Origin of the sequence: Nocardiopsis synnemataformans (assembly GCF_965343085.1) — a bacterium.
In the GTDB taxonomy this organism is placed as follows: domain Bacteria; phylum Actinomycetota; class Actinomycetes; order Streptosporangiales; family Streptosporangiaceae; genus Nocardiopsis; species Nocardiopsis alborubida.
In genome coordinates, this window is sequence record NZ_CBDRFA010000005.1 from 1 (window position 1) to 181,435 (window position 181,435).

Below are 181,435 nucleotides of genomic sequence, written 5' to 3' on the forward strand. Positions count from 1 at the left end.
CCCCCCCCCCCCCCCCCCCCCCCCCCCCCCCTGGCCCGCTGTTCTCCTGGCGCGTGGTGGGTTCTGCGTTCTCCGGAGTCGGATTCCTCAGTTCCGGGACCACGTGACCTCAAGGAGGCAAGGCGGGATGAACCGCCCTTCCGGTCGTGTCCCGACGGCGGCCTCCTGACCGCACCGCTTCCGCCAGCGGCGTCACCCGGAACCGGCGGCGTCGGCGCCGAACACCAGCCCCTTGGTCTGCTGGAACTCCTCCAGCCCGTAGCGTCCGTACTCGCGGCCGATCCCCGACCGCTTGTAGCCGCCGAACGGGACGGCGGGGTCGAACCCGGCGCCGTTGACGAAGACCTGACCGGCCTGGAGCCGCCCCGCCACCTCGACGGCCTCGGCGCGGTCGGCGCGGTCGGCGCGGTCGGCGCCCCACACTCCGGCGCACAGACCGTAGGGTGTGCGGTTGGCCAGGTCGACGGCCTCGTGGACCGAGTCGTAGACCTGGATCACCAGCACGGGACCGAAGATCTCGTCGGTCACCAGGGCCGAGGCGGGCGGGACGTCGGAGAAGACCGTCAGCGGCAGGTAGTAGCCGCGGCCCAGCGCGGCCGGGCGGTCGGGGCCACCAGTGATCAGGCGCAGGCCCTCCCGCTGTCCCCGGCGGACGTAGTCGCGCACGCGGTCCCGCTGCGCCTTCGAGACGAGCGGACCGTACTCGGTGTCCGGATCGGTCGGGTCGCCCACGACGTAGCCGGCGACCGTGTCGCGGACGATCTCCTCGGTCTCGGCCAGGCGTGTCCGGTCGACGAGGATCCGGGTCAGGGCCATGCACGTCTGGCCGGAGTTCAGGAAGCCCGAGCGCAGTGCCCGCCGCACGGCCGGTCGCAGCGGCGCGCCCGGCAGGATGACGGCGGGGCTCTTGCCGCCCAGTTCCAGGGACACCTTCTTGACGATGGCCGCCGCCGCGGTCGCGACCTGGACACCGGCCCGGGTGGAACCGGCGAACGACACGAGGTCGATGTCCGGGTGACCGGCGACGCGCGCTCCGACGGTCGTCCCGTCACCCATGACCATGTTGAACACACCGGGCGGCAGGCCCACCGAATCGATCGCCTCGGCCAGGGCGTAGGCACCCAGAGGGGTGACCTCGCTGGGCTTGTACACGACGGTGTTCCCGGCCGCCAGTGCCGGGGCTGTCTTGGCCGCGCTCTGGTGCAGCGGGTAGTTCCACGGGGTGATCGCGCCGACCACCCCGTACGGTTCGCGCAGCACCGTCGCGCCGGGGATCGTCCCGTCCGGCTCGGCCTGCTCGATCAGGTCGGCGGCCGAGGCGAAGAGGTGGACCGGGCTCTGCGCGTGCGCTCGGCGGGACAGGGTGATCGGGGAACCGACCTCCGCCGTCTCCAGCTGCGCGATCTCCTCATGGCGCAGGGTCAGTTCGGTCGCGATGGCGCGCAGCAGCGCCGCACGCTCGGACACGGGCGTCCGGGCCCAGTCAGGCGCGGCCCTGCGGGCGGCGTCGACCACCGCCTCGACGTCGGTGACGTCCCCCAGCGTCACCTGACCCAGGCTCTCCTCGGTGGCCGGGTTGGTGACCACGACCTGCCGCGTACTGTGCGAGCGGATCCAGCGCCCGTTCACGTAGAACATGTTCGTGTAGCCGTCGGTCTGCATCGGGTTCCTTCTGCTGCTTGGCTGCTCTGATGGGTCGGCTGCTCGGCAGGACCCGCGTTCCGGTTCCGGCAGGGCCAGCGTTCCGGTTCCGACCGTGCCGTTGTGCGGCCCCGACCCCTCAGTCCTCGGATCCGGTGGCACCGCGCTGGTAGGCGGTCGGCTGGCCGGGCCGGGCCACCAGATCGCGGGCGGCCGCCAGGTTCTGGTCGATCGCGGCCTGCCATCGCTTCGGGTCCTGGCGGCGGCGTTCGCGCGCCAGCGCGAGCCCGGACAGCACCGGGCCCAGCCACGCGTCGGCGACGGGGGCCGGGGGGATCCGCAGGTCCTGGCACATGCCGTCCCCGTGGATCCGGCGGGCGATCGCGTTCAGCGCCGATCGGGCCAGTCCGGGCGGGACCTTGAGCAGCCCGTGCAGCGCGGAGGTCGCCGACGCCAGCGTCGCGTCCGCCAGCACGGCGGAGTCCTCCGTGACCGGTCCGGTCACGGTCTGGAACACGGCGTCCAGGCGTGCGGCGGCCTCGTTGCCCGTGATCCCCTCGACCAGGCGCGCGTCGATCCCCAGCAGGTGGGCGACGTACCCCCAGTAACGGTACAGCTCGGCCAGCTCGCGGCTGCTCAGTCCGAACCCGAGGAGCCCTTCGGCGGTGTAGGCGGTCAGGGTGAAGTCCATCCAGGTCCGCCCCAGGTCGACCTGGTTGATCGGACAGCCGTCCGCCGAGCTGTCGTAGCCGCGGTCCAGCGCGAGCCTGCGCATGTGCGCGTGCAGCATCCGCACCTCCAGGGTCGCCACGTAGCCCGGCTGCCCGACGCGGAGGCACCCGGGCAGCATGACCCGGGTGAGCCACGCCCCGGTCTCCTGGATGCGCCGCTGCGCGGATTCGACCAGCCGACCCGTCGTCGTCAGCACCTTGGAGATCGACGGCGACTCGTAGACCCGGATCAGGGAGCCCGCGTTGAGCGCGATGATGTGCACCGGCGGTGGCGAGGTGTAGAACGGCATGGGGCCCCGGTCGAGCAGGGAGTCGTCCACGTAGTCGGGCACGCTCTCGGTCTGCCGCAGCAGCGCCTCCAGCGCCGGAGGCGGATCGGTGAGGGAGGCCAGACCCTCCCGGATGCCCTTGTTCACCACGGGCCTGGCCTGCCCCATCCCGATCTGGTGCATCTCGGCGACGACCGCGTCGGCGAGCACGTCGCCGGTGGTCAGCGCCCACTGCATCAGGTCGGCTCGGGTGTGGCCGAACTGGGCCAGGACGGTCGACCGCCCCGCCCGCTGCGTCGGCCACGGGCTCTGCTCGGTCATGATCTCTCCTTGGAGGTCTGGTGGTGGCCGTCCGCCCGGGTCAGGGGTGTGCCCACGGGTTCTGACCCGGGCGGACGGGCGGACAGGGTGGGACCGCGGCCCCTGGGCCTGTGGCGGCCCGATGGTGTACCGGACCGGGCCGGTCAACCGTGGGCCTCGGCCCGCGGCCTGCCCGGGGAGCCGTGGGCGTCTCCGCTCTCGGCGATGTCGCTCAGCACCTCGGAGGCGGCGAGCTCGTCGCGCGCGGCGAGGCGGTCGAAGCCGTTGACGGCCGGGTAGACGTAGCGGCCCAGGGTCGCGATGAGGACCGCGCCGACGACGAGGACGCCCATCAGGACGGGGATGACGGGGTCGTAGGAGCCCAGCAGGTCGTACCCCAGCCCGAGGAGCAGCGGCCCCAGCGCGCTGCCCAGGAGGAACGCGGCCTGGACCAGGCCCAGAATCCGGCCGAAGTAGCGCGTGCCCAGGTAGCGGGTGATGAGCAGGGCGAGCAGGTCGCCCTCGATGCCGAAGGCGACGCCGATGAAGGCGACCGCGACGGCGGCACCGCCGAACGGCGGCTCCAGGAAGAACATGCCCACGATGGGGGCGATCATCACGATCGGGCCGATGACGCACGCGTGCACGCGGTCGAGGATGAGGCCGCCGGTCACCCGGCCCACGAGCGAGGCGAGGCCGAAGACGACCAGCAGGGTGGCGGCCTGGTCGCTGGTCAGCCCGCGGTCGGTCATCATCGGCACGAGGTGGACCTGGAGGCCGTAGACGACGACCCCGACCAGGCCCAGCCCGAGCGCGATGCCCCAGAACTGCCGGGTGCGGACCGCCTCGCCGACCGTCAGGCCGGGGAGTTCGAGGCTGACGTCACGGCCCTCCACCCGGGTCTCCTGGACGAGTCGTCCGCGGACGTGCCGTTCGGCGCGGGCGCGCACGAACAGGGTGACCATCGTGACCGACACCAGAACCGAGATCAGCGCCATGAGGCCGTAGGACAGCCGCCATCCGACGCTTTCGATGAGCGCTCCGGCCATCAGCGGGGCCAGGGCCGTGCCCAGTCCGATGATGCCCGTCACCACTCCGACGGCGAGGGCGCGGTTGTTGTCGAACCAGCTCACCACCGCCCTGGTGGCGGGCACGGCCGTCCCGGCCCCGAAGAAGCCCACGAAGAAGCACGGGACGAGGTAGACCCACTCGATCGGCGGCACCAGCCCGATCAGCGCCATCGAGGCCGCGAACAGCACGAACCCCGGCACGAGGATGTAACGCGCGGCGAAGCGGTCCACGAGCTGCGCGACGACGACCAGGCCGATCGCCATACCGACCGCCGCGACCGAGAACGCCCCGGTGACGGTCGTGCGGCTGAAGCCGGTGTCCTCGACGATCGGCAGCACGAACAGACCGATGGTGGCCAGGTACATCTGGGGGCCGACGGCGTTGGCGGTGCCGCTGCCGACGAGCACCCACCAGGGGCTCCTGGGTCTCGGCGTGCGGGGGGCGGCGGTACTCATGCGGTCTCCGTAGGTTGTGGGGTGGTCGTGCGGACGGCGGTGGTCAGACGGCGGCGGGGAAGGAGACCCTGGTCAGTTCCTCGGAGACCTGCCAGACGCGCGCGGCCTCCCGCGCGCTGCGCAGCGGCGGGTACAGCCGCTGCTCGGACGGCGGGCCGCCCAGCCTCCCGAGGCCGCTGGGGCTGTAGAGCGCGCCCGGCTTGGCGGCCGGATCGGTCGCGGCCATGAGCGCGGGCAGCTTCGACGTCTCAAGGGTGCCCAGCAGGATCCCGCGGGCCGACAGGGCCCGGATCCGGCGGATGTGGGGGGTGTCCTCGCCGCGGCCGATCTCGGGGCGGGCGGCCAGGAGGCTGGTCGGGGCCACCCCGGGGTGGGACAGGTTGCTGGTGATGCCCCACCCGTGGGCCGTGCTGCGGCGGTCCAGTTCGAGGCCGAACAGCCCCAACGCGATCTTGGACTGGCTGTAGGCGCGCATCTCGTTGTAGGAGCGCTCCCAGTTCAGGTCCTCCCAGTTGATGGAGCCGCGGCGCGCGGAGACGCTGATCTGCGAGGTCACCCGTGCCCGGCCGGCGCGCAGCAGCGGGAGGATGTGGCCCACCAGGGCGAAGTGGCCGAGGTGGTTGGTGCCGAACTGGAGCTCGTGACCGTCGGTGGTGGTCTGCTGGTTCGGGGGTCTCATCACGCCCGCGTTGTTGATGAGGATGTGGATCGGCAGGCCCTCCCCGCGCAGGGTGTCGCCGAGGGCGGCGACCGAGGCGAGGGAGGACAGGTCGAGGCCGCGCAGCGAGACGTTCGCGCGGGGCACCGTCTGCCGGATCCTGGCGATCGCGTCCTCGCCCTTGCGCGGGTTGCGGACGGGCATGATCACCTCGGCGCCCGCGGCGGCCAGCCGCCTGGCCATCGCCAGGCCCATCCCGTCGCTGGCGCCGGTGACGACGGCGCGCTTCCCGGTCAGGTCGGGCACGGTGATGTCGATGGTTCGACGTGGCATGGTCGTTCTCCCTCATGTCGTGGTTGGGGGTTCGCCACCGGGTCCCCGTCGCCGGGCTGGGACGGCATCCCCGGTCCGCGCGGGTGGTCCCGGCGCGGATGGCCGCGCCACCGGCGAAGGCGCCGGTCGCGTTCGCCCGCGACCGCTCCGAAGCGTTGGGCGAGGGCACGTCGGGACGGTGGACGAGCACACGTCCGCTCGCCTTCCCGGGTCCCGCTCGGGCCCTGGTACCGATCCTGGGTGGACGGCGCGGACCTATCCAGGACCTGCCGATCACAGGCTCACCGGGCCGCCTCTGCGCCGCGCATGAGGGGATCGGCGGGTCGTGGCTGCCGCCGTCCGGGGGCGGTAGACAGGCCCTACCGACCAGGCAGCACCCGAGGAGAGGGATGTCGTGACAGATCGCACCGGGCTGGCGGAGTTCCTGCGCAACCGGCGTCAGGCCCTGCAACCGGAGGACGTCGGCCTGCCGCGCGGGCAGCGCCGCAGGACCAGCGGGCTACGGCGCGAGGAGGTCGCGTCGCTGTGCCACATGTCGACCGACTACTACTCCCGTCTGGAGCGGGGACGCGGCCCCCAGCCGTCGCACCGGATGCTCGCCTCGATCGCCCAGGGGCTGCACCTGTCACTCGACGAGCGCGACCACCTGTTCCGGCTGGCCGGACACAACCCGCCTCCCAGGGGCACGTCCAACGATCACGTCAGCCCCGGACTCCTGCGTGTGCTCGACCGCCTGGACGACACACCCGCCGAGATCGTCACCGAGCTCGGCGAGACCCTGCGGCAGTCCCCGATGGGCGCCGCGCTGACCGGGGACACGACGCGGTACACGGGGCCCGCCCGTAGCGCGGGGTACCGGTGGTTCGCCGACCCCGACTCCCGGCGGATCTACGCGCCGGAGGAGCACCCGTTCCTGACCCGGATGTACGCCGCGGGGCTGCGTGAGCTCGTCACCCTCCGCGGCCCGGAGTCCCCCGCCGCCCACCTGGCCGAGCTGCTGCTGGCCCGCAGCGAGGAGTTCCGGCGGGTGTGGAGCGACCACGAGATCGGGGTACGTCCCCACGAGGTCAAGCACTTCGTCCACCCCGAGGTCGGCGCGCTGGAGCTGACCTGCCAGCGGCTGGTCGACCCGGGGCAGGCGCACTCGCTGATGGTCTACACCGCCGTCCCCGGTACAGAGAGCTACGAGAAGCTCCAGGTGCTGTCGGTCATCGGAACCCAGACGCTCAGCTAACGCCGTGCGCGGTGCCTGGTCTGGGACCATCCCCGCGTGCGCGGGGAGCACCCGGCGACCTGGAGGTCGCGCTCCTTCTCGACGGGACCATCCCCGCGTGCGCGGGGAGCACTTCGGCCCCGGCAACGCCCTCACGCTCACCGTGGGACCATCCCCGCGTGCGCGGGGAGCACTCCAAACGGGACAGGATCACGTCCAGGCGGCCGGGACCATCCCCGCGTGCGCGGGGAGCACGTATGGGTCGACGTCCTCCCCGACCTGAAAAGGGGACCATCCCCGCGTGCGCGGGGAGCACGGCTCAGGGAACCCCTCCATGCGGTGGTGGTCGGGACCATCCCCGCGTGCGCGGGGAGCACACTCGGCACACGTCCGGCGGGTCCGGGTCATCGGGACCATCCCCGCGTGCGCGGGGAGCACAAGACGGAACATTCGAACAGCCCCCCGGGGCGAGGACCATCCCCGCGTGCGCGGGGAGCACGAGCAGGCAGGAAGAGGCCAGGATGATGGTCGGGACCATCCCCGCGTGCGCGGGGAGCACTTAATGATCTTCGTCCAGGCCCACGAGATCGCGGGACCATCCCCGCGTGCGCGGGGAGCACGAGGTCACCCTCCCCGACACGCTCCCGATCGGGGGACCATCCCCGCGTGCGCGGGGAGCACGGCGGGCGCTGCAAGCCCGCGTTTGGGCGCAAGGGACCATCCCCGCGTGCGCGGGGAGCACCGGCACCTGGACGTCCGGCGGGGGCGGGGCCGGGGACCATCCCCGCGTGCGCGGGGAGCACAGGCCGCCCCGTGTGGTTCCGCGTAGATGATGGGGGACCATCCCCGCGTGCGCGGGGAGCACAGTCAACGACCTGCGAACTTACCAGTGGCAAGCAGCCGTTTTTCCAACTTCTTGAGAAACAGACAAAACGGACTACACGCTCAGCCTCAGGAAGACCATGGCCGCAGAATACCGGTAGGAGCGCATCACTCCCCTGCCGGTAATCCATCACCGAACTTTAGTTTGTGGGATTACGTTCCAGGGACAGGCCGGTCCCAGCCAGAAATCCCTCGAACAGCTCAGGGCGGTACCGCATGGGTTCGGGACGGGTGTGATCAGGAGCCGTCGTTCTTCCCGTTCTCGGAATCAGCCTCCGGATCGGGAAGGGAAAGAGGGCCGATGTGGCGGTCCACGGTGTCGAAGTAGACACGATCGGCGCGTTCCTGAGCCCGTTCCTGCGCATCCAGACGCAACTGGAGCCGTTTGGTCTCCTCCCGGTCGCGGGTGAGGGCGCGCTCATGGGCGTTCTGGAATCCCTGTCCGATACCCCAGACGATCCATCCGCCGAAGACCAGAAGAAACATGAACAGCACACCGAGTGCCATTTCCACCGCGCCACCTCACTTCTCTGCGCCGCAGAATCCACCTTACGACGAGCGCCAGCAGCACACCCTTGGCTGCCAGTGTCAGTACGCCCACGCCTCTCCCCCACAACTCGGCGGGTGTCAGATACCAGGTGGTGAGGATGCCCTCGATCGCGGGCAGCGGAGTGTCCCTGTCCAGGCGCGAGAGCAGGAACGCCTCGCATTCGCCCACACGCAGGAACACTCCGGCGTCGTACAGCGCGGGGCGCCTGCTCAGGAAGTCCTCCAGAGCTCGCCGCACGTGCTCGGCCACCTCCGCGTGCGCGGGGCTCGAAGTGGCCGAACACGTGCAGGCATGGAACACGAGCAGCACGGCGGCCTGGCCCTCCGCTCCCGAAAGACCGGAGCGGAGGCGCACCCGGCCGCAGTCGCCGGGCGCGCCCCCGTCCGGATGTACTCCACGGGCGCTCCACCACGCCCGGGGGTCAGCAGCTCAGGTTCGACCCGGTGGTGGTGCCGAGGATCTGGGTGAACTGCGTGAACTTGTTGATGCGGCTCTGGACCTGCGCCGGGTTGCCCCCGTTGCACTCGATCGCACCGTTGATCGCACGGATCGTCTCACCGAAACCGTGGCCGTTGACGATGGCGTTGTGAGGCGTGATCGTGCCGGGTCCGGTCTGGGTGTTCCAGTACCAGAGGCCGGTCCGCCAGGCGACCGAGGCGTTCTGCTCGACCAGGTAGGGGTTGTTCAGCAGGTCGATGCCGAGGGCGTCACCAGCGGCCTTGTAGTTGTAGTTCCAGCTGAGCTGGATCGGGCCGCGTCCGTAGTAGGCGGCCTGACCGGCCGGGCAGCCGAAGGGCTGGTTCCAGTCGCAGTAGTGCGGGTAGTTGGCCTCGTTGATCTCCTTGATGTACACCAGTCCGCCGGTCTCGTGGCTGACGTTGGCGAGGAAGGCGGCCGCCTCGCGCTTCCTCACCTCGGTGCTGCCGCTGTTGGCGAAGGCCGGGTAGGAGCTGAGGGCTGCGGTGAGGCCGCTGTAAGTGTAGAAGGGGTTCCGGTTCGGGAACATCTGGTTGAACTGGGCCTCGGTGACGACGAACCCGCTGGGGTTGGGTTCCTCACCGCCTCCGTCGTTGCCACAGGCGCCCTGATCGGCCCAGACGTCCGAGGTGCCGGGACGCTCGTTCTGCGTCCACCACTTGGCGGTGTAGTTGCGGCCGTTGTAGGAGACCTGCCCGCCACCGGTGTAGACAGCGGAGGAACTCCAGGCCGCCGCGCAGGTGGCAGCCTGCGCGGCGGTCACGGGGAGAACGATGAGCACAGCCGCGAGCGCGCCGAGCGCGGCCAGCTGACTCAGGAGACGTCGGATCACGTGATCACACTCCTAGGGTGCGGCGCGACGTCCGACCGCGCGCCGCCGGGGGTGCCGTCACCTAAACAAGGGTGGTCTAGACCTGTCAAGACCAGTACGACGGATCGTGAGCACAAGGTGACAGAAAGGCCCGGAACGGCGGACCGGCATCGGGCTTCGGCTCCGGGCCGCCGAAAGTCCGTCCCCACACAACGAACGCACGGCAAGCGCCTTGGACACCCCACATCTCACAAGCTTCGAAGAGCGCTGCCGGAAGCGCTGGCAGCAGCACCCGCCGCCACTGTCAGCACCCCGCATGCCCGGCCAGGCCCGGTCGCCCTCGGCCCTGGCCTGACGCCCACCGCACACCTGGGCTCAGGCGCAGCGCTCCATGATCTGGAGGACTTCAGCCCCTCGTCTACCGCTGACACGGCGATAACTCAGAGGGCTCCATTCACCTGTGGAAAGGCTCGCGAACTTCCGGGTCAAATCCGTGAAGCGACAACTTCCGGGGAGTCCAACGCCACGGGCTGCTCTCCTTCTCCACTACCGATTCCGCGGATCCTGTGGACAGCCCTTCGGGCACGAAGAACGGCCCTGGCATACACCAGGGCCGCTCCGTCGAAACAGCTCACGCCCTCCGCCCGGACCCGCCCAACGGGACCACCGCGGTCAGTTCGCCCTTCCTCGCGCGCTCGGGGATGGACACCACCCGGTATCCGGCCTGCCCGAACCACTTCCCGCACGAGAAGTGCTCCCCCTCCCACCGCGGCCGCGTCCCGAGCACCTCGGCCAGACGCACGACCTGCTCCTGCTGGTGGCCGTCGCACCCCTCGGGGAAGTAGGTGATCTCCACCCGGGTCATCTCCCCCACCGGCAGATGCGGGTGGGCTTCCAGGTAGGCCACCAGCGCCCGAAGATCAGCCAGCAGCATCTGACGTTCCCGCTGGCTCGCCACCGGCACCACGGGTTCCTTCACCCGACGACACCGGCCCTGGCCCTGACCCACCTTCGTTGAGCACCAGCGCTCCCCGCTCCGGCACCAGCCGTTGTCCTCGTCCCACGTCCACATGGGTACGCCCCTTCCTCGGATGAAGTCCCCTTCACCCTCCAAAGAAGCCACCCGCACCCACCGGATTGGACACCCCAGCGGCGAGAACCTCTCACCCCCAGCCCTCCCCCACCCCAGTGAGTGAGCAGCAGGACGCTGTAAGTCGGGGCGTCCGAACGAACACCCTGGATCCGCTCTGACCTGCCCTGTCAGCGCCATCCACCCTGTACGCACGCTTAGCCGAACACCCTGACGAACAGGCTCGGCCAAGAAAACAGGCGAGCTGTTAGGGCCTGTATTGAGTCGTGATCATTGACTGGTTCGGATGAGGTCCTTGATCCAGATCATGGAGGCGCGCAGATGGAGGCCAGCGAGGTAGCTCTCGGGGGTCTTGTCGTAGCGGGTGGCGATGCCGCGCCACGCCTTGAGCTTGTTGATCAGGCGCTCGACGGTGTTGCGCTCCTTGTACAGGTCGGCGTCGTGGGTGAGGGGGCGGCCGCCCCGTCGGCCCTTCTTCTTCCGGTTGGCGGCCTGGTCCCTCTTCTCCGCAATGACCGCCTTGATGTTGCGTCTGCGCAGGTAGGCGCGGTTCTTGCGGGAGGAGTACGCCTTGTCCCCGGCGACCGCGTCCGGCCGGGTGCGGGGACGGCCGACCGGTCCGCGCATCCGCACCTTGTCGAGCACGGGGATGAACTGCGGGCTGTCGGCCGCCTGGCCCGCGCTCAGTGTGAGCACGAGTGGGCGGGTACCGGCGATGTATCGAGGCCACGGCGCGATGCCTCTGTCCCGCGGAAGGCCGCGCGGCACGCTCCCGAACGTTCCACGCCGTCCTCCGCGTGGCGGCAGCGGCGCGTGGCGCACGTGCCAGGAGGCCCTGACGATGACCGCGGACCTTGTGGAGGCCATCGACACCGGACCAGGACGTCGAGAACCCACATGAGATGAGCTCAAGGACACGAAAAGCCCTGCCTTCGGTCTTCCCGCGTGCGGGCTTCGCCGTCGGGTACCGCCCCTGATCGGACGAGGTCACCCGCCTTCGGGTTCGCGCTGGGGGCGCAAACGCCGCGACCGTCGCAACGGTCGGACAGCGTTGTCGTGGTCGGACCCCGTAGGGTTGCTCCGTATGACCGAGATCGAGATCACCGTGGGTCTCATCCGCGACCTGCTGCGGGACCAGCACCCGGACCTGGCCGAGCTGCCCCTGCACGAGGTGGACGGCGGCTGGGGCAACCAGATGTGGCGCCTCGGGGACGAGCTGGCCGTGCGGATCCAGCGCATGGACACCGACCCCGATCCCCAGCTCAAGGAGCGCCGATGGCTGCCGCTGCTCGCTCCACGCCTGCCGCTGCCCGTCCCCGTCCCGGTACGCGGTGGTGCCCCCTCCGAGCGATTCCCCAAGATGTGGACGGTCATGACGTGGGTGCCGGGCCTGCCGCTGGACCGCGGGGCGATCACCCGCGGCGAGCACGCGACCCACACCCTGGCGGCGTTCCTCCGGGCGCTGCACGTGCCAGCGCCCACCGACGCACCGGTCGACACGGGCCGCGGCGCGCTGCCCCCCAAGGACTGCACGGAAGGCTTCGACCACTTCCTCGACTCCCTCGACGCTGACGCGATCGGCGCCGACGCCGCCGAGGTCCGGGCTGTGTGGGACGACGCCGTCGCGGCCCCCGCGTGGGAGGGCCCGCCGGTGTGGGTGCACGGCGACCTGCATCCCGCGAACGTCGTCGTCGCGGATGGGACGCTGGCGGGCGTCGTCGACTTCGGCGACCTGTTCGTCGGCGACCCGGCCTCGGACCTGGCGGCCGCCTGGGTGCTGCTGCCGACGGGCGCGGCCGCACGCTTCTTCGCCGCCTACGCGGAGGCTGATGAGGCCACGGTCCGACGCGCCCGCGGGCTGGCCGCGCTGAAGAGCCTCTTCCTGATGCTGATGGGCCAGAACGGGGACCGCGGCCTGCCCGGCGGCAAACCGACGTGGGGCCCGGCGGGACGGGCGGCGCTCGACCGGGTCCTGAGCGAGCCTCTGACCCGAGTCCACGAGTAGACCGGCGCGTACTTCGACGGCCCTGGCCGTGGCCGGGCTGTCCACCCACGCCGTCGAGGGCGGGCTCGCCGTCGCCCCGGCCGTGCGGTTCGGTCTTCTCCCTGAGTTCAGTCTTCTCTCTGAGTGTTGACGAGCACGAACATGGGTTCTGACACTGATCTTGTGGCGCGGTAACAGTCAGTCACTCACGTGGGCCATGGGGTCACTTCTCCCAGACCGGTTCAGGCGGCAGACCGCGCTCCCTCCGCGCGTGATCGGTCGCTTCTTGGATGAACGTGGTCTTCGCTTTGGTGTACTCGCCCGGAGTAACGGTGGTGGCCGCGAGCTTGCGCTTCAGTTCCGCATAGCGTGCCGCTTCCTCCGGGTGGGAGCGCAGGTAGTCGCGAAGGATCCTTTGATTGCGGGTGGGCCAACTCGCCTGGGTGACGATGTGCAGGATGTGCGTGCGCACCCCGCCTGGGGCGCGCACGTAGAGCAGCCGATCGTTCATTCCGTTCTCGTGCGGGGTGAAGCCGAGACGGGCCAGAGCAGGCTCATGGTCGCGAACCTCCCGCAGGGACGCAGTGGCCGCCATCAGGTCGATGACGGGTTTGGCCGCCAGCCCCGGGACGGATGTGGACCCGATGTGCTCGATCTCCGTGAACAGTCCAGGGCTCGCCTCCTGGAGTTCCGCGATGGCAGCAGAAGCCATATCGGGCCAGCGCGGGTCGTAGTCGGCGATCGCTATCGCGGCGGGTCTCATGAAGAACAGGCTGCCAGTGGCACTGTCTCTCGTACGGGGCACCAGCCTCTTGTCGCTCGACAACTCAGAGCGGGTGAAGGACCCGGGTGCGCAGCAGGTCGAAGTTCGCTCGGACGAACATCTGCCTCTTGAGCATCCTGATCTTGTTCACGGTGCCCTCCACTGCTCCGGAGCTGTGAGGCAGGCTCAGGCCGGCGCGGACCGCCGCGTGGTCATGGTTGAGGCTGCGGGCGAAGGAACACAACGCAGGAAAGGGCTCGGTGGACGCAGCAGCGATCCATTCGTCCAGTCGGTGCCCTTCGCGGTGGACCATCATCTGCGCGAAGCCGCGGACGTGTGTCCCGTACCGGTTTTATTGGAGGCGTTGGCATGCACCGGGCCTTATGGAGCTGTGTTTCTGGAGCCTCAGGCCACGGCCCATCCCCACGTGCGCGGGGCTCACCGCGATGATGGTGGACGTGAGCACGAGGATTGCGGTCCATCCCCACGTGCGTGGGGCTCACCCCTTTCAGTGGCTCTGCTGATCGCGAAGATTGCGGTCCATCCCCACGTGCGTGGGGCTCACCACTTAATGACCTGCGCCAACGCGGGGCGTTATCTCCGCGAGACCTACTAGCCAGTCAAGAAATAGCCGACCTCGACCATCCCCCAAAACCCCGCGGAAAGCCCCGCCCCAACGCTAACTTCACCTCACACCATGCTCTCATGACCGCTGGAACACACCAGGATGACCACCGATCCCCCGGTCTCCCCGATCCCACCGAGGACCCAACCCACATCGACCTCTGCCTCTGCCTCTGCCTCTGCCTCTGAGAACTCGTATCGCAGTGACTTCAGGTGCCTCCAACAGATGAGCGCGCAGCCCAGTCGGAGCAGAGCCATGTGAATGTCAGCACAAACCTTCTACCCAGGGCTGTTTCGTTCTCGGTGTGTAGTGACGTTCGTGCTGGTCATGGCAGCCCGATCACATCCAGAGGACGGCTGAACGCCTCATACGACACCCACCGGATCTCGTCGGGCACCGCGCCCTGAACCAACCGGCCCGAGAACACCAAGGCGAGAGCGCGCAACGCGGCCAGGTTGTCGGGTGCCTTGTGCCGGGAATGATGGAAAAGTTCATCCCTGCTCTGTGTTACCCCACCAAGAAGCCCGCCCAAGGCGATCTAACCGATGAGCAGAAGGCCCACAACCAGTTCCCCCACAGTGTGCACTGTATTGCTGGGCACGCCAATTCCCTGCTCAGGGCCACCCCCCAGAGCGCTACACCGGGCGAGCTTGCCCCCTTGGCACATTGATGCTGCCACCCGGACTGCCCTACCACTGCTCCAACTCGAACAGGACCGCACCGCTTGACCAGAGCGCACCCAAGGGCACCAATCGTTATCCAGAAGAGGCTCAAGACCTCGCTGGAATGGTTGACGCAGGGATACGACCAGCGCTACGTGAGAAGAAAAGCCTCAGCGAGAGCACAGGACCCCATCAAGGAGTTTAGGAACCTATGGTAATCTTCATTTTATGCCCACTCCGTCTCTCAAGACGTTGATGTTCTCGGGCCACGGCTCGGGAGATACCTGCCCCCTATCCCTGAGTGTTCTGTTCTGGACGTCCATTCTCATCGCACTGGCGTCGCGCTCTGTTTCCGCGTACACCCAGGGCCACTTCGTTCCAGATCAGTGGATACATGACAACTGGCTATTCTTTTCCTTTCTTGCTTTCTATGTCCCCACCATCACACTCTGGCCTTTCCTTCCCTGGAAACCAGAGGAGTCGTTGGTGCGCAGGACCCTCTCCTGCGCCTTCCTGGGGTCCACCGTTCTCCTCTTGCCGGTGCTCGATTTTGGTCACTACTTTATTATTGTCGTTTCTGTCGCACACGCCCTGTACGCGCACAACCTGCTGACCGCGCTCGCCGTCTGCCTCGCGTTCGGTTTGGCGAACTTCGCCACGGGCGCGCTCCACCCGCTGATGCCGACCTCCTTGGCAGCAACGAACGGTGCCCTGCTCCTGGGGTACTGCCTCGGTGTGCTCATCGTCGTCGCATCCTTGCTGTCCGCCGGCCGCAGGGCACGGCAGACCCGTGAGCTACTCGGGGAGCTCACCGAGGCCCACCGCAAACTGCGGCATTACTCCTCGAGGGTTCGTGAGCTTGCGGTTGAGGAGGAGCGCGGGCGCATGGCCAGAGAAATGCATGACAGCACCGGTCATTACCTGACCGCCATCAAACTCTGCCTGTCCAGTGCACGACGCTCGGCGGACGGGGTCCCAGAGGTGGTCCGTGAGGAAATCGATGACGCGTATCGGCTGGCCGGGGAGGCGTTGGTCGAGACCCGCCGCTGGGTTCGCGCTCTGAAGCCCCTCGACCTGGAGCAGCTCAACGGGCCTGAGGCTCTACAGGGGCTCACCACAGCGTTCAAGGACACGGGCGTGCATACCGAGTTCCGTCTCGTCGGTACGTGGCCGGACGACATGGACGGCGAAGTCGAACTCGCGTTGTACCGCACCGTACAGGAGGGACTGACCAATGCGCTGCGGTACTCCCAGGCAGACAGGATCACCGTGGATGTCAGGATCGAGGAAGGCACTGCGGAGGTCGATGTCATCGATGACGGAATAGGAGTCGCCGAAGGTTACGGGGCTTCGGGCTTCGGCTTGTCCTCGCTGGAGGAACGCCTCACCTCCTTGGGCGGAAACCTCCACACGGGTAACCGCCCCGAAGGGGGATTCCGCCTCTCTGCCTGTGTCCCCTGCCAGCCCGCCTACGTCATGGAGGAGACGCAGTGAAGCATGAGGAACCGGTGCGGGTCCTGATCGTGGACGACCAAGCCCTGATGCGCCGTGGCCTCGCCCGCCTTCTGACCCCAGAAGAAGGTATCGAGGTTGTAGGGGTGTCCGAACACGGCCAAGCCGCGCTGGACCTCCTCGCCTCGTGTGATGAGGAGCGCCTGCCGCACGCCGCGCTCGTCGACATCCACATGCCGGTCATGGACGGCATCACCCTGTTGAAACGGCTCCAGGAGTCGTACCCCTCGATCAGGCCCGTGGTCCTCACGGCGTTCGAGGAGGACGAGTACCTGTTCGAGGGGCTGCGGTCCGGGGCCAAGGGCTACCTGCTCAAGGATGCTGAGCCTGAGGAGGTAGCCGACGTACTACGTCGAGTCGCGCGTGGAGAGAGTGTCCTCACCGGTGCGGTCGCAGACCGTCTCATCAAGGAGGTGAGTTCGCCGCGCACACCAACCGCACCACTGGCGACACCCGACCCGAGCCCGTTGTCCGCACGCGAATTCGAGGTGGTCGGGCTGATCAGCGAGGGCGAGGCCAACCAGGGCATCGCGCGGCGTCTGTTCATCACCGAGGGCACCGTCCGCAATCATGTGACGAACGCCCTTCGCAAGCTGGGCCTGCGTGACCGCACGCAGCTCGCCCTCTGGTACGGCCGTCACCGTACATGACGGGGAGGCGGGGTTCCGTGCCCAGCCACTGCACGGCCCGGGGCGGGTACCGAGGTGGCCGTGTCGTCCTGCGCGCCACGGCTACCAGACCGTCAGTGTTCCCCAGAGCGCCCCGGCCAGCACCACTGAGGACAGCATGACCGACAGTGTGAACACGGGGACGTGCAGCCAACGCCACTTCCCCGCCTCGGTCGGGGCCGCGCGCCAGTGCCAGACGCCCAGTACGGCACCCGCGGCGGCGATGCCCGCGCCCAGCGCCCAGACCACTTCTGGCGTGTCCACCCATCCGCCCAGTCTCAGCGCGACAGCGACCCAGGCGAACGCGCCGAGGGTCAGTGAGACGATCCGCAACCGGTCGAGGGGACGCTGGGTGAGGAGTGTGCGCCTCCGGAGCATCAGGCCGCAGAGCAAGGTCGGAGGCAGGAGCGCGATGAGGAGGCTCTGCGCCAGGACCACCAGGGATGAGGACACTGTGGGGATCGGCTGCGGGGCGTCCCTCAAGAGTGTGAGGGCCAGGGCGGGCGCCTCCACTCCGAAGGAGTTGGCCATGACGACGACAGAACGGCTCCCGTCCGTAGCGATCATCGTGCGGGAGCCCAACGTGCCGCCGCTGTGCCATGTCACTTCGCCGACGTCGGGAACATCGGTCAGGTGCCAGCCCAGCCCCATGCCGAGCGGGGTGCTCCCGTTCCCCGCTGCGGGGACCACGGGGTCGACCTCCTCGTGCACGGTCTCCAGGGCACCCATGCCGGGGGCGTCCCCCCTCGCGATCGCGGCCATGAGGGAGACCAGGTCCTCTGGAGTGCTCCAGGTGGTGATCCCCGCGGCCGCGTAGTCGGAGTTGTGCCAGTCCTGAACCCGGGCGCCCGCCTCGATGTGCGGCCCGGCACCGCCCTCGGGCGTGCCCTCCGGAAGGATCGCTGTCCCGCCCAACCCCAGAGGTGAGAAGAGCCGCTCACGGACCAGCTCGGGAAAGGTGCTTCCGACCTCCTTCGCGAGGGCATCGCCGAGGAGAGCGTATCCGGCGTTGCTGTACTGGTAGCGCCCCCGGTTCCACGAGACGGTGGTGGCCGCGAACTCCAGCGGCGCGGTGGCGTCCCCGTACTTGTCACCGCGCACCAGTGAACTGAGGGCCCCGAGCACCCCCACTTCGGCCTCTGTCGGTATCCCAGAGTGGTGTGTGGCCAGCTCTTGAAGGGTGACAGTGGCGATTTCGGGATCTGCGAAGGCCGTGTCGGGAAAAACCTCGCCCAAGGTCCGGTCCAAAGAGGTCTCACCGCGTTCCACCATGTCGGCCAGCAGCATCGCCGTGAAGACCTTGAAGACGGAGGCCGTTTCGAAGGGTGTGTCCGTGCTGACGGGTACGGTGCCGTCAGCGGTACCGGCCGTCACCCACTCGACCTCGTCCGGGGCATGGTTGTCGAAGCGGGCGACCGCCAGGCCTTGGACCTGGACTGGGCCGAGCGCGGTCTCGACGTCGGCGACCAGTCCGGAGGCTCCGACGAACTCCCCGCCCGTCTCAGAACGGTGGGGCGCGTACGGAAGGAGCAGATGACAGGCCAGGGTCACCGCCATACCAACGGCCAGTGCGATGAGCAGCATCCGGCGGGGAACGGCCGGAGCCAGTGAGCGCCGAGGTGATACGTGAGGTTCGGAGGCTGCCTGTGGCTGTTTCGGGGCTGGCATGCTCCGATGCTCCTCGACGGTACGGATCGCGCGACAGTCACGGCCGTCACGTCCTGGTCATCCTCGCCCGGGTGACAGCCGTCATGTCCGTCTGTGCGGGTGGGGCCGGTCGCCGTCTTCGTGGTGACACACGTCCGGCGGCATCCTGGAGAAAGGCGGGCTGCGCCCCACCCACGGCTGGAAGCCGCACGGGTGGGGCGGGGATCAGGCGCCAGGGCGGGGAAGCGCACAGGAGGAGGTGCCTCCCGGCAACCGGTGGCGGTGGGACGCGACCAAGCGGTAGATGGCTCGGTTCAGCCTCCGAACCCCAGGCAGCCGCATGAGGGAGCCCAGGCAGCGAGCCCAGCGACGCCCACGACGGAGCACCTCGGTGATCGCGTCACCGCCCGCACGGGCCGGACCGTCGGGCAGGAGCAGCCATGCCTGGGCGTTGGCCTCGGCAGGGGTGAGTCCGGCGCTGGCCAGATCGAAGTCCTGCCACGGAGTGAAGGTCACCTCACTGCGCACGCGGTATCTGGCGAAATCCACTGAGCGCTGGCAGAAACCGCAGTCCCGGTCGTACAGGAACAGGCCCGCTGCGGGGGCACGGCTCACGTCCTGGAATTCGTTCACCGCGGCCGTCCGCCTGTTCCGGTGAGATCCGGAGAGAGTTTCGCTGACACGGGCGCAGCCAGCCGGGGAAATCGATCCGCTCCGGTCGGCATCACTCTCCTTCCTCTTCGGAGGAGTTCTCGCCTGAGGCGCGATCTCGCCGGGCCATGCGGTCGCGCACGGCCCAGGAGCTCGTGAGCGCACCCGCGACGACCGTTGTCAGGCACACGGCGGTGGCCACGAGCAACGCTCCCACCTGCAACTCCCCGTCCTCGATCAGGAAGAGAGCTACCCCACCGACGGCCATGGCGATTCCAGAGGCCGCCAACCAGGGAGCGGATCTGCGGTGGACCTCGTACCAGGCCTCGTCGCTGCCCGCGGTGAGGGCGGTCCGGATACCGAGATAGGGATTGGGCCGCAACTTGCCCTTGGCGCCGGCGTAGGCTGCGGCGAGGAGCAGGGCCGCAGTAGCGAGGACCACGATGGAGGTCCACACCAGCGCACCCCCCTCCATCCGCTCGACAGCGACCGGAACGAGTTCTCCGGGCGTCCCGGGAAGGTTCCTGAGATTCACGTGTTGACTTTCCCTTCTGAAGTGACCGTGTACTCGCGGTTCTCCGCCTCTGAGGAGGTTTCCCCTTTCTCCGGACCCCGCGTCCTGGAGATCCGGTCGGATACCCAGCGGGGCAACGTATCGCCGGGGCGCACCGTGTAGAGGACCAGCGCTCCGAACATGATGAGGGAGAAGCCCGGAAGCCCGACAGCCAAGGCGATCAGTCCGTGCAGGGTGACACCCGCCCCCAGAGCCACGTAACGCAGCCTGTGACCAGCGAACAGACAGCAGGCGATCAGGAACTCGACCAGCAGAGTTCCCCAAGTCACTGCCACGAGCACCGGGCCGATGGCCAGTAACGGTTCCAACAACCACTTCAGGTGGTCCGGAACTCCGAAGGGCGAGTACAGCGCCCAGTACCAGAATGATGTGCCGTCCCTCCAGGCAGGGACCACCAGTTTCCCGATACTGGCGTGGAAGTAGATGAAACACACCTGGATCCAGACGAGGGCCAGGGTCAGCGCGTTGAGGACGCGAACGCCCGTTGACGTACCAGACGGCTCCGGTGCCTGCTGCCAGTGCCAACGCCTGGGGTCGGTCAGGCAGACAGGCAGCAGGAGAAGGGTGAGTACCGCGGCGACCTGGTCCCCGCCCTCCATCACGTTGCTGGACGAGTAGAAGGAGAAGGAGATCCACCAGTGGGGGACCGCGGTCAGACGTGGTGCGAGGCCGATGACGACCAGGGCGAGCACCAGGGCCGCGCCCCAGCGGACGAGGTCCAGGTACTCGTAGGGAACGACGCAGAAGGCTCCGATGGTGTCCGCGGCCCCCGCACAGACCCGTCCCTCGGGCCTGGCTTCACTCGCATAGAACAGGTGTTCCACAGGTGTGGCGACCAGAGAACACAGGGTCCCCAGCGCGATAAGGCTCCTGGCCAGTCCGACGTACGGATTATGAGCGGAGAAGCGCAGGGCGTTTTCCACCCGGCGGTCCAGCCAAGCCGCGATCGGACTCGACCGCTCACTGACTGACATCACAGGGACTGGCCTCTCTCAAAATCGCGACACTCCACGTCCACGACCGCGTAGTCACCCGGCATCTGCTCCACCAGATCGGCCCAGGCCCACGGCACCGGTTCCTGTCTGGTGACGGCAAGGACACCGCAGAACCTGAGGTCCTCGCCATAGGAATCAACCGATACGCCCGATTCCGGGGACTCCGGCAGACAACGGGCGATCAGTTCCTCATCACACGCCGTCCACTCCTCCTCAGCGATCGCACCGGTGATGACGCCAATCTCGTAGCTCTCCGTACGAGCGCTCCGGTCGAGCCCGAAAAGATGCTCACCCCCCGCCACGGTGGTGGAGTTAGTCTGCTCCCACCCTTGTCCGTGTCGTTGGTAAAGCGAGACGTACGGCTCACGCGGATCCTTCGTGAAGAACGCCCATCCCTGTGGCGCGAACTCGCCCAGCACATCCAGACCCTGGCTCTGACTTCTGTTCAACAGCGCTTGGGAGGGGGCGAAGACGAGGAAGACGGTGAGAACGACGAACCCCGTCACGACGATGCCCAGCAGGTACTGGCGGCGCGCTCTGTCCATGGCGCCCGTCCGGGCGGCGGAATCGCCGCCCGGACGGGACCGTCCTACCAGGTGGGGACTCACGCCGCGAGCTGCCTCGTGAGTTCGGCGATCGCCTGCTCGTGCTCAAGCGGCACGGAGGTCCCCGCGCCGATGTGCAGCCAGATGGCCTGGCTCACCGCGGCGGCGGTGGTGGCGACAGCACTGTTCTGTGCCACGACGACGGACAGAGCCACGGCGGCCGCGACCGCGACGCAGACCGCAGCGAAACCACAGGGGGAGTCCGGAGTAACCTGACCGTCGTCCCCAGCGATCTCCACCATGAGGTCGGTGCCGTCCTCCAGGGCCTGCTCGACCTTGAGAGGGGAACCACTCGTCAGGCCTTCGGTGATGTCCTCGACCGCTTCGGGGTCGGTCTCAGTCATCAGGTCCACGGCCTCCTCGACCATGGTGTCGTACTCCTCCTGGCTGACCTCCTCCGGAAGCACAACACGCAGAACGCCTTCGGCAAGCGGTCCGGTGCCGAAGAACGCCGCGCTGATGACCGCCTCGGGAGAACTCGCCGACTCCGACGGAACCACCGTTTCCTGGGCGCTTGACACGCCCGGAGTGGACAAGGTGACCGCAGCGGCCGTCAGAGCTGCGATGAATCTCTTCTTCACTGTTTGCCTTTCAGGGGAAAATGGGGGAAGGCCCTCAATAATCAAGCCGAAGAAGGGGGCGAAACAAATATAGGTACCGAGTACCGATCGGACAATATGAAAATAGTTGAATCGTGCACGACTGAATACAGGGGGCATGACAAATGTCATGCCCCCTGTGCTTTGGATCTTTTCCCGTTAACGGTTGACAACCCTGAGTAAGGACTGGGCATGCGGTAAGGCCGCGTCAGGACCGGAACAGGGCCAGGACAGCCGAGGCGATAACCCCCGATGTGTCGGAGGCAGATTCACCAGGCGCAGCGCCTTGAAGGCGGCCTTGAACAAGGAGTTGGTCCGTCCAGCGCTACCGTGCACGCCACCGACAAGCTGGTTGCAGGCCTTCTTCTCCCGTCAGTTCGCCTTGGGTGAGTTTCTTGACGGGGTGGCGCGTAGCGGGGTTGAGGTTCTCATAACCCAAGGAGGTGGAGGAGTTCGACCGGTGGGTGACGGCGAACTCCCGCGACCACGAGAGGGCATAGAAGCTGCGCGAGGACATCTCCTCAGCCGAGTCCGCGGTCGACACGGCATAGGCCCATCCCCACGTGCGTGGGGCTCACGCCCCGATGACCGTCGCTGAGGCCGAGGCGCACGGTCCATCCCCACGTGCGTGGGGCTCACTTGGGGTTGTCCTGGCGGGGGGCGGTGTGGACCGGTCCATCCCCACGTGCGTGGGGCTCACCCGCGCCGGTCGCGCCTCCGCGGTATCCGCGGCGGTCCATCCCCACGTGCGTGGGGCTCACTTGATCGGGTCCCGGCCGGTGGTGCGGGCGTACGGTCCATCCCCACGTGCGTGGGGCTCACCAGCGCATCATGTCGCTGGCGAAGGGCGCGCGCGGTCCATCCCCACGTGCGTGGGGCTCACAAGGGCACCACCACGGCGCGCGGCCTGGGCTGCGGTCCATCCCCACGTGCGTGGGGCTCACCGGCGGTCGCGGTCGGCCTCCACGCGGGCGGCGGTCCATCCCCACGTGCGTGGGGCTCACTCCGGGAGTGACCGGCTGGTGGTCCTGGAGGACGGTCCATCCCCACGTGCGTGGGGCTCACTGCCACCCGCCGAGCCCGGCGTCGTCATGGCGCGGTCCATCCCCACGTGCGTGGGGCTCACAGCGACATCACGGCGTATCCGCTGGCCGCGGGCGGTCCATCCCCACGTGCCTGGGGCTCACGCTCACGCGATCGACCCCCGGAAAGTCAGGCACGGTCCATCCCCACGTGCGTGGGGCTCACCGGTCCAACATCTCCGCTAGATCCTCCAACGGCGGTCCATCCCCACGTGCGTGGGGATCACCCGACGACAAGCTGTCCGCGTACCTGGCCGAGCGGTCCATCCCCACGTGCGTGGGGCTCACGTGGGCTTGCTGGTGGGCTTGGTGCGGGCGGCCGGTCCATCCCCACGTGCGTGGGGCTCACGACGAGTACGAAAAGGAGTACATTTGTCTGACCGGTCCATCCCCACGTGCGTGGGGCTCACGCTACGGAAAACAAGAGGGGCCGGTGTCCCAACGGTCCATCCCCACGTGCGTGGGGCTCACAAGGTCCGGAAGCGGTTCATCCGACCGATCTTCGGTCCATCCCCACGTGCGTGGGGCTCACATTCACGGAGGCCGAACCTAAGAAGGCCCCGGCGGTCCATCCCCACGTGCGTGGGGCTCACTTTGGCAGCGCATCCCGGCAGCAGGCCGAGGCCGGTCCATCCCCACGTGCGTGGGGCTCACGCTTAACGACCTGCGGAAATACAAGCCGTTATCTCCTCGCAATCTATGCGAGGAGCGTGCTCAACGCCCTTCCGACGCCCGTCCCGCGTCCATACTCACACAGTCGGCTCCCAGTTCGGCCAGCGCCTCAACTAACGAGACCTCAGTGGCTGAGTAGCTCATGGAAGAGCTTGCTCGTGGTGACACTGGGACGAGCACGCATGGCCTTGAGCCGCTCGCTGAGCTCCTGGTGGACACGCTCGACCGCGTCCAACCGCCCCAAAGCCGCCTGGGTCCGCATGATCTCCTGGTAGACGGCCTCGTTCAGGTCATCGGACTCCCTCGCCCGCTCCAACCAGACCAGCCCCTGCTCGGGCTCCTCAGTGGCCTTGGCGAGGCTGACGAAGCAGTCGGCAGCAGCCCGACGGTAGGCCTGGCGCTTCTCCTCGATCCACGGAAGCTCCACTTCGGACAGCAGCTCGTGCGTGTACTCCGCAGCCGCGATCCGGAGGTGAGTCAGACGTTGACCAGTGTCCCGGGTCGCACTCGCGGCCTTGAGCGCAGCGTCGAAGCACCACACGTCCACGTCAACGGCTTCGCGACGGATCCGATACCTGCCCGAGGTAACCTCCAGGATCTCGGCCTCACCATCCCCCAACGCCTCGCGGACCATGCGGCGCGCGTCGCTGGACGCGGTGTTGCGTAGAGCCCGGGCCTTGCTCTCGATCGAGTCAGGGAACAACGCGTCGGTGAGCGCCTCAGTGCCCATCCCATCCGGATAGAGGGCAAGGAGGGCGAGCATACGACGCGTGGAACCACGCATGCGCGCCCCGATGTCAGCGTCACTCAGCACGATCCTGGGTTGAGGTCCGAACAGGCACAGCCGCAGCCGCGGCTTCACCAACTCCTCCCCCTCCTCGAACAGCTCAGGTCCCTCCACGGCCGGGGAACAGGAAGCGTCCTCCTCTTCCTCCTCCTCAGCTGCCGACAGCTCCTCGACGTCAGTGTCGAGACACGCCGAAAAAGCAGGAGCGTCCATATGGAACAGACGAAGACCGTCGTACACGGTGGTCACGGCCCCGTCCGCGTCGGTGACCTCCACCGTGTCGAAGGCGTCGCAGCGGACCGTGGGCGAGGACCATCCTTCCCCCAGAACCAGGACAACGGTGCCGTTGTCGGTCGATCCCCTGGTCACCATGTCCAGCCGGTCACCGACCAGCCCCTCCTCAGGGGACTCCACCACGAGCAGCGTCCACGAGGGAGAGCCAGCGGCTTCCTCCTCGTCCTCCAGGCGCACGGCGCTGATGTAGGCCAGCTCGGTCTCGGTGATCGCTGACGCGGTGTCGGGGCACACCACCAAGCCGGGAACGTCCGCTCCTTCCGGCGCTCCCGCCCTCGCCAAGACGCCCTGGGTGGTGATGACCGTGGTGTACTCGTCCGCCAGGGCGCGGCCGATGACAGAGGCGCACACTCCCACCCCATGGATTCCGGTCACGCTGAGCCCGTCACGTGCACTGACAACCAGAGTGTCAGCGACCCTCAGATATCCCCCTGCCGAAACCAGTTCCGTACCGGCGCTCCGAAGTACCTCGACGCCGGAGACCTCCTCGGGCTCGGGTGCGGCTGGCTCCCCACCCACCAGCGGACCAACCGCGCCCCGACGGACCTCACGGCGTCGAGGTGCGGTGAGCCGTCCGCCGACCGCTCCGGCGACCGCACCCGCAGCGGCTCCGACGAGCATGCTCGTACCGGAGAACCCTTCGTCCTCTCCTCCACCGGACGTGGGGGCGCTGTCAGCCAGGTCGTTCACCGCTTCGTTCTCGCGATCCCTGCTCTCGCGGTTCCTCTCCTGCTCTCGCCCCGGGGGCGGGCTCGGCTCCGGTTCGCTCTGCTCCGCCAAGCTGTCAGCAGCCGTACGAGGCTGGGTGGTCAGCGTGTACGCGATCTCCGCGCGCCGGTCAGCGGCCTGACCCAGGTCCGGATGGTTGCGCGGCTGCTCGGAACCCGCGCCCTCGGTCGTGATGGTCCACCCCTCCCCCAGCTGTTCGGTCAGGAAGGCGGCGACGGACTCGGCCCGGCGTTCGGACAGAGCCCGGTTGTACTCGTCGGGACCGTTCGTGTCGGTGTGCCCGGTGACGGTGACCGCCTCCCCCGGGTCTCCGAAGAGCTGGAGGAGTTCGACGGTGGGCAGCAGTTCCTCCGTCATGGTGGGCGTGAGCTCGGCGGAGTCGGTCCCGAAGCCCGCCAGCATCCGGGTGCGCTCCAGCACGTGTGCCGGTTCCTCGCCGCGTGCGTCCTGTACGCCCGTTGTCAGCGCACTGTCAGCCGGGGCCACCGAGGCGACGGCGGGTGCGGACACGGCCACGGAGGTTCCCGCGACCCCGGTCACCGCCAGGCGCAGCAGTCCGATCCTCGGCATCTGCCCGCCCAGGAGCGCCACCGCGTCCAGAACCACCAGCCCGGCAAAGGTGCCCCACAACGCCCAGAGCAGCACGAGTGTCAGTGCCTGGAGGACCACGGTCGGCGGCGTCGCGCTGACCAGCGTCAGCCACAGGTGGTCCCAGGACATCCCGTCCAGCTCCGCGGGCCACTGCCAGCGCTGGAGCAGAACGGGCGGTGCGACCAGCAGGATGAGTGTGGCCGCGCAGGCCAGAACCTTGCGAACCGAGTGGTGCATGTCGTCCCCTCTTCCAGTGTTGTCCCTCGGCGTCTCACGGGGGCGGGGTGTGCGCGGTCGCGGTGGCACGGGAGGCGATCTCGACCTCTCCGAGCACCACGAGCACGGTCGGGCGGTAGGTGGTCGTGACGGTGACCGTGACCTCGTCAGCGCTGACAACCACGTCCACGTCCGCGGCCGTGTTCGTGCCTGCCTGCGCGTTCGCACCCGCACCCGCGAGCCGGGCGTGGTCCCTGGCCGCTCTGCGCGCCTCGTTCTGGTCAAGGGCGAGGGTGCCCGTGCGCAGCAGGTCCGCGTCCAGGTGCTGGACTCCAGCCCGAGCCGCCTCGTGGGCGAGGGTCGTGGTCTGGGTCTTGACGCGCAGCATCTGGGCGCCGTCGTGGACCAGGCCGAGGCAGGCCAGGAGGGTCGCGGCGATGGCGACGACGAACGCGCTCGGGCTGCCTCCGCCCATCAGGGCTCCTGCTCTCGGTGGACGTCCAGGACGGAGACGGCCGACCCGGTGACGGTGCGCCGCTCGCTGACCTCCAGCACTCGCAGGTCGTCGCGGTGCACGGTGCAGACGACCTCGGCCCGCATCGCGCGCAGGTTTCCTTCCGTGCTCGGACGCAACCGCACTGCGGGTTCCTGGCAGGCGCGTCCCCAGTCGCCCACGCTCTCGGTGACGGCCTGCTCAGCGGCGTTTCGGGCCTCGTTTCGGTCGGTGTGCAGGGAGGCGGAGCGCGCGGCGGCGTGGGCGAGGGCATCGGCTGCCAGCGCCGCAGTGTAGTTGCGGCCGGTCAGGGCGAGCAGCAGGAGAAAGACCAGCACGACGGGGACGATGAGGACCAGTTCGACCGACGCACTCCCCCGGTCCCGGTCCTGCTCCCGCCTCGGGTTCCGGTCCCGAACCCGCTCACGAGGCGCTGTCACCGGGACGCTCCGTCGACGTGCTCCGTGGGCCCGGACAGGGTCGTGCTGACGGACGGGTTCCATCCGGGGACCAGGCTGATCGCGGTGCCGTCGACCCTGGTGCGGGTGGTGGCATCACCCCGCTCCACCCGGACGCGGACGTCCCGCAGGATGGTGCCGCCCAGGTCCTGGGCCAAGGCGTGTCCCCGCGTTCGTCCCTCTCCGGCGTTGCTGCCGAAGGCCCTCGCTGCCGCGAGCGCCTCGGTGGCCACGGCCTGGGCCCGGTGGTGGGCGTGTGCCCAAAGCCCGTACTGCAGGATGCCCAGCAGCATCACGAACATCAGCGGGATGACGAACAGGGTGTCCGCACCGCCTCTGTCGTCCCGGCCGCCCCAAGCGCCTCTGCGCTCCCGGAGATCCCGGTCTTCCCGACCGTCCCTGCTGTCCTTGCTGTCCCGCTTCGGCCCCCACCTCACGGTGTGACGCCCAGGTCGACGGACTGGGCGCTCTCGATGATCCTCGGGGTGAGGATGCCGCCGACCGCCGTGGCGATACCGATGGCGACGACGAGCATGAGCACGTACTCGGTGGTGGTCGATCCCCGATCCGCGGCGGTGCCGGAACGGCGCCTGCCGAGGACGAGCGCGGTGAGGGCGCGGCGCAGGGCCTGGCGCATGTGGTTGCCCCTTTTCTCGGTGGCCGGTGCCTGTGAGCCGGTGGTGGCCGGTGGTGAGTGGCTGACGGTCGGTGGCTGGTGACGGGTGCCCGCTGACAGCGGACAGCTGGCGGATCTCGGGTCAGAACCCGCTGGTCACGTGCGTGACGGCGGGGTAGCCCATGAGCAGCAGAAAGCCGAGCACCAGCAGCATGACCGGCAGGGTCATCCGCTCGGTGGCCTCGTGTGCCTGCGCTTCCAGTGCTGCGAGGCGGTGGGTGCGCAGGGCGGCGGCCTTGGCGCGAACCGAGGCGCGTACCCGGGCGCCGTCGGTTCCGGCGATGCGGATGGAGGAGGCGAGTTCGTCCAGTTCGCGCACGCCGGTCCGCTCGGCGAGGTCGGACAGGGCGTCCCAGGGCGGGCGGGTGCGCAGGTTCGCCTCGTGCAGGCAGCGCCGGATCAGGTCGAAGGCCGGTCCGCTCCCGCGCCGGGTGGCGGCGGTGAGCGCTCCGGTGACCCCCGATCCTCCAGCCAGGGCGACTCCGACCAGATCGGCGATGACCGAGGTGACCGCGCCCAGCCTGGCTCGGCTCTGGGCCGCCCTGCGGCGGAGCACGAGTGCGGGTGCGACCAGGCACAACCCCAAGAAGGACGTGCCGAGCCCCAGCGCGGCGGGAAGCGGCACCGGCGATGCGGGCGGCGCGGCGGTGGCCAGCAGGGACAGGAACAGGGTGGCTCCGGCGAACGCGGACACGGTCATCTCGGCGCGGTGGCGGTCGGTGTCGATTCCGCACACGGCCAGGTCGCGCCTGGTTCGGGGCCCGGGCCAGCCGAACCGGGCCAGCACTCCCCCTCCGGCCCGCGCCATGTTCGCGGCGGCGCCCACGACCCCGGCTCCCCCTGCCCTCTTTCTCTCCCCCACCCGCCCCCATGCGCGTTCCCCCTCCCGCCCCTGAATCCCGTCCTGTTCCAGGTCCGGCGGCGGCAGGAGGTCGGCCAGGCCGGGGCGGCTCAGCACCCGCGCCGTCCACCACAGTCCGGCTCCCACCGCGGCCCCGCCCAGGGCCGCCGCGAACACGCTCATATGCGCTCCTCCTGCTCGTGGGCCGACAGCACGCGTTCGGTGCGCGGCGGGTCGGACAGGCGCGTCAGCCACCACAGAGCCCCCGCCCACACGGTTCCGACCAGGGCGAGCACGAGTTGGCCGGTGGTCGAGCCGAGCGGGGCGAAGTAGGGGCCGTTGAGGGCGGCCATGCCGACCACCATGGCCAGGGAGGCTGCGGTGATGATGCGGACCGAGGTACGGGTGCGCGCCCGGGAGGTGGAGGTGCGCACGAGCATGGACGCGCGGTCGCGCGCTGCCTCGGCCAGGCTTCCCAGGAGGGTGCCCAGGTCGGCGGCGTGCCGGTGGGCTGCCATGGACAGCGCGGCGGCCACCAGGTCGGCGGTCTCGTTGTCGACGCGGTGGGCGAAGGCGCTGAGCGCGTCCTCCAGGTCGTTGCCCGCGGTCAGGTCCGCGGCCAGGCCCTGCACGTCGCCGCGGATGGCCTCGGGTGCGATGGCGTAGGAGGTCCAGACGGCCTGTCGGAGCCCGGAGGAGGCGGTGATGAGGTCGCGCAGCTGTTCGGTCCAGCCCGCGACGGCCTCGATGCGGGCGATCTCTGCGGCGGTGGCCCGGTCGGGTCCCAGAACGGTGGGCAGCCACCAGGCGGCAGCGGCGGCCAGGGCGGCGGCGACGGGCCAGCCGGTGATGCCCCAGGCGAGCGTGCCCGCGCCGGCAGCGGCGGCCGCCCTGAACACGGTGTCGCAGCGCACGCTGACCCGCGAGCGCAGGATTGCGGGGGCTGCACTGAGCGCGGGCCAGAGCAGCACCAGGCCCAGGCCGACCGCGGCGCCGCCCAGACTGGCGGCCAGGACCGTGGTCACCGCGCGTCCTCGAACAGGCTGGCCGGGTCCAAGCCGACGCGGACGAGCTTGCGGGTGTACTGCGGGCTCGGCGGGGTGGTGAACCCGCCGTGTTCGCGGGCGTAGACCTCGTTGGTGACCACCCGGGGCCCGTCGACGCCGACGACCTCGCGAATGCTGTTGACACGTCCGCCGCCGTGCTCGTCGGTGTCGATGTGCACGGCCAGGTGGACGGCGGAGGAGATGAGGACGCCGCTCTCCTCCAGGGTCAGGCGTTCGCTGGCCTGGTTGGCGTAGGTGGCGAGCTTGGTGAGGATCTGCGCCGAGGAGGAGGCGTGCACGGTGGCCATGGAGCCGTCGGTGCCCATGGTCATGGCGTGCAGGAGCGCGACGGTCTCCTGCCCGCGGGTCTCGCCGACGATGACCCGGTCCGGCGACATGCGCAGCGCGTGGCGGACCAGGTCGGCCAGGGTGATCTCCCCTGCGCCCTCGGTGTTGGGCGGCCTGCCCTGGAGGGCGAGGCAGTTGAGGTCCTCGTCGGCGTCCAGCCTGAGCTCGAAGGCGTCCTCGACGGTGATGACGCGTTCGGCGGGCGGGATGTGGCGGGCCAAGGCGCGCAGCAGTGTGGTCTTGCCCGAGCCGGTGGCGCCGCCGATGACGAGGTTGAGCCGGGCGCGCACGGCCGCGGTGAGCAGGTCGCGCACGGAGCGGGTGAGCATGCCCGAGGCGGTGAGATCGGCCAGGGTGAGTTCGCGTTCGGGGTGGCGGCGGATGGTGACGGCCGGGCGCCGGGAGACGCCCATGACGGCGGAGAGGCGGGCGCCGCCGGTCAGCTCCATGCTCAGCAGGGGCGCGGAGGCGTCGAAGCGCCGCTCTCCGCCGGGGGCCTGCCCCGCCAGGCGCCGGACCAGGGCGACGAGTTCCTCGTCGGTGGAGGTGACGGGCGCGCGTTCCTCGCGGCGGCCGTCGCCGAGATCGACCCAGACCCGGGTGCCGTTGATGTGGATGTCGCGCACGCCGGGTTCGGCGAGCAGGAGTTCGAGGGGGCCGAGTCCGCAGACCTGGGCCAGGGTGCGGGCGCGGACCCATTCCTCCTCGGGTCCGGTCAGGGCGCGGGCGGATCCGGTGAGGGCGCGGCAGGCGTACTCCTCCAGCAGGGCCGCGAGCATCGCGTCCGCGCGCTCACGCTGGGTCCGGTGGCCGTCCCGTACCGGGGCGTCGGCTTCCTGACGGACCAGGGTGTCGGTGACGCGGTCGGCCAGCCGGTCGGCGATCTCGGCCAGGTGCGGTGCGACGCGGTGGCTGCTCGGGGCAGCCGCACGGGAGGTGTCGGAGGTGCTCACGCGGCGAACGCCTCCTCGAAGCGGCGCAGGGTCGCGGCGGCGTCCACCACGTCGTCGACCCGTTCGGCCAGGCCGCGGGCGGCGGCCAGCAGCGGCATCCACTCGACGCCGTCGGGGTTGTGGCGGGTGTGCGACCAGGCGGCCACGCGCTCGCGCAGTCCCCGCGGGCGGGAGTCCTCTCCGCGCAGGAACGCCGCGCCGGTCGGGTCGTGCGGCAGCTGGGCCCACACCCGGCAGCCGGTCTGGGCGGTGATCTCGCCGCTGGAGAAACGGGAGCCGTGCACCGCCAGACCGACCGCGGCGCCCTTGCCCGCCAAGGATTCCAGGACGTCGCGGCAGCGCGAGACGCGGTGGATCTGCGCTGCGTCGTCGCCCGCGACGGTCAGCACCACGGCGTCGGACAGGGTGAGCAGGTGCGCACCCGCGCTCCCCGGGGCCACCCGGCCCAGGTCCAGGACGGTCAGCCCGCCCCGCAGGATTCGGGCCCGGTGCGCGAGCGCGGTCACCACGGCGGAGGCCTCGTGCGCCGTGGTCGGCGCGGCCAGGGCCCGCAGCCCTCCGGGGAGTTCGGCGGCGTGCGCCAGCAGGGCGCGCCGCGTCCCCTGCTCCCCGTCCGGGTTCGGGTCGGGCGCGGACCGGACCGACGCCGCGAGCGATACCAGCCCCGGGCGGCCGGCGAGCTGGTGCCACACGGCCAGGTCGCCGCCGCTGGCGTCGGCCTCCACCAGTACCGGAACGGTGAGCGGGCCCGTGGGCCACACCGCCGCCAGGGCGGTCGCCAGGGTGGTGACCCCCGGAGCTCCCGAGAACGAACACACCGCGATGATCATGCTCTCCCCCTTTCGTCCTTGCTCTGTCGTCCTACGGCTCGGCCATGAGCACCAGGCGCGTGCCCGGCTCATTCACGGTGCGGGCCACCCCGGCCACGTCGTCGTCCACCACCAACAGCTCCACGACCCGCGCGTCCGCCGAGGCCTCCTCGTCCCCCAGCGAGTGCAGGCGTGCGGGGAAGGGATCGCCCTCCTCGGCGACCACCAGCAGCAGCGCGCCCTTGCCCGCGGAATCCGGGAGCATCCCCGGAGTGGTCTCCACCGCGACCACCGCCTGTCCCGGCGCGGGCCAGGAGGAGGTGTCGGCGATCATCGGGCCGGTGAGCACGGTTCCGGCCGAGATCGGTGCCGCCGCCCGGCCGCGCAGTGCCTCGGGAACCGTGACCAGGTCCAACTCCTCCACCCCGAGCGCGGGCACGACCCGCAGGTCGGCGATGTCGAGGTCGTCACCGGCCTCCACGTCGTTGACGGCGACCAGGACCGTCGCGGGCTCCTCCTCGTGGGTGGCGGCCCAGGCGGCGACGATGCCGCCCAGAAGCATGGCGGCGACCCCGGCGAAGGGCCGCTTCCAGCCGCGGCGGCGGACGGCGGACAGCCGGGGTTTCCCGGTCTTCCGGTCGCCTGAGTGGGGTTTGGTCAGCGTTTTCACGCCCTGTGCTCCCGTCCCTGTGCGTTGAAGGTCCCTGGTGTGTTCAGCCGTCGGTGACCAGCGCGTGGACCTCGCGCACGCGGACGTTGTCGGAAGCGCTGGTCGTCAACGGGTCGAGGGTGCCTCCGTCGCCCGCGCTGGTGGTCCACTCCACCGTCCAGGACACCGTGGCGGTGACCGGGAAGCGGTTGTCGGGCTGGTTGCGGGACGTGCGGGTGTAGACGTGGCCGCAGTCGGGCGAGGGCGTCTCGGCGTCGTGGTGCGCGGAGTCGAACGCGGTCCCGGGTCCGTCGCAGTAGAGCACCGTTCCGTCTCCCATGTCCCAGCGGAGCTGCTGCGGTACGGCGGTCACGGTGACCGAGCCCGCGGAGACGGAAGCGGTCGCGCTGACCGGTTCCCAGTCGGCGCCGTCCACCCACAGCCATACTGGGAAGTGCACGACTGAATCCTCGGTGGGCGAGGAGGCCAGGGTGGGCGAGGGCAGGCTCATGGAGGCCCGTGCCTGTTCGGCGGCCTCGCGCGGGCTGACGGTTCCCCCGCCGCCGCCTGGGCCGGATCTGGTCGAGGCGACGCAGGTCCAGCCCGGCTCTGCCTGGTCCATCTCCACGCACGGGTCCTCGGCGGAGAGCACGACCGTTCCGCCGCCGTCGGGTCGGGGCACTCCGCCCGACGATCCGCCACCGTGCTGTTCGGATTCGGCGAAGGCGGAGCAACTGCTTCCATGGCAGGCGACGTCGCCCTCGAAGTCCGGCCCCTTCGGGAGGGGTTCGGTCGGCGCCATGCCCACGGACAGGGGCACCAGAGCGCTGAGAACGAGAGCGTTGGCCGAGGTCAGCATGTCTCGGCCTCCCAGATCTGCATCTCGACGACCCACCAGTCGAAGACGTCGCGGTTCACACGGGCGTCCACCCGCACGTTGTCCGTCCTGGGCTCGGCCTCCCCCACGACCTTCCAGTCCCCGGCGCCCTTGCAGTCCCTCAGGACGATGCTGGTCGGTTCTCCCTCGGGTTCGGCGGAAACCACCTCAGGGGAGAGGACCGGTTCGCCTTCCATGCCGTAACCGGCTTCGGCCACTCCCCGGACGCCCCGCTGCGCCAGTTCGAGCGCCTGGTCGACGGCGTACTTCTCCAGGTCCGGGTGGTTCGGGTCCTTTTCAGCGGAAGCGAGAACGATCGCGTCCCAGAACCGCAGATAGGTGTCGACGGCCTCTTCTTCCGGAGACTTCGCCGGAGCTTCCGTTTCCGCCGGAATGGTTGAGGATTGAACGACTGGTTCGACTGCCTCGTCCGCTTTGGCTGTACACCCGGTGAGAAGCATCGCGCTCGACAGGAACAGCAGCAATCCACGCACCACAGAGGACTCCCTGGAGTGATTTTTCTGTCACTCTCCGTGACAGACATGAAGGTAGCCGTTCGTCTGGCCTGCGCACAAGTGGTTTCGGACGACCCGTCGGAGAAAAACTGTCGGTAAGCTCACGCCTCTTCGATGTCCAACTCACCTACCTGCGGAAATACTCTTCAAGCGGCCAGCACCACCAGCAAAACGTCTTCCAGACATGACGGTGGGCGGCGCCTGTGACAGGCGCCGCCCACAGCGATCCAGGATCAGAGCCGGGTCAACTGTTCATGACGAACCCCGGAAGCCCGGAGGGACGTTCGTTGAGTAGCACCGGGAAGGTCGCCCAGACCCCGAGGCTCAGGCGAGTGCTGCCAGGGCCCACCGAGTAGTGGCCCCATGCCTGGGCGAGGGAGTCGACGAGCATCAGGCCGCGCTGCCCCTCGGCCAACGACCACTCGTCGTCCGACCGGTCGTCCGGGATACGGGGAAGGCCGGTGCCGCCTCCTTCATCCACCACGGCCAGCCACAGCGTTCGCTCGTCCAGGAGTGCGAGGGCCCGCAGGAACTCCTGGCCCTCGGGGGCGTACTTGACGGCGTTGGCGGCCAGCTCGGCCGCGCACAGCAGCACGGTGTCTGTCAGGTCGGAATCGAATCCTGCCAGGTCGGTGCGCAGGTCGGCGCGTACCTGGCGGGCTTGTGCCAGGTCCGATGGATAGGCGCGGTGTTCCCACCAGGTCGCAGCTCGCCGGGGAGGAGACAGGACCGGGTCCGGAGCCGGGACAGGAGTGAGCGTCGTTGTCATCGTGCTCACCCGACCCTGTCGAGGTAGACGCGGATGACAGCGGCCAGGTCCGCGAAGTCACCGGTCTGTTCCTGGATGGGCTCGGCCAGCAGGTCACCGACCGGGATTCGCGGGAACGGCGGCATGTAGGGGCGAACCAGCGTGCCCGCGTCTGAATCGAGCGAGGGGGCAGTCTCGTTTCCGAGTCGGGGGCGGGGTGTCGGTGTGTGGCGGTCGCTCCGCCCATGTGAGAAGGCCTGAGCCGTACTCGTTCGCCACACCTGGTCACTACGGAAGTCCGGCGGCTCATGGACGGGGTCTCGCTTGGCGGGTAGGGACGGCAGTTCCCGACTGCGAGGTGGCGGCGTGAGCGCAGCACGTCGCTGCCGAGGATGTTCGGGCATGAACACGTAGGCCAGGGCGATGGCCAGCACGGCGGCGGTCAGCGCCCACACACGTCCGGCCAGAGTCTGACGGGGCCTACGGTGTCGCCCGGTAGGGTGTTCCACGGTCTTCCTCCTGGTTGGCTCAGGTGGTTGATCGCGCCCCGGTCCGGTGGGTCTAAGCACCGGTCGGGGCACTGCTGTTTTCGGTTGATGTGGGTGAGCGGGTGTCATTGGCCCCGGTAGGGCTGCGCTTCCCGCTCACGGTCGAAGGGCTCGAAGTTCGCGCTCGGTGGCGCGGATGGCCGCGTCCAGCAGTTGCGGCGTGGCCGCTCTCAGCGGCGGAACACGGTGCGGGCCGAGGTGGAAGGCGAAGAAGCGGCGCGATCCCGGCCCCCACAGCACCCACCACCGGCCGTGTAGCTGTTCCAGGAGACGGGCGGCCTCGTACTGGGCGGCGTCCTGACTGCGATCCCACCCCACTCGACGACCCTCAGGCCCCGACGGTGTCGGGAACGGGTGCGTAGGGGTCGATGTGCGCCCACACGGTCAGGGCTGTGCCGGGCTCACCATTCCAGCCCCACTTCACGGACAGCCGGTCCACCAGGCGCAGCCCTCGTCCGCACGCCGCCAGAGCATCGACCTCAGGTGACAGGTGCGGGAGACAAGCAGGCTGGCCCGGCTGCGGGCCGTCGTCAGTGACCGCGATACGTACGAGTTGCCCGGTCAGCGGCTCCATCTCCACCCGGACGCGTCCACCCATCCGACCCGAGGCTGAGTGAGCCAGCGCATTGGTCACCAGCTCGCTGGCCACCACTTCCACGCGCAGGGCCCGCAGCGGGTCCACGGACACCCCGTTGCGGCACCACGCGCGCATCTGTCGGACCTGCGAGGGCAGCGACCCGAAGATCGCTGTCCGCACCCCCCGCCTTCCGTTGGATACCCGTCGGGGCAGGTCCTTTGCACGGGCTGCCGATCCGTCGTCATCCCACGGCGTCCGTTGCCGCGGTACATCAAAGCTGCTCATCGTGACCTTCCGAGAGAAGGGATGGACTGGCGACGGGCACGGTGGGCGCTGACTCAGCAGGACCGTGCCGGCGCGAACCCCCAGTTCGAGTGACGTCTCACTCACCCGGACTCTCCAGGCGACGCCCCTCACCGGCGGAGAGTGTTCAGCCCGACATCCGTCACGGAAGGCGACGACCTGAACGCTCACCGCTCTCATAATGCATTCCCGGAACTTTCCTGGCAAGTGCTAGGAAGAATCTTGGCATGTCCAGGAAGCCCTAAGACTTAGGGTGAGTGGGCGTGCCCACCGGTCATCGGAGCCGCGAGGACGGAAGAGGGGAACGACGTGGAAGCTCAGCGCAGCCCGGCTGCAGCGCGCCGAAAACTCGGTGCCCACCTGCGCAAACTGCGTTCAGACGGGAAGCTCACCGGCGCTCGGGTCGCCTCGAACATCGGATGCGCGCCTTCTACGATCAGCAAGTTCGAGGGCGGCAGCCTCGTCCCTGACGCCGAGCAGCTCAACAAGCTCCTGGACCTGTTCCACGTGGAGGAGAACAGCGAGAGGGAGTCACTGCACCGGCTCCTGGACGACGCTTCCGAAGCCGGTTGGTGGGAGGCCTACGACGAGGTCCTACCTCCCCGATTCGACACCTATATCGGTCTTGAGCTCGATGCTGTGTCCGTGCACGCCTACGAGACCACTCTCGTCCATGGTCTGTTGGAGACACGGGCGTATGCCAGCGCGGTCCTTCATGGAGCCACCTTCGGCAAGCCTCCGGAGGACATAGACCTCCTGGTCGACGTCCGGATGCGTCGTAAGGAGCTCTTCGACCGCGAACCACCTCTGCGCCTGTCGGTGGTGATGGAGGAAGCGGCCCTCATGAGGCCGATCGGTGGCACCGAGGTGATGCGGGAGCAGATCCAGCACCTGATCGAGGAACAGGCAAAGCCCCACATCAGCATCCAGGTGCTCCCCTTCTCCCTGGGGGCACACGTCGGCCTGAACGGGAACGTCGCCCTCTTGGAGTTCCAGGACCAGCCCCCGGTCGCCCACGCGGAGGGCAGCACGGGCAACAGCTTCCTGCTCAAACCACGCGAAGTACGCCGCTGTAAGCTCCTGCTGAAGCGGTTGGAAGAGATCGCGCTGAGTCCCGAGGACACCACGGACTACCTCGCCAAAACCCTCAAGGAGCTGAAGTGAGTCGACCCTCCCAGGAAAACCGGGTTCTGCCTACGGCATGGGTGAAGTCGAGTCTCAGCACCAACCCTCAAGGGTGTGTCCAGGTCCGGGTCCCGTACGCGGGCGTGATCGAGATCGGTGACACCAAGAACCCCGCCGGGCCCACGCTCACCGTTCCCCACGCCGACTGGGAGTACTTCCTCGACCAGGTCGTGAGCGGCAGAACCGTCTTCAGACGCCTGCACGCCACCTTCCTCCACGACGGCGGCTTCACCCTCACCGACACCGCCATCCCCAACGCCCCCACCCTGACCTACACCAAGGCCGAATGGGACGCCTTCCATGCGGGCGCCCTGGCCGGTGAGCTAAGGGGCGACCAGCCGCGCGGCGTCCTCGTCTCCGCGTAGACAGCACCAGTCTCTTCGCAGCCAAGGCAACCCCAGGCTCACCTCCGCGTGCGCAGAGCTTGGATGACCGGTGGGCAAACCCACTCACCATAAGTCCCTTCACCTCCGCGTGCGCGGAGCCCGAGACGCGGGGCCGACCAGCGGACGAGAGATGTGCATCCACGGAACCGGGTCATGCCGACGAACGGGACCCAGGTCGCAGAAACCTTCCCACCTGTCAGCCAGCAGGCGCACCTGCGTCGACTTGCCGCTGTTGTCCGGTCCGTTGAGGCTGACGAAGCCGGTCACGGAACCTACTCGTCTCCCTCACGGGTCTCGTCGATCTGGCTCAGCAGGGCCAGAAGGCCATGGACGTTCGCTTGGGCGAACTCGGCGAGCCGGGATGGCAGGAGACGGACCTCCGAGAGGGCGGCGCGTGTGGCAGGAACCCTGACCACCTCGTAGGTCCCGCGTCCGGGCTCGGTGAACTCAGCCCCGGTACGGCGGGTCAGGTTCATGGAGACCAACCGGGCAACAAAGACGTGCTGGAGGCCCACGCCTCCGGGAAGGTCGTCGGTGATGAGAAGGACCTGGCGGACCTGGTCGATCTTTCCACCGAGTTCCTCGAGGACCTCCCGATGCAGCGCTGCCTCGGCATCAGCGTCTTCCGGCTCCAGCCGACCTCCCACAGAGGTCCAGTAAGGCTCCTGTTCCGGTTTGGTGCGTTTGAAGAGCACCAGTCGCCCCTCGCTGTCGAGCAGGAGGGCACGGGCGCTCTGTTTGACGATCTCGTTCATGTCCCCTCATTCCTTAATCGTGTGTTCGCGGTGGAAGGCAGGTTCAGTAGGGTTGCCCCCTCCTGAAGCCAAGCCTCACAGGATGCTCCACTGCGTCTCTGCTTCCTCACGGAACCCGGTGATCCGTCGGCGCACCTCGGCAAGACTGCCCGGCGTATGGTGGGCCTTGCGGGCGTTCGTGGCGACCATCCGCAGCTCTCGTAGATCACGCAGCACTGGGTAACCTGACCAGCTGGTCACGCCGAACCCGTAGGCGTCGGCGAACGCCCGATAGTGGGTCGCGCCGTGCCCGAACCGCTGCCAGCTTCCGCGGCCCATCCCCACGTGCGTGGGGCTCACCCACGGCGGAGCCGGAGGAGGAGGACGCCCGCGGTCCATCCCCACATGCGTGGGGCTCACCCCCCGACGTCAAGGTCACCATCGACCACGTCCGGTCCATCCCCACGTGCGTGGGGCTCACGCGGCCTTGCCCTCCGGGGAGAGCTCGCGGCCCGGTCCATCCCCACGTGCGTGGGGCTCACGTTCCCCGAAAGCCGCTCACGTGCGGCTACTGCGGTCCATCCCCACGTGCGTGGGGCTCACCAGGGGCTCCAGCAGAAGAGTTTCGTAGGCCTGCGGTCCATCCCCACGTGCGTGGGGCTCACCCCGACAGGGTTCGCGAAGAAGGGAAAGAAGTCGGCAGGGGTGCAACGGCAGTACTCCGGCACCCTGGGCAGGATCGACAACTGTCAGATCGGTACCTTCCTCGCCTATGCCAACAGCACCGGCGACCGAGTCCTGATCGACCGGGAACTCTATATGCCCGCCGCTTCCTGGTGCGAGAACCCCCAGCGCCGGGCCGAGGCGCGCGTGCCCCAGGACCTGACCTTCGCGACCCGCCCGCAGCAGGTCCAAGCCATGATCGGCCGGGCCATGGCGGCCGCTGTGCCGTTCGCGTGGTTCGCCGCTGACGAGGAGTTCGGCCAGAGCCCAGGCCTGCGCGCCTTCCTGGAAGAAGAGGACACCGCCTATTGCATGGCGGTGCCCAAGAACACCGACCGTGCCTCGTTCTGCACGAGCAGGTATTCCAAGGACACCGTCGAACTCCTCGCCCGCGATCTGGCGCCCAGCGCCTGGCACAGGCGCTCGTGTGGAATCGGCGCGAAGGGTTTTCGTGTCTATGACTGGGCGCTGGTCGAGTCCGGCGCCACGGGCCACCAGTACGTGTTCCGCCGCAACACCGGTGATGGGGAGGTGGCGTATTTCCACTGCTACAACCCGCGTGGCCACGACGTGTGTGAACTGGTCCGTGTCATCGGCTCCAGGTGGCCGATCGAGGAGTGCTTCGAGGCCGCCAAACAAGAAGCCGGACTCGACCAGTACCAGTTCAGGCTCTATCCCGCCTGGTATCGGCATGTCACCCTGGCGATGCTCGCCCTGGCTTTCCTCGCCGTTTTGCGGCACGAGTCCAAAAAGGGGGGCCGCGCACCTGTGCAGGAGCGGTCACATGTCCCGCATCAGGGCACGAACCATCCCAGAGCGGCGGAGGCCGACCCCGGCGGTCGCATCACCGGCTGATCAGGCTGGCCCTGGGCGAGATCCGCCGCTTGTTCAACTTGATCGGCAAGGATGATCAGGCTGTTGAGCTGGGGCTTTACTGGTCGGCCCACCGGCGTGCCCATCAGGCCGCAGCGCGCAGGCACCACTTCAAGCGGCGCCTGCGCCTGCAAGTCATGCAGATCTAGCTATGTAGTACTAGGCGGCTCCGGTCCATCCCAAACTGACAGAGAGGGCCGCGTGCGCGGGGCTCACGGGCATGTGCTGGCAGAGGCCGGATGGCGTGTCGGTCCATCCCCGCGTGCGCGGGGCTCACTCCGGCCGCGGCGCCTCCGGTGCCGGTCCGGCCGGTCCATCCCCGCGTGCGCGGGGCTCACTCCGGCCGCGGCGCCTCCGGTGCCGGTCCGGCCGGTCCATCCCCGCGTGCGCGGGGCTCACCTTAACGACCTGCGACAACGTGGGGCGTTATCTCCGCGAGACCTACTGGCCAGTTAAGAAATGGCCGACCTCAGCCATCTCCTCAAAAACCCCGCGAAAAGTCCCGCCCCGGCGCTAACTTCGCCTCACACCATGCTCTCATGACCGCTGGAGCACACCAGGATGGCCGCCGATCCCCCGATCTCCCCAATTCCGCTGATGACCCGGCCTACATCGACCTCGACCTCTGGGCCAAAGAACGCCATCTCCACGGCCACCGGTACCCCTACGCCCTCGACGCCACCGCGTTGCCAAGGTCCTCGACTGGCGCGGATGAGGCCCGGCACTCCCACCACACGGCAGGGCGGATGCGGTGACCGCATCCGCCCTGTCCGCGCTACAGCCGCTGGGGCGCCTCGATACCGAGGAGGTCCAGGCCCCGCTCCAGCACGGCCGCGGTGTGCGCGGCCAACGCGAGCCGAGAATCACGGACCTGTCCCTCGGACTTGAGCACTGGGCAGTTCTCGTAGAACGAGCTGAACTGCGTGGCCAGCTCGAACAGGTACGTGGCCAACCGGTGCGGCTGGAGGTGGTCCAAGGCGGTCTGCACCGCGCCGGGGAAGCGCGACAGCGCCAACACCAGGTCGCGCTCGGCCTGCTCGGTCAGGACCACCGCAGCACCCAGCGCGGGTGCCTGCTCGGCACGGCGCATGATGGAGCGGATGCGTGCGAGCGCGTACTGGAGGTAGACGGCGGTGTTACCGTCCATGGCCAGCATCCGGTCCCAGTTGAACTGGTAGTCCTTGACCCGGTCAGTGGACAGGTCGGCGTACTTGATGGCGCCGATGCCGACCGCGCGGGCGATCTCGGCACGCTCCGCCTCGGTCAGGTCGGTGCGGTCGGCGACGATCGCGGCGGCCCGTTCCACGCCCTCGTTCAGCAGGTCGGTGAGCTTGAGGGAGGCTCCGGCGCGGGTGCGCAGGATCCGGCCGTCCTCACCCAGGACGCTGCCGAACCCGACGTGGGTGGTGGCGGTCTCCGCACTGATCCACTCGGCCTTGCGTGCGGCGGTGAAGATCAGCGCGAAGTGCTGGGCCTGCGGGGAGCCGACCACGTAGATGAGGTGGTCGCCCTTGAGGTCCTGGGCGCGGTAGCGGATGGTGGCCAGGTCGGTGGCGTCGTAGCCGAACCCGCCGTCGCGTTTGCGCACGATCAGCGGCAGCGGGTTGCCCTCGCGGCCGGTGAAGCCGTCGAGGAACACGCACAGGGCGCCTTCGCTGACCTGGGCCAGGCCCCGGCGGGTGAGTTCGTCGGCGACGTCGTTGAGCCAGGGCTGGTAGGAGCTCTCGCCCTTGTAGTCCTCAGGGGTGAGCTTGACGCCGAGCAGGTCGTAGACGGCTTCGATGTGGTGCTTGGACTCGGTGAGCAGCCGCTCCCACAGGGTCAGGGTGTCGGCGTCTCCGGCCTGGAGGGCGACCACGCGGGCGCGGGCCCGGTCGGCGAACCCCTCGACGTTGTCGAACTTCTCCCGCGCCTGCTGGTAGAAGACGTTGAGGTCGCTGATGCTGAAGTGCTGCTCGTCAAGGCCCTCGTCGACCAGGTGCTCCACGAGCATGCCGAACGGCGTTCCCCAGTCCCCGAGGTGGTTCTGGCGGATCACCTCGTGTCCGGCGAACTCCAGGAAGCGGACCAGCGCGTCACCGATGATGGTGGAGCGCAGGTGGCCGACGTGCATCTCCTTGGCCATATTCGGCGAGGAGTAGTCGATGATGACGCGTCGCGGGGCTCCGGGCTGATAGCCGAGCCGGGGGTCGGCGGCCAGGGCCTCGGCGCGCTCTTGCAGCCAGGTGTCGGAGAGGGTGATGTTGATGAACCCGGGTCCGGCGACCTCAACGCTCTGGGCCATGTCACCGAGGTCGAGGTGGGCGACGATCTCGTCGGCGACCTCGCGGGAACGTCGTCGCAGGGTCTTGGCCAGCGCCATCGCGGCGTTGACCTGGTAGTCCACGCCCTCGCGCTGGGAGGGTCGGACCACCGCCTGCTCGACCGTGCAGGCCACGTCGAACGCGGCGCTGACGGCAGCAACGACACGCTGCCCGAGATCGTCTCCGATGTCCCCTGTCACAACATTCCTTACCTTTTGTCGGTAGTCATCCCTGGTCTGAGTTCCGGGGATGTGTCAAGTCTGCCACGGTGACCGGCCCGTTCAGCCGAGGTGTTCGCCGGAGTCGACGTGGATGATCTGTCCGGTGACCGAGACCGCTTTCTCCAGGAAGAGCAGTGCGGCGACGACGTCGGCGGGCCGTGCGGGGCGTCCCAACGGGCTGCGTTGGCGGGCCAGTTCGCGCAGGTGGGTTTCGTCGCGGCCGGGCGGAGGCAGCAGCAGGCCGGGGGCGATGGCGTTGACGCGCACGTGCGGGGCCAGGCGCCGGGCGGCCAGGAGGGTGTGGGCGGCCAGGGCGTACTTGGACACCTCGTATCCGGGTCTGGTGCCGTCCAGTAGGGCGAGGCGGGCGTCGAGCATGTTCACCACGTGCCCGTCCTCATCGGGCAGAGCTGCTCGTAGGACGGCCGGGGCGAACAGGTGGACCCGTAGCCCTTCCTCCAGAAGGCCGAGGTCATCGATTCCGTGCGGAGGCGGAAACGGGGAGGCGTTGTTGACCACCAGGTGCGGAGGGCACGGTCCCGTACGCAGACGGTGCGCCCAGGAGCGCACCGCTTCGGTGTCGGCCAGGTCCACGCGGTGGGTGCGCACAGGAACCCCGGTTTCCGCTTGCAGGACCCTGGCCAGCGGCGCGGGGTCGCTGGTGTGGGCGTGCAGGTGCAGCCCGTACCCGTGGGCGGCCAACCCACGGGCCAGGTGCGCGCCCGTGCGCTGCGCCGCCCCGGTGACGAGGGCCCACCGTCGCTCACCCGACACCGGCGCCCTCGTTCGTGTGCTGGGCGCGGGCGCGCCGTTGACGCCGGTGGGCGTGGACGAAGTCTGTGTACACCGCAGGTGATCCGCCGACGTGACGCATCGGGGCGACGAGCCGGGAGAGCTTGCCGTACTCGGTGTGGGTCAGCGTGTGGAGCCGGTAGGCGACGAATAGGCCTTGGGCTGGGTCGTGGGTGAGACCGGCCAGGCCTTGTTTGGCTCCCTCGTTCAGGTACAGCCACGGCGGTCGGGGGGTGGCCGCGTAGGCGGCGCGTACCGCCGTCAGCAGGCCCGCGGAGGGCGGTGTGGAGAACAGCGGCATGACGTCGATGTCACTGAGGAACGGGTGCCAAACACCCTCGGGTGCCAGAGGCAGGGAGCCGGTCAGCGCCAATGCCACACGTTCCCGCGCGCCCGCAGGAAGCCGTTGGCCCAAGTCGTGGACGATGCCCATGTGCCGGGCGTATTCGGCGTCGGCCTCGGCGTCGGTATACCGGGAGGCCAGCTGGCAGAACAGTTTCTTGACTGTCTGCTCCGTCTCCCAGCCTGGCCGGAGGGGAACACGCAGTGCCTCCTCCAACAGCTCCTCCGCCCGGGCCCGGTTGAGCTGTCCACCGGACAGGACACGGTTGAACGCCCGGATCTGACGTGCGGCCGAGCCCTGGGAGCCTCGGACCAGGAGCTGGGCTACGGCAACCAGGAGAGCGCTGGCCAATTCAGGACGTACCGCGCCCGGGGTGCGGCGCAGGTCGTCGGCGTAGAGCCGCAATTCCTCCCTGAGTTCGCTGAAGTCCGGCGGGAAGGCGTCCCATGGTTCCTGCCCCTCCGGCCGGGCCGCACCGTAGGTGTCCTTCGAAACCAGGGTGATGAAACCGGGATCAGCCGCGCTCATGAGGGCAATCTCCTCGGCGGTCCAGGCCAGGTAGGCGCCCAGGCCCCACTCGCACAGGAGCTTGCCCTGGGCTGCGTAGTTGGCGACCTGGTCGGCTGCACGCCGACGCATCGCCTCCTCGCCGTCTCCCCGGCCCGTCGTTCGCTCGAACCGGCGCCGTTTGGCGATCTCGCCTCCGAAGGCGCGGCGGAGCGCGCTGTCCATGGGACCGGCACTGACACGGCACCGGTGAGCAAGGGGCGCCACCTCGCTCTCGTAGTCGCAACCCTCCCCCGCCGTCAGCCGCGACCACAGCGCGACCCGACAGGAGATCGGACCTCCGTCCAGGACCGCAGTGAGCGAGGAACGCAGCTCTGGCCACAGATCGGCGACCGCCGTCGCACCAGGGGGCAGCATCCAGCTACGGGACACCGCCAGGTCATCGACCACGACGAGAATCTCCTCGACCCCGCGTCGACGCAGCTCGCGGACCGTACGAGGTGAACGCGTCAGCTCGGCCAACTGGAACACCGGATGACGCTGCTCGGTACCGTCCAGGGAGGCCAGCACCAACTCGGAGGTCGGTACGAAGTGGCCTCCCCGACGCCGACAGGGCACGCACACGATCGCCATCGCTCGCGTCCCCCAGGCCATCACGTCATCACCCCGTCCGCGAGCGAGTCGACCCGCTCCAGGTGAGATGCGTCCAGGCGCGCGGCCAGGTCGGCATAGGACACCTCCAGGCGCGGGTGAATGTGCTCACCCGTCAGTTCGGCCAGCGGTACCGCGGCGTGCGCGAACCGTTCGATGTCGGGATGCGGCACGGTGAAGGAACCGACCCGTCCGTGGAGATGACCGGCGGTCAGGATGTCCAGGTCCAGGGTGCGCGAGGCCCACGGTCCTGCTTCCCGCTGGCGCCCCTGTTCGGCCTCGGTCTCCTCCAACAGCGCCTTGAGTTCGAACAGTGTCCCCTCCCACCGCAGGCGGACGGCGAGGTTGAGAAAGTCCGGAGCTCCCAGTGGGAGGCCGATCGCCGGGGAGCGGTAGACGGCGGAGGTGTCCACCACCAGCGCGCGCTGGTGCAGGGTGTCCAGGGCCGCGGCGACGTGGCGGGCGGGGTCGAGGTTGGAGCCCACCCCGACCACGAGCGGATCCAGGGCAGCGGTCACCGCGCGGCACCTCCCAGCGCGAAGAACTCGGCCCGGGTGCGCTCGTCGTTCAGGATCTCGCCGCGCAGGGACGAGGTGACGGTCGTGGTCCCCGGGACCTGGACTCCGCGCAGCGTCATGCAGGTGTGCTCGGCGCGCAGCACCACACCTACCCCCTTGGGGGAGAGGTGCTCGTCCAACCACACGGCGATCTGCTTGGTCAGACGCTCCTGCACCTGGGGGCGGCGCGAGAACAACTCCACCACCCGGGCGAGCTTCGACAACCCAACGATCCTGTCCCCCGGCAGATAGCCGACCGTGGCCGTACCGGTGAAGGGCAGGGCGTGGTGCTCGCACAGGCTCACGAAAGAGATGTCGCGCTGAAGGAGCAGCTCGTCGTAGTCCTCGTCGTTGGGGAACGTGGTCAGGTCGAACTCGCGGGGGGTGAGCAGTTCGCGGTAGGCGTTGACCATCCGCTCCGGAGTGCGTTTGGTCGACTCGGCGGACACGTCCAGCCCAAACGCGGTAAGCAACGCGGCTGCGGCACTGGTCGCTCGCGTCACGTCAACGGCGGATCCGCCTCCTTCACCGCACGATGGTCCGCCGCTCCTGACGGTTTCGGCGCTCATACGGTCACCGCCTCGGGCCGCGAGGCCTGCCCGGTGAACGGGGAGTGGAAATCCTGCGGGGCTCGCTCGATCACCACACCCACACTGTCGGCGAACCGCAGGGCACCGGGTTTGTGGACGCGCACCCTCACGTGGGGTGCGCCGTGGTCGATGACGACGATGCGGGCGATCTCGGTGGCCAGCGCTTCGACGGTGTTCCAGGCGTGTTCGGCCTGTACCGCACGGATGATCGCCTTGGTGGGGGTGCGGTAGTTCCACGCGTCCTCCAGGCGATCACTGCGCGCGGCCTGGCGCGTGTTCGTCCGGATGCGCAGATCGATCACCACGTCGCTGCGGTCACGGCGTTCCTCGTCGCTACAGCCGATGACACAGCGCAGTCGCAGACCGTCAATTTCGATCTCGTCCATGGCTCTCCGTCAAGTTTCTGGGGGTTGGCAGAGCGGGACCCGACACCCGGTGCGTAGAAAGGACATCCGGTGTAGGGGACGAGCAACATTACGGAGATTCCGTTGTGTTCCTTCCAGCCACCAGCAGGGCCTAGCGCAGAGCTAGGAAACCGAGCAACCAGGCAAAACAAAGGCTGCTTGTGTGAAATCCTTAGCGGTGTAATGATGTTCGGTCTGCTTGGCTTCAGAGGGCGCCGAAGGAAGATGACGCTGCTTCACGAGAACCAAAGAAACGCAGAGAGGATGTCGAATATGTCTGTTTCATCCAGGGATTCGATCGTGTAGTCGGCTCCCGCGCTCTGAAGTTCCTGAACAGGACTCGCCCCCGAGGCAACCCCGATGACACGCACACCTGCGAGGTGTCCGGCCTCAACGTCCCGAGGAGTGTCCCCGATGAGAATGATGTCGGAAGCCGGAAAGGCCTCTCCGAGCTTGGCCTCGGACCGCTGGCGTGCGAAACCGACAAGAGCGGACCGGTTCACGTCGTCGTCTCCGTAAGCACCGATGTCGAGGTCGAGCCAACGGTCGAGCCCGAACACGGCAAGCTTGACCTCGGCCGCACCTCTGGTGTTCCCCGTGAGCACACTCTGGATGATGTTCGGCTGATGACCCAGCGCTTCCAGTGTTCGTTCCACCCCGGGCAGAATGCGTCCCCGCATCCGCAGCTCCTCCGCGTGCTGGCGGTAGGCAGCGACCTGCGCCCGCGCGAAGCGCTCGAAGAGGCCTTCGTCCGGGCACCGTATGCCGTTGAGGTGGAGGGTCTCCTCCAGGAGGACTGGTTCGGTATGGCCCAAGGCTGTGGCCATACCAGCGGACATGGGCTGACCGGTTGCGATTTCGAACGCTTCGGCGAAAACCTTGCTGCCGACACCCCTCGTTTCGAGCAAGGTGTGGTCGACGTCCCAGAGTACGAACAGGTGATTGGACATCATGTCTCCGAATGGGGAAGAAGGGGTCGACAGCCGGGGAGGCCGTTCTACTATGGGCTCCTCATCCACGCTCCACCGTGAAGGGCTTACCGATGTCTCTGGGGAAGACGTTCGCACGGCGGTTGCGATGGCACCGTTCGCGCCAGGGCAAGTCCCAAGCGGTCATAGCGGGGCTTGCTGGGCTAAACCCCGAATACGTCGGCCAGATAGAACGTGGGAACCGTACTCCGTCACTCGACACGGTCGAAGCCCTGGCCACAGCTCTTTCGGTCCCGGTGGCGCAGCTCCTCACCGGAACCGAGGAACCCACTGACGTGCCGGCAGAGGACCAACTCGCTTCGGACCTGCATCATGCCCTCCACGCGAGTTCCACAGATAGGGGTCAACAGGGGCTTCGGCTTTCTGATCTGCGTGAACGTGTCGATCACGCATGGAATGTATGGCAGGGGGCACCGGATCGCTACAGTCGCATCTTTCCTCTCATCGCGCCTTTGATCAGGGAAGTTACCCAGTATTGCTCTCAATCCACAGATTCGGACGACCAGCGTCTGGCCGCTGATGCCTACGGGCTCCTGCGGACCGTGGCACGCAGGACCAACCGTAAGGAGCTCGCACTCCTGGCAGCTGACCGGGGAATCCGCGCGGCCGAGCGATCGTGCGATCCCGTTCGGCTGGCGACAGCTCGCTGGAACAGCAGTCACGCCCTCCTCGCCCTTGGAGAGCACGGCGCCGCGCAGGAGGTCGCGCTCGACGCCATTTCCCAGGTGTCCTCGACCCAGAACCGTGGTGCCGGAGCGATCAGAGGTGCCTTGTGGCTGACAGCAGCGGTAGCCCAGGCCCGCTCAGGGGACAAGTTCACGGCGTTGGAATGGATCAACGACCAGGCGGCGCCCCTGGCCGAGAAGACCGGTGAGACCAACGTGGGGAGGACCTGTTTCGGTCCCTCCAACGTGGCCCTGCACGCGGTCAGTATCGAACTGGAGGACGGTCAGGCCGCGTCGGCTCTGACCCTGGCGGACCGGATCGACACCTCTCCCCTCGCCTCCCGTGAACGCCACACCACGTGGTCCCTGGACCTGGCGCGTGGCCACATCCTCCGCTTCGACCCCGGGGCGGCGATGCTGTACCTGTTGCAGGCGGAGACGACCGGCGCGGAGGACCTGCGTTACAACAGCGACGCGCACGACACGCTACGGCGAGTTCTACGCCAGGCCCGGCCTTCCATCCGTACCCAAGCTGTCGGGTTGACCAGGCGCCTGGGTATCGAGGAAGTCATCCTCGCTGGTTGAGGGCCTTCCTAACTCCTGGTTTGTCCTCGCCGTGAGCACGCCGAGTCTCAGGCGGCCCGGTACGAAACATCCTCCTGCCATGGCCCATCTCCACGTGTGTGGAGCTCACCTGGTGACGCCTGGGCCAAGCTCGGTTCCCTGCGCCCACCCGTGACCCCACCCACCGGGCCCGCGCTTAAGGAGGCGGTCTCGGCCCTGCGTCGTCTGATGAACGCCGACGCCGCTGCGCGGCCCAACGCCGAACCCGGCTGGGCCGAACGCGTGGACGCCTTCATCGACGCCGGACACCAGCTCAGGGGCTTGGCCGACCGCGGGCAGCTCACACGCGGTCTGCGCGGGGTCCTGGCCCACCACATGGTCTTCGCCTTCAACCGCGCCGGGGTTCCCGCCGACGAGCAGGCCGCGACCGCCTGGCTGGGTCATCACATCGCCTTCGCCGACCTACAGGAGGCCGACGTGTCCACCCGAACATCGGCCTCACCGAGCTCTACCTTGAACCGAATGGAGAACACCCTGACTTCCGCGACTTCCGCCACCGACCCCGCCGAGCTGCGCCGAGCACTCGTGACCCGCCTGGCCGACACCGGCCGCCTACGCTCCCCGGAGGTCATCGCCGCCTTCCAGGCCACCGAACGCCACCGGTTCCTGCCCGGCGTCGACCCTGAAACCGCCTACGTCGAGGACGCCGTGCCCATCAAGCACGACGAGACGGACACGATGATCTCCTGCATCTCCGCGCCCTCGATCGTGGCCACCCAGCTGGAGCAACTGGGCGCCGAACCCGGCCACAGGGTCTTGGAAGCCGGAGCAGCCACCGGCTACAACGCGGCGCTCTTGGGCCGTCTGGTGGGCCCCCAGGGTCACGTGTGGACCATGGACATCGACCAAGACCTCGTCGACAACGCCCATGCGAACCTCGCCGCTGCCGGAGCTTCGAACGTGAGCGTGGTGCTGGCCGACGGCGCGGCTGGGCTGCCCGAGCACGCACCCTTCGACCGCATCCAGTTCACCGTCGGCGCCGGTGACGTCCCGGTGAAGCTCCTGGAACAGCTCGCTCCCGACGGACGCCTGGTCCTGCCGATGCGGATCCGCGGCAGCATCTCCCGCAGCTTCGCCTTCGAACGCGACGGCGACACCTGGAAGACCACCTCGTGCGAGATGGCCACGTTCGTGCCCCTGCGCAAGGGCGTGTGTGACGACATCTACACCCGCGTGACCATGACCGGTGAAGGAAACGTGCACCTGGAGACCTTCAGCGAGCAGGACGTGGACCACGAGGCGCTGCGCACCGTGCTGGACCAGGAGCAGACCAAGGTCTACACCGGAGTGAAACTGCGCGGGGATGGAAACTGGGAGTGGCTGTACCTGTACCTGGCCTGCGTGCTGCCCAACGGGCTGTCCCGCATGCCCGGCTCCCGTCCCGGCTTCGCCCCGCACTTCGGCTGGGGCGCGATGGCAGCCCTGGACGGTGGCAGCCTGGCCTACTTCACCATCCGCGAAGGCGAGGACGACCAGGGCCGGTTCTGGGAGATCGGCGTCATCGGCCATGGTCCGTGCGCCGCCGAACTCACCGAGCAGGTCGTCACCGAGGTCGGTGCCTGGGACTCCGGTTGGGGCAACAGCGCGCCCGCCCCCACCTTCCGCATGGCAGTCGGTGCGGCCCGCACCAAATTGATGGCTACCGACCCGCGGCTGGTCATCGACAAGCCCCACAGCCGCCTGGTCATCGACTGGCCGCGCCGGAGCTAGGACGATGATCCCCTGATCGCCAGTCGTATCCCGCTGGTGCGCCGCCCCAAAGCCCCTGCGCTACCACTGAACGAGCGCATCAACCACCTCACAGGGCTGGCCGTCGAGCCCGCTGGCGCGAGCCACCACGACCTGGTGACCCGCGCCAGCGGGGTCCTCAACTACGCCGCCCTGGTCGCCTCCGACCTTGGAATGCCCGGCCTGGCCGCGGACCTGTGCTGGAGACAGCACCACGTCTTCGCCGGCGCCGAGTACCTCACTGGCGACACCGCCGTCATGGCGCTCATGCCCCTGGTCAACATCTCCCAGTTGCTCACGCGAAGGCGCCTACGACGTACTCCACAGGCTCTACCGGGCCGCCCGACAACGCGGCACAGCCCATATCCGCGGACATGCCGTCGTCTGAGGCACCCGTCCTCTCGCGCAGGCGGCGCTATCTAAGCCGTGGAACCACTCTTCATCGGCCCGACCCAGGTGGACACCCTGGTGGAAAGTCGATCTGCCAGAGCCAAGGGCTCTTGTGTGCACCTCGGGGTTTCAGCAGTCGAACCGGACAGCAGGGCGGGACTGGCGGAGGGCGGACTGGGTCCACTGCACCAGCACCGCACAGGTCTGGATAAGTTCGGCGCGCAACTCCTCATCGGTGGCGGCGGCACGGGCCTCACACAGCTCCTCATAAGCCAGGTCCCACCAGGTCAGATCGGCCCCGGCCTGGTCAACCCGGGCCTTGGCCCGTGTGGCTTGGGCGCTGTGCTCTAGCCCGGCCCCCGCGGGCAGGTTCTGGATGCCGTACAGGCTCTGTTGGCGTCGCCGTTCCTGGGCGATCTCCTCAAGGAGACGGTCCAGGGATCCGGATGCCCCGGCATCGCCCAACACCGCCTCTTGTGCTGCGGACTGCTGCCGGGTGGGGAAAGGTGGGGGTCTGGTGGTGGGAGAAGGGCTCGCCGAGCAGGAAGTGGGCGATGACCTGGGCGCAGTAGCCGACCGTGTCCCGAGGGAGCTGGTGGGCGGGGAACCAGGCGAGTTCGGCGTGCTTGTGGGGTTCGCGGTTGGCGACGGCGCCGTCCCAGCTTCTGCACACGAAGAAGAAGTGCACCCAGCCGTCGTCCTCGTGACTGTGGAGCACGTGCGCGAACTCCAGGTCCGCGGGGCAGATCCGAACGCCGAGCTCCTCCTCGCACTCACGCACCGCCGCGGTGACGACGTCCTCCCCCGCCTCGACCTTCCCAGCCACGCTGGCGTGCCACATCCCCGGGGCGTAGACGTTGCCGGAGGAGCGGCGCACCATCAGCACCTTGCCACCTTCGAGGAGAAGCACGTGCGCGCTCAACGACGGCGTGGTCGGACCGCCATGGTTCTCGAACGTTTGTTTGATTATGGGCCAATCCTGTCGCGGCCGTGGCAGCGCCGGGTTCGGGACCATCCCCGCGTGCGCGGGGCTCACACCACCCGGTAAGGCTTGTGGTTCATGAGGTCCGGTCCATCCCCGCGTGCGCGGGGCTCACCGACGGCGGCCCCGCCGGGGACGTCACCGCGGAGGTCCATCCCCACGTGCGTGGGACTCACGGGTCCGGGCCGCTACGACGGCCCCCGGCTCACGGCCCATCCCCACGTGCGTGGGGCTCACACACCCATCACCGCTGAGCAGTCACTGTTCACCGGTCCATCCCCACGTGCGTGGGGCTCACCAACCATAGGGGGCCGCGCAGGAGCCGGACCTCGGTCCATCCCCACGTGCGTGGGGCTCACAAGTACTGGGCGCGCCTGCTGCCCCCGGTCGGCGGTCCATCCCCGCGTGCGCGGGGCTCACTCGTAGTTGGGCTGGGAGAGCACGCGCCCGGCCGGTCCATCCCCGCGTGCGCGGGGCTCACCCGGTCGGCTCTGGGTGCTCGACGGTGGCGACCGGTCCATCCCCGCGTGCGCGGGGCTCACCGTCGATGAGTCGACGCAGGATGTGCGAGTCCCGGTCCATCCCCGCGTGCGCGGGGCTCACTCGTGACCCCGGCGCCGTTCCATCTCGCGGAGCGGTCCATCCCCGCGTGCGCGGGGCTCACGCGACCGCCTCACGGGCCTCGGCGAGGATGTCCGGTCCATCCCCGCGTGCGCGGGGCTCACCGGCCGGATGCGCAGGCCCCTAGGTGGGAGAGCGGTCCATCCCCGCGTGCGCGGGGCTCACCCGCGGCCGTGCTCGGCGTCTGCGGCACAGGCCGGTCCATCCCCGCGTGCGCGGGGCTCACTGGCGGCGCTGGAAACGCGGATGGAAGAGGGCGGTCCATCCCCGCGTGCGCGGGGCTCACAAGTCCGAAATGGCTACGCTGTTCCTGAAGCACGGTCCATCCCCGCGTGCGCGGGGCTCACATCGCGTGGCCGGTCACGGTCGATGCCGGAATCGGTCCATCCCCGCGTGCGCGGGGCTCACGCTTAACGACCTGCGACAACGCGGGGCGTTATCTCCACGAGACCTACTAGCCAGACCAGAAATGACCAACCTCGACCATCCCGCGAAAAACCCCGCCCCAACGCTAACTTCACCTCACACCATTGGCCGAGCAGGTCCTGCCCAGCGGTCAGGCGCACCGGCACCCGCTCCCCCGGTTCGAACCGCCGCAGCACAGCGCTGCTGTCACAGCAGGCGGGACGACAGGGGCAACCGGAGGAGGGCAACCGGAAACGGTGTAGCCCCTGCTGCGCCCCCGGAGAGCGCACCTGCCGCGACTACGGGAATACGTTCACCCGTCTCAAACGCAGTCGCCCGCCGGTCCTGTGCCCGCAATGCCGAGGGTGAGGGCCCGGTAATCGCTTCAGATCCAGATGACGGACTGTTCCGCTGGATGAGATGAGCAAGAAAAGGGATAGCTGACAGGCTTTCCCTCTTCTCGTGCCCCTCGAGCTTCGACGTCCTTCGGAACCCTTCCCCGTTTTCATGGCCCCCGACCTGCGGCGCTACACCACCTCTGCACGCAACCACCCCTCCGAGCTCTTCAAGGCACGTGCCGTGCATCACATTAGTCCTACGAAAGGCTTCTAACTGCAACAACGCCTTGCACACAAACCAGGCTTTCGGGCCCCGCGTACCGACTCCTGTACACGCCCACCGCCAGTTCCGCTCACTCCTGATCAGAACCAGGTCCGACGGGTATACGTGTCAGCTTGAGCCACGCGCCCACCCGGTCACGCACGTCGGTGTCCTCCACCGTCACGGTCCTGCTCCCGTCGGGCTTGATGGCACGACCCTCCGCCCGCACCCGCACTCCGCCGCCTTTGGGCAGGAACGGGTTGAGGAAGGCGAAGGAGAACAGCCGGACCTCCTCCCCTTCGCCTCCGACGAACCGCAGCCACAGCGGCGAGGCCCGGCGTGCGTGTTCCCCGTCCTGGAAGACGTTCACGACGGCGTCGCTCTGGTAGTTCACCGGCAGCCCGAGCGCTCCCAGAGGGAAGCGTGTGTCCCGGCCATGGACGACCGTGTGGTGTTCGGGGGTCTTGATCTTCGGCTCGTAGTTCTTCTTGGTGTGCGGGTGGTCCCTGCTGGCGCGGAACCGCCGGTACAGCTCACCGCTCTCAGTCGCCACCTCCTGCCACGTGTCACCGTGCGGCCCGCCCAGGACCGCGGTGGTGTTGTCCTGTCCCAGCGCCGGGTAGACGGGCGCCCGGCCATGGGCGTCATCCGCTGGGACAGGCATGACCTTCCACAGCAGGTCGGCACATTCCCTGATCGGTCCGGTCAGGGGCAGGTGGTCCAACTCCTGGTAGTGGGCCAGCCGAGGGGTGTTGGGGCTGTGCTCTCGCCACGGGCCGGGCAGATCGTCGCCGTCCTCGTGGGTGAGCCGGACGCCGCCGAAACCCTTGCGGGTGCGCGCACCGAACCCCCCATAGGTGCAGGCCAGCCACAGGGAGGCCAGGAACAGCGCATCCACTTCCTCGTTCCCGCTGAAGCCGATCCGCAGGACGAAGGAGTGGCCCGGCCGTGTGTAAGGGCGGGTGAGCAGCACCCTCTTGGTCGAGCTGTCGTACCGGGTGAGTCCCTGCCCGAGTAGGTAGCCCACCCACTTGCCGTGGTCGCCGCTGATGAGCGTGCTAGGCCCGGGTTTGACCAGCATGTTCCCGGTGGGCTGCCCGGACAGGCGTATCCGCACCGGGCTGGCCCGGCGGGTGCTGCCGAACACCGCCTGCTCGGCCCGGGCCAGTGCCGTGACGTCGTTGCCCGCGCGGGTGGCGGCCAGGGCCCGGAACCAGTGGTGCATCGTGCCGCGTAGGGAGGAGGCGTGCAGCCCGGTTGTGGGGTCGTCACCGTTGAACAGCGGCGTAGTCACCATCAGGCGGAAGGTCGTCCATGCCACGGGGTTCCTACCTTTCGTTGCGCCAGCGCCGGTGGGCCAGGGGCGCGGTGATGGGTTGGTCGTCCCACAGGATCTGGGAGAAGACCCCTGCCGCCAGGCACCAGGCGGTGGCGGCCACCAGAATCGCCAGGGGGTCGGGTGCTGACGGATCCTGTTCGGTCCCGTCCGTCTGGGTGCCCGTGGGCTGCTCAGCAGCGGCGACTGGTTCTTCGCTGGCGGAGGCGTCCGGGCCGTACCAGACAGCGGTGAGCTTGCCGCCTTCTTCGGAGAAGACCGGTGCGATGACGGCCATGCCCAGCAGAGCCACCAGGAAGGCATGCGCCAGGCCGGTGAAAGTCACCGAGGCGGCGCGGCCGAGCACGCGCCTCGCGTCCTTCCAACGCTCAGTCTTCCCGGCCTGGGACTGTCCGGAGTTGTGGTTGCGCGCCTCCACGAGCAGGTAGCCGAAGGACGCCCCCACCAGCAACAGGGACAGACCGAGGAGCTGCCCGCCGACGGAAACCGACGTCCACCAGTCCGGGTGCAGCGCCACGAGCACGATCAGGCCCACCGCCGCCGCGGCAGGCAGGCGCAGCATGAGCGGCATGGCCCAGAACCGGCCGTAGGTTACGGTGCCCGCACCGACGAGTAGGTAGAAGAAGGCCGCTGCCACCAGCGCGGGCAGAAACCCCAACCCGTCCACTGTCAGCGCTACCACCGCCAACACGACTGCCACCAAGGCGGCCAGCCCGGTGAGGCCGAACAGCACCAGCGGGCCGCAGGCCGGGGTCCGCCGCTTCCAGCCCGTGACCGCGGCCCAGGCGTGTCCGGCGGCGAACCGGGGCAGGAGGTGCTGTTCCACCACCTCCTCCAGCACGGCCCGATCCGCCGGGGGCACGCTCCGTGGTCCGGTTGGCGCCTCGGCCAGCTCCGCCAGTACCAGCGGCTCACCGGAGAAGGAGGACTCGAACGCCAACAGGCGGAGTTCGTCCTCGAGCATGGACGGGGAGGCCTGGTCGAGCAGGGGAACCGACTGGTACTGGTTGAGCTGGACGCGCCAGGACTCCCGGGCTTCCCTGGCCCCGCGCACCAGTTCCGCCCAGGTCCCATGACCGAACACGTGCGCCAGTTCGCCCTCGTGGGGGTCCTCCCACACCGGACTGTCGCGCTGCCGGAAGGGTTCGGACAGGGCCAGAAAGCGGGTGCGGGCGGCGAGTGGCAGCAGATGCCGATGTCCGCGCGCCCGGGGCGCGTCCGAGCTGACGTACTCCCACAGGAGGTCGGAGCACACCGCGAACACCTGCCAGTAGCGTGCGCTGTCCTCTTCGCTTCCGCGCCCGCCCAGCACCGACGGGAGCAGATCGAGCAGGCCGTACGGGCGGTACAGCAGCGCCCGCACAGCGGTGGCGCTGCGGTCCAGGTACTCCAGGGCCTCCCGCCGGGTCGGTACCGGATCCCGTTGCTGCAGTTGGTCGTCGGCAACCCTGGCCAGGAATCCCCTCAGCTCCGCCGCGCGCCAGACCTGCCTGTCGTTGACGGGGCCGACCGCGTCGCGACCGGTGTCGGCAAGCTCCCCTACGCCCCCGATGAGCCGTTTCCTGAGTGCCGGGGCCAGCCCTCCCGGAACATCGTGTTCCTTCTGCCCCGCTGTCATGTCTCGGTCTTCGGGGGGAGGAGTTCGCGCAGCGCGTGGCCGAACGGGGTGAGCTTCAGGGTTCGGCCGTCCTCATCAGCCTCGTAGGCGAAGCCCAGCAGTGTGGCCATGCCAGCCGGTTTGGGCGGCAGGGTGCCGTCCTTCGTCGCCCCGGCGATTTCCTCGCGCAGCAGTCGCAGCGAGAAGGAGCGCAGAGGCAGTTCGACGGAGAGCAGGTCGCGGCTGAGCTCGTGCAGGGCGAAGGCTCGAACCCTGCTCTTGCCGCGCAGGCTCCGCAGCGCCTCGCCCAGACTCAGCAGGAAGGGCAGGGCTGCTTTAAACCCGCCGGACAGGTGGAAGAAGGCCGTGTCCCCGGCCTCCTCCAGTATCCGGTCCACGCCGCGGCCGAGCGCGCCCAGGCCGCGCATGGCCTCGACGAACCCCGCGGAGTCGCCCGCGTCGAGACCGGGCAGGCGCGCGATGACGACCTTGCCGCGTTCCTCATGCACTCGCTCACTGGGCTCGGCCAGGTAACGCACCCGGCCCAGGTCTCCCCCGGTCAGGACCACGGCGTTGAACAGGGCGGCACGCAGTCCCTTGGCGGTGTCGCTGCTGATGAGCACGGCGGTGTCGTGGTCCGGCAGTTCGAGGCTGTTGGTGTGGGGGTTCCTGGCGGCCAGGGTGCTCAGCTCGGCGCTGGCCCGGGCGGGCCACATGCGAGGGTCGACGCGTTCGAGCAGGTCCTCCAGGTTCTTGCGGTCCTGTCCGGAGTCGGGGGTGGTGACCGCGAAGAGCCAGGCCGAGGCCCGTCTGGCGTCCTCCGCGCGGTCGCCCGTCTCCCGGTCGGTGTCGTGGAACTCTTTCTCGGCGGCGGCGACGCGGGAGCTCAGCCCGCTGTCCTCGATGGTTTTGCGCAGCTCCGTCTTCGTGACCTGGAGGTTGTCGAACAGGCTCACGCCGACGGTGATCAGGTGTACGGTCACCGGGTCTCCTCTTCGATGACCTCGCAGGTGAAGTAGCCGTGGCTGGTGCTAGTGCGGCCTCCGCCGCCAACCTCGTCCCCGGCTCTGCTCAACCAGTCGGCGACGGTACGCAGGTCGTCGGGGTCCTCGCCCACCAGGTCCACGTGTAGCTCTCCGCTGATCGACAGGAAGGGCACCGGTACCGGGCTGTGGTGCTCGGTGGGCGGACGCGGCCCGTTCTTGGTCTGCGCTCCGTTGCGTCCGGTCTGCTCGTCCGTCCCGGCCCGGCCCTCCTCGCCGTCCCCGCCGTGCTCGCCACTCGGGAAGGTGTCGGTGTAGTAGGGCTGCTGGTGCGGGGTGACGGTGTCGCTGTGCACGCTCACCCCGCGCTTGCCGGGCAGGGCGTCCAGGAAGACCACGCTCCCGCGCCCCTGCGGCGGGCTCGTGGCCGGGGAGCTTCCTGGGCGGGGGTCGCCCAGGACGCGGCGGACCTGTTCCTGGCCGGCCTCCGCCAGGCGTGCACCCGCCGCGGCCAGGCCTTTGAGGGTGGATGCGGGGATCACCGGCCACCCGTAGGTGCCGTGCAGGGCCAGACCGCTGTCCAGGACCCCGTACTGCAATCCCAGGCCGGTGACCAGCCGCCACTCAGTGGCCAGGCGCAGTCGCAGTGTGCGGGCGCGGGGTCGTCCGGTACCACCTGAAGCGGCCGGGGTACCGGTCGCGCGCGGTGCGGTCAGCCGCTCCAGGAGTGCCCGCCGGCGCTCCAGCACGGCCTCCAGGTAGGGGTTGCGCTGCTGTCCGGCGTCGGACTCGGTGGCCCAGGTGTGCAGCGGGGTGTGCGGCTGCCAGCCCTCCAGTCTGCCCTGGTCCTGGGTCTCCTTCTCCTCCCGCATCTTCTCGAAGGCCAGTCGGCGCAGGACGACGAGGGCATTGGCGTGCGGCTCCACGTTGTGCCGCCCGAACTTGAGCGTGGTGTGCCCGGGCGCGGGTCCCCTGGTGCTCTTGGCGGCGTCGCGGTCGCCCTTCTTGGGGTGGGGTTTCTGGTGGACCCAGATCCGGGCCCCCAGAGGGCCGTGGGCCGCGCCCCGGGTAGTGTCCCCGGGGACGGGCGGGGGGTTCTCAGGCCTCCTGCCGCTCTTCCTGTTCGCGGGCATCGTCCTCACCCGCCTTCGGTGCCTCGTAGTAGGCGTCGGCCAGACGGCTCAGCCACACGGCCAAGGCGTCGACCTCGGCGGACACGCGGGCGTACCGGCGGGTGTCGGCCTCGCTCAGCGCGCGCATGAACTCCCGCTGGTCGATGTCGGGGGCCAGGTCGCCCAGGAGCTTGCGCTCGGCCACGTGTTCGGCGATCTTGGCCGCCAGGCGGTGGTAGGCGTAGCCGAGGCTGTCCTTGGGGTCGTTCTTGCTCTTGGAGAGAATGAACGCGTAGGTGGCGGCCAGCCCGCCGCCGCGCAGCCGTGAGGACAGCTGTCGCATGCGTGTGCGCAGTTCCCGGCTGACCTGCTCCGGGAGGATGTCGTGGGCGACCCTGGCCAGGCGCTGGTCGACCCTGGTGGCCTCACGCATCGGGTGCCTCCACAAGCCGGGTCCACACCAGTCCCTTGCCGAGAGACTCGTCCCCACCGATCTGGAAGACGGCGCCATGCAGCAGCTCCCTGAGCCGTTCCCGATGCCGGGCGTGGTCGCCGCGGTTCCCACGCAGCGCCAGGGCCGACACCAGCAGGGTCTCCGCTGGCAGGTACTCGCTGGTGAACGGGCCGTGTTTGACGGTCTTGGTCGCGGAGTCGAGCTGAATGCGCACCGAGTGCTCGGTGCACTCGCGGACCAGCTGTGACATCACGTCCGCACCCACCACCAGCAGGTCGTCGTGGAACTTGGCGGCCGGGACCGACATGTGCGGCTCATCGCCGATCCCCTCCTGGGCGATCAGCTCCGCCCAGGCCGCCACCGGGTTGGCCTCGCCCTTTTTGGGGTGGTCCACCTTGACCAGGCAGGGGCCGAGCACTTGGCCCTGGTCGTGCCACTCGGCGGTGGCACACGCGCCTTCGGTCTCCCTGACCTTGGGGACGGCGGGCAGATCGCGTCCGGTGCGCGCGTAGGTGTGCTTGCGGGCCAGCCGGTTCAGGGCCAGCGGAGAGGTGGCCCAGGCGAAGGTGCTGTGCAGGGTAGGCACCGGCAGGGCCAGGAGCTGAGCGTCTCCCACCGACAGCAGGCCAGCGGTGGTGTTCACCCCGGGATCACCCCCTCCCCCGGCCATCTTGCCGAACACCTCGTCCAGGAGGGCTCCCTCCTTGCCGGTGTCCCCCCAGCCCGTGTCCCGGGCGAACTGCCGCAGGGCGCCCTTGAGGCTCTGGCCCCACACCACCGGGTAACCGGTGGCGGCCTCCCGTTGGATGGGCAGGTCCACCGACCCTTCGGCTTCGGAGCCCCCGGCGTGCAGCGGGGACTCCACGTACAGATAGAGCAGGTAGTTCTTCAAGACCACACTCCGGTCAGAACGACACCGAACCCGGCCGTGTCCATCCGCTCGCGGGCGGCCGGTCCCAGAGCCCTGCGGTGGGACCGCTTCGCCCAGAACGCGGCGTCGTCGGGGTTGGCGAATTGCAGGTAGTAGACCGAACCCGGGGGGACCGCCCACATGAGCGTCCGAGTTCGGAGGAAACGCTGGTGATCCTGGACCGGGGACGCGGTGGCCACGGGCAGGGGCTCGCCCACGCACGCCGCGACCAGTTCGGCGCTCGGGGGCAGCGGCGGCAGCCATCCCCGCTCCCACACGGCGGGGGTGGCCACGTACACCAGTACCTTGCCGTCGGGGAATGCCTCGGGGGCCTCGGGCCAGTCCAGCCCCCGGACGGGGGCCACGTCCGCCAGGCGGCTGAGTCCTCCGAAGCGAACCGGACCCGCGGGGGTTTCCACCGCTCGGCGCTGCTTCGGGGTGGGGGTCACCTCAGCGCAGAACGCCCAGTCCTCGGCCAGACGCAGGTGGGTGCTGGTGTACAGCAGCCCCGTGCGGGCCGTGCGGGTGTCCGGATCCAGGCCCAGGCCCACCCGGGTCTCCGGGGAGAGTGGGTCGTCGGGCTGTTCCAGATCGCTGAGGGACAGCAGATCTTCTTCGTCCTCCAGTTCACCGTGCAGGTAGGAGCGCAGGACATGGCCGGGCACCAGTCCGGTGAGCGGTTCGGTGTCCCCGGCCCCCTCCGGAACCGACAGCGGGCGTAGCCCTTCGACCCCGTGCTGCCGGGCGAGGGCCGCCAGGTCACTGGAGACACCGGTGTCAGCCCCGAGCACACCGAGCCGCCACACGTCCTCGCGTCCGCTCTCGCGCACAAGGTCCAGGGGAACCGGCAGATGGGGCGTCCACCGCCCGTCCACCCGCTGCGCCAGGACGGGTCCGCGCACGCTCTCGGGCTCCCCGCCCAGCGCGGGGACCAGTGCCCCGGCCACGGTGGAGGGCCAGGGCCGCACGGTGTGCGCCACGCCCCCCGCCCCGGCGTCGAAGGAACGGCCGTCGCGCACCTGCACGGTGTCCCGGGGGATCAGGGCCAGCCACCTCCTGTGTGCTTCGTGGGTCACGGCGCCTCCTGACGCAGGAACAGGGCGACCCGTACGGCGTTCTCGTCCACCAGGCGTCCGGGAGGAGCCATCTGCTCCAACGCCCCGGCGGCCTCGTCGGCGAACTCCGACCTCAGCTCGTCCTCCTCCTTCGCTCCCAGCGGCCGTTCCCCCGCAGGAGTGCGCACGTGCGTGTGCCGGAAGACCAGGCGCCGCAGTTCCTTACGCGCCGCGTCCAGGGGCAGGACGTGCCGGAACAGTTCGCTCTCCCGTGTGTCCCCGCCGTCCAGGTGCACCCGCTCGGCCCTCAGGTCGTCCAGCAGCCCCGGGGTCAGCCGGACACGTGCCTGCGGCCCTTCAGAAGTGAACACTTTCAGTGCCGCCACAGGGTCGGTGCCACCGGCCCAGTCCAGAACACACTCGGCGTGCGCACCGCTGTTGCGCACCATCCCCACGCCCAGGGCGTGCTTGTCCGGGCGCTGCTTGGCCGCCTCCAACAGTTCATGGGAGCGGTTCAGGGCCCGGCGCAGCGAGGAGCCGTGGTGGAAGAACAGCAGTCCGGTGCTAGCGGTGGGCAGCTGCGAAGGAACCGTGTCGTGGCACACCCGGGCCGCCTCCAGTGCGTAGGCGGCCGGGACCAGCGCCAGCAGGTCGTCGCCGCCCGCGTACACCACCGTTCCGCCCACGCGTCCCAGTGCGGCGCGCTGGTCCCGCGCCACGTCCGACAGCAGCCCTGAGATGCGCTGGTGCTCCTCCTCGGACACCTCCAGGCGGGAAGCCCCGGTGTGCGGCCGACCGGACAGGAACCGGCCCATGGAGTCCAGATCCTGCACCAGCACCGCCAGGTGTGGCGAGGGCGGATCCACACCGTGTCCGCCCATCGCCTCGGTCAGGGCGCGGGCGGCCTCCCACCCGTCGCGCACGGTCTGGATGAACTCCGGGTCGGCCGCGTCTCGGGAGAACTCCCGGGCCAACGCTTCAACGTGCCAGGAGCCAGGGAACACCCACCGGGACCCCTTGGCGCGCAACCACTCGGCGTGTTCATCGCCGGGTACTTCCTCCAGCCAATCAAGGGGCTGTTCTCGCACCGGGTCCTTCCCCAGCGCGAGGGCGCACAGGCGCAGGTACTGGACCAACTCGGGGACGGCCGGGTCATCCCGCCACAACCGCAGCGCCGCGTTCCGGTAGGGGGAGGATGCGATGGCGTTGGTGGAGGCGAACCCCGAGGCCCGGCCGGTCTTGGTCTTGTGCCACAGGCGTTTGACCCAGTTCGGCTGGGCCAGGAGTTCCTTCCCCTGGTGTTCCGGGGCGGAGGCAGGGGCCTCGGACGAGCGCCAGCGCGGGGACAGCGAGCACAGCTCGCGCAACTCGTCCCAGGGCTGGGAGAAGTCCCGCACGTTCTTGCGCTCGGCCAGCGAGCGCTGGGCCAGAGACCAGGCATGGGCGTAGGGTCCGGCTTCGGCGGGCACGCTCACCCACTGCACCACCGGCCATCCCGGGATCAGGTTCTGAGATACACCGAACACCTCTTTCACCCAGTCCTCCCAGGTGTCGGCCAGGTGCGCTTCGGTGACGGCCGCCGCCTGTGCCCCCTTCCCCTCAGGCAGCAGGGCCACGACCCGGTTGGGCATCCCGTCGTCAGCGCCACGTGTGCCCTCCCTCGTGGGGGCGGGAAAGACGATCCGCGCCCCAGGCACCAAGGACAGGTGGCGAACCGCCTCAGCGGCCAGGTGGGCAACAATCTCGCTGGCCGAGCGCAGGTCGGCGGTGGTGCGGGACTCGGTGATGAAGCGCTGCACGCCGGACAGGGCGAGGACGACCAGGTCGCGCGGTTCGGATTCGCTCATACATTTTCGTTCTGTGAGGGGTGGCGGGCCTGTTCGGTGGGCGTGGTGCTGATGGGGCCCGTGGGTTTCTCTCGGACAGCGTCCCGATTGCACTCTGGCCCTGGACGAGCGGGCTGCTCGTGTAGGTGCACGCGGACGTGCCCGAGACCGTGGGTGGTCTGCGCGCCCACCCCGGCGAAAGCCGCGAAGGACCACAGGGCGACGAGGGCGCGTTGGGCCGCGAGTGAGGCTCGTGTGGGCAGGCCGAAGACCGCGCTGCCGACGAACCCGGTGCGCTGGTGGCGGCCGTCGCCCACCGGTTGGGGCGGATGTCGTGGCGGGCCAGGTGCGCTGCTTGAAGGACCTCGGTGACCGCGTCGGCTGGGAACGGTTGAGGGCTGAAAGCGGCCCATCGTCGGGCGAGCCCGGCGAAGAGGAGTTCAGGGTCCAGGAGCGGGAGTTGACGTCCGGCCCGGTTGACGTAGGCGGGGCTGGTGAACTCCACGGTCGTCTTGTGGGCGGGCGGGGTGGCAGCCAGGCGGATGTAGGGCTGGGCCCGACATCCGGTGAGGGTGAGGCAGACGGTGTGCTCTCCCAGGCGTACCGGAGCGGTCAGGCGGACGGCCAGGTCGGGCTCTGTGGGTTCGTCCAGCCAGCTCAGCAGGAACGCTCCTCGTCGAGGGCGGCGGTGAAGGGCTTGGCCTGAGCGGCGTGATCGCTGGCAGGGATCTCCAGCAGATAGCAGGCCAGAGCGTGCAGATGGGAGGAGGAAACCATGGAAGGTGGTGGGGGCATAGGGGGTGAGTGTCCACTGGGTGGGCACACAGTCTCCTCAAGGGCACTCTCGTAAGGCGAATGGAAAGCAGGAGTCCGGGTGTCGGATGCGGGGAGGCCGTCGCTGGGTGGAGCCACGGTAGCAACGCCAAGCCCGGTCTGGCAGGGGAAAGCGGGATGTGGCCGTTTCCGGCTCAGGGCTGGCGGCGGGGATGCTGGTGGGTCAAGATGAACAGGGGTGTGGCCCTGCTCGCAGCTGAAGGTACGCCTTTGCACACCGAAGCCGGTACGTACCAGAGTCTTCGATAAAACCGGTACGAAACATTCCCCTGCCACGGTCCATCCCCACGTGCGCGGGACTCACCTGTCGGACAGGCCCGACTCCTGCGCGATCTCCGGTCCATCCCCACGTGCGTGGGACTCACCACCGCCCCGGTGCGCACAACTCGGGACACCCGCGGTCCATCCCCACGTGCGTGGGACTCACTCCGAGCGGACCGCTTCGTATTCCTCGTTTTTCGGTCCATCCCCACGTGCGTGGGACTCACCTCGTTGCGGATGGTCTCGCTCACGGTGGTGCCGGTCCATCCCCACGTGCGTGGGACTCACCGCGGAGGCGATCGCCGCCGAGGCCAACGAATCGGTCCATCCCCACGTGCGTGGGACTCACGGGGAACCTGTCGTGACCGTCACCGTGTCCGACGGTCCATCCCCACGTGCGTGGGACTCACCCCTGCTTCGGCGGACGGCCCGCGGGGGACTTCGGTCCATCCCCACGTGCGTGGGACTCACTTGCTGGAGCCGGGGAGGGCGAAAGGAATGTACGGTCCATCCCCACGTGCGTGGGACTCACAACAGGAGGTCCCTCTCCGGAGGGGCCTCCTGCGGTCCATCCCCACGTGCGTGGGACTCACTAACGCGCAGACGCCCGCACGTGGTCGAACAGCGGTCCATCCCCACGTGCGTGGGACTCACGTCTTCCGCCGCCTCCCCGACATGTTCGAGTTCGGTCCATCCCCACGTGCGTGGGACTCACGAAAATGAGGTTCCGGATGAGGAATCCGACCCGGTCCATCCCCACGTGCGTGGGACTCACCCGGGACGAGATCGGCGCCACGGGCTGGACGCCGGTCCATCCCCACGTGCGTGGGACTCACGGCCGCCCCGGGTTCTCCTCCGACGAACCTCCCGGTCCATCCCCACGTGCGTGGGACTCACCGCCGCGCGAAGACCCCGCACCGCGAGCGCGCCGGTCCATCCCCACGTGCGTGGGACTCACGGCCCGCTCCGGCCTCAGTCAACACGATTGGACGGTCCATCCCCACGTGCGTGGGACTCACCCGGCGGTAATGCCGCTAAGGTCATTGAGCTGCGGTCCATCCCCACGTGCGTGGGACTCACAGCGACATCACGGCGTATCCGCTGGCAGTCGGCGGTCCATCCCCACGTGCGTGGGACTCACTCCTCTACGGCCTTGTCAGACATGCCGGAGAGCGGTCCATCCCCACGTGCGTGGGACTCACCTCTGCTGGTAGCCGCTGGCCTCAGCGGTGATCGGTCCATCCCCACGTGCGTGGGACTCACCGACCGGTTGGGGTAAGACCACTACAGGTCTGCGGTCCATCCCCACGTGCGTGGGACTCACGTCCACGAACGTCTCGGTGGACACGCGCCAGGCGGTCCATCCCCACGTGCGTGGGACTCACTCGCTGCGGCGGGGGAGCGGGGCGGGTGTGGCCGGTCCATCCCCACGTGCGTGGGACTCACATCTGTTCCGAGATAGCCCGGTACTGTTCCCCCGGTCCATCCCCACGTGCGTGGGACTCACCGCTTAACGACCTGCGACAACGCGGGGCGTTATCTCCGCGAGACCTACTGACCAGTTCAGAAATGGCCGACCCCGGCCATCCCTCCCGAAAACCCCGCGAAAAGTCCTGCCCCGGCGCTAACTTCGCCTCACACCATGCTCTCATGACCGCTGGAGCACACCAGGATGACCGCCGATCCCCCTGTTCCCCCCGATCCCGCCGAGGATCCGACCCACATCGACCTCTGCCTCTGGGCCAAAGAACGCCACCTCCGCGGCCACCGGTACCCCTATGTCCTCCACGCCCTCGACGCCACCGCCGCCGCCCTCGTCCTGTGGGACGTCGTGCTCTCCAGCGGGCTGAAGCGCCGGATCACCGCGGGCCTGGGCACGGACGAACACCACGCCCGCGCACTGGTCGCGTTCTGGGCCGGCTGCCACGACATCGGCAAGCTCGTCCGTGAGTTCCAGGAACAGGTCCCTTTCGACCTGTCGGCCTACCCCGATGACCCGCATCCCGGGGACAAAGTCGGCCACTCCTTCGTCACCCATCAGTGGCTCGTCACCGCGCTCGGCTCTCTCGGCTACGACGACGAGGACGGGTACACCGCGCACCTGGTCGCTCAACTCCTCGGAGGTCACCACGGGGTCTACCCGGAGCTCCTCGACGAGTACACGACACCGCGATTCCAGGACGGCCCCTGGCAGGAACAGCGCGAACGTTCGACCCGGCTCGTCCATGAGGCGGCTGGCTCCCCGGAGCCGCCCGCCCGGTTCGAGGCCGCGGTCGCCCACCTGGTCTGCGGACTGGTCATCCTCGCCGACTGGCTGGTCAGTCAGGAGCACTTCCTGCTTAACCAGCTCAGGACTCCTCCTGCCGACGGTGGCCGCACGGCCCTCCTGGCGCACTTCCAGGCCTCGGCTCCCAGGATCATCGCCCTAGTGCAGGAAGCCGGACTGCGCCGCCTCATCACCGCCCCCGCCTCGTTCACCGAGTCCTTCCCCGGGTTCACACCCAACGGCCTCCAGGACTCGCTCGCCCGCCACCTCCCCGACCTGTGCGCGGAGGGCGGCCTGGTCCTGGTCACCGCGCCCCCGGGCGAGGGCAAGACCGAGGCCGCCCTGCACGCCGCGGACCTCCTGGGCAACGCCACCGGCCACGACGGACGTTTCCTCGCCCTGCCGACCATGGCCACGGCGGACCAGATGTACGGCCGGTTGAAGAAGTACGCGCAGCACCGTTCCGAGGTCGGGTCCCCCCTGACCCTGCTCCACTCCATGGCCTGGCTGAACCCGGAGTACGCACCCACGGACCGGGACCTGGCCCGCAGCGACGACCTCGCCCCCACAAGCTGGCTCATGAAGGCCAAACGAGGCCTGCTCGCGTCCTGGTCGACCGGCACCATCGACCAGGCCCTCATGGCCGTCCTGCCCTCCCGGCACAACGCCGTGCGCATGTTCGGCTTGGCCGGAAAAGTCGTGATCGTGGACGAGGTACACGCGGTCGACCCGTACATGCAGATCCTCCTGGAGCGCCTCCTGCACTGGCTCGGCGCCTACCGTGTCCCGGTCGTGCTGTTGTCCGCGACCCTGCACCACTCGGTGGCGAACTCGCTCGTGAAGGCCTACGTCACCGGCTCCAAGGGCAAGGTGAAGCGGTCCGCGCCGCCGTTCGTGGAGAAGATCAACTACCCCTGCTGGCTCCACGTTCACCCCGGCAGCGGCGAGGTCACCGCCAACCCCGAACCGTTCGGCACCACGAAGCGGGACCCGCTGAAGGTCGACCTGGTCCCCATACCCCTCAAGGACAAGCGCCCCGACCGGGAACAGGCCCTGCGCGACCTGTTGTCACCCCTGGTCTCCGAAAGCGGGTGCGCCGCCGTCATCTGCACCACCGTCGCCGAGGCCCAGCAGACCCGGAACCTGCTGGCCTCGTGGTTCGCCACTCTGGAGGACCCTCCGGAACTGTTCCTGCTGCACGCGCGCTTCCCCCAGGACCAGAGGACCCGCATCACCGCGGAACTCACCCGGAGGCTGGGCAAGGAGGGCGCCAGAAACGGCGACCGCCCCACGCGGGCCGTCATCGTGGCCACCCAGGTGATCGAACAGTCCCTGGACCTCGACCTGGACCTGCTCGTCACCGACCTGGCCCCCGTCGGCCTGCTGCTGCAACGCGCGGGCCGCTGCTGGCGGCACGAGCACTTGGGAGTCGTCACACGCCCCGCCTGGGCGACGGAGCCGCGGATGGCGGTGCTCGTCCCGCAGGAGGAACAGAGCAGGGGGCACGTGCCCCGTTCCTGGCAGTACGTCTACACCCCCTCCCTGCTGATGCGCACCCACACGCTGCTGGCCCGCAGGGCCGGTGCGCACGTGAGGATCCCGGAGGACATCCAGGCACTGGTGGACGACCTCTACGACGACCCGACCCTCATCGAGGACGTCACCGCGGACATCAAGCGCATGGGTGAGGAGTTGGCCCTGCGCACCCACGGGCGCAACGCGGTCATCCCCACCAGCCGGGAGGTCTACGGGGACCTGTCCCCGCTCACCAAGGCCGACTTCGAGATCGGCGAGCACTTCCTGGCCACGCGTTTCGGTGCGGACTCGGTGCGGGTCCTGTGCTGCTACCGCGACGTGCACGGTGACCTGTGGTTGGACGAGGCCCTGAGCCGACGCCTGCCCGCCGCCGACTCCGAGGGCCGGATGTCCGGGGAGGACCTGCGCGTGGTCATCTCCCGCACCATCCCCCTGCGGGCCGACCGGAACACGCGGCCGCCCCTGGCGGAGGCCAACCGGGTTCCGAAGGAGTGGGAGAAGAACTTCCACCTGCACGACCTGGTGCTCCTGGTCCATCCGGTCGGCGACGGCACGACCGGCGAGGCCGTCCTCGGTGACAGGCGCCTGTACCTCCACCCCGACAACGGTCTCGAAGAATGCACCTGATCCCCATCCGACCCCGGACTCCCCCATCCGACCGACCCTCCACGGAGCGACGGTGACCCCTTCCTCGTACGACCTGGCCGAACGGCCCTGGCTGCCGGTGCGCGCGGCCGACGGCACACCCGCTCCCGCGGTCGGGCTCAGCGAACTGCTGTGCCGCGCACACGAGTTCTCCGACATCGAACTGCCGATCCCTCCGGCCTCCGCCCAGTTGTGGCGGGTGCTGACCCTGCTGGCCGCCCGCGTCACCGGTCTGGACTTCACCGCCGAGGCTGGCGACTGGTACCGGGCGCGCCTCAAGGTCCTGGACGCGGGGGCGTTCGACCGCAACCGGGTGGAGGCCTACTTCGCCTCCCTTCCGGGCCGCTTCGACCTGTTCCACCCCGAGCGCCCCTGGTCGCAGGATCCACGCCTGCGCGAACAGTGCGCCAAGACCTCCGGGGTCAACAAACTCGCCTGGGGCCGCACCGCCGGGCAGAACCAGGTGTGGTTGGGCGGCCACCACCACGACCTGGCCCCGGTGCCCCTGCCCCCTGACGAGGCCGCCTGGCACCTGCTCGCCACCCTCGGCTACGGCCCCTCCGGGCGCTGCACCTCGCGCACGGTCGACGGCCGCTCCGAGGCCAACAGCACCGCGGGCCCCCTGCGTGGGACGGTGTCCTTCCACCCGTTGGGGCGGACTCTGTTCGAGAGCCTGGTCCTCAACATCCCCTTCGACGGCGACAGCGACGACGAGCCCGGCGACGTCGAACCCGCGCCCTGGGAGAGGGAGGCCCTGCCCGATCCGCTGGGAGCACCGCAGGAGTCCACCGGTCTGGCCGGAACCCTGCTGAACCAGGCCTCACACGCGGTCCTGCTGGTCCCCGACCCGGGGGGCGACAAGGTCGTCGACGCCTACGTCACCTGGGCACGGCGGGACCGGCCGGTTCCCCCCACCGATCCCTACCTCATCTACCTGACGAGCAAGGAGGGCCGCCGGTACGCCCGCCCCGCCGACGCCACGCGCGCGGTCTGGCGCGACCTGGACTCGCTGCTGTCGGAGGACTCCCAGGACCGGTTCCGTCCCGCACTGCTCGGTCACCTCACCAGCGCCACCCATCTCCCCGATGGGCTGCGACGGGCACTGCGACTGCGCGCCTTCGGCTTCGACCAGGACGGCCAGACCCGCGACCGCCAGTGGTTCACCGCGAACACCCCGGCGGTCCTGCGCTGGCTGGAGGACTCTGACGACCCCTCCGAGGAGGCCGTCGCGGCACGCACCCGGATCCGGCTCGCCCGCCGTTCGGCTGAGTCCCTGGGGCTACGCCTCAAGAACGCCCTGACCGACGCCTGGAAGGAGGGCAACAGCCCCTCGGGCGGTTCCGGGCGCACCGACACCGGGACCGGTCCCTGGCTGCGGCGCGGCCTGTCCCGGTACTGGTCCGAGGCCGAGGCGGAGTTCTGGAGGATCGCTATGGACACCGAGGCCAAAGGCCCCGGCATCGCCTTCTCCCGCCTGGCCCTGGCCGCCTATGACGAGGTGACCGGTCCCTACTGTTCCCGCCCCCGCGTCGCCGCCGTGGTGGAACGGCATCGACGACAGCTGTTCCTGCGGCGGCCCACCCGCCACACCGACCAAGGAGAGACGACATGAGCAAGGCGAAGGAGGTCCTCTACGCCGCCGACCGGATGGCGGAGAACCTCGAAGACCGGGTGCGCGACGAGCCCGCCGTGCGGGCCGTCCTGCGGCGGGCGAGCGGCAAACGGGTCGAGGACCCGGCGGTCCTGCCGGTCCACGGGTTCGTCGCGCGCTACCTGGACCGGCTGCTCACCTCCATCGAGTCCGACGACAAAGCCCGATGGTGGTTCCCGGAGAGGGACGTGGAGCGCGCCTTCTACGGAGTGGCCGCGATGATCGCCGCCCAGCCCCGCCAGGCCCGCGACCGGGCCGACGCGGAGGACGACGAGAGCTCTCCCGAGCAGGCTCCACAGGACGCCTCCCCAGCCGACCGGGGGACTCCCAGTGAGGAGGGCGCAAAGCAACGGGTCGCCGATCCGCTGAGGAGGCACGCCAACCTCGGCACCGCCCTCGGCGGGGCCGTCACCAAGAACCGGCTCAACGCGGACACCACCGAGGCGCGCCTGCACCTGCTGTGCCGCCAGTCCGCCGACGGGGTGCACGCGCAGCTCCCCCGCCTGATCCTGTACGCCCGCGGCGAGAACGTCCGCATCGACTGGGGGCGCCTGACCCTGGACCTGTCCCGCTGGGGAGCCGACCGCGACTCCGTGGCCAAGGAGTGGATGCAGGGCTACCACCGCACCATCGAGACCGAGAGGGCCAGGCGCGAAGAAGCCCGGGCCCAGCACACCAGCACCGACGACTCCGAGGACCACGCAGCATGAGCACCCCCACGTTCCTGGACGTCCACGTCCTGCACACCCTCCCCTACTCCAACGTCAACCGTGACGACCTGGGCTCTCCCAAGACCGTCGTCTACGGCGGCACCGAGCGCACCCGCGTCTCCAGCCAGAGCTGGAAGCGCACCGTGCGCCACCAGGTCGAGGAGCGTCTGGGCGACCCGGCGGTACGCACGCGGCGCATCGTCGGGGAGATCGCCGGGCGCCTCACCGCCCTGGGCTGGGATCCGTCCCTGGCCGAGCAGGGCGGCCGCCAGATCGTTCTGTCCGCGGCCAAGGGCGGGATCAAGCTGGAGAAGGAGAAGGAGGGAGAGTCACAGGCGACCTCCGTGCTCTTCTACCTTCCCGTCTCCGCCGTCGACGCCCTGGCCGCTATCGCCCACGAGCACCGCGAGGCGGTGGCCAAGGAGTCCGCCAAGAAGACCCCCAAGGGGATCCTCCCCGCCGACGACATCGTGGCGGTCCTGCGCTCGCGCAACGCCACCGTCAACCTGTTCGGACGAATGCTCGCCGAACTGCCCTCCACCGAGGTGGACGGAGCCGTGCAGTTCGCGCACGCCTTCACCACCCACGGCACCAGCGTGGAGGTGGACTTCTTCACCGCGGTCGACGACGTCCCCAAGGAGAACGACCGCGGCAGCGGCCACATGAACGTCGGCCAGTTCAGCACCGGCACGTTCTACCGCTACGCCAACATCGACCTGGCCGGGCTGCTGCGCAACCTGGACGGGGACACCGCGGCCGCCCGCGAGCTGGTGTCGGAGTTCCTGCGCGCGTTCCTGGGCACCGTCCCCTCGGGCAAGCAGAACGCGACCGCGGCGATGACCCTGCCCGACCTGGCCCACGTGGTGGTGCGGTCGGACCGGCCGATGTCGTACGCGCCCGCCTTCGAGGCTGCGGTACGCGGCACGGAGGGGTTCGCCCCCGCCTCGGTGTCCCGGCTCAGCGACTACGCCGGGAAGCTCGGTCAGCTCTGGTGGCCCGACACCGTCGTGTCCTCCGTCCACGCCGGGATCGACGACAAACCGGTCGAGCACCTCGGTGAGCGTCTGACGGGCTACCCGAAGCTGGTCGAGACCGCCGTGGCCGCCGCCTACCCCGGGGCCGGGTCGTGAGCGGTCTGCTGCTGCGCCTGGCCGGACCGATGCAGAGCTGGGGGGAGCACAGCGCGTTCGGGGAACGCGACACCCTGGCCTTCCCCAGCCGGTCCGGCCTGGTGGGCATGTTCGCCGCCGCCCAGGGCGTGGGTCGGGACGAGGCCCTGGAACGCTACGACGAGCTGAGGCTGCTCGTGCGCATCGACGCGCACGGCGTCCGCATGACCGACTTCCACACGGTCGGCGGCGGCCTGCCCCGCGAGCGGACGGTGCCCACCGCCGAGGGCAAGCGGCGCCCTGAGGGCGCCACCACCATCGTCACCCGGCGGGCCTACCTGGCCGACGCGGTGTTCACCGTGGCCGTCACCGGCCCCGGGACCGAGGACATCGGACGCTCCCTGCTGTCCCCCCACTGGCAGACCTACCTGGGGCGGCGCTCGTTCGTCCCCGATCCCCTGCTGGTGCTGCGGGTCCAGGCCCCCGACCCCGAGCACGAGCTGCGCACCGCGGTGCCGCTGCCACGCCGCCGTGTCCCGGAAGGGCAGGAGACCGTGGAGGTCGAGCTGGTCTCCGAGCAGGTCCCGTCCGGTGACACCACCTCCGACGGCAGGACCGTCCTCAACGACGTCCCCCGCTCCTTCGTCTCGGCCCACCGCCGGTACACGAGCCGGGAGGTCCGGGTGGAGAGGACCGCGCTGTCCGCGAAGCTGGTCTCGGACAGCATCTGGAAGTACCAGGAACGCCTGTTGGCCTACGTCAAGGAGCACCGTTGACCTGGCTCACGAAGATCACCCCCGACCTGTCCTCGCGTCAGGCCCGCGCCGCCTTCGCCAACGCCGGGGAAGTGCACCGGCTGCTCATCGGCCTGGTCTCGCCTCACCTGGGTGAGGGGCGCATGCCCTCACCCCGCCAGCACACCGGCCTGCTCTTTCGGGTGGACGAGGGCCGCACCGGACCGGTCCTGCTCGTCCAGAGCCACGACCGGCTCGACCTGGCCCAGCTCGCTGGCGGAATCGGCGAGGCCGCCGAGCGCGATCTGGCGCCCTTCCTCGACGGGCTGGAAAAGGGGAAGGAGGTGCGCTACCGCCTGGCGGCCACCCCGAGCAAGAGGCTCGGCAAGTCGGAGAAGAACGCCGAGCGCCTCGGCGACCGCGCACGCCCGGGGGTGAACGCCTACACGCGGCCGCTGTACGGCGCCGACGCCGAACAGTGGTGGCGCGACCGCGCCGAGCGTCACGGACTGGAGCTGCACGAGGTGCTGAGCACCGGCCTGGGTCCGGCCCTGGACCCAGGCAGGAGCGGCAAACGCAGGGTGCGCCTGCACATGACCCGGTTCGACGGCCACGCGGTGGTCAACGACCCGGAGGCGGTACGCAAGGCCGTGGTCGAGGGCGTGGGCCGGGGCAAGTCGTTCGGCTGCGGCATGCTCAGCCTCGCCTCGGCGGAGTGGTGAGGCCGGTGACAGAGATGAACGGGTCCCAGGCGCGCAAGGCGCTGGCCCGACCAACCCTGGCGATGCTGCCGAAGGTGTCGGACAACCTGTCGTTCCTGTACGCGGACATCTGCCGGATCGTGCAGACCGACACCGGGGTGTGCGCCGAGGTCGCCGCCGGAGCGGGCACCGTGCACCGGGTACAGATCCCGACGGCCTCCCTGGCCTGCCTGCTGCTCGGTCCGGGCACCTCCATCACCTCGCCCGCGCTGGCGACGTTCATGCGGCACGGGACGACGGTGGTCTGCTGCGGGTCGGGCGGCATCCTGCACTACGGAAGCCTGGTACCCGAGAGCCGCACCACCGCGTGGCTGGACCGGCAGGTGCGGGCTTACGCCGACGACACGGCGCGGTTGGCCGTGGCACGGCGCATGTACGCGATGCGGTTCGGGGAGGAGGTGGAGGAGGGCATCGGAATCGAGCGTCTGCGAGCCCTGGAGGGGCAGCGCATGAAAGCGCTGTACCGGAGTCTGGCGACCAAGCACCGGGTGAAGCCGTTCAAGCGCAACTACGACCCGGCCGACTGGGACGGGCAGAACCCGGTGAACAAGGCCCTGTCAGCGGGGAACGCGGCCCTGTACGGGGTGGTGCACTCGGTCATCGCCCACCTGGGCTGCTCCCCCGCCCTGGGCTTCGTGCACGCCGAGAAGCAGCAGTCGTTCGTCTACGACATCGCCGACCTCTACAAAGCGCGGACCACGATCCCGCTGGCGTTCTCCCTGCACGCGGCCGAGAATCCCGAAGGGCGGGCCCGGACGCTGTTGCGGACCGAGCTACAGCTCTACAGGATGATCCCGCGTATGGTGCGGGACATCCAGGCCCTGCTCGACCCGGACATCGAGGACGAGAACGAAGACGAGAGCCCGGAGGCGACGCCGCTGCGGTGGCGGGTGGTCGACCTGTGGGACCCCACCGCCGGCGCGGTCTCGGGCGGAGTCAACTACGCCGTGGAGGGGCGCTGATGGGGTCGATGGTGGTGATCGCCACGACCGCGGTCCCGGACCGGGTGCGCGGTGCCCTGTCCCGGTGGATGACCGAACCTGACGCGGGTCTGTACGTCGGCACGATGAACGCTCGGGTGCGCCAGGAGCTGTGGTCCGCCGTGAGCGCATCGGTGGGAGACGGCGCCGCGGTGTGCCTGCACACCGCCGACAACGAGCAGGGCTACGTCGTGCTCACGGCGGGCGAGCGGCGACGGCAGGTGCTGGACTTCGACGGCCTCCAGCTGATCCGGCTGACGGCGCAGGTCGATGAGGAGGAGGACCCGGGGTGGCTGCCTGAAGCTCCGGAGCGCCAGGCCGGGGACGGGACGCCCGAACCGGAGGAGGATCCCTTCCAGGGATTGTGAAGGAGACGGTCCCGCCCGGCGGGCGGGGCCGTCTGCGTCTGCCCGGAGTGCCGGTCGGCGACGACACCTGGAATCGAAACACTGATCATGTCTGGGTGAAGGCCCTCCACGACACGTGCTAGCTCGGGACCGCCTACTACGGGATCCCACTCACGGCCTCTTACCAGCGCGCGGCGCCGCGCGCTCGAGGCGCAGGCGCTACTGGTGGAAATGCTCCCGCGCCCAGTGCGCACGGGCAGGCTCTCGCCCAAGGCCGTGACCACTGATTCTGTCACCGGTAAGAGCTGAGGGGCTATGGCGGAGCCGCAGCACCCACTGCTAGAACGTAGGGCGCCGCTCGGTGTCTCCGGCGGCGTCCTTATGTCTTCCTCGCCCTTGGGCAGCCAGTGGTGTCACCTAGCCAGTATGACCAGTTCGGCCAGTGCCGTGGTGATGACGGCGGCGAGGGTGAGGGTGGCGACGGCGGTGGCGGCGGCGCGGACGATAGCCCTGGGGTAGCTGGCGCCGTCGCGACGGGCCAGGTAGGCGGCGCCCGCCCCGACCAGCACGGCCACGATCGTGACCAGGGCACAGGTCAAGATCAGCAGCATGATCCGCTCAGACATGGTGTTCTCCTCCGTCTGCGACGTGGTGTCGATGGAGTCGAATCTGACCAAATGCGTGTCTGTTATGGCCTCTCCAAGCCAGAATGAGACATCGACAGAGAGTTGCGCGGACGAGGAGATGGCGTGGACCCTACAGACGGCTCAAGCGACCTTGCCGGGGAGGCAGCGCTGGCCAAGCTACGCCAACGCATCCGAACCGCCTTCCACCAAAAGAACTGGAACCAGCAAATGCTGGCCGATAGGGCCAAGCTGAGCCGCGCCGTAGTGAACCCGGTGATCAGCAACACCAACAGCGCGACAGTTCCCTCCGAACGGACGGTGACGCACCTGGCCAACGCGCTCAGCCTGGATGCCGGTCCGCTGCTGGAACTACGGGCGACGGCCGTCGGCCCCGCGACCCCACCCTCGTCTGGTCTGGGAAAACTAATCAGTGAGTGGGATCCACACGACCTGGAAGTCCACCCCGCCATCGCCCATCCGGGCCGGCCCGCCGCGGCCGTAAGCGTCCCCCAGCGCGCCTCGACGAGGATGCCGGGGTATGTGCGCCGCAGCCACGACGACGCACTGAGCCAGGCCGTGCAGGCAGCCGTGGGTGGATCCAGTCAGATGGTGGTCTTGGTGGGTTCCTCCTCCACCGGCAAGACCCGCGCCTGCTGGGAAGCAGTCCAACCTTTGGCCGGTCAAGGGTGGCGGCTGTGGCATCCCTTCAACCCCACACGCGCCGAAGCAGCTCTGGACGATCTGGAGCGCGTGGCTCCGCGCACAGTGGTGTGGCTCAACGAGATCCAGCACTACCTCAACACCAGTAGCGGGGTTGGCGAGCGTGTCGCGGCGGCCCTGCACACCCTGCTCACCGCCCCCGACCGTAGTCCGATCCTAATCCTGGGCACCCTGTGGGAAAAGTACGCCAACGCCTACACAACCCTTCCGTAACCAGGGAGGGAAGACGCGCACTCCCAAGCGCGGGCCTTGCTGGAGGGCCGCCTAGTCCCTGTGCCCTTGGACTTCACCACCAACCAGCTCATCGAAGCCCGGAAATTGGCTCAGGCGGGCGACGACCAACTCGTCCACGCTCTGGAGCACGTCCGTAACGGCCGCCTAGCCCAGACGTTGGCCGGGGTACCCGAACTCATGCGCCGCTACCAGACCGCTTCCCCAGGCGCCCGAGCGCTCCTGCACGCAGCTGTGGACGCCCGCCGCCTCGGCGTAGGCCTACACCTGCCCCTGAAATTCCTGGAACAGGCGGGCGAAGGCTACCTCACCGACGACGAACTCGACGCTTTGGACGACCGCTGGGTGGAGCGAGGGCTGGCAGAGACGGGAGAACCAGTGCACGGCGGGAGGGCCCCGCTGCGCCGGGTGCGGATACGACGTCGCAGGCCCGATCAAAACGCTTCGGATACGCAAGGGCCCTTCTACCGACTGGAGGACTACCTCGAACAGCACGGCGCCCACAAGCGAAAAATGGTCTGCCCTCCGCTGTCGTTCTGGGAAGCCGGACACGAACATCTGACCGACCCCGGTGACCTGATGCGTCTCAGCGCGGCGGCCAGGAACCGTCATCATCTCTACTGGGCTGACCAGTTCAGGAGCAAAGCCGCCGACGCCGGAAATACCGATGCCCTGTGAACCCTCACACTCATGCGAGAGAAGGCCGGGGACCAGTAAGAAGCCGAAACAGCTAGCCCACCAAGCCGCCGACGCCGACCACACCCACGCTCTGCGGACCCTCGCACGCACGCGGAAGGAGGCCGGGGGTGAAGCGCTGTGGCCGTATGGTCTGGATCCTGATGGGACACCCTCACAACCATGGTGAGCTGCACCGGGTGTCCTCTCTGCCTCTACAGCCAGATCGACTGGTCAGTCGTCGCGCGCACGGGTCACGACGGTGTGCACCCAGGCCCCCAGGATCGCAGAGGTGGGGACGGCGACCAGTACCGCCCAGGCCAGACGCGCCGATCGGCGGTGCTCGCACACGATCGCGGATTGCGTCAGATCGTACGTGTCACCGGTTTGGTCGTCGTGAAGGTCCAGGTAGTCGGGATTGCTGTCAGCGAAGTCGATGTACTCCCTGGCGGGGGCTTGGCCGATCACGGGGGCACACACGGTCTCTCCGCGGCCACTGGTCTGTCCGTACGGTGGAACGAACACCAGGGCCACCAGCACGCAGCATCCGAGCACCGTGGCGATCTTCATCCACGCCCGCATCACAACCTCCACCGGTATGGGCCGACCGCCCCACCCTAGAGACCGTTCTCAGAAGGCATGTCACGGGGATGTTCACATCACGCGAGTGGAGGATGCCTTACGCGCCGACCGTGGGCCTGTCCCGGCAGTGGGTGGTCACGAGTCACGGCGTTAACGGAGCTCTTCAGGGTGGACTACCGTCGCCGCCGCTCGTATGCGGTGATCTGGCGCTTCTTCTGGGCCTCGTTGATGAACGTAGGAAGGGTGCCGTGCACGGGGCTGCCCCCTACGTAGCGCTGGGGGGTGCCGACCTTGGTGGCGCTGCACCAGATCCTGGTCTGACCACCAGGCACGAAAGCCCGGCACCGATCCGGCCACCGTGCGAACCGCGACTCTGACCGAGCGAGAGAAGTGAACCGCCTCGCGCGTCCAATCCATCCCCACGTGCGTGGGGCTCACCAATGGCTTGCCAGATAGCTAACAGCCACGCCGGTCCATCCCCGCGTGCGCGGGGCTCACAAGATTACATCGTCGTACTCATTCGTGTGGTGCGGTCCATCCCCGCGTGCGCGGGGCTCACCTGCTCATCCTCGTCCTGGTGCTCAACGTCATCGGTCCATCCCCGCGTGCGCGGGGCTCACAGCATGCCGCCCAAGAAGCCCGCGTAGACCTGCGGTCCATCCCCGCGTGCGCGGGGCTCACGTCCCGGTCACCGCGGAGTAGACCGGGGACAGCGGTCCATCCCCGCGTGCGCGGGGCTCACGCCCTCATCGACTACACCGTCGCCGTTCGCGACGGTCCATCCCCGCGTGCGCGGGGCTCACACGGCGGCGGTGAAGTAGGCGTCCCCGCCGCGCGGTCCATCCCCGCGTGCGCGGGGCTCACACGGACTTGAGCTTGTCCGTGTGGGTGTGCCGCGGTCCATCCCCGCGTGCGCGGGGCTCACGGACGCCGCCGCGCCGACGTGGACGCGCCCCTCGGTCCATCCCCGCGTGCGCGGGGCTCACCGCGGTCGCGTCAGGGGTAGGCATGAGCGCTCCGGTCCATCCCCGCGTGCGCGGGGCTCACCGGCCCTCGTCATGTCCAGAGCCCTACACGACCGGTCCATCCCCGCGTGCGCGGGGCTCACTGGCCCACGGTCGGCTGGAACATGTCCGCGAGCGGTCCATCCCCGCGTGCGCGGGGCTCACATGTCTGGCGGGTGGTCCCTCAGTGGACCAACCGGTCCATCCCCGCGTGCGCGGGGCTCACGTCAAGCTTGTACTTGACCGCCATAGGGGGTCCGGTCCATCCCCGCGTGCGCGGGGCTCACCGCCTGGTCGTGCTGGAGGACTACGCGCCCGGCGGTCCATCCCCGCGTGCGCGGGGCTCACGGGATCTCACCCCGCAGGGACAGCAGCCACGGCGGTCCATCCCCGCGTGCGCGGGGCTCACCGGTCCCCCTCCTGGGGGCCGGGCACCTCATCCGGTCCATCCCCGCGTGCGCGGGGCTCACGCGTCCTCCTCGTGCTCGGAGAAGGAGATGTACGGTCCATCCCCGCGTGCGCGGGGCTCACGTCCTACCGCGCACACGGCAAATCTAGTAACGCGGTCCATCCCCGCGTGCGCGGGGCTCACTCCCGCTCCTCCTCGGCCTGCTGCTCGGCCGCGGTCCATCCCCGCGTGCGCGGGGCTCACTCAGCTTTGACGCGAGCCGCGTCGCGGGCGACCGGTCCATCCCCGCGTGCGCGGGGCTCACGCTTAACGACCTGGGAAGACGCGGGCCGTTATCTCCCCGCAATCTAATCTGAGACACGCCAGCCGCCCTTGTAGCCCGTATGCGTCCATCCTCACACAACAGGAGCCAAGGATCCGCTCCAGCGTCCGATCAAGCTCCTCAGCCGGGGCGAACGGCGGACATGAAGCGCGCGGAGTAGTACGGCCCGTCGACGGGCTCCACGCGGATGGTCGTACCCGTACGCGGAGCGTTGACCATCTGGCCGTCACCGATGTACATCGTCACGTGCGAGGGGGCGGGCCCGCTTCCGGTGTCGTAGAAGAGCAGGTCCCCCGGAACGAGGGCGTCGGGCGATACTCGGATCCCCGTGTTCACCTGGTCGGTGGTCACCCGCGGGATCGACACCCCCGCAGCTCTCCAGGCCATCATGGTCAGCCCCGAGCAGTCGAAGCCGTCGGGCCCCACACCGCCCCACACATACGGCTTGCTGACCTGCCCGAGCGCCCACTCCGCGGCCGCCCTCCCCCGCTCGCTCCCCTCCCCCGGGACCGTGTGCCCGTCGGCAGAGGCGGCGGCTGCCGCGGCGATCTCCTCGTACTCGGCGATGTGCCCCAGAACTCTCTCCACGTAGTCGTCCCAGGCGTTGTAGCGAAACAGCGCCGCGCGGAGCTGCTCCGGGTCGGTGAAGTCGACCGTGTCCTCGGCGTGGCTGGTGCACAGCTCCACGGCGGTGGCCAGGGCGGCGTCGTAGACGTTGTGCGGATCCGCCCGCCCGTCGTCGTTGCCGTCGACGCCGAACTCTGCCCACCAGGCGGGCATGAGCTGGGTGACGCCGACGGCCGCGTCGAACTCGGTGTCGCCGTCCCAGCGGCCGTCGTCGGTGTCGGGGTGCGGGGTCCAGTTGTTGCCCGCCCCGGTTCCGTCCAGGCGGGGGCCGATGACGGGCGGTTCGGTGTCACCGTTCTCGGCGATGTCGTGCCCCGCAGCGTGGTGGGACTCCTCGTGGCCGCTCCCCGCGAGGATCGGCCAGCTCATGCCCGTGCAGCCCGCGTGTAGGTGGGCGAGGCGCTCGGCGGCCCTGCGGTAGGCGTCCAGGAGGACGGCGGAGACCCCCGGCACCCGGAGCGCCCGGGAGTTGGCCTCGCGCTCGCGTTCCTCTCCTCCGATGGCCACGGCCCCGATCAGGGGCACCAGCAGGAGCAGGCCGACGGCCGCTCCAAGGGCCGCTTTGAGCATCACGCCACCGCCACCGGCTCAGGCGGGTTCAGCGAGTGCGACGAGCGGGCGGACCGCGCAGGTCGCATCGCCCGCTCGGCGCCAGACGGGACGGGTGGGGCCGAAACGGTTGAGCTGCTCCAGGGTGGTGACGTGGACCGGCACTTCCTCCCCGCCCGCGCCGAGGACGCGGCACAGCGAGGTGAGGCGCCTGGACGAGGCTGCGACGAACAGGACCGGGGAGCACAGGCCGGTCTCCTCGGCCAGGTCGCGGTAGCGGCTCACCTTCGCCGCGACGCGGAGAAGCGGCTCGCTGCCGGTGTCGTACTCCACGAAGGCGTCCAGGGTGGTTCCGCCCTGGCGCCAGCGCAGGTAGCCGTCGGGACGCACGTGGTGTCCCCAGGTCTCGCGGCACCGAGCCTCGGACCACCAGCGCTGGAGGGTCGCCCCCTGGGTGAGGCGCGCGCTGGCCGCGAAGCACACGTAGGTCTGCGCCAGGCCCGTCACGTGGCCGAGTTGCCGGGAAAGCATGAGGTTGCGGTGGGTCTCGGGCCGGTAGCCGATGTCGTCCACGGTGGTGTTCCAGCGGTCGGCGAGTACGTAGGCCCCCTCCCTGCCGAGGGTCCAGTGGTAGGGGACCCGGGCGTGCGTGTGGGGCGGCAGGAAGCGGTCGGTGAACCCGTCCGCGGCCAGCTTGAGCAGGCGGCGCTGCACGGCGCGGGCGCTGGCGCCGCAGAAGAACAGCGCGCCGACGTGCGGGGTGGTCAGGACGCGGTGGGTGTGCAGGGCCTGGAGGATGTGGACGTCGCGGTCGGTCAGGTCGGTGGTGCCCATCAGCGTGTTTCCCCTCGCTGTCGCGGATCGGTTCCCTGGGTGCGGTTCGGAGTCGGGCTGAAGCGGCGGGCGGCCCGGCGGACCTGGCGGGCGCGGCCCCGGACCGGGTCGGGCAGCGCCAGCGTGCGCATGGTGGCGGCGGGTAGCTCGGCGGCGCCGTGGAGGGTGCGCACCGCGGCCTGGTAGGGGCCCAGGTGGGACAGGTCGTAGGCGTTCAGGTGCGGGAGCGTGTGGCGTTCGAGCTTGGCGGCGTCGTCCGGGGCGGCGTTGAAGAACACCTTCGTGCGGCAGTTCGCCGCCACGGCGGCGCGGGTCGGGGCGGGCAGCTGGCCCAGTTCCTGGTGGGCGAGGACCAGCCCGGCGCGGTAGCCGCGGGCCTCGGCGAGCATGTCGGCCAGCGATCCCGGCAGGCGCAGGAAGTTCGCGGCCTCGTCCAGGTAGACGGTGGTGTCCGGGCGTCTGCGCTCGGGGACGTCGGTGCGGGCGGTGATGGCGTTCCAGGCGGCGGCCAGGGCGATGGTGCCGACGAGGGAGGCGGTGTCCTCCCCCAGGCGGCCCTTGGGCAGGCGCATGAGGACCAGGCCGCCGTGGTCGAGCAGGGCGGGCAGGTGGAGGGTGGAGGCGCCCGAGGCCAGGACGGCGGCGGCCCAGGGACGCAGCAGGATCGTGCGCAGCTTGTTCAGGACCGGGTCGGTGGCGGCGGCGCGCATCTGCGGGCTCTGGCGTTCGTACCAGCGCCAGAAGTCGCCGAGCGCTCCCGCGGCCCTGGCGGAGAGCAGCAGCCGGGCGCGCCAGGGGTCGTCGCCCAGCAGGCGCGGGATGTGTCCGAGGGTCAGGCCGGGGTCCTGGGCGCGGGCGAGGGTGAGCGTGCTGGCGCGCAGGATGTCCTCGGTGCGCGGGCCCCAGGAGTCGGCGTAGACCCGGTGGAAGATGCCGGTGACGGTGTCGGCGGCGTGCTCGGGGGTGCCGAGCTGGAGGATGTTGAGCCGGGGCGGCGGTGCGGGGTCGGCCGGGTCGAACACGACTGTCCGCCCGATCGCGCGTTTGGGCAGGCGGTCCAGGACGTCCAGGACCAGGTCGCCGCGCGGTTCGATGACCAGGGCGCTGCGTCCGGCCTCGGCGTCCTGGCAGATCATGCGGGCGAGCAGGGTGGACTTTCCCGATCCGGTCTTGCCCATGACGTGGGTGTGCTGGCGGGCCTCCTCGATCCCGTAGGCGACGGGTCGGCGCGCTCCGGCGTCGGTCTCGCCCAGAACGCGGACGCGGCCCGCGCGGGGCAGGTCGGGGCTGGGCGCGACGCGGCGGGCGCTGGCGCGGGTGAGGCCGGGGACGGCGGCGTCGGTGGGCAGGTGGGCGATCGCGGCGAGTTCGTCGGTGGTGAGCAGGTAGCCGCGGGCGAGGTGGCGGCGGCCCGTCCACAGGCCGGGGAAGGGCATCCACCGGCGGCTGAGCGCGTTGAGCCCGGAGGTGTAGGCGGCCAGGGTGGCGGCGATGCCGCGCGTGCGGACGCGCAGACGTCCGCGGGCCTGCTCTCCGGCGTGCTCGGTGGTGGCCAGGCAGCTGATCTGGCAGGTCAGGCGGGGCGCGGCGGACTTGTTGAGGATGGCGCGGACGTCGTCGGTGACACCCGGGTAGGCGGGTGTGCGCACGGTCGCCCCGGACAGGGGCGAGGTGTGCAAGCCGCGCAGGCGGGCGGCGGCGGAGCGGGCGCGTGCGGCCCTGGTCGCGGTGGCGGGGCGGGCGCACACGCGCAGGACCGCGTGCTGCCCGGGTGCGAGATCGGCGAGTTCGCCGAAGAGGCCGCGCAACGGGTCGTCGGCGAACTTGGCGCGCAGCGGGTAGTGGTCGCCGCGCGCCATGGTGATCCAGTGGCCGAAGGCGTGTTCGCCGCGCGGGACGGAGGCGGTGGCGGGTCTGAGGCTGGTGGTGGCGCCGGGCCAGGCGGCGGCCACGGCCCGCTCCAGCGCGCGGGCGTTGACGGTGCCCGGCATCCAGAGCTGGATGCGCACCCCCGCCGCGGAGGCGATGTACTCCCAGGCCAGGTGCGGCGGCAGGAGCCGGTGGGTCCAGCGCGGGCGCAGCAGGCCCAGGGCGTGGGCCCAGAACGCGCGGGCGTGGTCGACGGTGGCCTCGGGCGGCGCGTGGACCTCCAGGACCTTCGCGCCGCGCGACAGGTAGGCGGTGCGAACCAGGCGCCAGGCCAGCACCCAGGCCGTCCACGCGCACAGGGCGGGCACGGCCACCGCTGCCGCAGCGGCCAGGAACGCGAGGTCGACGGTGATCATCCGCGGCCCTCCTTCTCCATGCGGGCGAGTTCGGCGGGGTCGGTGGTGATCAGCCGGTGTTCCTCGGGTGAGGCCAGGGCGCGGAACACCGCCCGGTGGTGTCCGGAGGTGAGCAGCGCGCTGCCGCGTTCGGCGGTGGCGACGATCTGCCGTTCGCCGTGGGAGAGGTGGAAGGACTCGCACACGGCGTCGAGGTTCTGCGGGGCCTGGCGGAGCAGGATCTGGGTGGCGGCGTTGGCGGCCACCGCGCGTCCGAGGTCGGTGGCGAGCAGGTCGGCCACGTCCTGGGTGACGAGGGTGAGCCCGGCCCAGTGGCGGCGGGCGTTCTTGGCGAGGTTGAACAGGTACCTGGCGCCGACGGGGTCACGCAACAGCGACCAGCCCTCGTCGATGGTGATCAGCCGCGGTCGGCGGTGGGCGCTGTCGCGGACCTGGGACCACAGGGCGTCCAGGACCAGCAGGAGCCCGATGGTGCGCAGTTCGTCGGGCAGGTGGCGCAGCGAGACCACCGTGAGGTGGCCGGTGAGCGCGGCGGTGCTGGGGCCGTCGAACAGTCCCCGGTGGGAGCCGTCGGTGAAGGGCGCCAGCTTGTCGGCCAGCAGGTGTGCGGGCCGGGCGTGGTCGGCCCCGTCTCCGGTGCCGTTGTCGGTGCCGCGCAGGACGGCGACGAGGTCGGCCAGGATCGGCGGCGTGCGGTTCCAGGTGGCGGGGTCGCGTGTGATGCCGCATTCGGCGTAGGCGGCCAGCACCGCCCGGTCCAGGGCGGCGCTCTCGGCGGCGTCCAGGGCTCCGACCATGACCGAGACCAGGGTGTGCAGGAACAGGACCCTGGTGGTGAATGCCTCCTCCTCGGTCCCGGCCAGGTCGAAGGGGTTGAGGCGCCCGTCCGGCCGCCCCAGCCGCACGCGTCGGCCGCCCACCGCGTCGGCCATCGCCGCGTACTCGTCGGTGGGGTCGATGACGCTGGCGCGGACCCCCGCGTACAGGGCGCGCAGGAGTTCGAGCTTGGCGAGGTAGGACTTGCCGCTGCCGCTACGGGCCAGGATGACCGCGTTGCCGTTGTCCAGGTCGCCGTTGAACCGGTCCCAGGCGACCAGCCCGCCGGAGTGGACGTTCTCCCCGTAGACGACCGCGGTCTCCCCCAGCTCGGCGGCCAGGTCGGGTGAGGAGAGCGGCATGAGCGCGGCGACCGCGTCGGTGTCCATGGTCCGCGCCGCGCCCACCGGGTCGGTGCCCAGCGGCAGGGTGGCGATCCACCCGGCCAGGGGCCGGTAGGTGGCCGGGGCCAGGTCGACCAGGATCGAACCGGCCAGCGCGGACAGACGGCCCACCTCGGCGTCCAGCTCCTCCGGGGTGGCGGCGTGCACCGTCAGGTACACGGCGAGCCGGAACAGCCGCGCCTCCCCGCCCGCCACGCGTTCGGCCAGCAGGGCGGCGTCCTGCGCCGCGGCCGCGCGCTGGGGATCCTCCAGCCCGCCCCGGGTGGCGTCGGTCCGCCAGGCCGACTCCAGACGGGCTCGGCGTCGGCGCAACCGGTGCGCGGCCACCTGCCCGGGGACCGGAACGACGTGGACGGCGATGTCGACGTGTCCGGGGTAGGTGAGCAGCGGGTCGGCCCACCCGGCGTGGACGTCGTGCGGGTAGCCGGTGACGATCATGGTCTGGGCCAGGCGCCCGTCCAGGTCCAGGTGGCGCGGGTACAGGCGGACGGCGGGTCCGCCCGGGGGCCGTCGGACGCGTGCGGTCATCTCTCCTCCTGCGTGGTGGTCAGCGGCCGGGTTCCCGAGCCCGGGTTGAGGGAGGAGCGCAGCACGCGCTCGGCGGCGGGGCCCTCGCACAGGCGGGCGCGCACGCCGAGGGCGGCGAGCTGGGACACGGCGTCCTCCGCCCGCCACAGCAGCGCCTCCCCCACCTCGCGGACGGGGCCCTCAGCGGTCAGAACCAGCAGCACCTGGTGGTGGACGAGCTGGTGGCGGCGCTGGAGGTCGTCGAGGAAGGCCCCGTGCGCCAGGGCCGCGCGCCTGAGCCTGGGATGCGGGAGCGTTCGGGCCCGGTCGCGCGTCCCGCGTATGTGCGCGTCCAGGTCCGTCCGGCGGCGCTGGACGACGAACTGGGCGGGCTCGGTCAGGGAGTCCAGGAAGGCGGCGAAGCTGGCCAGGATCTGGTCCTGCTCCTGTCCGGAGGCCAGGTGGAAGGGCACGGTGGAGCAGGTCAGGACCACCGCGCACCGCTGCCCAAGGTCGACGGTGCCCTCACCGCCAACGGCCGAGACCGGAAGGTTCAGCGGCGCCAGGCGCGGTCCGCGAGCTGCTCGGGGTGCCCACCGGGGCAGGCGGACCCGCGGCGTCGCGGGCGCGCGGTGCTTGGCGTGCAGCAGCCAGAGCAAGGACAGCGCGGCGAGTCGGTCCAGGCCGATCCCGTCGCGTCGGCCGAGCGCGAGCACCCAGGACAGGGCGAGCACCAACGCGCTGACACCGACCGAGGCCCACAGCGGCAGGAAGCCCGCCAACGGTGAGAACAGCGCCCAGGTGGTGAGCGCGGCGGGGGTGAGCAGGAGCAGTTGGCGTGCGGTGAGGTTCCACAGGACGGGTTCGGGCCGGTCGATGTCGGCCGGGATGCGGGCGTGCCAGACGGAGTCCTCGTGGTCCACGGTCGGTTTCCCCTCTGTTGTGGTGATCAGGTGCGCCACGGGTTCCAGCGCCATCGCCAGCGCGGCCTGTTGCGGTGGGCTCCGGCTCCGCGGCTGCGCAGCGGCCAGCGCTTGGATGCGGGGCGTCCGCGCTCGTGCGGAACGCTGTCTCCCCGGTGCGGTGTCGGACGCGGGTGGTGGCGCGGCGCGGCTCCGTGCGGCCCACTCCGTGGCGGGGTGTGGCCCACGGGACGGGTGTGGTCGGTCCACGGCGGGTTCGTCCCGGGAGCGGGTGCGGGTTTCCGGTGCGGGTGGGGCTGTGGGTTCGGGCCGCGCGAACCGGTCCGTGGCGGCGTGCGGTTCTGCGGCTGGGTCTGGTCGGTCCACTCGGTCCACGGAGTCTTCGCCCCCGCTCGCGGTGCTGGCCTTCCGTCCGGGCGGTGGCCCGGCGGTCGCGTCCCCGAGGTGCGGGGCCCGTGCCCTGTAAGCGGTGTGCGTCCCGGACCGCTCTGCTCCCCTGGGCCCGAAGGCGCGGACAGCGGGGCCACGGAGCCGTGTCGGGTAGGCGGCATCGAGGTGTTCGGGGTCCCGAACCTCCAGGTCCGCACGCGGCGCGGCATCGCGGCGGGCTGGTGGACGGCCCTGGTCTGGCGGACGGTCCTGGCGTTGTTGACCGTCTGGAGCAGCGAACCCAGACGCCCCCGCGCCGCCCCGGTGGCCGCCGTGCCCGCGGCCGCGGTACCACCGGTCGCGACCGCCGCGGTGGTGAGCGCGGCCGCCCAGGTCAGGGACTTGGCCACGGACACCACCGGCGACCTGCCCCGCTGCCCCGACAGCACGGCCCGATAGGTCCAGAACGGGATGCGGATCTGGACGTAGACCAGGACCAGAAGCAGGAACAGGTCGAAGAGGTTCGCGTCCCCGCTCAGGATCTGCGCGGCCCCGAACAGCACCTGGGTGTCCCCCTCGAAGAACACCCGCATCAGCGCGACGAAGGCCAGTGCCTGGGCGATCGGGATCACGCACACGGCCGTCATCGCCCGCCACCACAGTTCGGCGATCCGGTTGGTCTGCGGCAGCGCGTGAAACATCAGCATCAACGGCGCGCCCACCGTCAGCAGGATCACGATGACGATCCGAACGATCTCGACGAGGGACCACACCACCAGCAGCACCACGAGCACCAGCAGAAGCAGCACGACGAACGCCGTCGCCTCCAGCAGGAAAGGCCCCACCCTCTCCGACAGGGCCCGCGCCGCCCTCTCCGCACTGACCCCGTCGGCCGCGAACGCCCAGGCGAGCTCCGACGACCAGTCCGACATCAGCCGCACCACGACCAGTGACAGGTTCGAGGCGACGAACCCCACCACCAGGCGGGGCAGGACCTCCCGCGCCCCGTACTGGGCCTGGAGGCTGTGGTGGGCCATGATGACCAGCCCCGCAGCCAAGATCAGCAGCGCGTAGGCCGTGTTGACCGCCGCTGACACGCCCTCCCACACACCGGTCACCCCGGGCGTGGGTTCAGGGGTGTGGAACGCCTTGGCCGCCATCCACCCGAAGAGCGGGTTGACCACGTCCGAGACCAGGCCGTGGAACCACGAGGTGATGTGGCAGGAGACCTCCAGGACCCCGCAGTCGAAGACCTCGGCGGGGTCCTGCTCGCCCTCCTCCGGTTCGGCCGGGGGCATCAGATGCCCTGCTCGTACTTCACGACGTAGTCCAGGGCCAGCAGCAGCACCTCGCCCACCAGGGCGACGAGGTAGCCGATGCAGGCTCCGTAGATGCCGCGCTTGGCCTTGTCGATCTCCCCGGGCTCGCCGCCCGCCACCATCCAGCGCACCCCGGAGACCGCGATGAAGAGCGTGGCCAGGGAGACGGCGAGCAGCTGCACCAGCCGGGTGATCCTCCTGACCACCTCCACCGCGTGCACCGCGTACAGGTAGGGGTCCTCGCCCTGGGCGGCGTGCAGCCCGGGGAGAACCAGTTCCGTCGGCGAGGCGGACAGCAGGAGCGGTCCCGCCCCGGCCAGCACACACCACGACATGCTCATCCCGCACCTTCCGAGACCGCTCCCCCGCGGCGCGTGCGCGGGGGAGGAAACGAGCGAATGGGACGCGTGGCGGCCCGCCCGTGACGTGGGCGGAGCCGCCGCAACACCCAGACCACGAACCGGGCCACGAGTCAGGCCACGAGCAGCAGATCCGCCCGGTCGGCGAGCTGGCGGGTGCGGATCGCCTCGGCCAGGCGCTCCTCGGCGCGGGATCGGCGCTTGGCCAGGCGCCAGTACGGCACACCCCGCTCCCGGGCGATCGTCGCTAGGGAGACGCCCTCCAGGCGGGTGCGGCCGATGATCTCGGCTTCGTCCGGGGTGATCACGTCGTGGCGGGCGGCCTGGCAGAGGACCATGTCCGGCGTTCCGGTCGGGACGATGGCGGTGACGGGCGGTTCGGCCATGAGGAGCGGCTGGCGCAGCGCCGCGGTCCGGGCCCGCATCCCCGCCCGCTGGGCGCGGCAGCGCAGCGCCCAGTGCAGACGGTGCCAGGCGGTGTCGGCCTCGTGCACGGCGTGGACGAAGCCCGCGAGGAGCTCTTCCTCCACCTCCTCGACGGTGCGGGGGTCCAGGCCCTGGCACAGGCGGCGGGCGCAGGTACGCAGCGCGGGCATGGCGAAACCGATCGCGGCGACCATCCACTCCTTCCGGTTCTGGGCACGGACGACCAGGGTCCGCCAGATGTCGTCACGCGAACGGCGGTCGGTGGTGCGGTCCAGGAGCGCGGCGCGCAGCTCGACCAGAGTGGTGGGAGGGGTGTCGGTGGCGGGAACGAGCTGCGCCGCGAGGTCGCCGACCTCCAGGTTGAGGAGCTGGAATTCCCTCTCGGCACGGTTGAGCGGTTCGGTCGTCATGGGTCTGTTCCCTTCGCGGGCCGTGTCGGTGATGACGCGGTCCACGAAAGGGAGCCGGGCTGACGGAGGGCGTGCGGAGGACCCACGGTCGGCGAGCAGAACGCGGGCGGGGTGCTGGCAGGGAGCTGACACGAGGCGTTCGGGTGCGGGGGCGGGGCGGGCGGGCCCTTCTCGGCGGCTGTCCGCTGACAGCACCGGCAACAGGCTCTGGCCAGGGATGACAGCGCTGGTAGGAGTGCTGACAGCGGGGACAGCAGGCCTTGTCAGCACCCACCTTGTCGAACCATGACCGAATTTCTGAGGGCGGCGCATGGGCGATGCGCTGACAAGGGCACCTCGTTCTCACCCTGGCTGGCGCCGCGTAGCCAGATGGCCGTTCTCGAAACAATGCACCTCCGCGTGCGCGGGGCTCACACCACCGGAAACCTCGGAGGGCGCCATGGGTTCGGTCCATCCCCGCGTGCGCGGGGCTCACGGATGAGCGCTTCGGAGACCGTCTCTGCCTGCGGTCCATCCCCGCGTGCGCGGGGCTCACGCCCCGGACGCGGACGTGCAGCTCTCGCGCTCCGGTCCATCCCCGCGTGCGCGGGGCTCACCACCTGCGCGACCCCGACACCGCCGCCCGCGCCGGTCCATCCCCGCGTGCGCGGGGCTCACGTCCGCGTTCGAGGGTCTGCTATTGGCGGTCGCGGTCCATCCCCGCGTGCGCGGGGCTCACCAGACGGAGCCATGCGAACACGGGCCCACCCCCGGTCCATCCCCGCGTGCGCGGGGCTCACCTCGTTCAGGGTCATCCCGGCGGACCAGGGGCCGGTCCATCCCCGCGTGCGCGGGGCTCACGACCGGATCGCCGGGTGGCTGGTGGACAACGACGGTCCATCCCCGCGTGCGCGGGGCTCACTCCCCCATGTGACTCACGACACAAGATCGAGACGGTCCATCCCCGCGTGCGCGGGGCTCACGGCCTGGGTGGCCATGATCAGGCAGATGCCGACCGGTCCATCCCCGCGTGCGCGGGGCTCACAGTGAGGGGGAGGAGGAGGCCGACCTCACGGACGGTCCATCCCCGCGTGCGCGGGGCTCACCCCGCCACCGAACTTGCCGCCCTGCTCGACACCGGTCCATCCCCGCGTGCGCGGGGCTCACCCAGCGGACGATGAGGAGCCCGCACCCGAACGCGGTCCATCCCCGCGTGCGCGGGGCTCACTAGGTGTGATCTCGGTCCGAATCCACGCGCACCGGTCCATCCCCGCGTGCGCGGGGCTCACTTATAGACGACGTTTCGGCGCTCGTCGTTTCCGGTCCATCCCCGCGTGCGCGGGGCTCACCGAGACTCCCGGAGCTTGCGCGCGGCGACCCCCGGTCCATCCCCGCGTGCGCGGGGCTCACGCTTAACGACCTGCGAAAACGCAGCCCGTTATCTCGCCGCAATCTACGTTGAAGGCGCGCCGACCACTCGGCTCCTGCTCAGTCCAAGTCCATCCTCACACAACGAACACACGGGATCCGCACTGACATCTCACTCCTCAAGAGCTCCAAAGAGCGCTGCCGGAAGCGCTGACAGCAGCACCAGCCATCACTGTCAGCACCCCCACGCCCGACCTCAGGCGCAGCGCTCCATGACCTGGTCGTAATGCCGCTGCCCGTGCGAAGCCGCACTAACCAGGACCGCAGGTGCACCCGACCCACGAGCTCCCCGTCGCGCACGGGCTCAAAGCGCAACATGTCAGCGCTCTTGTCAGCGTCGGCGTCGAAGCGGATGTCGATGTCAGTGGGCTGACCGCCAGTCAGCGGGTGCTCGGCGGCGAACCAGCGCACGGCATCGGCGTACATCGTGACGGTGTCGTCGCTCCTTTCTTTGGGGCGCAGGTGGAGCACGAGGGAGTCGACGTGGGTCCTCAGGGGGCCCGCGGCCAGGTTGCGCGGGCCTCGGCGGATGCGTCCGGTAGCCATAGGCGATACCTCGTCAAGCTCTCCAGCCGCGTGCGGCTGTCCGTGTTTCACGAGTTCACCCAGGTCAGACCATGTGAGAGCCAGCGAGGGGACTTGAGCCCCTCATCTACCACTGACAAGGCGACAACCCGCTGAGGTTTAATCACTGGGTTCGTGGTCGGATTCTGGTGTGGGCCAGGAACGCCTCCACCAACCCGGAACCCGCCTGAACGTCCCAGCGCTGGAGCTGGAATCCTGTCACCGGCAGCTACGTACGACTGACAAAATGTCAGCCATGCCACTTCCCTCTCCCCCGCCACACGAGCCCGCCCGGAACGATCCCTCCGCACAGGCGAACCAGGCTCCTCAGCCCGTCCCCGGCGCCCCGTATCCGTACCCCCAGACCCCCGACACGCAGGCCCCCGTGTACCCCCAGGACCCGTACCCGCAAGCTCCGTATCCTCAGGCCCAGTTCCAGTACCCGCAGGTCCCGCCCCCGCCCGTGCCCGCCATCGACGGGAAGGAACTGCGTCCCCGCGCACGCTGGTACTGGATCGGCGGGCTCACCATCCCGATTGGCGCGCTGGCCTCCTTCCTCGTCTTCCTCGGTCTTCTCCTCTCCGCGACCGCGGAGCCCGAGTTCATCGCCGAGTTCGAGGGCGGTAGCAGCGCCACCTTCCAGGTCGAGGAGGGGCAGGAGGGCCACTGGGGGCTGTACGTCGAGGGCGACGCCAACCGTTTCGCCTGCGAACTCGACACACCCGCGGGGCCCGGATCCGGGAACGACAACCTGGACACGGCGCCGCACTCCTACAGCGGCACGGCCTACGACAGCTGGCGGCTCACCGCCGAGCTGTCCACACCCGAACCCGGTGAGTACGTCCTTCGCTGCGACGACATCCACTCGGGCACCTACGGGATCGGCACGCTCGAACAGACCGCGTCCTCCGAGGCCAAGCTCGTTACCGGTGTCCTGATCCTGGTCGTCCTCGGCCCGTTGAGCTTCATCGCCGGAGTGGTCGTCCTCATCGTCACCGGGGTCCGGCGCGCCTCACACCGCACCCGGCTGGTCCGGGAGCGGATGCAGACCTTCGGCGCGCCGCAGCCCGCCAGCCCCGGCCCGCAGCCGGGTCCGATCCCTTAACCCGGGACTCAGCCCGAACGGCCGCCGCACGGGACCATCCCCGCGTGCGCGGGGAGCACCCGCACCGAGAACGCCGCGCCCCGGCGCACCGCCACCGGTGAGACGAACGCGAACGTGACCGAGATGGCGCCCATCCGGCCCAAGCGCGCCCGCATCCTTCCCGAGTCGTGACCGCACCGGACTTCCCGCCCTGCACCCGCTGCGGGCGCGTCCTGCGCTGGAGCCCCGTGACCTGGCCCGAGGGGCCGATCTGCGTGACCTGCCGAACCTGGGCCCTGGAGACCTACGGCACCTGCGCCTGCTGTAGGACTGAACGAATGGTCTCCGGCATCACAGCCGATGGCGAAGGGCGGCTCTGCACCGACTCCGCAGGCATCCCGGGCTGCTACATCTGCGGGCAAGAGGGCTGGATCCAACGCAAGGGCACCTGCTCGCGATGTGTGCTGACCGAACGGCTCGACGACCTCCTCGACGACGGCACCGGGACCACTCGGCCCGACCTGGCGCTCCTCTATGACGGGCTGCGCCAGGCCGAACGCCCCCGCACCCTGTTCACCTGGACAGGCAGGGAACACGTTCAGCGGCTTCTACGCCTGCTTGCCCGGGGCGAGGCCCCCCTCACCCATGAGGGGCTGAACCGGCTCTCCCCCCCGCGCTCGGTGGCCTATCTGCGCGACCTGCTCATGCACCACGGCGTCCTGCCCCGCCGCGACCGGCACCTGGTCTTCTTCGAGCTCTGGCTGGAGCAGTGGCTCGCCGCCATCAACGACCAGGCACCGGGAGCTGTTGGAGCGCTTCGCCTCCTGGGGCATCCTGCGCTCCCTCAGGACCGCCGCCAACCGCACAGGAGTGAGCGCCAGCCGGGACCGCAACGCCCGGCGCATGCTCCCGCAAGGCCAAGGAGTTCCTGGACCGGATCGATGAGCACGACACCGGCCTCGCCTTCTGCACGCAGGCCCACCTGGACGCCTGGCACGCCGAGGCGTTCCTCGCCCGCCGCCCCGCCCAGAAGTTCCTGAGCTGGGCCATGGCCCCGCACCTGATGCCATGTTTGAAGCTCCCGCACCGCGACACCGCGAACCCGGCACCCATCAGTCAGAACAGGCGCGTGACCCTGCTGCGCCGGGCGGCCGAGGACGAGGATCTGGACCTGCTGGTCCGGGTGGTCGTGGTGCTGGCGCTGCTGTTCGCCCCACCGCTCAGCCGGATTTGCCAGCTGACCCTGGACGACCTGGTCGAGGAGGACGGGCGGCTCAACATCCGGTTCGGCGACCCGCCGACCCCGATCCCCGAACCGTTCGCCGAGCTGTTACGGACCTTCGCCGTCCGACGACCGAACCTGACCACAGCGACCGACTCCGGAGCACGCCGGCTCTTCCCCGGACGCCGAGCAGGACGGCCGATGGACACCAGCACGCTCGCTGGCCGGATGCGCAAGAACGAGCTCCCGACCTTCCGCGGCCGCACCGCCGCCATCCGCCAGTTCGTTCTCCAGGCCCCGTCACCGGTCATCGCTCGGATGCTCGGCTACCACCCCGAACACATCACCGCGCTGGCCACCGAGGCGGGAAGCCCGTGGTCCCACTACGCCCCTGAGGACCACGCAGAGTGACTACATGCGGCGGACAGAGGCGAATACTGACTACTCGATCACCGGCCTCCACCAGAACCGCCCCCCGTCACCACGTCCGGATCCTTGCCAGCGCGGGTACCGCTCGGCGGACTCCTGGCGGGTGGCGGGAGGCGATCCCGACGCACCGGCAGCCCGGTCGAGGGCTTGTCGTACTACGGCAGACATAGTACGTTTGAGACACTAAAGAGCCAAGGATGAACAGGAGCGTTCTCATGATCAGCGCCGACGCCATCCGCGGCTACGTCGACCTCATGGTGCTCTCCCTGCTGCGCCACGGCCCGTCCTACGCCTACAAGCTCGCGCAGCGCATCACCGCGATCAGTGGCGGCGACTACGCCATCAAGCAGACCACCCTCTACTCGGCGGTGAAACGGCTCGAATCCAGCGGCCATGTCAGTTCATCCGCCGACATCGCGCCCTCCGGCAAAGCGCGCACCTACTACCGCATCACAGATATGGGCCTCGCCCACCTCGACGCCAAGATCGAGGAGTGGCACAGCACGAAGTCCGTCGTCGACAGATTCATCGACATAGCCAGCGAAGGAGACGCCCCGTGAACGTCGTCACCTCCTATCTGGACATGATGTTCAGCACCTACCCGCAGACTCCGCGCCTGCTCGAGGCCAAGGCCGAACTGCAAGGCATGATGGAGGACGCCTACACGACCCTCGTCGCCGAGGGCCACACCGAGAACGAGGCGGTCGGGCGCGTCATCCGCGACTTCGGCAGCCTCGAAGAGATCGCGCCGGTCCTCGGTATCACCTCCGACATCGCCCCGGCACCGGCCGCCGCTTCCGCGTCCGCCGCCGCTGACGCCGGAACGGCCCCCGCGCCCCCTCGGTACCCGCCCGTGACCCTCGCGGAAGCCCAGGACTACGCCGACGCGCAGCGCCGTACCCGCTTCCATGCCAGCGCAGCGGTCATGCTCTTCGTACTCTCACCCGCAGCATTGATCGCGTTTCCGGTCGCCGCGGAGTCCGGCGTGCTCGCCCTTGGCAACGCCACCGGGATGTTCATCGGAATCCTGGCGCTGCTCGTGCTGGTCGCTGTCGGGGTGATGCTGCTGGTCACCGCCTCGCGCGAGACGGCACCCCACAGACGCATCACGGAGGACCACTTCTCCGTCAACCCCGAAGTCACCCGCTGGGCCGAGGCGCTGGCCGGACGGAACAACCGCGGGCGCACCCGCGCCCTGCGGGTCGCGATCGCACTCTGGATCCTGGCCCCCCTGCCACTCATCGCCGTCGCGCTCTTCACGGACAGCTCACCCCAGGGCGACGTCTGGACCGTCATCGGTGTCGTGGTCGTACTCGCCATCGTCGCGGCCGGACTCGGGATACTACTGCCCCAGACCTGGGCGCACACCGTCGCCGGGCAACTCACCCGCGGCAGCGGCGGAGAGCGCAGCGTCGTCGGCGTGATCGCGGTGTTCTACTGGCCGTTCCTCGCCGCGATCTACCTCGCCTGGAGCCTCATCGGCAACGCCTGGGACGACTCATGGGTTGTGTGGCCCATCGGGGCGGTGCTCTTCGCCGGGATCGCAGCGGGCAGCCATGCGATCGCGAGCTATCGCAGGGCACGCTGACCCACCCTCTGGCGCACGACCGGCTGTGCGGGGAACGCCTGGACATGCTTCGTCTCCCCGGTCGGCACGGCCGTCGCACAGAGCGGAGTGCTCACCCGAGAACGCGGGGACCACTCACCGGAACACACCGATTCGACGACGACAGGAAGGTCAGCGTAATGGCACAGCCCCTTGAGCGAATCCAGGACGCCTTGAGCGACCGGCAGAGCCCCGCGGAGAGGGACAAGCTCGTGCGACGCCTGCCGCCCGACAGCGGCCTGGACGCGATCGGTGTGCGGATGCCCCAGCAGGAAACGACGGCCCTGCGGTCATGACGGAGGAAGGGCGCGTTTCCTGGCATTGGCGCGGGGCGGTGTGTATGGGGTTGCACCTTCCGTAGCGGCATGTGGTTCGGTGGACCTACGTCCCGATCCCTTGAGGAAAGGTCCCTGCTCGTGTATTCGTCCTTCATGCCACCCCGCCAGGTCAAGATCGGTGACGCGGCGGCCTTCGCCGGCACCACGCCACGGGCGATCCGTCATTACCACGAGATCGGGCTGCTCCCCGAGCCTGAGCGGGGCGGCGATGGCCGTCGCCGCTACGGGTACGAGGACATGATCCGCCTGCTGTGGGTTCTCAGGATGGCCGACGCCGGGATCGCCCTGAACGACATCCGTGACGCCTTCACCACCGGCACGGCTTCCGCCGGCGCCGACAGCGCAGACGGTATCGCGGGCGTCCTGGAGCGGTTGGAGGAAACCCTCGCCGAGCAGGAGACAGAACTGGGGCGGCAACGGACCGCCGTGCAGCGGATGCGCACCGAAGGCAGCCGGATGGGCCTGCTCTCCGACTTCGTCACCGGCCGTCTCAAGAGCCTGCCCGAGGGCTCCCTGCGTCAGGCGGACCTGGACACTCTGCTGGTCACTGAGCGGATCTTCGGCCCGCTCGGCGCGGCCGTCCAGGCCACCCGCTTCATCGCCCTGGCCACGCATCCCACCCTGCGGGAGGACTCCGACCGCCTCGATGGCGCCGAGGAGGCACTCGACGACAGTGTCGCCGTCGATGATCCACGGGTGGCTCACGTGGCCGCCGAACGGCACGCCTTCGAAAACGCCCTGCAGGCCGTCATCGAGGAGTCCGGCCTGGAGAAGGAGGACGAGGCCCTCTTCGACGCCTGGGACATTTTGCACCCCCCTCCCACCGATGACGAGGGCAACTTCATCCCCGGCAGGCGGGAGGCAGGCTCCATGAGCGCGTTCGAAGCCGTCGGCAAGATGCCCTACGACTTCTCCCCGGCCCGCCAACGCTGCATGGAACTGTCCATAGAACTGTCCGTCCAGGACTCACCCGCTACCTGAAACACGGCTTAGAAGCGAACCTAGAGGCCGGGACCATCCCCGCGTGCGCGGGGAGCACGAGGGTGTGGTGGCGGCCACGGTCGAGCCGGAGGGACCATCCCCGCGTGCGCGGGGAGCACGCGAGCGCGTGGCCGGGGAACTCCCCGAACCAGGGACCATCCCCGCGTGCGCGGGGAGCACATCCACAGGCGGTCGTTCGGCACCCCGATCTGGGGACCATCCCCGCGTGCGCGGGGAGCACAAGGTTTGGGTGACGGGCATGGCGGGCGGGGTGGGACCATCCCCGCGTGCGCGGGGAGCACACCGCCGCCCGCGCCGACCTGGACGCGGCCGGGGGACCATCCCCGCGTGCGCGGGGAGCACGGGACCATCTATCGGGTCCTGAGCGCCGAGGCGGGACCATCCCCGCGTGCGCGGGGAGCACACCAACGTGGCCCCGCAGCTGCGCTACGAGGCGGGACCATCCCCGCGTGCGCGGGGAGCACCACCCCCGTGTACCGGTCCGGGTCCAAGGATCTGGACCATCCCCGCGTGCGCGGGGAGCACGCTAATCTGAATCACGGCACTACTTCCTTTCAGGGACCATCCCCGCGTGCGCGGGGAGCACTGTCCGGCGGCGAATTCAAGAAACGCCAAATCGGGACCATCCCCGCGTGCGCGGGGAGCACGGTCAATGACCTGCGAACTTACCAGTGGCAAGCAGTCGTTTTTCCAACTTCTTCAGAGACGGACACGCGCACCACAAATCACCAAAGCGCCGCCTCTTCGACGCCTTGCTCCACCCGCTCTTCGGAGGCCTTCTGTTCTCCTCCACCACCTTCTTGGGGCGGTGCATCAGAGTCAGCCCCTCGTGGTCCACCGGCTCCCAGTGGTGCTCGAAGGTCTGAAAGGTGAACCCCTGCTCGGAGTCATCGCTGTACGCCAGCAACGCCCTCCCGTTCCCCACGTACTCCTTCACCTCCGCCCACAGCGCCTCCCGGATCCGGCGCGACGGGTTGCCGATGAACACCCCCGCAGAGATCTCCATGAGCCACCGGGTCAGGAACCCGCGCAGCCCGGCCGGACAGTTCGTGAGCACGACGACCGTCACCAGACCACCTCGTCGGCATAGCTGTAACCCGACTCCAGCAGCTCACCCCGGTCGCCCACCAGGCCGACCGTGTCCGCCACGTCGTCGCCCGCACCCTCGGCCTCGCTCTGAGCCCCAACCGACCCATCACCGAGCAGCAGCGCCTTGATGTCGCGCACGCACCTCTCCAGCAGCCCCTCCTCGTTGATCCGGTCCCGCAGCAGCCTGCGCGTCACCCCGTCCACGTCCTCGTCCCCCTGCGCCGCCGCGTCGAAGGCCACGGGGATCCCGATCTCCACCTTGTACAGATCGGCCACGTCCATCACGAACCCGCGCTCGTGCCCCGAGTGCACGAACCCCAGCCCCGGACTGCACCCGAGCGCGGCCGTCACCGCGTGCGCGACCCCGTAGAAGCACTGCGCCGCCGCGGTGATCGCCTTGTTCGGCGGGTCCGAGACGTCGTGGTCGCCCGGCACGTACCGCCGCCCGCGCCAGGTGGCACCGGTCCGCGCCGCCTGCTCCCGGTAGCACGCCTTGACCCGGTCGCCCTCCTTGCCCAGCAGCGCCTGACGGCTCAGCGCCTCCACGTCCAGGTCCGGGAAGCGCATCCGGTACATCGCCCGCGCCACGTCGAGCCTGCTCCGCCGGTTCGCCCACGCCGTCGCCTGCGCCTCCACCAACCGGGAGGACCGCGTCAGCGCGCGCCCGGCCGCGTAGTAGCGCACCCCGTGCTCCCCCACCCACACCACTGTCGCCCCGCACTCGCCGAGCAGGCTCATCGCCGAGTGGGTCACGTTCGTCCCCGGCCCCAGCAGCAGCGTGCCGATGGTCGCGGACGGCAGATAGCGCGTCCCGTCCCCGTCCTCGGCGGTGATGGCGTTGGAGTCGCGGTGCACGATGCACCGCTCCAGGTACAGGAACGACAGCCGGTCGCCCACCCTCGTCAGCTCGCGCGGCCCCGAGGTCCTGCGCTTTCCCACGGTCCCCACGGCTCAGCCCACCGGCGCCAGGGTCATCAGCCCGCAGCCGTAGGCCTTGGCCCTGCCCAGTCCGGCGCACAGCGTGCGGCGCAGCGCGTCGGGATCGGTGACCGTCAGCCTGCCGTCGAAGGTCGCGGTGACCACGGGCACCTTCATCCGCTTGCCCCGCCGGTCCGGACGCGGATCCGCCTTGTCGAAGCCGCGCGCGTCGCGGTCGTGCACGACGAGTTCGTGCTCGTCCTGCCCCGGAAGGAGCTGCTGTTCGGCGGGCTTACGAACGACCTCGAAGCCGCACCGCTCCTGGCGCTGGAGCAGCCACCCCGCCTGGTGGCGCGGGGTGACGTGCGCGGTGAGCTTGGTGGGCTCTCCGTCCTTGCGGCGGATGCTGTGCACGGGGTTCGCGGTGAGCCGGAACGCCCACGTCTGTCCGGCCTCCAGCCTCTTCAGGAACCCGGTGTACTCGTGCGTCTGCCACGTGTTCGCGGGATCGGTCGGCCACCCGGCCTGCTCCACCACGTGGGTCAGGTCGGGCCGGTTCGGGCCCACCACGTACAGGAACACCTCGGCTCGGGCGTTGCGGTCCACCCGCCACAGCACCCGGGGGCCGTCCGTATCGCTGGGCAGCAGGTTCGCGTAGGAGCCCATCACGGCCGCGTGCACGGCCTGGGGCGAGGACAGCAGCCTCCTCGCTCCGGGACGGTGGGTGTTGAACCGGAATCGGGTGAGGTACATCAGCTTCCTCCCAGGGCGGCCATGGGGTCGTGGTCGGGGACCGGCTGGCGCCGCGCGAACGGGTTCGGCGCGTCAACCGAGTCGGTGCGCACCGCGCGCAGGGCGTAGCGGCGGTGCACCGGATCGAAGCTCAGCGGCAGGTCGCGCAGCGAGTCCGCCCGGCCGTCCCCGGGCTCCGCGTCCACCAGCGTGGTCAGTGGGATCTGCGCGTCCCGGCGCCTTCCCGTGCGCCGCCAGTACCAGTGGGCCGCTTGCCAGGGCTGGTCACGCAACGCCTCCTCGACGGTGCCCGCCACGGGTTCGCCCAGGTCGACGGGACGCGAGGGCGGGCACGAGCGCCTGCCGAGGTAGGGCAGGTAGACGGGGTTACGAACCGCCCGGTACAGCTCCGCGACCAGGCCCCGCTCCCCCTCCACCGCCGCGACGAACACGGCGTCGGACAGGTAGAAGCGCTCCGACACCGGCATGGACGTGTCCGTGTCCAGGTGTTTGGCGGTCTGGTAGTCGCGCACGCGGATTCCCGGCTGGTCCACCCGCACTCCGAAGCGCAGCGCCGCCAGGTCGGACAGGTCGGCGGTGCGGTCCCGGCCCAGGGCGGCAGCGAGCAGCCCGAGCACGCCGCTCTTGGTGGGGGCGTTCTCCGTGCCCCGGCGGGCGAACCGGGAGGCGGAGCCCCAGGCCTGGAGCGGGCCCGCCAGAACCAGGGGCAGGACGCTCACCGCACTCATGCCCGAGGCGCCTGGCGCTGGGCGACGGCCGCGCCGACCCGCTCGACCAGTTCGGGGAGGGTGACCTCGTCGCCCAGGCCGGAGAGCTTGGCGGTGCGCTCCCCCACCCGCACCACCCAGGTGTCGACGTCGTCGGCCGCCCCGAACGCCCGCTCCACCTGCGGCACGTACTCGGCCAGGCGCGCGCTGGCCTGGGCGACGTGTCCCGCACCCGCCTCCACCGGCTCCTCGAAGGCCCCCACGAAGCTGATCGGGCGCGCGCTGCGCAGCTTGACGACGACCGCGTCGGGCAGGGTGTGGTTGCCGAAGGTGTTGACCTTGCCGGTGGGCATCGACTCCACAAACCCGCGCACGAACGCCTCCACGGCCCGGCGCAACGGTTCGGTGACCGGCTCGTCCTCGCGCAGCCCCTCCCCCAGGTTCTTCCGCAGCAGGTCCACGTCCACGGCGGCGTAGCGGTACAGGGTGGCGGAGTTGAACTCGACGGTGCCGATCATGCCCGCGCCGGTCTCCTCCTCGGGGTTCCGGTCGTCCACGGCCGTGTAGTAGTCGGACTCGTTCTCCACGGCGTGCACGCTGAGGGCGTGCGCGACCTGGGCGGCGGCGTCCACGTTGACGTCGGCGCCGTCGGCGACCATGCGGCCGAACAGGGCGATGTCCACCGAGTGGCGGGTGTCGGCGACCGCCTTGGCCCGGGCCTTGTTGTCCTTGTCCTTGAGGAAGGCCTTGATGTCCTCGCGGCCCTCCACGGCGAGTGCGGCGAGGCCGTCGCGCTGGCGGGCGCTGAGGAACATCAGGTAGGCGGACTCGGGGGCGGGTTCCTGCTCACCCTTCTTCTTGGCGGCGTCGGCCTTGCGCTTGGGCACCTCGATCTTGGAGCCGGTGGCGACCTGGACGGTCTCGGCGGCCAGGGTCAGCGCCTCGGCCTCCTCGATGGAGGAGTCCAGGTCACGGATGCGGGAAGCGACCAGTTCAGCGACGCGTTTGGTGCGGGTGCCCAGTTCCTGGGGGTCGAGCAGAGCGTCGAAGGCCAGGCGGGTGGCGCGCTTCCAGGCCTGGCTGGAGACCCGAGACCGCTTGACCCCGCCGTAGACGGCGGTCTTGGGGGCGCCGGTGTCGTCGCGGTTGAGGTTGCTGGGAGGCACGGTCTGCAACACGTGCACGTCGAGAATGGTGCGGCTCATGGTGTTCCTCGTCTGGTTCGGTGCCCCGTCCATGACAGGCACGGGGACGGGCGGGTCGGGAGGCGGAGAAACTACGGGTGAGAGGTGCTTGGAAGGAGCCTCGACGGCGGCGACGCGGCGGTGCGATGGTGCGCGCGGTCAGTCCTCGGTACCGGTTTCGGTCTGCGAGCCGTCCGAACCGGCGTCGGCGGCGCTGTCCGTCCCACCGGACTCCTGCGGACGGTAGGCCTGGAAGCCGCGCCCCCAGGCCCGGCGCACGCGTTCGGCCCCAGGCCGGGTGCGGGCGTCGTGGAGCTGGTCGGCGAGGAGGCCGTAGTCGAGCGGAACGTCCTCGGCGCGCAGGAGCTGGACGATTCCCCGGAGTCGGTCGAGGCGGGTGGCGTGGTGCACGGCGCTCCCCGCCTGCACGAACCTCCTGCGCAGCGGCTCGTCGATGTCCCCGGAGGGCATGAGTCGGCGGACGGCCCCGCCGAGGTCGCGTCCGCGCCGGTGCATGCCCCTCTCGCGCTTGGACTGCTGGTGCAGGGCGTAGAGGGTCAGCGCCTCGTGCGCGGCGGCCTCGGCGTCCTCGGTGCGGGGGTCTGTGACGGAGAAGCGCTCGTAGAAGCGGTGGTCCAGCGTCAGCCCCACCAGCTCCGGTACGGCCTCGATGGGCTTGCCCGCGCCCCGGCGCAGCTTGGCCAGGGTGGCGACGGCGTCGGGGAGGTCCTTGAGGTAGCCGCCCTGGAGCTGGCGGACACGTTCGTCGACCAGCGCACCGACGTCCTTGAGTTCGGGCACGAACTCGGCGGTGCTCGTGGTGGTCACTGCTCTTCCTCCGTGGAGTGGTCGGTGTTGGTCAGGGGGAGCGCCCTGCGCAGGGCGGAGCGGAAGCGCAGGTCGGCCCTGGAGGCGGTGAGCCAGGCCGAGCCGTTCTTGGTGGCCACGACCCGGCCCGCCCAGGCGGCCTCCCCTGCCGTGTCCATGAGTTCGGCGCCGAGCCGGGACACGTTCCGGTGTGCCGTGAGCTGCCAGGCGCGGTGCTGTTCGGCCGGGTAGAGGGGGTCCTCTGAGGGGCGCAGGTCGCGCAGCCACTTGCGGAAGGGCTCGTCCAGCTCCGCGAACCCGCGGTCGCGGGCGGTGGCCCGGGGGGCCTCGGTCTCCGCACCCGCCGCCTCGGCCAGGGCGGTGGCCAGGTCCCCGAGGACCATGACCGCCTCCTCGGCGTCGTTGACCGCGTCGACCGCGGTCTGGCCGAGGGTGCTGTCCTGCTCGTGCAGCAGGACCACGGGCATGGCGACGGTGTCGTCCACGATCTCGTCGATGACGGACTGCTGGGTGCCGTAGACGGCGCCGACCAGGCGTGCGCGGACGAGGAAGTCCTTGTCCAGGTGCTCCTCCACGGTCAGGCGCGCGATCCAGTCCAGCACCCGGGGGCGCACGATCTTCGCGGCCTCACGGCGCTGTTCGGCGCCCCGGACTCGGCCGGTGACCAGGGCGGCGAGGCCGCGCCAGGCGCTGCGGTCGGGGTCGTGGTCCCGGGGCAGGTAGACCTGCTCCTCACCGAGCTTCCTCTCCTGGGCGGGACTGCGCCGCCAGGCGGTCATGGGCTCCCGGTCGTGCTTGTTGCGCGGGGTGAGCGGGTCACCGTAGGCGAGCAGGACGCCGTGGACCGCTTCACCGTCGTGGTGCAGGCGGACCCGGCGGCTCTGCCAGGTGTAGAGGTCGCGCAGGCCGTGGGGGCGGGTCTGGGCCTCCGCTCCCCCGAGGGCCTCGGCGGTGGCCGGGGCCCGGCGCCAGGCCGGGCGGTCGTCGGGGCGCGAACGCAGGTTGTCGGTGTCACGGGGCAGCAGGTTGAGCAGGAGGGTCGTGCGCAGGTCGTCGCCCTCCACGTGGATCCCGCCGAGGTTCCCGGACCACCCCACCCCCTGCGGGTAGACCTTGCCGCCCTTGACCCGGGGGTCGCCGACCACTCCGGACTTGATCCCGGAGGTGTCGTAGGCGTGGGCGTGCAGGAGCCAGCGGGCGGCCTCGGCGAAGCCCAGGCGTTCGGCCCCGTGCGCGCGCATGGTGAAGAAGCGCGCGTTGTTGGGGACGTCGGCCACGATCGGGTCGAGGGAGGAGTACTCGCCCTTGGCCGTGCGCAGGTCCGCGACCTGGAGGAAGGGGGCGGTCGGGTGCAGCAGGTCGAGGCGGTCGCGGTGTTCGCCGAGGTAGTCGCGGACGCGGTCCGCGGGGAGTTCTCCCCGGCCCTCGTCCCACAGATCCGCCCAGTCCTCAATGTCCTCCGGGCCGTCGATCGCGTCGTGCAGGATCGCCAGGAGCAGCCGCAGGAGGGCGAAGTCCTGGGTGGGCACATCGCCGACCAGACGCCGGATCTGCGCGGCCTGCTCGAAGACCTCGGTGAGGGAGAGCTCGGCCTCCGTCCCGTCGAGCCGCTGGACGGGGACCCAGGGCCGACTGGTCAGGTCGAAGGAGGGCGGGTGCGCCGGTGGGGGCGCGGGTCGCGGTGGGGGTGGCGTTGGCCCGGAGGCGTCAGTCGGCACGGTGGACCTCCAGTCCGTCGGTCGGGGTGTAGTGCAGTCGGAATCCGGCGAGTTCGGCGCGGTCGTCCTCGTCCAGGAAGAGGATGAGCTCCTCGGCGATCCAGTGGGCGTCCTTGGTCTGCCAGGCGAGGACGAGATCGGTTTCGAGTTCGGTGATGGCCCGGTCCAGTTCCTTGGGGAAGGTGAACTGGTAGGGCAGCCGGAGCGCGGAGGCCGCCAGGGCCCGCGCGGAGGCGGGCGGCGGCGCGGTGCCGGTGGGCAGGTCCAGTCCGCCGCGCCCGTCTGCCAGCCAGGGAACGGTGGTCACGGTGCCGTCGGCGGCGCGGCGGGCGACCAGGACCTCCAGGCTGTCGCGGGTATCGCGGACCTGGGCCTTGCCGGCCTGGGTTTCGTCAGCCTCACCGACCCCGGCCTCGACCCAGCCGATGAGCGCGCGGCCGTCCCGGGCGGCCGGTTTGAGCAGGAAGGTCTCGGCCTTCTCGCCCTTGCGCGCCTGTTCGGTCTCGTATGCGGCGAGGGCCTCGGCCATCGCCTCGTGCCAGGTGTCGGGGGCGGGGTCCTGGTCGCCGTAGGCGTCCTGGACGAGAGGGCTGATGTCCTCGGGGAGGCGGACCGTGCGGGCGGCGTCCCCGTCCGCGGCACCGGACTCCAGGCGGGTGCGGAGCACGGCCAGGGAGCGGAGCAGGGGGTACTGCCCGTAGACCGTCCGCGAACCCCGCACGGGTGCGGGCGGCACCTCGTCCCAGTCCACGCCGGTGACCAGGCAGCGGGCCCGGCGCACGCGCTCGGGCCGGTCGGACTGGTCCCGGCCGCGCGGGTGGCGGTGCAGGCGTCCCATGCGCTGGAGCAGGAGGTCGACGGGGGCCAGGTCGGCGACCAGGAGGTCGAAGTCCACGTCCAGGGACTGCTCCACGACCTGGCTGGCGACCACGATGTGGCGGGTGGGGCGCTCTCCGCCGAGTTCGGCGACCTTGGAGGGCGGCCCGTAGTCGGCCACCAGGGCGTCGTCGTTGGCGGCGCGGTCCAGGGCGAGGAAGCGCGAGTGCGTGACGGTGACCGTGTCGGCGCCGAAGCGGGCGCGCAGGTGCGTGGCGGCCTCGTGGACGCGCGCGACGGTGTTGCGCACGACCAGGGCGCAGCCGCCGTCGGCCAGGGCGTGCTCCAGGCGTGCGGCGAGCGCGTCGAGGTCGTCGGACAGGGGTTCCACGACCACGTCGGTGGCACGGCCGGAGGCGGCGGGGGTGTGCAGGCGGGGCGCGGCGCCGGTCTCGGCCGTGGTGATGAGGGGGTAGGCGCGGGCCTTCCCGATCTCCTCGTACCCCTCCCCCGAGGCGCCGGTGTAGGCCTCGGCCAGCTCGCGCCTGCGCCGGGCGGGCAGGGTCGCGGAGAGGACGACGACGGGAACGCTGTACCTGCCCAGCCAGGACAGGGCGCGGTCGAGGTAGGCGTTCATGTAGGTGTCGTAGGCGTGGGCCTCGTCGATGACGACCACCTTGCCCGCCATGGCCAGGTGGCGCAGGGCCAGGTGCTTGCTCTTGAGGCCGGTGAAGAGGAGCTGGTCGACCGTGCCGACGGCGAAGGAGGAGAGCATGCCCTTCTTGCGGCCCCGGAGCCAGCGGTGGGCGGTGAGGGCGGCGGGGGTGCGGGGCGCGCGGCCCGTGCCGGTCCCGCTGTCCCCGGCGTCGCGGTCGGTGTCGTCGGCGAGGCGGTGTCCGCCGCCCATGAGCTGCGTGAACTCCTCGTTCAGGTGTGCCTTGGAGTGGGCGAGGAACACGGAGGCGGCCTCCTCCGGCATTCCGGGGAGGCGGTCGAGCCAGGTGAGGTAGCGCCCGAACATGGCGTTGCTGGTGGCCATGGTGGGGAGGGCGACGAAGCAGCCGCCCGCGCCGGACCGGGCCGCGAAGATCTCGGCCACGGCCAGGGCCGCCTCGGTCTTGCCCTCGCCCATGGGGGCCTCGACGATCATCAGGCCGGGGCCGGACATCCGCCGCGCGGCCTCGACCGCCTGTTCCTGGACGGGGCGGACGGTCGCGCCCTCGGGCAGGGCGAAGCGTTCCGCGAAGAGTTCCGCCGCGGTGCCGCCGGGTTCCTCGGCCTTCCACTGCCGGGGGAGGCCGAGGAGGTGCCAGGCCTCGCGGGTGCGCTCGGGGTCGGTGCTGCGTCCGCCCGCTCCCGGGAAGAGGGGGAACAGTTCCGGGTTGCTGGCGATCCAGTCCGCGACGATGACCAGGGCGGTGAGCAGTACCTGCACGGTCTGCGGGAGCTTGAGGGAGTTCCAGTCGGAGAGGCGTTCGGTCGCTCCGGTGACGCGGGCGGCGGTGTCGAGGAGTTCGGCCTGGACGGAGGCCCAGGCGTGCTCATGGCCGGGGGTGCGGAGGAGCTGGGGGTGCCGGTCGAGCTCGGCGATGGCCGAGTAGCCGGGCGGGACCCCGTGGTGGCCGCCGGCGACGACGGTGAGCTGGTGGGTGTCGCGGGCTTTCCAGCCGTGGTTCGCGACGAGCCAGTCCCGGAGGATGAGCTGTCCGGCGAGGCCGTGTGGGGCGAGTTCGCGGTTGGCCATCTGCTTCTGGAGGGGCATCTCCAGGCCCTCGCGGCGCATGTCGTCCGCGAGGTGTTCGACCTGGCAGGCGAAGGCGGGGGTGGCCTTGCCGATGTCGTGGGTGGCGGCGAGCCAGACGGCGAGGGTGCGGGCGTCGTCCTCGCCCTTGGGGAGTGCGTGGCTGACGTGGTCGCGGATCTGCGCGGGGAGCCACTCGTCCCAGAGCTTGGCGGCGACGGCGGCGCTGTCGGCCATGTGGCGGTAGAGGGGGAGCCAGCCGTCGGAGTCGAAGTCGTGCTTGGCCCACGCGCGGCGGGCGGCCTCGGAGAGGCGGTCCTTCCAGGGCTGAGGGCGCCCTTCGTGCTTCATGGGGCACATTGAACAGGTGTCCGACATGTCTTCGCAGCGAAACAGAGGGATTCGCCCTGTCCTCATCCGGCCAAGGAGGTTTGCCCGTCCGTGTAAACCGAGTGGCATGTGTGCCGGGCGTGTCCCCGTGCGCACGGAGAGCACACCACCACCCTGGACCCCGGCCGCCCACGCTCGGGACCGTCCCCGCGTGCGCGGGGAGCATGCGTCCGCGCCAGGTCATGACCTGACGGCCGGGGGATCATCCCCGCATGCGCGGGGAACGCGTTACAGGTCCCGGTAGATTTCGCGACGGTGAGCCACACTCAGCACGAGTACCACCAACTGACCGTTGTGAATCGTGTACACGATCCGGTAGTCGCCCACCCGGATGCGCCAGGATTCGGTGTCGCCCTTGAGCGGGATGCTTCCGGGTGGGCGTGGGTCCACCGCGAGTTCTCGAACCTTGCGCGCGATCCGAAGTCGGATCGGTTTGTCGAGCTTGCCGAGTTGCTTGAGTGCTGGGTCAGCAAAGGAGACGGTGTAGGGCTCGTTCACCGGCCCAGCTCGTCTTCGGTCAGCCCGATCTGGCGCATCGCCTCGTCGAAGGGCACAACCGTGGACCGGCCCGCCGTGATGTCGGCCAGGCGCTCGGCGGCGATACGGGCGTCACGCTCGTCCAACAGCTCTTCGTAGTGGTCAACCATCTCGGCCGGAACGATCGCAGCGGCCCGCTGGTGAAGGCGCCCACGGGTGACGAAAGTGACCTCGCCGCCGTAGACGGCGCGATTGACGCGCTCGGAGAAGTGATCGCGGGCCTCGGTCACGGACAATTCGTGCGGATGGCTGGTGTCAGTACTCACGTTCTCCATCATGCCCTAAACAGACGCCAACCTGGCGTGGTTGGCGTGGTTCTTCGTCCTCCTCGCAGGACACGATGAAGGTTCGCGCCGCAGGAAACCATCCCGGCGTGCGCGGGGAGCACGACCGGGTATCGGAGATCTTGTCGCACGAGCGGGGACCATCCCCGCGTGCACGGGGAGCACGCCACATAGGCCAGGTGTCCGATCGGGTCGCCGGGACCATCCCCGCGTGCGCGGGGAGCACGGGCGGGACACGTGCACCTGGAACGCGGCCCGGGGACCATCCCCGCGTGCACGGGGAGCACCCCAGAGCGCTCACGGCGGCGTAGGCGTCATCGGACCATCCCCGCGTGCACGGGGAGCACTTTGGGCTGCTGCTGTCTTCTCATCTGCACTCGGGACCATCCCCGCGTGCACGGGGAGCACCCGCCGATGTAGCAGATCCCGATCCCCTGGGTGGGACCATCCCCGCGTGCACGGGGAGCACTCGGAAGGGCGCGACCGCAGTGGGGTGTGGGAGGGACCATCCCCGCGTGCACGGGGAGCACGGGGCAGCCAGCAGTCAACGACCTGCGAACTTACCAGCGGCAAGCGCCCGTTTTTCCAACTTCCCAAGATTCGGACATAGGCCCCAGAAATCCCATAGACCCCTTGGCTTCAAATTTCATCACTGCCCGCCCACCTTGGCGCTCCCAAGAAAGACTTGCCACTCACCGCCAGGGAAGGCAAGAACACCCAACTCACGATGCTTGGTGTCCCGGACCGCTGCCGCACCGTGCAGGTCAGCCACCTCTACACACGCGGCTTCGCTCTGCGAGTAGCTCGACTTGCGGAAAACGACGTCCTCACCGAACGCCGAGTCTTCTGGCTGCATGCTTCTAGTCCTTGTGCTGGCGGTGCCCATGGGCGATCCCCTGGAGCAGTTTGAGGGTTGGTTTTCCGTCGTCCAGAGCGGACGCGCGTAGGCGGTTGAACGTTCCTGCGTAGTGGTCCACGTTCTCCGTGCTGGACATGAACATGTGGGACGAAGGGCCTTGGAGGTAGACCGTCAGCAGTCCATGGTGGTCCACACGCAGGATAGAGAACGAGGCGAGGGTCAAGGCCGCATGGGCTCCGGCGCTGTAGGGCAGCACCTGGAGTGTGACGTTCGGGAGGGCGGCCAATGCGATGAGGTGGTCGAGCTGCTCGGCCATAAGCTCCCCGCTACCGATGCGCTGGTGCAGAGCGGCTTCCGCAACGATTATCCACACCTCGGGAGGGGCGGCCTTCGTCAGTACTTCCTGACGGGTGAGCCGGACCTGAACCTCCCTGTCGAGGTCGCTGTCAGGACGCATGGTCGCCTCGATGACCGCACGAGCGTAGGCCTCCGTCTGCGCCAGACCGGGGATGAGCTGAGACTGGTACATCTCGATCGAGGTCGCCTGAGCTTCGATGTTGGCGTATGACCGATAGCTCCGCTCCAGCTCGTACGGCTGCCAACGGTCCGGTTCACGTGCCTGCTTCCGGAGCGCGAGCAGACGGTCAAGCTCCTCCGGAGCGCCGTACAGGTTGAGCAAGCGCTCGATCGCCGACGGACCGGGAACCGCTCCGCCATCGCCAGGCGTCTCCCACCGCGACAGGCTGCTGGGCGCAGTCCGCATGGCCTTGACCACATCTCCGAACTTGCGTTCTCCTCGAAGCTGCCTCAGCTCCTGTGCCAGTTGCCACTGCGCAAGCGTCGGGTTGTCAGCCATCCCTTGATCATGCCCTTCTTCGCATGAGTGGACAAAATTCGCCACTTTCAAAAGCTACTTGCATTTGCCCGTAGCTCTGACTTTACTGGGAGCGAAGCACCTCACCCTTCAAGGAGGCGTCATGGCTATGAGCCGCCGGACAGACAGCAGGTCGACGAATGCCGAACAGCTTCAAGAACCCGCATCGGCATGGGAGCGGTTCGGGGAGCGGGTCCGGGCTGCCCGGGAACGCCTGGGCCTGTCGGTCGAGGAGCTGGCCCAGGACGCCTTTGTCTCCCCCAGCCGGATCAGCGGCATCGAGTCCGGCACCAGCGAGCCCCAGCGCAACGACGCCCGCCACCTCGACAGCGCGCTGGAAGCGGAAGGCGTGTTGTGGGACGCCTGGGCACAGACGTTCATCACCGCCGGCCTCCGGGCCGATGCCACGGTGGCCGACCTTCTCCCCCAGGCGTTCCAGGTCCGGGCGTACGCGCCCCTCGTCCTGCCCGACGGCTTCCTGACCGAGGACTACGCCCGCGCGCTGAACCGGGCTGAGCGGCCCATGGAAGCTGCCTCCCTCATCAGGGACCGACCCGCGATCTGCAAGGTCTACGGCGCGCCATCCGGACCTCCGTATCACTGCCTGATCGTTGACGAAGGCGCCCTCACCCGACCCGTGGCCCCTCCCAATGTCATGCGCGTCCAGCTGTCCCGCCTGCGCGACCTGGCCAGCAGTGACAGCATCACCGTGCACGTCGTTCCGGAGGGCACCGCACCCCATCCCGGCCTGCGCGGGGCGTTCTGGACGCTGGCTTTCTCCCCGCGCCACTGCCTGGCCTACACCCCTCACCCGCGCGGGCCAGGCCACCTGGTCACTGACGCCACCCACATCAAGGGCTACACCGACCTGTTCGCCACCCTCCAGGGCGTGGCCCTGTCGTCAGCCGAATCCCTGCGGCTGCTGGATCAGGCGGTCGAACGCTTTCCCGAGAAGCTCAGGCGTCGTGCCCTCACAGCGGGCAGCGCGACGGGAGCCAGTGACACCCACGGAACCACCACTGTGGCCAAGGTCTGACCAGAAGCCTCGTCCCCCACGTGTTCCCGGCCGGACACGTTGAAGCCCTGGCAGGCGTTAAAGCGCCTCCAGGGCACGGCCGACACTCGAAAACACACGAAAAGGAGTTACCGGCATGGTCATTGTGCCGCAGGCCTCGCCGATCACCGCCTACCCGGAACGGCGCTGGGAGCCGCGCCTGTACCCCGGAACCCTGTCCACCGCCAGTCGCGTGCGCTCAGACCTGCGCGCCGATCTCATCCGGTTCGCCGCAGCCGATGACGACCTGGTGGAGACGGTGGTGCTGTGCGCCAGCGAGATGTTCGCGAACGCCGTTGATCACTCGCGGTCGGGTGAGGTCGATGGGCGGGTCATCCGTACGCTGGCCGTTCACACGGCGCCGGACGGTGGGGCCGTGCTTCGGCTGTCGGTGATCGACGACGGCGTCAAGGACACCCGCCCCCTCATCCCCCGCCAGCGCACGGCTGAGGAGTGGCAGGAGGCCGAGCGCGGTCGAGGCCTGCTGCTGGTCGAGAACCTGGCGGTGGCCTGGGGTTCTCGTCCCGTACTGGACTTCCCCTTCTGCGCGGGGCTGGGCACGGTGACCTGGGCCGAGTTCACCCTTCCTGATCCGGCGAAGCCGAGGAGCGCCCGGTAGGCCCATCCCCGCGTGCGCGGGGAGCACCGGCTGCCCATAGGGCCCGGTCTACCGGGGTCGGGACCATCCCCGCGTGCGCGGGGAGCACACGCGATGACCTCAGTCGGTGTCGGGGGAACAGGGACCATCCCCGCGTGCGCGGGGAGCACCAACTAACCCACCACCCGATGCCCGCCCCGCGCGGACCATCCCCGCGTGCGCGGGGAGCACATTGGGGGTCACGCCCACTCTGTACCCTCAGGAGGACCATCCCCGCGTGCGCGGGGAGCACCCCGCGTCCTCGCCGTCCACGAAAACGCGGTAGGGACCATCCCCGCGTGCGCGGGGAGCACTCGGCGTCGTCCACGGCCCTGCTCATCGCCGTGGGACCATCCCCGCGTGCGCGGGGAGCACGACCCGGTAAGCGCGAACGCCCCGTCCACCGTGGGACCATCCCCGCGTGCGCGGGGAGCACTTGGTGATGGTGGGCGGCGGGCGGTTGGCCGGGGGACCATCCCCGCGTGCGCGGGGAGCACACGTCCTCGGTGGTGGCGTTGTAGAAGTTCGCGGGACCATCCCCGCGTGCGCGGGGAGCACGTCGTCGGCGAGGAAGGCCCCGAGCTGGCGAGGGGACCATCCCCGCGTGCGCGGGGAGCACTCCCTGGGCAACCTCGCCACGGGCGTCGCCGGGGGACCATCCCCGCGTGCGCGGGGAGCACGACACCACGACCCTTTGCGCAGGTCAAGCAGGGGGACCATCCCCGCGTGCGCGGGGAGCACTACGTCGAGCGGGGCTGGCAGGTGTTCGCGCTGGGACCATCCCCGCGTGCGCGGGGAGCACTCGTGGAAGGTCATGCTGTAGGGCTCGCGGACGGGACCATCCCCGCGTGCGCGGGGAGCACCCCGGATACCGCACCAGCGCGTTCCCCGCGGAGGGACCATCCCCGCGTGCGCGGGGAGCACGCTGCCAGCAGCCGCGCGGAGTTCTCGGAGTAGGGACCATCCCCGCGTGCGCGGGGAGCACTTCTCGGTGGCCAGCAGCGGCAGGGCGCGGATGGGACCATCCCCGCGTGCGCGGGGAGCACGACGGCCGGTCCGTGGTATTCCACCGGACCGCGGGACCATCCCCGCGTGCGCGGGGAGCACCGCGGGCGCGAAGTCGCTGCCGTTGGGGTCGAGGGACCATCCCCGCGTGCGCGGGGAGCACAGTCAACGACCTGCGAACTTACCAGCGGCAAGCAGCCGAATTTCCAACTTCCCGAAAAACAGACATGTGCCACCAAAACCCCATAAGCAACCAAACCCCTCAAGCACCACCAAGCCACACACCCGAGACCGCCTCGCTCCACAGCAACATAACCCGGCTCATAGATTTCGGCACCACCAACCAGAAGAAGGGGATACCGCAGTCCCGAAGCTCCCGCAGACAACAAGACGACAGGCCCCGAAAGCGCCCCGTTAAAGGCGCTCCCGGAGCCGTCGGGCCCCATCAAGATGCCTTGTGTCGATCTCTCTCAGCGTCGACGGCGGGCGAACAGCGTGGAGTCGTGGGCGTCCACAGCGGTTCCGTCACGGGTCAGCTTCCGAGGCCGCTGCTCGACCACGAGGGCCTCGAAGTCGTCCGGCAGACCGGGCAGGAGCTCTTCGGCGAGGAACATGGCCCTGCGCTGCTTCTCGGTCATATGGGCGAACTCCTCGGACGGCGCGTGGCCGACGACGAGAAGGTGCCCGCCGGGCGCGACGGCGTGGGCCAGCAGGCGCGTCACGTCCACCATCCCGCCGTCCGGCGCGTGCAGGTAGTGGCTGGTCACCAGGTCGTACGACCGTCCGTCCGCCGCGATAGTCCGTGCGTCGACCTTCCACCAATCGACCCGGTCGGCGACTCCGGCCTGCTCTGTGCGCTGGGCGGCCCGTGCCAGGCCGTTCGCGGAGAAGTCCGCTCCGGTCACCGTCCACCCCTGTCGGGCCAGCCAGACCACGTCGCCGCCCTCGCCGCAGCCGACGTCGAGCGCGGTACCAGGGGTCAGCCCGGTCGCCGCCGCGACGAGCTGCGGGTTGGGGTTTCCGGTCCAGAACCTCTCCTGACCGGCGTACCTCTCGTCCCAGCCCTCGGGCTCGAACATGGCGGCTGCTTCTTCCTCCGTGAGTTGCGGGCGATGCTCGGTCACGGGGCTCCTTACTGTCCGCGCTCCGGGTCGGATCGCGGGCTCATCGGCATGTCCGGGTTCACGTCTCTTCGGGACGTGGGGCCGTGTCGGTGTCCGCCGAGAACGCGCTCGGCGGCTTTCACCTCCAGCTCGGGGCGAACAGGTGCACGGCACAGGGTCAGCCCCGCGCCCAGACCCGCCGGGCCGTCACCGGTGATCACCACGTCCCAGGGGTGCGTACCGCGATAGTGCACCCACTCCGGGGAGAGCGTCACGAAACTTTGCGGGAACAGCAAAATCCGAATCGTCGAAGGACCGCGGGAAGGTGCCGTGGACCGCGTTCCGGTCGCACGGTCTCTCCGAGCGAGGCGGAACCCGCCGACACACCACACTCCGGACAGCCGCCGGAAAACCCATCGCATTCCAAGCGGTTTCCCCCGTAACGTGCTCCTCGCCGTACCGGACCGATATCCCGGAGGAGGCTGTCACAGCTCTCCCGGGTCCGAGCGGGAAACCCGAACAGCCCGCAGGGTCGGCGACAGGACTTTCGCCGTTCGCAAGCCGAGGGTTCCTCGGGAGCGGCCACGAAAAAGGTACCCGCGGTCGACCAGGAGGAAAGATGGCAGGCGCCCAGGTCCGGGGCACGATCGCCCGTAACCCCGACGACGGGGAGCAGGCGTGACCGCCGATACGAGCCGAGTGCCTCCTCCCGCGACGCTGCCTCCCCCGGCGAAGCGGTGGGTGCTTCCCTCCCTGGTCCGCTACTCCTTCTCCGTGGCACCGGGCACGGCCGCCCTGACCACGGTGCTGGCCGTCCTCGCCGGTGCGGCCCCGGTCGGCATCACCATCGGGATCGGCGGACTGGTGGACGGGCTCACCTCTGCCATCGGCCAGGGGCTGGGCACCCCGGCGGCGCGGGAGTGCTACCGCTGGGTCGCCCTCGTCCTCGTGCTGTTCTTCCTCACCCATATCGCCGAGTCGGCGCGCACGGCTCTGGGCCGGGACCTCGGCCGCCGGGTCACCGGCCGACTGAGTGAGCGCGTGATGACGGCCGCCTCGGAGCCGACGACCATCGGCCACCTGGAGGATCCGGCCTACCTGGACCGGCTCGGGCGGGCGCGGGGCGAGGGGACCATCGACATGCCGCCCGGGGAGGCGGTCTTCGGCTTCTCGACCAAGGCCTCGTTGTGGGTGACCGGTGTCGGCTCCGCGGTTCTGCTCACCCAGGTCACCTGGGGGTTGGGGCTCATCGTCTTCGCCGTCTTCGCCGTGCTCCACTCCCGGCTGGTCCGGAACTACCGGATCGCTGTCATCGAGACCGTGAACCAGACGGAGAAGCTCCGCCGTACGTCCTACCTGCGGGACGTGCCGACCACGCCGGGCGCGGCCCGGGAAGTGCGCCTCTTCGGTCTCACGGCCTTCTTCCGCGACGCCTACCACTCGGAGTGGCGCGTGAACATGACGGAGGTCTGGCGGCGGCGGCGCGAACACCGCGTGTTCGTCGTCGTGATCGTCGTGGTCACCGGCGTCACGGTCGCCTCGGTCCTCTACTACCTGGCGTACCGGGCCGCCACCGGAGGAACGACGGTGGGCGACCTGGCGCTCGGCGGCCTCGCCCTGCGGGCCCTTCTCCAGGTGCTCCGGACGGACGAGGACGACCTGCGCACCAGCTTCGGCTCGAAGGCGGCCGCCGAGGCGTTCGCCTTCCCGGTCGTGGCGGCGCCGGACGGGCCGGACACCACTCCCTGGGCGGCACCGGTCGCGACCGTCTCCTGTGAGGATCTGCGCTTCCGGTACGGCGGCGCCGCGGACGACGTGCTGCGCGGCATCGACCTCGACGTTCCCGCGGGCCAGTCGCTCGCCGTCGTCGGTCTCAACGGGGCCGGCAAGACGACGCTGGCCCGGCTCCTCGCCGGTCTGGACGCTCCGAGCGGGGGGCGCGTACGCGTCGGTGGGACCCCGGTCGAGGACGCCAACCGCCGGAGCTGGCAGCGTCAGGTGGTCGCCGTCTTCCAGGACTTCGGCCGCTACGAGCTGACCGTGCGGGACAACATCGCCTTCGGTTCCCTGGCTCACGCGGACGACGAGGAGGGTCTGCGGGCCGTGGCGCGGCAGGCCGGACTGCTGAAGTTCGTCGAGGGACTTCCGCACGGCTGGAACACGGTGATGTCCAGTGGGTACACGGGCGGGGTCGACGCGTCGGGCGGAGAGTGGCAGCGCATCGCCATCGCCCGGGCGCTGTTCGGCCTGCGGCACGGCGCACGGCTCCTGATCATGGACGAACCGGCCGCGAGCCTCGACGCCCGCGCCGAGGCCCAGCTCTACGACACGTTCCACGAGCTCACCGCAGGGGCCACGACCGTCGCGATCTCCCATCGGTTCGCGACCGTGCGCAAGGCGGAACGGGTGGTCGTACTCGATCAGGGCCGGATCGTCGAGGACGGCACGCACGAGGACCTGATCGGTGCCGGCGGCCGGTACGCCGAGCTGTTCCGCCTACAGGCGAAGCGTTTCGAGGAGGCACCGTCGTGATCAGCGCCCTGCGCTTCGTCCTCACGACCGGATACCGCACCGACCGGTTCCGTTCCCTGATCGTGGTGGCGGTGGCGCTTCTCGAACAGGCCACCGGGATCGGCCTCGCGGTGGCGATCGGACTGTTCAGCGAGGTGGCGAGCGGACGTTCGACCAGCGGCCTGGTGGTACTCGCGCTGTGTGTGGCGGTCTTCGTCATGCTCACCCAGGGCACCTTCATCGCCGGTTACTTCACCCGCCTGCGCCTACAGGAGGAGATCCAGAACGAAGTCGAGCGCCGATTCATCGACGTGGTCGGCACGACGCCGACGTTGGAGGTCCACGAGCGTTCGAGCCGCTCCGACAAGGCGGCGGTGGTCCGCGGTGCGCGGGGCGAGATCGGGCCGGGCTTCGACCGGCTGATGTGGCTGGCCGGAGCCGCGCTGGCCCTGATCACCTCGGCCGCCCTGATGGCCTCGGTCGTTCCGGTCCTGGCCGTACTGCCGCTTTTCGCCGTCCCCGCGGTGCTGGCCACCCAGGCGGCGGACAGGAAGCGCGGTCAGGCCGTGGAGCGTGCCACGCCCCGGACCCGGCTGGCCGGTCATCTGTTCACTCTCGCCACGACGGCCGCACCCGGCCGCGAGACCCGCCTCTTCGGACTGGCGGGCGAACTGCGGCGCAGGCACCGCGAGGAGTGGGACTCCGGAGGCCGGGACATCGCCCGGACCGATCGGCTGGCCCGGGTACCGGTCGCGCTGGCCTGGCTGCTCTTCGTGCTGGCGTACGCGACCGCCGTCGCCCTGATGGTGCGGGCCGGGCTGTCCGGCGATGCCCCGCTCGGCCTCATCGTCGCGGCCGTCGCCGTCAGCAGCCAGATCACCGGCCAGGTACAGAGCTTGCTCAACCTGTCCTTCTGGTCATTGGAGTCGCTTCGGGCGACCCGGGCGTTCCTCGACGTGGTGGAGGACGGCACCGCGGAGCGGGCGGCCGTCGTGCCGACCACGCCGGTGGCGGTGCCCACCCGGCTGGACGGCGGTATCAGGGTGGAGGGACTCGGCTTCCAGTACTGGAACCGCGATCAGCCCGCACTGAGCGACATCGACCTCGAACTCCCGGCTGGCACCGTGGTGGCCCTGGTCGGCGAGAACGGCGCGGGGAAGTCGACGTTCGTCAAGATGCTCAGCGGCCTCTACCAGCCCGGTGAGGGGCGCGTCCTGGTGGACGGAACCGATCTCGCGCGGTTCGCCCCGGACGAGTGGCGCGCCCGGATCACGGCGGCCTTCCAGGACCCGGTGCACATCGAGATGTCCCTGCGGGACACGGTCGGGCTGGGCCGGATCGAGCATCGCGACGACCCGGAGCGGGTCATTGAGGCGCTGCGGACGGTCGGCGGCGACACGCTGCTCGCTTCGCTGCCCGAGGGCCTGGACACCCGGCTCGGGCGGAAGTCGTGGGACGGCAAGGGACTGTCCGGCGGCCAGTGGCAGACGGTCGCCAACGCACGGGCGGCGATGCGGCAGGCACCGCTGCTGCGGATCCTGGACGAGCCCACCGCCAGCCTCGACGCACGGGCCGAGGAGTGGCTGTTCCAGCAGTACGCCGACCTGAGCCGCCAGGAGGGCGGTGTGACCGTCCTTGTCACGCACCGCTTAACGACCGCCCGGGCGGCTGATCTCATCGTGGTCCTGGACGGCGGCCGGGTCGTCGAAACCGGCACCCACGACACACTGAGCCGGACTGACGGACTCTACGCCGAGCTGTTCCGCCTCCAGGCGCGGTACTTCGTCTGACCGGATCTGACCGGATGTGCCGAACCTGGAGTGACGAAGGAGGTAGCTGCCCCTGGTCCGACCGGGGACCATCCCCGCATGCGCGGGGAGCACCGGGTGACGTCCATGGACAGGGTGCCGTCGGTGGGACCATCCCCGCGTGCGCGGGGAGCACCGGAGGGCCTCCATGCCGGGGTACCGGTACCAGGGACCATCCCCGCGTGCGCGGGGAGCACACCCCGGCCAGCCTCAGGTGCAGGGCGATGTAGGGACCATCCCCGCGTGCGCGGGGAGCACTCGGCAAATGGCTGGAGCGCCTCGGTCACCCTCGGACCATCCCCGCGTGCGCGGGGAGCACCGTGGTACACAGCGCGGGTGGTGTGCGCCTCGGGGACCATCCCCGCGTGCGCGGGGAGCACCTTCGGCGCGGCGACGGTGCGGACCCCGAGGTGGGACCATCCCCGCGTGCGCGGGGAGCACTCGGCGTTGGGGATCAACAGCCCGTCGAAGGTGGGACCATCCCCGCGTGCGCGGGGAGCACGCGCGGATTCCGCGCATGATGTCGCGGTTGAAGGGACCATCCCCGCGTGCGCGGGGAGCACTCGTCCAGGTCGGCGTAGGTCTCGCCTGCGGCTGGACCATCCCCGCATGCGCGGGGAGCACCGAGGGGGACCGTAAGGCGCGGGTAGCGCTGGAAGGACCATCCCCGCGTGCGCGGGGAGCACCGCCTCGTGCTGGTCCGCCCTCCGGTCCTGGTGGGACCATCCCCGCGTGCGCGGGGAGCACCGCCTCGTGCTGGTCCGCCCTCCGGTCCTGGTGGGACCATCCCCGCGTGCGCGGGGAGCACCTCGCGGGCCTCCGCGGCTGCAAGCTGGAAACGGGACCATCCCCGCGTGCGCGGGGAGCACACCCGCGTGGGGTATTCGGGTGCGCGGCACCTGGGACCATCCCCGCGTGCGCGGGGAGCACCCACCGCCCGCGTCTGGGCCCGCATGGGCGCCGGGACCATCCCCGCGTGCGCGGGGAGCACCCGGCCGGTCGTGGGCCCGTGGCCTAGGTTCAGGGACCATCCCCGCGTGCGCGGGGAGCACTGGACCGTGTACGAGGACTCGAACGGTCTGATGGGACCATCCCCGCGTGCGCGGGGAGCACAGGGACAACCGGTCGGGTGCGCCTCTGCTGGGGGGACCATCCCCGCGTGCGCGGGGAGCACACCACCCTCCGCACTGCTGCCCACGGCGAGCCGGGACCATCCCCGCGTGCGCGGGGAGCACCGCCAGAACGACATCAGGCGGCCGTCCAAGTCGGGACCATCCCCGCGTGCGCGGGGAGCACAACGTGCTCGGCCCGTTGAGCGACCCCGAGTTGGGACCATCCCCGCGTGCGCGGGGAGCACGCACGACCTGTACCAACGTGCTGCCTGAGGAGGGGACCATCCCCGCGTGCGCGGGGAGCACAGTCAACCACCTGCGAACTTACCAGTGGCAAGTGCCCGTTTTTCCAACTTCCTGAAAAACAGACACTGACCCCATAAAACCCAAACGCCCCACGACTCCCCTAACGACCGTCAACCCCGTACGCCGCGAGGAACACCCGCACTCCCTCCTCCGCATGCTGGCACAGTTCCGCCTCCGTCGGAATGGCCTCGTCCCCCAGCAGCATCGCGCGGTTCACCGGCTCCGACATCACCAGCCAGTTGAAGTGGGACGCCGCCCGCAGGGGGTCCTCCACCGCCAGCAACCCCCTCTCCCCCAGCCGGGCGAAGCTCTCAGCAAGCCCAGCGATCGCCCTCTGCGGCCCGCACTCGTACAGCACCCGCGCCAGCTCCGGGAACCGCGCGACCTCGCCGATCACCATCCGCCTCAACCGCATCAACCGCGGCGTGAGCACCACCGTGAGCTGGCGACGCGCATAGTCCCGCAGGTAGGCCTCCACGTCCTCGACCCGGTCGGGCTCGGGCGTCTCGTCGCGCACGGCGTCCCCCGCGCCCGAGGTCATACTGGTGACGATCTCGACGAACAGCCCCTCCTTGCTGCCGAAGTGCTTGTAGACCGTCTGCTTCGACACCTCCGACAGTGCGGCGATCTCGTCCATGTTGGTCCCGAGGTAACCGCCTCTGAGGAAGACCTCCTCCGCAGCGCCCAGGATGGCCCGGCGCTTGCGGGCCGAGCGGCTCAGCCCCTCCTCCGCTGGCGGGTTCACGCTGTTCAACACCTCGTCTTCGTCGTTCCGGGTTTCGTTTCGACCCTTTTGTCCTATGGGTACTGTACGGTCTAGTTTCACATCACATGCGGTACTGGACGGTCCAGTGTGAAACCGGACCGAACGCGGTAGCGCGTCAGAGGGAACGAGAAGCCACATGTACGTCAAGTTCGCCGAACTCCCCGTCTTCGACCAGGAGCGGGCCAAGGCCTTCTACACCGACCGCCTCGGCTGCACCGTGGCGACCGACGCGCCCATGTCCGACGACGGGTGGCGGTGGATCGAGCTCGGCTTCCCCGGCTCGCGGACCCACCTGCACTTCCAGCGCCGCGCGGACGAGGACCCGTCCGCCGAGCCGGTCATGGTCCTGGTGACGGCGGACGTCGAGGGCACGGTCGAGGCCCTGCGCGCCGAGGGCGTGGAGATCGTCACCGAACCGCAGGAGGCGATGTGGCAGCCGGGGGTCACGGCCGCCGAGTTCCGCGACAGCGAGGGCAACCGCATGGTGCTCAGCGACAGCTGACCGCCGGACACGGAGAGGCAGGAGACGCAGACATGTCACACCACTCGCGCCACTCACCGGGAGCGCACACGCTGAAGGTTCCGGGCGCCAGGATCCACTACGAGGTCCGCGGTTCGGGCCCCGTGCTGCTGATGATCCCCGGCGGCCCACAGGACGCGGGCGTCTACACCGCCCTGGCCGAGCACCTGTCCGACCGCTACACGACCGTGGCCTACGACCCCCGCGGCAACTCGCGCAGCACGCTGGACGGCGAGCCCGAGGACCAGCGGGTGGAGGTGCACAGCGACGACGCCGCCAGACTGGTCGCCGAACTGGACGCGGGCCCGGCCTACGTGTTCGGCAACAGCGCGGGCGCCCAGATCGGGCTCGACATGGCCGTGCGCCACCCCGGGTCGGTGCGCGCGCTGCTCGCGCACGAGCCGCCCTGCCTCATGCTGCTCGACGACCCCTCCGAGGTGCTCGCCCGCGACCAGGACGTCTACGACACCTACCGGCGCGAGGGCGTGGAGGCGGCGATCGGCAAGTTCATGGCGCTGAACGGCCTGGACGAGGAGGCTGAGGGAACGCAGGAGGACGGCGGGCGGGAACCGGAGGACGCGGCGACGGAGGGACCCATGCACGAGGACCCCGAGACCTTCGAGCGGGTCAGCGGCAACTTCGCGTACTTCCTGGCCCACGGGCTGATGCCGCTGTCGCTGTACCGGCCCGACGTGGAGGCGTTGCGGGAGGGCCGTGTCCCGGTGACGGTGGGCCTGGGCGACGCCTCCGCCGGGCAGCCCATCCACGACATCGGGCTCGCGCTCGTCCGGCGCCTGGGCACGGAGCCGGTCGCCTTCCCGGGTGACCACGTGGGCTTCGGGACCCATCCCCGCGCCTTCGCCGAAGCCCTGCACGGCGCCCTGGACGGTGCACCCAAGCAGCGCTGACCGTCTGAACGACGTACCGAAGCAGCGCTGAACAGAAGTGGTCGGGACCGCCCGCGGTCCCGACCACGCTCTCTCCCGACACCGATCAGGGTTCCGGCCGCGCGGAGCCGGGCCGGGGCCTGACCCGTCCGCTCCGGCATGGTCCACGGCCCCGGAGCACACCGCTCCGGCACGGTCCCTGCCCCGCGCGGGGCAGGGCGCCGGGCGTCCGGTTCAGTCCCGCCGGGCTCCCTCCGGCCAGATGACCTCCACCGGCACTCCCCTCCCCCGCGCCGCCTCGACCGCGTCCCCGGTCCCGCCCCTGCCGTCGGCGGGCTGGCCGTCCCAGACCGCGAACAGCAGCTCCACCCACTCCAGGACGGCCTCGTTGGCGTCCTCGTAGGCGGCGCGGTCCGCCCGCCGGTGCGGCATGTAGCGCACCAGCGAGGAGCTCACGAGCAGGTCGTCGAAACGGTCCAGGTTGGCGGGCTTGACCTTGGCCTCGCGGTAGTCGGCCGAGGGCAGCACGACCTCGAGCCTGCCCCCGGCCTCCAGCACGGCCTCGGCGAAGAGCTGGTCCGCGCCGCGCGCCAGGCAGGAGACGCCGACGAGCCCGTCGTCGGCGTAGGGACCGAGTGCCGCCACCAGAGCTTTGCGCACCAACGTCACGCTGTCACCGGAAAGATTCGAATGACCAGTGATTCCGATTCGAGTCACGTCATCCCTTTCACATTTCGCTGATGGTGCAGCAGCGTATGTGATAACTCGTCGCGGACCTCGGCCACGTGCGGGTCGCGGTGGTGCGTGGCGGACTCGGTGTACCAGTCGCGCAGGCGCCTGCGGACCCTGCCCGAACCCAGGGAGGGTTCGAGGGCCGCGGCCTGGCGCACCACCCGCGCGGCCTCGGCGGGCTCGTCCAGCAGCAGGTAGGTGCGGCCCAACCCGATGAGGTCGAAGGCGCGTCCGCGCTTGCCCGAGGGGGCGCGCAGCTGGAGTGCCTTGGTGATGTAGGCGGCGGAGGACTCGGCGTGCCTGCGCCGGGCGCCCGGGTCCTCCTGGAGCACAGCCAGGTCGCGGTAGCGGGCACCGACCACCCCGGCCAGTTCGGCGTGGTCGAAACCGCCCACCCAGTCGGGCACGTCCTCCCCGTTCGCGCCCGCGAGGAGGTCCTCGGCCTGGATGACGGTGCGACGGTAGGCCTCCGACCTGCCCATCCGAGCGTAGGACCAGCCCTCGCGCGTGCGCAGCATCGCCCGGACGAGTGCGGGCGCCCCGGTGGAGTCCGCGCTGTCGAGCGCGAGGCGGGAGATGTCCAGGGCGTCCTCGGGCCGGTGCAGGTCGAGCATCTGCCGGGCCATGTCGGCCAGGACCCCGACTCCGTAGGGGCGGTGCTCGGGCCCGGCCTGGTGGAGCGCGCGCAGGGAGAGGGTGTAGTACCGCTGCGCGGTGGGGTGGTCCCCGGCGTCGAAGGACATCGAGGCCACGGTCTTGGACAGCTCGGCCATCACCGCGAACAGCCGCCCCTGCACGGGGGCCGGCTGGGGGGTCTCCACGAGTTCGGACACCTCCGAGAGCTGTCCGACGACGGCCTTGCGGCGCACGCCCAGGCGCCACCTGTCGTTCCAGTGCCGCAGCGCCACGGTGGCGGCCTCGATCCGCCCCAGCTCGGCCTCTCCGATGGTGCCGCGGACCAGGCCGGGGGCGGCCGGGCCGGGCAGCAGCCAGTGTTCCAGCGTCTCCGTCAGTGCGGCGCCCATCAGGAGCGCGCCGCCGACCGCGAATGCGTCTCTGCGTTTCATCAGGTCCTTCAGCGTGATGTCGACGATGTCCTGCGCCGTTCTGGACGCGGACCATAAATCGCCTTCTTGCACCGAGGATTCTGTCCAGGAAACGCCCTTCGAATACTCGTCACCCGAATCCGCGAGGCCCAGGGTCCGGCGGGCCTCGGACGGCATGGCCAGGCCGTCGGCGATGCGCTGCCACGTGCTCAGCGCGGTGACCAGGCGTCTTCCCGCCATGATCGCGCTCACGTGCGGCTGGGCCATGTCGACGGCGGAGCCGATCGTCTGCTGGCTGGCACCGGTGTGCTGGCGGACGAGCCCGAACAGGGCCCCGGCGTCGTGCTCGGCCAGCGAGCGCAGGACGTCGGCACGGGCCCAGAAAGCCCGTGACGGGGAAAGACGTGGACCGACCAGGGATTTCGTCATGCATACCGCCGGTGTATATCGGCACGGAATTCCGCCCTCGCGGACGAACGGCGTTACATCTTCCGTAGTAATCCTTACCCGGAAACCCCCGTCCCCGTAATGGACGCAAGACCCTGGTTCGTCCATGCCGGAGACACCCCCGAGGAGAAGAGCGGTGACCTCCACCCCACAGGCAGGGCACGGCGGCGGCGCGGGCCACGAGTCCGGAGCCGGTGTCGGTGCTGTTCACACGAGTGATTCGCGCGTCCGGCGGCGCGGAAGGCCCGGCCGGACCGGGCACCCCGGGTGCGTCAGGCGGTGCGGGAGATGCGGGAGGTACGGAAGATGATTCCCCCGCACGAGAGGATGGTCGAACGCCTCGTCGAGGAGGGCGGCCTGGCCGCGGAGTGGCGCGGGGCCTTCGCGGCGGTTCCGCGGCACCTGTTCCTGCCCGACGAGATCGCCGACCCCGACACGGGCGTGCCCGTCGACCGCTACCGCGGCGAACTGCGGTGGCTGGAGGCCGCCTACGCCGACGTCCCCGTCGTCACCCAGGTCGACGACGGAGCCCGCTACGGCCCCGGAGAGCCCACGTCCTCGTCCCCGGCGCCGTCCTCGGTGGCCGAGACCTTGCAGCGGTTGCGGGCCGCACCGGGGATGCGGGTGCTGGAGGTGGGCACCGGCAGCGGGTACACCGCCGCCCTGCTCGCGCGCTTCCTGGGCGACGACGCCGTCACCTCCGTGGAGATCGACTTCGAACTGGCCGAACAGGCGCGGGTGCGGCTGATGAGCGCGGGGCTCACGCCGCTGGTGGTCAGCGGGGACGGCATGCGCGGCTGGGCGGGGCGCGCGCCCTACGACCGGGTGGTCAGCGCGGTGACGGTGCAGCGGGTCCCCTACGCCTGGGTGGCGCAGTGCCAGCCCGGCGGACGCGTCCTGACACCGTGGGGCACCGCCTTCCACCGCGGGGTGACGGCCGACCTCGTGGTCGGTCCGCACGGAATCGCGCACGGGAGGTTCACCGGGCACACCGACCGCATGTGGGCGCGCGCGGACCGGACCCCCCGCCACCTGCTGGAGACCTACGTCCGGCCGGACGACGACGAGCACACCACGACGTGCTCCCGGCTGCACCCGGGAGAGGTGGTCGGCGACTCCGACGGGGCCTTCGCGGTGGGGTTGCAGATGCCCGACGTGCACCGGATCGTCCGGCTCGGGGGCGGCCCCGAGGACCCGCGGTTCACGGTGTACCTGCTGGACTCCTCGACCTGGTCGTGGGCCTCCTGGCACATCGACCCCGGGCACCGGGACCAGGGCTACGAGGTGCGCCAGCACGGTCCCCGGAGGCTGTTCGACGAGTTGGAGGCGGCCCACCTGCTGTGGGTGGAGGCGGGGCGTCCCGCGCACACCCGGTTCGGACTGACGGTGTCGGCCGAACACCAGCTGGTGTGGCTGGACGACGAGGCCACGATCTTCGCCGCCACGAGGTGACGGGGCGGGCGGAGCGCCGGGCGGCCGGGACCACGGCCTCCGAGGTCCCCGCCCCCACGAGGACACGAAGGCACGCGGACACGAGAGAACACGAGGATCCGACGAACCGCGGAGGCCGTTCCGGTGGGAACCGCCCGTGCGGCCGTCGCACGAACCGAGGAGAAGACAGATGACCGTCCTGCCACGCCCACGGCGACCGATCGACCTGGACAGGCGCTGGAAGCGCCGCAGCTATCCCGCGAGCCTGGCCGCCATCCGCAGAGCCCGGGCCGACCTGCGCGCCGACCTGTCGCGGATCTCGGGCGCCGACGAGGAACTGGTCGCCGCCGTGGTGCTGTGCGCCAGCGAGATGCTGGCCAACACCATGGAACGGGTCCTGCCCGGCGGAGGCGGGACGGAGGTGGTGCGCACGCTCGTCCTGCGCCACGACCCCGGCGGGCACCGTGTCCTGCGGCTGTCGGTGGCGGACCGGTGGGTCCCGGGCGCCCTGGCGTGCGTGCCGGGTCCGGAGGCGGACCGGGACTGGCGGGAGCTCGCGCTGGGTCAGGGGCTGCTGCTCATCGGCCACTTCTCCGCGCGCTGGGGAACCCGTCGGGCAGGTGCGCCGGGCGAGGGCCGGGGCCGCGTGATCTGGGCGGAGTTCGACCTCGCGCCGCGGTGGAGTCCGCGCCGGGTGGCGGCGTAGGAGGGTCCGGGCCCCGGGTTGGAGCTGGGCCCGGGGCCGGGACGGGAGAGACGGGGCCCGAAGCGGTCCGGAGGACGGGCCCTGGCGGAGGACCGGAGCGCGGTCGCGGACCGGTTCGGTGTCGGCGCGGGAACGAGCGCCGGTCCGGAGCGGGCCTGACCGGGGAGGGGTCGGTCAGGCCTGGCCGTCGCCCCTGACGCACCTGCTGGCCGCCGACGCGCGCCGGTGGTGTAGGAAGGACCGCGTGACGAGTCCTGGGGCCGCCCCCTACCGCGCGTTCGCGGAGCACATGATCGAGATCCCCGCCGGAGAGATCGTCCTGCGGGACGAGGGAACGAGGACGGACTGGAAGGTCGGGGTCGGCGCCTTCCGACTGGCGTCGTGTCCCGTGACCCGCGATCTGTACGCCGCTGTCGTGGGCGGGGTGTTCGGGAGCGCTGGGGCTGGCGGGACGCGTGAGGTCGATGGAGCGTCCGTGGGTGTCACAGGTACGGCTGGTGTGGCTGGTGCGGCTGATGCCGTGGGCACAGCGGGCGTGGCGGATGTCGCCGACGCGGCTGGTGCCGCGGGTGGGTCGGGTGTCGCGCACGAGGCGGACACCGCGGGTGCCGCCGGACCGAGGACGCCGGTGACCGAGGTCTCCTGGCTGGACGCCGTCCGGTTCTGCAACCGGCTCTCGCGGATGGAGGGACTCGAACCCTGCTACTCCGGTGGCGACGACCCCGACGCGCTGGACGTGGCCTGCGACTGGAACGCCGGGGGCTACCGCCTGCCGTCCGAGGCGGAGTGGGAGTACGCGTGCCGGGCGGGGAGCTCCGGCGTTCGCTACGGAGAACTCGACGACATCGGTTGGTACCGGGCCAACTCCGGCGACGGGGCGCGTGACGTCGCGACGCGGGCGCCCAACGCCTGGGGGCTGTACGACACGATCGGCAACGTGTGGGAGTGGTGCTGGGACGTCTACGACCCCGCGGTCTACGGCCCGTACCGCGTGTTCCGCGGCGGAGGGTGGAACGACCATCCCCGGGGCTGCCGGGCGTCGTGCCGCCGCAAGAGCCACCCGACCCTGCGCGTCGACGACCTGGGTTTCCGGCTCGCCCGATCGCTGTGAACCGGGCGGCGTGCCCGGTCGATGCGGGCCGAAGAGCCGTGTGCCCGGCCAGAAGTCCCACGGCCGGGCACGCGGTGAACAGTCACGCCCCGCGCGGGGGCTCGTCACCGCCGCCATCACCCTGACTGTCGGCTGGCACTGACTTTGGCACCCCCCGACGAACGCCGGGCGTCCTCCCCCGATCCGGAAAGGTGTCTCCCGTCACACGCGCGGATCCTTGAGTGTGCCGTGTCGGCATGGTTTCTCCTGGTTCACAGCTCGCCTGTCTGACCGAGCACGAACGAGAGGAACGACATGACACTGCCCGATCTGGTCCCGGTCGAGGACTTCTTCAGCCCACCGGAGCGCGCCGGTGCGACGATCTCGCCGGACGGCACCCGCATCGCCTACCTGGCGCCGTGGAAGGACCGGCTCAACGTCTGGGTCCAGGACCTCGACCCGTCCGGAAGCTTCGTCGGCGAACCGCGCTGCGTGACCGCCGACCAGACCCGCAGCGTGATGAGCTACCAGTGGACCGACGATCCGCGCTGGCTGCTCTACCTCCAGGACAGCGGTGGTGACGAGAACTGGCACCTGTTCCGGGTCGACCTGGACGCCACCGAGCCCACGGCGGTGGACCTGACGCCCTTCCCCGGCGCTCGGGTCATCAGCTTCGAGCCGTCCAGGGGACGGCCGGGGAAGCTGGCCGTCTCGCTCAACGCCCGCGACGCCGCCGCGTTCGACCTGCACGAACTCGATGTGGCCACCGGTGAGCTCACCGTGCTGGCCCAGAGCCCCGGCGCCGCAAGGGTCTGGACACAGGGCCGGGAGGGCGAACTGATCGCCACCGCGCTCAACGCCAACAACGACTTCGAGGTCTCCCGCCACGACTCCGCGACGAACACCACGAGCACCGTCCTGGTGTACGAGGGCGCCGACTACCCGCTGGGCGTCTTCCCTGCGCAGGTCACACCGGACGGCACCGGGATGTGGATCGGCTCCAGCCGGGGCACCGACCGCACCCGCCTGGTACGAGCCGACCTGTCCACGGGTGAGGAGACCGAGGTCGACAGCCACCCGACCCTCGACATCGACACGCGCGCGCAGGTCTCCGCTCTTTCCCCGCCGCTGATCCGCGACCACCGGGGTGAGCTGTTGGGGGTGCGCTACCTGGGTGAGCGCCAGGTCGTCCACGCCCTGGACCCGCACTTCGCCGAGGTGCTGGCGAACCTGGAGAAGCTGTCCGAGGGGGATGTCGCGGAACTGTCGTCCGACGCCAGCGGGCAGCGGTGGGTCGTGAGCTTCACCCACGACCGCGACCCGGACGTGACCTGGTTCTACGACCACGCCAGCGGCCGGTCCCGGCTGCTGTTCCGTCCCCACCCGCACCTGGACCCCGACGCGATGGCCCCCATGCGGCCGGTCACCATCACCGCGCGCGACGGGCTGGAGCTGCCCTCCTACCTGACCCTGCCGGTGGGCGTCGAGCCGAAGAACCTGCCGATGGTACTGATGGTGCACGGCGGCCCGTGGGCGCGGGACGCCTGGGGTTTCGATCCGACCGCGCAGCTGTTGGCCAACCGGGGCTACGCGGTGCTCCAGATCAACTTCCGCGGCTCCAACGGGTTCGGCAAGGCCCACATGAAGGCCGCCATCGGCGAGTTCGCCGGAAAGATGCACGACGACCTCATCGACGCCGTGGACTGGGCCGTGGAGCGGGGCTACGCCGACCCGGAGCGGGTCGCGATCTTCGGAGGTTCCTACGGCGGCTACGCCGCGCTCGTGGGGGTCACCTTCACCCCGGACCGCTTCGCCGCCGCCGTCGACTACGTCGGCATCTCCGACCTGGCCAACTTCATGCGCAACCAACCCGTCTTCGTGCGGCCCGCGCTGGCCAACAACTGGTACCGCTACGTCGGCGACCCGGACATCCCCGAACAGGAGGCCGACATGCTGGCCCGCTCGCCGATCAGCAGGGTGGACCGGATCACCACACCTTTGATGGTGGCGCAGGGGGCCAACGACGCCCGCGTCGTCAAGGCCGAGTCCGACAACATCGTCGCCGCTCTGCGCGAGCGCGGCGTGGACGTGGAGTACCTGCTCAAGGAGGACGAGGGACACGGGTTCGTCAACCCGGAGAACCAGCTCGACCTCCACCGCGCGGCCGAGCGCTTCCTCGCCCGCCACCTCGGCGGACGCCGGAACTGAGCCCTGCTGGGTCGCGGCCGCACGGGAGCGGCCTCGGCCCAGCGCCTCACCGCGCCTCCCGGCCGGGCGGGACCGATGACCGCGGGCCCCGCCGGCCACCCGGCCGTTCAGGGCCGCTGGTCGGCCTGCTGTTCGGTCTCCAGGTCGGCCATCGCAGCGCGGGAGAGGCGGTTGAGGACGTCGAGTTGGGCGGGGTTGTACAACTCGTTCAGCGCTGTGGCGAAGGCCTGGGCGGCCTTGCACCGGTCGATGGCCGTCGTGGCCTGGGTGATGCGCAGCTCGGGGCGGTCGGCCAGCAGGGCGCGGGAGGTGCGCGACAGCCGTTCGGTGAGCTCGCGGCGGGTCCGCTCGTCGGCGTCGGCGGGCAGGTCGTTGAACTCCTGGTCGGCGGGACCGGAGCCGTAGGCCCGCACCAGCTCGGTGAAGGCCCGCTGGGTCTGTGGCGTGAACAGGCGTGCCATGACCGCGGCCAGCGAACGGTCGGCCTCGGTCATGGCGGTCTCGGCGGCGGCCTGGGCCACGTCGGGCGGCAGTTCGGTCGGCCCGGGCCCGCGCAGGGCCAGGGCCAGCTCCGCGCGCATCCCCTCCAGGCGCTCGATGGCCTGGGCGAGCTCGCCGTCCAGGGCCCGCAGTTCGCGTTCGGGGTAGGCGTCGGCCTGGCCCATCTGGGCGATCTGCACCAGGGAGAACCCCAGGTCCGAAAGCCGTTTGACGCGCATGACCCGCACCAGGTGCTCGACCTTGTAGCGCTTGTAGCCGTTGGCGCCGCGCTCGGGCTCGGCCAGCAGACCGACGTCGTGGTAGTGCCGCACCGTGCGCAGGGTCGTTCCGGCCAACTCGGCCAGTTGACGGGTGCTCCACGCCATGACGGCCCCCTCCGCGCTCATGGTCTGGCGACCGTTGCTCCCCCCGGAACGCTAGTGCAGACCCCGCGGTCTACGGCCCGTACCGCGTGTTCCGCGGCGGAGGGTGGAACGACCACCCCCGGGGCTGCCGAGCGCCGTGCCGCCGCAAGAGCCACCCGGCCCTGCGCGTCGACGACCTGGGTTTCCGGCTCGCCCGATCGCTGTGAACCGGGCGGCGTGCCCGGTCGATGCGGGCCGAAGAGCCGTGTGCCCGGCCGTGGATCTCCACGACCGGGCACACGAGGACCGAGCACCGGAAACCGGTGCGCGGGGCACTTCCGAGGAATACGGCCTAGGCCGGGCGGCGGGGACCGCGGCGGCGCGAGGCCGACCCGCCGCGCGAAGCCGATCCGCCACGCGGGGCCGACCCTCGCGGAGCCGATCCGCGGCCGCCCTGGCGGCGCGGCTCCTCGCGCGGGCCGCTGGGCAGGGTCACCGGGACCCCGGAGGGCTCCCGGGCACCGGTCACCCGGGCCAGCTCGGGGTCGCCGGCACTCACCTGGGCGACCTGCGCGTCGATCCGTGCCCGCTGCATCAGCCTGGCCATGTCACGACGCTCGTTGGGCAGCACGAGCGTGACCACGCTGCCCGTCTCACCCGCGCGGGCGGTGCGCCCGCCCCGGTGCAGGTAGTCCTTGTGGTCCGTGGGCGGGTCGATGTTGACCACCAGGTCCAGCCCGTCCACGTGGATGCCGCGCGCGGCGACGTTGGTGGCGACCAGCGCGGTCACCGTACCCTCCTTGAACTGCTTGAGGGTGCGGGTGCGCTGGGGCTGGGACCGGCCGCCGTGCAGCGGTGCCGCCCGGACGCCGCTGTTGAGCAGGTGCTTGGCCATCCGGTCCACGGCGTGCTTGGTGTCCAGGAACAGGATGACCTGCCCGTCGCGGGCCGCGATGTGGGTGGCGGTGGTCTGCTTGTCGATGTGCGACACGTGCAGGACGTGGTGCTCCATGGTGGAGACGGCGCCCTCGGACGGGTCGACCGAGTGGACCACCGGGTCGTTCAGGAACCGGCGGACCAGGGTGTCGACGTTGCGGTCCAGGGTGGCCGAGAACAGCATGCGCTGTCCCCCGGCAGGCACCTCCATCAGGATCGCGGTGACCTGCGGCATGAAGCCCATGTCGGTCATCTGGTCGGCCTCGTCCAGGACGGTGACGTCCACCTGGTCCAGAACGCAGTCGCCGCGCTCCATCAGGTCGCGCAGGCGGCCCGGGGTGGCCACGACCAGCTCCACGCCCTGACGCAGGGCGCGGGCCTGACGGCTGATGGGCATGCCGCCCACCACGGTCGTCGTGCGCACGCGCAGCGAACGGGCGTAGGGGGCGAGCGCGTCGTTCACCTGCTGGGCGAGTTCGCGGGTCGGTGCGAGCACCACGGCCAGGGGGCGGTGGGGATCGGCCACGCGGCCCTCCAGCCGGGCGAGCAGCGCCAGCCCGAAGGCCAGGGTCTTGCCCGAACCGGTCTGGCTGCGGCCCAGGACGTCGCGCCCGGCCAGCGAGTTGGGCAGCGTCGCCGCCTGGATGGCCGACGGTGTGGTCAGGCCCTGGCGGGCCAGCGTCGACTTCAGCGGCGCGGGCATCTCCAGGTCCTGGAAGGCGTGGACCGGGTCGAGCGCGGGGGTGGTGGAGACGGGGAGCGCGAACTCTCCGGAGGAGCGTCCTGCCTGGCGTCCGCCGAAACCGCCGCGCTGGGGGCGGCCGCCGGACTGGTGGGGGCGCTGACGGCCGTAGCTGCCGGTGGGACGGCCACGACGCGCGTTGGTGCGGGGTTGGTTCATATGGGGCCTTTCGCCGCCGACGCGTGCCTGGCGGGAAGCCCTCGGGGGCTTCGGCGTGTGACACCGGGTGTGCGCCGGAAAGATTCTTGGGATCCACGGCCCGCACGGAGAACCCGGGGTCGTGGCAGAGGACCGGACCAGCGCCTGTCGGAGAACGACGGCCAGAAGAGCGGTCCGGGAAAAACAAAACCGGGGAGGGGCCACCGCCGCGAGGGCGGGCCCCTGCCCCGGAAGGAGTCTCAGCTCAGTCAGATCAGGGTGATGTTGTCGGCCTGAAGGCCCTTGGCACCCTGGGTGACGTCGAAGTCCACGGCCTGGCCCTCCGCGAGCTCGCGGTAGCCGTTGGCCTGGATGGCGGAGTAGTGGGCGAAGACGTCGGGGCCGCCGCCGTCCTGCTCGATGAAGCCGAAGCCCTTTTCGCCGTTGAACCACTTGACCTTGCCGGTCGCCATGGGTGTTCCTCTCGTTCGGGAGTATGAAGAAAACCGCGGTCTGACGATTTTCCCGTCACTGCGGCAATAACCCGAAAAAGATGTACATCCAACGGGAATCACGACTGCAACTCCACTGAATCTAGCACAGATTTTTCCAGCTGCCCCAGAGTGACCGTGTGTCACATGGCACCGAAAAACGTGGTAACGATCCGCCCGCAGAACGCGTTGGACCCACTCCCGTACGCATCGCCGGGCCCGACCCGCGAGCCGCCACCGCCTCAGCGGCGCGGGGACAGCACGGCGGGCAGTCCGAAGTGACGGAAGAGCGCGGTGTCGAAGAACATCACCGTGTGGGCGACCGCGTCCCGCCCGGGCGCCAGCTCCAGCACCTGGATCCCGAACGCCCGGTGGGCGCCGTCGCCGCCCCGCATGTACAGCGCGAAGGCGGGCTGCCCGTTGGCGGCGGTCGGCACCAGCGCCAGGTCGCCCGGGCCGCTGGCCGGACAGTGGGCGGCGATGAGGCGGCCGATGTGCTCGGCGCCGCGCACCCACGTGGCGAAGGGCGGCATCTCGAACACCGCGTCCGCGGTGAACAGCTCGGTGATCGCCGAGATGTCGTAGGACTCGAACGCGTTGACGTACCGGGCCAGGACCTCGCGCTGCTCCGGCCGGGGCTCGGCGACCTCCTCCTCGGTGGGGGTCACCCGGGCCAGCTGGGCGCGGGCACGCTGGAGCAGGCTGTTGACCGCGGGGACGGAGACACCGAGGGTGTCGGCGACCTCGGCCGCGCTGTAGCGCAGCACGTCGCGCAGGATCAGCACCGCCCGCTGCTTGGGTTTCAGGTACTGGAGCGCGGCGACCAGGGCCAGGCGCACGCTCTCGCGCGCGGCCACGACCGCGCCGGGGTCGTCCGCGCCGACCAGGACGTCGGGCACCGGCTCCAGCCAGGGCAGCTCCGGGCGGTCGGCGAGTTCGCCCTCGGGCTCGGCGGTGGGTCCGCCGAGCCCGGTGGGCAGGGGCCGCCGCTGACGCTTGTCCAGCGCGGTCAGACAGGCCGTGGTGGCGATCCGGTGGAGCCAGGTGCGCAGGCTGGAGCGGCCCTCGAACCGGTCGTAGGCCCTCCAGGCGCGCAGGTAGGTCTCCTGCACCAGGTCCTCGGCGTCGTGCACCGACCCCAGCATGCGGTAGCAGTGCGCGAACAGCTCGCGCCGGTAGGGGTCGGCGAGACTCATGAAGTCCTGGTCGGACGCGTGTTCCACCACGACCGTCACGTTACGCCTCCTGTATGACAGAACACACGTTCCCGAACGGGTCGGCGAACCACGCCACCGTCGGGACGCCCCGCGAGATCCCCTTTCCGTCCTGGTCGAAGCCCTCGTAGCGGAGCATCCCGACGCCGCGGCGGGCGAGCTCGTCCACGACGGCGTCGATGTCGTCCACGGGCAGGTTGAGGACGGTGAAGTCCGCGGGCTCGTGGTCGGGCCTGGGGTAGACGAGGATCGCCCGCCCCTCCCCCAGGTCGATGCTGAGCAGGCCGTGCTCCTCCATGCCCTCGACGGGCCCGACCGCGAGCCCGAGGGTGGTGCCGTAGAACTCCCTGGCCCGGTCGGGGTCGGGAACGGCGAAGGAGCCGAAGGCCCTGGTGGTGTCGAACATGGTCTTCTCGCTAACTCTCACGCGACATGGCGGCGCGGTGCTCGTCGCTGAGCTGGATGATCTGGACGTGGTTGCCGTCGGGGTCGACGGCGGTGCCGAACAGGCTTCCGTCGCGGTCCTCCAGGGGCGCCAGCCACCCGGTGCCCCGCGCGTCCACGCGGGCGGCGACGGCGCGGGCGTCGTCCACGTCGACGTTGAGGATCATGCGGGTCGGGTCGCCCGCCCTGGGCGCGACGTCGTCCCGGCGGTCGATGAGCAGGTGGAAGGTCCCCAGGCGCAGGACGCGGTAGCCGTCCATGTCGACGTCGTCCTGCGGGGAGAGGACGTCGGCGTACCAGTCGTGCAGGCGGTCGGGGTCGGTGGTGGCGAGCAGCATGCCGTCGAGGTTGGGGCGTTCCATGGTCTCCTCCGGGTGGTGTGGTGTTCGGGTCCGCGGCATCGGGTGCGGGCCGTCGTACTGGTCGGCGCCGCCGGGTCCGGAGCGGCCGGATCCGGAGCCCCCAGCCGGGGTCACCGGTTCCGGACGGCCTCAGGTCCGGCGCTCGGTGCCGCTCACCCGTACTGACCCGTCGGCGTACGCGGACTCATCGGCCAGCGGCGGTTCTTCCACCATCGTTTTCTCCGCCGACGCGTCCGCGGCTTCCCGCGCCGGTTCCTGCGGTGTTCCCGACGGAGCCGAGCGCAGCAGGACCACGGCGGCCGCCCCGAACACGGCCATGGCCGCGCAGCCGATCACCCCGACCAGGTTGATCCCGGAGGTGAAGGCCTCGCGCGCCGGACCGAGCAGGCTCTCGGCCAGGCCCGCGGGCAGCTCCGCGGCCACGGCCACGGCAGCGGGCAGGGTCTGGCCCGCCTCCTCCGGCACGCCCTCGGGAACGGTCATCCCGGAGCGGTAGACCGCCGAGGCCAGGCTGCCCAGCAGGGCCACGCCCATGGCGACGCCGAACTCCCCGCTGGTCTCGGACATGGACGCGGCGGCCCCGGCCCTCTCCCTGGGCGCCGAGCCCACCACGATGTCGGTGGCCAGCGCGGCGCCGGGGCCCAGCCCCACCGAGGCCAGCAGCAGCCCGGCGACCACGAGCGGTGTTCCGCCCTCGACGGGGACCAGGAACAGCAGGGCAAACCCCGACGCGGTCACGAGCATGCCGCCGCCGATGACGTTGGCCCGGCCCACGCGGGCGGCCAGCGGCCCTCCGGCCATGGTGGCGGCGATCATCGCCAGCGCCGGGGGTACCTGCCACATCCCCGCGACCAGTGAGGAGTGCCCGGCGACCATCTGGAGGTACTGGCTGATCAGGAGGAACGTGCCGCCCATGGTGATTGCGCCCGCCATCATCACGCCCAGCGCGACACCGAAGGGGGGCTGGCGGAACAACCCGAGGTCCAGCAGCGGGTCGGGCAGGCGCAGCTGGCGGCGGGCGAACACCGCGCCCATGGCCAGACCGAAGGCGAGGCAGACGAGCGGGCCGAGGACCGGTCCGCCCTCGGCGACGGCCTTGAGGCCGTAGACGATCGGCAGGATGGCGGCCAGGGACAGGGCGACGCTGACCAGGTCCAGCCGCCCTGGGTCGGGCGCGCGGTGCTCGGGGAGCAGCAGGGGCGCGCACACCAGGAGCAGCAGCATGACGGGGACGCCGAGCAGGAACACCGAACCCCACCAGAACCACTCCAGGAGGAGCCCGCCCACGACCGGGCCGATGGCGGTGCCGCCCATGAAGCAGCTCGTCCACACCGAGATGGCCACGGCGCGCTGCCGCGGGTTGACGAACATGTTACTGATCAGGGCCAGAGTGGAGGGCATGAGGGTGGCTCCGGCCACGCCCATGAGGGCGCGGGTGGCGATGAGCGCGGCGGAGCTGGGCGCGAAGGCCGCGGCCACGGAGGCCACACCGAAGGCGGCGGCGCCGATCATCAGTAGTCGTCTGCGGCCGATGCGGTCGCCGAGGGTGCCCATGGTGATGAGGAACCCGGCGATCATGAAACCGTAGACGTCCATGATCCACAGCAGCTGGCTGCCGGAGGGGCGCAGGTCGGCGGCCAGGTGGGGCAGCGCCAGGTAGAGCACGCTCATGTCCAGGGAGAGCAGCAGGGTGGGCAGGGCCAGCACCCCGAGCCCGAGCCACTCGCGTCCTCCCGCGCGTGCGGGGGTCGGCTTCGCGCCGTTCAACGTGGTCTTCCTCGTCCGTCGGATCCGCACGGTGCGGTTCGTTCACGTGTACGGACTCGGAAGGTGGCGGGAACTCATCGGCCCGGACCGGAGGTGTTCCGGGCGGTGCCGTATCAGTGCCTCATCAGGGCCTCAGCGGCTCAGCGGCTCAGCCTCCGGTAGCGCCGCAGCGCCAGCGGCACGAAGACCATCATCAGCACCAGCGGCCACACCACCGCCATGAGCAGCGCGTTCTGCGCGATCCAGGAGTCGTTGGCCGCCACCGGGTTGCCGAACAGGTCGCGGGCCGCGATCACCGTCGCCGACAGCGGGTTCCACTCGGCCACCGGCACCAGCCAGTCCGGCATGGTGTCGGTGGGCACGAAGGTGTCCGCGACCATGGCCAGCGGGAAGACCAGCGAGAAGAACTTCATCGCCGCCTCCGGACTGCGCACCACCAGCCCCAGGTAGATGCCGATCCAGGTGAAGGCCAGGCGCAGCAGCAACAGCAGCCCCAGGGCCGCCAGCGCGGAGAGCGGGCCCTCGTGCCACCGCCAGCCGACCAGCAGCCCCATCCCGGCCAGCACCGCCAGGTCCACCACCGCGGAGAGCACGTCGGCCAGGCTCCGCCCGGCCAGCAGCGAGGCGGGGGCCATCGGCAGCGTGCGGAACCGGTCGACCACGCCGCGTCCGGCGTCGGTGACCACCGCGATCGTGGTGTTGCCGATCCCGAAGGCCATGGTCAGCGCGAACAGCCCCGGCATCAGGAACTCGCGGTACTCCTCGCCGGGCGCGTCCATGACCGCGCCCATGGCCTCGCCGAAGACGAAGCCGAACAGCAGCACGGCCAGGACGGGGACCATCAGCGTGCCGACGAGTTCGTCGGGCTTGTACACCAGGTGCAGCAGGTAGCGGCGCGCCACCACCCAGGTGTCGGCCACCGCCCAGCGCATCCGCGCCAGGGCCCCGGGTTCCTCCGGGACCGGTTGCCCCGCCTCGGTCACGGACGCCATGACGCCTCCTCCGGGGCCAGCCGCCCCGCCTCGGTCATAGACATCATGACGTCTCCTCCTCCGTGCCCTGGCGGCCCGTCAGGCCCAGGAACACGTCGTCCAGGGTCGGGCGGCGCAGGGCGATGTCCTCCACGTCCAGCCCCGCCTCGTCCAGGGCGCGCACCACCTTGGCCAGTCCCGCGCCCCGGCCGTCGAAGGGCACGGACACCCGCAGGGCGTCGGCGTCCACCTCGGGCAGCGCCCCGGCCACGCGGCCCAGGACCTCCGCGACCGGCGAGAGCGCGTCCGCGTCGGCGACCACGGCCTCCACCCGGCCGCCCCCGACCCGGGACTTGAGCTCCTCGGGGGTGCCCTCGGCGATGACCCTCCCGGAGTCGACCACCGAGATCCGGTCGGCCAGGCGGTCGGCCTCCTCCAGGTACTGGGTGGTCAGCAGGACGGTCGTGCCGCCCTCGGCCAGGTCGCGCACGGACCGCCAGACCTCGGCGCGGCTGCGCGGGTCCAGGCCCGTGGTGGGCTCGTCCAGGAACAGCACGGCGGGGTCGGGGATCAGACTCGCGGCCAGGTCCAGGCGGCGGCGCATGCCGCCCGAGTACTCGCGCACCGGCCGGTGGGCGGCGTCGGTGAGGCCGAACCGCTCCAGGAGTTCGGCGGCCCGCGCCCGCGCCGTCCGCGCCCCCAGGTGGTGCAGGCGGGCGAACATCTCCAGGTTGCGCCGCCCGTCGAGGATCTCGTCGAGCGCCGCGTACTGACCGGCGAAGCCGATGCGCGAGCGCACCCGCGCGCTCTGGCGCGCCACGTCGAACCCGGCGACGCGCACCTGTCCGGAGTCGAAGCGCAGCAGGGTGGCCATGACCCGCACGGCGGTGGTCTTGCCCGCGCCGTTGGGCCCCAGCAGCGCGTGCACCGCGCCGGGGGGCACCTCCAGGTCGAAGCCGTCCAGGGCGGCGCGTCCGCGGGCTCCGGGATAGGACTTGCGCACGTCCCGGGCCAGGATCACCGGGTCGGCGGCGCGGTGGCCGGGGGAGGGCCCGCGTGCGGCGCCCTGCTCGGGGGAAGGTCCGCGGACGGCGCGCCGGTCCTCGGCGGGGTCCTCGTCCGCGGGGCGCTCGGGGACACGGCGGACGGCACCGGCGGCGCGGTCGTCAGCGACGCGGTGACCGGTGACGCGATCGTCGACAGCGCGGTCATCGACGCCCCTGTCACCGACGGCGGGGTCGCGGGCGGGCCTCACGGCGCGGCCTCCGCGACCGGGGCCCCGGGTGCCGGGCGCGGACCCGGGCGCGTCCGCTGGGCGGGCACGTCCGGCCGGGTGACCTCGGCATGGCGGCCCAGGCCGATACGGGCGATGTTGCGCACCGACTCGCTGCCCTCGGTGTAGTAGGAGCAGTGGCCGGGGATGGGGCCGGTGGCGAAGGCGGTGGCGCCGAACCCGGGGCGCAGCGGCGAGGGCCCGTGGCCCAGGTCCCGCCAGCGCCCCCGGGGGAAGAAGCGGATCCAGTCCGCGGGGCCCAGCGCCGCCCACAGGTTCCCGGTGAAGCCCAGGTCGGCGACGGAGTTCCCGCCCATGCCGGGACTGCCCAGGGCCACGCAGTCGTCCACGCGCCCGTGCCGCAGGGCCAGTCCGCACACGACGGTGCCGTAGCTGTGGCCCACCAGCGTGATGCGGGCGGTGCGGGGCAGGAAGGACGTCAGGCGGGCCAGGTCCTCGGCGCCGCGTTCGGCGGGACCCCGGAAGGCGGCCTCCGCGAAGCCGCGCGGGGTGTCGTAGCCGACCCAGACCACGACGGCGGAGCGCTCGCCGGGGGCGAGTGCCCGCATGGTGCGCAGGACCGTCCCCCCGTTGACCCGGGGCCGGGTGGGGCGGTTGGCGTCGAAGTAGTTGCCCAGGTAGTTGTCGTTGCCCGGGACCAGGACCACGATGTGGTCGGCGGCTGCCACGTCCCCCAGCGCCTCGACGATGCGCCCGTCTCCGGTCTCGTCGTGGGCCAGGAGCCGCAGACCGTGCCACTCGCGTTCCTCGTAGCGCAGGGGGATGGGAGGCGAAGCGTGACGTGGGCCCGCCGCGATCATGACTCTCCAGGGGAAGTTCGAGTGCCGACAGGTGGGGGACGGTGCTCCTCACGCTAGGCCCGCGGCGGGGTCGGCCTCCATGGCGCTGTCCCCCCGAACCGGGTCTGGCGTCGACCACCCGGTCCGGTGGTGGTGGCACTACTCCCGGCCGTACAGCACACGGCGGAATCCGGACGTAACCGACAAATAAGACCGGACGCTTTCGGGTAGATGCGTTGGCAGACAGCCGTGAACTGGACGGACAGCGTCGAGCGGCCATACGGACACCGGGAGTGCCACCGTCGTGCGCACCGGTGCCCGTTCTCCGCGAGAGCCTGGAGGTACTCCATGCGAGCCGTGGTCTTCGAGAACTACGAGCGGTTCCCCTCACTCACCGACGTTCCCAAGCCCGAGCCGGGTCCGGGCGAGGTGCTCCTGCGGGTGGCGGGAGCGGGCGCCTGCCACTCCGACGTCAGCGTGTACCGCCACTTCAAGGAGGGGCAGGCGGGGGCGCAGAAACCGCCGTTCGTCCTGGGACACGAGAACTCCGGATGGGTGGAGGCGCTCGGCGACGGCGTGAGCGAGCGCGTGCGGATCGGCGACGCCTACATGGCCTACGGGCCGATCGGCTGCGGGCACTGCCGCATGTGCGTCCGGGGCCAGGACACCTACTGCGAGAACGCGGCGACCATGCCCTACCTGGCGGTGGGCCTGGGGCGCGACGGCGGCATGGCCGAGTACGTGACCGTGCCCGCCCACCACCTGGTCCCCCTGGGCGACGCCGACCCCGTGGACGCCGCGCCGCTGTCGGACGCGGGCCTGACCCCGTACCACGCCATCAAGCAGGCGCTGCCGCACCTGGAGGGCGGCGGTCGGCACGCCCTGGTGATCGGCCTGGGCGGACTGGGGCAGATCGGCGTGCAGATCCTGCGGGCGCTGACCGGCGCGACGGTGATCGCCACCGACGTCAAGGCCGAGCCGCGCGCCTGGGCCGAGCGCAACAGCGCGGTCACCGTGGGGGCGGGCGACCGCCAGGTCGAGGAGATCCGCGAGATCACCGGCGGCCGGGGCGTGGACGCGGCCTTCGACTTCGTGGGCATCACGCCGACCATCGCGACCGCGGCGGCGTCGATGGCCCAGGGCGGGCGCCTGACCGTGGTGGGGATCGCGGGCGGCACGCACGAGTTCTCGTTCTTCACCAACCCCTACGAGTCCTACGTCACCAACACCTACTGGGGGACGGTGGGAGAGCTGTGGGAGGTGGTGGACATGTACCGGGCGGGGCAGATCCGGCCGGAGGTCGAGCGGTTCACCCTGGACAACGCCCTGGAGGCCTACCGGAGGCTGGAGGCCGGGGAGGTCTTCGGCCGCGCCGTGGTGGTTCCGCACCAGAGCTGACCGCCCCGGGCGTTCCCGGGCGTCCGGCAGGTTCCCGGGGTATCGAGGTGCCGGGCTGCCGTACCAGAGCCGGCCTCGCCGGACGGCGCGGCGGATCCGGCGGGCTACCGGGGTGCCGCGCCCCGGCGGCCCGTCCCGGGGCCCTCCCCCTTCCGTGAGGGCCCCGGGACGGGGGTCACGACGGTCCCGGGGGCTCAGCCCCGGCCGGGCGGCATCGGCACGAACGCGCTCGTGCGCCGGGCGTACTCCGCCCACCCGGGCCGACCGGCCATGTGCTCGTCCAGCAGCCGCTGGCCCGAACCCCGGGTCAGCAGGTAGGTCATCACCACGGGCGCGGGCAGGGTGAGCAGCACCCACCACGACCCCGACAGCGCGACCAGGAACAACCCCCACCACACGCACGCGTCGCCGAAGTAGTTGGGGTGGCGGGTCCACGCCCACAGACCGCGGTCCATGATCCGCCCGCTGTTGGCGGGGGCGCGCTTGAACCGGGCCAGCTGCGCGTCTCCCACCGTCTCGAACACGAACCCCAGCAGCCACACGGCCGCACCGGCGACGGCCAGCCACACCTGCGGGGATCCGAGGAGGGGCGCCCCGGTGTGCACCGCCACCTGGACCGGCATGGCGACGAGCCACACCAGGAGTCCCTGGAGCAGGTAGACCACGCGCAGGGCGTAGGCGTTCCGGTTCCCGGGGGCCCGGTCCAGCAGGCGCTCGTAGCGGGGGTCCTCGCCCTTGCCCCGGCTCCGCAGGCCGATGTGCACGGCCAGGCGCATCCCCCACACGGCGGTGAGCCCGGCCAGCAGCCAGGCGCGGGCGGGGTCGCCCGAGGCCGTCAGGACGCCGACCGCCGCCACGACGGTGAACCCGAGCCCCCAGGCCGCGTCCACCACGCTGTGCCTGCCCAGGCGCAGCGCCAGGGCGAAGGTCGCGAGCATGAGCACCAGCACGGCCAGGGCGGACGCGCCCAGCGTGACGGCGAGTGCGAAGGTGCCCATCAGCGGCTCCCGGCGCGGTCCGGGCGCACGGCCAGGACCTGGTCCACTCCCATGCGTCCCTCCTCGAAGGCGAGCGCGCCCCCGGCCAGGTAGAGCCGCCACACGCGGGCGGTCTGCGGTCCGGCCAGGGCCACCAGCTCGTCGAATCGGCGCTCCAGCACCTCCAGCCAGGCGCGGGCGGTGCGCACGTAGTGCTCGCGCATGGCCCGCACGCCGCGCACCTCCAGCCCGGCGCCCTCCAGCAGCCCGACTGTCTCGCCCAGGGGGCGCATGTGCATGTCGGGGGCGATGTAGCGCTCGATGAACGGGCCGCCGCCGGGCTGGGCGCCGCGCCGCGACATCTGCTGGACGAGCAGGCGCCCGCCGGGGCGCAGCCGGTCGTGCAGGCGGCGGGCGAAGGGCGCGTACTCGTCGCGGCCCACGTGCTCGCCCATCTCGATGGCGGCCACGGCGTCGAAGCCGTCGTCGGTGACGTCGCGGTAGTGCTGGAGGCGCACGTCGACCAGTTCGGCCAGGCCCTCCTCCCGGACACGGGCCGCGACGTGGTCGCGCTGGCGGGCGGAGAGGGTGACGGCGGTGACGCGCGCGCCGTGGTGACGGGCGGCGTGCAGGGTGAGCGATCCCCAGCCGCACCCCACGTCGAGCAGGCGCTCGCCCCTGCCCAGGCGCAGTTCGCGGCAGACGAGGTCGAGTTTGTCGCGCTGGGCGTCGGCGAGGGTGTAGCCGGGGTCGTCGCTGGTCCAGTAGGCGCACGAGTAGGCCATGGACTCGTCCAGGAGCAGCTCGTACAGGTCGTTCCCGGCGTCGTAGTGGTGGGAGACGGCCGCGGCGTCGCGCTCGCTGGAGTGCGGGCGCCCGCGCAGGCGCGCCTCGGCCAGCGGGGCGGGCGGCGGGGTGCCCACCGCGCCCAGGGCCAGGAGGGTGCGGGCCGCGCGGGCCCACTCGGCGGGGCCCGGCAGCGAGGTGCCGTTCTCGCGCACGCTCGCCCACACCCGGCTCAGGGCGTCGGTGAGGTCGCCCTCCACGTCAAGCGATCCGGTGACGTAGGCGCGGGCCAGGCCCAGCTCGCCGGGGCGGGCCAGGATGTGGCGCAGGGCGTCGCGGTCGCGCAGCACCGCCAGCGGGGCGTCGGCGGGACCGGCCTCGCTGCCGTCCCAGGCGCGCAGCCGGACGGGGAGCACGCCGTTGAACAGCCCGGCGGCCAGGGGCGCGAGGAAGTGGGCGGCTCCGCGGGGCGGGGCGGGGGTCGCGGTGGTACTCAACGGGCTTTCTCCATGGTGATCTGCTCGACGTCGATGATTCCGGACAGGAAACCGGCCTCGCAGTAGGCGAGGTAGAAGGACCACATGCGGCGGAAGGTGGCGTCGAAGCCGAGGGCGTCCACCTGTTCGGCGGCGTCGGTGAAGGCCTCGCGCCACACACGCAGGGTGTCGGCGTAGTCGCGGCCGAAGGACAGCCGGTCGGTGATGCTCAGGGAGGTACCCGCCCGCAGCTGCTCCTCGACTGCGGTGACCGAGGGGATGAGTCCGCCGGGGAAGACGTACTTGTGCATCCAGGTGTAGGAGCCGCGCGAGGCGCGCATCATGGCGTGCTCCATGGTGATGCTCTGGAGGCCCACGCGTCCGCCGGGGCGCACGAGCCGGTCCAGGGCGGCGAAGTAGGCGGGCCAGTAGCGTTCGCCGACGGCCTCGATCATCTCCACGCTGACCACGGCGTCGTAGGTTCCGGTGACGTCGCGGTAGTCGCACAGCCGGACGTCGACCCTCTCGGAGAGCCCGGCGGCGGCGACGCGTTCGACGGCCAGGTCGCGCTGCTCGGCGGAGAGGGTGACGGTGGTGACGCGGGCGCCGCGGCGGGCCGCGCGCACGGCCAGTTCGCCCCAGCCGGTGCCGATCTCCAGCAGTTCGACGCCTTCGGCCACGCCCGCGGCGTCCAGGAGGCGGTCGATCTTGCGCTCCTGGGCTCGGGGCAGGGTGTCGCGGTCGCGGGCCTCGCCGTCCTCGAACAGCGCGGAGGAGTAGGTCATCGTCCGGTCCAGGAAGAGGCCGAACAGGTCGTTGGACAGGTCGTAGTGGTGGCTGATGTGGCGTTTGGCCCCGGCGCGGGTGTTGCGGTCCGAGGCCGGTCTGCGGGGCAGGGTGACGTGGCGCAGGGGCTGGAGGGGGCGCGGCACGAGGTTCTCGTAGCCCGCCGCCAGGCGGGTGAGCAGGGCGACGATGTCGGGTGAGTCCCACTCCCCGGCCATGTAGGACTCGCCGAAGCCGATGAGGCCGCCCGCGGCCAGACGCCGGTGGAAGGCGGCGGGGTCGCGCAGCTCCAGCGTGGGCGCGCCGTCGTCGGCGGTGGGCGCGGCGGAGCCGGCGCGCACGCGCACGCCCGAGCGCGCGGTGGCGTGGCGGACGATGGCGCGGGCGACGGCCGCGCGCAGGCGGCCTCCGGGCACCCGGGCCACGTCGGGCCAGCGCCGCGCGTCCAGGGGCGGGTGGGTGTGGGGGCTGGTCGTGGTCATGGCCGTGTCCTGGCCTTCCGTTCGGTCGCTGGTGTGTGCGTGTCCCCGCGCGGCTGGACGGGCAGCCCGCGCAGGTAGAGGCCGATGCCCTGGCGCCGGATGCGCAGCGCGTCGACCAGCGGCGCGAGGGGGTGGCGCAGCGCCCTGCGCAGCAGGGACGCGGTGGTGGCGGGGCGTCGGAGGCCGTGCACCGAGGCGGTGAAGGGCGGGCGCCCGTCGCGGTGCAGGGCGACGGTGAGCGCGAGGCGTTCACCGGGTTCGGGGAGGCTGAGGCGGTAGCGGCCGTCCACCGCGTTGAACGGGGAGACGTACATGGCCTTGTCCGCCTCGGCCCGGCCGTGGCCGTCCACGTCGAGGACGTAGCGGTGGCGCTGGCCGTAGGTGTTGTGGACCTCGGCGACGACGCGGCTCAGGCGGCCGTCGCGGTGGTGGCACCAGTAGACGGTCAGGGGGTTGAACACGTGGCCCAGGACGCGGGCGTGGGCGAGCATGAGCACCCGGCCGCCCTCGAGGTCCACGCCGTGCCCGGCGAGGAGGGCGTCGATGTCGGCGCGCAGCTCCCGCGCCCAGCCGTCGGCGCGGTCGCGGCCGCGGCGCGCGGTGCGCCCGTGCACGGGCGCGTCAGCGGCGGCGCGAGCCGGGACACGGGCGTCGGCCGGAGCACGGGTGCCGACCGAGGCACGGGCGTCAGCCGGAGCACGGGTGCCGTCCACGGTGTGGTCTCCCGAGCGGAACCCGGCCAGGGCGCGCAGCGGCCAGCGCAGGCGCGGCGGGTCGTCGAGGTCGACCAGCCAGTAGTAGGTGCCGTAGGCGAAGGCGTTGCGTACGGGTTCGGAACGCACGTGGCGGACGGTGGCCTCGTACAGCGCGGGCGCCGGGGCGGGCGTCACCAGTGCGCTCCCAGGCTCGCGGCGGCCCGGACCCCCGAGCGGCACCCGTCCTCGTGGAAGCCCCACCCGTGGTGGGCCCCGGCGAAGGCGACGACCCGGTCGTCGAGCTCGGGCAGCCGCCGCTGCGCGGCCAGGGAGGCGGGGGTGTAGACGGGGTGCGCGTAGTCCATGGCGGCCACGACCCGGTCGGGGTCGACCTCGTCGGCGCCGTTGAGGGTGACCACGTACTGCTCGTCGGCGTCCAGGCGCTGGAGGCGGTTCATGTGGTAGCTCACGCGCACGGGCTCGGTGTCGGGCTCGCAGGAGGCCAGGCGGTGGTTCCAGCTGGCCCAGACCTCCCGGTCGGCGGGCAGGACGGAGGCGTCGGTGTGCAGCAGGGTGCGGTTGCGCGAGTAGCCGAAGGCTCCGAGGACCTCGCGTTCGGCGTCGGTGGGGTCGGCGAGCAGGGCGAGGGCCTGGTCGGCGTGGGTGGCCACGACGGCGGCGTCGAAGTCCAGGGCCTCGTCCCCGGCGCGCAGCCGCACCCCCTGGGCCGTGCGGGCCAGGGAGGTGACCGGGGTTCCGGTGCGCACCGCGTGCAGGTTCTTGACGACGCGCTCGACGTAGGCGTGCGAGCCGCCGGTGACGGTGCGCCAGCGGGGCGAGCCCCACACGCTGAGCATGCCGTGGTTGGCCAGGAAGGAGAACAGGTAGCGGGCGGGGTAGTCGGTGGCGGTGCCGGGCGGGCAGGACCACACCGCCGACACCAGCGGGAGCAGGAAGTGCGCGACCGTGTAGGGCGTGAACCGGTGGTGGCGCACGAAGGCGCCGAGGGTGGGCTCGGCCGCGCCGGGGGGCGGGGGCGCGGCGAGCAGGCGCCGGGCGGCCCGGTGGAAGCGGGGGATCTCGGTGAGCATGCGCAGGTAGGCGGGGCTGCGCCGGGACCGGTTGGGGAGCATGGCCCGCATGCCGCGCGCGCCCGCGTACTCCAGGCCGCAGCCCCGGCAGCTGACCGACATGCTCATCTCGGTGGGCTGGGTGTGCACGCCGAGTTCGTCGAACAGGCGCAGCAGGTGGGGGTAGGTGCGCCTGTTGTGCACGATGAAGCCGCTGTCGACCCGCAGCTCGCCGCCCGGTCCGCCGTCGATCCGGTGGGTGTGGGCGTGCCCGCCCAGACGGTCGTCGGCCTCGAACAGGGTGACGTCGTCGTCCCGGTGCAGGACGTGCGCCGCCGTCAGTCCGGCGACGCCGGAGCCGATGACCGCGACCCTGCGTCGGCGGAGGGTGTGCTGCCCTGTGCCCAATGCGTCCTCTTCACTTCCGGGGGTTGTGTGGCGGAAGTGATTCGGTACCGGGAACCAGGCGGATTGGTCCGCATAGTCACGAAAAGGTCTCGAAGAGGAGGAGATAAGGGGGGAGGGCACGGTCGCGCCGGAGGTCAGGGCCGCCGAAGCGGCGGATGAACCCTTCTTGCCCGGTGGCTAGTGGACCTGGCGGTCGGTGAAGACCCCGAACACCCCGGCGTCGACGTCCACCCGCTCGACCCCGGCGTCGAAGCCGGGCACGTACACGTGGCCCTCCAGGGTCTGGCCCGCGCGGGTGAAGGAGTCCCAGGAGAACGCGCTGAGCCGGTATGTCCCCTCCGGGTCCCCGGCGCGCACCGCGTGGTGCACGGTGCCCGTGGCGGGGTCGGCCACCGACAGCTCCCAGGGGGCGGGCAGGCCGTCGGCCCCGGCCCGCGGGGGTTCGCCCGAGACCAGGGTGACCTGGAACCTCACCACCGCGAACCCGTCCCTGTCGAAGACCGCGTCCACCCACATGTCCCAGACCCGGCCGCCCTCGGCGAACCGTTGCCCGTCCCCGGTCGGCGAAGGCCCCGCCTCGTCCACCGGAGCCTCCGGTGCGCGCTCGGTGGCCTCCGGCCAGAACAGGGGGACCCAGTCGCGCTCCAGCGGTCGCGGCGCGCCCTCCCGCACAGGAAGGGCGACCACCTCGCCCCAGCTGGGCCGTTCGTGGGCGGGCGGGGACGGCGGAGCGGCACCGTCCACGACCGCCACGTCGTGGTACCAGGCCGTCCCGTGCGGAGCGAGCACCGTGACGGTGTCGGTGCCCTCCTCCAGCGGCGGCGAGTGGACCTCGATCCGGTACTCCACACCGGGCTCCCACACGTACCGTCCCGCCGTCCCGCCACCGAGGTCGGGGTGGACGCCGTAGTGGCGCCGGTCGGCGGTGTCCAGGATCCGGAAGCCGCCGGTGGAGCCGCCGTCACCGGTGAAGTAGGAGGCGTCGAACTCCGCGGGCTCCTCGCCCTCGTTGACGAACGACACGGTGGTGCGGGTGCGGTCGGCGAGGGCGGCGACCTCCACGACCTCCATGCGGGCCGGGACGGCCGCCCCGGGCGGGCCGAACTCCCCGCGCTGGACGTCGAGGTACAGGTCCGGGTTGATCGCGCAGCACACGTGGCCGGAGTTCTCCCGCACGGTCTGCACCACCAGCGCGGCCACCACGACCAGCACCACCACGGCCGCCCAGACGAAGCCCGAGTTCCCGGTCACCCTGGACATCGCGCCGACCTCTCCCTCCGCCGCTCCCGCGCGCACTCCGACACCGCGCCGTTCACCACCGCGCGGACCGCGCCTCCGGCGGCTGCCTCCCACCGAAACCAACATCATGTGTGATGTCATCAACACACTGGAGGTTCTCCTGCGGGCGCGCCCTTATGGACATCTGACGGCACTTTGCCCACTCTGGGGCGATGAACCTTATGAGTCGACTCCAACGGGCTGACAAGAAGGTCTACGACCGCGTGACGGGAATGGGACCCGCGGCCCTGGACGCCTACACCCCCAAGTTCGTGCAGGCGACGGACAACATGGCGCCGTGGTTCCTGATGTCGGCCACCCTCGCCGCCACGGGCGGCCCCAGGCTGCGGCGCACCGCCCTGCGCGCGATCCTGGCCGCGGGCACCGCCAACCTGGTCTCGGCGGGGGTCAAGCAGCTGTCGGGGCGCACCCGCCCGGACAACTCGGCCGTCCCGGCCGCGCGCAGCCCCTACCGCTCCTACCCGAGCACCTCCTTCCCCTCCGGGCACACCGCCGCGGCCGCGGCCTACGCGGCCGGGGTCATGACGGACGCGCCCAAGCCGCTGGCCGGGCTGGTCGCCCTCCTGGCGGGCGGGGTGGCGTTCTCACGCGTGCACAGCGGCGTCCACTACCCCGGCGACGTGCTCGCCGGGGTGGCCATCGGGTGCGGCGCGGCCCTGCTCGCCGGAACGGTGGTGCCGCCCCGCCCCGAACTGGTCTTCGGCGCGCGCACCGTCACCGACGGGGAGACCGACGTGGACCGCGAGGGGTCCGGGGTGACGGTGGTGGTCAACCCGCGCTCGGCCTCGGGCACGGTGCCCGGGCTGACCGCGGCCGACGTCACGAGCAGGGTGGCGCGGGCGCTGCCCAAAGCGCGGATCATCCCGCTGTCCGCGGAGGACGACGTGGTCGGGGTCATGGACCAGGCGGCGCGCACCAGCGAGGTTCTGGCGGTGGCGGGCGGCGACGGCACCGTCAACGCCGGGGCGCGGGCGGCGCTCGACCACGACTGCCCACTCCTGGTGCTGCCGGACGGCACCCTCAACAACTTCGCCCGCACGCTGGGGCTGTCCTCGGTGGACATCGCCCTGCGGGCGTTCGACGACGGGCGGCTGGCCCGGGTGGACGTGGGCGAGGTGGACGGCCGGATCTTCCTCAACACGGCCTCGTTCGGCTCCTACCCGCGCATGGTGGACCGGCGAGACAAATGGGCCGACCGGATCGGCAAGTGGCCCGCGTTCGCGCTGGCCCTGTGGCAGGACCTGCGGGAGGTGAGCCCGATCTCCGCGGTCGTCGACGGCGAGTCCACCAAGGTGTGGTGGGCGTTCGTGGGCAACTGCCGCTACCGCACGCACGGGCGGGTGCCCGCGCTGCGCGAGCAGCTGGACGACGGGCGGCTGGACGTGCGGGTGCTCACCGCCCGGGCGCCCTTCCCGCGGCTGCGCGCCGTCGCGGACGTGCTGCTGGGCAAGTTCGCGCACGGCGAGGGCTACTCCGAGCGGCTGACCACGGGGCTGACGCTGACCATCCCGAGCGAGCCCAGGCTGCTGGCCGTGGACGGCGAGGTCGTGGAGGGCTCGCGGACGGTGGTCTTCACCAAGCGGCACGCGGCCCTGCGGGTCTTCGTCCCCACGATCGAAACCAACCGGTGAACACCGGCACGGCGTCGGCCTCGACCGTCAGCGGCGGCGCCGGCAGGAGCTCCGGGAGGAGTCCCGGCCGGTGTCGCTGCCCAGCAGGAGACTGAGCCCGGCCCCCAGCAGCCACGCGTCCTTGGACAGGGGCAGCCCCTGCTCGGTCGGGCGCAGACTCTGGGGGCGCCGCATGCCCGGGGTGCGCAGGTACAGGCCGAGCAGGCCCGCGGCGAACGCGGTCAGGCCAGCGCCCGCGACGCGGCTCGGGACGACCGGGATCAGCAGGGCGGCGCCCAGGGCGATCTCACCGGCCGACAGCAGCCGGGCGAAGGTGGTGGGGTCGACGTCCTTGAGGAAGGGGTAGGTCCCCGCCGCCATCCCGTGGAGGCCCTGCGCGGTCTCCTCGTCGGCGCCGCGCTTCTCCAGTCCGGAGTTGAGGACGAACGCCCCCGTGATGACGCGCAGCGGCAGGTCGCGGTTGCTGAGGGGCAGGTTCATCGTCGCTCCAACACCTGGTCGGGTCCGTGGCGTGCCCGGTCGGCCGGATCCGGCCCGGCCGCATCGGTGACAGCTCTTTTCGGTCACTGAGAGTCAGGGGAATGCTACCGACCACAGGCAGTGCGGGCGGGCCGCGACCCGCCGGGGCCGCCGGATCCCGGCGGTGTCAGCGGGTGCCGGACCGCTCCCCCGAGCCGAGGCGTTCGACGGTGCGGACCAGGTCACGCCAGGCCTGGGAGGTGTCGGGGCCGCCCTGGTGGGGCGCGGAGAACCAGTCGACGAACTCGACGACGTCGCGCAGGTCCCAGCGCAGCCGGTACAGGCCCAGCAGCGCGCGGTCGGGCTCGTGCCCGCTGGCCTCGGTGTAGCGGGCCAGTTCGGCGGGGTCGTCGGTGACCAGCCACAGGTCGCGTTCGGGGACGGCCAGGCCGACGGTGTCCCAGTCGACCAGGAGCGGGCGGTCGCCGCGCCACAGCAGGTTGCCGGGGTGGGGTTCGCCGTGGGTGAGGACCGCGGCCGCGCCCTCCAGGGCGGCGGCGCCGCGGTCGGACTCGGCCAGGCGCTCGCGCAGCACCGCGGCGTGCTCGGCGAGCAGGTCGGCGGTGGGCGCGGCGTGGGGTCCCGCGTCGCCGATCGCGGCGGGGCGGTCCAGGAGCGCGGCCAGCCGGTCCTGGCCGGGGAGCCGGTCCTCGACGTCGGGCGCGTCGCCCGGAGCGCTCCGGTGCAGCTGGGCGAGAGTGTCCAGGAGCCGGGCCCGCCGGTCGTCGGCCAGTTCCTGACCGAAGTCGCCGGACTCGCCCTCCACGTGGGGGAAGACGCTGAGCGCGTACCGGTCGCCGACCGGGACGACGGTGTCCCCGCCCGGGGTACGCAGGGGCGCGACGACGAACCCGAGCCCCTCGTCGTCGTGCAGCCGGGCGGCGGTGTCCATGGCCCGGGCGAGGCGCCGCCGCACCGAGGCAGGGTCCGGACCCAGGAAGGACTTGTGGGCGAGGTCGGCCACGGTGGCGAACCACCGGCGGTCGGAGGTGTCGGTGACGCTCCAGTGGTGGTCGCCGAAACCCAGGGGGACGTGGTCGAGCGCGGTCGCGTGGATGCCCCACACCGCCAGCGCGTCGTGCAGGCGTGGTTCCAGGTCCGTCAGCCGTTCGCGCATGCGGCGAAACTACCAGCCGGTCCGTGGCTCGGCCGGGAGCATCCGGTGGGGTGCGGCGCGTCCGCGGGGCCTTCCGGGGAGGGCCGGGCCGGAGTCGGCGGCCCGCAGGCACACCACCGCGTCGAAGCCCCGGGGGAAACCCGAAGGTCACCTCGGTCCGCGGGCTGCGGCGATCACGCCCTGGACCGCCGCGTCGATGCGCTCGGCGGCGTGGTCGGCGTCGGGGCGCCCCTCGTCCAACCAGACGATGGCGCCCTCGATGGCCACGGTGAACACCAGGCGCGCCGCCCACCGGGCCCAGGCCGGATCGGGGATCACCTCGGCCAGCTGTCGTAGGGCCAGGTCCACGGAGGCCGCGGTCAGGCCGTCGACGAGGTCGCGGAACTCGGGTTCGCGGGCCGCGTGGCGAAACAGCAGGCGGAAACCGTCGGGGTCGGCGGCGGCGGCCTCCAGGAAGGCGGGGATGCTCGCGCCCGTGAAGTGCCCCTCGCCCACCCGTTCTCCCAGGCGCGCGCACGCGCGGTCCAGGACCGCGCGGTACATCTCCTGCTTGGACTCGAAGTGCCGGTAGAGGATCACCCGGCTGATCCCAGCCTCGGCGGCCACGTCGTCCAGGGACGTGTCGGCGTACCCGCCACGGGCGAAGGCCCGGGTCGCGGCGTCCAGGATCTGCGCGCGCCGCTCGGTCCGGCGCATCCGCCGCACGGGGGAGGCCCCGCGCTGCCCGACCGTCGGCTCGTCGACCATTCCCCATCGCCTCCCCTTGTTTACGAGTGAGTCTACATATAGCTTTGTTTAAGAAGGAGTATACAAAGCTGAGTTAACAAGATGGAGGATCCCGTGCTCCCACAGCTGCCCTTCGACCGGCCCGTCCCCCTCGCCGCGCCGCCGCTCCTGGAGGTCCTGCGCGAGGAGGGGCCCGTTCACCGCGTCCGTACCGCCGTGGGTGACCAGGCGTGGCTGGTGACCGGATACGAACAGGTCCGAGCGCTGCTCGCCGACGAGCGCCTGGGCCGCTCCCACCCCGACCCGGACGCCGCCGCACGTACCGGCGAGTCCGCGCTCTTCGGCGGACCCCAGGGCGACTTCACCACCGAGAAGGCCGACCACGCCCGGATGCGCTCGCTACTGCGCCCCCACTTCACCCCCGCACGCGTGCGCGCCCTGGCCCCGCGCGTCGAGGAGCTGACCACGGCCCTCCTCGACGGCCTGGAGGAACGCCCCCGACCGGCCGACCTCGTCGACACCCTCGCCGTGCCCCTGCCGGTCCTGGTCATCTGCGAACTGCTCGGTGTCCCCTACGCCGACCGCGACCGCTTCCGCGCCTGGACCCGCGACGCCGCCGACGTCACCGACCGCACCCGTTCCGAACGCGGACTGGCCGAGCTGTTCGCCTACGGCCTGGACCTGGTGGCCCGCAAACGCCGGGACCCGGGCGAGGACGTGGTCTCGCGTCTGGCCGGGGATCCGGACGTGGGCGAACAGGAGGCGGCCATGCTCGCCATGGCCCTGCTCTTCGCCGGACACGAGACGACCGTGACCCAGATCGGACTGGGCGTGCTGTGCCTGCTCACCGATCCCGTCCAGCAGCGGGCCCTGGCCCGCGATCCCGGCCTGGTACCCGGCGCGGTCGAGGAGATCCTGCGGTTCCCGGGGCGGGGCGGCGGCGGAATCCCCCGCTACGCCCGCACCGACATGGAGATCGCGGGCACGACCGTGCGGGCCGGGGAGCTGGTCCTGTGCGACACCGGAGCCGCCAACCACGACCCGGACGCCTTCCCCGACCCCCACCGCTTCGACATCGGCCGCGACGGAGCCTCCCACCTGGCCTTCGGCCACGGCGCCCGCTACTGCGTCGGCGCCCCGCTCGCCCGCCTGGAGCTGCACGCCGTCCTCACCCAGCTCACCGCGCGCTTCCCCCGGCTGCGTCTGGCGGTCGGCGTCGAGGGGCTGCGCGTGCGAAGCGACGTGCTCACCGGTGGTCTGGCCGAGTTGCCCGTGCGGTGGTGAGCGGCGGGGCGTCGGACGCGCCGGGTCAGGGCACCAGCCCGTACACGGTGGTGGTCTCTTCCAGGCCGTAGGCGGTGACGGCACCGGGGACGGACAGGAGCCGAAGGTCCACGGCGGAGCCGATCCCGATCACCGTCCCGCCGTCCTCTGACGCGCCCTGCTCCTCTCCGAGCGGAACCACGCGCACGGAGGCCGAGGTCTGGCCGCCCTCCGCCTCCTGCTCCTCGTGCGGTACCAGGAGGGTGTCCCCCACGGCGACGGCGTCGCGGATCTCGTCCCGCCCCGAAGGCGGTTCGGGGACCACGGTGGTGCGGACCAGCGCGCCGGAGGGGTCGACGTGATGGGCGAGGTGCTCGTCGTTCCTGTGCCGCTCGATATAAACCGCGCCTCCGGTGTCGGCGTGGACGCGTCCCCGGTATCCCGAACGGATCACCCGGTACTCCTGGCTGGCCTCGTCGTCATCCTCCATCAGGAACTCCGGGAACTCACCCGCCACCGCGCCCGTGCGCGGGTCCAGCAGAGTGACGGGACCGGAGTCGGAACCGACGCCCACCACGGGGTGCTCCCCCTCCGACACGACGTGCTCCTCCCAGAAGATCCGCATGGAGCCGCTCGGGTACGGGTCCCCGACCTCCGTGCGCCACCTCTGCTCCCCGGTACGCGCGTCCAGGCCGAGGACGACGAGAGGCCGGACATCCGACTCCCCCCAGCACAGGTACGCCGCCAGGATCAGGTCCTCGTGGAGAAGGACCCGCCGTTCCATGTCACAGGCGGTCTCCGGGTCCTGGGGGGTGAAGGTCCACAGCTCGCCCTCTCCGGCGTCGCCGTACGCGGTCAGTGTCCCCGGCTCCTCGTCGGAGCCCGTGTGGAGACTGCCCGTGGGAAGGACACCGAGGAAGCGGTGGTCCCCGGTGCCGAACCGCTCCTCAGGCGGTGCCGACACCTCCCTGGTGATCTCGCCGGTGGCCGTGTCGACCACGGTCATCCGCCCGCTCTCGCCGTCGTCGGGGTCCTGCCGGTAGCTCACGTAAGCCAGGTCGCCCCCCATGGACGCGCCCGTGCTCGTGTGCCAGCCGAAGGGGAGGCGGTAGGTCCACAGCTCCTCACCGGTCGCGCCGTCCAGGCCGACCAGTCCGTCCCCGAGCAGCACGACCGGCCCGCGCGGTCCGGCCACGACCCGCTCGATCCTGGTGTCCTCGGGCCTCTCCCAGGTCCAGCCCACCCGGGTCACCGTGGACGGCGTGCCCGGAGCGGCCCCGGGGGCGGCGACCACGTGCTCCACCGGCTGGTGGGTGGCCTCGGAGACGGCCGCCCACCCGGCCGCGGCCACGGCCAGGACACCGGCGGCGAACCCCGTCCAGGCACGCCCGCCCGGCCGGGACCGTGGGCGGCGTACGGCGAGGAGCAGCGCCAGGAAACCCAGCGCGAACGCGCACAGCGCCACCCACTGGAGGCTTCCCGTGACCGACGGCGTCCAGGTGTCCCCGTTCTCCGTGAGCCGGGCGAAGGCGTCGCGCGGGAAGGAGCGATAGGACAGGTACGACAGCAGCGCGGCACCCGCCGCCAGCGCCGTGAGGTGGAGCGGCCCCGCGGGGTCGCGGTCCGGACCGGCCTCCCGCGGCACCGAGCGGCGCAGCACCAGGACCAGCAGCGCCAGTCCGGCCGGGAACGCCACGAGCAGGGACGGGCCCAGCCCCAGGTCCTCCTCCGGATCCCGCAGGAACAGCAGGGCCACCGAGAGCGGGAGGGCGCTGGCGACGAGTCCCACTCCGGCCCAGGCGAGGAGGGCGGAGAGGAGGGGCCGGGCCGCGCGGAGACGCCTCGGCCGGTCTCCGGTCCGGGGTGCCGCCTCGCCGTCGCGGCGCTGGGGGCCCTCCCTGCGCTCCGGGCTCTCCTCGGGAGCATTCGCGTGCCGGTGCCCGCCGCCGGAGCCGGTCTCGGGCGCCTTTCCCTCCCGGGAGGAGCCCGGGGAGGTCCCCGCCTCGCTGTTCACGTGTTTCCCCGCTCCCTGGCCCGTCCGAGGGCGTGCGCGCGCCCGAAGGCACACGAACCGGATATGCGGTCGTCACGATAACAGCGCGTACGAACGCCGTTTCTCTCGCCGACCGGTTCCGGCCACGGCGGACCCGGGAAGCGCCGCACCCTCTTCCTCCTTCTCTCCCTCTCTCCCTGAGGGCCGCGAGCGCGAGGAGGACCGACATGGACCTCGTCGCGGCGCTGTCCGACGCCGCCGAGCGGAACGGGGGCCTGATGCCCACGCGCCGGTGAGCGCTCCCGCCCGGTCACCGCGCCCTCTCGCCGATCCCCCGAATTGGTGAAATCACCGTAAACGTGCGCCAAGTCGACGCCGTGCCACCAACGCACGCACCCCCGGATGTTTCGCTTGCCGTGACAGGGCATCACTTTGGGTGACGAGGGGGAACGCCATGGCGGAGGCGACCGGGGAGGACGCGCGCACACGGCGGCGCGTCCCCCGCAGCAACTGGGTGCCACTGGGCGTGGCCGCGGCGGCGATCGCGCTGCTGGTGGTGGCCTGGCCGCTGGTCAACGCGCTCCTGCCCGGCTCGGAGTCCGTTCCCTCCGGCGAACCGGTGCCCGTGGGATCGGCGGGCGACTACCGGGCCTCCCTCACCTTCCCCCAGGAGGGCTGGTACCTGAACACCGGTTCCAGCCAGGCCGGACAGATCTACCGTTTCCACCGGGGCCCGGTGGAGCTGACGCTCAACTCGGTCACCCCCGTGACCTCGCCGCCGCCCAGCCTGGAGGAGCTGTGGGCGGGCCTGCGGCGGATCGTGCGCGCCGGTGAGGCGACGGCGCGCCTGGGCGACCCCGAGGCCATCTCCACCCGGGGCGGCGTCGAGGGGCTCACCGGGGCCCTGGAGAGCCGCGAGGGGGACGGCGCCGCGGTGGTCTACCCCTCCCCCGACGGACAGCTGGCCGTGGAGATGACCCTGGCCGGACGCGAGGCGACCCCGGCCGACCTCAGCGCGGTCGCCGACGTCGCGCGCTCGGTCTCCTTCACCCGGGAGGGCTCGTGAACCCCGAACCCGACGAGCGCCCGGCCGCGACGGACCGGGGCTCCGTGCCCTCGCCGCGCGGCGCCCGCCAGGACGAGTCCGGACCCCGGCACGCCTCGGAGCGGCCGCCGGAGGGCAGGCACGCCCGCGGGCAGCGGCTGCCCGCGCTGGCGGCGCTCGTCCTGATCGGGGTGCTGTGCGCGGTGGGCCTGGGCTACCTGGCGCTGCGGTTCACCGGGCTGGTGCGCGTCTTCTTCTCCGAGGCGGCACTGGCGGTGTTCCTGGGGCTGGTGACGCTGGCCTTCGGGTTCTGGGTGCTGCGCCGCATCCGTCCGGTGCGCGACCCCGCCCTGGACGCCTCCGTGGCCGCGGTGGCCTGGGGCCTGACCGCCGCGACGGCGGGCGGGGTCATCGCCAACGCGGGCCTGGGCTCGATCTGGGCCAAGAGCCTGGGACTGCCCTTCTCCGAGGTCTGGGGGGCGGCCCTGACCGCCCCGCTCAACGAGGAGCTGCTCAAGCTCGCCGGGATCGTGCTGGTCGCGGTGGCCTTCCCCGCCGCGGTGCGCGGCCCGGTGGACGGGTTCGTGATCGGCTCCCTGGTGGGGCTGGGCTTCGAGGTGACGGAGAACTTCGTCTACTCGATGAACGCGATCGTCCAGGCGGGCGGCACCGGCGGACTGGTGCCGGTGGTGCAGACGACCGTGGTCCGGTTGGTCCTGACCGGGCTGGGCTCGCACTGGGCGATGTCGGCGGTCGCGGGCACCGCCGTGGGCCTGCTGGCGGCCGTGGCGTGGCGGCCCGGCAGGCGCCGGGCGGTGGCCGCCGCCCTCCTGGTGGTCCTGGCGATGGCGCTGCACTGGCTGCTGGACTCGCCGCTGTTCGACGGGATCGGCGGCGTCGTGTTCAAGGTCGCGGTGGTCTTCCTGACCGCGATGGCCGTGTACTTCACCGTCCGGCAGGCCTACCGGCACCGGGTGCGCGCGGCGCTGGCCTCCGAAGGTGGGGCGCTGGGCATGCGGCGGTCGGCGGCGACGGCCCTGGCCAACCGGCGCGGCCGCGTCAGGGAGCTGCGCCACGTGGCGGACCCGGAGCGGCCCGCCGTGGAACGGCGCCAGGAGCAGATGCTGGCGATCGCCGAGGACCGGGCGGTGCGCCGGACGCCGTGACCGGTGGGCGGGTGCGGACCGAACAGCAGGCGGACCGGATAGCGCGCGGACCGGATGGCGCAGGAACCGAACGGCGCGCGGACGGCACCGGCCACGGCCCGCGAACGCCCACGTGGACGGGGCCGTGGATTTTCATCAGCCGTTACCTGGGCATAACGTGCCCCATGGGTGAGCGAGCACGGAGGGGCACCAGAACGACACCGCCGAGGACCGGGCGGGGGCGCACGCGCGACCCCAGCCTCACGCCGCGGGCGATGGCGGCGGCGCTGGCCGAGTACGGCAGGGCGGGCTGGGCCGCGTTCACCCTGGACGGGGTGGCCCGCCGGGCGGGGGTGGGCAAGGCCGCCCTGTACCGGCGCTGGCCGACCAAGGAGCGCCTGCTCGCCGACGCCATCGAGGAGCACACCCGGCCGCCCGCCACGGCCGACACCGGAAGCCTGCGCGGCGACACCCGCGCGCTGGCCGCGGCCCTGCTCGGCCACTTCCTGGCCCCGTCGGGCTGGGTCACCCTGCGCGTGGCCGTGGACGCCACCACCGGGATGGAGACCTTCGTGGGCCTCCAGGAACGGCTGGTGCGCGTGCACCGCGACGGGATGGCGGACATGGTGCGCAGGGCCGTCGAACGCGGCGAACTGGTCCCGGGCACCGACACCGAGCCCTTCACCGAGGCTCTGTACGGGATGGTCCTGGTGCACGCGCTGACCATGGGTCCCGGCCAGCGCGAGCGCGCCCGCGAGCACGTGGACGAGCACGCGTTCCCGCTGGCCGACTTCGTGCTGGCCCCGCTGGTGGGCGGGGCCGGCAGGACCTCCGAGGGCGGAGCGGGGGCCGCCGACCGCGAGGGGCACCGGTAACCGCGCGGCGCCTCCGTGCCGCCCCAACCCGCCGACCGCGAGGAGCGCCGGTAACCGCGCGGCTGCGCCCCAGCAGACGGGCGGTGTCCTCGGCGCGTAGGGGCCCGCGGGACGGGACGGGCCGTCCCGCTACGATGCGGCGCATGCGTTCCCCCTCCCACACCGCCCCGGTGCTCGCCCTCGTCTGTGCCCTCGCCCTCTCCGCCTGCTCGGCGTGGGGCGAGGAGGACACGCCCGAGCCCCCCGAGCCATCGGTGATCAGTCCCGACTCCGTCGTCGTCTGCCAGGAGACCGGCGACTGCGGACAGGCGGGGTCGGTGCGCTGGTCCCGGCCCTTGGAGGGCGACTTCTACCTGGAGCGGTTCGAGGACAGCGGGCCGTTGCTCCGGCCCGCCAGGCACTGGCTGGACTTCAGGTACCCCGACCCCGGGGCGGTGGAGGCCGACGGGGTCCTCTACCTGCACACGGCCGACACGATCGTCGCGGTGGACACCGCCACCGCCGCGACGCTGTGGACCGAGTCCGTGGGCGTCGACGTGTCGTGGTTCCGGCTGGTCGGATCGACCCTGGTGGTAACCCCCGTCGAGGGCCAGGGCCAGGTGGACGCGCTCCGTTTCCTGGAGGTGGACCGGGACGGAGCCCGGGCAGTGGAGTCGGACCTGCCCGAGGACCTCGATCACGAGGCTGTCCTGGCCAGCGACGACACACACCTGGTCCTGAGGGAGGCGCTGCCCCACGACAGCGAGGACGACCCCCGCCACTTCCTGGTCGAGGCGGCCACCGGCCAGGTCGAGTGGTCCGCGCGGCTGGCCCCCTGGGGCTCCCCCGCCGTGGCTGACGAGACCCTGTACCTGGAGTACTCCCCCGAGGACGAACCCTCCTACGTCACCGCGGTGGTGGACGGGGAACAGGTCGCGGAGTTCGAGATCCCGGAGGAGCCCGGGCCGGGCAGTGAGCTGTGGGCCGTCCCCGACGGTCCGCTCCTGTTCGACACACCCGGCTGCGCCTCCGAGGAGGAGGGCTGCGAGGAGAAGCGGATCACCGCCGTCGACCCCGCCGACGGTGAGGTGCTGTGGACCCATGCGGTGCCCGGAGAGGTCGTCTCGGTCTCCGAAGGGCGGGACCCCCGGGTGTTCGTCCACGACGAGGACGGCTACCGGGCTCTGGACGCCGACACCGGCCGGGTCCTCGCCGAAGACGGTGAGATCGACGCCGCCAGGCTCCTGACCGAGTACGGCGCCGAGCGACAGGAGCTGGACGGTGAGACGCACATGACCCCGCAGGCGTACAACCTGCTCCCGGTCCGGCCCACCGGCCCCGGCGTGGACATCGACCCGCTGGAAGGGCTGGCCGCGGGAGCCGGGCACCTGACCGCCTACCCCGGGCCGGACGGCGGTGTCGTCGGCGTCTACGCGGGCTGTGCCCCGGACGGACTGCGCCCACCGGCGATGGACGCGCCCACGGGCGCCACCACATGCGTCAGGCCCCGCCTGTTCGCGGTGGACTACTGATCCGGACACGGGTGCGGCCCCACGTCCGCATGGCGTGGGGCCGCACTGTCCATGGCGCGGTGGGGTCCTTACCGCCCGGCCCCGCACAGGGGCTCCGCGCAGCGTAGGTAGCGCGCCTCGGACTCGATGTCGACTCCGCCCATGAAGCGGTGGCTCACCTCCCCGTCCGCCCACAGCATGTGCGGACGGTCCTGGTCGTCCAGGGCCAGCGCGGTCAGGCTCGGTTCCGCCTCCGTCAGCTCCAGCAGCGGGGCCGAGGAGGTCCGCGAGCAGTCGCGGTCCAGGCAGGACAGCAGCACCAGCCGCTCCCGGGGGAAATCGGGGGTGAGCAGGTGGACCCGGTCACGGGAGTCCACGGCCAGCCCCGGCACCGGACGCGCCCAGCCGGTTCCGGTGACGGCGGTGTCGGTGAACTCCGAGCACAGCGCGTCGTGGCAGTCCACCAGGTGCGCCCGGCCGCCCTGGGGGTCCCGGTAGGCCAGGACCGGGGTGCCGTCGGAACGCAACTCCACCCGGGCCCCGAACCGGCTCCGCAAACGGCTGTCGTGCTCGCCGTAGAAGCGGTCCCCGTGGATCCGCGTGATCTCCGGCTCCGTGCACGCCCGCTCGGCACAGGCCACCAGGGACAGCGATCCGCGGGCGGTGTCGGTCACGGCCATCGCGTACCCGCCCCCTGGGTAGGCGGCCAGGGCCAGGAACTCGCCGTCGGTGAGGAAACCACCGGCGGCCATCTCCGGAGGGAACAGGACCACCTCGGGGTCGGCGCAGGCGATGTCCCCGCACAGGTGCAGGCGCAGCCCGCCCCGGTCCTGCTCAAGGCCCACACCGAGCTCCGGCGGGTCGTAGCGCTTGACGGAGGAGGCCACCAGCAGGCGCCCGTCGGCCAGTGGGGTGACCGCGGAGGCGACGTGGTGTTGACTCTCCGGGTACGGGCGGACCAGGGCCTCCTCATCGGGGTTTGCGCATTTTGTGATGTCGGCGCAGGAGAGCAGGTAGAGCCCCGAGTCCGGGTGCGGGGCGTAGCGGTCCGCCTCCTCCTCCACGTCCTCGTGCTCGTACTCGCGCCAGACGGTCCACAGGGCGCCGCCGTCCACGACGCGCACGCCGTCACCCATCCAGCTCCGCTCGCCCTCGGCCACGACACGGCATCGGGGGTCGCACACCTCCATGTTCACGTAGCTGGTCGCGATGCCGAGCAGTGCGCCCTCCCCGGTCGGTTCCAGGCTCACCGAGAGTTCGTCGCCGTCGACGCTGGCGACCGGGTGGGCGCCCATCTCCGGCAGCCCGAACGGGTTGGCTTCCAGAAGGCCGGGGCCCAGCAGCGGGATGCCGAACACGGCCAGGGCCAGGGCGGGGACCAGGACCAGCCGGGGGCCGCCGAAGACCGAGTCGGAGGAGCGTCCGGACACGGAGGCCGTGGCCTCGGGCAGGTGCTCACCGGCCCGGACCAGGTCCACATCGCGCACGGTCGGATGGACCACGTACCGCACCCCCGCGTACGTGGCGCCGCCCGGTACGCGGTCCCGGCCCGGTGCGGTGTAGGGGCTCTCGAAGTCGCAGTAGGCCACGGGGGCGCAGCCCAGGAGCAGCGACAACGGGGCCACCACCAGGCCGGCCAGCAGGGTGACGGCCAGCAGCGCCGGGCTGCCGTCCGCGAGGTCCGTCCACCGCGGCAGGGCCCGTTCCAGAACCGTTCCGGCCAGCACCGACACCCCGTAGGAGAGACCGACGAGGAGCAGGTGGACGCCGACCCTGTGCCGCGCCAGGCGGCAGGCCTCCAGCAGGGCCCGGAAGGGGCCGTGCCCCTCCACCAGGGCCAGCGGCAGCGACACCGTCAACGGGACCAACACGGTCAACAGCAGTCCCAGGAGCAGGATCGCGGTCAGTACCGGCGGCCAGTCCGAAGTCAGGGCCCACAGGTAGAGCGCCAGGAAGCCCGACACCAGGACGGCCAGCAGCAGGACCCAGGTCAGAACGGTGAAGTAGCGTCGCCGCGCCCCCTGCCAGGCCTGGCGCGGTGAGATCCGTCGGCCGAGCAGGGCGGCGGTTCCCAGGAGGACGGAGCCCCCCAGGGAGAACGGCGCGACCGCCAGCCCGAGCAGCGCGACGACCCCGGTGGCGGCAACGAGGGCGGGGGCGAGCGGGTCCGCGGCGGACTCCAGCAGGCCGTTGAGGTAGGCGCCGTCACGGGCGGGCGCCACCACCAGGGCCTGGCTCAACAGCGTGACCGGGAGCGCGGGTAGGGCCGCCACCACCAGCAGGGCCCACAACCGACGCGCGTAGGTGGCGAGCACCCGGACGAGCAGGGGACCCAGTTCCCTGTGCAGGACCAGGTCAGCCGGGGCCGCTGCGGCGCTTTCCTCTCCGGAGACGTCCTCGTGGGGACCGTTCCGCGCCTCCACCGCCGTGCCTTCGCCGTCCGGGCTGTCCATCGGTACCTCGTTTCCGTCACGTGTGCGACGGCAGACTACTGGCCGCGGGAACCGCGCTCGGCGCCCGGGCCGATGAGCGCGGAGGGGACGGCCGCACGAGCGCCTCGGCCGCCTCGGCGAGGGTCTCGTCCGGCTCCTCCTCCGGAGCGGACGAAGGGGCGTGCACGGCAAGCGGTCCGCGCCGACCCGGTGCGGCACGAACCCCGTTGTTCGGCCGCCGATCCGGGGCGCGCGGCAGGCGCTGGTCCGGCGGTCCGGCGGTCAGCCCCGCGGGCGCAGCCAGCGCTGGAGCAGGGTGCCCTCGGACTCGATGAGCACACCGGGCACGAGCGGCGCGTCGGCCGCCGTGCCGACCGCGACGCGCTGCTGGACTCCCCCGGCCATCAGCGGGACGACCGTCAGGCACATCTCGTCGAGCAGACCGGCGGCGGCCACGTCGGCCAGCAGGCGGGGCCCTCCCTCGCACAGGATCCGGGGCAGGCCGCGCCGGACCAGGGCGTCGACCGCGGCGCGCAGGTCCACGCGCTCGCGCCCGCACACCAGCACGCGGTCCTCGCCCAGGGTGCCGCGCGCCCGGTCCAGGGCCTCGTTCCCGGCCGTTTCGCAGGTCACCAGCAGCACCCCGCCGCCGTCCCCGGTCGGCTCGGCCAGCAGTGGTGGAACCCGTCCGGCGCCGCTGACCACGGCGATCTCGGGCCGCTCGGCGCGGCCCTCGGCGACGGCGCGGGCCGCCCGGTCGCCGGTACGTGGTCCCGCCCGCCGGTAGCCCGCCTCGCGCGCGGTTCCGGCGCCGACCAGGACCACGTCGGCCAGGTCGCGCAGGAGCGTGAACACCACCAGGTCGGCGGGGGTGTTGAGGGCTTCGGTGCGGCCGTCGTTCCCGGCCGCCGCCCCGTCCAGGCTGGCGACCATGTTGGCGCGCAGCCAGGGCCGGTCGGGGTAGGCGTAGAGCCGTTCCAGGGTGGGGGCGTCCAGGGCGTCGCCCGGGGAGGCCGCGCCGGGGGCGGCGTCGTTCATCAGCAGGCGCACGGCCACACCGCCACGTAGTACATGACCCCGAACGGGTCGTCGGCGTAGAGCACCCGCGGCCGCACCGGGCCGCCGCGGTCGGCGTCGGTGGCGGTGGCGGTGGCGTCAGAGGCGGTGGCGTCGGCGGCGAGCGCGTGCGCGTGCGCCATGACCTGGAGCGCGGCCCGACCCTGCGCCATCAGCTCGGCGGCCAGGGCCGGGTCCAGCCGGAGGAGGCCCTCCCGGTCGCCCTCGGACAGGCAGCGGCGGACCTCCTCGTCGAAGGCGAAGGCGCGCTCGTCCGGGTACACGAGGGCCCTGTCGCCGCGCCGGGCGCTGCCGTCGCCCAGGACGAGCAGGCCGATCCGCCCGGTGCGACCGGCGACGATCCGCCGCCCCAGTTCCTCCGCCTCGGCGGCGGAGGCGTCCCAGGCCACGCTGAGCATCTCCACGCGCCCGCGGTAGCCGACGGTGTCGAGCAGCCTTCGGGCCACGCCCAGGCTCGGCGGCAGGGTCCGCTCCCGGGGCACCCGCTCCCCCGTTCCGCCGAACTCGCGGACCGGCGCGAGCGCCTCGGTGTGCTCTCCGGAGGCGTCGTGCCCGCCGACGACCACGAGGACGTCCGGTTCGGCCGCGGCCAGGGCCTCCACCGCCGACGCGCACTCCTGGCGCAGTTCGGCGAGCGGGTCCAGACCGCCGCCGAGTTCGCGCAGGAGCAGCGGCGGGTGCGGACAGACGGCGGTTGCGACGATCACGCTTTCCTCCCTCACACCAGTCCCCGGACGGCCCGCGCGGGGGGACGGACCCCGCGGATGCTGGCGACCATGTCCAGCGTCTGCCGCGTCTGGGCCACCTCGTGCACGCGGTAGACCTGCGCCCCGTGCCAGGCGCACACGGCGGTCGCGGCGAGCGTGCCGGTCAGGCGCTCGCCGACGGGCAGGTCCAGGGTCTCGCCGACGAAGTTCTTGTTCGACAGCGACACCAGGACCGGTCGGCCGGTGGCGGTCATCTCGTCCAGGCGCCGGGTCAGCTCCAGCGAGTGCCAGGTGTTCTTGCCGAAGTCGTGCGCGGGGTCGATGATCGCCGACGCCGGGTGCACGCCGAGGGAGACCGCGCGCTCGGCCAGGGCGACCGTGTCCTCGACGGCCGAGCGCACCACGTCCTCGTAGCGCGTGCGGTGCGGCGGGGTGCGCGGGGCCACGCCGCCGGTGTGGGTGCACACCAGGGCGGCGTCGAACTCGGCGGCGACCTCGGCCAGCTCCGGGTCGTACCCGCCCCAGGCGTCGTTGAGCAGGTCCGCGCCCGCCTCGCACACCGCCCGGCCCACGGACGCGCGCCAGGTGTCCACGCTGATCACCAGCTGGGGGAACTCGGCGCGGACGGCGGCCACGAAGTCGACCACGCGGCGCTTCTCCTCGTCGGCGTCGACCGGCTGGCCGTAGCCCGCCGTGACGCCGCCGATGTCCACGATGTCGGCGCCCTCGGCCACGACCCTGCGCACGCGTTCGAGGGCGGGACCGTCGTCCCAGGTGGCACCGTTGTCGTAGAAGGAGTCGGGGGTGCGGTTGACGATCGCCATGACCAGCGTCGTGCCCGCGTCGTACTCCCGACCGCGCAGTCTCAGCACCGGCCGCTCACTTCTCTCTGTCTCCCTGTCGGCGTCGGACCGGCCGCTCGACCGGCGGGGCGAGGGCGGCGGCGGTCGCCGGTGTCCGCACCGGCTCCCGCGCACGGGACCTCCCCCAGCGGCCAACACTAGGGCACGTCCGTCCGCGGGGGTCCGGCGACGCGTTCTTGCCCGCGCGGTGTGCGCACGGCTCCGGCGGGCGCGGCTCTCCCCGCCGACAGCGCGTTCGGGCGATGGCCGTTTACGGCCACGGGCGGAAAAGGAGGTGCCGTCCGGGTTACCGTCGCCCCAGGTGTGTCCCCCGAGGAGGATGAGCGCTCGCGATGGGCGAAAACGAGGAGAAGAAATCCGGCGAACAGCCGCCGGGCCCCCTGCGGCCGCCCCCGTCTCCGCCGCCGCTCTCTCCCCCGCGCCCACTTGCGCCCCCGCACTCACCTTCGCATCCGCGTGACCTTCCTTCCCGTGCCCTGCCCACGCAACGCCCGCTTCCGCCCCCGCGTCCGCTTCCGCCGAGGGGGAGTCCGTCACCCCCGCCTCCACGCAGGCCCCGACGCGGGTCCCAGGCCCCGCCTCCCCGGGGACCGCGCGGACGGCGGCGGGAGCGGCCCGGACCGGACAGGCCCTCGTTCTTCGGCATCCTGGAGCAGCGGTACTTCCCCGAGGGCCGGGGCGCGTCGCGGCGGACGCGTCTGGGCGTGTGGGCGGTCGCTCTCGTGCTGTTGGCCGCGGTCAGTCTGGGCGGCTACGCGGCGGCCTACGCCTACGACCTGTGGTCCACCGAGTCGCTGGTCCGCGAGCAGCGGGCGGCCGAGGTCGAGGTGGACCAGGAGAGGGCGCCGTTCACCAGTTCCGTCACCTACGACACGTCCGTCCCCCACAACTTCAAGATCGTCCTGGACCGGCCCCTGACGGCGCGGGAGGCGGAGACGCTCCAGGCCACCCCGTCCGAGGACGTGTGGGACCTCCTCCAGCCCCTGGGCGGGCGGTTGGTCCGTTACGGCAGCAGCCTGAACACGGAGTCGCCGGACGCATGGGACTGGCACAGGTCGGGAGGCGACCTGCCCGACGCGACCGTGTTCACCATGAACCTGCTGTCCACGCGCACCTCCCAGCTGAGCATCGTGGACATGACCCCCGTCAACGTCTCCTGCTCGGAGCCGACGGCCGTCACCGTCGTGGAGTTCCCGCCGCAGGGCGAGGCGGCGTATCCGGGCGTGATCGTGGACCTGGCCGAGGACGACCCGGAGCTGTACATCTCGGATGAGGGGCCCGATCAGGGGCAGCGGTACTTCAGCCGCAGGCGGATCGACCTCGGCGGCGGGCTGGACCCGGGCGGGCTGCGGGTGGAGGCCCTGGTGGGCGACCGGTCCTGCGAGTGGGAGATCCGGGCGCGCTACACCGACGCCCGGGAGAACACCGACGAGGTCGTCCTCCGCGACGGCGACCAGCCCTTCTTCGCCGAGGCGCTGCCCGCGCGGCCCCAGCAGTACTGGATGGCGGGTGCCCTGTTCGCCCACCCCGACGGAAGCTCCTTCATGCCGTGCCACGAGATGCGGAGCGAGCCCGTCTGCGCGGACAGTCTGGGGAGCACGAGCTAGCCCACGCCCTTCACCACCGCAGGTCAGGGCCACTCGCGTCACACCAGCACCGCTTCCGGCCAGCCCACCAGGAGCTCCCCGGACCGGTCAGAGCCACACGGGCCGAACCGGCTCCGGTGGAATCCGGTCAGCCCCGGTCGGTCCGGGTCGGCTCGGACTGGCCCCGGTCGGCTCCGGTCGGCTCGGGTCGGCTCCGGTCGGCTCCGAGATCCCGCGCCATCGGGAGTTCCGCTCTTCTCTGACACTCGATTACGTGTTACCTTTATCAGGATGTCAGAGTTCAACAATCCACCGGTTCCGGCCGACCTCGTGAGCGCGGCGGTCCGCGCCTCGGAGAGCCTCGGAAAGGACGTGGCCGACGTGTCCCTGATCGCCATCGCGGAGGAGGCGGGAGTCTCCCGCAGCACCCTCCTGCGCCGTGTGGGGGGCTCGCGCCAGGCCCTGGACGAGGCGGTGCGCGCCTCGGGCGTGGACCCGGGCGGGCAGCGCCCCGTCCGGGAGCGCGCGGTCGAGGCCGCGGGCGGCATCATCAGCGAACAGGGCCTAGCCGCGGCGACGCTGGAGGCGGTCGCCGCCTCCGCCGGGTGCTCGGTGCACAGCCTCTACGCGGCCCTCGGCGGCCGGGATGAGCTGCTGCGCGCGGTCTTCGAGCGCTACAGCCCCATCCTGGACCTGGAGACGGTCCTCACCGGCACGACGGAGGGACTGGACGCGCAGGTCCGGGCGGTCTACCGGCTGATGGGCGACGCCTTCAGCCGCGAACCCCGGGTGCTGCCCGCCATGCTCGCCGACGTGTTCACCCGCCCCGAGGGCCCCACCTCCGACCTGCTCGTCCGGCTCTTCTTCCCCCGCATGCTGGCCGGGCTGGGCGGATGGCTGGCCGGGGAGGTGGCCGCGGGCCGGATCCGCGCCCTGCCGGTCCCCCTGCTCACCCAGCAGATGCTCAGTCCGATCGCCGTGCACTGCATGCTGCGCCCGGCGCTGGACAGAGTGGAGGGCGTGGAGTTCCCCGAGGTCGAGGAGGTCGGCGCGGTGTTCGCCGAGTCCTTCCTGCGTGCCTTCGCGACCGACCCGAACGGCGGGGAGCCCGCACCGGCCCGCCGCCCGACATCCGGCGCGGGGCCCGGAGGCACGGTCCCCGGCCAGGACACCCCGAACGCATCACCGGAATCGCCATGAGTGAGCGGAGTTGCCATGAGTGAACGCACGAGCGAGCGTACGACCTGCGTGGTTGTCGGCGGCGGCCCCGCCGGAATGGTGCTGGGCCTGCTGCTGGCCCGGGCCGGTGTGGAGGTCACCGTGCTGGAGAAGCACGCCGACTTCCTGCGGGACTTCCGCGGGGACACCGTGCACCCCTCCACCCTGGAACTGCTGGAGGAACTGGGCCTGTACGAGCGCTTCGCCCGGCTGCCGCAGAGCAGGCTGGACGAGGCGGCCTTCCCCCTGGGCGGGGCCGCAGCGTGACCATCGCCGACTTCCGCAGGCTGCGGGGGCTCGCCCACCCCTACATCGCGATGGTCCCGCAGTGGGACTTCCTCAACCTCATCGCCGAGGCGGGAAGCGAGGAGCCGACCTTCACGCTGCGGATGGACACCGAGGTGACGGGGCTGTTGCGCGAGTCCGGCCGGGTAGCGGGCGTGCGCTATCGGAGCCTCGACGGCGACGGGGAGATCCGCGCCGACCTGACGGTGGCCTGCGACGGGCGGTGGTCGCTCGTCCGCCGCGCGTCGGGCCTGGTGCCACGGGAGTTCCCGGTGGGGATCGACGCGTGGTGGTTCCGCCTGCCCCGCGAGGCGGTGGACCGCGCGACCCTGACCCCGCGCGCGGGCCTGGGCAGGTTCGCCCTGGTCATCCCGCGCGAGGGCTACCTCCAGATCGCCTACATCGGGCGCAAGGGCGCCGACCCCGAGCTGCGCGCACGCGGGATCGGGGCCTTCCGGCGCGACCTCGCCGAACTCATGCCGGAGCTGGCCGACCGGGTGGGGGCCCTGCGTTCCATGGACGAGGTCAAGCACCTGGACGTGCGGGTCAACCGGCTGCGCCGCTGGCACGTGGAGGGCCTGCTGTGCATCGGCGACGCGGCCCACGCGATGTCACCCGTCGGGGGCGTGGGCATCAACCTCGCCGTACAGGACGCCGTGGCCGCCGCGACGCTGCTGGCCGGGCCGCTGAAGAGGCGCTCGCCCACCTCCCGCGACCTGGCCGCGGTGCGCAGGCGGCGGATCGTGCCGACGGTCGCCGTCCAGACGCTCCAGCGCCTCATGCACCGGGGGCTGGCCGAGCCGATCGTCAGGGGTGAGCGGCAGGGCCCGCCCAGGCCCGTGCTGGCGGCCCTGGACCGCGCGCCCTGGCTGTCGTTCGTGCCCGCCTACCTCATCGGCAAGGGCCTGCGCCCCGAGCACATACCGGGCTTCGCCCGCCGCGGCCCCGCACGGGCGGCCCGGTAGGGGCGGCGGGGGCCACCCCCTCCGCCGCCGCAGGTCAGAACCCTGGTGTCACAGCGCACCGGGAACCGGGGGTCAGGACAGGTCGGGGACGCGCTCGCCGACCGGGACCGGCCCCGGGGCGGTACCGGAGCCGAAGGGGCTGCCGCCCAGTTCCTCGCGGTGGTGGGGGGTGAGCCAGCCGCGCGGATCGGGTCCGGCGGCGATGATCCGCGTCGGGTTGATTCCCGTGTGGACCCAGTAGTAGTGGATCCGGACGTGGTCGAGGTCCGTGGTGTCGCCGAACCCCGGCGTCTGGAACAGGTCGCGGGCGTAGGCCCACAGCGCCGGGTACTCCGACAGCTTGCGGATGTTGCACTTGAAGTGGCCGTGGTAGGCGGCGTCGAAGCGCACCAGGGTCGGGAAGAGCTTGATGTCGGCCTCGGTGACGGAGTCCCCGACCAGGTAGCGCCGACCGGTGAGGCGCTCCTCCAGCGCGTCGAGCCTGGCGAAGACGGCGGCGACCGCGGCGTCGTAGCGCCTCTGGTCCGGGGCGAACCCGGCCCGGTACACGCCGTTGTTGAGGTCGGTGTAGACCTCCCGGGACAGGGCGTCGATCTCGTCGCGCAGCGCGGACGGGTACAGGTCCGGGGCGCCGTCCCTGACCAGCCCGTCCCACTCGGTGTCCATGTCCCGGACCAGCTGGTCGAAGTCGTTGGTCACCAGGTGGCCGCTCTCCACGTCGACCAGGCCGGGGACGCTGACCCCGCCGTCGTAGCCGGGATCGCGCGCCAGGTAGGCCTCGCGCAGGGCGTGGATGCCCAGGACGGGGTCCCTGTCGCCGGGGCTGCCGGTCTCCTCGGTGAACACCCAGTGCGGGTCGCCCTCGATGATCTCCTGGCGGGGATCGGTGACGGCCAGGGAGACGGCCTGTTCCAGGCCCATGAGCCTGCGGGTGATGACGACCCGGTGCGCCCAGGGGCAGGCGCGGCTGACGACCAGGCGGTAGCGGCCGGGCTCGGCGCGGCGGCCGAAGCGGCCGTCGGCGGTGACCCGGTCGGCGAAGGCCGCCGGGTCGCGGGTGATCTCCTCGGTGGGAATCCGGTTGGCCCTCATCTGCGGCCCTCTCGTCACGCTGGCGGGACGCGGCCGGAGCCGCGCACACTGTCCGTGCAGTGTACGAAGCCGACTCCGGCCGTCCGCGTTACGACACCTGGGGGCGGGGGTGGGACCTGGGTCAGGAGTTGTCCCGGGGACGCCAGGTCCTTCCGCGGCCCGCCTTCTTGGGCTTGCGGAGCAGGGGCCGGGAGGACTGGGCCTCGTCCGACTTCCCGCCCTCGGCGTCCGGCACGGGGTGCTCGGCGACGGCTCCGGCAGGGGCGGTGGCGTTCCTGCGTTCCGCCCTGCTCCTCCTCTCCAGGCGCTCCGCGCGGCTGGTGGGGCCGTCGGAACGGTCCGCCCCGGACTTCGCCGCGCTCTGGGCGCGGGCCCGCTCGGGGCGCGCGGGCTGGTCTGGGCGTGCGGGCTGCTCGGGCCGTCCCACCGGAGCGGACGGGGCGGACGGAGCGGACGGGGTGGACGGAGCGGCCGGGGTGGACGCGGCGGCCGGGGTGGACGGGGTCTCGTTCGGCTTCGGAAGACGGGAGCGCACGGCACGCTTGGCGGCCTTGCGGACGGGGACGGCCTCCTCTTCCTCGGAGGTCCGCTCCTGCTGGGGAGGCACCGTGCGCGCCTGCTGGGACGGGCGTTCCGCACGGGCGGGAGAGGCGACCACCGACGGAACCGTGCCCGTGCTCGGACGTCCGGGTGCGGGCCTCGCGGGGGCGGGCTCGGGCTCACGCTGCTCGGGCTCGGGGCGCTCGGCGGCGGGTCTCGCGGGAGCGGTCTCCTCCGGCTGCTCCGTCTGCGCCGGGGCGGTGACCTGAGCGGACTCGCCCTTCCGGAACGGGGACTGCTCGGGTGCGGTCTCCTCGGACGCACGCTGTTCCTGGGTCGCGGACGGCGCTGGCGCGGACAGCTCGGAGGCGTACCGCTCGGCGGAGGGCCGTTCGGACGCGGCCGCCACGGGGGCGCCTTTCTCCTGGGCGCGCCGCTCCGGCGCACGCTGCTCGGACACGGGCCCCTCGGTGGCCGCCTTCCCCGGAGCGGGTTCGGAGGCGGCGGGCCGCGCGGACTCGGACGGTTCTGTCACGGCCTCCCGGGACTCCGGCTCCTCGGGAGCCGTCTGCGCAGCGGCGGAGGGCTCGGGCTTCGCCTCCTCGGCGGCGGGCGGCCCGACCACGGCCTCCCCGGATTCCGACTCCTCGGGAACGGGCTGCGCGGACGAGGACGCCTGCGTCGCGGTCTCCTCGACCGCGGACCGCTCGGCGACGGAGCGGTCCGACCGGACGTCCGACCACGCGGGGGTCTCCGGCACGGCCCCGGACCGCGCCGTGTCGGTCAGCTCGGCCTCGGACCACACGGCACCGGCCCGCTCGGGTACGTACGGCGCGGCGTCGGCCAGCTCAGGTGCGGCCAACTCGGCCTCGGGCTGCGCGGTGTCGGCCTTCCTGGCCGTGCGCGCGTCGGTCTCCCAGAAGTCGGTGTTCCAGACGTCGGCGTCCCAGAAGCCCTCCTCCGAGGCATCGGCCTCCCGAGCCCTCTTGGTTCCCCTGGTCCTCTTGGCCTTCGCGACCGTCTCGGCCTTCTGCTCCTTCTCCTCGCTCACAGCCGTTTCAACCGACTCGGTCGACTCAACCAACTCGGTCGACTCAGCCGCCTCCATCGCTTCGTTCGTCTCCACCGCCTCCGCCGTCTCAGCGGCAGCCTGCTCCCCCAGGGCACCGAGGAACGGTTCCGCGAAGGAACCGGCCTCCTCCGACGCGCCCTCCGGGACGGCCTCCCTGTTCGACACCCGGTCGGCGTTCTCCTCCAGGGCGGGCGAGGAGTGGCGGTAGGCGCGGACGGCGTCCATGACCTCCTCGGCGGTCGCACCTGGCCAGGAGCAGTGGAAGACCGGGTTGAGCGGAGGACTGGTCTCGGTGATGAGGCCGTCCTCCTCGATCACGCAGCTGCCGCCGAGCGGCCAGCGGCCCAGGATCACGGCCGTGATGCCCTGCTGCTGCCCGTGCAGCAGCAGACCCGACAGCGCCGTCTCGTGCTCGGAGGTGGGCGAGGTCACCAGGGCCAGGGGCGTGTGCGGTCGCTCTCCCTGCTCCTCGGCGATCTGGTGCAGCTCGCGCTGGAGGAGCGTCAGGGCCTCCTCCATCGTGCCGACCATCCGCACGGGTTCGCAGGGGTGCGCGCGCAGCAGGTCGCGGCCCCGGTCGCCCACCAGGCGGGAGGCGTCGGTCTCGGTGAGCAGCACGCGCACGGCGTCGTCGTCGAGGCGGTCGAGCGCGTTGACGATGAGGCGCCGGGCGGCCCCGGCCGCGCCCGGACCGGTGATGCCGAGGCCGGGGACGTGGTCGAGTTCCACCGTCACCCGGTCGTCGATGTCGTCCCCGGGGGTGGGCCGGGGCGGCGGGGCGGTCAGGGCCAGGCGACGGGGCGCCCTCGACAGACGGGGCAGGCTCAGGCTGACGCCGGGCACGCGGACGCCCCGCTTGCCCAGCAGGTATCCCCCGGCCAGGCCCGCGAACGCCACCGCTCCGGTGACGGCGCCGTCGGGGATCTCCACGACCAGCACGTTCTCGCCGTCCTCGGCGGCTTCGGCAGCGGCGGCGGCAGCGGCCTCCACCGGCTCGGTTGTCTCGTCGGCGGCAGCGGACTCGTCGGCTCCGGCCCCGGCAGCGGGGGCCTCGGCCTCGGCGGCCATCACACGCGACTGGAGGGAGGTCGGCTGCGGGACGACGGTGTAGGTGACCTCGGCCCTGCGCTGGGCGGCGGCGCCGCCCTCACGGGGCTGCTCGGAGCCGACACCGTCCACCGTCATCTCCGGGGCGTCCTCGCCCAGGACCTCGTCGAGGTGGTCGGCGACCGCCTGGGCCCGGCGCTCGGACAGCTCCTGGTTGGTCTGGACGGTCCCGCTGGGGTCGGTGTGACCGGTGATGCGCACGGGCGTTTCGGCGTCGCCGTAGGAGTCGATCATGTCCGCGATCGGCGCGAGGTCGTCGCGCATCTGCTCGGTGAGCTCGGCCGAGCCGACACCGAAGCCGGAGACGGTGCGCACCCGCTCGACGGGCTGCGCGGACGGGGCCTCCTCGGGGGCGGGGGCCGCGTCGGCGTCCTGCTCCCCGTCCGCCTCCCGGTCCTCCTGGGTGGTGACGGTGTCGGCGAACGCGGTGGCCGGGGCGACCGCCACGGTTCCCACGGCGGCGGCCGCCACCACCTGGAGCGGTCCCAGGGGGCGCAGCCTGCGGGGCATGCCGCGCAGGCGGGCGAAGGTCTCCACGACCAGTCCCGCCGCGTACAGGCCCCACAGGACCCACAGCACGGTGATCAGCAGGGCGGTGAACACACCCGGCGGCAGACGCCAGCCGCGCAGGTGCGCCGCGGCCACGGCCCAGGAGTCCGGCAGTTCCGGCCAGGGCAGATGCGACAGGAGCAGGTAGGGGATGCCGAGCAGGATCGCCGCTGCGAGCAGGAGGGCGCTCAGCCGTCGGATCTGGGTCATGTCCGCCTCACTGGAGCTAGGGAGTCGGCTGGGTGTGGGGACGTGCGGTGGCCGTGGCGTCGACGGTGGTCGAGCCCATCGGTAGGAGGGTGAAGGAGTAGTCCACCGAGCAGGTCACGGTCACGGTGTCGCCGCTGACCGCGACCGTCCCGGTGGCACCGGCGGCGCTGAGGAAGGACTGCGCGGCGGCGGAGGCCGCCGAGGGGTCGAGGGCGACCTCGCTCGTGCCCTCGCGGTAGGAGGCCCAGTCGAGCTGTTGGACGCCCGCCCGAGCGGCCTCCTGGGCCAGGGTGGCGGCCTCGTTGCGGGCGCGCAGCACTCCGCCGCCGTCGGTGACCAGGCCCAGGCACAGGATGAAGGCCGAGGCCAGGATGGCGACGAACGCCGTGGTCTGGCCCCTGTCGTCCGTGCGTCTCACGACTGCCCCCTGAACGTGTCGACGACGACCGTGGCGTCCCCGGTGATCGTCAGGGTTCCGGGGACGCCCAGTCCGGTCAGGCCGCTCAGCCCGACGCGGCACTCGACCACGGCGGTGACCGCCCCTCCGGGGGTCAGTCCGCCGTGGTCGAGGGTGACGGAGTGGTCGCCGCAGACCAGGCCGTTCTCAGCGAGGGAGCTCGCGGCGGTGCCCGAGGCGGCAGCCTCGGCGGCGGCAACGCTGCGTTCGAGGGAGGCCGCCCGGGCGGCGGAGTGCGCCACCTGGTCGGCGGTGGAGTTGGCGTCCGCCACCCTCCCGGCGAGCACCATGAGAAGTGCGAACGCCAGGAGGGCGGGGGTGAGGAGTACCAGTTCCACCGAGGCCGAGCCACGGTCTCCCTGAGCCGCTTCGGCGGGCTGTCGAGGACTCACGGGGCGGCCTCCGCAGGAACGAAACGCTCCACGGGTGCGGTGACCTCGTGGCCCACCGGCCAGCTGAGGCCGGGGATGATGCTGGGCACCTCGGCGTCCACCACCACGCGTACCTCCTCCGCACTGCGGTTGACGGACACGTCGAGGCCGGAGAGGAAAGAACTTCCCCCTCCCTCGGCCACCGACGTGCCGCCGCCCGCGGTGCGCGACTGCTCCGCGGTTCTGCGGGCGACGTCGGCGACGACGTGGTCACCGTGCATCCACAGGGCCGTCTGGACGACGAGCAAGACCAAGAGCAACAGCACGGGTGCGGCCACGGCCAACTCTGCGCTGCCACGATCGTCCCGGCGAGGACGATCCGTCACTCCGCGAGAATGCCGTCGATGCGGCTGTTGACAGCCGTGCCGATGGCAATGGTCGCCGTAAGGGCGAGGCCCACAAGCACCGCAGTGATGATGACCGTCTCGGTCGAGTAGCCGTCGTCCCTGCGGCTGAACAGCAGGGAGCTGAGGTAGGCGGTGATGCGCTGCATCAGGGGTCTCCAGGGTGGGTCGGATTCTCATGCGCTGAACAGGATGTGACTCATCGCTGGGTAGCCCAGCAGGGCCAGGAAACCAACGAAGAGCAGGACCACTGGCAGGCTCATCCGCTCGGTGGCGGACTGTGCCTCGGCGTCCATCTCGGACAGGAACTGGGTACGCAATGTCTTGGCTTTGGAGGCCAGGGAACTGCGGATACGCGCGCCGTCGGCCCCGGCGAGCTGGAGGCTCGCCGAAAGTTCGGCGAACTCGGGGGTGTCGTAACGCTCGCCGAGTTCGCGCAACGCGATCCAGGGTGGCTGGCGCATGAGCACGGCCTCACGCAGACTTTCCCGAATACGGGCCATAGCCCATCCGTTGCCCGCCGCTCCCGCGTCGGCGAGAGCGCCGTTGACGCCCGCTCCTCCGGCCAGGGACACCACGACCAGGTCGGCGAAACTCGCTAGGGCGTGGCGCATCCGCTTCCGGCGTTTGTTGGCCTCATCACGCAGAGACAGGTCTGGGGCGGACCAAGTACCGAGGGCGAACAGCACCCACATGACCACGGCCACGGTGGCGGACGGCAGAATCCCGACCAAGGAGAGCATTCCACCCAACAGTGGGGGAAAAGCCAGTCCCAGCACCAGAGCAGCGAACTTCTCAGCGAGGTAGGAGGCCGGTTCGCGCTCACATACCCGCAGGTTGCGCCGTGTGCGGGGGCCCGGCATCCCGAAGCCTTCCAGAAGAGGAGCACCGAACTTTCCCAGGCGCGTCAGTACCCCGGTGTCAGGACCTGTGACCATGACGGGCCTGGGAGGAGGCGGAGCAGCCAGGCGTTCGGCGAGCGTAGGTCGGGCCCAACGGGCGGCGAAGAGCGCCCACAGAGCGAGTCCGAGTGCGGCACCCGCAAGGGCTGCGGCCAGGGCGGGGGTCATCGGGCGGCCTCCGAGGTACGGGCGGGGGAAGGCTCAGGGGCGAGCACCCGCGGCCCCAAGTCGAAACGGGACATGCGGGACAACCAGACCAGTGCCGCAGCCCACAAACCACCGATACCCGCGAGTACCACCTGCCCGACGAAGCCGTCGAACGGTTCCAGGTAGTCGGGGTTGGTTACCAGTAGGAACGCGGCCATACCCACTGTCGTACCGACGATGATCCGGGTGGAGGTGCGCAACCGCGCACGACTCGCCGCCACGCGCACGAGCATCGCCGCCTGTTCCCGAGCGGCCTCGGACAAGGTTCCCAGCAGAGTGCCCAGGTCGGTGGCGTGCCGGGTTGCCGCAGTGGTCAGAGCAGCGGCCACCAGATCAGCGGTGGGGTTGTCCACCTCGTCAGCGAAGGCCCGCAAAGCCCCCTGCGTGGGCTGACCGGCCCGCAGACGCTCCGCCAGATGAGCAACGGCGTCCCGCACCGGCTCGGGCGCGATGGGCACCGTGGCGGCGACCGCCTGGTGCAGACCGGCGGCACCGGCCATCAGGTCGCGCAGCATCTCGGTCCAGGCCGCGACGGCCTCGACCCCCGCCACCTGTTTCTCGTGACCGCGGTCGGGCCCCAGCACTGCCGGGCCCCACCAGCAGCCAGCGGCGGCGAGCACACCGGCCACCGGCCATCCGGTGACGAACCAGACGAGCAGGCCGCCGACGATCGCCGCGACCAACCGCAGCGGTCGTTGCTGACCGAACAGAAGCGCCCGCCACTGCGGAACCCGTGAGGTACGCGAACCACCACCGGACGCGGCCAGCGACGCCAGGGCCAGCCACAGCCCCGCACCGAGCAGAACGCCAGCGGCGGCGACAAGAAGCACAGGGGTCGTCACCGCGCCCACCCCACCGTCTCCGGGCTCAGCATCGCGGGGTCGAACCCGGCCTCGGCCAGGGCGTCGAGCGTGTTGGGGCTGGGCGGCGCCGCGGGCAGGATCCCGTTGCGGTCGCGCCGGTAGACCTCGTTGGACACCACGCTCTGCCCCTCGGCGCCCACCACCTCGCGCACGCTCGTGACCATGCGCCCGCCCGTGGGCAGCGCCGACACGTGCACGACCAGGTGCACGGCGGCGGCCACCAGGGACGCGGTGGCGTCCAGGGGCAGGCGCTCGGCGGACTGGGCGGCGTAGGCGCCCAGCTTGGTGAAGGCGCCCGCGGAGTTCGCGGCGTGCAGGGTCGTGAGGCTGCCGTCGTTGCCCTGGCTCATGGCGTTGAGCAGCGGGACGGTCTCGTGTCCGCGCGTCTCACCGACGATGACCCGGTCGGGCGACATGCGCAGGGCCGTGCGCACCAGGTCGGCGATGGTGATCTCGCCGACGCCCTCGACGTTGGCCGGTCGGGCCTGGAGGGCGACGCAGTCGGGGTGGGCGTCGCGGTCGCGGTCCAGCCCCAGTTCGAAGACGTCCTCGATGGTGACGAGGCGTTCGTCGACGGGGATCTCGGCGGCCAGGGCGCGCAGCAGGGTGGTCTTGCCCGCGCCGGTGCCGCCGGTGATGACCATGTTGCGGCGGGAGCGCACCCCCGCGCGCAGCAGGGCGACCAGGGTGTCGTCGATCGTGCCCAGTTCGTGGAGCTGACCCAGGGTGGTGCGGCCGTAGCGGTGGCGTCGGATGGACACCGAGGGCTGCCGGGCGACCTCCATGACGGCGTTGAGGCGCTCGCCGCCGGGCAGCTGCATGTCGAGGATGGGCGCCCCCGGGTCGAAGCGACGCTCCCCCGTGGCCGACTCCGACGCCAGGCGCCGGACCAGGGCGACGACCTCCTCGGGGTCGTCGAAGAGGGAGTCGTGCCGCTCGCGGCTGCCGTCGGCGCGGCGCACCCACACGTGCACGCCGTTGATGTTGATGTTCTCGATCCCGGGGTCGTCCAGGAGGGGCTGGAGGGGGCCGAGCCCGCACACCCGGGCCAGGGCGCCCGCGGCGACGGAGGCCTCGGTCGTGGCGTCGAGCACCTGCCTGCCCTCGGACAGGGCGCGGCTCGCGTCCTCGTCGAGGATCTGGGCGATGACGCGTTCGGCGCGGGCGCGGTACTCCTCGGGCGTGTCCTCGGGTTGGCCGCGGGTCTCCTCGCTGAGCCGCCGGGTGGCCTCGGTGACGGTCCGCTCCACGCGGTCGGCCACGGTGCGGGTCCGGTCGGTGTCCAGGAAGTAGCCGTCGGTGATGTCGTATCCGACGTCGTGTCCGCTGCTCATGCGTGGACTCCCGTCGCCTGGGGCGCGGGCGCCGGGGCTTCGGCCTCATCGGCCTGGTCAGCGGGACGAAAGTCCTCGGCGAGATCCTTCGCCAGGCGCGCCGCCGCCTTGAGCAGGGGCCTGCGCTGCGGCTTGCGCGGGTTGGCCTCCCCGCGCAGGAAGGCCACGGAGCGCGCGTCGGCGGGGAGCCGCCCCCACACACCCGGGCCTAGGGCGCCCTCGATCTCGCGGACGCTCCCGGTGCCGCCGACGACGACGGTGCGCAGGCGCGGCAGGCTGCGGGTCAGGGCCTCGGAGGCCTCCTTGGCCCGGCGCAGCTGCGCCAGGTCGTCGGCGACGAGCAGCAGGGCCTCGTCGGCCCACGTGGCCAGTGCGGCGGCGGCCGCGCCGGGGGTCAGGCGGCCCAGGTCCAGGACGACCGCGGGCCCGTCGGCGGAGACGAGCACGCCGGGGTTCTGGGAGAGCAGGCGCACCGCGCCCTCGGCGCGGTCGGCGGTGACGGGCGCGTGGCACACGGACAGCCCTCCGGGGAGGACCTGCGTGTGCGCGCCCAGATCGGCGGAGGCTCCGCCGTGCCGGGCGGCGGCGGCCAGACCGGTCAGGCCGGGGTCCGGCTGGAGGCGGCGCCAGGTGGCCACGTCGCCGCCGGAGGCGTCGGTCTCCACCAGGACGGCCCCGGCCTCGCCGGGCCAGACCGCGGCCAGCGCCATGGCCGCGCAGGTGACGCCGGGTGCTCCGCCCAGGGAGAAGAGCGCCACGGTCCGGGGCATCACGCGCCTCCCCGGGGGTTGACCTGGACGACGCTGACGCGTTCGACGGCGGCGGCCGAGGCGATGGCGGCGGCGTCGGCGGAGGACGCGACGAGTTCGAGTTCCACCGAGCCGTCCTCGGCCGCGGAGGGCTGGACGTCCCGCACGAGCGCGCGGTAGGCCTCGACACCGCCGCCGGTGGCGCCCTCCTCGGGGTGGACCACCACGGAGACCGCGGCGCCGGGGCCGATCGAGGCGGGGAAGCGGCCCACGCGCAGGGCCACGCCGAGCACGGCGCGGTCGCGCTCGGGGAAGGCCGCCTCGGCCCCCAGGGCCGCCTCGGGGAGGAGGCCGCCCTCGGTGACGGGCACGGTGAGGGTCTGGCCGACGGTCGCCTCCAGGCGCTCTTCGCCGACGAAGGAGACCCCGTCTGCGACGGAGATCCGCGCGACCCGCAGGTCCTCCGCGGCCACCACGTGGCCCGCGGGCAGGTCGCCGTCGGCGACGAGCACCCCCTGCCGGTCGTCCATCTGCTCAAGGGCCACAACGCCGCTCAGACCGCCCGCGGTCATCATGCCCAGGGCCAGGACCAGCCACCGCCAGCGGCGGGGTCCGCTGCCCAGGAGCCGCACCGGAGGGGTCTCCCCCTGCCGCGGAGAGGCCGCGGGAGCCGGTGCCGTCTTCGTGTCCACCACGTCTGTCGTCTTCTTTCGCTGTTAGCGGTTGCCTGTGCCGGTGACCAGGCCCTGGGATTCGGCCACCTGGAGTTCGACCTGCGAGGTCGTGCTGAGCGGGTCGAACTCGCCCGTCGCGCCCTCGGCGAACTCGCCCTCGGTGATCTCCCAGCCCACGTTCCATCCGACCTGGACGGTGACGGGGTAGGAGCCGCCGGGCTGGCCGTCGGAGGGCAGGGTGTAGACGTGCCCGCAGTCGGGGGAGGCCGATTCGGGGTCGTGCACGGCCGGGTCGAAGGGGGTTCCGGGGCCCTCGCAGCGGATCTGCGTGCCGTCGCCCAGGGTCCAGACGGTGGAGACGGGGTTGGCGGTGACCGTGAAGGAGGAGTCCCGGAGTTCGGCGGAGGCCTCGGTGACCTCCCAGTCCTGGGACTCCACCCACAACCACACGGGGGTGTTGACCAGGACCAGGGAGTCGCTGCCCGGGGAGGTCTCGATCCGGGGCGGGGGCAGTTCGAAGGAGGCCATGGCCTCCTGGAGGGCGGTGACCATGTCGGTGCCCTCCTCCCCCTCCTCCCCCTCCTGCTCGTAGTCGATGGACTCCCAGTCGATGGCGCCCCAGTCCACCTGGGACCAGTCGATCGCGTCCCAGTCGACGTGGGCGTAGGGGTCGTCCTGGGCTCCGGAGCCGCCGGAGTCCTCCGAGCCGCCGGAACCGCCGGAGCCCTGTTGGCCCGACTGGCTCTGCCACCAGCGCAGCAGGATGGAGCAGCCGTTGCCGCCCGAGCTGCCGCACTCGATCTGGCCGAGGAAGGAGCCGTCGTCGGCGTGCGCGGGGGTGGCGGCTCCGGCCGCCAGCAGGGTCAGTACCGCGGCGGTGGCCGCGGGTCGTACGAGTCTCAGCATGATCCCGCTTCCCAGATCCTGAGGTCGGACACGCGCCAGGCGAGTCCGTCGTGAATGAGTGTGGCCTCGACGAGGCGCGGGCCCTGCCCTGGGGAGGAGCCCATGCCGAGGTTCCAGCCGGAGTCGTCGAGGCAGTCGTCAACCGTCGCGCTGTCGGGTCCCTCGACAGCGGCGACAGGGTCGAGGACGGGTTCGCCGGCGACCTCCCCACCGGAGGCGCGGGCCCCCTCCAGGGCCGCGCTCATGAGGGCGTACGCGCCGCCCACGGCGTAGTCCTGGAGTTCGGAGGGAACCTCGCCGCCCTCGTGGGAGGCGGCCACGACCGTGTCCCACATGCCGGTGTAGGCGGCGAGCGCCGCGGCCTCCTCGTCGCTGGACGGGGCGGCCGGGGGACTCGGTGCCGCCCCCGCCTCGGAGACCGCGTCCTCGGAGCCTGCGTTCTCGGAGGATGAGCAGCCCGCCGCCAGGGCGAGGACCGCGCAGCATCCCGCGGCCGCGGCGGCGCGTAGGACGGCGCCGTTTCTGCTCGCGGCTGTCGTCATCGGTGCGTTCTCCACTGCCATGGAAGGGGAGGGGTGGTGCAGCATGGCGGAACCGACCCGGTGAGCGGGCCCTTTCCCTTCCGACGAGGGGCGGGGGCGGTCTCCTGCGCCCGGGAGGTCACGGGACCGGACGCGGGGGCCGTTGAGCGGACGGACGGAGGAGGGGGTCCTCCGCCCGGGTTCGGGTCCGCCACGGGCCGGCGTGACCGGAGTCGCGCGGGGCGGAGCCCGAGGACTGACCGAAACCACGTGGTATTGGTTGGGTTTTATCTGTCCTTGCGTGAGCTTATAGAGAAGTCGTCTGCCGTAACAACCCCCCGTTCCCCTTCTGTGACTGTGACCCGGCCGAGCTTCCGGACATCAGCCTCACAGCAACCCGAGAAGACCACGCGCCCGCAGCCCTCCGCCAAACACACGCAAAACAACATCTGAACGACACGACGGTCGGGGCAGGTTTCCCCGCCCCCGCCCCGCGGGGGGCCGGAGACGAGGCGGGAGAGGCGCCGCGGTGTGGATCGCGACACACCCGTGGGCGGTCCGGACGCGTCCGGCAGCGAGCGCGTTCGGCGCCGGGCGGGGGTCAGACCACGAGCACGCGCGGGCCGCGTCCGCGCAGCCTCCGGACGTCGTCGGGGTCGGTGCCGGTGTCGGTGATGAGGCAGTCCACCTCGCGCAGCCGCGCGAAGCGGGCGATGCGGTCACCACCGATCCTGGTGTGGTCGGCCAGCAGCACGGTCCTGGCCGAGGCCCGCACCATGGCCTGCCTGGCCATCACCTCCGCGGGGTCGGCACAGGTCAGGCCGCGCTCGGGGGACACACCGTCGGCGACCATGAAGGCCACGTCGACGTGGAGCTGCTCCAACAGGCGCACGGAGGCGAGCGTGGTCCCGGCCGCCGCGCTCACCCGGCCTCCCAACAGGTGCACGGAGAGGTCGCGGCGCGAGGCCAGGCCCAGCGCGGCGGGAACCGAGTTGGTCAGGACGCTCAGCCCGCACCCGGCGGGCAGCAGCCACGCGATCCGCTCCGTCATCGGTCCGGCGTCGAGCATGACCACCCCGTCCTTCGGCAGTTCCGCCAGGGCGGCCCTGGCGATCCGGCCCTCGGCGGCCGAGAGCCGCCCCGTTCCGGACGGTTTCGTCGTGGCACTCACTCCCACTGCGCGCCTGACGACTGTGGTGCCACCACTGAGACCACTCACAAGGTCCTCCGATCCGTCGATGGTCAACCCCTTGTCCGAGAGGGCGACACGCCCCGGTCCGCCGCGCGAATCGGATCGGGTCCTCTGTTTCCTCACGGAGAGAACATCTCGGCCGAAGGGGAACGGTATGCGAATACCCCCACTGTTTGAGGAAAACCGTTGCGAAATGACAACGTGACCGCGCGTGGGGGAGCTCGGAGGAGAGGCCGCCGACCTGCGGAGCGGTGTCTCTGGAAGAGCGGACCGGTGCCGACCCCGAAGGGGATGCCCGCAGCCGGGCCACCTACCACAGTCGCAGGGCACGCAAGGCAACACACACGAACGCGAACGGAAACAGAAGGACAACTACTTCCACATCCGGGTGTACCGGTGCTACCTTCATCCCTTTCGCCGAGCAGCGGGCGGGGAGGAGGAGCAGGTATGCCGTTCGACGAGAACATGAGCGACTCCAGCCGCAAAGCGATCGAGGTCCTCACCGGCATCCCCA

The 181,435-nt window shown here is 71.1% G+C and carries 160 protein-coding genes, 7 pseudogenes and 11 CRISPR repeat arrays; of the genes and pseudogenes, 49 read left to right on the forward strand and 118 right to left on the reverse strand.

What is annotated here, in order from left to right:
- Positions 1-192 precede the first annotated feature (192 nt).
- The 4 genes from ACSIH6_RS03605 to ACSIH6_RS03620 all read right to left on the reverse strand — a co-directional run bounded on the left by ACSIH6_RS03605 (position 193) and on the right by ACSIH6_RS03620 (position 5,458).
- Entirely contained in the window at positions 193-1,662 is a 1,470-nt protein-coding gene (locus ACSIH6_RS03605; protein WP_435106546.1) for an aldehyde dehydrogenase family protein, read from the reverse strand.
- Between the two features lie 118 nt (positions 1,663-1,780).
- Entirely contained in the window at positions 1,781-2,962 is a 1,182-nt protein-coding gene (locus tag ACSIH6_RS03610) for an oxygenase MpaB family protein (RefSeq protein WP_435106549.1), read from the reverse strand.
- Between the two features lie 143 nt (positions 2,963-3,105).
- Positions 3,106-4,467 (reverse strand): MFS transporter, encoded by a 1,362-nt coding sequence (locus ACSIH6_RS03615; protein ID WP_435106551.1) that lies wholly within the window; start codon positions 4,465-4,467, stop codon positions 3,106-3,108.
- Between the two features lie 43 nt (positions 4,468-4,510).
- Positions 4,511-5,458 carry an SDR family oxidoreductase gene (locus ACSIH6_RS03620; protein ID WP_435106553.1) on the reverse strand — a complete coding sequence of 316 codons (948 nt, stop codon included), beginning with the start codon at positions 5,456-5,458 and terminating at the stop codon, positions 4,511-4,513.
- A 394-nt stretch (positions 5,459-5,852) separates the two neighbouring features.
- Between ACSIH6_RS03620 and ACSIH6_RS03625 the strand changes: the two genes are divergently transcribed.
- Positions 5,853-6,692, forward strand: a complete 840-nt coding sequence (locus tag ACSIH6_RS03625; protein WP_435106555.1) for a helix-turn-helix transcriptional regulator — start codon at positions 5,853-5,855, stop codon at positions 6,690-6,692.
- Between the two features lie 22 nt (positions 6,693-6,714).
- Positions 6,715-7,536: direct repeats of the CRISPR family, unit length 29 nt; unit sequence GGGACCATCCCCGCGTGCGCGGGGAGCAC.
- Between the two features lie 254 nt (positions 7,537-7,790).
- On the opposite strand, the gene ACSIH6_RS03630 is transcribed toward ACSIH6_RS03625, so the two are convergent.
- From ACSIH6_RS03630 to ACSIH6_RS03645, 4 genes and pseudogenes are all read right to left on the reverse strand, one after another.
- Positions 7,791-8,060 (reverse strand): hypothetical protein, encoded by a 270-nt coding sequence (locus ACSIH6_RS03630; RefSeq protein WP_435106557.1) that lies wholly within the window; start codon positions 8,058-8,060, stop codon positions 7,791-7,793.
- A gap of 464 nt (positions 8,061-8,524) precedes the next feature.
- A complete protein-coding gene (locus ACSIH6_RS03635; RefSeq protein ID WP_435106559.1) occupies positions 8,525-9,412 on the reverse strand; it encodes a glycoside hydrolase family 19 protein in 888 nt (295 codons plus the stop codon).
- 610 nt (positions 9,413-10,022) lie between these two features.
- Positions 10,023-10,355: a hypothetical protein gene (locus tag ACSIH6_RS03640; protein WP_435106561.1), complete on the reverse strand. Its 333-nt coding sequence runs from the start codon at positions 10,353-10,355 to the stop codon at positions 10,023-10,025.
- A 396-nt stretch (positions 10,356-10,751) separates the two neighbouring features.
- A pseudogene (locus ACSIH6_RS03645) lies at positions 10,752-11,279 on the reverse strand (IS5 family transposase); the annotation flags it as partial.
- Between the two features lie 286 nt (positions 11,280-11,565).
- Here ACSIH6_RS03645 and ACSIH6_RS03650 point away from each other — a divergent pair.
- Positions 11,566-12,486, forward strand: a complete 921-nt coding sequence (locus tag ACSIH6_RS03650; RefSeq protein WP_435106563.1) for a phosphotransferase — start codon at positions 11,566-11,568, stop codon at positions 12,484-12,486.
- A gap of 202 nt (positions 12,487-12,688) precedes the next feature.
- Here ACSIH6_RS03650 and ACSIH6_RS03655 read toward each other — a convergent pair whose 3' ends face one another.
- The gene (locus ACSIH6_RS03655; RefSeq protein ID WP_435106566.1) at positions 12,689-13,228 is read right to left on the reverse strand and encodes a GrpB family protein; all 540 of its coding nucleotides are present in this window, start codon (positions 13,226-13,228) and stop codon (positions 12,689-12,691) included.
- A 64-nt stretch (positions 13,229-13,292) separates the two neighbouring features.
- The gene (locus tag ACSIH6_RS03660) at positions 13,293-13,544 is read right to left on the reverse strand and encodes a transposase (protein WP_435106569.1); all 252 of its coding nucleotides are present in this window, start codon (positions 13,542-13,544) and stop codon (positions 13,293-13,295) included.
- Between the two features lie 1,199 nt (positions 13,545-14,743).
- Between ACSIH6_RS03660 and ACSIH6_RS03665 the strand changes: the two genes are divergently transcribed.
- Both ACSIH6_RS03665 and ACSIH6_RS03670 read left to right on the forward strand, forming a co-directional pair.
- Entirely contained in the window at positions 14,744-16,009 is a 1,266-nt protein-coding gene (locus tag ACSIH6_RS03665) for a sensor histidine kinase (protein ID WP_435106571.1), read from the forward strand.
- Positions 16,006-16,677 (forward strand): response regulator, encoded by a 672-nt coding sequence (locus ACSIH6_RS03670; protein WP_435106573.1) that lies wholly within the window; start codon positions 16,006-16,008, stop codon positions 16,675-16,677. The genes ACSIH6_RS03665 and ACSIH6_RS03670 overlap by 4 nt, the downstream gene beginning before the upstream one ends.
- Before the next feature lie 81 nt (positions 16,678-16,758).
- On the opposite strand, the gene ACSIH6_RS03675 is transcribed toward ACSIH6_RS03670, so the two are convergent.
- The 21 genes from ACSIH6_RS03675 to ACSIH6_RS03775 all read right to left on the reverse strand — a co-directional run bounded on the left by ACSIH6_RS03675 (position 16,759) and on the right by ACSIH6_RS03775 (position 35,855).
- Positions 16,759-18,279, reverse strand: coding sequence for a serine hydrolase domain-containing protein (locus tag ACSIH6_RS03675; RefSeq protein ID WP_435106575.1), 1,521 nt, complete (start codon positions 18,277-18,279; stop codon positions 16,759-16,761).
- Between the two features lie 288 nt (positions 18,280-18,567).
- A complete protein-coding gene (locus tag ACSIH6_RS03680; RefSeq protein WP_435106577.1) occupies positions 18,568-18,975 on the reverse strand; it encodes a thiol-disulfide oxidoreductase DCC family protein in 408 nt (135 codons plus the stop codon).
- 91 nt (positions 18,976-19,066) lie between these two features.
- Positions 19,067-19,528 carry an SdpI family protein gene (locus tag ACSIH6_RS03685; protein WP_435106579.1) on the reverse strand — a complete coding sequence of 154 codons (462 nt, stop codon included), beginning with the start codon at positions 19,526-19,528 and terminating at the stop codon, positions 19,067-19,069.
- Positions 19,525-20,541 carry a sporulation-delaying protein SdpB family protein gene (locus ACSIH6_RS03690; RefSeq protein WP_435106581.1) on the reverse strand — a complete coding sequence of 339 codons (1,017 nt, stop codon included), beginning with the start codon at positions 20,539-20,541 and terminating at the stop codon, positions 19,525-19,527. Before ACSIH6_RS03690 ends, ACSIH6_RS03685 begins: the two co-directional genes overlap by 4 nt.
- Complete coding sequence (locus tag ACSIH6_RS03695; protein WP_435106583.1) at positions 20,541-21,107, reverse strand: SdpA family antimicrobial peptide system protein; 567 nt, start codon at positions 21,105-21,107, stop codon at positions 20,541-20,543. Before ACSIH6_RS03695 ends, ACSIH6_RS03690 begins: the two co-directional genes overlap by 1 nt.
- 59 nt (positions 21,108-21,166) lie before the next feature.
- Entirely contained in the window at positions 21,167-21,688 is a 522-nt protein-coding gene (locus ACSIH6_RS03700; protein ID WP_435106585.1) for a sporulation delaying protein family toxin, read from the reverse strand.
- 627 nt (positions 21,689-22,315) lie between these two features.
- Positions 22,316-23,502: direct repeats of the CRISPR family, unit length 29 nt; unit sequence CGGTCCATCCCCACGTGCGTGGGGCTCAC.
- 142 nt (positions 23,503-23,644) lie between these two features.
- Positions 23,645-26,158, reverse strand: a complete 2,514-nt coding sequence (locus ACSIH6_RS03705) for an OmpA family protein (protein ID WP_435106587.1) — start codon at positions 26,156-26,158, stop codon at positions 23,645-23,647.
- A 34-nt stretch (positions 26,159-26,192) separates the two neighbouring features.
- Entirely contained in the window at positions 26,193-26,612 is a 420-nt protein-coding gene (locus ACSIH6_RS03710) for a hypothetical protein (RefSeq protein WP_435106588.1), read from the reverse strand.
- On the reverse strand, positions 26,612-27,070 hold the full coding sequence (locus ACSIH6_RS03715; RefSeq protein ID WP_435106590.1) for a TadE/TadG family type IV pilus assembly protein: 459 nt from the start codon (positions 27,068-27,070) through the stop codon (positions 26,612-26,614). The genes ACSIH6_RS03710 and ACSIH6_RS03715 overlap by 1 nt, the downstream gene beginning before the upstream one ends.
- Positions 27,067-27,408: a TadE family protein gene (locus tag ACSIH6_RS03720; protein WP_435106845.1), complete on the reverse strand. Its 342-nt coding sequence runs from the start codon at positions 27,406-27,408 to the stop codon at positions 27,067-27,069. Before ACSIH6_RS03720 ends, ACSIH6_RS03715 begins: the two co-directional genes overlap by 4 nt.
- Before the next feature lie 113 nt (positions 27,409-27,521).
- On the reverse strand, positions 27,522-27,725 hold the full coding sequence (locus ACSIH6_RS03725; RefSeq protein ID WP_435106592.1) for a hypothetical protein: 204 nt from the start codon (positions 27,723-27,725) through the stop codon (positions 27,522-27,524).
- Between the two features lie 121 nt (positions 27,726-27,846).
- The gene (locus ACSIH6_RS03730) at positions 27,847-28,788 is read right to left on the reverse strand and encodes a type II secretion system F family protein (RefSeq protein WP_435106594.1); all 942 of its coding nucleotides are present in this window, start codon (positions 28,786-28,788) and stop codon (positions 27,847-27,849) included.
- Positions 28,785-29,630, reverse strand: a complete 846-nt coding sequence (locus tag ACSIH6_RS03735; RefSeq protein ID WP_435106596.1) for a type II secretion system F family protein — start codon at positions 29,628-29,630, stop codon at positions 28,785-28,787. Before ACSIH6_RS03735 ends, ACSIH6_RS03730 begins: the two co-directional genes overlap by 4 nt.
- A complete protein-coding gene (locus ACSIH6_RS03740) occupies positions 29,627-30,952 on the reverse strand; it encodes a TadA family conjugal transfer-associated ATPase (protein ID WP_435106598.1) in 1,326 nt (441 codons plus the stop codon). The genes ACSIH6_RS03735 and ACSIH6_RS03740 overlap by 4 nt, the downstream gene beginning before the upstream one ends.
- Positions 30,949-31,782 (reverse strand): CpaE/TadZ family protein, encoded by an 834-nt coding sequence (locus tag ACSIH6_RS03745; protein WP_435106600.1) that lies wholly within the window; start codon positions 31,780-31,782, stop codon positions 30,949-30,951. Before ACSIH6_RS03745 ends, ACSIH6_RS03740 begins: the two co-directional genes overlap by 4 nt.
- 31 nt (positions 31,783-31,813) lie before the next feature.
- Positions 31,814-32,431, reverse strand: a complete 618-nt coding sequence (locus tag ACSIH6_RS03750) for an SAF domain-containing protein (protein WP_435106602.1) — start codon at positions 32,429-32,431, stop codon at positions 31,814-31,816.
- A 43-nt stretch (positions 32,432-32,474) separates the two neighbouring features.
- Positions 32,475-33,269 carry a hypothetical protein gene (locus ACSIH6_RS03755; RefSeq protein WP_435106604.1) on the reverse strand — a complete coding sequence of 265 codons (795 nt, stop codon included), beginning with the start codon at positions 33,267-33,269 and terminating at the stop codon, positions 32,475-32,477.
- Positions 33,263-33,781 (reverse strand): hypothetical protein, encoded by a 519-nt coding sequence (locus tag ACSIH6_RS03760; RefSeq protein WP_435106606.1) that lies wholly within the window; start codon positions 33,779-33,781, stop codon positions 33,263-33,265. The genes ACSIH6_RS03755 and ACSIH6_RS03760 overlap by 7 nt, the downstream gene beginning before the upstream one ends.
- 265 nt (positions 33,782-34,046) lie before the next feature.
- Complete coding sequence (locus tag ACSIH6_RS03765; protein ID WP_435106847.1) at positions 34,047-34,571, reverse strand: ATP-binding protein; 525 nt, start codon at positions 34,569-34,571, stop codon at positions 34,047-34,049.
- 623 nt (positions 34,572-35,194) lie between these two features.
- Entirely contained in the window at positions 35,195-35,416 is a 222-nt protein-coding gene (locus tag ACSIH6_RS03770; RefSeq protein ID WP_435106608.1) for a hypothetical protein, read from the reverse strand.
- A gap of 10 nt (positions 35,417-35,426) precedes the next feature.
- A complete protein-coding gene (locus ACSIH6_RS03775; protein ID WP_435106609.1) occupies positions 35,427-35,855 on the reverse strand; it encodes an ATP-binding protein in 429 nt (142 codons plus the stop codon).
- A gap of 432 nt (positions 35,856-36,287) precedes the next feature.
- Here ACSIH6_RS03775 and ACSIH6_RS03780 point away from each other — a divergent pair, with 432 nt between their 5' ends.
- Both ACSIH6_RS03780 and ACSIH6_RS03785 read left to right on the forward strand, forming a co-directional pair.
- A complete protein-coding gene (locus ACSIH6_RS03780; RefSeq protein ID WP_435106611.1) occupies positions 36,288-37,142 on the forward strand; it encodes a helix-turn-helix domain-containing protein in 855 nt (284 codons plus the stop codon).
- Between the two features lie 41 nt (positions 37,143-37,183).
- Entirely contained in the window at positions 37,184-37,528 is a 345-nt protein-coding gene (locus tag ACSIH6_RS03785) for a DUF397 domain-containing protein (RefSeq protein WP_435106613.1), read from the forward strand.
- A 293-nt stretch (positions 37,529-37,821) separates the two neighbouring features.
- Here the strand turns inward: ACSIH6_RS03785 and ACSIH6_RS03790 are convergent, their stop codons facing one another.
- Positions 37,822-38,304 (reverse strand): NUDIX domain-containing protein, encoded by a 483-nt coding sequence (locus tag ACSIH6_RS03790; RefSeq protein WP_435106615.1) that lies wholly within the window; start codon positions 38,302-38,304, stop codon positions 37,822-37,824.
- Between the two features lie 310 nt (positions 38,305-38,614).
- Positions 38,615-38,948: direct repeats of the CRISPR family, unit length 29 nt; unit sequence CGGTCCATCCCCACGTGCGTGGGGCTCAC.
- Between the two features lie 16 nt (positions 38,949-38,964).
- On the opposite strand from ACSIH6_RS03790, the pseudogene ACSIH6_RS03795 reads away from it, so the two are divergent.
- Positions 38,965-39,861, forward strand: a pseudogene (locus ACSIH6_RS03795) (IS701 family transposase); the annotation flags it as partial.
- A 29-nt stretch (positions 39,862-39,890) separates the two neighbouring features.
- The gene (locus ACSIH6_RS03800) at positions 39,891-40,028 is read left to right on the forward strand and encodes a hypothetical protein (protein ID WP_435106617.1); all 138 of its coding nucleotides are present in this window, start codon (positions 39,891-39,893) and stop codon (positions 40,026-40,028) included.
- 626 nt (positions 40,029-40,654) lie between these two features.
- On the opposite strand, the gene argS is transcribed toward ACSIH6_RS03800, so the two are convergent.
- From argS to ACSIH6_RS03835, 7 genes are all read right to left on the reverse strand, one after another.
- Positions 40,655-42,382 carry an arginine--tRNA ligase gene (gene argS / locus ACSIH6_RS03805; RefSeq protein ID WP_435106619.1) on the reverse strand — a complete coding sequence of 576 codons (1,728 nt, stop codon included), beginning with the start codon at positions 42,380-42,382 and terminating at the stop codon, positions 40,655-40,657.
- A gap of 81 nt (positions 42,383-42,463) precedes the next feature.
- Positions 42,464-43,177: an SDR family oxidoreductase gene (locus ACSIH6_RS03810; RefSeq protein WP_435106621.1), complete on the reverse strand. Its 714-nt coding sequence runs from the start codon at positions 43,175-43,177 to the stop codon at positions 42,464-42,466.
- Positions 43,167-44,678: a hypothetical protein gene (locus ACSIH6_RS03815; protein ID WP_435106623.1), complete on the reverse strand. Its 1,512-nt coding sequence runs from the start codon at positions 44,676-44,678 to the stop codon at positions 43,167-43,169. The genes ACSIH6_RS03810 and ACSIH6_RS03815 overlap by 11 nt, the downstream gene beginning before the upstream one ends.
- A 20-nt stretch (positions 44,679-44,698) precedes the next feature.
- A complete protein-coding gene (folK, locus tag ACSIH6_RS03820) occupies positions 44,699-45,214 on the reverse strand; it encodes a 2-amino-4-hydroxy-6-hydroxymethyldihydropteridine diphosphokinase (protein WP_435106625.1) in 516 nt (171 codons plus the stop codon).
- Complete coding sequence (gene folE, locus ACSIH6_RS03825) at positions 45,211-45,822, reverse strand: GTP cyclohydrolase I FolE (RefSeq protein WP_435106627.1); 612 nt, start codon at positions 45,820-45,822, stop codon at positions 45,211-45,213. Before folE ends, folK begins: the two co-directional genes overlap by 4 nt.
- Positions 45,819-46,229, reverse strand: a complete 411-nt coding sequence (locus tag ACSIH6_RS03830; RefSeq protein WP_435106629.1) for a dihydroneopterin aldolase — start codon at positions 46,227-46,229, stop codon at positions 45,819-45,821. Before ACSIH6_RS03830 ends, folE begins: the two co-directional genes overlap by 4 nt.
- A 254-nt stretch (positions 46,230-46,483) precedes the next feature.
- Positions 46,484-47,197 (reverse strand): HAD family hydrolase, encoded by a 714-nt coding sequence (locus ACSIH6_RS03835; protein WP_435106631.1) that lies wholly within the window; start codon positions 47,195-47,197, stop codon positions 46,484-46,486.
- Positions 47,198-47,289: 92 nt separating this feature from the next.
- On the opposite strand from ACSIH6_RS03835, the pseudogene ACSIH6_RS03840 reads away from it, so the two are divergent.
- A pseudogene (locus tag ACSIH6_RS03840) lies at positions 47,290-47,421 on the forward strand (helix-turn-helix domain-containing protein); the annotation flags it as partial.
- A 6-nt stretch (positions 47,422-47,427) separates the two neighbouring features.
- Here the strand turns inward: ACSIH6_RS03840 and ACSIH6_RS03845 are convergent.
- Positions 47,428-47,625, reverse strand: a complete 198-nt coding sequence (locus tag ACSIH6_RS03845; RefSeq protein ID WP_435106861.1) for a hypothetical protein — start codon at positions 47,623-47,625, stop codon at positions 47,428-47,430.
- Positions 47,626-48,006: 381 nt separating this feature from the next.
- On the opposite strand from ACSIH6_RS03845, the gene ACSIH6_RS03850 reads away from it, so the two are divergent.
- The gene (locus tag ACSIH6_RS03850) at positions 48,007-48,486 is read left to right on the forward strand and encodes a hypothetical protein (RefSeq protein WP_435106863.1); all 480 of its coding nucleotides are present in this window, start codon (positions 48,007-48,009) and stop codon (positions 48,484-48,486) included.
- Between the two features lie 150 nt (positions 48,487-48,636).
- Entirely contained in the window at positions 48,637-50,235 is a 1,599-nt protein-coding gene (gene fxlM / locus ACSIH6_RS03855) for a methyltransferase, FxLD system (protein ID WP_435106633.1), read from the forward strand.
- Between the two features lie 537 nt (positions 50,236-50,772).
- Here the strand turns inward: fxlM and ACSIH6_RS03860 are convergent.
- The 12 genes from ACSIH6_RS03860 to ACSIH6_RS03915 all read right to left on the reverse strand — a co-directional run bounded on the left by ACSIH6_RS03860 (position 50,773) and on the right by ACSIH6_RS03915 (position 63,319).
- Positions 50,773-51,108, reverse strand: a complete 336-nt coding sequence (locus ACSIH6_RS03860) for a hypothetical protein (protein WP_435106635.1) — start codon at positions 51,106-51,108, stop codon at positions 50,773-50,775.
- Entirely contained in the window at positions 51,065-51,565 is a 501-nt protein-coding gene (locus ACSIH6_RS03865; RefSeq protein WP_435106637.1) for an NUDIX hydrolase, read from the reverse strand. Before ACSIH6_RS03865 ends, ACSIH6_RS03860 begins: the two co-directional genes overlap by 44 nt.
- Before the next feature lie 85 nt (positions 51,566-51,650).
- A CRISPR array of direct repeats spans positions 51,651-52,654; the repeat unit is 29 nt; unit sequence CGGTCCATCCCCGCGTGCGCGGGGCTCAC.
- Between the two features lie 688 nt (positions 52,655-53,342).
- A complete protein-coding gene (gene cmr1 / locus ACSIH6_RS03870) occupies positions 53,343-54,572 on the reverse strand; it encodes a type III-B CRISPR module RAMP protein Cmr1 (RefSeq protein WP_435106639.1) in 1,230 nt (409 codons plus the stop codon).
- A 7-nt stretch (positions 54,573-54,579) separates the two neighbouring features.
- Entirely contained in the window at positions 54,580-56,205 is a 1,626-nt protein-coding gene (locus ACSIH6_RS03875; RefSeq protein WP_435106641.1) for a hypothetical protein, read from the reverse strand.
- Entirely contained in the window at positions 56,202-57,167 is a 966-nt protein-coding gene (locus ACSIH6_RS03880) for a hypothetical protein (RefSeq protein ID WP_435106643.1), read from the reverse strand. The genes ACSIH6_RS03875 and ACSIH6_RS03880 overlap by 4 nt, the downstream gene beginning before the upstream one ends.
- The gene (locus ACSIH6_RS03885) at positions 57,164-58,300 is read right to left on the reverse strand and encodes a type III-B CRISPR module RAMP protein Cmr6 (protein WP_435106645.1); all 1,137 of its coding nucleotides are present in this window, start codon (positions 58,298-58,300) and stop codon (positions 57,164-57,166) included. The genes ACSIH6_RS03880 and ACSIH6_RS03885 overlap by 4 nt, the downstream gene beginning before the upstream one ends.
- On the reverse strand, positions 58,266-58,712 hold the full coding sequence (gene cmr5 / locus ACSIH6_RS03890) for a type III-B CRISPR module-associated protein Cmr5 (RefSeq protein WP_435106647.1): 447 nt from the start codon (positions 58,710-58,712) through the stop codon (positions 58,266-58,268). The genes ACSIH6_RS03885 and cmr5 overlap by 35 nt, the downstream gene beginning before the upstream one ends.
- A complete protein-coding gene (gene cmr4, locus ACSIH6_RS03895; RefSeq protein WP_435106649.1) occupies positions 58,705-59,631 on the reverse strand; it encodes a type III-B CRISPR module RAMP protein Cmr4 in 927 nt (308 codons plus the stop codon). The genes cmr5 and cmr4 overlap by 8 nt, the downstream gene beginning before the upstream one ends.
- The gene (locus tag ACSIH6_RS03900; protein ID WP_435106651.1) at positions 59,622-60,719 is read right to left on the reverse strand and encodes a type III-B CRISPR module-associated Cmr3 family protein; all 1,098 of its coding nucleotides are present in this window, start codon (positions 60,717-60,719) and stop codon (positions 59,622-59,624) included. Before ACSIH6_RS03900 ends, cmr4 begins: the two co-directional genes overlap by 10 nt.
- Positions 60,716-62,545 carry a Cas10/Cmr2 second palm domain-containing protein gene (locus tag ACSIH6_RS03905; RefSeq protein ID WP_435106653.1) on the reverse strand — a complete coding sequence of 610 codons (1,830 nt, stop codon included), beginning with the start codon at positions 62,543-62,545 and terminating at the stop codon, positions 60,716-60,718. The genes ACSIH6_RS03900 and ACSIH6_RS03905 overlap by 4 nt, the downstream gene beginning before the upstream one ends.
- Positions 62,542-62,937, reverse strand: coding sequence for a CRISPR system precrRNA processing endoribonuclease RAMP protein Cas6 (cas6, locus tag ACSIH6_RS03910; protein ID WP_435106655.1), 396 nt, complete (start codon positions 62,935-62,937; stop codon positions 62,542-62,544). Before cas6 ends, ACSIH6_RS03905 begins: the two co-directional genes overlap by 4 nt.
- 244 nt (positions 62,938-63,181) lie before the next feature.
- Positions 63,182-63,319, reverse strand: coding sequence for a hypothetical protein (locus ACSIH6_RS03915; RefSeq protein WP_435106657.1), 138 nt, complete (start codon positions 63,317-63,319; stop codon positions 63,182-63,184).
- 314 nt (positions 63,320-63,633) lie between these two features.
- Positions 63,634-65,126: a CRISPR direct-repeat array (repeat unit 29 nt; unit sequence CGGTCCATCCCCACGTGCGTGGGACTCAC).
- 165 nt (positions 65,127-65,291) lie between these two features.
- On the opposite strand from ACSIH6_RS03915, the gene cas3 (ACSIH6_RS03920) reads away from it, so the two are divergent.
- The 8 genes from cas3 (ACSIH6_RS03920) to cas2e (ACSIH6_RS03955) are packed head-to-tail and all read left to right on the forward strand — an operon-like array spanning position 65,292 to position 74,379.
- Positions 65,292-68,048 carry a CRISPR-associated helicase Cas3' gene (cas3, locus tag ACSIH6_RS03920; RefSeq protein WP_435106658.1) on the forward strand — a complete coding sequence of 919 codons (2,757 nt, stop codon included), beginning with the start codon at positions 65,292-65,294 and terminating at the stop codon, positions 68,046-68,048.
- Positions 68,049-68,100: 52 nt separating this feature from the next.
- On the forward strand, positions 68,101-69,678 hold the full coding sequence (gene casA / locus ACSIH6_RS03925) for a type I-E CRISPR-associated protein Cse1/CasA (protein ID WP_435106660.1): 1,578 nt from the start codon (positions 68,101-68,103) through the stop codon (positions 69,676-69,678).
- Positions 69,675-70,427 (forward strand): type I-E CRISPR-associated protein Cse2/CasB, encoded by a 753-nt coding sequence (casB, locus tag ACSIH6_RS03930; protein WP_435106662.1) that lies wholly within the window; start codon positions 69,675-69,677, stop codon positions 70,425-70,427. Before casA (ACSIH6_RS03925) ends, casB (ACSIH6_RS03930) begins: the two co-directional genes overlap by 4 nt.
- The gene (cas7e, locus tag ACSIH6_RS03935; protein WP_435106664.1) at positions 70,424-71,557 is read left to right on the forward strand and encodes a type I-E CRISPR-associated protein Cas7/Cse4/CasC; all 1,134 of its coding nucleotides are present in this window, start codon (positions 70,424-70,426) and stop codon (positions 71,555-71,557) included. The genes casB (ACSIH6_RS03930) and cas7e (ACSIH6_RS03935) overlap by 4 nt, the downstream gene beginning before the upstream one ends.
- A complete protein-coding gene (gene cas5e, locus ACSIH6_RS03940; RefSeq protein WP_435106666.1) occupies positions 71,554-72,312 on the forward strand; it encodes a type I-E CRISPR-associated protein Cas5/CasD in 759 nt (252 codons plus the stop codon). Before cas7e (ACSIH6_RS03935) ends, cas5e (ACSIH6_RS03940) begins: the two co-directional genes overlap by 4 nt.
- Positions 72,309-72,992, forward strand: a complete 684-nt coding sequence (locus ACSIH6_RS03945) for a type I-E CRISPR-associated protein Cas6/Cse3/CasE (protein ID WP_435106668.1) — start codon at positions 72,309-72,311, stop codon at positions 72,990-72,992. The genes cas5e (ACSIH6_RS03940) and ACSIH6_RS03945 overlap by 4 nt, the downstream gene beginning before the upstream one ends.
- A gap of 14 nt (positions 72,993-73,006) precedes the next feature.
- Positions 73,007-73,993 carry a type I-E CRISPR-associated endonuclease Cas1e gene (gene cas1e, locus ACSIH6_RS03950; RefSeq protein WP_435106849.1) on the forward strand — a complete coding sequence of 329 codons (987 nt, stop codon included), beginning with the start codon at positions 73,007-73,009 and terminating at the stop codon, positions 73,991-73,993.
- Positions 73,993-74,379, forward strand: a complete 387-nt coding sequence (gene cas2e, locus ACSIH6_RS03955; RefSeq protein WP_435106670.1) for a type I-E CRISPR-associated endoribonuclease Cas2e — start codon at positions 73,993-73,995, stop codon at positions 74,377-74,379. The genes cas1e (ACSIH6_RS03950) and cas2e (ACSIH6_RS03955) overlap by 1 nt, the downstream gene beginning before the upstream one ends.
- Positions 74,380-74,771: 392 nt before the next feature.
- Here cas2e (ACSIH6_RS03955) and ACSIH6_RS03960 read toward each other — a convergent pair whose 3' ends face one another.
- Positions 74,772-74,984: a hypothetical protein gene (locus ACSIH6_RS03960; protein WP_435106672.1), complete on the reverse strand. Its 213-nt coding sequence runs from the start codon at positions 74,982-74,984 to the stop codon at positions 74,772-74,774.
- A 123-nt stretch (positions 74,985-75,107) separates the two neighbouring features.
- Between ACSIH6_RS03960 and ACSIH6_RS03965 the strand changes: the two genes are divergently transcribed.
- Together ACSIH6_RS03965 and ACSIH6_RS03970 are read left to right on the forward strand one after the other, a co-directional pair.
- Positions 75,108-75,917 carry a hypothetical protein gene (locus ACSIH6_RS03965; RefSeq protein ID WP_435106673.1) on the forward strand — a complete coding sequence of 270 codons (810 nt, stop codon included), beginning with the start codon at positions 75,108-75,110 and terminating at the stop codon, positions 75,915-75,917.
- 66 nt (positions 75,918-75,983) lie between these two features.
- The gene (locus ACSIH6_RS03970) at positions 75,984-76,613 is read left to right on the forward strand and encodes a hypothetical protein (RefSeq protein ID WP_435106675.1); all 630 of its coding nucleotides are present in this window, start codon (positions 75,984-75,986) and stop codon (positions 76,611-76,613) included.
- 231 nt (positions 76,614-76,844) lie between these two features.
- Here ACSIH6_RS03970 and ACSIH6_RS03975 read toward each other — a convergent pair whose 3' ends face one another.
- The 10 genes from ACSIH6_RS03975 to ACSIH6_RS04020 all read right to left on the reverse strand — a co-directional run bounded on the left by ACSIH6_RS03975 (position 76,845) and on the right by ACSIH6_RS04020 (position 88,755).
- Positions 76,845-77,192 carry a hypothetical protein gene (locus ACSIH6_RS03975; RefSeq protein WP_435106677.1) on the reverse strand — a complete coding sequence of 116 codons (348 nt, stop codon included), beginning with the start codon at positions 77,190-77,192 and terminating at the stop codon, positions 76,845-76,847.
- 173 nt (positions 77,193-77,365) lie between these two features.
- On the reverse strand, positions 77,366-77,524 hold the full coding sequence (locus ACSIH6_RS03980; RefSeq protein ID WP_435106679.1) for a hypothetical protein: 159 nt from the start codon (positions 77,522-77,524) through the stop codon (positions 77,366-77,368).
- A gap of 77 nt (positions 77,525-77,601) precedes the next feature.
- A CRISPR array of direct repeats spans positions 77,602-78,909; the repeat unit is 29 nt; unit sequence CGGTCCATCCCCGCGTGCGCGGGGCTCAC.
- Between the two features lie 138 nt (positions 78,910-79,047).
- On the reverse strand, positions 79,048-80,124 hold the full coding sequence (locus tag ACSIH6_RS03985) for a C40 family peptidase (protein WP_435106851.1): 1,077 nt from the start codon (positions 80,122-80,124) through the stop codon (positions 79,048-79,050).
- A gap of 18 nt (positions 80,125-80,142) precedes the next feature.
- Positions 80,143-80,937 carry a replication-relaxation family protein gene (locus ACSIH6_RS03990; protein ID WP_435106681.1) on the reverse strand — a complete coding sequence of 265 codons (795 nt, stop codon included), beginning with the start codon at positions 80,935-80,937 and terminating at the stop codon, positions 80,143-80,145.
- Positions 80,937-83,222: a type IV secretory system conjugative DNA transfer family protein gene (locus tag ACSIH6_RS03995; protein ID WP_435106683.1), complete on the reverse strand. Its 2,286-nt coding sequence runs from the start codon at positions 83,220-83,222 to the stop codon at positions 80,937-80,939. The genes ACSIH6_RS03990 and ACSIH6_RS03995 overlap by 1 nt, the downstream gene beginning before the upstream one ends.
- Positions 83,219-84,970 carry a VirB4 family type IV secretion system protein gene (locus ACSIH6_RS04000; RefSeq protein ID WP_435106685.1) on the reverse strand — a complete coding sequence of 584 codons (1,752 nt, stop codon included), beginning with the start codon at positions 84,968-84,970 and terminating at the stop codon, positions 83,219-83,221. The genes ACSIH6_RS03995 and ACSIH6_RS04000 overlap by 4 nt, the downstream gene beginning before the upstream one ends.
- Positions 84,967-85,872, reverse strand: a complete 906-nt coding sequence (locus tag ACSIH6_RS04005) for a PrgI family protein (protein ID WP_435106687.1) — start codon at positions 85,870-85,872, stop codon at positions 84,967-84,969. Before ACSIH6_RS04005 ends, ACSIH6_RS04000 begins: the two co-directional genes overlap by 4 nt.
- Before the next feature lie 26 nt (positions 85,873-85,898).
- Positions 85,899-87,539 (reverse strand): TrbL/VirB6 family protein, encoded by a 1,641-nt coding sequence (locus tag ACSIH6_RS04010; RefSeq protein ID WP_435106689.1) that lies wholly within the window; start codon positions 87,537-87,539, stop codon positions 85,899-85,901.
- The gene (locus tag ACSIH6_RS04015) at positions 87,539-87,901 is read right to left on the reverse strand and encodes a hypothetical protein (protein ID WP_358169599.1); all 363 of its coding nucleotides are present in this window, start codon (positions 87,899-87,901) and stop codon (positions 87,539-87,541) included. Before ACSIH6_RS04015 ends, ACSIH6_RS04010 begins: the two co-directional genes overlap by 1 nt.
- A gap of 131 nt (positions 87,902-88,032) precedes the next feature.
- On the reverse strand, positions 88,033-88,755 hold the full coding sequence (locus tag ACSIH6_RS04020; RefSeq protein ID WP_435106691.1) for a hypothetical protein: 723 nt from the start codon (positions 88,753-88,755) through the stop codon (positions 88,033-88,035).
- 385 nt (positions 88,756-89,140) lie between these two features.
- Positions 89,141-90,144: a CRISPR direct-repeat array (repeat unit 29 nt; unit sequence CGGTCCATCCCCGCGTGCGCGGGGCTCAC).
- A gap of 967 nt (positions 90,145-91,111) precedes the next feature.
- On the opposite strand from ACSIH6_RS04020, the gene ACSIH6_RS04025 reads away from it, so the two are divergent.
- On the forward strand, positions 91,112-91,831 hold the full coding sequence (locus tag ACSIH6_RS04025; protein WP_435106693.1) for a hypothetical protein: 720 nt from the start codon (positions 91,112-91,114) through the stop codon (positions 91,829-91,831).
- An 8-nt stretch (positions 91,832-91,839) separates the two neighbouring features.
- Here the strand turns inward: ACSIH6_RS04025 and ACSIH6_RS04030 are convergent, their stop codons facing one another.
- Positions 91,840-91,986, reverse strand: a complete 147-nt coding sequence (locus ACSIH6_RS04030; RefSeq protein ID WP_435106695.1) for a hypothetical protein — start codon at positions 91,984-91,986, stop codon at positions 91,840-91,842.
- A 12-nt stretch (positions 91,987-91,998) separates the two neighbouring features.
- Here ACSIH6_RS04030 and ACSIH6_RS04035 point away from each other — a divergent pair, with 12 nt between their 5' ends.
- The 6 genes from ACSIH6_RS04035 to ACSIH6_RS04060 all read left to right on the forward strand — a co-directional run bounded on the left by ACSIH6_RS04035 (position 91,999) and on the right by ACSIH6_RS04060 (position 96,386).
- The gene (locus ACSIH6_RS04035) at positions 91,999-92,850 is read left to right on the forward strand and encodes a hypothetical protein (RefSeq protein WP_435106697.1); all 852 of its coding nucleotides are present in this window, start codon (positions 91,999-92,001) and stop codon (positions 92,848-92,850) included.
- 32 nt (positions 92,851-92,882) lie between these two features.
- The gene (locus tag ACSIH6_RS04040) at positions 92,883-93,443 is read left to right on the forward strand and encodes a hypothetical protein (RefSeq protein WP_435106699.1); all 561 of its coding nucleotides are present in this window, start codon (positions 92,883-92,885) and stop codon (positions 93,441-93,443) included.
- 215 nt (positions 93,444-93,658) lie between these two features.
- Positions 93,659-94,021: a PadR family transcriptional regulator gene (locus ACSIH6_RS04045; RefSeq protein WP_435106701.1), complete on the forward strand. Its 363-nt coding sequence runs from the start codon at positions 93,659-93,661 to the stop codon at positions 94,019-94,021.
- A complete protein-coding gene (locus tag ACSIH6_RS04050; protein ID WP_435106703.1) occupies positions 94,018-95,049 on the forward strand; it encodes a permease prefix domain 1-containing protein in 1,032 nt (343 codons plus the stop codon). The genes ACSIH6_RS04045 and ACSIH6_RS04050 overlap by 4 nt, the downstream gene beginning before the upstream one ends.
- A 158-nt stretch (positions 95,050-95,207) precedes the next feature.
- Positions 95,208-95,363: a hypothetical protein gene (locus ACSIH6_RS04055; protein ID WP_435106705.1), complete on the forward strand. Its 156-nt coding sequence runs from the start codon at positions 95,208-95,210 to the stop codon at positions 95,361-95,363.
- Positions 95,364-95,483: 120 nt separating this feature from the next.
- Positions 95,484-96,386: a MerR family transcriptional regulator gene (locus tag ACSIH6_RS04060; RefSeq protein WP_435106707.1), complete on the forward strand. Its 903-nt coding sequence runs from the start codon at positions 95,484-95,486 to the stop codon at positions 96,384-96,386.
- A 29-nt stretch (positions 96,387-96,415) separates the two neighbouring features.
- Positions 96,416-97,054: direct repeats of the CRISPR family, unit length 29 nt; unit sequence GGGACCATCCCCGCGTGCGCGGGGAGCAC.
- Between the two features lie 80 nt (positions 97,055-97,134).
- Here ACSIH6_RS04060 and cas2e (ACSIH6_RS04065) read toward each other — a convergent pair.
- The 12 genes and pseudogenes from cas2e (ACSIH6_RS04065) to ACSIH6_RS04120 all read right to left on the reverse strand — a co-directional run.
- A pseudogene (cas2e, locus tag ACSIH6_RS04065) lies at positions 97,135-97,476 on the reverse strand (type I-E CRISPR-associated endoribonuclease Cas2e); the annotation flags it as partial.
- Entirely contained in the window at positions 97,473-98,444 is a 972-nt protein-coding gene (cas1e, locus tag ACSIH6_RS04070) for a type I-E CRISPR-associated endonuclease Cas1e (protein WP_435106709.1), read from the reverse strand. The gene cas1e (ACSIH6_RS04070) and the pseudogene cas2e (ACSIH6_RS04065), both read right to left, overlap by 4 nt.
- A gap of 3 nt (positions 98,445-98,447) precedes the next feature.
- The gene (cas6e, locus tag ACSIH6_RS04075) at positions 98,448-99,167 is read right to left on the reverse strand and encodes a type I-E CRISPR-associated protein Cas6/Cse3/CasE (RefSeq protein WP_435106711.1); all 720 of its coding nucleotides are present in this window, start codon (positions 99,165-99,167) and stop codon (positions 98,448-98,450) included.
- Positions 99,167-99,895, reverse strand: a complete 729-nt coding sequence (cas5e, locus tag ACSIH6_RS04080; RefSeq protein ID WP_435106713.1) for a type I-E CRISPR-associated protein Cas5/CasD — start codon at positions 99,893-99,895, stop codon at positions 99,167-99,169. The genes cas6e and cas5e (ACSIH6_RS04080) overlap by 1 nt, the downstream gene beginning before the upstream one ends.
- A complete protein-coding gene (cas7e, locus tag ACSIH6_RS04085) occupies positions 99,892-101,079 on the reverse strand; it encodes a type I-E CRISPR-associated protein Cas7/Cse4/CasC (protein ID WP_435106715.1) in 1,188 nt (395 codons plus the stop codon). The genes cas5e (ACSIH6_RS04080) and cas7e (ACSIH6_RS04085) overlap by 4 nt, the downstream gene beginning before the upstream one ends.
- Before the next feature lie 138 nt (positions 101,080-101,217).
- On the reverse strand, positions 101,218-101,886 hold the full coding sequence (casB, locus tag ACSIH6_RS04090; RefSeq protein WP_435106717.1) for a type I-E CRISPR-associated protein Cse2/CasB: 669 nt from the start codon (positions 101,884-101,886) through the stop codon (positions 101,218-101,220).
- Positions 101,883-103,604, reverse strand: a complete 1,722-nt coding sequence (gene casA / locus ACSIH6_RS04095) for a type I-E CRISPR-associated protein Cse1/CasA (protein ID WP_435106719.1) — start codon at positions 103,602-103,604, stop codon at positions 101,883-101,885. The genes casB (ACSIH6_RS04090) and casA (ACSIH6_RS04095) overlap by 4 nt, the downstream gene beginning before the upstream one ends.
- On the reverse strand, positions 103,594-106,521 hold the full coding sequence (gene cas3, locus ACSIH6_RS04100; protein WP_435106721.1) for a CRISPR-associated helicase Cas3': 2,928 nt from the start codon (positions 106,519-106,521) through the stop codon (positions 103,594-103,596). The genes casA (ACSIH6_RS04095) and cas3 (ACSIH6_RS04100) overlap by 11 nt, the downstream gene beginning before the upstream one ends.
- A gap of 258 nt (positions 106,522-106,779) precedes the next feature.
- Positions 106,780-107,049, reverse strand: a complete 270-nt coding sequence (locus ACSIH6_RS04105; protein ID WP_435106723.1) for a type II toxin-antitoxin system RelE family toxin — start codon at positions 107,047-107,049, stop codon at positions 106,780-106,782.
- Entirely contained in the window at positions 107,046-107,363 is a 318-nt protein-coding gene (locus tag ACSIH6_RS04110) for a type II toxin-antitoxin system prevent-host-death family antitoxin (protein WP_435106853.1), read from the reverse strand. Before ACSIH6_RS04110 ends, ACSIH6_RS04105 begins: the two co-directional genes overlap by 4 nt.
- Before the next feature lie 85 nt (positions 107,364-107,448).
- Positions 107,449-107,902: direct repeats of the CRISPR family, unit length 28 nt; unit sequence GGACCATCCCCGCGTGCACGGGGAGCAC.
- A gap of 119 nt (positions 107,903-108,021) precedes the next feature.
- Positions 108,022-108,228, reverse strand: a complete 207-nt coding sequence (locus tag ACSIH6_RS04115) for a DUF397 domain-containing protein (RefSeq protein WP_435106725.1) — start codon at positions 108,226-108,228, stop codon at positions 108,022-108,024.
- A 4-nt stretch (positions 108,229-108,232) separates the two neighbouring features.
- Complete coding sequence (locus ACSIH6_RS04120; protein ID WP_435106727.1) at positions 108,233-109,087, reverse strand: helix-turn-helix domain-containing protein; 855 nt, start codon at positions 109,085-109,087, stop codon at positions 108,233-108,235.
- Between the two features lie 127 nt (positions 109,088-109,214).
- On the opposite strand from ACSIH6_RS04120, the gene ACSIH6_RS04125 reads away from it, so the two are divergent.
- Both ACSIH6_RS04125 and ACSIH6_RS04130 read left to right on the forward strand, forming a co-directional pair.
- Entirely contained in the window at positions 109,215-110,141 is a 927-nt protein-coding gene (locus tag ACSIH6_RS04125) for a helix-turn-helix domain-containing protein (RefSeq protein ID WP_435106729.1), read from the forward strand.
- Between the two features lie 115 nt (positions 110,142-110,256).
- Positions 110,257-110,652 (forward strand): annotated as a pseudogene (locus ACSIH6_RS04130) (ATP-binding protein); the annotation flags it as partial.
- A gap of 124 nt (positions 110,653-110,776) precedes the next feature.
- Positions 110,777-111,964: a CRISPR direct-repeat array (repeat unit 29 nt; unit sequence GGGACCATCCCCGCGTGCGCGGGGAGCAC).
- A gap of 307 nt (positions 111,965-112,271) precedes the next feature.
- Here the strand turns inward: ACSIH6_RS04130 and ACSIH6_RS04135 are convergent.
- Positions 112,272-112,925, reverse strand: a complete 654-nt coding sequence (locus ACSIH6_RS04135; protein ID WP_435106731.1) for an SAM-dependent methyltransferase — start codon at positions 112,923-112,925, stop codon at positions 112,272-112,274.
- Between the two features lie 720 nt (positions 112,926-113,645).
- Here ACSIH6_RS04135 and ACSIH6_RS04140 point away from each other — a divergent pair.
- Complete coding sequence (locus tag ACSIH6_RS04140; protein ID WP_435106733.1) at positions 113,646-115,436, forward strand: ABC transporter ATP-binding protein; 1,791 nt, start codon at positions 113,646-113,648, stop codon at positions 115,434-115,436.
- A complete protein-coding gene (locus ACSIH6_RS04145; protein ID WP_435106735.1) occupies positions 115,433-117,205 on the forward strand; it encodes an ABC transporter ATP-binding protein in 1,773 nt (590 codons plus the stop codon). Before ACSIH6_RS04140 ends, ACSIH6_RS04145 begins: the two co-directional genes overlap by 4 nt.
- Before the next feature lie 64 nt (positions 117,206-117,269).
- Positions 117,270-118,641: direct repeats of the CRISPR family, unit length 29 nt; unit sequence GGGACCATCCCCGCGTGCGCGGGGAGCAC.
- Between the two features lie 100 nt (positions 118,642-118,741).
- On the opposite strand, the gene ACSIH6_RS04150 is transcribed toward ACSIH6_RS04145, so the two are convergent.
- Positions 118,742-119,386, reverse strand: a complete 645-nt coding sequence (locus tag ACSIH6_RS04150) for a TetR/AcrR family transcriptional regulator (protein WP_435106737.1) — start codon at positions 119,384-119,386, stop codon at positions 118,742-118,744.
- A 157-nt stretch (positions 119,387-119,543) separates the two neighbouring features.
- Between ACSIH6_RS04150 and ACSIH6_RS04155 the strand changes: the two genes are divergently transcribed.
- Complete coding sequence (locus tag ACSIH6_RS04155; RefSeq protein ID WP_435106739.1) at positions 119,544-119,909, forward strand: VOC family protein; 366 nt, start codon at positions 119,544-119,546, stop codon at positions 119,907-119,909.
- 32 nt (positions 119,910-119,941) lie between these two features.
- The gene (locus ACSIH6_RS04160; protein WP_435106741.1) at positions 119,942-120,835 is read left to right on the forward strand and encodes an alpha/beta fold hydrolase; all 894 of its coding nucleotides are present in this window, start codon (positions 119,942-119,944) and stop codon (positions 120,833-120,835) included.
- 213 nt (positions 120,836-121,048) lie between these two features.
- Here the strand turns inward: ACSIH6_RS04160 and ACSIH6_RS04165 are convergent, their stop codons facing one another.
- Both ACSIH6_RS04165 and ACSIH6_RS04170 read right to left on the reverse strand, forming a co-directional pair.
- Positions 121,049-121,531, reverse strand: a complete 483-nt coding sequence (locus ACSIH6_RS04165; protein WP_435106742.1) for a hypothetical protein — start codon at positions 121,529-121,531, stop codon at positions 121,049-121,051.
- Positions 121,528-123,021, reverse strand: a complete 1,494-nt coding sequence (locus ACSIH6_RS04170; RefSeq protein WP_435106744.1) for an NsdA family TPR-like regulatory protein — start codon at positions 123,019-123,021, stop codon at positions 121,528-121,530. Before ACSIH6_RS04170 ends, ACSIH6_RS04165 begins: the two co-directional genes overlap by 4 nt.
- Before the next feature lie 324 nt (positions 123,022-123,345).
- Between ACSIH6_RS04170 and ACSIH6_RS04175 the strand changes: the two genes are divergently transcribed.
- The 4 genes from ACSIH6_RS04175 to ACSIH6_RS04190 all read left to right on the forward strand — a co-directional run bounded on the left by ACSIH6_RS04175 (position 123,346) and on the right by ACSIH6_RS04190 (position 128,474).
- A complete protein-coding gene (locus ACSIH6_RS04175) occupies positions 123,346-124,491 on the forward strand; it encodes a methyltransferase domain-containing protein (protein WP_435106746.1) in 1,146 nt (381 codons plus the stop codon).
- A gap of 169 nt (positions 124,492-124,660) precedes the next feature.
- Entirely contained in the window at positions 124,661-125,176 is a 516-nt protein-coding gene (locus tag ACSIH6_RS04180; protein WP_435106748.1) for an ATP-binding protein, read from the forward strand.
- 244 nt (positions 125,177-125,420) lie between these two features.
- Positions 125,421-126,287 (forward strand): formylglycine-generating enzyme family protein, encoded by an 867-nt coding sequence (locus ACSIH6_RS04185; RefSeq protein ID WP_435106750.1) that lies wholly within the window; start codon positions 125,421-125,423, stop codon positions 126,285-126,287.
- Positions 126,288-126,581: 294 nt separating this feature from the next.
- The gene (locus ACSIH6_RS04190) at positions 126,582-128,474 is read left to right on the forward strand and encodes a S9 family peptidase (RefSeq protein WP_435106752.1); all 1,893 of its coding nucleotides are present in this window, start codon (positions 126,582-126,584) and stop codon (positions 128,472-128,474) included.
- 107 nt (positions 128,475-128,581) lie between these two features.
- On the opposite strand, the gene ACSIH6_RS04195 is transcribed toward ACSIH6_RS04190, so the two are convergent.
- Positions 128,582-129,340, reverse strand: coding sequence for a MerR family transcriptional regulator (locus ACSIH6_RS04195; protein WP_435106754.1), 759 nt, complete (start codon positions 129,338-129,340; stop codon positions 128,582-128,584).
- Between the two features lie 38 nt (positions 129,341-129,378).
- On the opposite strand from ACSIH6_RS04195, the pseudogene ACSIH6_RS04200 reads away from it, so the two are divergent.
- A pseudogene (locus ACSIH6_RS04200) lies at positions 129,379-129,546 on the forward strand (SUMF1/EgtB/PvdO family nonheme iron enzyme); the annotation flags it as partial.
- 125 nt (positions 129,547-129,671) lie between these two features.
- Here ACSIH6_RS04200 and ACSIH6_RS04205 read toward each other — a convergent pair.
- The 9 genes from ACSIH6_RS04205 to ACSIH6_RS04245 form a co-directional block, all read right to left on the reverse strand.
- Complete coding sequence (locus tag ACSIH6_RS04205; protein ID WP_435106756.1) at positions 129,672-131,156, reverse strand: DEAD/DEAH box helicase; 1,485 nt, start codon at positions 131,154-131,156, stop codon at positions 129,672-129,674.
- A 248-nt stretch (positions 131,157-131,404) separates the two neighbouring features.
- Entirely contained in the window at positions 131,405-131,608 is a 204-nt protein-coding gene (locus ACSIH6_RS04210) for a cold-shock protein (protein ID WP_061080081.1), read from the reverse strand.
- Between the two features lie 260 nt (positions 131,609-131,868).
- Entirely contained in the window at positions 131,869-132,861 is a 993-nt protein-coding gene (locus tag ACSIH6_RS04215) for a sigma-70 family RNA polymerase sigma factor (protein WP_435106758.1), read from the reverse strand.
- Between the two features lies 1 nt (position 132,862).
- The gene (locus ACSIH6_RS04220) at positions 132,863-133,246 is read right to left on the reverse strand and encodes a VOC family protein (protein WP_435106761.1); all 384 of its coding nucleotides are present in this window, start codon (positions 133,244-133,246) and stop codon (positions 132,863-132,865) included.
- A gap of 10 nt (positions 133,247-133,256) precedes the next feature.
- Positions 133,257-133,646 (reverse strand): VOC family protein, encoded by a 390-nt coding sequence (locus ACSIH6_RS04225; protein WP_435106763.1) that lies wholly within the window; start codon positions 133,644-133,646, stop codon positions 133,257-133,259.
- A gap of 129 nt (positions 133,647-133,775) precedes the next feature.
- Entirely contained in the window at positions 133,776-135,413 is a 1,638-nt protein-coding gene (locus tag ACSIH6_RS04230) for an MFS transporter (protein ID WP_435106765.1), read from the reverse strand.
- Positions 135,414-135,553: 140 nt separating this feature from the next.
- Positions 135,554-136,405: an ABC transporter permease gene (locus ACSIH6_RS04235; protein WP_435106767.1), complete on the reverse strand. Its 852-nt coding sequence runs from the start codon at positions 136,403-136,405 to the stop codon at positions 135,554-135,556.
- Positions 136,406-136,448: 43 nt separating this feature from the next.
- Positions 136,449-137,405: an ATP-binding cassette domain-containing protein gene (locus ACSIH6_RS04240; RefSeq protein WP_435106855.1), complete on the reverse strand. Its 957-nt coding sequence runs from the start codon at positions 137,403-137,405 to the stop codon at positions 136,449-136,451.
- Between the two features lie 230 nt (positions 137,406-137,635).
- Positions 137,636-138,478 carry an alpha/beta hydrolase gene (locus ACSIH6_RS04245; protein WP_435106769.1) on the reverse strand — a complete coding sequence of 281 codons (843 nt, stop codon included), beginning with the start codon at positions 138,476-138,478 and terminating at the stop codon, positions 137,636-137,638.
- Between the two features lie 327 nt (positions 138,479-138,805).
- Between ACSIH6_RS04245 and ACSIH6_RS04250 the strand changes: the two genes are divergently transcribed.
- On the forward strand, positions 138,806-139,855 hold the full coding sequence (locus tag ACSIH6_RS04250; protein WP_435106771.1) for an NAD(P)-dependent alcohol dehydrogenase: 1,050 nt from the start codon (positions 138,806-138,808) through the stop codon (positions 139,853-139,855).
- Positions 139,856-140,049: 194 nt separating this feature from the next.
- Here ACSIH6_RS04250 and ACSIH6_RS04255 read toward each other — a convergent pair whose 3' ends face one another.
- The 6 genes from ACSIH6_RS04255 to ACSIH6_RS04280 all read right to left on the reverse strand — a co-directional run bounded on the left by ACSIH6_RS04255 (position 140,050) and on the right by ACSIH6_RS04280 (position 146,795).
- Positions 140,050-140,853, reverse strand: a complete 804-nt coding sequence (locus ACSIH6_RS04255; RefSeq protein WP_435106773.1) for a DUF1295 domain-containing protein — start codon at positions 140,851-140,853, stop codon at positions 140,050-140,052.
- Complete coding sequence (locus ACSIH6_RS04260) at positions 140,853-142,115, reverse strand: class I SAM-dependent methyltransferase (RefSeq protein ID WP_435106775.1); 1,263 nt, start codon at positions 142,113-142,115, stop codon at positions 140,853-140,855. Before ACSIH6_RS04260 ends, ACSIH6_RS04255 begins: the two co-directional genes overlap by 1 nt.
- Positions 142,112-143,362, reverse strand: coding sequence for a class I SAM-dependent methyltransferase (locus ACSIH6_RS04265; protein WP_435106777.1), 1,251 nt, complete (start codon positions 143,360-143,362; stop codon positions 142,112-142,114). The genes ACSIH6_RS04260 and ACSIH6_RS04265 overlap by 4 nt, the downstream gene beginning before the upstream one ends.
- The gene (locus ACSIH6_RS04270; RefSeq protein ID WP_435106779.1) at positions 143,359-144,252 is read right to left on the reverse strand and encodes a DUF1365 domain-containing protein; all 894 of its coding nucleotides are present in this window, start codon (positions 144,250-144,252) and stop codon (positions 143,359-143,361) included. Before ACSIH6_RS04270 ends, ACSIH6_RS04265 begins: the two co-directional genes overlap by 4 nt.
- The gene (locus ACSIH6_RS04275; RefSeq protein WP_435106781.1) at positions 144,249-145,535 is read right to left on the reverse strand and encodes an NAD(P)/FAD-dependent oxidoreductase; all 1,287 of its coding nucleotides are present in this window, start codon (positions 145,533-145,535) and stop codon (positions 144,249-144,251) included. The genes ACSIH6_RS04270 and ACSIH6_RS04275 overlap by 4 nt, the downstream gene beginning before the upstream one ends.
- Before the next feature lie 177 nt (positions 145,536-145,712).
- Complete coding sequence (locus ACSIH6_RS04280; protein WP_435106783.1) at positions 145,713-146,795, reverse strand: hypothetical protein; 1,083 nt, start codon at positions 146,793-146,795, stop codon at positions 145,713-145,715.
- Between the two features lie 200 nt (positions 146,796-146,995).
- Here ACSIH6_RS04280 and ACSIH6_RS04285 point away from each other — a divergent pair, with 200 nt between their 5' ends.
- Positions 146,996-148,465 carry a bifunctional phosphatase PAP2/diacylglycerol kinase family protein gene (locus ACSIH6_RS04285; protein WP_435106857.1) on the forward strand — a complete coding sequence of 490 codons (1,470 nt, stop codon included), beginning with the start codon at positions 146,996-146,998 and terminating at the stop codon, positions 148,463-148,465.
- A gap of 27 nt (positions 148,466-148,492) precedes the next feature.
- Here ACSIH6_RS04285 and ACSIH6_RS04290 read toward each other — a convergent pair whose 3' ends face one another.
- From ACSIH6_RS04290 to ACSIH6_RS04300, 3 genes are all read right to left on the reverse strand, one after another.
- The gene (locus tag ACSIH6_RS04290; RefSeq protein ID WP_435106785.1) at positions 148,493-148,945 is read right to left on the reverse strand and encodes a hypothetical protein; all 453 of its coding nucleotides are present in this window, start codon (positions 148,943-148,945) and stop codon (positions 148,493-148,495) included.
- 166 nt (positions 148,946-149,111) lie between these two features.
- Positions 149,112-150,101, reverse strand: a complete 990-nt coding sequence (locus ACSIH6_RS04295) for a phosphotransferase (RefSeq protein ID WP_435106787.1) — start codon at positions 150,099-150,101, stop codon at positions 149,112-149,114.
- Between the two features lie 147 nt (positions 150,102-150,248).
- Positions 150,249-150,848: a TetR/AcrR family transcriptional regulator gene (locus ACSIH6_RS04300; protein ID WP_435106789.1), complete on the reverse strand. Its 600-nt coding sequence runs from the start codon at positions 150,846-150,848 to the stop codon at positions 150,249-150,251.
- Between the two features lie 93 nt (positions 150,849-150,941).
- On the opposite strand from ACSIH6_RS04300, the gene ACSIH6_RS04305 reads away from it, so the two are divergent.
- Positions 150,942-152,111 carry a cytochrome P450 gene (locus ACSIH6_RS04305; protein WP_435106791.1) on the forward strand — a complete coding sequence of 390 codons (1,170 nt, stop codon included), beginning with the start codon at positions 150,942-150,944 and terminating at the stop codon, positions 152,109-152,111.
- Between the two features lie 25 nt (positions 152,112-152,136).
- Here ACSIH6_RS04305 and ACSIH6_RS04310 read toward each other — a convergent pair whose 3' ends face one another.
- Positions 152,137-154,104 (reverse strand): outer membrane protein assembly factor BamB family protein, encoded by a 1,968-nt coding sequence (locus ACSIH6_RS04310; protein WP_435106793.1) that lies wholly within the window; start codon positions 154,102-154,104, stop codon positions 152,137-152,139.
- A 433-nt stretch (positions 154,105-154,537) separates the two neighbouring features.
- On the opposite strand from ACSIH6_RS04310, the gene ACSIH6_RS04315 reads away from it, so the two are divergent.
- The 4 genes from ACSIH6_RS04315 to ACSIH6_RS04330 all read left to right on the forward strand — a co-directional run bounded on the left by ACSIH6_RS04315 (position 154,538) and on the right by ACSIH6_RS04330 (position 158,659).
- Positions 154,538-155,149 carry a hypothetical protein gene (locus ACSIH6_RS04315; RefSeq protein ID WP_435106795.1) on the forward strand — a complete coding sequence of 204 codons (612 nt, stop codon included), beginning with the start codon at positions 154,538-154,540 and terminating at the stop codon, positions 155,147-155,149.
- Positions 155,146-156,294 (forward strand): PrsW family intramembrane metalloprotease, encoded by a 1,149-nt coding sequence (locus ACSIH6_RS04320; RefSeq protein ID WP_435106797.1) that lies wholly within the window; start codon positions 155,146-155,148, stop codon positions 156,292-156,294. Before ACSIH6_RS04315 ends, ACSIH6_RS04320 begins: the two co-directional genes overlap by 4 nt.
- Positions 156,295-156,458: 164 nt before the next feature.
- Positions 156,459-157,148, forward strand: a complete 690-nt coding sequence (locus ACSIH6_RS04325; RefSeq protein WP_435106799.1) for a TetR/AcrR family transcriptional regulator — start codon at positions 156,459-156,461, stop codon at positions 157,146-157,148.
- 143 nt (positions 157,149-157,291) lie between these two features.
- Complete coding sequence (locus ACSIH6_RS04330) at positions 157,292-158,659, forward strand: outer membrane protein assembly factor BamB family protein (RefSeq protein ID WP_435106801.1); 1,368 nt, start codon at positions 157,292-157,294, stop codon at positions 158,657-158,659.
- A 68-nt stretch (positions 158,660-158,727) separates the two neighbouring features.
- Here the strand turns inward: ACSIH6_RS04330 and ACSIH6_RS04335 are convergent, their stop codons facing one another.
- From ACSIH6_RS04335 to folP, 4 genes are all read right to left on the reverse strand, one after another.
- A complete protein-coding gene (locus tag ACSIH6_RS04335; protein ID WP_435106803.1) occupies positions 158,728-161,091 on the reverse strand; it encodes a hypothetical protein in 2,364 nt (787 codons plus the stop codon).
- A gap of 261 nt (positions 161,092-161,352) precedes the next feature.
- On the reverse strand, positions 161,353-162,126 hold the full coding sequence (locus ACSIH6_RS04340; RefSeq protein WP_435106805.1) for a pyrimidine reductase family protein: 774 nt from the start codon (positions 162,124-162,126) through the stop codon (positions 161,353-161,355).
- Positions 162,108-162,854: a class III extradiol ring-cleavage dioxygenase family protein gene (locus ACSIH6_RS04345; protein WP_435106807.1), complete on the reverse strand. Its 747-nt coding sequence runs from the start codon at positions 162,852-162,854 to the stop codon at positions 162,108-162,110. The genes ACSIH6_RS04340 and ACSIH6_RS04345 overlap by 19 nt, the downstream gene beginning before the upstream one ends.
- Positions 162,855-162,865: 11 nt before the next feature.
- Positions 162,866-163,726 carry a dihydropteroate synthase gene (gene folP / locus ACSIH6_RS04350; RefSeq protein WP_435106809.1) on the reverse strand — a complete coding sequence of 287 codons (861 nt, stop codon included), beginning with the start codon at positions 163,724-163,726 and terminating at the stop codon, positions 162,866-162,868.
- A 695-nt stretch (positions 163,727-164,421) separates the two neighbouring features.
- Between folP and ACSIH6_RS04355 the strand changes: the two genes are divergently transcribed.
- From ACSIH6_RS04355 to ACSIH6_RS04365, 3 genes and pseudogenes are all read left to right on the forward strand, one after another.
- Complete coding sequence (locus ACSIH6_RS04355; RefSeq protein ID WP_435106811.1) at positions 164,422-165,324, forward strand: hypothetical protein; 903 nt, start codon at positions 164,422-164,424, stop codon at positions 165,322-165,324.
- A gap of 270 nt (positions 165,325-165,594) precedes the next feature.
- The gene (locus ACSIH6_RS04360; protein ID WP_435106813.1) at positions 165,595-166,503 is read left to right on the forward strand and encodes a TetR/AcrR family transcriptional regulator; all 909 of its coding nucleotides are present in this window, start codon (positions 165,595-165,597) and stop codon (positions 166,501-166,503) included.
- A 15-nt stretch (positions 166,504-166,518) separates the two neighbouring features.
- Positions 166,519-167,771 (forward strand): annotated as a pseudogene (locus ACSIH6_RS04365) (FAD-dependent oxidoreductase).
- A 72-nt stretch (positions 167,772-167,843) separates the two neighbouring features.
- Here the strand turns inward: ACSIH6_RS04365 and ACSIH6_RS04370 are convergent.
- The 14 genes from ACSIH6_RS04370 to ACSIH6_RS04435 form a co-directional block, all read right to left on the reverse strand.
- Complete coding sequence (locus tag ACSIH6_RS04370) at positions 167,844-168,863, reverse strand: glutathione S-transferase family protein (protein ID WP_435106815.1); 1,020 nt, start codon at positions 168,861-168,863, stop codon at positions 167,844-167,846.
- Between the two features lie 121 nt (positions 168,864-168,984).
- A complete protein-coding gene (locus ACSIH6_RS04375) occupies positions 168,985-172,341 on the reverse strand; it encodes an OmpA family protein (RefSeq protein ID WP_435106817.1) in 3,357 nt (1,118 codons plus the stop codon).
- A gap of 16 nt (positions 172,342-172,357) precedes the next feature.
- The gene (locus ACSIH6_RS04380) at positions 172,358-172,759 is read right to left on the reverse strand and encodes a TadE/TadG family type IV pilus assembly protein (RefSeq protein WP_435106819.1); all 402 of its coding nucleotides are present in this window, start codon (positions 172,757-172,759) and stop codon (positions 172,358-172,360) included.
- Positions 172,756-173,190: a TadE/TadG family type IV pilus assembly protein gene (locus ACSIH6_RS04385; protein ID WP_435106821.1), complete on the reverse strand. Its 435-nt coding sequence runs from the start codon at positions 173,188-173,190 to the stop codon at positions 172,756-172,758. Before ACSIH6_RS04385 ends, ACSIH6_RS04380 begins: the two co-directional genes overlap by 4 nt.
- The gene (locus tag ACSIH6_RS04390; RefSeq protein WP_435106859.1) at positions 173,187-173,513 is read right to left on the reverse strand and encodes a TadE/TadG family type IV pilus assembly protein; all 327 of its coding nucleotides are present in this window, start codon (positions 173,511-173,513) and stop codon (positions 173,187-173,189) included. The genes ACSIH6_RS04385 and ACSIH6_RS04390 overlap by 4 nt, the downstream gene beginning before the upstream one ends.
- Positions 173,514-173,551: 38 nt before the next feature.
- Positions 173,552-173,722: a hypothetical protein gene (locus ACSIH6_RS04395; RefSeq protein ID WP_435106823.1), complete on the reverse strand. Its 171-nt coding sequence runs from the start codon at positions 173,720-173,722 to the stop codon at positions 173,552-173,554.
- Positions 173,723-173,749: 27 nt separating this feature from the next.
- A complete protein-coding gene (locus ACSIH6_RS04400; RefSeq protein WP_435106829.1) occupies positions 173,750-174,436 on the reverse strand; it encodes a type II secretion system F family protein in 687 nt (228 codons plus the stop codon).
- A 203-nt stretch (positions 174,437-174,639) separates the two neighbouring features.
- The gene (locus tag ACSIH6_RS04405) at positions 174,640-175,533 is read right to left on the reverse strand and encodes a type II secretion system F family protein (protein WP_435106831.1); all 894 of its coding nucleotides are present in this window, start codon (positions 175,531-175,533) and stop codon (positions 174,640-174,642) included.
- Positions 175,521-176,879: a TadA family conjugal transfer-associated ATPase gene (locus ACSIH6_RS04410; RefSeq protein WP_435106833.1), complete on the reverse strand. Its 1,359-nt coding sequence runs from the start codon at positions 176,877-176,879 to the stop codon at positions 175,521-175,523. Before ACSIH6_RS04410 ends, ACSIH6_RS04405 begins: the two co-directional genes overlap by 13 nt.
- Positions 176,876-177,649, reverse strand: a complete 774-nt coding sequence (locus tag ACSIH6_RS04415) for a CpaE/TadZ family protein (protein ID WP_435106835.1) — start codon at positions 177,647-177,649, stop codon at positions 176,876-176,878. The genes ACSIH6_RS04410 and ACSIH6_RS04415 overlap by 4 nt, the downstream gene beginning before the upstream one ends.
- Positions 177,649-178,323: an SAF domain-containing protein gene (locus tag ACSIH6_RS04420; RefSeq protein ID WP_435106837.1), complete on the reverse strand. Its 675-nt coding sequence runs from the start codon at positions 178,321-178,323 to the stop codon at positions 177,649-177,651. The genes ACSIH6_RS04415 and ACSIH6_RS04420 overlap by 1 nt, the downstream gene beginning before the upstream one ends.
- A gap of 21 nt (positions 178,324-178,344) precedes the next feature.
- Positions 178,345-179,208, reverse strand: a complete 864-nt coding sequence (locus ACSIH6_RS04425) for a hypothetical protein (protein ID WP_435106839.1) — start codon at positions 179,206-179,208, stop codon at positions 178,345-178,347.
- Positions 179,202-179,750: a hypothetical protein gene (locus tag ACSIH6_RS04430; protein ID WP_435106841.1), complete on the reverse strand. Its 549-nt coding sequence runs from the start codon at positions 179,748-179,750 to the stop codon at positions 179,202-179,204. The genes ACSIH6_RS04425 and ACSIH6_RS04430 overlap by 7 nt, the downstream gene beginning before the upstream one ends.
- Positions 179,751-180,330: 580 nt before the next feature.
- Positions 180,331-180,900, reverse strand: coding sequence for a DeoR/GlpR family DNA-binding transcription regulator (locus tag ACSIH6_RS04435; RefSeq protein ID WP_435106843.1), 570 nt, complete (start codon positions 180,898-180,900; stop codon positions 180,331-180,333).
- Between the last annotated feature and the right edge of the window lie 535 nt (positions 180,901-181,435).

Excerpts from the sequence above, each read along its gene's own strand:
- folE (WP_435106627.1), bottom strand. The coding sequence starts at position 45,822 with ATGAGCGCCGAAACCGTCAGGAGCGGCGGACCATCGTGCGGTGAAGGA.
- ACSIH6_RS04010 (WP_435106689.1), bottom strand. The coding sequence starts at position 87,539 with ATGCCCCCGGCCGAACCGGAGGAGGGCGAGCAGGACCCCGCCGAGGTC.
- ACSIH6_RS04120 (WP_435106727.1), bottom strand. The coding sequence starts at position 109,087 with ATGGCTGACAACCCGACGCTTGCGCAGTGGCAACTGGCACAGGAGCTG.
- ACSIH6_RS03655 (WP_435106566.1), bottom strand. The coding sequence starts at position 13,228 with ATGAGACCCGCCGCGATAGCGATCGCCGACTACGACCCGCGCTGGCCC.
- cas2e (WP_435106670.1), top strand. The coding sequence starts at position 73,993 with ATGGGGTCGATGGTGGTGATCGCCACGACCGCGGTCCCGGACCGGGTG.
- ACSIH6_RS03675 (WP_435106575.1), bottom strand. The coding sequence starts at position 18,279 with ATGCTGCTCATCGCACTGGCCGTTGGTATGGCGGTGACCCTGGCCTGT.
- cas5e (WP_435106713.1), bottom strand. The coding sequence starts at position 99,895 with ATGAGTGCGGTGAGCGTCCTGCCCCTGGTTCTGGCGGGCCCGCTCCAG.
- ACSIH6_RS04015 (WP_358169599.1), bottom strand. The coding sequence starts at position 87,901 with ATGAGCATGTCGTGGTGTGTGCTGGCCGGGGCGGGACCGCTCCTGCTG.
- ACSIH6_RS04295 (WP_435106787.1), bottom strand. The coding sequence starts at position 150,101 with ATGCGCGAACGGCTGACGGACCTGGAACCACGCCTGCACGACGCGCTG.
- ACSIH6_RS04030 (WP_435106695.1), bottom strand. The coding sequence starts at position 91,986 with ATGCGGGCGCGCTTGGGCCGGATGGGCGCCATCTCGGTCACGTTCGCG.
- casB (WP_435106662.1), top strand. The coding sequence starts at position 69,675 with ATGAGCAAGGCGAAGGAGGTCCTCTACGCCGCCGACCGGATGGCGGAG.
- ACSIH6_RS04000 (WP_435106685.1), bottom strand. The coding sequence starts at position 84,970 with ATGACCGCACGCGTCCGACGGCCCCCGGGCGGACCCGCCGTCCGCCTG.
- ACSIH6_RS04395 (WP_435106823.1), bottom strand. The coding sequence starts at position 173,722 with ATGCAGCGCATCACCGCCTACCTCAGCTCCCTGCTGTTCAGCCGCAGG.
- ACSIH6_RS03705 (WP_435106587.1), bottom strand. The coding sequence starts at position 26,158 with ATGCACCACTCGGTTCGCAAGGTTCTGGCCTGCGCGGCCACACTCATC.
- ACSIH6_RS04370 (WP_435106815.1), bottom strand. The coding sequence starts at position 168,863 with ATGAGGGCCAACCGGATTCCCACCGAGGAGATCACCCGCGACCCGGCG.
- ACSIH6_RS04290 (WP_435106785.1), bottom strand. The coding sequence starts at position 148,945 with ATGAACCTGCCCCTCAGCAACCGCGACCTGCCGCTGCGCGTCATCACG.
- ACSIH6_RS04055 (WP_435106705.1), top strand. The coding sequence starts at position 95,208 with ATGGCACAGCCCCTTGAGCGAATCCAGGACGCCTTGAGCGACCGGCAG.
- cas3 (WP_435106658.1), top strand. The coding sequence starts at position 65,292 with ATGACCGCCGATCCCCCTGTTCCCCCCGATCCCGCCGAGGATCCGACC.
- cas3 (WP_435106721.1), bottom strand. The coding sequence starts at position 106,521 with ATGTGCCCCATGAAGCACGAAGGGCGCCCTCAGCCCTGGAAGGACCGC.
- ACSIH6_RS04265 (WP_435106777.1), bottom strand. The coding sequence starts at position 143,362 with ATGACCACGACCAGCCCCCACACCCACCCGCCCCTGGACGCGCGGCGC.
- ACSIH6_RS03985 (WP_435106851.1), bottom strand. The coding sequence starts at position 80,124 with ATGCTCAAAGCGGCCCTTGGAGCGGCCGTCGGCCTGCTCCTGCTGGTG.
- ACSIH6_RS04155 (WP_435106739.1), top strand. The coding sequence starts at position 119,544 with ATGTACGTCAAGTTCGCCGAACTCCCCGTCTTCGACCAGGAGCGGGCC.
- ACSIH6_RS04300 (WP_435106789.1), bottom strand. The coding sequence starts at position 150,848 with ATGGTCGACGAGCCGACGGTCGGGCAGCGCGGGGCCTCCCCCGTGCGG.
- ACSIH6_RS03790 (WP_435106615.1), bottom strand. The coding sequence starts at position 38,304 with ATGAACGAGATCGTCAAACAGAGCGCCCGTGCCCTCCTGCTCGACAGC.
- ACSIH6_RS04045 (WP_435106701.1), top strand. The coding sequence starts at position 93,659 with ATGAACAGGAGCGTTCTCATGATCAGCGCCGACGCCATCCGCGGCTAC.
- ACSIH6_RS03630 (WP_435106557.1), bottom strand. The coding sequence starts at position 8,060 with ATGGCACTCGGTGTGCTGTTCATGTTTCTTCTGGTCTTCGGCGGATGG.
- ACSIH6_RS03610 (WP_435106549.1), bottom strand. The coding sequence starts at position 2,962 with ATGACCGAGCAGAGCCCGTGGCCGACGCAGCGGGCGGGGCGGTCGACC.
- ACSIH6_RS04410 (WP_435106833.1), bottom strand. The coding sequence starts at position 176,879 with ATGAGCAGCGGACACGACGTCGGATACGACATCACCGACGGCTACTTC.
- ACSIH6_RS03875 (WP_435106641.1), bottom strand. The coding sequence starts at position 56,205 with ATGACAGCGGGGCAGAAGGAACACGATGTTCCGGGAGGGCTGGCCCCG.
- cas7e (WP_435106664.1), top strand. The coding sequence starts at position 70,424 with ATGAGCACCCCCACGTTCCTGGACGTCCACGTCCTGCACACCCTCCCC.
- ACSIH6_RS04360 (WP_435106813.1), top strand. The coding sequence starts at position 165,595 with ATGTCAGAGTTCAACAATCCACCGGTTCCGGCCGACCTCGTGAGCGCG.
- ACSIH6_RS03755 (WP_435106604.1), bottom strand. The coding sequence starts at position 33,269 with ATGCTGACCTCGGCCAACGCTCTCGTTCTCAGCGCTCTGGTGCCCCTG.
- ACSIH6_RS03665 (WP_435106571.1), top strand. The coding sequence starts at position 14,744 with ATGCCCACTCCGTCTCTCAAGACGTTGATGTTCTCGGGCCACGGCTCG.
- ACSIH6_RS03725 (WP_435106592.1), bottom strand. The coding sequence starts at position 27,725 with ATGCGCCAGGCCCTGCGCCGCGCCCTCACCGCGCTCGTCCTCGGCAGG.
- ACSIH6_RS04225 (WP_435106763.1), bottom strand. The coding sequence starts at position 133,646 with ATGGAACGCCCCAACCTCGACGGCATGCTGCTCGCCACCACCGACCCC.
- ACSIH6_RS03745 (WP_435106600.1), bottom strand. The coding sequence starts at position 31,782 with ATGATCATCGCGGTGTGTTCGTTCTCGGGAGCTCCGGGGGTCACCACC.
- ACSIH6_RS04160 (WP_435106741.1), top strand. The coding sequence starts at position 119,942 with ATGTCACACCACTCGCGCCACTCACCGGGAGCGCACACGCTGAAGGTT.
- ACSIH6_RS03650 (WP_435106563.1), top strand. The coding sequence starts at position 11,566 with ATGACCGAGATCGAGATCACCGTGGGTCTCATCCGCGACCTGCTGCGG.
- ACSIH6_RS04125 (WP_435106729.1), top strand. The coding sequence starts at position 109,215 with ATGAGCCGCCGGACAGACAGCAGGTCGACGAATGCCGAACAGCTTCAA.
- ACSIH6_RS04235 (WP_435106767.1), bottom strand. The coding sequence starts at position 136,405 with ATGGCGTCCGTGACCGAGGCGGGGCAACCGGTCCCGGAGGAACCCGGG.
- ACSIH6_RS04220 (WP_435106761.1), bottom strand. The coding sequence starts at position 133,246 with ATGTTCGACACCACCAGGGCCTTCGGCTCCTTCGCCGTTCCCGACCCC.
- ACSIH6_RS04330 (WP_435106801.1), top strand. The coding sequence starts at position 157,292 with ATGCGTTCCCCCTCCCACACCGCCCCGGTGCTCGCCCTCGTCTGTGCC.
- ACSIH6_RS03710 (WP_435106588.1), bottom strand. The coding sequence starts at position 26,612 with ATGGGCGGAGGCAGCCCGAGCGCGTTCGTCGTCGCCATCGCCGCGACC.
- ACSIH6_RS03660 (WP_435106569.1), bottom strand. The coding sequence starts at position 13,544 with ATGATGGTCCACCGCGAAGGGCACCGACTGGACGAATGGATCGCTGCT.
- ACSIH6_RS03990 (WP_435106681.1), bottom strand. The coding sequence starts at position 80,937 with ATGGGCACCACCGACCTGACCGACCGCGACGTCCACATCCTCCAGGCC.
- cas1e (WP_435106849.1), top strand. The coding sequence starts at position 73,007 with ATGAACGGGTCCCAGGCGCGCAAGGCGCTGGCCCGACCAACCCTGGCG.
- ACSIH6_RS04175 (WP_435106746.1), top strand. The coding sequence starts at position 123,346 with ATGATTCCCCCGCACGAGAGGATGGTCGAACGCCTCGTCGAGGAGGGC.
- ACSIH6_RS03730 (WP_435106594.1), bottom strand. The coding sequence starts at position 28,788 with ATGAGCGTGTTCGCGGCGGCCCTGGGCGGGGCCGCGGTGGGAGCCGGA.
- ACSIH6_RS04180 (WP_435106748.1), top strand. The coding sequence starts at position 124,661 with ATGACCGTCCTGCCACGCCCACGGCGACCGATCGACCTGGACAGGCGC.
- ACSIH6_RS03830 (WP_435106629.1), bottom strand. The coding sequence starts at position 46,229 with ATGGACGAGATCGAAATTGACGGTCTGCGACTGCGCTGTGTCATCGGC.
- ACSIH6_RS04020 (WP_435106691.1), bottom strand. The coding sequence starts at position 88,755 with ATGACGACCGAACCGCTCAACCGTGCCGAGAGGGAATTCCAGCTCCTC.
- ACSIH6_RS04430 (WP_435106841.1), bottom strand. The coding sequence starts at position 179,750 with ATGACGACAGCCGCGAGCAGAAACGGCGCCGTCCTACGCGCCGCCGCG.
- ACSIH6_RS04245 (WP_435106769.1), bottom strand. The coding sequence starts at position 138,478 with ATGATCGCGGCGGGCCCACGTCACGCTTCGCCTCCCATCCCCCTGCGC.
- ACSIH6_RS03905 (WP_435106653.1), bottom strand. The coding sequence starts at position 62,545 with ATGAGCGAATCCGAACCGCGCGACCTGGTCGTCCTCGCCCTGTCCGGC.
- ACSIH6_RS04210 (WP_061080081.1), bottom strand. The coding sequence starts at position 131,608 with ATGGCGACCGGCAAGGTCAAGTGGTTCAACGGCGAAAAGGGCTTCGGC.
- ACSIH6_RS04280 (WP_435106783.1), bottom strand. The coding sequence starts at position 146,795 with ATGTCCAGGGTGACCGGGAACTCGGGCTTCGTCTGGGCGGCCGTGGTG.
- ACSIH6_RS04375 (WP_435106817.1), bottom strand. The coding sequence starts at position 172,341 with ATGACCCAGATCCGACGGCTGAGCGCCCTCCTGCTCGCAGCGGCGATC.
- cmr5 (WP_435106647.1), bottom strand. The coding sequence starts at position 58,712 with ATGCGTGAGGCCACCAGGGTCGACCAGCGCCTGGCCAGGGTCGCCCAC.
- ACSIH6_RS04335 (WP_435106803.1), bottom strand. The coding sequence starts at position 161,091 with ATGGACAGCCCGGACGGCGAAGGCACGGCGGTGGAGGCGCGGAACGGT.
- cas6e (WP_435106711.1), bottom strand. The coding sequence starts at position 99,167 with ATGTACCTCACCCGATTCCGGTTCAACACCCACCGTCCCGGAGCGAGG.
- ACSIH6_RS04170 (WP_435106744.1), bottom strand. The coding sequence starts at position 123,021 with ATGACGAAATCCCTGGTCGGTCCACGTCTTTCCCCGTCACGGGCTTTC.
- ACSIH6_RS03620 (WP_435106553.1), bottom strand. The coding sequence starts at position 5,458 with ATGCCACGTCGAACCATCGACATCACCGTGCCCGACCTGACCGGGAAG.
- ACSIH6_RS04415 (WP_435106835.1), bottom strand. The coding sequence starts at position 177,649 with ATGCCCCGGACCGTGGCGCTCTTCTCCCTGGGCGGAGCACCCGGCGTC.
- ACSIH6_RS04425 (WP_435106839.1), bottom strand. The coding sequence starts at position 179,208 with ATGCTGAGACTCGTACGACCCGCGGCCACCGCCGCGGTACTGACCCTG.
- ACSIH6_RS04400 (WP_435106829.1), bottom strand. The coding sequence starts at position 174,436 with ATGCCGGGCCCCCGCACACGGCGCAACCTGCGGGTATGTGAGCGCGAA.
- ACSIH6_RS04325 (WP_435106799.1), top strand. The coding sequence starts at position 156,459 with ATGGGTGAGCGAGCACGGAGGGGCACCAGAACGACACCGCCGAGGACC.
- cas6 (WP_435106655.1), bottom strand. The coding sequence starts at position 62,937 with ATGGGCCGCTTTCAGCCCTCAACCGTTCCCAGCCGACGCGGTCACCGA.
- ACSIH6_RS04190 (WP_435106752.1), top strand. The coding sequence starts at position 126,582 with ATGACACTGCCCGATCTGGTCCCGGTCGAGGACTTCTTCAGCCCACCG.
- ACSIH6_RS03835 (WP_435106631.1), bottom strand. The coding sequence starts at position 47,197 with ATGTCCAATCACCTGTTCGTACTCTGGGACGTCGACCACACCTTGCTC.
- ACSIH6_RS03995 (WP_435106683.1), bottom strand. The coding sequence starts at position 83,222 with ATGATCACCGTCGACCTCGCGTTCCTGGCCGCTGCGGCAGCGGTGGCC.
- ACSIH6_RS04195 (WP_435106754.1), bottom strand. The coding sequence starts at position 129,340 with ATGGCGTGGAGCACCCGTCAACTGGCCGAGTTGGCCGGAACGACCCTG.
- ACSIH6_RS04315 (WP_435106795.1), top strand. The coding sequence starts at position 154,538 with ATGGCGGAGGCGACCGGGGAGGACGCGCGCACACGGCGGCGCGTCCCC.
- ACSIH6_RS03960 (WP_435106672.1), bottom strand. The coding sequence starts at position 74,984 with ATGTCTGAGCGGATCATGCTGCTGATCTTGACCTGTGCCCTGGTCACG.
- ACSIH6_RS03615 (WP_435106551.1), bottom strand. The coding sequence starts at position 4,467 with ATGAGTACCGCCGCCCCCCGCACGCCGAGACCCAGGAGCCCCTGGTGG.
- ACSIH6_RS04255 (WP_435106773.1), bottom strand. The coding sequence starts at position 140,853 with ATGGGCACCTTCGCACTCGCCGTCACGCTGGGCGCGTCCGCCCTGGCC.
- ACSIH6_RS03765 (WP_435106847.1), bottom strand. The coding sequence starts at position 34,571 with ATGACAACGACGCTCACTCCTGTCCCGGCTCCGGACCCGGTCCTGTCT.
- ACSIH6_RS04115 (WP_435106725.1), bottom strand. The coding sequence starts at position 108,228 with ATGCAGCCAGAAGACTCGGCGTTCGGTGAGGACGTCGTTTTCCGCAAG.
- ACSIH6_RS03605 (WP_435106546.1), bottom strand. The coding sequence starts at position 1,662 with ATGCAGACCGACGGCTACACGAACATGTTCTACGTGAACGGGCGCTGG.
- ACSIH6_RS03915 (WP_435106657.1), bottom strand. The coding sequence starts at position 63,319 with ATGCCCCCACCACCTTCCATGGTTTCCTCCTCCCATCTGCACGCTCTG.
- ACSIH6_RS03695 (WP_435106583.1), bottom strand. The coding sequence starts at position 21,107 with ATGGACAGAGCGCGCCGCCAGTACCTGCTGGGCATCGTCGTGACGGGG.
- cas7e (WP_435106715.1), bottom strand. The coding sequence starts at position 101,079 with ATGAGCCGCACCATTCTCGACGTGCACGTGTTGCAGACCGTGCCTCCC.
- ACSIH6_RS03690 (WP_435106581.1), bottom strand. The coding sequence starts at position 20,541 with ATGTCAGTCAGTGAGCGGTCGAGTCCGATCGCGGCTTGGCTGGACCGC.
- ACSIH6_RS04205 (WP_435106756.1), bottom strand. The coding sequence starts at position 131,156 with ATGAACCAACCCCGCACCAACGCGCGTCGTGGCCGTCCCACCGGCAGC.
- ACSIH6_RS03815 (WP_435106623.1), bottom strand. The coding sequence starts at position 44,678 with ATGGCGATCGTGTGCGTGCCCTGTCGGCGTCGGGGAGGCCACTTCGTA.
- ACSIH6_RS04250 (WP_435106771.1), top strand. The coding sequence starts at position 138,806 with ATGCGAGCCGTGGTCTTCGAGAACTACGAGCGGTTCCCCTCACTCACC.
- ACSIH6_RS04110 (WP_435106853.1), bottom strand. The coding sequence starts at position 107,363 with ATGGAGAACGTGAGTACTGACACCAGCCATCCGCACGAATTGTCCGTG.
- ACSIH6_RS03975 (WP_435106677.1), bottom strand. The coding sequence starts at position 77,192 with ATGCGGGCGTGGATGAAGATCGCCACGGTGCTCGGATGCTGCGTGCTG.
- ACSIH6_RS03885 (WP_435106645.1), bottom strand. The coding sequence starts at position 58,300 with ATGCCCGCGAACAGGAAGAGCGGCAGGAGGCCTGAGAACCCCCCGCCC.
- ACSIH6_RS04285 (WP_435106857.1), top strand. The coding sequence starts at position 146,996 with ATGAGTCGACTCCAACGGGCTGACAAGAAGGTCTACGACCGCGTGACG.